Genomic DNA, 230,209 nt, shown 5'->3' with positions numbered 1-230,209 from the left:
GGTCGAAGTTGTCCTGGCCTTCCTGCACCGCCACACCGGCCGTCGGGTACATCTGCGGGTCGGTGACATTGAGCTGACCATCGACCAGCCCACCCACGCACAGACCGACGAACTGATCAGGACGGTGCGGACCGCGATCGAACGGGCTCGTCCCTGATGGCACGGCACGCCCTGCTGCTCGGCACCGCCACCTGCCACGCCGACCGAGAGCTTGCGCCCCTACCCTCGGTCCGGCAGGACGTTGCGCAGTTCAAGGCGCTGCTTGACAGCGCTGGCGAGTTCGACACCGTACGCGCCGAAGTCGACCTGCCGGCGACGCACCTACGGCAGGTCGTCGAGGAGTTCTACGGGGTCCGGCGTACCGGCGATCTTGCCCTGCTCTACTACTCGGGCCACGGGGTGCTGCACGGTGACGGTCAGTCGCTGTTCCTCGCGGCGACCGACACGGTCAGCGGGCAGTTGCACGCGACCGCCTTCGACACCGACGGCATGCTGCGTCATCTGCTCAACGACTCCAAGGCCAGCCAGAAGGTCGTCCTCCTCGATTGCTGTTTCTCCGGTGCGTTCACGGCCCGGCACCGTTTCCGGGGCGGTGTGCGGGAAGAGCCGCGCCGCCTCAAACGGCAGCGCGGCACCTTCATCCTGACCTCCAGCACCCACCAGAAGGCGTCGAAGGCGCAGGGGCCGGACCGGCCGTCGGTCTTCACCGAAGTGCTTCTTGACGGTCTGCGGGGTGCGGCCGAAGGGCCTTCCGACGATGGGTGGATCACCACCAACGACCTTTCCCGGTACGCCCCGACCGAGATGGCCCGACGCCGTCAGCACACGCCAGTCGAGTCGAGTGAGGGCGTCACCGAGCCGATCCGGCTGGTTACAGCCCCAAGTCTCGTCGCTGCGGCAAGGCAGGTCACGGTCGTCACGGCGAACCCGGCGGATGAGGCACCCTTCGATGCGGACCAGTGGCGCCGTCTGGTGACCTACTACATCAACTGCATGCAGCGGTCGACCGTGCTGCAGTCGTTCATCGACCCGCAGGCAAGCGGGACATACGTCGCGGCGCCACCGGGGCCCGAGGCCGTCTTCACCTCGGAAACCCCCGTCCAGCTCGGCGGTGCGGCGGCCAAACTCGCCACGCGGGCTCGCGCCGACGGCAGGGAGCTGCAGTACGGCTACCCCGTCGTCGCGGTTCGACCGGCTCGGCAGAAGCCACTCCGGCTCGCGCCGCTGCTGATCTGTGATGTCAGCGTCGGCGAGGACGACGTCCTGCACCCCTCCTTTCCGCCCCGCCCGAGCGCCGCGCTCGTCGACCTGTTTCAGCTCTCCGAGGTGGAGGCCGACGAACTGCGGCTCCGCGTCGAACAGGCATTCGCGCAGGGAGACCCCGCCTCCCTCACCGCCACCGTCGACGTGCTCGTCAAGACGTTCGGGTTGAGCCCGGTCACGGAGTTGAATCCGGCCAGGCTCGGCGGCACCATCCGGCCCGGCCCGTTGAACGGGGTGCAGAACGCCGCGATCCTGTACACCGTCGACGCCGCCGAGTCGCCACAGCGGCAGCTCGTCGACGACCTACGGGGCATGATCAAGAACCCTCAACTCATCGAGCGGACGGCGCTGGCTGCGCTGGCGGTCCGCCCGGACGAGGCAGCTGCGGCCAAGGTCACGACGGTGGCTATGAGCGCGACGAACGAGGCGCAGGAAGAGATCATCCAGGCGGCGATGTCACAGCCGTTGACCGTGGCCCAAGGGCCGCCTGGCACCGGTAAGAGTCAACTCGTCACGGCCTTGCTAGCCACCGCCACCGCTGCCGGCCAGAGCGTACTCCTCGGCTCAACCAGCAACCAGGCCGTCGACTCCGTGCTCGGCCGAGTGACCGACCTGGTCGGCCCGGGCCTGCTGCTGCGGACGGGCAACAAGGACCATCGTATGCAGGAACCGAAGCACCTCGCCGACATCCTGGCGGCGTATCCATCGACGGAGTGGCCCAACACGCCCGAGGACCGGACACCCCAGCATGAGCTGCGACTGCTGGGCGAAGAGGTCGCGAGCCTCCGTACGGCGCTGGACGAGCGACGGCTGCTCGAACGTGACCTCGCGGAGCTGGCCGTGGAGCGGGCGGTCGACCCAGGCGTCGGTGCGGCACCGCTGCCCACCGACGACGCGGCGCTGGCGCATCTCGTCCAGCTGACCGAGCGGGCCCTCGCCAGCAGGTGGTTCGGTTGGTGGTACCGGTGGCGGCTGCGGTCGTATCAGGTTACGGATCGAGACGCCGTCAAGGCTCTCGCCGATCGGGCGGTGATCGAGCTGCGTTGGCGGGACTGCCGGCGACACCTCGCTGAGCTGCCCGACGCCGACGTTGCCTGGCGGCGACTGGTCGATCTGATCAGCACCGAGCGGCCCGCGCTGAGCATCGATCTGCTACAGGCCCAGATTGCCCGGCGGGTGGCGGCGGGATCACGCCTGCTGCAGAACCGGGCCGACGAGATGGCCAAGCCACAGTCGGACAGCTGGGCCTACTTTCCGGAGTTACTACGGGTGCTGCCCGGCTGGGCAGTGACCGCGCTGTCCGCCCGGCGATTGAAGCGAAGCCCGGCGATGTACGACCTCGTGGTGATCGACGAGGCGGCGCAGTGCACAATCCCCGCGATCCTGCCCATGCTCTACCGCGCCAAGCGTGCCCTGCTCATCGGCGACCCGCGTCAGCTCGCACCCGTCGTGGACCTGCCGGAGAGCGACGACGTCACCGAACGTGCCCGAGCGGCTCTGAGTACCGGATGGCTCACCACCCGCCGACTGACCTATACGGCCCATTCCGCGTATGACGCGTTCGCCACCGCTGCGGGCGCGGCGCATCTCCTCGACGAACACTACCGATGCCACCCGGACATCGTGGAAGTGCCGAACCGCGAGGTCTATCAGGCCCGGCTCACCGTGCTCACAGATCCGAACCGGTTGGCCGCTCCAGCCAATCCCGCGGTCCGTTGGCGCGACGTGCCCGGACAGTTCAACCGTGACACAACCGGCTCCGGGTTCAACCAGATCGAGATCGACGCGGTCGTCGCCGAGGTGACAGACCTGCGGGCCACGTACCCCGATGTCTCGATCGGGGTGGTAACACCGCTTGCCGCGCACCAGCGGCGCCTGGCCGCGGCCCTGGATAGTGCCGGCCTTGCCGACAACCTGCTCTGCGCGACGATCCACAAGTTTCAGGGCAGCGAACGAGACATCATGGTCGTCTCGCCGGTCGGGGCGCACGGCACTCCGGACCGCACCCGAGGCTGGCTGGTACACCAGACCAACTTGTGGAATGTCGCCATCACCCGGGCGAAATCTCAGCTCGTCGTGGTTGGTGATCGATCGTGGTGGTCGGGCCAGCGCGGCCTGCTGACCGCCTTGGCGTTGGCACATGATGTCGCCGACACCCGACCGGATGCCGCGACAGCGCCAGCGGATCGACTGCACCTTGCTCTTCGGGGCACCGGTTCAAGCGTGCGGCGCGACGTTCCCGTGGCCGGGCAGGCGGTCGACTTTGTGGTTGGGCTCGGGCACGTCGAACTGGCCGTCGTCGTTGACGATCCAATGGGCAACCCCGACGGCCGAGGGCTGCGCCGGGTGCTCGCTCAGCTCGATATCACACGTGGTTCCACACCTGTCCGCCGGGTGCCGGCCTGGCGCTGCCTCTCCGAACCGGAGCAGGTGGCGGCAGAGTTGATCGACGACCTGCGCCGCTCCGAGCCGTAGCAGCACGACAGACAGATCGACGTCGTGCTGCTACAGCCGCATCAGATGTGCCGCGATCCGGATCGAAGCGTCCTGCCCGACCGTCGCTCAGGTGCGGCGCAGCAGGGCGAGGAACATCGCGTCGGTGCCGTGCCGGTGCGGCCACAACTGCACCGTCGGCCCGTCGCCCAGGCCCGGCATTCCGGCCGGCAGCACCGTGCGGGCGTCGACGAAGTCGACCGGCACTCCGCTGCGGCGGGCCGCCTCGGTCACCGTCACGTGCGTCTCCACCGTGTGCGGTGAACAGGTCACGTAGGCCACCACCCCACCCGGCCGGGCCGCCCGCAACCCCGCGGCGAGCAACTCGCGCTGCAACCGGGTCAGGGCGGACAGGTCGGACGGCTGCCGCCGCCAGCGCGACTCGGGGCGGCGGCGCAGCGAGCCCAGCCCGGTGCACGGCGCGTCGACGAGCACCCGGTCGAAGTGTTCCTCCGGCAGTTTCGGCTCGGTGCCCACCAGCCGGCCGTCGGTGTTCAGCACGGTCACCGGCAGCCCTCGGGTGGCACCGGCGACCAGCCGGGCCCGGTGCTCGGCCACCTCCACGGCGGTCAGCCGCGCGTCGCGCTGCGCCGCCAGGGCACCGAGCAGACCCGACTTGCCGCCCGGACCGGCGCACAGGTCGAGCCACCGGCCGTCCGGCCCGTCCACCGGTGCCAGCGCGAGCGCGTTCGCGACCAGTTGGGAACCCTCGTCCTGGACGTGGGCCCGGCCGTCGGCCACCGCCGCCAGCTCGCCCGGTGGGCCACCGGCGAGGTAGACCGCGTACGGCGAGAAGGCACCGGGCGCGCCGCCCACCTCGTCGGCGAGGTCGACCGGGTCGGCCAGGCCGGGTCGGGCGCACAGGTGCACCGGCGGGCGCTCGTTGTCCTCGATCAGCAGGCGGGTGGTCTCGCCGAGGTCACCGCCGAGCGCCTCGCTGAACGCCCGCACGATCCATTGTGGATGGCTGTAGGCCAGCGCGAGGTGACCGATCGGGTCGCTCTCGACCGCCGGCGCCAGTCTTGTCACCCACGCGTCGAGGTCGTGGGTGGCGACCTCGCGCAGCACCGCGTTGGCGAAACCGGTTGCGCCCTGGCCGACGGCCCGGACCAGGTCGACGGTGGAGGAGACCGCCGCGTGCGCCGGCACCCGGGTGTGCAGCAGCTGGTACGCGCCGATGCGCAGCGCGTCACGGACCGGCGGGTCGATCCGCTGCACGTCCCGCCCGGCCGCATCGGTCAGGATCGCGTCGAGCGTGCCGAGGTGGCGCAGGGTGCCGTAGGTCAGTTCGGTGGCGAAGGCGGCGTCCCGGCCGACAAGTCCCGCGTCGGTCAGGATCGCCGGCAGCACCAGATTGGCGTACGCGTCGTCGCGGTGCACCGCCGCGACCGCCTCGTACGCCGCGTACCGTGGCCGGTCGACCAGCGGCCGCCCCCGACGCTCTCCGCTGCGGCGGGCGGCGGTCTCCCTCACGCGAACTCCTCCCCGGCACCGACCCGGGCACCGCGCGCCCAGTCGGTCGCCGGCATGGCCCGCTTGCCGGCCGCGCGCACCTCGCCGAGACGCACCGGGACGGTGGCCGTGCCGGCCAGCACCCGTGCCTTCTCCACGAGCAGCTCACCGGGCTTCAGGTCGGGCGCGTCCGGTGCCGGGGTGACCGGGCCGAGCTTCACCCGCTCGTCCCGGAAGGTCGTCCACGGCCCGGGAGCCGGGGTGCAGGCGCGGATGCGCCGGTCCACCGCGAAGGCCGGATCGGCCCAGCGCACCCGGGCGTCCTCCACGGTCAGCTTCGGGGCCAGCGAGACGCCGTCGGCCGGCTGCGGCTCGGCCCTGGCGGTGCCGTCCTCCAGCGCGTCCAGCACCGCGACCAGCAGCCCGGCCCCGCTGTGCGCCAGGCGCTCCAACAGGTCACCGGAGGTGTCCCCGGGCCGGATCTCGTCGGTGAGCGTGCCGTAGACCGGGCCGGTGTCCAGCCCCTCCTCCAGCTGGAAGACGCTGGCCCCGGTCAGCTCGTCGCCGTGCAGCACCGCGTGTTGCACGGGTGCGGCTCCCCGCCACGCCGGCAGCAGCGAGAAGTGCAGGTTCACCCAGCCGTGCCGGGGGATCTCCAGCGCGACCGGCGGCACCAGCGCGCCGTAGGCGACCACCGGAACGCAGTCCGGCGCCAACTCCCGCAGCCGGTCCAGGAACTCCGGCTCACGCGGACGCGCCGGCGTCAGCACCTCCACACCGCGCTCGTCGGCCCAGGCGCCGACCGGGGAGCGGACCAGCCCCCGACCACGCCCGGCGGGCGCGTCCGGCCGGGTCACCACGGCGACCAACTCGTGCCGGGAGTCGGCCACGGCGGCCAGGGCCGGAACGGCGACGGCCGGCGTACCAGCGAAGATCACCCGCATCCGGTCACCGCCCCAGACCGAAGGGGCTGCCGGCGGCGTGCGGGCTCAGCTTGACCGTCGGCGGGGCGGCGGCGTCGTACCACTCGGCCTGACGGATCGCCTTCATCGCCTCCTTACGACCGGCCGGATCCAATCGGTCGAGGAAGAGCACCCCGTCGAGGTGGTCGGTCTCGTGCTGCACGCAGCGGGCCATCAACCCGGTGCCGACGATCTGCATCGGGTCGCCGTAGCCGTTGAAGCCCTTGGCGATCACGTTCTGCCGGCGCTTGGTGTCGAAGTAGAGCCCGGGAATGGACAGGCACCCCTCCGGGCCGTCCTGCTCCTCCTCGTCGGGGAACTCCAGCACCGGGTTCACCAGGTGGCCGAGCACGTCGTCGACGTCGAAGGTGAACACCCGCAGGCCCACACCCAGTTGCGGCGCGGCGAGACCGGCGCCGCCCTGCTCACGCATGGTGTCGGTGAGGTCCTCGACGAGCTTGCGCAGCTCGACGTCGAAGTCGACCACCGGATCGGCCGGCGTGCGCAGCACCGGATCCCCGAACAGACGGATGGGCTGGACGGTCACGCGGGTTGGCTCCTTCACGGCGGGACGGTAGTGCCGTACCAGTCTACGGACTGCCGATGACCGTGCCGGCCGGCGCACCACCAACCGTGGCGGGCAGTGGTTCACCCACGGTGACCGGCAGGTGATCGTACCCGCGCAGGGTCAGCCGGATCCGTCGCCGGGGCTGCCCGGCCGACGCCAGTTCGGGCAGCCGGCGCAGCAGCGCCGGGAAGGCGACCTGCGCCTCCAGTCGGGCCAGCCCCGCTCCCAGGCAGTAGTGCGGCCCGGCACCGAAGGAGAGCGGATTCAGTTGCGCCCGCCACGGGTCGAACCGCTCGGGCCGGGGATACCGCCGGGGGTCCCGGTTGGCCGCCCCGAGCAGCAGCAGGAGCCAACTGCCGGCGGGCACCTCGACCCCGCCGAGCCGAACGGCTTCGCCGCTGGTCCGGGTGGTCAGTTGCACCGGTGAGTCGAAGCGGAGCAGTTCGTCCACGTACGCCGGGGCGTGCTGCGGATGCTGACGCAGCACGTCAGCGGCCCCGGGGTGGGCCAGCAGTACCGCCAGCCCGTTGCCGAGCAGGTTGGTGGTGGTCTCGAAGCCCGCGACGAGCAGGATCACCAGGTTCGCCAGCAGTTCCTCGCCGGAAAGCCGGTCACCGGCGTCGTGCGCCTGCACCAGGGCGGTGGTCAAGTCGTCGGCGGGGTGCCGACGACGGGCGGCCACCAGCTCGGTGAAGTAGTCCCGAAGCTCGGTGGCGCCCGCATCGGCCACGGCCAGCTCCGCCGGAGTGATCTCGGGCTCCAGGACGCCGGTCAGGTCGGCCGTCCACCGCCGGAACAGCGGACGGTCGGCGGCAGGTACTCCGAGCAGTTCGCAGATCACCCCGACCGGCAGCGGGTAGGCGAACTCGGCCATGAAGTCGACCGGAACGCCGCCCCGGCCGTTCGCCGCCATCGCGTCGATCAGCTCGTCGGTCTGCGCCGCGACCACCTCGCGCATGGTGCCGATCCGGCGCGGGGTGAAGGCTCCGGCGGCGAGCCGGCGCATCCGGCTGTGGTCGGGCGGGTTGGTCCGCAGCATCGAACGGGCGATCGAGGACACGGCCGGGCTGTCACGCCAGTCCGACAGGAGGCCGTCCCGCAGATGCTCATCGAGCACCCGGATCCGGGCATCGCGCAGGAGTTCGTCGGCCTCTGCGTAGCCGGTGACCACGAACACGCCCGGATCGGCCTGCACGATCGGCCCATGGGCGCGTAGCCACTCATACGCCGGGTACGGGTGGACCCGCCCTTCGGGCGACATCAGCCAGGCAAGCGCCGCAGCGAGTTCCATCCGGCCTCCTCGGTGTGTCCCGGAGGCTCCATGATGCCGGGGCGATGCCATCGCGGCCGGCACCCGACGTGGGTCAGCCGGCGGGGCTCTCGCCGGCGAGCACCGCGTCGCCGGCGAGCAGGGCGTGCTCGGGCAGCGGCAGGTGCAGGTCGTGGGCCGCCTCCCAGTCGTGGATCAGGCTGGGCCGGGCCTGCGCGACGAAGTAGTCGACCGCGCTCACCCCACCGACCACCGGTTCCTCGACCTCGGCGACCAGCCGGCCCGCCACCAGCCGGGAGCCGCTGCGCAGTGCGGCGCTGAGTCGGCGGTGCCCGTTGACCACGAAGAAGTACTCGCCGGTGTACCCGATCTCCAGGGGTTCCAGGCCGGTCTCACCGTCGGCGGCGACCTCACCGGTGAAGGCCGAGTCCCAGGTGCCGCGCAATCCGGCGATGTCCTCGGTCGGGTAGACCCGGCCCGGGTCGAGCAGCAGCAGCGGCGGGGCACCGCGCAACACCTCCGGCGCCAGCCGTCCCTCGTACGCGTCGACGATGCGTTCGATCACCTCGTCGGCGGACGCCCGGGTGGTGTCGCAGATCAGGTCGTAGTTACGCAGCCGGGCCTTGTCCACGCCGTACCGGACCAGGAACCGGCCACGCTCGCTCTCGCTGCGTTCCCTGAGCTTGGCCTTCGCCTCGTCGAGGGAGGTGTAGCTCTCGGCCGGCCCGGAGGGGCGCAGCAGGACCCGGCGGGCGGCCTCCCCCGGCTCGGTGATCATGTGCACCTTGAGGGCGTCGGTGAAGAAGTGCCAGGCCAACCGGGAGTCCATGACCAGGCTCTCCCCGGACGCGGCGATGTCGCGCTGGAGCTGGTCGACGTAGCCGTCGACGGCCTGGTCCAGCTCGGCGTGCAGGTTCAGCTGGAGCGCGGTCATCTGCCGCTCCTGGGCCATCTTCCGGTAGAGGTCACCGACGCTGACCCGGCGCAGGCCGAGCCGCTTGGCGATCTCGACGGAGACGGTGCTCTTGCCGCTGCCCAGGTCACCGTTGAAGACGATCGACTGACGAACGGTCACGACTTGTCCACCCCTGATCACCGGCCGGTTGAGATCATCGATTTCCGCGCCGGACCGACGCGGTGCCGCAGTCGTCGCGCCGCCCTCGGACACCTCCAGCCCGACCTGGAGTCGCCGTACGCACCGGCATGACGGGCGATGCTACCACCTCGTGCGGCTCGACCCTCGGGACGCGACCCCGAGCGGGCGAGTCGATACTCACAGTCATGATCGGGTAACATATCGCACTGATTGGGACACTAACCGGTACCCTCCGTCACCGGCCGCGGTCAGAACAGCGCGAGCGGGTCGACCTGGAGGCGTACCGGTTCGGCCGCCTTGCGGGCGCTGCGCACCCCGGCCGCCGCGTGCAGCGCACCGGCCATGGCGGCGGCCCTGGCCCTGGGCACCCGTACCAACATCCGCTCCCGCTCGCCGTCGGCCGGCACCGGACCGAGCAGCTCGGCCCCGTCGGGCAGCCGCGCCTGCGCCAACAGGTCGGCGACCGCCGCCGGCAGGCCCGTCACGCTGGCCATCCGCATCGCCGGTGGAAAGCCCAGCTCCCGCCGCTCGGCCAGCTCGCGGGCGGCGAACCAACCGGCGTCCCAGCGCAGCAGCGCCTGCACCGGGGCGAGCGCGCCGTCGGCGACCACCACCACCCGCCCCCCGGCGGCGGCCGGCCGGGCCAGGGCCGCGGCGGCCGTCCAGCGGCGCAGCGCCTCCTCCCCGGCCCGCAGGTCGGCGCGGGTCAGCAACGCCCAGGTGTCCAGCAACAGGACCGCGCCGTACCCGCCGGCCGTCACCGGCTCGGCCCCCGGGGTCGCGATCACCAGACCGGCGCCGCCGGGGACGTCGGCCAGCACCTCCTCCCGGCCGGAGGTACGCACCGGCACCCCCGGGAAGGCCCGCCCCAACTCCTCGGCGGTCCGCCGGGCACCGGTGACCGAGGCCCGCAGCCGCCGCCCGCCACACCGGGGACAGGCGTACGCGGCGGCGATCCGGGCGCACCAGCGGCAGGCCGGCGACCCGCCGGCCGACGGCAACGCGAGCGGGCCGGCGCAGTGCGGGCAGCGGGCCGGGGTGCGGCAGTCGGCGCAGGCCACCGAGGGCAGGTAGCCGCGCCGGGGCACCTGCACCAGGACCGGCGCGTCCGCGCGCAGGGCCTCCCGGGCGGCGGTCCAGGCCAGGCTCGGCAGCCGGGCCGTCGCCGCACCGGGGTCGCGGGCCAGTTGCGGGTCGTCGCCGGTCGGCACGATCGCCGGGGTACGCGCCCGCAGCACCGCCCGGTCGGCGACCACCTCGCGGGCCCAGCCGGTCTCGACGAGCAACTGCGCCTCGGCGGTCCGGGCGTAGCCGCCGACGAGTGCGCCGGCCTGCGCCAACTGGGCCCGGGTGAGCAGCACCTCGCGGGCGTGCGGGTACGGGGCGCGCGGCTCGGCGTGCAGATCGTCACCGTCGTCCCAGATGGCCACCAGCCCCAGCCGGTCGACCGGGGCGAACATGGCCGCCCGGGTGCCGATCACCACCGGGGCGTCGCCGTGACGGGCCGCCAGGAACGCCCGGTACCGCCGTGCCGGACCGAGGGCGGCCGACAGGCAGACGTGCCGGCCCGCGCCGAGCCGCGCGGTCAGCGCGGCGTCGAGCCGATCTAGGTCGCGCCCGTCGGCGACCACCACCAGCGCCCCCCGGCCGGCGGCCACCGTGGCGGCGACGGCGGTGGCGTAGCGGGCCGCCCAGTCCTCCCCCGGCAGCGCCGACCACACCGCTCGGGGGGAGCGCCCGTCGGCGAGCGCCCGCAGCAGCGCCGGCCCGGCCGGGTAGTCGTGCCACCCCTCCGGCTCCGGCGAATCCGGCGGATCGGCGGGGGCCGCGTCGGTTCGCGCGGGGTCGGCGGTGACCTCCTTCTCCACCCGGGCGTGCCGGGGCGGGACCGCGAGCCGCAGCACGTCGGCCAGGCTGCCGGCGTACCGGTCGGCGACGACCCGGGCCAGCCGGGCCACCTCCGGGGCGAGCACCGGCACCGCGGAGACGACCTTGTCCAGGTACGCCAGCTTGGGGTGGTCGGATCGTTCGGTCCGCTCCAGCAGCCAGCCGTCGACGAGTTGACCGGCGAAGCGCACCTTGACCCGGACCCCCGGCACGGCGTCAGCGGCCAGCGCCTGCGGAACCAGGTAGTCGAAGGGACGGTCCAGGTGGGCCAGGGGCACGTCGACGCAGACACGGGCGACCGGCGACCCGTCTGCGGGCCGCCGGTCGTCACGCCGGGTGGTTGTCAGGCTCCGGCGGCCGACTTGAGGTCGGCGGCGCGCTCGGTGGACTCCCAGGTCAGCTCGGGCAGTTCGCGGCCGAAGTGACCGTAGGCGGCGGTCTGGGCGTAGATCGGCCGCAGCAGGTGCAGGTCCCGGATGATGGCCGCCGGGCGCAGGTCGAAGATCTCGGTGACCGCCTTCTCGATCGAGGCCACCGGCACCATCTCGGTACCGAACGTCTCGACGAACAGGCTCACCGGGTGCGCCTTGCCGATCGCGTACGCCACCTGCACCTCGCACCGCTCCGCGAGACCGGCGGCCACCACGTTCTTGGCCACCCAGCGCATCGCGTACGCGGCCGACCGGTCGACCTTCGACGGGTCCTTGCCGGAGAAGGCCCCACCACCGTGGCGGGCGTAGCCACCGTAGGTGTCCACGATGATCTTCCGCCCGGTCAGACCCGCGTCGCCCATCGGGCCACCGATCTCGAACCGACCGGTCGGGTTCACCAGCAACCGGTAGCCCTCGGTGTCCAGCCCCAGACTCTCCAGCTCCGGGGCGATGACGTGGTCACGCACGTCCGGGGTGAGCAGCGACTCCAACGAGATGTCCGCGGCGTGCTGGCTGGACACCACCACCGTGTCCAGGCGCACCGGCCGCAGACCGTCGTACTCGATGGTGACCTGCGTCTTGCCGTCCGGGCGCAGGTAGGGCACCGTGCCGTCCTTGCGTACCGCGGCGAGCCGGCGGGCCAGCCGGTGCGCCAGCGCGATCGGCAACGGCATCAGCTCGGGCGTCTCCGAGCAGGCGAAGCCGAACATCATGCCCTGGTCACCGGCGCCCTGCGCGTCCAGCGCGCTCTCCGACGTCCCGGTACGCAGCTCGAACGCGTTGTCCACACCCTGCGCGATGTCCGGCGACTGGGAGCCGATCGAGACACTGACCCCGCACGACGCCCCGTCGAACCCCTTCTTCGACGAGTCGTAACCGATACCGAGGATCGTCTCCCGCACGATCGTCGGGATATCGGCGTACGCCTTGGTCGTCACCTCACCGGCGACGTGCACCTGACCGGTGGTGATCAGAGTCTCCACCGCCACGCGGCTGTGCGGATCCTGCGTCAACAGGGCATCGAGAATGCCGTCGCTGATCTGGTCGGCGATCTTGTCCGGGTGGCCTTCCGTGACCGATTCGGACGTGAAGAGGCGGCGTGTCACGGTACTCCTAAGTCTTGGACGTCGTTCCGCGGCAGTCTAGTCACCAACCGTCGACGGTATCGTCCACGGTCGTCTCGGGCCCAGCCGTCAGGAGGAGTTACCGGCCAACCGGGCGACCACCAGGTCCCACACCCCGTCGGCGAGGTCCTCCTTGGACCGCTCGGGCATCCGGCTGACCGAGCCGTCCACGCTGATGACCGTGGCCGCGTTGGTCTCGGCGCCGAAGACCTTGTCCGGCCCGACCTCGTTGATGACGATGAGGTCGGCCCGCTTACGGGCCAACTTGGCCCGTCCGTTGGCCTCGGCGTCGCTGGTCTCGGCGGCGAACACCACCAGCACCTGCTCCGGCCGACGACGCTGACCCAGCTCGGCGGCGATGTCCGGGTTGGTCACGAGTTCGATGGTGGGTGCGGTGCCGTCGTCCGACTTCTTGATTTTGCCAGGCGTGTACGTCGCCGGGCGGAAATCGGCCGGAGCCGCCGCCATCACCACCACGTCGGCGTCCACCGCCGCCTTCAACGTGGCCTCCCGCAGTTCCCCGGTCGTACCCACGCGGATCAGATCCGCGCCGGCCGGGTCGGGCAGTGCGACGTTGGCCGCGATCAGCGTGACCCGGGCACCACGGGCGAGCGCGGCCCGGGCGAACGCGTAGCCCTGCTTGCCGGAGGACCTGTTGCCCAGGAAGCGCACCGGGTCCAGCGGTTCCCGGGTGCCACCGGCGGTGACCACCACCCGCCGGCCGGTCAGGTCGGCCGGCGCGTCGACGCCACGGGCCAGGACGCGGCGGGCGACGGCGAAGATCTCCGTCGGCTCCGGCAGCCGGCCCTTGCCGGTGTCGACGCCGGTGAGTCGCCCCACGGCCGGCTCGACGACCCGGATCCCTCGGGCCCGTAGCGTCGCGACGTTGGCGACGGTGGCGGGGTGCTCCCACATCTCGGTGTGCATGGCCGGCGCCAGCAGCACCGGGCAGCGAGCGGTGAGCAGGGTGTTGCTGAGTAGGTCGTCGGCGAGGCCGTGGGCGGCGCGGGCCAGCAGGTCGGCGGTGGCGGGCGCGACCACCACCAGGTCGGCCTGCTGACCGAGGCGCACGTGCGGCACCTCGTGCACGTCGGACCAGACGTCCTCGGCCACCGACTGCCCGGAGAGCGCCGCCCAGGTCGGCGCGCCGACGAAGCGCAACGCGGCCGCGGTGGGCACCACCCGCACCTGGTGGCCCGACTCGGTGAACAGGCGCAGCAGCTCACACGCCTTGTAGGCGGCGATCCCGCCGCCGACGCCGAGGACGATCCGGGCGTTCATCGACGCGCGGGAGGTTACGGCTGGTCGGTCGGCTCGGCGGTGAGCAGGCCCGAGTTGATCTCGCGCATCGCGATGGAGAGGGGCTTCTCCTGGGGAGTGGTCTCGACGAGCGGGCCGACGTACTCCAGCAGGCCCTCACCGAGCTGGCTGTAGTAGGCGTTCACCTGACGGGCGCGCTTGGCCGCGAAGATGACAAGCGCGTACTTCGACGTCGTCTTCTCCAGGAGCTCGTCGATCGGCGGGTTGGTGATGCCTTCGGGGTTGGCGATGGATCCCACGGATGAACCTCTGCGTCTTTCGCACGGACCGCGCGTGCGCGCGGTGCCGGCGCTCAACCGCGCGGACGCGGCCGGGCCGGAGCCAGGAAGGAAGAACCGATGAATCCTACCAGTTCGTCCACGACCCGCTCGACGCGGTCGTGCGACACGCTGAGGTCGACGGCCGCCACCACGGGCAGGCCCGGCAGCCGACCGGGCGGATGGAGCAGGACGATTCGCGCCTCCGGCCACCCCGCCCGGACCAGCAACGCCCCGGCCAGGTCCAGTGCGAGCAGCACCGGCTGCCCGGCGGCGAGCCGACGGCGCAGCGGGGTGATCTCCGTACCGCGCCGGTACCCGCCGAGCCGGCTCCATTCCAGCAGCTCGCCCTCGGCGAGCCGACGGTCGAACTCCTCCGACGTGACGAAGTGTCGGTGGACGCCGTCCAGTTCGCTGTCCCGGCGGGGCCGGGTGGTGACCGCGATCGGCGTCCACACTGACGGAGAACGCGCCCGGACCAGCTCGACGACACTCTCCCTGCCGGCACCGGATGGGCCAGCCAGGACAGTGAGCCGAGCCGCCGGGCGCGCCTCGTCATCCAAGCTCACTGCTTGTTTCTACCCGCAGTCGTGCTCAGTTGGCGGCGAACTCCCCAAGCAGGGCCTTGCGCTGCTGCTCGCCGAGGCCACGCAGACGGCGGCTGTCGGCGATCTTGAGCTTCTCCATGATTTGAGTAGCCCGGATCTTGCCGATGCCCGGCATGGCCTGCAGCACGGCCGACACCTTGAGCTTGCCGACGACATCGTCGGACTCGGCCCGCTCAAGAACGGCTCCGAGGGTGGTCTTGCCCTGCTTGAGCTGCTCCTTCAGCTCGGCACGGGCTTTGCGGATCTCCGCAGCCTTCTCCAGCGCGGCTGCGCGCTGCTCGGGGGTCAGTGACGGGAGCGGCACCAGTTCTCCTCAGGTCCCTATCGCGACGGGCGGGACGCGCCGCCGCATCTGTGAAACGTGGTGTCGCTGTGAACCAAGGGGTTCCCAGCGCGGGGAAAACTAGCGGTCAACGGAGCTTTCGGCAACGTGGGCGCGCGATGATCACCACAAAGTGACCGAGTCATCAGTCAGTCATGACATCGCCAGGACCGCGCGACACTCGGCCACGGCGCGGTCCGCGGCGGCTCGCAACGCCGCCGGATCGGGCCCGGCGCCCAGCACCTCACGGGAGTACGCGGGCAGCACGGCGGGCACCGCGGAGCCGAAGACGACCCGCAGATCCGCCGCCGTGGCGCCCTGCGCGCCGAGGCCGGGTGCGAGCAGCGGGCCGTTCACCGCCGAGAGGTCGCAGTCCGTCTTCCCGACCGTGGCACCGATCACGGCCCCGACGCTTCCGATCGGCTCAGCACCCGCGTTGAGCTGGGAAATCTCGTCTAGAACCGTCTGCGCGACGGTACGTCCGTCGGCGCTGCGCGCCCGCTGCACCGAGGCGCCCTCGGGGTTGGAGGTGAGGGCCAGGACGAAGACGCCACCGCCGTGCTCGGCAGCCAGCTCGAACATCGGCGCCAGCGAACCGACCCCCAGGAAGGGGCTCGCGGTCACCGCGTCGACATACATGGGGCTGGATGGATCAAGGTAGGCCGACGCGTACGCGCGGACCGTCGAGCCGATGTCGCCGCGCTTGGCGTCGAGGAGAACGAGCGAGCCGAGATTTCGTAACTGTCGGATAGTTGACTCAAGGACCGCCATCCCTTGAGACCCGAACCGCTCGAAGAACGCCGACTGGGGCTTGACCACCGCAACCTGGTCGCCGAGGGCGTCCACGACGGTCCGGGCGAATCGTTCCAGGCCGGCGACATCGTCGCCGAGGCCCCACTGGGCCAGCAGCGCCGGATGTGGGTCGATTCCCACGCAGAGCGGACCGCGCTCGCGCATTGCCCGGTGCAGCCGGGCGCCGAAGCTCTCCATAGCCAGTACCTTCCTCTCGTCCGGTGCCGGATTTGCACCATCCGCGCCTACTCAGCAAGCCGGGTTCAGACCCCCGCCGGGATACTCCAATTCCCGGCACCTGCTGAGCACGGCTACTCAAATCGAGCCAAGCGTCGGCGACCGCCTACTCAGCCCACCGCGATCGCTGCCGCGACACCCGTCACCAGGGTCGCCAGGTCGGCGTCCGTGGTGACGTACGGCGGCATCGTGTAGACCAGGTTCCGGAAGGGACGCAGCCACACCCCCTGGGCCACCGCGGCGGCCGTGGCCGCGCCGACGTCCACCTCGTGGTCCAGTTCGACCACGCCGATGGCGCCGAGCACCCGCACGTCCACCACGCCCGGCGCGCCGCGCAGTGGCGCCAGCCCGGACCGCAGCCCCCGCTCGATCCGCGCCACCCGCTCGGACCAGTTCCCGGCCCGCAGCAGGCCCAGCGACGCGTTGGCGACCGCGCAGGCGAGCGGGTTGCCCATGAACGTCGGGCCGTGCGCGAGCACACCACCGGCGCGGATGCCCCGCGCGACCTCGGCCGTGCACAGCGCGGCGGCCAGGGTGAGGTAGCCGCCGGTGAGCGCCTTGCCGACGCAGAGCACGTCCGGGGTGACCCCGGCGTGCTCGGCGGCGAACATCGTCCCGGTACGGCCGAAACCGGTGGCGATCTCGTCGAAGATCAGCAGCACTCCGTGTGCCCGGGTCACCTCGCGCAGCACCCGCAGATAGTGCGGATGGTGGAAGCGCATGCCGCCCGCGCCCTGCACCACCGGCTCCACGATCACGGCGGCCAGCTCGTGGGCGTGCCGCTCGACCGCGTCGATCAGCGCCGCCTCGTACGCCGGATCCGGCGGGCTGTCGAAGCCACCCGGCGGTACCGGGGCGAAGACCTGTCGCGGCAGCACGTCCCCCCAGAGGTGGTGCATGCCGCCCTCGGGGTCGCAGACGCTCATCGGATGGAAGGTGTCGCCGTGGTACCCGCCCCGCCAGGTGCCCAACCGGTGCCGCCGCGGCCGGCCGGTGCCCCGCTGGTACTGCAGGCACATCTTCACGGCGACCTCGACACTCACCGAACCGGAGTCGGCCAGGAACACGTGCTCCAGCCCGTCCGGCGTCAGCTCGACCAGGGTGCGGGCCAACTCCACGGCCGGCGCGTGGGTCAGCCCGCCGAACATGACGTGACTCATCCGACCCACCTGGTCGACCACGGCCGCGTCCAGGACCGGATGCCGGTAGCCGTGGATCGCCGCCCACCAGGACGACATCCCGTCGACCAGCTCACGGCCGTCGGCCAGCCGCAGCCGCACCCCCTCGGCGCTGTCCACCAGGTACGGCGCCACCGCCGGCGGCAACGCCGCGTACGGATGCCACACGTGCGCCGCGTCGGCGGCAAGCACCTCCTCCGGCGTCATCAGCCCTCCTTCTGCCCCCTTTGCTCTGCTTCACCGGACGCACGAACTTCTGCGCCGAAACCGTTGCGTGGGGTGAAGCAGAGCAAAGGGAGTGGTGAGATAGGTGGTGTTCGTCAGGCTCCGGTCGTGGCCGGACGTACGGCACCGGCGGCCGCGCGGGCGACGGCGCGGGGCAGCGCCGGGCCACGGTAGATGAAGCCGGTGTAGAGCTGCACCAGGCTGGCACCCGCGTCGAACATCCGGGTCGCGTCGTCGGGATCCACGATGCCACCCACCCCGATCACCGGCAGTCGCCCGCCCGTCTCGGCGTGCACGAAGGCGACCACCTGCCGCGCCCGGTCGGCCAGGGGACGGCCGGACAGCCCACCGGCCTCGCCGGAGCGCCCCCGGTCGGCCGGGGCCAGCCCGTCGCGCCCCAGGGTCGTGTTGGTGGCGATCACACCGGCGGCGCCTCGGGCCAGGCACACCTCGAGCAACTCGGCGATGGCCGGTTCGGTGAGATCGGGAGCGATCTTCACCAGCACCGGCTTCTCCCCCACCAACGCCGCCAGCAGCGCGTCCAGGTGCCCCCGGTCCTGCAACGCGCGCAGCCCGGGGGTGTTCGGTGAGGAGACGTTGACCGCGAAGTAGTCACCGTGATCGCGCAGCGCACGGTACGACTCCCGGTAGTCCTCCACCGCGTCCTCCAGGGCCGTCACCTTCGACTTGCCCAGCGAGATGCCCAGCGGTACGCCGAGCGGACGTGGCAGCGCCGCGAGCCGGTCCGCCAGCGCCTGCGCCCCGGCGTTGTTGAAACCCATCCTGTTGATCACGGCCTCGCTGTCGACCAGCCGGAACAGCCGGGGCCGGGGATTGCCCGGCTGCGGACGCGCCGTCACCGTGCCGACCTCGACGAAACCGAAGCCCAGCGCCGGCCATGCCGGCAGCGCCACCCCGTCCTTGTCCATCCCGGCGGCCAGCCCGACCGGATTCGCGAACCGCACTCCGAACACGGTGCGCGGCGCGGCCACCGCGTACCGGGCCCGCACCGCCGCCAGTGCCACCGGCATCCGGGACAACGTGGCCAACCGCCGCAGGGTGAACTCGTGCGCCGCCTCCGCGTCGCCACCCCCGACCCGGAACAACCCCCGCCGCACGGTCCCCTCGAAAATCACGCCACCCCTCCCCGACGCCGTGCGTCGATCATGAAGTTGTTGTCTCGACACGCCGGGGCGGCCGACAACAACTTCATGATCAGCGGGAGCTGGGGGGTCACTGGGCGGGCCGGAGGGTGGCGTGCAGGGACTGCAGGGGGCGGACCTGCATGTCGCCGCGGATGCGGGCCTCGATGCCCATGACGGCGGCGGCGGCGCCGGGAACGGTGGTGATGCAGGGGATGTCGGCGGTGACCGCCGCGCTGCGGATCTCGTAACCGTCGGAGCGGGCGCTGGCACCGGAACCCTGTGGCGTGTTGACGACCAGGGCGACGTGTCCGCCGAGGATCAGTGACACCGCGTCGTCCTCGGAGCCGGCCTCGTAGTGCTTCGGAACCTGCTCGCAGGCGATGCCGTGCCGGCGCAGCACCTCGGCCGTACCGCTGGTCGCGACGATGTCGAAGCCGAGATCGGCCAGCCGCTTGATCGGGAAGATCATGCCGCGCTTGTCCCGGTTGGCCACCGAGACGAAGATCCTGCCCTCGGTCGGCAACGAACCGTACGCCGCCGACTGCGACTTGGCGAAGGCCTGCCCGAAGGCGGTGTCGATCCCCATCACCTCGCCGGTCGACTTCATCTCCGGGCCGAGCAGCGAGTCCACGCCCTTGCCGGCCGGGGTACGGAACCGCTTGAACGGCAGCACCGCCTCCTTCACCGCGATCGGGGCGTCCGGTGGCAGCGAGCCACCGTCCCCGGTCGCCGGCAACATGCCCTCGGCGCGCAACTCGGCCAGGGTCGCGCCGAGGGCGATCCGGGCCGCCGCCTTGGCCAGCGGCACCGCCGTGGCCTTCGAGACGAACGGCACGGTACGCGAGGCGCGCGGGTTGGCCTCCAGCACGTACAACGCGTCGTCCTTGAGCGCGTACTGCACGTTGAGCAGTCCGCGTACGCCGATGCCCCGGGCGATCGCCTCGGTGTAGCGGCGGACCTGGGCCACGTGCGAACTGGCCAGGGTGATCGGGGGCAGGGCGCAGGAGGAGTCGCCGGAGTGGATGCCCGCCTCCTCGATGTGCTCCATGATCCCGCCGAGGTAGACCTCGCCGTCGGCGTCGCAGAGCGCGTCCACGTCGATCTCGATGGCGTCGTCGAGGAAGCTGTCGACGAGCACCGGGTGGTCGGGTGAGATGTCGGTGGCCCGGCCGATGTAGTCGCGCAGCGTGGCGTCGTCGTACACGATCTCCATGCCGCGACCGCCGAGCACGTACGACGGCCGGACCAGCACCGGATAGCCGATCTCGTCGGCGATCTCCTTCGCCTCGTCGTACGAGGTGGCGGTGCCGTGCGCCGGCGCGCGCAGGCCGGCCCGGGCCAGCAGCGACCCGAAGGCACCCCGCTCCTCGGCCAGGTGGATCGACTCGGGGGAGGTACCCACCACCGGCACTCCGGCATCCTTGAGCCGCTGGGCCAGCCCGAGCGGGGTCTGCCCGCCCAGCTGCACGATCACGCCGACCACGCCCGGCCCGCCGGCCGCCCGGCCGGAGGAGTCCTCCGCGTGCCAGACCTCCAGCACGTCCTCGAAGGTCAGCGGCTCGAAGTAGAGCCGGTCCGCGGTGTCGTAGTCGGTGGAGACGGTCTCCGGGTTGCAGTTGACCATCACGGTCTCGAAACCGGTGCCTGCGGCGCCGGAAGCGGACGCAGCGGCCATGCCGACCGGGGCGCTTCGCAGCGCCTGAACCGCGTGCACGCAGGAGTAGTCGAACTCGATGCCCTGCCCGATCCGGTTCGGCCCGGAGCCCAGGATCAGCACCTTGGGCCGCACCGAGCCGACCACCTCGGTCTCCTCGTCGTACGAGGAGTAGTGGTACGGGGTCATGGCCTCGAACTCGGCGGCGCAGGTGTCCACCGTCTTGTAGACCGGCCGGATGCCGAGGCGGTGGCGCAGCTTGCGCACCCCGTCCTCGGCGGCCAGCTCGGGGCGCAACGCGGCCAGCTGCCGGTCGGACAGGCCGGCCCGCTTCGCCCGGCGCAGCAGCGCCGCGTCCAGCACCGGTGCCGCCACGATCTCGGCACGCAGCTCGACAAGGGCGGCGATCTGGTCCAGGAACCACGGGTCGATGCCGCCGGAGGCGGCGCTGACCTCGGCGATCGAGGCGCCCAGCCGCAACGCCCGCTCCACCGTGTAGAGCCGCCCGTCGTGCGGCATGGCCAGCGCGGCGAGGGTGTTCTCCCGGGTCGCCCCGACCGGGTCGGGCACGGTCCAGAAGCCGGCGGCCTTGGTTTCCATCGAGCGCATCGCCTTGTTCAGCGCCTCGGTGAAGTTGCGCCCGAGGCTCATCGCCTCGCCGACCGACTTCATCGTGGTGGTCAGCTCCGGGTCCGCGCCGGGGAACTTCTCGAACGCGAACCGGGGGATCTTCACCACCACGTAGTCGAGCGTCGGCTCGAACGCGGCCGGCGTCTTGCGCGTGATGTCGTTGGGAATCTCGTCGAGGGTGTAGCCGATGGCCAGCTTCGCGGCGATCTTCGCGATCGGGAAGCCGGTCGCCTTCGACGCCAGCGCCGAGGAGCGGGACACCCGAGGGTTCATCTCGATGACGACGATGCGACCGTCGGCCGGGTTCACCGCGAACTGGATGTTGCAGCCCCCGGTGTCGACGCCGACCTCCCGCAGCACCGCGATACCCAGGTCGCGCAGGTGCTGGTACTCCCGGTCGGTGAGCGTCATGGCCGGAGCCACGGTCACGCTGTCACCGGTGTGCACGCCCATCGGGTCGAGGTTCTCGATCGAGCAGACCACCACCACGTTGTCGTGGCGGTCCCGCATCAGTTCGAGCTCGTACTCCTTCCAACCGAGCACGCTCTCCTCGATGAGCACCTCGTGCACCGGGCTGGCGGCCAGCCCGGCGCCCGCGATGCGTTCCAGGTCCGCGTCGGTGTGCGCCATGCCCGAGCCGAGGCCGCCCATGGTGAACGACGGCCGGATCACCACCGGCAGGCCCAGCTCGGCGACCGTCTCCCGGACCTCGTCCATCGAGTGGCAGACCCGCGAACGTGGCACCAGCGCCGACGGGTCGGCCACGCCGAGGCGTACGCCGGCCTTCGCCACGATCTCCTTGAACAGCTGCCGGTCCTCGCCGCGCCGGATCGCGTCGATGTTCGCGCCGATCAGCTCGACGCCGTACTTCTCCAGCACCCCGGCCTCGTGCAGGGCCACGGCGGTGTTCAGGGCGGTCTGCCCGCCCAGGGTGGGCAGCACCGCGTCCGGGCGTTCCTTGGCGATGACCAGCTCGACGAACTCCGGGGTGATCGGCTCGACGTAGGTGGCGTCGGCGAACTCCGGGTCGGTCATGATCGTGGCGGGGTTGGAGTTGACCAGGCTGACCCGGATTCCCTCGGCCCGCAGTACCCGGCACGCCTGCGTCCCCGAGTAGTCGAACTCGCAGGCCTGTCCGATGACGATCGGTCCCGACCCGATCACCAGGATGTGCTTGAGATCGGTCCGCTTAGGCATTGGTACGTCCCCCACTGAGAGCCCGGCCGTCGATCAGCTCGGCGAAGCGGTCGAAGAGATAGTCCGCGTCGTGCGGGCCGGCCGCCGCCTCCGGGTGGTACTGAACGGTGAAGGCGGGCACGTCGCGCGCCCGCAGCCCCTCGACCACGTTGTCGTTGAGGCAGACGTGCGACACCTGGACGCCACCGAACTCGGTGTCGATCACCTGGTCCGGCACGACCGCCCCGGCCCGGACACCCGGAACCTCCACGGCGAAGCCGTGGTTGTGGCTGGTCACCTCCACCTTGCCGGTGGCCCGGTCGAGCACCGGCTGGTTGATGCCCCGGTGGCCGTAGCCGAGCTTGTAGGTGCCGAAGCCGAGCGCCCGGCCGAGAATCTGGCTGCCGAAGCAGATGCCGAACAGCGGCACCTCGCGGCGCAGCACCTCGCGCGCTAGGGCGACCGGAGCGTCGGCGGTCGCCGGGTCGCCGGGGCCCGGTGAGAAGAAGACCGCGTCGGCGCCGGTGGCCAGCAGGTCCTCGATCGTCGAGTGGGCCGGCAGCACGTGGGTGGTCACGCCACGCGCGGCGAGCCGGCGCGGCACGTTGCGCTTGATGCCCAGGTCGAGCGCGGCCACCGTGAACCGGTGCTCGCCCTCGGCGGCGACCACGTACGGCGTGGCGGTGGTCACCTCGGCGGAGAGGTCCGCGCCGAGCATCTGCGGCGACCGGCGGACCCGGTCGAGCAGCGCCTGCGGGTCGTCCTCGACACTGGAGACGCCCACCCGCATCGCGCCGCGTTCGCGCAGGTGGCGGGTCAGCGCCCGGGTGTCGACGCCGCTGATGCCGACCACCCCCTCGGTGGCCAGCCGGTCCTCCAGCCCGCCGGTGGCCCGCCAGTTGGAGCTGACCCGGGCCGGGTCACGCACCACGTAGCCGGCCACCCAGATCCGGCGCGACTCGTCGTCCTCGACGTTGACGCCGGTGTTGCCGATGTGCGGGGCGGTCTGCACCACCACCTGCCGGTGGTACGACGGGTCGGTGAGCGTCTCCTGGTAACCGGTCATCCCGGTGTTGAAGACCGCCTCGCCGAAGGTCTCACCGACACTGCCGTACGCCTCACCGTGGAAGGTGCGCCCGTCCTCCAGGACGAGAATCGCCGACCTGCGCTTCACTGGGCCCGCCTTTCGTTAGCGACTGCGGGACTCCGCTCCGTTGCATTCCTCGCGCTCACCGGAGAACCTTTCCGTCCAGAACCGTCGCCTCGCCACGCAGGAAGGTCGCCACGATGCGACCCGGCAGCGTCATCCGGGCGTACGGGGTGTTGCGGCTACGGCTGGCCAGTTCCGCCGGCTCGATCACCCGACGGGCCGCCGGGTCGACCAGGGTCAGGGTGGCCGGCGCGCCGGGAGCCGGATCGTGGCCGTGCTCGGTGAGCCCGGCGATCCGGGCCGGGGTACGGGACATCCGCTCGGCGATCAGGTCCCACCGCGGACCCAGCACGTCGAGCGCGATGGACAGCGCCGTCTCCAGCCCGAGCATGCCCGGCCGAGCGTACGCCCACTCGCACTCCTTGTCCTCGACGGCGTGCGGGGCGTGGTCGGTGGCGACGATGTCGATCACTCCGTCGACCAGGGCGGTCCGCAGCGCGGCGATGTCGGTGGCGGTCCGCAGCGGCGGGTTGACCTTGAACACGGGGTCGTAGGTCTCGGCACGCGCGTCGGTGAGCAGCAGGTGGTGCGGGGTCACCTCGGCGGTGACGCGTACCCCTCGGGCCTTGGCGTGGCGCAGCACCTCGACGCTGCCGGCGGTGGAGACGTGGCAGACGTGCAGCCGGCTGCCCACGTGCTCGGCCAGCAGCACGTCCCGCGCGATGATCGCCTCCTCGGCGACCGCCGGCCAGCCGGTCAGACCCAGCCGGGTGGAGACCTCACCCTCGTGCATCTGTGCGCCCTCGGTGAGCCGGGGCTCCTCGGCGTGCTGGGCGATGATGCCGTCGAAGGCCTTCACGTACTCCAGCGCCCGGCGCATCAGGCGGGGGTCGGCGACGCAGTGGCCGTCGTCGGAGAAGATCCGTACCCGGGCGGCCGAGTCGGCCATCGCGCCGAGTTCGGCCAGCCGCTCGCCGGCCAGACCGACGGTGACCGCGCCGATCGGCTGCACGTCGACCAGCCCGGCCTCGCGGCCGAGCCGCCACACCTGTTCCACCACGCCCGCGGTGTCGGCCACCGGCGAGGTGTTCGCCATCGCGCAGACCGCCGTGTAGCCGCCGAGGGCCGCCGCCCGGGAACCGGTCTCGACGGTCTCGGCGTCCTCCCGGCCGGGCTCGCGCAGGTGGGTGTGCAGGTCGACCAGGCCGGGCAGGGCGACCAGCCCGTCGGCGTCGACCACCGTGGCGTCGGGCGCGGCGAGCCCCGCGCCGGTCTCGGCGACGACGCCGTCGCGGATCAGCAGGTCGGTCGGTGCGGCGCCGAGGACGCTGACGTTCCTGATCAGGTACGAGTTCACTGTGCTTCCTTCGTTCGCGACTGCGGGGCTCGCAGAACCGGCTCACTCCTCGCGCTCACCGGTTGTTCCCCCCGAGCAGCAGGTAGAGGACGGCCATCCGGACGGAGACCCCGTTGGCGACCTGTTCGACGATGGTGGAGCGGGGCGAGTCCGCGACCTCCGGCGTGATCTCCATGCCCCGGTTCATCGGGCCGGGGTGCATGACGATGGCGTGCTCGGGCAGTCGGCCCATCCGCGGTCCGTCCAGGCCGTACCGGCGGGCGTACTCACGGGCGGACGGGAAGTAGGAGTCGTTCATCCGCTCGCGCTGCACCCGCAGCATCATCACCACGTCTGAGGCGGGCAGCACCGCGTCGAGGTCGTAGCAGACGTCGGTACCGGGAGCGAGGGCGGCGGCGATGTCGACCGGGATCAGCGTGGGCGGTCCGACCAGGGTCACCTTGGCACCGAGGGTGGACAGCAGCAGCACGTTGGAGCGCGCCACCCGGGAGTGCAGCACGTCGCCGACCACCGCCACCGACAGGCCGGCCAGCCGCCCCAGCCGGGACCGCATCGTGTACGCGTCGAGCAGCGCCTGGGTGGGATGCTCGTGGGTGCCGTCGCCGGCGTTGACCACCGAACCGTCGACCCAGTCGGCGAGGCGGTGCGGGGCACCCGAGGCGGGGTGACGAACCACCACCGCGTCGGCCCCCATCGCCTGCAGGGTCAACGCGGTGTCCTTCAGGCTCTCACCCTTGGCGACGCTGGAACCCTTCGCCGAAAAGTTGATCACATCGGCGCTGAGCCGCTTGGCCGCCGCCTCGAACGAGATCCGGGTCCGGGTCGAGTCCTCGTAGAAGAGGTTGACCACGGTCCGGCCGCGCAACGCGGGCAGCTTCTTGACCTCGCGTCCGGCCACCGCGGCCATCTCCGCCGCGGTGTCCAGGATCTGGGTGGCGGTGTCGGCGTCGAGGTCCGCGCCGGAGAGCAGGTGCCTGATCATGAGGAGGCCTCCTCGCCGTGGAGCCGGACCTCGTCCACGCCGTCGGTCTCGGCCAGCGTCACCTTGACGTTCTCGGCGAGCGCGGTCGGGATGTTCTTGCCGACGTAGTCGGCGCGGATCGGTAGCTGCCGGTGCCCCCGGTCGACGAGCACGGCGAGTTGCACCGAGGCGGGCCGCCCCAGGTCGCCGAGCGCGTCGAGGGCGGCCCGGACGGTCCGCCCGGAGAAGAGGACGTCATCGACGAGGATCACCCGTTTGCCGTCGATGCCACCGGCCGGCAACTGGGTGGGGCCGACCGCGCGGGTGGCGTGTCGGCGCAGGTCGTCGCGGTAGAGAGTGATGTCGAGCACGCCGACCGGCACGGAGATGCCCTCGAAGGAACTGATCCGGGCGGCGAGGCGGTCGGCGAGGGGGGCACCCCGGGTGGGGATGCCGAGCAACACGGTGTCGGCCGCGCCCTGGGTCTTCTCGAGGATCTGGTGAGCGATGCGATCGACCACGCGGTGCAGGTCGGCGCTGGTCAGAATCACCTTTACCGAGGGTTGTCGCGGCGGCGACGACTGGGCAGCCGGTGGGTAGGCCACGGCGGACCTCCTTCCCCGCCTCACGGGACGGGTCGTTAAAGGACGTCGGAACCTCCCGGCCGGGCCGGGAGCGGCCGGCGGAGGGGCTTGGGCAACGTTACCAGTGGTCGTCGCCGCCTCGACGCGCGGGCACCAGGTACGACGGCGTCACCCGTCGCCGTTGGCTGACCGGCCAGTCAGCGAGACGAAACCGGACAAGTCACCCGGAGTGCACCACGGGAAGATCGCGACCACTTGACCAGGTGTACGAATCCCCGTACCGTCACGCTCCGTAGCGAATCGCTGGGAGAACCCGAGCAGCACTGGGAGTGTCCGAATGCCCTCTGAATACGCCAAGTCTCTGGGCGCCCGCCTGCGCTCCATCCGCCAGCAGCAGGGCCTGTCCCTGCAGGGGGTGGAGGAGAAGTCGAACGGGCGATGGAAGGCCGTCGTGGTCGGCTCGTACGAGCGCGGCGACCGGGCCGTCACGGTGTCCCGACTGGCCGAGCTGGCCGAGTTCTACCGCGTTCCGGTCTCGGAGTTGCTGCCCGACGGCAGCGGGGTGCGACACGAACCCACCAGCAAAATCGTTCTGGACCTGGAGCGTCTCTACGACGAGGCCAGCGAGGACCTCGCCTACGTGGCCCGCTACGCGCGCGCCATCCAGCAGCAGCGCGGGGACTACAACGGCCGGGTGCTGTCGATCCGCGCCGACGACCTGCGTGCCCTCGCGATCGTCTACGACGCCTCACCGTCCGGCCTGATCGAGCGGCTGACCGAGCACGGCGTACTGGTCGCCGACCCCCGGGCATTCTTCGCCTCCTGAGATCAACCACGCGACAAGGGCCCGTGCCATCCGGCACGGGCCCTTTTTCGTCGCTCTCGTCGCAGCTGCGCGGCGGTCATCGGCCACCGCCACCCACCTCAGCGGGTGGCGTACTCGGCGATCCGGCCGAGCAGACCGTTGAGGAAGCGCGGCGAGTCGTCGGTCGACATCTGCCGCGCCAGCTCCACCGCCTCGCTGATCGCCACCGCGTCGTCGATCTCGTCCAGGTAGAGCAGCTCGTAGACCGCGATCCGGGCGAGGTTACGGTCGACCACCGGCATCCGGTCGAGCGTCCAGCCCTCGGCGTAGCTGGAGATCAGCTCGTCGATCCGGTCCAGATGCCCGGCCACCCCCTCGACCAGGCCGACCGCGTACCCCAGGTGGTCAGGGCGCGGCTTCTCGATCCGCTCGACGTAGCCGGCCAGCACCTCGACCGGCGGACGATCACGCAGGTCGGCCTCGAAGAGCACGTCCAACGCCCGCTTACGCGCCTTGCGGCGCGCCGGCATCTGCTGCTTCGGACCCTCGGACATCAGGCGCGGCCGAGGTAACGGCCGTCGCGGGTGTCGACCTTGATCTTCTCGCCGGTGGTGACGAAGAGCGGCACCTGGACGGTCGCACCCGTCTCCACCGTCGCCGGCTTGTTGCCACCGGTGGACCGGTCCCCCTGCAGACCCGGCTCGGTGTAGGTGACCTCCAGCACCACCGAGGTCGGCAGCTCGATGTAGAGCGGCACGCCCTCGTGGGTGGCCACGATCGCCTCGGCCTCGGGCAGCAGGTAGTTGGCGGCCTCGCCGACCGTCCCGCCGAGCACCGTGATCTGGTCGAACGTCTCCATGTCCATGAAGACGTAGTCCTCGCCGTCGGCGTAGAGATACTGCATCGTGCGCTTGTCCACGGTCGCGGTCTCGACCTTGGTGCCCGCGTTGAAGGTCTTGTCGACCACCTTGCCGGAGAGCACGTTCTTCAGCGTGGTACGCACAAACGCACCACCCTTACCGGGCTTGACGTGCTGGAACTCGACGACGGCCCAGAGCTCCCCGTCGAGGTTGAGTACCAGGCCGTTCTTCAGGTCGTTGGTGGTGGCCATTTCCTGCCTTGATCATCATTTGGCGGACAGACCTGGCAAGTCTACTAGCCGCTCCCCGACCCGCCGACCGCCGTCGCCCGCTGCTGGCCGCCCACCCTCGTCCAGCCCGTCCCTCCGCAGTCCACACGGCGTGACGAGGTCCGGCGCGGTCCGGCGCGGTCCGGCGTGACACGCACGGTTAGCACGCCGTGCCTGGCACAGTCAGTAATGCTCCGTCCCCACCCTCACTACCAGGTTGGCCCCTTTGCTCTGCTTCAACCCACGCAACAGTCACGTTCCGTGACAGCAACGCCTCACATCGTCGCCTCACCGCGTCAGGAAGATGCTGGTCAGCCGCTAGTGCGTGGGTTGAAGCAGAGCAAAGGACCGCGAGAGGAAGGTGGGTGGGGGCGCCGGCTCGTCACCGAGGGTATGCGACACCAAACGTAGTGGGCGGTGCGCATGAGGCGTTGGAAGGTGTCAGCCGGGCTGGGCGCGAGGCGGGACGCACGCCAGCCGAGCCGGACTCAGGCGGGGCCGGACTGAGGCCGCGCCGGACTGAGGCGGAGCCGGACTGAGGCGGAGCCGGACTCAGGCGGGCTGGTCGCGGCGGTTGGCCAGGTGGTGCAGGGCGAGGCGGTAGCCGTCGACGCCCAGTCCGCAGATCACGCCGGTCGCCACCGCCGAGACGACCGAGTGGTGGCGGAACTCCTCCCGGGCATGGATGTTGGAGATGTGCACCTCCACCAGCGGCCCACGAAGCATCGCGCAGGCGTCCCGCACCGCGATCGAGTAGTGCGACCAGGCCGCCGGGTTGAGCACCACGGCGGCACCCTCGTCGGCGGCGGCGTGCAGCCAGCCGAGCAACTCGTGCTCGGCGTCGGTTTGCCGCACGACGACGTCCAGCCCGAGGTCACGACCGGTTGTCTCGCACAGTTCCACCAGGTCGGCGTAGCTGGTCACTCCGTAGACGTCGACCTGGCGGGTGCCCAACCGGCCCAGGTTCGGTCCGTTGAGCACGTACACCTTCATGCTCACCGAGGCATCTCCGTTCGCGCTCACCCGGACACGGCGGCGTAGGCGGAGTGCAGCAGGTCGTCGTCCGGGCCGTCGAGGATCGCCGGGCGGGCCAACCCGTCGAGCACCACGAAACGCAGCCGACTGCCCCGGGCCTTCTTGTCCACCCGCATGGTGGCCAGCAGGCGGGACCACGCGTCGGCGTGGTAACCGGTCGGCAGGTCGAGCGCCGTCAGCACCGCACGGTGCCGCGCCGCGGTGGCCGCGTCCAACCGGCCGGCGAGGCGGGCCAGCTCGGCGGCGTACACCAGGCCGACCGACACCGCGTGACCGTGCCGCCAGCGGTACCCCTCGACCTTCTCGATCGCGTGGGCCAGCGTGTGCCCGTAGTTGAGCACCTCCCGTACGCCCGACTCCCGCAGGTCCCCCGCGACCACGTCGGCCTTGACCCGGATGGCCCGCTCGATCAGCTCCCGGGTGACCGGCCCGGCCGGGTCGGTCGCGGCGGCCGGGTCATCCTCGACCAGATCGAGGATGATCGGATCGGCGATGAAGCCGCACTTGACCACCTCGGCCAGGCCGGCGGCCAGGTCGGCCGACGGGAGGCTGTCCAGCGTGGCGAGGTCGGCCAGCACACCGACCGGCGGGTGGAAGGCACCGACGAGGTTCTTGCCGGCGGCGGTGTTGATCCCGGTCTTGCCGCCGACCGCCGCGTCGACCATGCCGAGCAACGAGGTGGCCACCGGCACCCAGCGCACCCCGCGCAGCCAGCACGCCGCCACGAACCCGGCCAGGTCGGTGACGGCACCGCCACCGATACCGACCACCGCGTCGGTACGGGTGAACCCCGCCTCGCCGAGCCGGTCCCAGCACTGCGCCGCGACGTCGACATGCTTGCCGGCCTCGGCGTCGGGTACCTCGATCGGCAGGGGCGTCACCCCGGCCGCCGCCAGGCCGGCGCCGACCGCGTCGGCCAGTTCCTTCAGGGGCGGCGTGTGCAGCACCGCCGCCCGGGTGGCGTCGGGCAGCAGACCGGGCAGCGCACCGAGCAGGTCGCGGCCGACCAGCACGTCGTACGGTCGGTCGCCGCCGACCGGGATCCGGGTCACCTCGTCCATCGCCGGGAGCCTAGCCCACCCACCACCGATCCGACCCGCGCCGCCACCGGGGTGCCCGAGGGGTGGAACAACGTTTAGGGATGAGCACAACGGGCACGGGCAGCCGGGGGCTACGGGCGAGAGGGAGTCGACATGAGCGGGCGGACGATCGACGGTGCGGACATCCGGCTGCCCGCCACCATCCTCGGCTTCGGCCTCGGCGGCTTCGTCGACGGCATACTGCTGCACCAGGTCTTCCAGTGGCACCACATGCTCAGCAGCACCGGCAGCGACAACATCGGGGTACGCGAGTACCCGGTGGACACCGTCGCGGGGCTGGAGATGAACACCGTCTGGGACGGTCTGTTCCACGTGGTGGCCTGGGTGGCCGTCCTCACCGGCCTCGCGATGCTCTACTCGCGGGTGACCCGCTCCCGGGGCCGGCTGTGGCGCTCGCCCATGCTGTGGGGCTGGGCGCTGATCGGGTGGGGGCTGTTCAACCTGATCGAAGGCGTCATCGACCACCACATCCTGGGCATCCACCACGTCCGCGCCGGCGAACACCAGCTCTGGTGGGATCTCGGCTTCCTCGCGTTGGGCGTGGTGCTGATCGTCGTCGGCTGGCTCGTGCAGCGCCGCGCCACCGCCGTCGACGCGGGTGCCGACCAGCGGCGGACGCCGACCCGAGGCCGACCGGGGTGAGCCCACCGCTGGTGGGGGGCTCGGTCCTGATCTCGGCGCACGGGACCGAGCACGGCACCACGGTCGGTCCGGCGCTGCTCGTGCCGCTGCTGGCCGGCTGGCTCTACCTGGCCGCCGCACTGCGGCAACGTGCCCCCGACCGGGCCGGGTGGAGCCACTGGCGCACGGCCGCCTTCGCCGCCGGGTGCGCCCTGCTCGCCACCGGGCTGCTGGTGCCGACCGACGATTTCGCCGGACACATGTGGCAGCACCTGCTGCTCGGCATGCTGGCGCCGCTGGGGCTGGTGCTCGGCGCACCCGGCGTCCTGACCCTGCGCTGCCTCGACCGGCGGGCCGGCCGGGCGGGGTTGCGGAGGCTGAGCCATCGGGCGCTGCGACCGCTGGCCCACCCGGTCACCGGGCTGCTGCTCACCGCCGGCGGGCTGTGGCTGCTCTACCTCACCCCGCTGTACCGGGCCACCCTCGACAGCGCGGCCCTGCACGACCTGGTCAACCTGCACTTCCTGCTCAGCGGGCTGCTGTTCACCTGGTCGATCGCCGGCCCGGAACCCTACCCGCACCGGGCCCGGGTACCGGTCCGGCTGGTGGTGCTCGGCGCGGCCGTGGTCGCCCACGCCAGCCTCGCCCAACTGATGTACGCGGGCCTGCTGGTCGACGTGCCGGCGACAGCGGAGCAGCTGCGCGCCGGCGCGACGGTGATGTACTACGGCGGCGACCTCGCCGAGATCCTGCTCGCCCTAGCCCTGCTGACCACCTGGCGTCCCGGACCACGTCGCCGGACCGTCGGCACCGCCGTCACCGTCGGCTCCTGATCCGAGCCGGCTCGCGCGCGACCGCAGACGTTGCCCGGGACGTCGGCGCTACCGCTTCAGCAAGGCGACGATCTCGGCGACGATCTCCTCGGGGGTGCGGCCGTCGGTGACGACCGTGGCGGTGGCGACCTCGGCGTAGAGCGGCCGACGCTGGTCCATCAGGTGTTTGAGGGTGGCCCGGGGGTTGATCGCCAACAGCGGCCGACCGACGCCGAGACCCACCCGCTTCACCGCGTCCGGCAGCTCGACGGAGAGGTGCACCACCCGGTGACCGACGAGTGCGGCCCGGTTCTCCTCGGCCAGGATCGCGCCGCCGCCGAGGGCGAGCACCCCGGAGCAGGAGGCCAGCGCCGCGGCCAGCGCCGCCCGTTCGAGGGTACGGAAGTGCGCCTCACCCTCGTCGACGAAGATCTCCGGGATCGGCTTGCCGGCGAGGCGCTCGATGTCGGCGTCGGTGTCCCGGAACTCGACGCCGAGCGTTTCGGCCAGGCCCTGCCCGATGGTGGTCTTGCCCGAGCCGGGCGCGCCGACCAGCACACAGACCGGTCGGGTCGGAGCGGTCACCGGATCACCAGCGCGTCGAGGTAACCGGCCAGGTTGCGGCGCATCTCGGCGACCGAGTCACCACCGAACTTCTCCACCGCGGCCTCCGCCAGCACCAGCGCCACCATCGCCTCGGCGACCACGGCGGCGGCCGGCACCGCGCAGACGTCGGAGCGCTGGTTGATGGCGGTGGCCGGCTCACCGGTCGTCACGTCCACCGTGGCCAGCGCCCGGTTCAGCGAGGAGATCGGCTTCATCGCCGCCTTCACCCGCAGTGGCTCACCGGTGGTGATGCCGCCCTCCAGGCCGCCGGCCCGGTCGGTGACCCGGCGGACGCCGGTGGCGGTGGGCATGATCTCGTCGTGTGCCTCGGAACCCCGGGACCGGGCCTGCTGCCAGCCGTCGCCGATCTCCACACCCTTGATCGCCTGGATCGACATCAGCGCGGTGGCCAGCCGGGCGTCGAGCTTGCGGTCCCACTGCACGTGGCTGCCCAGACCGGGCGGTACGCCGTACGCCAGCACCTCGACCACGCCGCCGAGGGTGTCGGCAGCCTTCTTCGCGGCGTCGACCTCGGCGACCATCCGGGCGCTGGCCTCCGGGTCGAGGCAGCGCAGCGGGTCGGCGTCGATCCGCTCGGCGTCCTCCGGCCGGGGCCGCAGCCCCGGCTTGACGCCGATCGGGCCCAGCTCGACCACGTGCGAGACGATCTCGATGCCGAGGGCCTGGCGCACCAGCGCCTTGGCCACCGTGCCGACGGCGACCCGGGCGGCGGTCTCCCGCGCGCTGGCCCGCTCCAGGATCGGCCGCGCGTCGGTGTGGCCGTACTTCTGCATGCCGGCCAGGTCGGCGTGGCCGGGCCGGGGCCGGGTCAGCGGCGCGTTGCGGGCCTGCCGGGCCAACTCGTCGGGGTCGACCGGGTCGGCGGCCATCACGGTGCGCCACTTGGGCCACTCGGAGTTGCCGACCCGGACGGCGACCGGGCTGCCCAGGGTGACGCCGTGCCGCAGGCCGCCGATGATCTCGATCTCGTCCTGCTCGAAGGCCATCCGGGCACCCCGGCCGTAGCCGAGCCGGCGGCGGGCCAGCTCCCCGGCGATGTCGGTGGAGGTCACCTCGACACCGGCCGGCACCCCCTCCAGCAACGCGACGAGAGCGGGTCCGTGCGATTCCCCTGCGGTCAACCAACGCAACACAGGCATGAGTCTGTCACGCCCGAGGCCCGGCGCCCCGCGCCGCCCGTCGCGTCCCGCCTTCCGGACGCGACGGGCGGCGCGGGCGGGTCAGATGCCTCGGCCGCGTCGGTGCAGGGTACGCAGCACCGTGTCGGCGCGGACCACCCGCCCGGCGACCGCCAGGGCCAGGTAGGCCCGGGGCTCGCGTGGGTTGTGCCGGATGGTCTGCCGGGCCCAGCGCACCGCACCCCGGGAGTCGCCCGACGCCGCGCGGGCGAAGGCGATCTGCCCGGTGACCCGGGCCTGTCCCGCCGGTTGGCTGGCGAACTCGGGATAGCGGTCCAGCAGCCACTGCAGCGCCTCGGAGATGGTGTCCCACCGCTGCGCGAAGTAGGACCGCTTGTGCCAGCGCACCACCACGTACGGAGTGCGCAGGTTGACCAGCGGGGCGCTGCGGGCGGCCCGGAGCAGGAACTCGTAGTCCTCGGCGTAGCTGCCGGGGATCTCCTCGTCGACGAGCCCAAACCCGTCGCGCAGCGCCGACGCCCGGATGACGAAGGTCGACGGGTGCAGCTCGGTCATCCGGTCCCGCAGCAGCTCGGCCAGGCTGATCGAGTCGCGGTCCAGCACCCGCTCGACGGTGTGCCCGTCGTAGCTGACCCGGATGCCGCAGCTGACGAACTCGGCCCCGGGCACACCGGCCAGCGCCTCGGCCTGGGCGCGCAGCTTGCCGGGCAGCCACTCGTCGTCGTCGTCGCAGAAGGCGACCAGCTCGCCGGTGGCGGCCAGGGTGCCGGTGTTGCGCGCGCCGGCCAGGCCGGGGGTCCGCGAGTTGGTGACCACGCGCACCGGCCGGTCCGGAGCCGACAGCTCGGCCAGGGAGACGTCCGGTTCGGACTGGTCGTACACCACGACCACCTCGACCGGAGCCGGGTAGTCCTGGGCGACGATGGCCCGTACCGCGGCCCGCAGCAGCTCGGGCCGGTCGCGGGTGGGCACCACCGCGCTCACGCTCGGGTACCGGGTCACGGCTTCCGCCTTCCGTTCGGGCCGTGCCACGGCCGCCACCAGGGTCGGTGCTGCCGCTGCGCGGCGGCCACCAGGTCCTCGACGATCACTCCCACCCGCCGCACCGCGGCCCGCCGCCCGTCGGCCGCGTCGGCGTCCACGGCGACGGTGAACCGGTTCCGGTCGGCGAGACCGCTGGCCAGCGTGGCAAGCAACTCCTGCCGGGACTCGCAGAGCGCCACCAGGCCGGCCGCGCCGAGCCGGCGGGCGAACAACAGCTGATGGTCGTCGACGTGCTCGCCACGGGTCGGGTCGCGGGGCACCACGATCGGCAGGTGTCCGTGCCGGCGGGCCTCCAGGATGGTGGCCGGGCCACCGTGGCAGACCACCAGGTCGGCCCGGGCCATCGCGGCCTGCAACTCGGCGTGGCCGAGGAACGGCACCGCGTCGGGCAGGTCCGCGGCCCGGGTGTGTCCGTGCTGCACGGTCAGCCGAACCTCGCCGGCGATCTCGTCGTGCCAGTGGCGCAGCCAGTCGACCAGCCGGTCGAACGGATGTTTGTCGGTGCCGACGGCCACCAGCACCTGTGGCCGACCGTCGGTGCGCGGCTCGCGGGGCTCCGGTACGCGTACCGTCGGCTCGTCGGGGGCCGGGCGAGGGCGCAGCGGCGTGGCGCGGTGCCCGTCACCGGGCGCGTCGCCGCTCACAGCAGCGTCCCCACGACGGTGGCCTCCGGGTACTGGCGGCGCTGCTCCTCCCACTGCACGAGCATCGCCGACAGGAACGGCCGGCACAGCCGGGCGGTCAGCGTCGGTGTGTCGATCCGGTCGTAGACCTCGATGTAGACCGTCGGGATGCGGCGCAGCCGGGCCAGCACGACGAACGGCACCGCCACGCCCGCGCCGGTGGTGACCACCGCGGCGACCCGCCGTCGCCGCAGCACCCGGACGGCCAGCCACGCGTTGCGCAGCAGGTTGCCCAGGTGGCGGGTGGTGGGATGGTACGCCGGGACGACGTCCTCCCCGGCCAGCAGCGACAGCGCCTCCGGCGTGTCGAAGGTGACCCAGCATCGCCGCCAGGTCTCGTACCAGGGCCGCAGGGCGAGCAACTGCGCCAGGTGCCCTCCGCTCGACCCGACCAGCAGCAGCACCGGCTGCTGATCGGCTCCCAGTTTGTTGTTGTCCACGCGACTCCCCACAAGTCCGCTTGACGTGTCGGTCAGCTGTGTCGGTTCGAAATGGTGTCCAGCAGGGCGGGATGCAGCGCCGGGTTCCAGCCGGCACCGGCGTCGGCCAGCCGCCAGGTCCGCAACCACATCTCCACCAGGTAGGCATCGGCCACCAGCCGCTGCCCGGCCCGGTCCAGCCCCAGCGCCTCGCCGTGCCGGTCCAGCCAGGTGTCGACCTGCCGGGCCGCCACCGCGGCCGGGTCGCCGCGCGCCACGAGCGCCCGCTGGAACGCGTCGTGGGCCAGGTCGAACCCGACGGGCACCTCCGGCCCGCTGTGCTCCCAGTCCCAGGCGACGAGTTCCCCCTCGTGCCGGCCGAGGTTCCACGGCACCCAGTCGCCGTGCCAGTGGCCGAACTCGACGGCGACGTCACCGTGCCGGCGGGCCAGGTCGGCGACGACGGCCGACGCACGCTCGCCGACGGCGTCCACGGCCCGCCGCGCCTGTTCGGTCAGGCGGGCCAGGAACGGTGAGCCGGCCAGCGGCCGGGCCGGTGCCGGCGGGCGACCACGCCGGGCCACCGCGAGCAGCGCCGCCAGGTCGGGCGGCGCGTCGATGGGCAGCCCCCGGATCCGCGCCGGCAGCGGCTCGACCACCGCCACCGCCTGCCCGGCCCAGGCGAACTCGGTGAGCAGGCGCGTGGTGCCGGGGTGCCCGGCCGTCCCGGCACGGCCGGCGACCTCCCGCAGCGCCGCGGCCTCGGCGGTGACCAGCGCCCGCGTGGCGTCGTTCCAGCCGATCTTCGCGTACCCGCGCGGTTCGCCCCGGTCGTCGAACAGTTGCAGCGTCGGCTTGTGGTTCGGGTCCGGCGGACGCACCCCGCAGGCCGCGTGCACCGGCGTGCCGAGTTCGGCACCGACCCGCGCGGCGAGCAGCACCTGCGCCGGGTCGAGCCCGACCGGCAGCGCCACGGTCAGCACCGGAAAGGGTGCCCGGTCCACCGCGCCGGCCCGCGCCGCCACGCCGAGCACCGCCCGCGCCGCGCGCAGCTTCGCCGGGCGCAGGGCGTTGTACGACAGCAGCGCCGCCGCCGCGACCCGGGGGCGACCCAGCGGCAGCAGGAAGCGGGCCCGAGCCACCGACGGCACCACCGCGTACCGGGCCACGACGGTGTGCCCGGCCGGTGGCTCGGCGTCCACGGTCACCGCCACCCGTGGGTCGGAGAAGACCGCCCGGGTGACCCAGCCTAGCCCGTCGTCCCGGCTCCGGGGGTCGCCCGTGGTGGTGGCGGAGGCGGTCACGCGACCCGGTCCGGCCAGTCGAGCCGCAACCCCAGCCGCTGCCGCAACGCCTCGTTGTGCGGGCGGTAGTACGCGGTCAGCTCGGCACGCAGCGCCGGCTCCAGGGGTGCCGACCGCCGGTCGTTGTAGACCTTGAAGTTGGGCAGGTCGAACGGGGGCAGGCCGAGGAAGTCCAGGGTGCGCCGGTAGGTCGCCCGCGCGTCGGCGTACAGCTCCTCGCTGGGCAGGAAGAGGAGCTGGCCGCGGTCGAAGCGCTCCAGCCACGGTTGCAGGTGCTCCAGGTACCGGCCCCGGGCCCGGTAGGTGTACCAGTCGTAGGGCTCGCTGAAGTGGTTCGGTTCGGCGATCAGCCGTTCCCGCTCCCCCGCCGTGCGCTCCTCCTCGGCGGCCAGCGCGGCGGCGAAGTCGAGCGGCTCCACCCCGTTGGTCCGCCGTTCCTTCCAGTGCGAGTAGGCCCGCTCCACCGGGTCGCGCAGCAGCACGATCAGCCGCACCGAGGGCATCAGCGCACTGACCCGCTCGGCGGCCAGCGGATGGAACATGTACAGCGGGGCGGCCTCACCCACCCGGACCGGACCGCCGTGGCGGTTCTCCAGTGCCTCCCGCTGCCGCACCGTCGGAAAGTGCGAGCGGTACCACGCCTCGCCGCGACTCCAGTGCTCCTCGAAGTAGTGCGAGGACTTCGTGTTCCAGGCGGGAAAGAGCCGGGGTACCAGCGGATGCTGGATCAGGTAGTTCCACAGCGAGGTGGTGCCGCCGCGTTTGGTGCCGATGATGAGGAAGTCCGGCAACGGCCGCCGGTCGCTGGTGCGTACCCCGTAGTCGACGAGGCTTTCCCGTACCCGGTTAGTCACCTGGGTCGGCACCAACTGCTTCACCCGGTCCCGAATGGACGACACGACGAATTCACCTGCCCTTCGATGTCCGTGGCGGGTCGCCGGCCGGCGACCCGCCACGGATCTGCACCATGGTCACCCGGATGCCGCGCCGCACCCGGGGCAACGTCAACAAGCCGACGCAGGCGGTGGCGAGCGTGGCCACCGCGAGCAGCAGTCCGGCGATGTCTCGGCCCGCCACCGCCAGGCCGGCCACCGCCGCGAGCCCGACCCCCGTCACGGTGACCGCCGCCGCGGCCAGCATCCGGGCGTCGACCAGGGGTTCGCGCACCACGAGCCGGGCGAAGGTGGCCGCGCAGAGGTTCTCGGTCACGATGCCGGCGGCCCACGCCACCGCCGCCCCGGTCGCCCCGTGGGCGGGAATCAGCGCCAACCCGCCGCCGACGGTGACCAGCAGTCCGGCCAGTGCCGCGGCCAGATGCAGGCCGCTGCGCCCGCCCATCAGCAGCAGACTCTGCACGTTGCCGACCCCGGTGTTGACGAGCATCGCCAGGGCCAGCACCGTCATCGCGGCGGCGCCGGTGGTGAACTCCGGGCCGAACAGCGCCAGGAAGGCCGGTGCGAAGACGGCGAGCAGCAGGTACACCGGCCAGGAGAGCACCAGGCCCCAGCCGGTCAGCTGCCGGTGCACCGAGGCGGCGGCGGTCCGTTCGCCCCGGCCGAGCAGCCGCGACAGTTGCGGGGCGGTGGCCACCCGCAGCCCCTGCATGGCGAGTTGGCCGGCGAGGACGTAGCGGCCGACGGCACCGAAGACACCGGCGTCGGCCGGGCCGGCCAGGGCCGAGGTGAGCAGCACCCCGATCCACATGCTGCCCGCGTCGATCGCCGCCGAGGCGGCGCGGGGCAGCGCGAACCGCCAGAACGTGGCCCAGTCGCCGCGCCGCGGACGCAGCGGGGCGCCGGCGCCGATCCCGAGCGGCCCGGCCACCAGGATCAGGCACACCAGCAGTGCCACGGCGGCGGGCACCAGCCAGCCGGTCATCCCCGCCAGCAGCCCGCCACCGGCGAGCACCGCCGCGCCGACGAGCAGGGGGCGGACGACCGGCAGCAGCAGGAACTGCACCGCGACGTAGGACCGCATCGGGCGGACGCAGCGCACCACCGCCAGCAGCAGGTTCATCGCGACCACCACGGGCACCGCCGCGAAGGTCACCACCAGCAGCGGCCCGCCCGCCGGGCCCAGCAGCCGACCGGCGAGCGGCCCGGCCAGCCATGCGCCGCCCACCGCGACCAGCACGGCCACCAGCAACGGTGGGATCATGGCGACCGGCAGCACCCGGGCGCCGTCCCCGGTGGCGCCGGCCCGTCGCCGGGGCAACGCCCAGATCAGACCGGTCTCCGCGCCGAGGGTGCAGATCGCGGCGGCGACGGTCACCACGCCGATGGCGGCGAAGAACGGGCCCGCCCCGGTGGTGCCGTAGCCACGGGTGATGACCACCGCGAGCACGAAGCCGAACAGACCACTGGTCGCCGCGCCGAGCAGCCCGGCCACCCCGCTGCGGGTGCTGCGCCGGGTCTCGGCCGCCCCGTCGGCCGCCGCCGTGCCGGCGGGGACGCTTGCCGTACGCCCGGGATCCTCGCCCGTCGGTGGGCTGGTGGTCGCCGTCACGCCGGCACCACCGCCGCCCGCCGCGACAACCCACCCGGCGCGGTACGGCGTTCCCGTTCGCACAGCGCGAACGCGAAGGCCACCGCGAAGAAGGCCACCGCGAGGTTCTGGTTGGCCATCCCGTAGAAGGGCACCTGTACCAGACAGATCAGCGGGACGACGGAGAGCCACTGCCCCGCCGCCGAGGTGGCCCGGGCGCAGCTCAGCGCGGCGGCGACGAACCAGGCCAGAAAGCAGAGCAGGGCCGGTACGCCGTGGCTGAACAACACCATCCACAACTGACCCTGGGTGCCGATGGGCGCGTCGGCGGTGACGGTGTCCACCTCCATCGGCGCGCCGTAGCCCAGCCAGGGCGAGTCACCCACCCGGCGCAGCACCTCGGCGTAGAGCGAGAGCCGGTCGGTGTTGGTGTCGCTGGACTCGACCCGATTGCCGATCAGCTCGGCGACCGGGATGAACAGGCTGGCGATGCCGCCGAGTACCACCATCCCGCCGATGGAGGCGGCCACCCGGACGTTGCCGCGCAGCGCCGCCCGCACGCCGAGCACGGCCAGCCCGACGCCGAGACTGAGGAACATCGCCCGGTTGAGCGTGAGGAACGCCGGAACCAGCGACACCGGCAACGACGCCAGCAGCGCCCAGCGCAGCAGGCCGCGCCGTCGCAGCATGGTGTACGCGACCACACACGGCAACGTCATCGCGTACGCGCTGCCGTAGTTGTTGGTGTACGCGTACGGGGCCGCCGGGCGGTAGATCGGGTTGAGCGACCGGGCGCTGTACTCCGCGGTGCTCAGGTGGACCATGTCGCTGATGAACGGCACCCCGGACACGCCCGGTGGCAGCAGCGCCTCGACCGGGGTGGTCAGTTCCAGGCGCGGCACCAGCACGCCCAGCCAGCCCAGCGCGACAAGCGCGAACCAGAACGCGCACAGCGGCACCAGCACGGCGGCCTGGTCGGGACGCTCCCGGGCGACGGTGTAGACGTAGACCGCGACGACGAGCGCGGTGAGGTAGAACGCCAGCCGCAGCACGAAGGTGGGCAGCGAGCTCGGTGCCGCCAGTCGGGTCACGCTGACCACCGCGAGGGCCACGAACAGCAGCCAGATTCCCGTGGCGGGGGGCAGCGGCACCCGGCCCCGGGTGGCCAGCAGGGTGAACAGCAGGGCACCCAGCAGCGGCCAGCCGAGGTAGAAGGCGCCGGCCACCCACCAGAGCGGGACCAGCCCGAACATCGCCACCAGCGGCCACAGCGGCAGTCGGGGCGGCAGCGGGGAGGTGGGCTGCACGGCGGCAGCGGCCGGTCGGGGCGGCTCGGTGGTCGCCGGGGCGCGGGTGAGCGGCACGCCTCAGCTCCGCCCGCTGCGGCACAGCACGAAGCCCAGCGGGTTGACCCCGGCCGCCCGCAGCCGCTCGGCGAGCCGGCGCAGGTCGGCCTGACGGGTGCGGTCGCGTTCGACCACGACCACGGCGGTCCCCTGCCGGGCCGCCGCCACACCCCGCTCGTCGGCCTCGGCCGGCGGGGCGTTGTACAGCACCAGACGCTGGTCGGCGCCCTGCCGCCAGGTGCCGAACCGCACACTGCCGGCCCCCACCACCACCTGCTGCTCGTCGCCGGTGGCCCGGCCGTTCTCGCCACTGCTGGCGGTCCTGGCGACGCGGGGCAGGGTGAGCGTGGCTTCCGGGTCGGTCGAGGGCCGGGCACCGACCGGATGCGGGGAGGGACGTCGGGTGATGACCTCGGTCGGACCGTCGTCGGTGTCCGGGGCGGCGGTGCGGGGCTTGGGCACGGTGGGCCGGGTCGGGTCGATGGCCGCCGGCAACCGGCCCCGGTCGGTGAGCACCGTGGCCCGCAGCCGGTCGATCCGACCGCTGTCGTCGGCCACGAACACCTCCCGTCCGGCCACGGCGAGAGCGACCGCGAGCCCGGCGGTGATCGCGGTGGCGTCCTCCCGGGCGGTCACCACCGCGACCCGGGCGGGTTGGCGTACCCGCTCGGCGACGGCCATCGCCACGTACCGGATGTCGGCGTCGACCGCCCGGCCGCGTAGCCGGGCGCGGCGGACGGTGCCCAGCAGCGGCAGGCCGGTGCTGTCCCGCGCATCGGCCACGCTGCGGATACGCCGGTCCGCCGACTCCCACAGGAAGGCGAGCACCAGACCGATCACGGTCCCACCGAGCAGCCCACCGGCGAGCAGCAGTGACGAACCGCCGGAGGTGGTGGCCAACGCCCGCTCGGCGCTACGGGTGACCCAGCCCGGGTTCACGTCGACCGCGGCGATCTCCGTACGGGCGGAGCTGAGCTGGGTGAGCTGGTTGTTGATGCCGCCGAGTTCGGCGACCGCCGCGTCCGCGGCGGCCGCGTCCCGGGCGTTGTTGATCCTGCGCTGCACGGTGTTGCGCTGGGCGATGATCTTGTCGATGCTCTCGTCGTACGAGTTCAGCATCTCCTCGCGCTGCTTCTCGTACATCCCGCGCCGGATGTCCAGATAGCTCTGCGCGGCCAGGTTCGCGCCGGCCACCGCCCGTTCGGCGTCGCCGGCCCGGTAGATGAAGCGCAGGATCTGACCGCCGGCGGGCACCTCGACCTCGAGGGCGTCGCGCACCGTGCGCTGGTCCGAGTCGAACGTCGCGGCGAGCTTCGCGACGACCTCGGTGCCGGTGGCGATCCCGCTCTCCACGTTCATGTTCACCGCCCGGTCGGCGGCGGCGCCGCTGGGCGTGAAGGCGTCGGTGACCACCGGTCGGACCGCCACCACCGCGTTCGCCGTCACCGTGGCCGGCGACACCAGCACGTAGCCGACCGCGGCGAGCAGTCCACCGAGGGCCACCGCCGCGACCAACCGGGCCCGGTGCAGGGGCACCCGCAGCATGTCGGTGATGGTGACGCTGCGGGACGTCGGGGCACCGGCCGGACCGTCGCCGGTCCAGCCGCTGGGCGCGGCATCAGTCATGGAACTTCTTCGCTATCTGTTGGGGATTGCCGATCACCACGACTCCGGGCGGCACGTCGGTGCGGACCACCGTCGCGGCACCCACGACGCTGTCCCGGCCGATCCGCACCCCCTTCATGACCAACGCGTGCGCACCGATCCACACGTTGTCCTCGACGGTGATCGGCGCTCGGCTGGCCGGCGTCGGCGGGTCGTGGCGTCGCTCCGGGTCCAGGTTGTGGAAGTCGTTGTCGAGCAGTTCGCAGTCCGACAGCAGGCACCGGTCGCCGATGGTCACCGAGGTCCAGGTGCCGATCCAGGTCGCGTTGAGCAGACAGTCGGCGCCCACCCGCACCTCGCCGGGCCCGGCGAAGCGGACCAGCTTGTTCAACCGGGTGTGCTCGCCGATGCTGACCCGCACGCCGCGGCGCAGCCGGATCCGGCCACGGATCTCCACCCCCGCCCCCAGCCGCAGGCGCGGATAACGCAGCCGATACCAGCCACGCTTGACCGCGAAGACGATACGCACGACGAGTCCACGTCGGATGCCGGACAACGAGCCTCCCCACCTTCCTCGGGTCGGCGGCGGGAGACCCGACGCCGACCCGAGGTGAACAAAATACCGAGGATTCGTTACGAGCGGTGAACGCTACGGCACTGAAAAGAACATCGAGGCGGTCGACCAGGTCAGTTCCGGCGTCGCCTCGGCGACGAGCGTCGACTCCGCGCCGTTGACCGCGGCGGTGGGCGCCAGGGTCGGGTCGAACGCCACGCTGCGCAGCGATCCGTTGGTCGCCCCGTAGACGATCCGCCCGTCCACCCAGGCCATGCCGCGTACCGCCGACCAGGTCACACCCGTGGTGGGCAGCACGAACTCGGTGGCACCCAGGTAGCTGCCGTCGATCTCGAAGTAGCGGTAGTAGAGGTTGTTCGCCCCGCTGCGGGTGTAGTAGAGCCGGCCGTCGAGATAGAACGCGCCGGTCAACAGCGCCGGGTTGTACCAGTCGTTGTAGCCGGACGCCTCCCACGACCCACCGATCGTGGAGCCGTTGAACAGCGAGACGTCGATCCGGCTGCCGGTCGGTGTTCCGGCGACCACGTGGGACCAGTAGATCCGGTCGTCGACCAGCCAGGTCGCGCCCGCGTCGGTGTAGTTCGGCTGGCTGACGACGGCGGCGTTGGCGGTGTCCAGGGTGGTGCCGTCGAACGGCACCCGCGCCACCTCACCCGGACCGACGTTCAGGTGCAGGTGGCCACTGCTACCCGTCGGCGGGTTCTTCGGGATGATCGTGCGCCCACCGCTGATCGGGAAGACACCGAGTCGACCGTGGTACTCGTTGCCCATGCCGTCGGAGTTGTGTCCGAAGTAGAGGCCGGCGCTGCCGCGCCACAGCACGGGCACCGACGATCCCCAGGAGCTGGCGCCGGAGGGCAGGTCGGAGCCGCCGCTGCGGCGGGGGTTCCAGTTCACCGGCATCCCGGTGGCCGGGGTGACCGCGCCGATGCCCAGCCGGTCGATGGCCCCGTTGCCGGCGCGGTCACTGGCGTTCGGGTTGTTCAGCCAGCGGAAGTGCCCGCCGAGGTAGATGATGTTGTCGGCCACCTCGACGGAGGTGATGGTGTCGTTGCCGGTGAAGTTCACCCAGGTGGCAACCTGGTTGGGCCCCCGGTGGGCGGTCTCGAAGCGGACCAGGGCGTCGCAGTAGGCGCTCGGCCAGCCCGACCCGCCGTTGGTGCCGACGACGAACCAGGTGCCGTCGCCGCCGAAGCGTACGTCCTGCACGTAGTGCACGAACGTCGCCGGGTTGGCGCACGGCGCGACGAACCGCTCCGAACTCCAGTCGATGACGCTCGGTGTGCCCGTCACGTCGATCAGCGCGATCTGGTTACGCGGCAGTTCGTTGACGTAGAGGAAGTTGCCGCCGACGACGAGGGTGCCGCCGTCCGGGGAGACGTCGATGGTCCAGGCGTACATGCTGGTGCCGTGCCGGCCGACGGTCGTGTTGATGTCGAAGGTCGGATCGATCTCTCCGGTCGTCGCGTCCAACCGGCCGAGCCCGGAGTGCGCAGTGCCGTTGAGCCAGTTGAAGGCCCCGGCCACGTACAGCCAGTTGCCGTGCAGCACCAGGTCACGCACGGTGCCGCCGTCGGAGCGCCCGGCCCAGCTGTCGATCATCATGCCGGTGGACGGTTCGAGCGCCACCAGGTTCCGGCGGGACACCCCGTTGACGTTCTTGAAGGCGCCGCCGACGATCAGCGTGCCGCCGGGGCCGGCGATGAGTGAGTTGACCGCACCGTCGAGCACCGGCAGGAAGGTCGTCGAGATCGTCCCGGTGGTCCGGTCGTACGCGAACAGGTAGCTGCGGGCGATCCAGGCCGAGGCGGCCGTCTGGCGGATCTGCGTGAAGCTGCCTCCGACGTAGACCGTGTTGCCGATCTCGGCGAAGGCGCGAGCCTCACCGTTGCGGGCGTGCGGAGTCTGGTCGGCCGGATCGGTCGAGACCAGGGTGGCCGGCTCGGGTGCCGGTACCACGGCCGCGGAAGCCGCGGTGGGCGCGGTAAGTACGGCCGCGACCGTCACCAACGCGACGGTCGCGGCCAGGAGTCGATGCCGACGGATGGAACGCCACGACAAGGAGTATGTGGGCACGCTGCGCCTCCAGAGTGGACGAGAATGCACGTAGCGTGCCCGCTCCACGCTGGAGGGCGGCATCCGCCGATTGGACGGACGGTGGATCAGGAAACGGACAACCTTGTCTACCGTCGGATTTCCGACAATCGCTGTGGCGGCCCGTGCTCCCGACTCGGCTCAGCTCGGTTCAGCGGCCCCCTCCCGTCGGCTGCCGCAGGTAGCTGTCCCGTCCCGCGGCGGCGAATCCGGCCACCGCCGCCGCGTCCTGGTTCATCATCATGTTGCAGGTGCTCGTCGTCTTCGTCATGCCCGCCGAGTTGAAGTAGATCGCCGCCTTGATCTTCGGGTGGGCCTTCAGCGCCGCCGGGAACTCCTCGAACCAGCGCCGCTTCGCGTTCGGATCGGCGGCGTTCATGTTGGTGCCGAACTCGGCGAGCATCCGCGGCTTGCCCGCACCGATGCCGTTCTCGTCGAGCCAGCGGTAGAAGGAGCCGATGGTGGTGCTGGGGCTCTTCCAGACGGTGCTGCCGTTGCAGACGTGGAAGTTGTACGGGTCCCAGGCCACCCAGTCGACGTAGCGGTCACCGGGATAGAGCCCCGCGTACCGGTCGTAGTGGCCGGACCAGCCCATCATCGTCCAGACCCAGACGGCGTTGTCGGCCTTGGCGTCGGCGAACCGGTCGTGCACGTACCGCCAGGCCCGGACGAAGTCGGCGTCGCTGCCCTTGGCCGGCTCGTCCTCCGGCTCGTGGTCGAACCCGATGAAGACCGGCTGGCCGATCGCCCGGATCCGGCCGGCGACCGCGTCGATCGTCGCGTCGTACCGTCCGCTGTAGACGTCCTTCCAGGTCAGCACCGTACCCGAGGAGAAGACCCGACTCTCCCAGGCGAAGAACATGAGCCGCCCGTCGCGCATCTGCTGCTGTTGGAACTCGTCCGGGAAGGCGCCGTTGCTGCCGGTGTTCGAGAAGTCGTGATAGCGGTGGACGACGTCGAACTTCCGCCCGACCTGCTTCTCCACGTCGCTGACCGCCTTGCCGTGATCCCAGCCGGCGGCGGCGTTCGTCGGTGAGTACATCCCCCACCAGGCACCGCAGCCGGGGACCAGCTTCGCCGAGACGGTTCCGCACTTGCCCGGATCCGGTGGCGGTGGCGAGCTGGGGCTGGGCCGGGCGGGCGACGGGCTCACGCTCGGCGAGACGGTCGGCGAGGCCGGCGGACGGCTGGCGGTGGCCGACGGCGTCGGCGCGACGCTGGGCGAGGCGGACGGCGGCCGGATTCCCACCCCGTCGTAGCTGATCGCCAGGCGCGGGCGCAGATCGGCGTTGCGGTTCTCGCCGGAGGCCCAGTAGATGCGGCTGTCCAACCCGGCCTGCGCCAGTGACAGCGTCCAGATGCCGTTGCCGGTGACCAGACCCGAGACGTCCCACTCGTTGAATCCCTTGGCGACGCCGCTGACGGTGTCCAGCGCCGCGCCCAGCGGGGCCGGCATCGGACGGGCGGCGCGGGCGTCGAGGCGCGACTCGTGCGCGGTCACCGTCGCCTGGAACCTCTGCCAGGCGTGCACCCGCAGCGTGGCCCGTACGTTCACCGCGTTCGCCGGCAGCGAGGTGACCAGGAAGGTCAGCACCGCCTCACGGGCGCCGCGCGGATTGCCGTCGCAGGGTGCGGGACAGGTCGCCAGGGTCGACTTGACGCTGTTGTCGCCATCCTGCGGCACCGCCGTGGCGGTGGTGTCGGCCACCACGGCGACCGACAGGTCGTCATCCGCGAGCAGCGGCACCATCGTCGCGCCGAGCCCCAGCACCACAGTGGTGCCGATGACGCCGAGCACCACGGCCTTACGCCGGCCGCCGCGATGTGGGATCAAGCGGTGCAGTCCGCGACTGGTCACGGATACTCCTCGTGTCTTCGACGATAACGCTGAGCAGCGTATCCGCGTACACAACGGAGCGTGCGGATGACGCCAGGACCTAAGCGCGTCTTAAACCTCAGCTAAGACACCCCTACCCCTCCCACCCCCGCCCCACCCCCGACCCACCTCGTTGATCATGAGGTTGGCGGCAGACACAAAGATCCGAACGTGCAGCCCGGCTAGCGATCTTGGTACGAAAGCGCCCCCTGCGGAGGGCATCTTTGCACCAAGATCCGCCTAACCGCGGGTAGCGGCGGTGAGGGCGGCGGCCATCGCGGGGCGGGGGGCGGGTGTGTTGGTGAACTGCTCGAACTGGCCGATCGCCTGGGCCAGCAGCAGGTCGAGGCCGGAGACGATCCGGCAGCCGGCGGCCTCGGCGGCGGCGGCCAGCGGGGTCGGCCACGGGTCGTAGATCGCGTCGAAGACCACCGTGCCGGCCCGCCAGGGCACCCTGCCGGCCAGCTCGTCGGCGGCCCCCTTCGGCACGGTCGAGATCAGCACATCGACACCGGCCAGCCCTGACGCCTCGGCACGCGACACATCCGGCCACGGTGCGCCGGTCATCGCCACGCCCAGGGCGGCGGCGACCGGTTCGAGTTCGGCGACCGCCGCCGGGCGGCGCGCGATCACGGTCACCGCGGCCGCGCGCAGCCGGGCCGCCGCCGCGAGCGCCGCCCGGGCGGTGCCGCCCGCGCCGAGCACGGTGACGGTGGCACCGGGGCGTACGCCCGCCTCGGTCAGCACCTCGACCATGCCGGTGACGTCGGTGTTGTCGGCGTACCAGGAGCCGTCGGGACGGCGTACCAACGTGTTGGCCGCACCCACGGCGGCGGCGACCGGCGAGACCTCGGCGGCCACCGTGAGCGCCGCCTCCTTGCCCGGCATGGTCACCGACAGCCCGGCCCACTCCGGGCCCAGGCCGGCGACCAGGGCCGGCAGCTCCGCCGCCGCGCACTCGATCCGGGTGTACGACCACCCGGTCAGCCCGGCAGCCGCGTACCCGGCATTGTGGATCACCGGGGAGAGCGAGTGGGCGATCGGCTTGCCGAGCACCGCCGCCCGGTGCACCACCGTCCCGCGCCCCGACGCCTCGGGCGCCGACGCCTCAGCTGCGGACGACGCACGCCCTGACTCAGCCACCATCACTCCTCGACACCAGCGGGCACACCTGTCGCCTAGCATCCAACAATGTCTGACAGCAGTCTGCGCCACCGCAAGGGCGAGATCACCCTCACCGTCCGAGGTCCCGACCGGCAGCCGCTCGCCGACCAGGTGGTGACGGTCGCGCAGGACCGGCACGCCTTCGCCTTCGGCAACATCGGCTTCGACTTCGTCGACCTGGTCGGCGGCCCCGCCCCGGAGGAGACCACGAGCGTCGAGAGCTTCGGCGGGGACAGCCGGCTGGACCTCGACCGGCTCGGCGAGCTGTGGCTCGACGTGTTCAACACCGCGACGCTGCCGTTCTACTGGGGTCGCTACGAGCCACGGCGCGGCGCACCCGACACCGAGCGTCTCACCGCCACCGCCCGCTGGCTGGCCGAGCGCGGCGTCACCGTCAAGGGTCACCCGCTGGTCTGGCACACCGTGCAGCCGTCGTGGTTACTCGGGCTGGAGCTCGACGAGGTCGAGCGGCTGCTGCGGGCCCGCGTCCGCGACCTGGCCGGCGGCTTCGCCGGCCTCATCGACACCTGGGACGCGATAAACGAGGCGGTGATCATGCCCGTCTTCGCCAACGGCGACAACGCGATCACCCCACTGGCCCGGGCGCGCGGCCGCATCCACCTGGTGCGGTTGGCGTTCGAGGAGGCGCGGGCCGCGAACCCGGCGGCCACCCTGGTGCTCAACGACTTCGACCTCAGCTCGGCGTACGAGTGTCTCATCGAGGGAGTCCTCGAGGCCGGCGTGCGCATCGACGCGATCGGCCTGCAGACCCACATGCACCAGGGCTACCGGGGCGAGGAGTACATGCGGCAGACGCTGGACCGGTTCGCCCGGTACGGGCTGCCGCTGCACCTGACCGAGACCACCCTGGTCTCCGGGCACCTCATGCCGCCCGAGATCGAGGACCTCAACGACTACCAGATCCCGCACTGGCCGAGCACTCCCGAGGGCGAGGCGCGGCAGGCCGAGGAGGTCGAGCGGCACTACCGGTCGCTGCTCGCCCACCCGGCGGTCCAGTCGATCAACTACTGGGGGCTCACCGACCGGGGTGCCTGGCTCGGCGCGCCCGCCGGACTGGTCCGCACCGACGGCAGCCCGAAGCCGGCGTACGACACCCTGAAAGCGCTGGTCAAGGGCGAGTGGTGGCTGTCGCCGACGGAGCTGCGCACCGGAGCCGACGGCACCGTCACCGTCGCCGGCTTCCTCGGCGACTACACCGTCGCCGTCGGCGACCGCGCCACCCGCTTCACCATCGACGCCCCCGACACCACCGCGACGGTCGACCTGTCCTGACCACGGCGCCGCCGGCACCCGTCAGCGTGGGAGCCGGTGCGGGACGTGTCACCGCCACCCGCCCGGGCGGCCGGCGTCAGAGGACGCCGGCCTCCTTGGCCTTCTCGATGTTCGCCAGGTGCTTGTTGTAGTCGTCGGTGAAGGCCGAGTTGCCTTCCTTGTCGATCGCCACGAAGAAGAGCCAGTCACCGGTCGGCGGGTCCATCGCCCCCTCCAGGGCCTCCTTGCCCGGATTGTTGATCGGGGTGGGAACCATGCCGCGCAGCTTGCGGTTGTACGGGTTCTTCGGGTTGTCGAGGTCGCTCGCCGTCATCTGCCCGGAGGTCTTCGCCTCCTGACCGGTCAGTTCGAAGTAGTAGTTGACCGTGACGTCCATCTCCAGGCAGTTGCACGGGAACGTGCCCGAGTACACCCGGTTGTAGGCGACCCGGGCGACCTTGCCGAGGTCCTTCTTGGTGCCGGCCTCGGCCTGGGCCAGCGACGCCACGATCAGCGCCTCGTACGGGCTGATCCCGCCGCGCTCCTTCTGCACCCGGTCGGCGAACTCCATCTCACCGGTGACGGTGAGGAAATGGTCGACCATCTGCCCGAGGATCTCCTCGGCGGTGGCGTCCGGCGGGATCTCGTAGGTGTCCGGGAAGAGGAAACCCTCGATTGACTTCTTGGGCTTCTTGCCGTCCGTCCGCTTGAACCAATAGTCCGGTACGCCGAGCTTCTCCGGGTCCTTCGCGGCGGCCTCGAACTCCTTGACCGGGATCTCGGTGTGGTCGCTGAGCAGCTTGAAGATGTTCTTCGCGGTGCGCCCCTCGGGGATGGTGAGCCCGTTGACCACCCGGTTCTTCGGGTCGAGCATCGCGGTCAGGGCCAGTTCACCGCTCATCTGCTTGCGCAGCTTGTAGGTGCCGGGCTGGATGTTGCGGCTGCGGGAGTTCTCGTCTGCCGCCTCGATGAACGCCTTGGTGCTCTTGATCACACCGGCGTCGTACAGTGCCACGGCCATGTCGGCGAGGAACGCGCCCTGCGGGATCTGGACGGTCACCTCCTCGGTGCCGCCGCCGTCGTAGTCGGGGGTGACGAAGCGGCTCTGGATCCGGTCGAAGCCGTAGAAGGCACCTCCGCCGATGCCGCCGAGCAGCAGCACGGCCAGCAGCAGGGCCAGGACGGTCTTGCCCCGCCCGCCACCGGACTTGCCGCCCTTGCGGCGGCCCCGGCGGTGCTTGCCCTTCTCCCCCCGCTCCTGCTCGTCGAACCCGAGGTCCAGATCGTCCATCATTGCGTCCGCCTCCGCTGCGCATCCAGCCAGCTCTGCAGGATTTCCACCGCGGCGGCCTGGTCGACCACCGCCCGTTGTCGCTTTCCTCGGACACCGCGCTCGGCAAGCCTACGACTCGCCACGACCGTGGACATCCTCTCGTCGGTGAGCGTCACTGGGACAGGACTTATCACACCGGCCAGTTGACGAGCGTACGCCTTCACGTGCTCCGCCGCCGGGCCATGTCTGCCGGCGAGGTTGACCGGAAGGCCCACCACCACCTCGACGGCCGCGTGCTCGGCGACCAGCGTGGCGAGCTCGGCGAGGTCCGACGGCACCGCGTCTGACCTGGGGTTCTGCTCGCGGGCGAGGGTGACCAGCGGGGTGGCCAGAATGCCGTGCGGATCGGACCGGGAAACCCCGATCCGGACCTGCCCGACGTCCACTCCCAGCCGCACCCCACGGGGCGAGTCGCTCACGCCGTGTCACCTCCCCCGACAGACGCGTCAGGGCGGACCGACCCGGCCCGCCCTGATCCGCTGTGCCGCCGACTCACGCTTCGGCGAGCGCCCGCTCGACCGTGAGCAGCAGTCGGGGCACCTCCGACTCGGGCAGCCCGCCGCCCTGCGCCAGCTCGGGGCTGCCGCCACCACGGCCAGAGAACGCCGCCTTGACCAGGTCGTTCGCGGCGATGCCCCGGCTGCGGGCGGCCGGGTTCACCGCCACCACCAGCGACGCCTTGCCGTTGGCTCGGGCGGCCACCGCGACCACTCCCGGCCGGGACGCCTCGATCCGGCCCCGGATCTCCTGGGCGAGAGTGCGCACGTCGTTGCCGGCCGCCCCCTCGGGCGCCTCGGTGCCCACGTAGGCGACCCCGGACACGTCCTTCGCCTGGGCGGCGAGCGCCGCCGCGCCGCCCAGCACCAGCTGCGCGCGCAGCTTCTCCAGCTCCTTCTCCGCGTCGCGCAGCTGGGTGACCGTCTGCTCGACCCGGTCGGCGACCTGCTCGGAGGGGACGCGGTACAGCTCGGCGAGGCGGGACACCAGCAGGTGCTCGCGGGCCAGGAAGTTGAACGCGTCCATCCCGACCAGCGCCTCGACCCGGCGCACGCCGGACCCGATCGACGACTCGGAGAGGATCTTCACCAGACCGAGCTGGCCGGAACGGGCCACGTGGGTACCGCCGCACAGCTCCCGGGCGTAGTCACCGACCTCGACCACCCGGACGTGCTCGCCGTACTTCTCACCGAACAGCGCCATGGCACCGATGCGCCGCGCCTCCTCCAGCGAGGTGATGAACGCGTGCACCTCCAGGTCGGCCAGCAGCACCTCGTTGACCTGCTGCTCCACGTCACGCAGCACGCTGGGCGCCACGCCGGTGGCGGTGTTGAAGTCGAAGCGCAGCCGACCGGGCGCGTTCAACGAGCCGGCCTGGGTGGCGGACTCCCCGAGGAAGTTGCGCATGGTCTGGTGCACCAGGTGGGTGGCGGTGTGCGAGCGGGAGATCGCCCGCCGCCGGCTGGTGTCGATCTCGGCGTAGCCGGTCTCCCCGGCCCGCACCTCGCCCCGCAGCACCCGGGCGCGGTGCACGATCAGCCCCGGCACCGGCTGCTGCACGTCGAGGACCTCGACCTGGCCGCCGCCCACCGTGATCATGCCGAGGTCGGGCTGTTGACCGCCGCCCTCGGCGTAGAACGGGGTGGTGTCGAGCACCAGCTCGACGGTGTCGCCCTCGACGGCCGCCGCCCGTTGCCCGTCGGTGCCGAGCACCGCGCGGACGGTGGACTCACGGGCCACCTCGGTGTAGCCGGTGAAGGTCACCGGACCACCGGCGTCGAGCACCGACCGGTACGCCGACAGGTCGGTGTGCCCGGTCTTGCGCGCCTGCGCGTCGGCCTTGGCGCGGGCCCGCTGGTCGGCCATCAGCCGGCGGAAGCCCTCCTGGTCGACGGTGAGCCCCTGCTCGGCGGCGATCTCCAGGGTCAGGTCGATCGGGAAGCCGTAGGTGTCGTGCAGCTGGAACGCCTTGTCTCCGGAGAGCGCCGGCCGCCCCGCCGACCTCGTCTCGGAGATCGCGGTGTCCAGGATCGTCGTCCCCGCCCGCAAGGTGGCCAGGAACGCGTCCTCCTCGGCGTACGCGTACGCCGAGATCCGGTCGAAGTCCGCGGCCAGCTCCGGGTACGACGGGGCCATGCAGTCCCGCGCCACCGGCAGCAGTTCCGGCAGCGCCCGCTCCTGCCAGCCGAGCAGCCGCACCGACCGGATCGCCCGGCGCATGATCCGCCGCAGCACGTAGCCCCGGCCCTCGTTGGACGGGGTCACCCCGTCACCGATGAGCATCAACGCGGTACGCACGTGGTCGGCGATCACCCGCAGCCGCACGTCGTCCGGGTGCGACTGGTTGGCGGCATGGCCCGAGTGCGCGCCATACCGCTTGCCGGTCAGCTCCGCCGCCCGGTCCAGGATCGGGCGGACCTCGTCGATCTCGTAGAGGTTGTCGACGCCCTGCAGGATCGACGCCATCCGCTCCAGGCCCATGCCGGTGTCGATGTTCTTCGCCGGCAGCTCACCCAGGATCGGGAAATTCTCCTTGTCGGTGCCCGGACCCCGCTCGAACTGCATGAACACCAGGTTCCAGAACTCCAGGTACCGGTCCTCGTCGACCTCCGGACCACCTTCGGCGCCGTAGGCCGGCCCCCGGTCGTAGTACAGCTCGGAACACGGGCCGCACGGGCCGGGGATGCCCATGGACCAGAAGTTGTCCTTCTTGCCCCGGCGCACGATGCGCTCGTCGGGCACCCCGGTACGGCGCCAGATGTCGTACGCCTCGTCGTCGTCGAGGTAGACCGTCGCCCAGATCCGCTCCGGGTCCAGCCCGAACCCGCCGGCCTCGACCGACTTCGTGGCCAGCTCCCAGGCGAGCGGGATCGCCCCGGACTTGAAGTAGTCACCGAAGGAGAAGTTCCCGTTCATCTGGAAGAACGTGCCGTGCCGGCTGGTCTTGCCGACCTCGTCGATGTCCGGCGTCCGGATGCACTTCTGCACGCTCACCGCGCGCCGGTACGGCGGCGTCTGCTGGCCCAGGAAGTAGGGGACGAACTGCACCATGCCGGCGTTGACGAACAGCAGGTTCGGGTCGCTGATGGCGGGCAGCGGAGCGGACGGCACGACGGTGTGACCGTTCGCCTCGAAGTGGGCGAGATACCGCCGCTTGATCTCCGCCGTCTTCATCGCTGGTGGTCCTCCGGAAAGATCTCTCGGTCGCCGAGACGCGGGTCCTCCCGCAGCTCGGCGAACTGGTCGTCGAACGCCTCGCCCTGGGCGAACGCCTCGTGGATCTCGTGCTCCCGCTCGGCCATCCCGGCGCGTACGTCCGCCACGAAGCTACGCAGTTCCTCGACCAGTCCGCCAGCGGATTGCGACAGGTTGTCGGCGATGCCGGCGGGGGTGTAGGCGTGTGCGGCGCGGGTCGCCTTGCGCACCACCACCACACCGACGGCCAGCCCGATACCCAGCCAGAAAAGGCGCCTCATGCTCGTACCTCCCGGTGCCGTCGGGGTCAGCGGTTCCCGCGCCGGGCGGCGCGCCGCTGAGCCTTGATGGTGTCCCGCACCTCACGCTCGGTCTCGGCGTGCCGGCGGGCGGCGGCGGCCTTGCGCACGCCGTAGCCGAACGCGGCCACCTTGACCAGCGGGTTGGCCGCGGCGGCGGAGACCACGGTGACCAGGTTGGCGACGTTGGCGCTGATGTTCTGCGCGTGGCCGGTCATGGTGTCGACCTTGGCCAGTTGGAGGTTCACCCCGTCGAGCGAGGTCTGCACCTGCTCCAGGGTCACGTTGACGTTGCGTACCGTGGTGTTGACATCGCCGAGCAGCGGGCCCGTCCGGTCGTTCAAATCATTGATCATGCGGGTGGTGGCGTCCACGGTGTGCCGCAACCGCAGGATGGGCAGCGTCAGGATCAGCACCAGCATCGCGAACGCGATCGCCGCGATCAGTGCCGCGACCTCCAAAAAGCCCACGCCAGTCCTCCTCAAACAGTGCTTCGGGGCGCACGATTCCGCCAGCCGTACGACCGTCTCGCCACGTCAACGTCGAGTGACCGGCCGACGACCGGTCACCATCAGCACCTGACCCTACCGTCCGTGATGAGGATCGGCTCAGGACGGTGGTGACGGCGTCAGGTCGCTCAACGGGTCGTCGGTCACTGTCGGGAAGGGATCCTCGCCGGTGAGCGACGGATCGGTGCTCGGCTGTGGCCGCGTCCGCTCGTCGTCGATCGCGTTGCGCACCTTCACCGACACCAACGATCCGGGGCACTCCTGCGCCGCGGTGGCCGGATCGGGGGCCGGCACCACCGCGGGTTCGCCGTCGACGGGCGGCGGCACGCAGGTGCGTTCCCGGACCCAGAGGTCGAGGGTGAGCTCGTCGCGCCGCCAGCAGGTGTAGCTGCCCTTCTCCTCCTGCTCCGGGCAGTAGTCGGGCGTCCACCGCTGCCAACCGTCGCGGGTCAGCGCGGCCTCGTACGCCTGCGCCGTCTCGTCGGGTGACCGGTCGGAGGTGGTGGTGCGTTCCCGCAACCGGCAGTCCAGCAGGCACCACGGGCTGCCGGTGACGTCGTCGACCGGTTCCGTCGCCGCCCAGGCCGGCACGTCGAGCTGGTCGAGCGAGGCGAAGACCGGATCCCGGTTCATGGTCTGCACACCGAAGAACGCGGGAAGTACGCCGAGCAGCAGGACGCTGGCCAGCACCAGGACGGCGGCACGCGACCGGGGGGAGCCCGGCACCTGCCGGCGCGGCTGACCACCGTCGCCCGGGTCGCCCTCGGACCGGTCGACGTCGGCGAAGTCCGGCGCGTTGGCGCGTCGGGCCGTCGGTTCCGGGCCGGGGTGCCCGGTCGGGCCGGCCGGTGCCACGACAGCCGCGGCGCGGGCCACCGCCGGCGCCTCGCCGTCGCGCGGCGGCACCGGCGACACGCCGGAGGGTTCGGGGCGCGCCGGGTTCCGGTGCGGCGGCGTGGCCCGGCCGGCGAGCCGCTCCTCCGGGCGCACCGGAGCACCGGCCCGGGCCGTGACCGGCGAGCCGGTCGGTCCGGCGCCGACGCCCCGGCCGGGGTCAGCGGGGCCGGCGGGGCCGATGTCGGGTCGGTGCGGCGACGTCACGGCCGGACCGTCGGGTCGGACCGCGCCGCGCGGCGGAACGCCGGGCGGACCGTCCGGACGCGCGGCACCACGCGGCGGAACGCCGGGCGGACCGTCGGGCCGCGCCGCACCACGCGGCGGAACGCCGGGCGGACCGTCCGGTCGCGCCGCACCACGCGGCGGCGCTGCCGGGGCACCATCGGGTCGCGCCGCACCACGCGGCGGAACGCCGGGCGGACCGTCCGGACGCGCCGCACCACGCGGCGGAACGCCGGGCGGACCGTCGGGCCGCGCCGCACCACGCGAAGGCAGATCAGGCGAGCCGTCCGGACGCGCCGCGCCACGCGGCGGGCCGTCGGGCCGGGGTGCCGGGCCGGTGGCACCGATCCGGGGCAGGGTGCCGGCCCGACCTGTCGGCTCACGTCCGTCCGGGGCGGGGACAGTGCCGACCGGCGGAGTCGGGCGGCCACGTCCGACCGGTGGCCCGTCGGCGCGGCGGGCAGGCCCGGCCACCCGGCCGTCCGGCCCCGGCTCGACCCGGCGTCCGTCGGCCGGCGCGGCGCCCGCGTTCGGCCGACCGGAAGGGCCGCCGGCGTCCACGCCACGGCGGTCGCCGATCGTCGGCGTACCACCGGAGGGTGTGCCGACCGCACGACCGGGCGGTGTCGCGGGTCGCTTGCTGATCGTGGGCAGTGCCGGGTCGGTGTGGTGCGGTCGTCCGGCCTGCCGGAGCCAGTCGGACGGTCGCTCCGGTCGGGCGGCGCGGCCCTCGCCCGGCCGCCCCGCGCTGGGTGGCGCCTCGGTACCGGCACCCGCCACCGCGTGCCGTCCGGACGGCTCCTCGGCGGCCGCGCGCCGACCCCGGGCGTCGTCGGCGGTCGGCGGGCCCGACTCGGCGCGCCCGGCGGGTGGGGTACGCGCGGGCCCCGCCGCCGGTGGACCGGACGGGACACCGGGAATCGGGGGCGCGTTGCCGGAGAGCGGCACCACCGGCCGTTCCTCCTCCGGCTCGGCGGCACGCCGACGACCGGCCCGCCGACCGCTGGCCGGAGCACCACCGGGTCGGCCGGCGGCGGGCGTCATGCCCACCGCCGTTGAACCGGGAGTCGTCGCCGGCCCGGCTCGTTCGGCGCCCCTCGGCCCGGCCGGGGCGTCGGCCGGGTCCGGCGGCAGGCGGTGGCCGCCGAGCGGCGGCGTGGGGTCCGGCACGCCGGCTGACGGTGGTCCGGCCGGGGCGTCGGCCGGCCGTGGACGACCCGGCCCGGGGAGACGCCCGGACCGGCCGTCGGGGACGCGACCAGGATCGGTGCGGTCTGCCGGAGGCGGGCCGGTGACCGTCTCCGGCGGTGCCGGGGCGCGGCCCGGGTCGGTCGGGGGCAGGCGACGCGGGCCGGCGGGTGCGGCGTTCGGCCGGATGCCCGGCATCCGACGCTGCCCGGGCGGGCCCGCCCCGGGACCGGCCGGCGGGCCCGACACCGGTCCGGGCGGCCGGCCCGCAGCGATCGGTGCCCCGGACACCGGGCCGGCTTCCGGAACCGGCCGGGGGGCGCCGCCCGGAACCGGCTCACCGGGATGTGGCCGCCGGGTGGCTGGCCCGGCGGCTCCCGGCAGCGGTGGCCAACCGGCCGGCGGGGTGTTGGCGACACCGGGCTCGTGACGGGTGGCAGCCGGCGGCGGTGGGACGAACGGCGGGGGGCCCGGGGGTCGTTCCCTGCCCGCGGCGGGCGGGCCGACGGGCGGACGCGGGGGCGGGTTGCCCGGCCAGGGACCGTCGACCGGACTCGCTCGTGGGGGCTCGGCCGGGCCCCGGCCGGGCGGCGGTGGCACCGGTCCGTCCGGCCCCGGATGATTGACCGGTGCGGGGGCGGGTCGTACGGGCGGCTCCTGGCCGGGGCGCTCCGGCCCACGGCGCGCGGCGGTGGGTGGCTCGACGGCGACGCCGTCAGGGCCCAGCTCGGTGCGCTGCTGCTTGGCCGAACGCAGGTCGTCGATCCAGCCGAAATCCTCGCCGCCGGTCGGCTCCTCCGGGGCGGCCTCGGATCTGCCCCGACCCCACCGGCGGCCCTTGCCGCGCCGCGCGTCCGGGCCCTCGTCCGGCCGGTCCGACGATTTCACTGTTGACCCCTCCCGTCGGCGCTCGCGCCGACCTCTTCGGCCACCTGGGCTGTCGTGGCCGTAGCACGGTCGCCGTCGTCCTCCCCCGACGTCGGCCGGTCCGGCCGACCGCCCCCTGCCGGCTCGTCCGTGCGGGCGGGGGTGGACAGCCCGCGAACGATCCGGCGCAGCAACGGTAGCCGGCCGGCCACCGATCGCTCCGCGCCGTGCTGGCTCGGCCGGTAGTAGTCGGTGCCGACCAGGTCGTCGGGCACGTACTGCTGGGTGACCACACCCCGCTGGTCGTCGTGCGGGTAGCGGTAACCGATGCCGTGCCCGAGACCCCGGGCACCGGAGTAGTGGGCGTCGCGCAGGCCTCGGGGCACCGGCCCGCCCCGCCCGGACCGCACGTCGGCGATCGCCGCACCGATCGCGGTGGTCGCCGAGTTCGACTTGGGCGCGGTGGCCAGGTGGATCACGGCCTGGGCGAGGTTGAGCTGCGCCTCGGGCAGGCCGACGTACTCCACCGCGTGGGCCGCGGCGGTCGCCACCCCGAGCGCCGCCGGGTCGGCCATGCCCACGTCCTCGCTGGCGAAGATGACCAGCCGCCGCGCGATGAACCTGGCATCCTCCCCGGCGACGAGCATCCGGGCCAGCCAGTGCAGCGCCGCGTCCACGTCGGAACCGCGCATGCTCTTGATGAAGGCGCTGGTGACGTCGTAGTGGGCGTCCCCCGCCCGGTCGTAGCGGACCGCCGCGGTGTCCACCGCGCGTTCGGCGGTGGCGAGGTCGATGTGGTCCCTGCCCAGCGCGCCCGTCGAGGCGGCCGCCGCCTCCAGCGCCGTGAGCGCCTTGCGGACGTCGCCGCCGGCCAGCCGGACCAGGTGCTCCTCCGCCTCGGGCGCGAGGGTGAGCGTGCCACCCAACCCGCGCTCGTCGACCAACGCGCGGTGCAGCAGCCCGCGTACCGCCTCGTCGTCGAGGGGTCGCAGGGTGAGCAGCACACACCGGGAGAGCAGCGGGGAGATGACCGAGAAGTACGGGTTCTCGGTGGTGGCGGCGAGCAGCGTGACCGTCCGGTCCTCCACCGCGGCGAGCAGCGAGTCCTGCTGGGTCTTGCTGAACCGGTGGACCTCGTCGATGAAGAGCACCGTCGGTGGACCACCCGAGCGCCGCTGTCGCCGCGCCGTGTCGATCACCGCCCGGACGTCCTTGACGCCGGCGGTCAGTGCGGACATGGCGACGAAGCGCCGGTCCGTCGCGGCGGCCACCAGGTGGGCGATCGTGGTCTTGCCGCTGCCCGGCGGCCCCCAGAGGATCACCGACATCGGCGCGCTGCCGGCCACCAACTGCCGCAGCGGCGCACCGGGGGTGAGCAGGTGCTCCTGGCCGATCAGCTCGTCCAGACTGGCCGGACGCATCCGGACCGGCAGCGGCGCGTCCGGCCCGGCCGGGGTGAACCCGCCGACGCCACCGGAACCCGCCTGCGCACCGGGTGCTGCGGCGGGTTCACCGAGGGTGAACAGGGCGTCGGACTCCATCACGAGAACAGTACCGGGCTCGGCCGACAACGCCGGAATCGCGCCGTCGACCAAGCCCGGGGTGATCGTTCCCGGTCAGCCGCGGCCCGGGCGGCGGCCCCGGTACCAGCGGCCACCACCGCCGCCCGGACCCCGGCCGACGCCGGCCAGGTAGAGCGAGAGCAGCAGCAGGCCGATCAGGACCAGGGTGTTCCAGTTGAACAGGTCGGGTGCGCCGAGTTTGGTGTCCAGCAGGTCGAGCAGCAAGGCGAAGCCGAAGACGACGGCTGCGGCGATGGCGAGCATGACGTACCTCCGGTGGGGGTTGCCAGTAGGTCGGCGCGGGATGTACCCGATCGGTCCGCTCGCCAATCTCCAACCATGACGACCTACGCTGGCGACATGATCGTCGCCGACGAGACCCTCGACGGGCGCGACGCCATCCTGGCCGCGACGGGCCGTCATCCCTTCGTCCGGCATTCGCTACCGGATCACGCACCGGCGCGTGGTTGGCGACGCGCCGGAGCCGTGGGCTGGCTGCTCACCGTCGAACACGGGCCGATCGGAGGCGTGATCGGCGCCGCGGAGCCGGCGATCGACCTGGTCGGCGCGGTGGCCGCGGCGGGAAGGGTCGGTGCCGGACGGTGGGTTCACCTGCCCCGTACGGACCCCGCGCCGCTCGGGCCGGCCGTGACCGGTCACGAGGACTGGGACTTCCGCTGGACGACAGGCGCGCCGCCGGCGCGGCCCGGCGAGGAGCGGGTGGTCCGGCTGACCGAGGCGGACCACCCGGCCCTGACGGCGCTGATCGACGAGGCGTTCCCGACCAGCACCGCCCGCCCCGGCGATCCGAGTGTGCGCCACTGGTACGGCATCCGCGACGGTGACCGGCTGGTTGCCTGCGGCGCCGACCGCACCCGGGGCGAGGTCGGTTTCCTCGCCGGGTTGGCGGTGGCGCCGCGGCACCGGGGACGCGGTCTGGGTGCGGCGATCACCGCCGGGATCACCCGGGTCCTGCTGGCGCGGTACGACACGGTGGCGCTGGGCGTCTACCCGAGCAACCTGGCGGCGATCCGGCTCTACCGGCGGCTCGGCTACACCGGCACGTTGCCGCTCACCTCGGTCCGCTTCGCCTGACCCTCGGTCGGAGCACCGTCGATCCGTCGCGCCGGGTCGTCGTCCCGCCCCGGTTGACCGTCGGCCGAGGCGGGCGTCCGGGCGGCCCGCCAGGCGGGCAGGTACAGCGGCGCGGCGACCGCCAACGCGACCGCACCGACGAGCATCGCGGTGCTCACCCCGGCCCGGTCACCGATGAAGCCGAGCAGCACCGCGCCGACGGCGGCAGCCGGCATGGCCATCATGGAGTTCACCGAGATCACACTGGTCCGGTACGGGCCGTCGACCTGCCGATGCAGGAGCCCCATGTGCAACGGGTTCGACGCGCCGTGCACGGCATAGCAGGCGACGAAGGCGACCAGCACCCCGACCGGGCCGGCGAGCAGCCCCATGCCGACGACCGTGATCCCCTGCACGACCCGTAGCAGGGCGGCACCGGGCGCGGCGCCGAGCCAGCGGAGCAGCAGTGGGGTGGCGGCGGCGCCGCCCGCCGAGGCGAGCCACGCCGCCGTGCTGGCCGGGCCGAGCAGCGCGGCGGCCCGGTCGGCGTCTCCCACCACCTCGGCGAGGCGGACCGGCAACAGGTTCTCGAAGGTGACCATGCCGAAGCCCCAGAACAGCTCGACCGTCACCAACGCAAGCAGCACCCGGGAGCGACGCAGCAGACCGAAGGCCTCACCAACCATGCGCGGCGCCTGGCGTAACGACGATCGCAGGGCAGCCGTGCCGACCGCCGAGCGCTGCTCCACCAGCAGCGCCAGCAGACCCGTCAGGGCGATCGCCTGCAACAGGAGCGCCACCACGACCGGCGTGGTGAGGGCGCTGACCGGCCCCACCGGGCCGAGAGCCACCAAGCCGCCGCTGAGCAGCGCGCCAGCGGCCATGCACAGGCCGAGGACCATGCCGGCCTGGCCCAGACCCTTCTCGTACGCGGCATCCGGGTCGACGGCGAGGGTGGAGTCGACGTACCAGGATTCGAGCGGGCCACTGTCCAGGGCACGGAACACGCCCTGCATCGCCCAGACGGTGGCCAGCAGGACCAACGAGTCGGCGACCAGCAGGAGCGCCAGCGAGGCGAGTCCGACCACGTTCGCCACCACCAGCACCGGCTTGCGGCCCAGCGCGTCGGCGAGGCCGCCGGTGGGCACCTCAAGGGCGAGCACCACCACGCCCTGCGCGGCGACGGCCAGACCGATCTGGGTGAGACTCAGCCCGCGCTCCTGCATGAGCAGGATGAACACCGGAATCAGCAGACCGACCGGCAGCCAGCGCAGACCGTGCAGAACCAGGAAGCGGCGGCGGATCTGGGTGACGGTGAGGGTGCTCATCGGGCGTCCCGGACCAGGGGAAAGCCGGCGACGAAGAGAATGACCTGCTCCGCGTCGGGCCCGGCTGGTGCGTCACGGTACCGCTTGACCACCGCCGACAACTCGTCGTTGAGCGAGCGCAACTGGGCGGGCGAGAGGGTGAGCAGCGCGTCGCTGAACTCGACGGCCTGACGCCACTCGCGCGGCCGGTCGTGCTGCACGCCCACCCAGCGCTGGGCGAACTCGGCCACGAACTGGAAATGCCTGCGCTGCACCCAGTCCGCCGCGTCCCGGGCCGGCGGGTCGTCCTCGAAGTCGGTGGGCTGCCACGAGCTGATGTCGTGGGCGGCCCGCCAGTAACGCCGGCGCCCGACGCCCTCCGCCGGCTCCTCGACGACCAACCCGACCTCGGCCAGGTGGCGCAGGTGGTAGCTGGTCGCACCGGTGTTGGTGTCGAGTTCGGCGGCCAGGTCGGTCGCGGTCGCCGGTCCGCCGATGCGCAGGGCGCCGAGCAGCTGGACACGGAGCGGATGGGCGAGTGCCCGGATCTGCCGTGCGTCGATGTGCACGACGCTCGGCGCGGCGGTGGTCGACGGCTCCTTCATGAATGCACACTAGCTGTGCACACTACCTATGCACAAGTGTTGTGCATAGGTGCCATGGATAGCCGCACCGGCTGTCCGCGACTCATCAGCAGGTGAGCAGCTCCGAGACGCCGCGCAACCGGGTGCGGAGCAGGCCGGCGGCGCGGGTGGAGTCCAGGCGTACCTGGGTGGGACGCACCACCCCGGCGGCGGCGCCGGTGGTGGTCTTCAGGCCGGCCGGGTCGATGCCCTCCCGGCGGGCCACCAGCAGGCCCAGCTCGGCCCGGCTGACCGCGTCCGGGCCCGCCACGTTGAGCGGGCCGGCGACGTCGGAGTCCACCAGTTCCAGCACGGCGGCGGCGAGGTCGCCGACGTCGATCGGGCAGCGCAGCTCGTCGCTGAACAGCGTCGCCCGACCGGCCAGCGCGTCCCGGCAGAGCTGGATCTGTTTGCTCCCCTCGCCGAGGATCAGCGAGGTACGCACCAGCACGGCACCCGGGTCGACGGCCCGCACCGCCGTTTCCGCCGCCGCCTTCGCCGCCCCGTACGGGAAGATCGGCGTGGGCGGGTCGTCGTCGGCGTACGCCTCGGGTCGCCCGGCGTGCAGGGCGTCGCTGGAGAGATACACCAGCCGGGCCCCGACCCGGGCGGCGGCGTACGCCACGTGTGCCGCCCCGTCGGCGGTGACCGCCCAGTCGCCGTACCGGTAGGGGGTGGCGACCACGGCGTCCGGGCGTACCGCCGTGACCAGGTCGACCACCGCGGCCCGGTCGGTCACGTCCAGCCGACGCACCTCGACTCCCGCCACCCCGACCACACCGGAGTGGCACGTCCCCACCACCGTCCACCCGGCGGCAATCCCCCGCCGACAGACCTCCCGGCCCAGGAACCCACTCCCACCCACCACCAGCACCCGCACCGTGGCCCCCTCACCCACCGCCCGCTCCCGCACCTGTTGACCAAGAAGTTCGCGTCACCAGATCGCCCAGATCATGACGCAAACTTCTTGATCAACGGGGCCGGGAGCCCGGGGGCCGGGTGGGTCAGGTGGGGTCGGCTACGGGGGCGGCGGGGCCGGCGGTGCCCTGGTGAGACGGCGGCGGCGGGGGCTTGGGCTTGGCGTCGATGCCGGCCTCGGTGCGCTGCTGGGCGGTGATGGGGGTCGGGGCACCGGTCAGCGGGTCGAAGCCGCCCCGGGTCTTCGGGAAGGCGATCACCTCGCGGATCGAGTCGGCCCCGGCGAGCAGCATGCAGACCCGGTCCCAGCCGAACGCGATGCCGCCGTGCGGCGGTGGGCCGTAGCTGAACGCCTCCAGCAGGAAGCCGAACTTGTCCTGCGCCTCCTCGGGACTGATGCCGAGCAGGTCGAACACCCGCTGCTGCACGTCGCGGCGGTGGATACGGATCGAACCGCCGCCGATCTCGTTGCCGTTGCAGACGATGTCGTACGCGTACGCCAGGGCCCGGTCCGGTGCCTCCTCGAACCGGTCCATCCACTCCGCGTTGGGCGAGGTGAACGGGTGGTGTACGGCGGTCCAGCCCCCTTCGTCCGTCCTCTCGAACATTGGCGCGTCGACCACCCAGCAGAACGCCCAGGCGCTCTCGTCGACCAGGCCGGCCCGTCGCGCGATCTCGATCCGGGCCGCGCCGAGCAGTTCCTGTGCCGCACGCGTCTCCGCGCCGGCGGCGAAGAAGATCGCGTCGCCCGGCTTGGCACCGACCGCGTCGGCCAGCCCGGCCAGGTGCTCGGCCGACAGGTTCTTCGCCACCGGCCCCCGTGCCTCGCCGGTCTCGGCGTCGAGCACCACGTACGCCAGCCCCTTGGCGCCACGGGCCTTGGCCCAGTCCTGCCAGCCGTCCAGTTCCTTGCGGGTCTGGGACGCGCCACCGGGCATGACCACCGCGCCGACGTAGCCGCCCGCGTCGATGGCGGCGGCGAAGACCCGGAACTGGGTGCCGCGCAGGTAGTCGGTCAGCTCGGTCAGCTCGACGCCGTAGCGCAGGTCGGGCTTGTCCGAGCCGTACCGCGCCATCGCGTCGTGCCAGGTGATGCGCGGGATGGGCCGGGGAATCTCGTGGTCGGCCAGCTCCGACCAGAGTGCGGCGACGATCGCCTCACCGAGGTCGATCACGTCGTCCTCGGTGACGAAGGACATCTCGATGTCGAGCTGGGTGAACTCCGGCTGCCGGTCGGCCCGGAAGTCCTCGTCGCGGTAGCAGCGGGCGATCTGGTAGTACCGCTCCATCCCGCCGACCATCAGCAGCTGCTTGAACAGCTGCGGCGACTGCGGCAGCGCGTACCAACTGCCCGGCTGCAGGCGCACCGGCACCAGGAAGTCGCGGGCGCCCTCCGGCGTGGACCGGGTCAGCGTCGGCGTCTCGATCTCCAGGAAGTCCCGCTCGTGCAGCACAGTGCGGGCCAGCTGGTTGGCCCGGGACCGCAGCCGCATGGCCCGCGCCGGGCCGCCGCGCCGCAGGTCGAGGTAGCGGTACCTGAGCCGCACGTCGTCCCCGGCCACCACCTGGTCGTCCACCGGCAGCGGCAGCGGCGCGGCCTCGGAAAGCACCTCCAGCTCGGCCGCCGTCACCTCGATCTCGCCGGTGGGCAGCTCCGGGTTCTCGTTGCCCGCGGGCCGCCGGGTGACCTCACCGACGACCTTCACGCAGTACTCGTTGCGCAGCGCGTGCGCGTCCTCCTCGCGCAGCACCACCTGCACCACGCCCGAACCGTCGCGCAGGTCGACGAAGATGACACCGCCGTGGTCGCGCCGGCGGGCCACCCACCCGGCGAGCGTCACCGTGGTGCCGGCGTCCGTCGCGCGCAGGCTGCCGGCGTCATGGGTACGGATCACGACGTACGTCTCCCTCGTCTTGCCCTACGTCTACTCCCCGGCATTCTGTCAGCACCTACCCGTCGACGTTTCCCGGGTGCGCGGACCAGGGGCCGGTCGACACCTGCGGTGACGGACGGGCACTCCGTCAGCGCGTCCGGCCCACGGACACGACTCTCGGGTCCACGGAGTAGCGGTGGGCGACCTCGGCGGCGTCGCCGACGGTGGCACCGGGATCGAACGACACCTCCAGGCACGAACTGTGCGGCCCGTCGAACCCGAAGCCGGCGATCACGTGATCGGGATCGAAGCGGCGGCTGTCGCGGGTCAGCTCGTCGACTGATGCTTCCGGCCGCACGCACACCATCACCTCCGGCTGGGTACCGCCCCACGCCATGGCCGGCGCCGATGCGCCGATGGTGAGCAGGAGCGCCGCCGCCACGCCGATCACGGTGGCCCGACCGAGCGCCGACCTGTTCGCCGGCCGGGCTTCGCGGGTCGGCCGGCTCGACGGCAGGGCCACCGCGCCGACAGCGGCCAGGGCGTAAACCCACAGTGCCCGCTTGTCCGGTGTGTCATACAGCGCCAGCGCGACGACGCCGGCGCCGATGGTCTGGGTGACCAGGGCGACCACCCGGAATTCCGGTCGGTCGACGACCTGTGCGGGTATCGCGGCGAGCGCACCGAGCACCAGCAGGAGCCCGACGAACCAGGAGGCGTGCCATTCCCGACGCGCGTCCACGGCGAGCAGCACCCAGGCCAGCACCTGCCCGCCCACGAAGATCGGCGCGCGTAACCGCGCCAGGAGTCGTACGACCATCGGCTGACAGTAATCGAGGGAAGGCGATCCGGGACAGCGGTGCGGGCCGCCGGAGGAGGAATCCGGCGGCCCGCTGGCGGAGGAGGTACTCCCGGAGGAAGGTCAGAAGATGCTGACGCCGTAGCGGCTCAGCGCCTCGGTGACCGGCTGGAAGAAGGTGGTGCCGCCGGTGGAGCAGTTGCCGCTGCCGCCGGAGGTCAGGCCGAGCGCGGTGCTGCCGCTGAACAGCGAACCGCCGCTGTCACCGGGCTGGGCGCAGATGTTGGTCCGGATCAGGCCGGAGACCGAGCCCTCGGCGTAGTTGACCGTGGCGTTGAGCGCGGTCACCGAGCCGCTGCGCAGGCCGGTGGTGCTGCCGGAGCGCTGCGCCGACTGACCGACGTACGCGTTGCCGGCGCCGGTGATGTCCCGGTAGCTGCCGTTGTAGAGGTAGACGTTGCCGGCCGCGTTGCCCGAGTTGTTGTGCCGGACGATGCCGTAGTCGTTGCCCGGGAAGCTGGTGCCCGCGCGGGTGCCCAGCAGCGAGGTCTGGCCCGAGTTGCTGTACCAGCTCGACGAGATGTTGGTGCAGTGCCCGGCGGTGAGGAAGTAGTAGGTGCTGCCGCTGCGCACGTTGAAGCCGAGCGAGCAACGCCCGCCACCGCCGGCGTAGATCGCCTGGCCGCCGGAGATGAAAGTGCTCAGCGGAGCGGCCCCGGCCTCGATGCGCACCGCGCCGTTGGTGCGCGCGGCGGCGGCCTTCACCTGCTCCAGCTTGGCGCCGGTGACGGTGGTGTCGACGGAGATGACGACCTGGTTGGTGACCGGGTCGGTCCACCAGGCGGTGCCGGGGATCTTGGCCAAGCGCTCCAGCACGGCGGTGGCGCGGTTCAGCTCCGCGGCCCCGCGCTTGACGACCTTGACCTTGGCGCCGGCGGCGGCCGCCTGACGGGCGGCGGCGACGTCGGTGACGGCGACGACCATCTTGCCGCTGGCGTCGGCGTAGGCACCGGCGGCGCGGTCTCCGAGCCGGTCGGCGAGCGCGGTCGCCGCGTCGGGCGAGACGCTCCCGGGTGCCGCCTGGGCGGGGGTGCCGGCCAACACGCCGGCGACCAGGGTTCCGGCTGCGGCGACGGTGACGACACGGCGGAGCATTGACCTCGTGGGTCGCATGTAACAGCCTCCCGATATGGGGGATGAGGCCCTGTCATGTCGACAGGGACGGGGGCAGCTCGACCACCTGGGGAAATGGCCAAGCGAGGGAAAGTATTCACATATTTAAGATCGTAAGCAAGACCTGGGTATGCCCGAATTCACCCACCGGCAATCCGTAACAGGGCGGACACATACGAAGACCGGGGTGTCACACGGTCAGTACGACCTCGTGTGACACCCCGGACCAGGAGAGCGATCTCAGCGGTTACGACCGCACCGGCTCAGCTCACCAGCGGCTTGAGATCCTCACGAGGCGGCGTCCACTCCCCCGACGCGGCGGCCACCTGCTCGCCGGAACGGATGTCCTTGACCTCGTCGGGCGCGCCGTCCGCCCCCGGGAACCAGACGTACGGGATGCCGCGCCGCTGCGCGTACCGGATCTGCTTGCCGAACTTCGCCGCGCTCGGCGACACCTCGGTCGGGATGCCCCGGGAGCGCAACGCCCCCGCGACGGAGTCACTGGCCGGCCGCAGCTCCTCGTTGGTCACCGCGACCAGCACGCAGGTCGGCACCTCCCGGGACACCGACAGCGCGCCCGCGCCGAACAGCAGCCCCAGCAGGCGGGTCACCCCGATGGAGATACCCACCCCGGGGAAGCGGGCGTTGCCGGCGCTGGCCAGGTTGTCGTACCGACCGCCGGAGCAGATCGAGCCGAAGCGCTCGTACCCGATCAGCTGCGTCTCGTAGACGGTGCCGGTGTAGTAGTCCAGACCACGGGCGATCCGCAGGTCCGCCACGCAGAGGCCCGGTGAGTGCGCGGCGGCGGTCTCCATCACCCGGACCAGTTCCTCGACCCCCTCGTCGAGCAGCGGGTGGCTCACCCCGAGCGCGCGCACGGCGTCGGCGAACGAGGCGTCCGGCGCGGCGATCTCGGCCAGCGCCAGGCACGCCTTGGCCTGCGCCTCGCTCGCCCCGGCCGTGGCCGCCAGCAGCTCCGCCACCCCGGCCGGTCCGATCTTGTCGAGCTTGTCGACGGCCCGCAGCGCCGCCTCCGGGTCGGTCAGGCCGACGCCCCGGTAGAAGCCCTCACAGATCTTGCGGTTGTTGACCTGGATGCGGACCGGTGGGATCGGCAACGACCGCAGCGCGTCCCCGACGACGAGCGGCATCTCCGCCTCGTGGTGCGGCGCCAGGGTGTCCCGGTCGACGATGTCGATGTCGGCCTGGACGAACTCCCGGTACCGCCCCTCCTGCGGGCGCTCGCCCCGCCACACCTTCTGGATCTGGTAGCGGCGGAACGGGAAGGCCAGCTTGCCGGCGTTCTCCAGCACGTACCGGGCGAACGGCACGGTCAGGTCGAAGTGCAGACCGAGCGCGTCGTCGCCCGCCGGGCCCTCCGGGTCGCCGTGCAGCCGGCGGATCACGTAGACCTCCTTGGAGGTCTCCCCCTTGCGCAGCAGCTGGTCCAGCGGCTCGACCGCGCGGGTCTCCAGCGGGGCGAAGCCGTACAGCTCGAAGGTCGACCGGATCCGGTCCAGGACGTACTGCTCGATCATCCGCTGGGCGGGCGTCCACTCCGGGAAGCCGGAGATGGGCGTGGGTTTGCTCATGACGTACTCCCTCGGCAGCCGCGCGCTGCGCGGCAGGGTCTGCTGGCGATGCCGCGCGGTCCGCGCGGTGCGGTCTCGACGCGGCCGTTACAGGCCGCGGCTGGGTGCCGCGGGTCGCGCGCCGCCCAACTCCGCCACCTCGGCGAGGTACGGGTTGGTGGCGCGCTCGCGGCCGATGGTGGTCGCGGGGCCGTGGCCGGGCAGCACGACGGTGTCGTCGGCCAGCGGGAGGATCTTGTCCCGCAGGCTGGTGAGCATCGTCGGCATGCTGCCACCCGGCAGGTCGGTGCGACCGATCGACCCGGCGAAGAGCACGTCCCCGGAGAGGCAGAGCTGCTCCGCCTCCCACCGCGAGCCCGCGCCGGGCAGCCGGAAGAGCACCGACCCGCCGGTATGGCCGGGCGCGTGGTCGACGGTGATCTCCAGCCCGGCCAGGGCGAGCGTCGTACCGTCGGCCAGCTCGGCCACGTCGTCGGGCTCGGCGTACGGCAGTCGCCCGCCGAAGAGCTGGGTGAGATCCATCGACAGCGCCTTGGCCGGGTCGGCCAGCAGCTCCCGGTCGTCCGGGTGCACGTACGCGGTGATCCCGCGCGCCCCGCACACCGGCGCCACGGAGAAGGTGTGGTCCAGGTGGCCGTGGGTGAGCAGCACCGCGGCCGGGTGCAGACGATGCTCGGCGAGCAGCGCGTCGAGCCGGTCGATCACCCCGATGCCGGGATCGACCACCACGCACTGTTCCCCCGGCGCGGTGGCGACCACGTAGCAGTTGGTGCCGAAGGCGTCCGCGGGAAAGCCGGCCACGAGCACGTCCGCTCCCCTTTCCGTCAAGTCGTCCCCTCCGGGCAGCCTACCGGCGTCGAGGTCCGGCCGGCCCGGCCCGCCGCCCCCCGAGCGAGGCACTGACGGATCCCGATGCGGAAGGGCACCGACCTCGTACACCACTTTCCCAGCCGGTACCCGTACACTCTGGCGGGCGTGTGGCGTGGCACACCTGCCGCCCGACAGGTACACGACCACCGGGTGACGACCAGGGTAGAGGAAAGGGGAGCACGGGTGGCTTCCAGCAGGGACCGGCAGCGCAAACTGGCGCGGGCCAAGCTCGACCGGCAACTGGCCCGCCGGGCCGCCGCCGCCAGGCGTCGCCGACGCATCCAGGCCGGTGTCGGCACCGCCCTGATCCTGGTGCTGGTCGTCGCCGGCTCGGCGTGGGCTCTCGGCGCGTTCGACAGTGAGCCGACCGAGGACACCGCGGCCGACGAGGTCTGCCTCTGGACCCCACAGAACACCGAGGGCAACGCCAACCTCAAGGATGTCGGCGAGCCCCCGACCACCGGCCTGCCGGTCACCGGCACCCGGCCGATGACGATCGTCACCAACCAGGGCGCGCCGATCTCCGTCGAGTTGGATCTCGCCAGCGCCCCGTGCGCCGCGGCCAGCATCGCCCACCTGGCCAGCCAGTCGTTCTACGACAACACCAAGTGCCACGAGATCACCACCGACGGCGCGGTGCGCTGCGGTGACCCCAGCGGCACCGGTCTGGGCGGCCCGGCCTACTCGTTCTACAACGAGAACGTGCCGACTGCCCCGGAGGCGTCGCCGGAGCCGAGCCCGGCCCCGGACGAGCCACCGACGTACCCCAAGGGCACGGTCGCGATGATCTCGAACCCGCCCGGGGCCAACGGCAGCCAGTTCCTGATCTTCTTCAAGGACTTCACCCCGACCGAGGAACCGCAGTACCCGATCATCGGCCGGGTCACCGAGGGTCTCGACGTCGTCGAGAAGATCGGTGCCCTGCCGACGGTGGACAATGGGGCCGGGGAGAAGGTCAAGCCGGAGAACGACGACGTGGTCATCCAGAGCCTGACCGTCGGCGAGCCCGTGCTGGACCCGGCGTCGCCCGCCGATCCGGCGCCCTCGGGCACGCCGAGTCCGGAACCCTCCGGCGCGCCCGAGGCCAGCGCCAGCGCCGGCTGACCACGCGCGACCAGGAACCACCCCACCACAGCGGCATCCACATACAGTCCAGGAGGATCGAGGCGTGACGTCCACCAGAGAGCGGCAGCGCGCGGCGGCCCGCGCCCGGCTCGAGAAGGAGATGGCCGAGCGGGCCGCTCGGGCCCGTAAGCGCCGCCAGACGCAGGCGGTCGTCGGGGCCGGCGTGGTGTTGCTGCTGGTGGTCGCCGGCACGGCCTGGCTGGTCAGCAACGTGCTCGGCGACGACAGCGGCACCGACAACGCGGCCCAGGACGCGAACACGGTGCAGTGCGACTGGGTCGAGTTGCCCGAGGGTGAGCGCACCCCGCAGGTCAAGGACGTCGGGCTGCCGGACACCCAGCAGAGCACGGTTGGCGTCCAGACCATGACGATCACCACGAACCTCGGCCCGATCACCGCCCGGATCGACAGGTCCGCGGTGCCGTGCACGGCGGGCAGCTTCACCCACCTGGCCGAGCAGAACTTCTTCGACAACACCAAGTGCCACCGGCTGGTGACCGAGGGCATCAAGGTGCTCCAGTGCGGTGACCCGAGCGCCACCGGCGAGGGCTGGCGGGACACCGACGGCACCGGCGGCCCGAGCTACCGGATGGTGGAGGAGAACCTGCCGGCCGACAAGCGACCGCCGTACCCGGAGGGCGTCATCGCGATGGCCAACTCGGGTCAGCCGGCCAGCAGCGGCAGCCAGTTCTTCATCGTGTACGGCGACTCGCCGCTCGACCCGAACTACACCGTCCTCGGCACGATCACCGGTGGCATGGACATCGTCAAGGACGTCGCGGCGGCCGGCGACGACGGCGCGTTCGCCCAGCAGGCCGGCGGCGGTCACCCCAAGAAGGAGGTCGTCATCACCGACCTCACCATGACCGACGCCTGACCTCCGCACCAACCCACGAAGCGCCCGCCGGCAGTCCCGGCGGGCGCTTCCCTGTCCCCACGCCGTCCGCCTCCGTTGATCATGAAGTTGTTACCCACGACAGCCGTGCGGGTGACAACAACTTCATGATCAACGCGGGTGGGTGGGGGGTGGGAGGGGATGGGTTAGGCGCCGGAGGTTACGCGGTAGGCGTCGAAGACGCCGTCTACCTTGCGTACGGCCGCCAGTAGGTGGCCCAGGTGTTTGGGGTCGGCCATCTCGAAGCTGAACCGGCTCACCGCCACCCGGTCGCGGGTGGTGGTGACGGTGGCGGAGAGGATGTTGACCCGCTCCTCGGAGAGCACCCGGGTGACGTCGGCGAGCAGCTTGTGCCGATCGAGCGCCTCCACCTGGATCGCCACCAGGAACGTCGAGGCGGAGGTCAGCTTCCAGTTGACCTCGACCACCCGCTCGCCCTGGGCGCGCAGGTCCTCCGCGTTGGCGCAGTCGTCGCGGTGCACGCTGACCCCGCCGGATCGGGTCACGAAACCGAAGACCGAGTCCGGCGGCACCGGGGTGCAGCAGCGGGCCAGCTTGATCCACACGTCGCTGACGCCGCGTACGACCACACCCGGGTCGTGGCTGGAGGCGCGGCTGCGCGGCGGGCGGGTGGCCACGGCGGTCTCGGCGATGTCCTCCGCCGCGCCCTCCTCGCCGCCGTAGGAGGCCATCAGCTTCTGCACCACCGACTGGGCGGAGACCTGGCTGTCGCCGACCGCCGCGTACAGCGACGCCACGTCGGCCAGGTGCAGGTCCCGGGCGATGGCCATCAGGTTGTCGGAGGTGAGCATCCGCTGCAACGGCATGCCCTGCTTGCGCATCGCCTTGACGATCGCGTCCTTGCCCTCCTCGATCGCCTCCTCGCGCCGCTCCTTGTTGAAGTACTGCCGGATCTTCGTCCGGGCCCGCGGGCTCTTGACGAAGCCGAGCCAGTCCTGCGTGGGACCGGCCGTGTCGGACTTCGAGGTGAAGATCTCGATCACGTCACCGTTGGACAGCGTCGACTCCAACGGCACCAGCTTGCCGTTGACCCGCGCCCCGATGCACTTGTGCCCCACCTCGGTGTGCACCGCGTACGCGAAGTCCACCGGCGTCGACCCCGTCGGCAACGGGATCACGTCGCCCTTCGGGGTGAAGACGTACACCTCCTGGCTGGACAGGTCGAACCGCAACGCGTCCAGGAACTCGCTCGGGTCGGCGGCCTCCCGCTGCCAGTCCAGCAACTGCCGCAGCCAGGTCATCTCGTCGATGTGCGCCGGCGGGCCGACGATCTGGGTGCCCTTGTGCTCCTTGTACTTCCAGTGCGCCGCGATGCCGAACTCCGCCGTGCGGTGCATCGCGTACGTGCGGATCTGCATCTCCACCGGCTTGCCGGTCGGCCCGATCACCGTGGTGTGCAGCGACTGGTACATGTTGAACTTCGGCATGGCGATGTAGTCCTTGAACCGGCCGGGCACCGGCTGCCAGTTCGCGTGGATCACCCCCAGCGCGGCGTAGCAGTCCCGCACCGTGTCGACCAGGATCCGCACGCCCACCAGGTCGTAGATGTCGTTGAAGTCGCGCCCCCGCACGATCATCTTCTGGTAGATCGAGTAGAGGTGCTTCGGTCGACCGGTCGTCTCCGCCTTGATCTTGGCGGCCTTCAGGTCGGTCTGCACCTTCTGGGTCACCTGCCGCAGCAACGCCTCCCGCTGCGGCTGGTGCTCCCCGATCAGCCGGTTGATCTCCTCGAACCGCTTCGGGAACAACGTCCCGAACGCCAGATCCTCCAGCTCCCACTTGATGGTGTTCATACCGAGCCGGTGGGCCAGCGGGGCGAGGATCTCCAGCGTCTCCTTCGCCTTCTGTTCCTGCTTCGGACGCGGCAGGAAGGTCAGCGTCCGCATGTTGTGCAGCCGGTCGGCCAACTTGATCACCAGAACCCGCGGATCCTTGGCCATGGCGACGACCATCTTGCGGATCGTCTCGGCCTTCGCCGCGTCGCCCAACTTGACCTTGTCGAGCTTGGTCACCCCGTCGACCAGCAGGGCGACCTCACCACCGAAGTCGGACCGCATCTGGTCGAGGGTGTACTCGGTGTCCTCGATGGTGTCGTGCAGCAGCGCCGCCACCAGCGTGGTGGTGTCCATGCCCAGGTTCGCCAGGATGGTCGCCACCGCCAGCGGGTGGGTGATGTAGGGGTCGCCGGACTTGCGGTACTGCCCGGAGTGCCAGCGCGCCGCCGTGTCGAAGGCCCGCTGCAACAGCCGCGCGTCGGCCTTGGGGTGATTCTCCCGGTGTGACGCGATAAGCGGCTCCAGCACCTCGCTGACCTGCGAGGACTGCCACGGCGCGTTGAACCGGGCGAGCCGTGCCCGGACCCGCCGCCCGGTGGGCGCGTGGGACAGGCCGAAGCCACCGGCCGCCGAGGAATCGCCGGCGTCGGCGGCCGGACGAACCGGCTCGTCGGTCTGCTGCACCGCCGCCCCCGACCCGCCGTCCGGCGCCGCCGCGGCGCCGTTGCGGGCGGTCAGCGAGCCCTCCGCGTCACCTGTCGGGTGCACCGTGCCCTCCACCGGAGGAACGACCTCGTGGGACACCGGCCTCCTCACCGCTCGCCGAGACGACACCGACCGTGCGCCGGCCGGTCTGGTCTAGCGCCGCACAGACGGGTAACCGCCCGGTCAGCAATGGGCAATGCTACCCCCACCCGGAGGGCCGTGCCGCTCCACCGGAGCGGTCGGTGCCGGGCCCGTCCGAGGTCGCCGCCGCCTCAAACGGTCAACAGGGCATGCACGGGACGCGGGGCCAGCCGGTCGCGCCCGCCGAGGAACGACAGCTCCAGCAGCACGGTGCAGCCCGCCACGGTGCCGCCCGCCCGCTCCACCAGGTCCAGCGTGGCCGCGGCCGTGCCACCGGTGGCGAGCACGTCGTCGACCACCAGCACCCGGTGTCCGGCCGTGAAGGCGTCCTGGTGCACCTCGAGCGTGGCCTCGCCGTACTCCAGTTCGTAGGAGGCGGCGTACGCCGGCCGGGGCAACTTGCCGGCCTTACGCACCGGCACCACCCCGACCCCCGTCGCGTACGCGATCGCGGCGGCGACCACGAAGCCCCGCGCCTCGATGCCGACCACGGCGTCGAAGGACTCCCGCCCGTGGTACGCGACGATCCCGTCGATCACGTCCCGGAAGGCGGCACCGTCGGCGAACAACGGCATCAGGTCCTTGAACATGACGCCGGGCTTGGGGAAGTCGGGCACGTCGAGCACCCGGCTGGCCACCAGTCGGGCCATCTCCGGCCCGCTGTCCCCGCGTACCCCGGTGCTGTGGGTCTCCGTCACGGCAGTTCCGCTTCCCTTCCACACGACGACGGCGGCGTCCCGCACACTGCTCGCACAGCATGCAGGACGCCGCCGGTACCTGTTCCTACCGGGTCGCCCCGGGCGTCCTCAGCGTCGCTTTCCGCCGCCCGGACGGTTGCCACCACCGGGACGCCCGCCCCGGGCACCGCCGGAACGCTTGCCCGCCGGCCGGGCGCCCACCTTCGGCGCGGCGGCACCGGCGAGGGCGCCGGTCTCCGCGGTGACCGGCTCCTCGTCCCGCTCGACCGGGCGCGGCGTACCAGCCGCCTTGGCCGGGGTTTCGCCCCGGCCGGCCGTGGACCGTCGGGCCAGCACCCGCTTGTTGTGCGCCTGGATCCGCGGGTCGCGGTTCTTCAGCACCACCAGCAGCGGGGTGGCCAGGGTGATCGAGGTGAGGAAGGCCATCGCCATACCGACGAAGAGCACCAGGCCGAGGTCCTTCAGGGTGCCGGCACCGAGCAGGCCGGCACCGATGAACAGGATGCCGCCGACCGGGAGCAGGGCGACCACCGAGGTGTTGATCGACCGCATCAGGCTCTGGTTCACGGCCAGGTTGGCCGCCTCGCCATAGGTCTGGTTGTTGTTCGCGGTGATGCCTCTGGTGTTCTCCTGCACCTTGTCGAAGACCACCACCACGTCGTACAGGGCGAAGCCCAGGATGGTGAGGAATCCGATGATCGTCGACGGAGTGACCTCGAAGCCGACGATCGAGTAGAGGCCGGCGGTGAGGATCAGGTTCATCACCAGGGCGAAGATCGCCCCGACCGCCATCTGCCACTCGAACCGCAGGACCAGGTAGACCGTCACCAGCGCCAGGAAGATCACCAGACCGAGCAGGGCCCGGTTGGTCACCTGGCTGCCCCACGCCTCGCTGACCCGGTTGCTGGCGATCTCCGCCGGGTCGATGTTGAACACCTGACCCAGCTCGGTCCGGACCGCCTCGGCCTGCTCGGCGTCCAGTTCGGTGGTGCGCAGCTCGTAGAACTCGCCACCGCCACCGCCGACCTCCTGGGTGGTGACCACCCGGCCACCCTCACCCGCGGTGGCCAGCACCTCGCCCGCCCGGTCCTCCACCTGCTCCAGGGTGCCGACGCTGGTCGGCACCTGGAAGGAGTTGCCGCCGGCGAACTCGATGCCGAGGCTGAAGCCCCGGAAGATGACGCTGCCGAGCGCGATCAGCACCAGCACGGCGGCGACGGTGAACCACATCTTGCGCCGGCCGACGATGTTGAGGCCGGCCTCACCTCGGTAGAGGCGGGCTGCCAGACCAGTCTCAGCCATCTCAGGCCTCCTTGACACGCTGGTTGCGGGACGACGGGGCCGGCTCCGACGACCGGGCCGGCAACGCCCGGCCCAGGCCGCTGACCCGTGGGGACAGGAACGCCTTGGTACGGGCGAACATCGTCATGATCGGGTGCCGGAAGAGGAAGACCACGAGCAGGTCGAGCACCGTGGCCAGGCCGAGGGCGAAGGCGAAGCCCTTCACCGTGCCGACCGAGACGATGTAGAGCACCAGCGCCGACATGATCGTGATCGCGTTGGCGGAGATGATCGTCCGGCGGGCCCGGACCCAGGCCCGGGGTACCGCGCTACGCGGACTGCGGCCCTCCCGGATCTCGTCCTTGAGGCGTTCGAAGTAGATGACGAACGAGTCCGCCGCCACACCGAGCGAGACGATGATGCCGGCGATGCCGGCGAGGGTGAGCGTGAAGCCGATCTGCCGGCCGAGCACCACCAGGGCGCCGAAGAGCAGCAACGCCGACAGCACCAGGCTCAGGAAGATCACCGAGCCGAGCAGCCGGTAGTAGAAGAACGAGTAGATGATGACCAGCAGCATGCCGATGCCGGCCGCCAGCAGACCGGCCCGCAGGTGGCTGGCGCCCAGGGTCGCGGTGACGTTCTGCTGCTCCTGCGCCTCGAAGGTGACCGGCAGGGCGCCGTAGCTGAGGTAGCCGGCCAGCTCGCTGGCCTCGGCGTTGCTGAAGTTGCCGGTGATCTGGGAGTTGCCGGTGAGCACACCCTGGATCTGCGGCGACGAGATGATCTTGTTGTCCAGCACCACGGCGACCCGGCACTTGCCCTCGTCGCCGAGCGCGGACGCGTCGCACGCCTGGCCCTCGTTGTTGAACGCCTCGCGGGTCAGCGCGGTCCACTTGTCCTGGCCCGAGCTGGTGAAGTTCAGGCTGACCACCCACTGGCTGGTCTGGTCGCGCACCGCGTTGGCGTCGGAGACGTCGGTGCCGAGCACCTTCGCCACGTCCAGCAGGTTCTTGGCGTACCCGCCCTCGCAGGCGACGACCTGCTGCTCCGGGTCGGAGATGGACGCCGGGGGCCGTTCGTCGAGTTGGGCGCAGCTGATCGTCGGCACGTTGAACTGCATCTGCGCCGGCAGCACCGCGACCTCGCGGCCACTGAGCTCGCCGAACGGCTTGAGCTTCTCGGCCAGCGACGGGTCGGCGCTCAGGTCGGCCGGCGCCTGCAACCCGCTCGCCGCGGCCCACGCCTCGGCGCCGACCTTCTGCTCGACGGCCCGGCGCTGCTCCTCGATGCTCTGCGGCACCTCTTCGCTCGCGGTGGGCGACGGGGTCGCCGACGGCGTCGGCGTCGGCGCGCCACCGCCCTGGCCACCGGCGTCCGGCGACGAGGTGGCCTCGGCGTCGGGCGTGGGGCTCGCGGAACCGGACGGGGTGGCCTCGGGGCTCGGGGAGCCGGACGGGGTCGCCGAGGGGCTTCCGGTCGGTGCCGGCGACGGGATCGAGCCGCTGCCGTCGGCGATCTTCAGCACCTTCCGGAAGCGCAGCTCGGCGGCGCTGCCGACCTCGTTGAGTTCGCGGTTCTCGCCGGGCAGGGAGACGACGATGTTGCGGTCGCCCTCGGTGACCACCTCGGCCTCGGCCACACCGTACGCGTTGACCCGGCTCTCGATGATCTGGCGGGCCCGCTCCAGGTTCTCCGCCGTCGGGGCCCGGCCGTCGAGGGTGTTGGTGGCCTCCAGCGTGAGCCGCGTGCCGCCGACCAGGTCAAGACCGAGGCGGGGTTCGAGCCGGTCCTTCCAGCCACCGCTGGCGCCGCCCGAGAAGAACACCAAAAGATAGAGGACGACGAAGATGGCCCCGAGCACGGCCAACTGCCGTCCCGGGCGCATCTGTCCCTGAGGTGGTGCCACGGCTGTCCTGTCTCCCTGTGGTCACGCCGCCGCGGGCGCGGCGGCGGGTCGGCCGGAGTCCCAGGCCGGCGGTCTGCCTACCTGACGGCGCCCGGGCTGACGCCGCCCGGGTGGTCGACGCGCACGCGTGGACCGGGTACGAGCCGGCGCGCCGACGCCCGACGTCGGCCTGCTATCCAATTGTCTCAATGCGCGGATCGGGGATGGTACCCGCTCGGGGACGCGTGCGGGCACCTCCCGTCCGAGCCGCCGGTGGACCGGCAACCCGGTTGGGACTCGACGTCAGTCCTTGACGGAGTCGGACTCCTCGGCGGGCGACTCGACCGGGCGCTCGACCGGGGTGACCACCCGGGCGATCGCCGGACGGGCGTAGCGGGTCTGCACTCCGGGAGCGACCTCCAGCAGGACGCTGTCGTCCTCGACACCGGTGACCGTGCCGTAGAGGCCGCCGATGGTGACCACCTCGTCGCCCACGGAGAGGTTGGCCTGCATCGATTCGGCCTCGCGGCGGCGCTTCTGCTGCGGACGGATCATCATGAAATACATGACGCCGAAGAGCAGAGCGATCATGAGGATCGGCGTGAAGCCTCCCGCTCCGCCGCCATCTGCTGCGTAGTGCACGGTTGTCGACCTTCCCATTGGCCGCCGCAACGGCGCGTCGGCGCCGCAACGGAGGCGGATTTTCACGTCCTGTACAGACCGCGGCGAGTCTAGTCGCTCTATCTGGGAACGCCGAATGCGGCACAGATCACGAACGGATCACGGCTCGCCGCCGTCCAGGGAGAACAGATCGGGCACGGTAGGAGCTTCTGCGGCAAATGTACCATTCGGTGGCGTACGGCCCAGATGGTGCCAGGCGGCCTCGGTGGCCACCCGCCCCCGGGGCGTACGCGCCAGCAGCCCGGCCCGCACCAGGAACGGCTCACAGACCTCCTCGACCGTGTCCGGCTGCTCCCCCACCGCCACGGCCAGCGTCGACAGGCCGACCGGACCACCCCGGAACGAGTCCACCAGCGCGGTCAGCACCGCCCGGTCGAGCCGGTCCAACCCGAGGGCGTCCACGTCGTACACGGTCAGGGCCGCCTGCGCGGTCGCGACGGTGACCACGCCGTCGGCGCGTACCTCGGCGAAGTCCCGCACCCGGCGCAGCAGCCGGTTGGCGATCCGGGGCGTGCCCCGGGACCGGCCGGCGATCTCCGCCGCCCCGTCCTCGGTGATCGGCACCCCGAGGATGCGGGCCGAGCGATGCAGCAGCGTCTCCAGGTCGGCCGGCGAGTAGAAGTCCAGGTGCGCCACGAAGCCGAACCGGTCCCGCATCGGGCCGGTGAGCAGACCCGACCGGGTGGTCGCGCCGACCAGCGTGAACGGCTCCACGTCGAGCGGGATGGCGGTGGCCCCGGGCCCCTTGCCGACCACCACGTCGACCCGGAAGTCCTCCATCGCGCTGTAGAGCAGTTCCTCCGCCGGCCTGGCGATCCGGTGGATCTCGTCGATGAAGAGCACGTCGCCCTCGGCCAGGCTGGTCAGGATCGCCGCCAGGTCACCGGAGCGTTCGATGGCCGGCCCGCTGGTCACCCGGATGCCGGTGCCCAACTCCGCGGCGACGATGTTGGCGAGGCTGGTCTTGCCCAGGCCCGGCGGGCCCGAGAGCAGGATGTGGTCGGGCGGCGAGCCGCGCCGCATGGCGCCCTGAAGCAGCAGGTCGAGCTGGTCGCGAACCCGGTCCTGGGCGATGAACTCGGACAGGCGCTTCGGCCGGACGCTGACCTCCGCGTCCAGCTCCGCGTCGCTGACGTACGCCGAGATGAGGTTCTCGTTGCTCATCGGGTCCGACCCAGCAGCCGGATCGCCTGCTTCAACAGCACCGGCACCGGCGGGGTGGGACCGTCGACGGTCTCGGCGACGGCGGCGACCGCCTGGTCGGCCTGGCCGGCCGTCCAGCCGAGCCCGATCAACGCCTGGCGGACCTGGTCCGGCCAGGCGCCGCCGGTCACCCCGGCCGCGCCGTCGGCGCCCACCGGCACCGGGCCGATCCGGTCGCGCAGCTCCAGCACCAGCCGTTCGGCACCCTTCTTGCCGATGCCCGGCACCCGGGTCAGCGCCGCCGTGTCGGCGTTGGCGATGGCCTTGCGTACCGCGTCGGGGGTGTGCACCGCGAGCACCGCCTGGGCCAGCCGCGGACCGACGCCACTGGCGGTCTGCAACAGCTCGAACAGCGCCTTGGCGTCGTCGTCGGCGAAGCCGTAGAGGGTGAGCGAGTCCTCCCGGACGACGAGGCTGGTGGCCAGCCGGGCCGGCTGACCGACCCGCAGGTCGGCGAGGGTGCCGGGGGCGCACTGCACGGCCAGGCCCACGCCGCCGACCTCGATCACCGCGTGGTCCGGGCCGGTGCCGGTCACCACGCCACGCACACTGGCGATCATCTCGCTCCTCCTCGTCTGACCCGGTCCGCCGCGGCGGCCAGTTTCGACCGGGTGCCGCCACGCCACACGTGGCAGATGGCCAGCGCGAGGGCGTCCGCGGCGTCCGCCGGCCGGGGCGGCTCGGGCAGCCGCAGCAGTCGGGTGACCATCGCGGTCATCTGTGCCTTGTCCGCCTGACCGGAACCGGTCACCGCGGCCTTCACCTCGCTCGGGGTGTAGGTCTGCACCGGCAGCCCGGCGCGCGCCCCGGCCAGCACCGCTATCCCGCTGGCCTGGGCGGTGCCCATCACCGTTCGCACGTTGTGCTGACTGAACACCCGCTCCACGGCCACGCTGTCCGGCCGGTGCTCGGCGACCAGCTCGGTCAGCGAACGGTCCAGGTGCAGCAGACGGGTGGGCAGCTCGTCGGCCGGGTCGGTGTAGACCACGTAGTAGGCGATGAGCGTGCAGGGCCGGCCGGGCACCCCCTCGACCACGCCGACGCCGCACCGGGTCAGTCCCGGATCGACGCCGAGCACCCGCACGCCGCCTCCCTCCAGCCGCCGGACAGTACGTGTGTTCGACACCCTACCGATGCCGCCACCACGGCGCGTCGCGGGACACGCCCCGCCCCGGCGCGACCGGGACGACCGGGCGGCCACGCGGAACCGCGACCGCCGTGGCGACCGCGGCGCAGATGTAGCGGACGACCACACAGTACGGCGGGAGTATGTGCCGCCATCCCATGTGCGCCCGACCACACAGCTCGTAACTTCATGCGCCATGACGGCAGAACCCGTGGCGGTCCCCCACGTCGTGAACGTCGACCTGACCGGTCGTACCGCCCTCGTCACGGGCGGGGGCGGTGGCATCGGCCGGGCCTGCGCCCTGCGGCTGGCCGCGGCCGGCGCCACGGTCGTGGTGGTCGACCGCAACGTCGAGGCGGCCAAGCTGGTGGCCGCCGAGGCCGGCGGCCGGGCCGAGGGGGTGGACCTCGCCGATCCGGCGGCGGTGGACGCGCTGGACGCCGACGTCGACATCGTGGTCAACAACGCCGGGCTGCAACACGTGGCGCCGCTCCAGGATTTTCCGGTCGAGCGTTTCGAGTACATCCAGCGGGTGATGGTGGAGGCGCCGTTCCTGCTGATCCGGCGGGCGTTGCCGCACATGTATGCCCGTGGCTGGGGCCGGATCGTGAACATCTCCTCGGTGCACGGGCTGCGCGCCTCGCCGTACAAGGCGGCGTACGTCTCGGCGAAACACGCGTTGGAAGGGCTGTCGAAGGTGGTGGCGCTGGAGGGCGCGGCGCACGGGGTGACGGCCAACTGCATCAACCCGGCGTACGTGCGTACCGCGCTGGTGGAGAGCCAGATCGCCGACCAGTCGACCGCCCACGGCATCCCCGAGTCCGAGGTGATCGAGAAGATCATGTTGGCCCGCGCGGCGGTCAAGCGGCTGATCGAGCCGGAGGAGGTGGCGGAACTGCTGGCGTACCTCTGCTCGCCGCCGGCGGGTTTCCTCACCGGTGCCTCGATCGCGCTCGACGGGGGTTGGACGGCGAACTGACGCCGGCCACCCGCAGAATGTCGGTCATGTCCTCGCCGGTGGAGTTCCTGGAACTGCTCGCCCGGGAGGCCGCCGCGGTCGAGTTCGAGGGACCGCTGGTCGCCGCCCGCTCGGCCGGGCTGCCCGCCGAACGCCTCGCCGAGTTGGAACAGGCCAAGACGGTGGCGCTGCGCGTGCGGGCGCTACTGGAACGTCGCCGCCGTCGGGAGAGCGAGCTGTCCGGCCTGTACGACACGGTCAGCGACCTGGCCGGGCTGCGCGACCTGGACGAGGTGCTGCGGGCGATCGTGCACCGGGCCCGGCACCTGCTCGGCGCGGACGTCGCCTACATGACGCTCGACGACGCCGAGCGCGGCGACACCTACATGCGGGTGACCGACGGATCGGTCTCCGCCCGGTTCCAACGGCTCCGGCTGCCCATGGGCGCCGGGCTCGGCGGCCTGGTGGCCCAGTCCGGCGCCCCCTACGTGACCGCGAACTATCCGCAGGACGAGCGGTTCCACCACACCCGCGAGATCGACGCCGGGGTGGGCGAGGAAGGGCTGGTCGCCATTCTCGGGGTGCCGCTGCGACTCGGCTCGACGAGCATCGGCGTGCTCTACGCGGCCAACCGTTCGGCCCGGCCGTTCGCCCGCGAGGAGGTGGCGCTGCTGCTCTCCCTGGCGGCCCACGCCGCGGTGGCGATCGACACCGCGCGGCTGCTGGCCGAGACCCGCTCGGCGTTGGCGGAGCTGTCGTCGGCGAACACCACGATCCGGGCGCACAGCAGTTCGGTGGAGCGGGCCGCGGCGGCGCACGACCGGATGACCGCGCTGGTGCTGCGCGGCGGCGGGGTGGAGGACGTGGCCTCAGCCGTCACCGACGTGCTCGGTGGCGCGCTGCTGGCGCTGGATGCCGAGGGACGGCGGCTGGCCCAGGTCGGTGAGATCGACGAGCCGGACCGGGCGGAGATCCTGGCGGCGGTCGCGGCGTCGCGGACCGAGGGGCGCAGCGTACGCCGGGGTGCGTTGTGGTACGCGGCCGTGGTGGCCGGCGCGGAGAACCTGGGCGTACTGGTGCTGCGTCCCGACGACGAGCCGGCCGACGCCGACCAGCGGATCCTGGAGCGGGCGGCGCTGGTGACCGCGCTGCTGCTGCTGTTCCGGCGTACCGTCGCCGAGGCGGAGGGACGGGTCCGGGGCGAGCTGCTCGACGATCTGATCGCCCGGCCGCTGCGGGACACCGACGCGCTGCGCAGCCGGGCCCGTCGGCTGGGCGTGGACCTGGACGCACCGCACGTGCTGGTGGTCGTCGGCGACGACGCCATCGCGGCGACCGGTTCCGCCCGGCAGCGGGTGCTCTCCTGGGCCACCACGTACGCCTCGACCCGGGGTGGCCTGGCCGCGGCGCGCGACGGCCGGGTGGCGCTGATGCTGCCTGGTCAGGACGCCGGTGGCAGCGCCCGGGCGGTGGCCCGGGACCTGTCCCGGATCACCGGGCGACCGGTGACCGCGGGAGCCAGCGGCCCGTCGACGGGCCCGGCGTCGCTGGCCGCCGCCTTCCGGGAGGCGGACCGGTGCCTGACCGCGCTCGGCGCGCTGGGCCGGGCCGGGCAGGGGGCGAGCAGCGTCGAGCTGGGTTTCGTCGGGCTGCTGCTGGGTGCCGTCGACGACGACGGCGACGCCGACGTGAGCCGGTTCCTCGGCACGACCATCGGGCCGGTGCTCGAATACGACGCCCGCCGGGGCACCGCGTTGGTGCGGACCCTGGAGGCGTACTTCGGGGTGGGCGGCAGCCTGGCCCGGGCCGCCGAGCAGTTGCACGTGCACGTCAACACGGTGACCCAGCGCCTGGAGCGGGTCGGGCAGTTGCTCGGTGCCGACTGGCAGCGACCGGATCGGGCCCTGGAGGTGCAGCTGGCGTTGCGCCTGCACCGGCTGCGTACGCCGGCCGGCTGAGGACCGCGGGACACCTCGCCGGCGACTGCGGTGGGCGCCGTGGCCAGCAGCGGTGGGCGCCGTGGCCGGCAGCGGCCACGACGTGCGGCTCAGCGAGTGCGGATACCAGCCAGGACGGCGTCCACGACCCGCTCCGGCAGGTTCGCCTCGTCGAGATCCGGGTTCCAGTTCAACACCCGCTGGATGAGCATCGGCCCGGTGAGCATCGCCATCGTCACCTCGATGTCGATGTCGGCGCGCAGCTCACCCTCGCGGACGCCACGGCGCAGCACCTCCCGCATCGCGGCCCGGCGGGGCTCCACGATGCTCTGGTAGAACGCGTACTGCTCGGGGCTGCGTTTCATCTCCGGCACCAGACAGGGCATGATCTGCGCCGCGCGCGGGTCGACGTTGTGGCCGATCGCGGTCACCAGCGTGATCAGGTCTTCGCGGACAGACCCTCCGGACGGCTGCGGCGGATCGCCCTTGAGGCGACGCAACGCGTCGAGCAGCAGCGCGTCCTTACCCGGCCAGCGGCGGTAGATGGTCGCCTTGCCCACCCCGGCCCGCGCGGCGATCGCCTCGACCGAGATCATCTCGATGGTGCTGCCCTCGGCGAGCAGATCCAGGGTGGCCTCGATGATCGCCTCGTCCGCTCGGACGCTGCGTGGCCGCCCGGGTGGTCGTGCGGCGTCCGCCGTGCTGGTCATCCCCTCATTGTCCCTGCCCGGACGCGGCGGCGGCCAACCCGGGTCCGCCGATCGTCGCCGGCCCGCCGGTGCTGGCCCGGCCGGGCAGGAAGCGCAGGGCCACCAGGATGCCGGCCGCGACGACCAGCGCGGCCAGCGTGGCCGACAGATGCATGGCCGAGACGAAGGAGTCGTTGGCCGCCGCGACCAGTCGCGGACCCGCGGGACCGAGCTGACCGGCTGCGGCGTACGCGCCGGCGATGGACTCACCGGCCGCTGCGTCGGCTGCCGGCGGCAGATCCACCAGGGCCGGTTCGATCCCGGTGCGGTAGCCGGCGGCCAGCACCGAGCCGATCACCGCGACGCCGAGCGCGGCGGCCACCTGCCGGATGGTGTTGCTGATCGCGGAGCCCACGCCGGCCTTCTCCCGGGGCAGGGCCGACATGATCGACTCGGTCGCCGGCGGCATGATGTTGGCCATCCCGACGCCCTGCAGGAAGAAGGCGAGCAGCACCAGCCAGATGGGCGTGGCGACGTCGACGAAGGCGAACGCGCCCAACGCCACCGAGGTCAGCACCAGCCCCACCACCGCCACCGCCCGGCCGCCGTACCTGCGGACCATGGTGGCGCTGCGCGGGGCGAAGACGAGTTGGGCGACCGCGAAGGGCAGGAAGAGCAGGCCGGTCTCGAGCGGGCTGTAGCCGCGCACCAGTTGCAGGTAGAACGAGCTGAAGAACAGCACACCCATCGCGGCGAAGAAGACCAGCCCGATCATCGCCACCGGGGCGGCGAACCGAGGTACCCGGAACAGTCGGACGTCGAGCGCCGGATGGCTGCTGCGTCGCTCGTACCGGACGAACCAGGCCAGCACCGCGACGCCGCCGAGGATCGAGGCCCAGACCAGGGGTCGACCGAAGCCGTGCTCGCCGCCGTCGATGATGCCGTAGGTGAGGGCGACCAGACCGACCACGGAGAGCAGCACACCGAACGCGTCGACGCGGCCCGGTTCGGGGTCGCGTGACTCGGGCACCAGCGACGCGACCAGGATGACGCCGAGCGCCACCACCGGCACGTTGATCAGGAAGACCGAGCCCCACCAGTAGTGTTCCAGCAACAGTCCGCCGAGGACCGGCCCGATGGCCACCGCCAGGCCGACCGCGCCGGCCCAGATGCCGATGGCGCGTCCTCGCTCCCGGGGGTCGAAGACGTTGGAGATGATCGACAACGTCGCCGGCATGATCGCTGCGCCGCCGACCCCCATCAGGGCCCGGGCCGCGATCAACTGGCCGGGAGTCTGCGCGTACGCCGACAGCAGTGACGCCAGGCCGAAGAGCGCGAGCCCGATCAGCAGCATCCTGCGGCGGCCGGCCCGGTCCCCCAACACGCCGAAGGTGAACAGCAGCCCGGCGAAGACCAGGGTGTAGGAGTTGATCGACCACTCCAGCTCGCCCTGGCTCGCCCCGAGCCCGTGCACCGGGTCGGCGAGGGTGCGTAGCGCGACGTTGAGGATGGTGTTGTCGAGGACGACCACGAGCAGGCTGATCACCAGCACCCCGAGGATCGCCCACCTCCTCGGATGTCCGGTGTTCTCGCTCGGCTGCATCTGCGCCCCCCGATTTTCGAGTCGGTCCCGTCCGCGTCGACGTTCAGCGTAGGGCATTTACGATACGGCACGGATCCGTATCGGTATGACCCATGTCACGAGGCGGCTGACGACCGGACGCGCACCTGCCCGCCTACAGCACCCGGAGGGCGGCGGAGAGCGAGTCGAGCCGCGTCACCGGCGGGGTGGGCGGGTCGACCCAGCCCAGCCCGGCGGCGTACACCCGGACCGCCGGGAAGTCCCGGGCGAAGCGGCCGATGCGGTACGACCGGCCGGTCACCGGCGACTGGGACCAGACGGCTACGGTGTGCGGTCGGGCCCGGTCAACGGCGCTGGCCAGCGCCGTCCACGGCAGCGCCGGCCCGACCAGCAGGCTGCCCCGGCCACGCTCCCGCAACCCGGCGGCGAGCGCGTGCAGCCCGAGACAGTGTTCCTCCTGCTCCACCCCGGCCAGCAGCACGCCGTCGGCGGGCGGGCCGGCTGCCGGATCGCGGCGGAACACGTCCAGACCGACCCGGACGCCCTCGGACAGGGCGTGCTCGACGGCGATCCCGGCGGGGGTACACCCGTTCCGCGCGGTGAGCACCGGCACGCAGACGTCGTCCCACAGCCGCTCCACTCCCCACTCCTCGGCCAGCTCGACGACCAGCGCGGCGGTCCGGTTGCCGTCGAACTCCTCGGCGGCGGCGGTCAGGCGCTTGCGCGCGATCTGCACGACCTCGGCCGGCATCGGTACCCCAGACACCAGACTTCCTCCCAGTGGACAGGTCTCCACCGGGGGATTCGTTCGGTGGCCCCGCCACGGATGCGCCCGCGACGACCTTGACCCGGACGGCTACGTTGATGATCAACTCAGCAAGCGCCGTCACCGGAAAGGTCCCGCCATGCCCTTCGGCTTCATCCTGGCCATCGTCGCCGCCGTCGTCGCGATCGTCGCCATCGCCGTCGCCCTGTTCAGCTCGCAACGCCAGGTGCGGCAGATCGGCGTCCTGACGGCGGTCGGCGCCCTGGCCGGCACGGCGATCCTCACCGTCGCGTCGAGCGCCCACTCGGTGCCGATCCGCTCGGTCGGCATCGTCACCAGCTTCGGCAAGCCGACCGGTGAGGTCACTGGCTCCGGCCTGAAATGGGTCACCCCGTGGCAGCGGGTCGGCGAGTGGGACGCCGGGCGGCAGAAGTACGACCACATCGGCAACGACAAGTGCGTGCGGGTACGTACCGGCACCCTCGCGGACGCGTGCGTCGAGGTGCTGGTCGAGTGGCAGGTCCAGCCCGAGAACGCACCGCAGCAGTTCATGGACTACAAGGGTGACTTCGAGAGTTTCCGGGGGCAGCGGGTCGGCGTCCAACTCGACAGCGCGGTCAACGACGCCTTCGCCACCTACAACCCGCTGGAGCGCATCGACTCGAAGACCGGCAACCTGAACGTCGACCTCAAGCCCTTCTCGGCGAGCATCAAGTCCAACGCCGAGGGGCGGCTGGCCGACGACGTCGAGATCCTGTCGGTCACCATCACCCGGGTCAACCACGACGACAAGACCGAGGGCAACATCAAGGCGTTCCAGGACAAGCTCGCGCAGACCCGCAACCTCGAACAGGACCGCCTCAACGCCGAGATCCAGAAGCAGGTCACCGAGACCAACGCGACGGTGGACAAGGTGACCCGCTGCCTGGAGATCGCGGACAAGCACGGCAGCTCGCCGGGACTGTGTATCAACCCGGGCATCATCACCGGCAAGTGAGGCGGCGGTCAGGGGACGTCGCGGACATCGTGGGGATCGCGGGAGACCGCCCTGCGGACAGTGCCGCCCGCCCTCACCGGTCGGGTGAGGGCGGGCGGCGGGCGCCGGCCGCACACCGGCGAGCCGTCCGGTGCGGCGTGGCCGGCGCGGTCAGGAGGTGAGTGCGTCGAGGGCCAGGTCGACGTCCTCGGTGGTGGAGTAGAGATGGAACGAGGCCCGGACGCGACCGGCCCGCACCGCCGCGCGTACCCCGGCGCGCTCCAGCTTCTCCTGCGCGTCGGGCACCTCGACGGTGACGATCGCGCTGTGCCCGGGTGGCTGCCCCAGACCGGCGAGGAAACGGTTGGCCAGCGCCACGTCGTACGCCCGCACCTGCTCGACACCGATCTCCAGCAGCAACTCCAGGGCGGGTACCGCACCGACCCAGCTGAACCAGGCCGGTGAGAGGTCGAACCGGCGGGCGTCGTCGGCCAGCCGCAGCGGCGGCCCGTAGTAGGAGGCGTGCGGATCGCGGCCCGCGTACCAGCCGGCGGCGTCGGGTCGCAGCCGGTCCCGCAGCCCGGGAGCCAGGTAGGCGAAGGCGGTGCCCCGGGGAGCCATCAGCCACTTGTACCCGCCGGCCACCACGACGTCGGCACGGGCCGCGTCGAACGGCAGCCAGCCGCAGGCCTGGGTGGCGTCCACCGCGACGAGCGCGCCGTGCGCCCGGGCCGCCGCGACGATCTCGTCGTACGCGGCGACGGTGCCGTCGGCGGACTGCACCAGGCTGAACGCCACCAGGTCGGTGCCCGGGTCGATCGAGGCGGCCAGCTCGGCCAGCGCGACGGTGCGTACCTCGACGCCCCGCTCGGCCTGGACCAGCCAGGGGAACAGGTTGGAGGTGAACTCGACCTCGGGCACCAGCACCCGGGCACCGGTGGGCAGCGCGGCGGCGACCGGCGCCAGCAGCTGGGAGACGGTGGCACCGACCGCGACGTCGCCCACCGGCACGCTGACCAGGGAGGCGAACGCCGTCCGGCACCGGTCGGTGGCGGCGCCCCAGTCCTCCCACGCTCCCCGCCCCACCCGCCAGCCGGCCAGCGCGTCCTGCAACGCGTCCCAGGCCGGGTCGGGCGGCAACCCGTAGCTGGCGGTGTTCAGCCAGCCCGGCTGCGGTTGCCACAGCTTCTGTGCCTGCTCCAGATCCACACCCCGACGCTAACCGCCCCGCCCCCCACCCCTAAGCGCCAATCCCACCCCCGTGGCCCCCACCCCCAACCGGGGGTGACCGGGAGGGGTGTGGGGCTCAGGTGACGTTGGCGGGGCCTAGGACGCTTTTCAGGTCGGCCATGAGGGCGGTGGTGGCGGCTACTCGGACCGGGCTCAGGCGCAGGGTGGTGGTGCGGGTGCCGTTGAGGAGTTTGACGTGCACCTCGGCGTCGCCGGGGTGCAGCACCAGGGTCTCCTTGAGCCGTTCCACGAGCGGTGGGGTGCAGCGGGTCACCGGGATGGTGAGGGTGACCGGCTTGTTCGTGGTGCTGGTGCTGACGTCCGGCAGGGACATGTCCATCGCCATGATGCGCGGGGTGTCGTCGCGCCGGTCGACCCGGCCCTTGACCACCACGATCGCGTCCTCGGCGATGTACTGGCCGATCACCTCGTAGGTGTTCGGGAAGAACAGCGTCTCCACACCGCCGGCCAGGTCCTCCAGGGTGGCCGAGGCCCACGCCCGCCCCTGCTTGGTGACCCGTCGCTGCACGCCGGAGAGGATGCCGGCGAGGGTGACCACCGCGCCGTCGGGCACGGTGCCCTCCTCCGACAGCGCCGCGATGGTGGTGTCGGCCGCCGCACCGAGGATGTGTTCCAACCCGAACAGGGGGTGGTCGGAGACGTACAGGCCGAGCATCTCGCGCTCGAAGGCGAGCTTGTCGCGCTTGTCCCACTCCCCCTCGGCGATGACCGGCATGACCGTGGTGTTCGTCGCCACCTCGGCGTCACCGAAGCCCGCGCCGAACAGGTCGTACTGCCCGACGGCCTCCTTGCGCTTGACGTCGGCGTACGCGTCGATGGCGTCGGCGTGCACGGAGAGCAGGCCCTTGCGGGGGTGCTTCAGCGAGTCGAACGCCCCCGCCTTGATCAAGGATTCGATGGTCTTCTTGTTGCAGACCACCGCGTCCACCTTGGACAGGAAGTCGTAGAAGTCGGCGTACTCGCCCTTCTCCTCGCGGCACCGCATGATCGCGGCGACCACGTTCGCGCCGACGTTGCGGATCGCGCCGAGGCCGAAGCGGATCTCCCGGCCGACCGGGGTGAACGGGCCGGCCGAGGTGTTCACGTCCGGTGGCAGCACCTGGATGCCCATCCGCCGGCACTCCGACAGGTACATGGCCATCTTGTCCTTGTCGTCACCGACGGAGGTCAGCAGCGCCGCCATGTACTCGGCCGGGTAGTTGGCCTTCAGGTAGCCGGTCCAGTACGACACCAGCCCGTACCCGGCGGTGTGCGCCTTGTTGAACGCGTAGTCGGCGAACGGGACGAGGATGTCCCACAGGGTCTTGATGGCCTCGTCGGAGTAGCCGTTGCTCCTCATCCCGTCCCGGAACGGGATGAACTCCTTGTCGAGGACCTCCTTCTTCTTCTTGCCCATCGCCCGGCGCAGCAGGTCGGCCTTGCCGAGGCTGTACCCGGCGAGCACCTGGGCGGCGCGCTGCACCTGCTCCTGGTAGACGATCAGACCGTGGGTCGGGCCGAGGATCTCCTCCAGCGGCTCGGCCAGCTCCGGGTGGATCGGGGTGATCTCCTGGAGCCCGTTCTTGCGCAGCGCGTAGTTGGTGTGCGAGTTGGCGCCCATCGGGCCGGGCCGGTACAGCGCCAGGACGGCGGAGATGTCCTCGAAGTTGTCCGGCTTCATCAGCCGCAGCAGCGAGCGCATCGGCCCGCCGTCGAGCTGGAACACGCCGAGGGTGTCGCCGCGGGCCAGCAGCTCGTACGTCGGCTTGTCGTCCAACGGCAGCTTGAGCAGGTCGACCTTGAGTCCGTGGTTGAGCTCGATGTTCTTCAGCGCGTCGTCGATGATGGTCAGGTTGCGCAGGCCCAGGAAGTCCATCTTCAACAACCCGAGCGACTCACATGTCGGGTAGTCGAACTGGGTGATGATCGCCCCGTCGGCGTCCCGGCGCATCAGCGGGATGTGCTCGATGATCGGCTCGGCGGACATGATGACGCCGGCGGCGTGCACCCCGGTCTGCCGGATCAGCCCCTCGATGCCCTTGGCGGTGTCGATCACCTTGCGGACGTCGGGGTCGGACTCGTACAGGCCACGGATCTCGCCGGCCTCGGCGTAGCGCGGGTGCTTCGGGTCGAAGATGCCGGTGAGCGGGATGTCCTTGCCCATCACCGCCGGCGGCATCGCCTTGGTGATCCGGTCGCCGACCGCGTACGGGTAGCCGAGCACCCGAGCCGAGTCCTTGATCGCGGCCTTCGCCTTGATCGTGCCGAAGGTGGCGATCTGGGCGACCTTGTCCTCGCCCCACTTGTCGGTGACGTACTTGATCACCTCACCGCGCCGACGCTCGTCGAAGTCGATGTCGACATCCGGCATGGAGACCCGCTCGGGGTTGAGGAACCGCTCGAAGATCAGCCCGTGCGGGATCGGGTCCAGGTCGGTGATGCCCAGGGCGTACGCGACCAGGGAACCGGCCGCGGAGCCGCGGCCAGGACCGACGGCGATGCCCTGCGCCTTGGCCCACTGGATGAAGTCGGCCACCACGAGGAAGTACGACGGGAAGCCCATCTGGATGATGACACCCAGCTCGTACTCGGCCTGCACGACGTGCCCCTCGGGGATGCCCTCCGGGTAGCGGCGGGCCAGGCCGGCGAAGGTCTCCTTGCGGAACCAGGACTCCTCGGTCTCGCCCTCGGGGACCGGGAAGCGCGGCATCAGGTTGTGGAACTCGAACATCCCGGTCGGGTCGACCCGCTCCGCCACCAGCAGCGTGTTGCGGCAGCCCTCCAGCCAGGCGTCGGAGTGGTCCACGCCGCGCATCTCGTCGGCGGACTTGATGTAGTAGCCGCTGCCGCCGAACTTGAACCGGTTCGGGTCGGCGACGTTGCTGCCGGTCTGTACGCACAGCAGCACGTCGTGCGCCTCGGACTGCGCCTCGTGGGTGTAGTGCGAGTCGTTGGTGACCACCGGCGGGATGTTGAGCTTGCGGCCGATTTCCAGCAGCCCGTCGCGGACCCGCTTCTCGATGTCCAGGCCATGGTCCATCAGCTCCAGGAAGTAGTTCTCCCGGCCGAAGATCTCCTGGTACTTCGCGGCGGCTTCGAGGGCCTGCGCGTCGTGGCCGAGCCGCAGCCGGGTCTGCACCTCACCGGATGGACAGCCGGTGGTGGCCATCAGCCCGTCGGCGTACTCGGCGAGCAGTTCGGCGTCCATCCGGGGCCACTTGACGAAATAGCCCTCGGTGTACGAGCGCGAGGTCAGCGCGAACAGGTTGTGCAGGCCGGTCTTGTTGCGCGCCCAGATGGTCTTGTGGGTGTAGCCACCGCTACCGGAGACGTCGTCGCTCTTCTGCTCCGGCCGGCCCCACCGGACCCGTGACTTGTGGAACCGTGACTCCGGCGCCACGTACGCCTCGATGCCCAGGATCGGGGTCACCCCGGCGGCCATCGCCTGCTTGTAGAAGTCGTTCGCGCCGTGCATGTTGCCGTGGTCGGTCATCGCCACCGCCGGCATCCCCTGCCGCTTGACCTCGGCGAACAGGTCCTTGAGCCGGGCCGCCCCGTCGAGCATCGAGTACTCCGTGTGCACGTGCAGATGCGCGAACGAATCGCCCATGCGGAGGCCCCCCGGTTCGGATGATCGAGTCGGTCGGCGCTAACCCTAACCCCGCCGTCGCCGGTCGCTCCAGCGCGCCGCGCGCGGCGCTCGCCGGTCCGCTCGACCCGCCTCGGCGGCCGGCGCCGACGCCCGTGCCGTGTCAGCTGGTGGACTCGGGACCGGACGCGGCGGTCCCGGCGGCGTAGCCTGAACGCCACCGCAACACCGGCGAGCACGGGACGGCGCGATGACCCTCGCGGATGGGATCGACGACCTGGCCGCAGCTGCGGCGCGTGGCGATCGGGCGGCCCTGGACACGCTGCTCGCGGCGGTGCGTCCGGAGGTGCTGCGGCTGTGCGGTCGGCTGCTGCCCAACCGGGAGGACGCGGAGGAGGCCTGCCAGGACGCGCTGCTCGCGGTGGCGCGGGGCATCGACAGGTTCGAGGGCCGCTCGTCGTTTCACACCTGGCTGTACCGGCTGACCGCCAACCGGGCCCGCTCGACCTACCGGACGCTGCGCCGACGGTGGCTGATGGAGACCGCCGGGGCCCCGCTGCCGGACCGGCCCGACCCGCGCCGCACCAGCGTGGTCGCCGGTACCCGACTCGACCTGCTGGAGGCCCTCGACGCGGTCCGACCGGACCTGGCCGAGGCGCTGACCCTGCGGGACGTGCTCGACCTCGACTACCGCGAGATCGCCGAGCTGCTCGACATACCCGTGGGCACGGTCAAGTCCCGCATCCACGAGGCCCGCCGGCAGGTCCGGCAGCGGCTCACCGGTGCCGACTGACCTGGCCGGCCGGCTCCGCCCGACGGTGCTGGCCCTGGCCGTCGCGCTCGTCGCGGGTGCCGGCGGTTGCGCCGACGAGCCGGTCGCGCCGCTGCCGGTACGCCCACCCGCGCCCACCACCGCGCCGCCGCCCTCCCCACCGTCGATCCGGCCGAGCGGAACACCTGTCGGTACGCCACCGACGGTCGGGACGGTGCCGACCACGCGGCCGGCACCGGCGCCCCGGGCGCCCACCCCGCAGCGGAGCACCCGCGCCCCGGCACCCAGCCCGAGCATGTCCGAGTCCTGCCTCGGCGCGGTCCGGTACGAGCTGCCCCTGTCCGACCCCGGGCCGTTGCCGTCGTCGCTCTGCTTCGCCACCGGCGGGGTGCTGCGCCTGCGGGACATCGGACCGGGTGAGGTGACGGTGGACCGAGAGGACCTGGTGGACAGCAACTACGAGGCCGGCGTGGTCGATCTCCGGTTCCTCCGGACCGGCACCGTGGAGGTGTTCATTCCCCGCGAGGCGGTCACCCACGTACTCACCGTGGTGGTGCGATGACCGGTCGTCGTGTCCGTACCCCGTCGAGCAGGGTGTCCACGAACTCGTCGCCGGCACCGGGTGGGGGCACGACCTGGGCGTAGAGCAGGCCCGTGGGTGCCCGGGCGGCGGCCTCCACCAGCACCGGTCGCCCGTACGGGCAGTCGAAGCGGGCGACCACCCAGTCCAGGCCGCCCAGCCGCACCCGTCGGGGCGGGGTGGGTGTGCAGTCGGCGTGGGGCTGCTCGGCGACGAAGGTGGCCGGATCGCCGCGGCGGGCGGCGGCCTCCGACAGTCCGAGGAAGGCGCCCGGCACGCGCGGGTCGACGGCCCACCGGCGCGGCTCCGGCGAGATCACCATCGCGGGTTCGAGGCGGCCGGACGGGTCGTACCGCCCGGCCCAGCCGGTGCCGGCCGCCCGCCAGCCGGCCGGCAGCACGACGGACAGCGGACCACTTCTCGCCGTACCGCTGGGCGTCGCCGAGTCCGCCGAGACTGTGCCGGCCGCCGCCACCAGGATCACCGTCAGCGCGACCGCACGCAGCCACCGTGTCAGTGCGGCAGCTACCGGGGCGTCGGCGCCGTGGGTACCGGGCGCGGGAGCCGGCCACTGTCCGGTGCTGGGGTTGGTCGGATCCCGAGTTTGCCGCGCCGCCGCCAGCAGGGCCGTGCGAAACGCCTCGGCGTCCGGGTACCTGTCGTCCGGTCGGGTGGCGGTCGCTCGCCGGAGCACCGCCGCCACGGGCTGCGGCACCGGATGTGCGAGCAGTTGCCGGCCGAGTCGGCCGAGGGCGTACACGTCGGCGCGCTCGTCGACGACCGCGAGCGGGTCGTCCTGCTCGGGTGCCATGTAACCGGGCGTGCCGGCGCGCATGGTGAGCCCGGAGGCGACGGCGAGCGCCTTGGCCAGACCGAGGTCGGCGATGACCACCCGCTCACCGTCGGCGGTCGAGCGGAACAGGATGTTGCCGGGTGTCAGGTCACGATGCACCACTCGGTGCCGGTGCAGCACCGCCACCCCGGCGGCGATCTCGGCGAGCAGGTCCAGGGCGGTCGCCACGGGAAGGGGCCCGGCGGCGAGCCGCTCCCGGAGGCTGCCCCCGTCGGCCCAGTCGAGCACCGTGTAGGGCCGTCCGTCCGCCAACTCCCCCACCAGGCGTACCCGGACCAACCGGTCGTCCTCCATCCGGCGTAGCAGCCGGGCCTCGTCCAGGAAGCGTTCCCGGACGCGTACGTCGTGGTGCCAGTTCTCCGCCAGCACCTTGATCGCCACCCGGACTTCCAGCGCCGGGTCGTACGCCAGCCAGACGGTCGCGAACGAGCCCACCCCGAGCAGGCGCTCCACCCGGTACGCCCCGATCCGCCCCGGCACCCCCACCCACCCCACCCCACCCCACCCCACCCTCTCCCGCAACCCTCCCCCGCCCCCGTCCCCGCAGCAACCACCCCGGCGGGTGGGGACGGGGCGAACCGCAGGGGTGGGCGGGGAGACGAAGAGAGTAGGAACTCGATGCCGAGGAGGCGATCTCTGTGCACCGTTTCGTCTATGTCGCAGTCGCGACCGTTCTTGGCCTCGCCGGGGCAGCTCCGGCGCAGGCCGCACCACTGCCGCGTTCGGTCCCCTCGGTGGTGGTGGGCGCGCAGCCGCCGGTCACCACCGACACCGGTGTGTTGAGCGTGCGGGGCGCCGGGCCGTACCGGATCGGTGCCGGTCTCGACCGGCTCACCGCCGCCGGAATGATCGACTGGTCCGTCGCCACCTGCGACGGCGTGGTCCGGGCCGGTGCGACCGGCGCCTGGGCGGGCGTGATCCTGCTGGCCTTCCGGCACGGCCGGCTGGTCGAGGTGAGCACCGCCACCGCCCCGCCCTACTCCCCCGCCGGTGCGGGAGTCGGCATGACCTTCGCCGACCTGGAGACGATCTACGGCCCGCGCGGCGGCCTGATCAGCAACGACGCGGGCACCGCAACGGCGTATCTGGTCCGGGTGGGCGCGCGGGTGGAGCTGTTCACCGGGCACCCGATCCGGTCCGGCGTGGGCGCCTTCCAGGTCGGTCCGGCGTCCTTCGTGGAACGTGGCTTCCGGCAGGGCGGCACCTGCTGAGGCAGCCCACGGACGGGGAGACGACGCGGGGCGTCCGGATATCCGGACGTCCCGCGTTGCCCCATAGGGCCACATCGTTGTGCGCTAGACAGTAGTGTGTGACACACAGTATAGTGTGACGCATGGTCAGCGATGACGTGCTACGGACCCACCTACAGGAACTACGTCGGGGCACCGTGGTGGTGGCCAGCCTGGTCGCGCTGCGTCGACCCGACTACGGCTACGCACTGCTGCAACGACTCACCGGCCACGGCTTCCCGGTCGACGCGAACACCCTCTACCCCTTGCTGCGACGGCTGGAGGAGCAGGGGCTGCTGACCAGCGAGTGGAACACCGAGGAGAGCCGGCCCCGGAAGTTCTACCGCACCAGCGACTCCGGCGAGCAGGTGCTGCAACGCCTGCTCGACGACCTCACCGCCGTACAGACCTCGCTGCGCACCCTGATCGAAGGAGCCCCCGAATGACCTCGCTGACCGACCGCTACCTGGCTGCCACCCTGCGCTCGGTGCCCACCGGGCGACGCGAGGAGATCGCCACCGAACTGCGCGCCTCCATCGGCGACATGATCGACGGCCGGACCGCCGAAGGGCTCGACGCCGCGACGGCCGAACGCGCCGTCCTCACCGAGCTGGGCAACCCCGCCCACCTGGCCGCCCGATACGCCGACCGCCGTCTGCAGCTCATCGGGCCGGCGTACTACCTGGCCTGGCAGCGGCTGCTGATCGTGCTGCTCAGCACCATTCCCGCCATCGTCGGGGTGCTGATCGGCGTCCTCCAGGCCACCGTCGCCGACAACCCGGCCGGCGCGATCGGCGAGGGCATCGTCGCGGCGTTCAACGTCGCGGTGCAGATCACCTTCTGGGTGACCCTGGTCTTCGCGGTGCTGGAACGCATCGGCACCCCGCTGAACCTGCCCGAGTGGAGCGTCGACCAGCTACCCGAGCTGCCCAGCGAACGGGGCGTCACGCTCACCGACGTGTGCGCCTCGATCGTGTTCCTCGGCCTGTTCATCGCCTTCCTGCCATGGCAGCACTTCCAGTCGGTGGTCGGGCCCGACGGCGAGCGCCTGCCGATCCTCGATCCGGCGCTGTGGACGTTCTGGCTGCCGCTGCTGATCGTCGTCCTGCTCGCCAGCATCGCCCTGGAGATCGGCAAGTACCGTGCCCGCCGGTGGACCTGGCCCCTGGTCGTCGGCAACGCCGTGCTGAGCCTGGCGTTCGCGGTGCCGGCGATCTGGCTGCTGCTCGACGACCGGCTGCTCAACCCGGAGTTCGTCGCCCGCTTCGCCTGGCTGCGCGACGGCGGTCTCGACACGGTCGCCCGGATCAGCATCGTGGTGATCGTCGCGATCACCCTGCTGGACATCGCCGACAGCGTGGTCAAGGCGCGTCGATCCGCGCGCTGAGCAGGAGCGGGCCTGGACCGACGAACGTACGATGATCAGCGGAAGTACCGACTCACACCGAGGGAGCGGCCGTGGAACTGATCATCGGACTGGTGTGCCTGTTGTTGATCGTCGTGGCGGTGCTCGGCTTCGGCGTGTCGATCTACAACGGGCTGGTCCGGGCCCGCAACGCGTACCGTAACGCCTTCGCCCAGATCGACGTGCAGCTCGTCCGGCGACACGACCTGATCCCCAACCTGGTCGAGACCGCCAAGGGCTACCTCAAGCACGAACGGGAGACCTTGGAGGCGGTGATCAACGCCCGCAACGCCGCCGTCAACGCGCAGGCCACCGCGGCCGCGGCTCCCGGCGACCCGGCGGCGATGCAGCAGCTCAGCGGCGCGGAGAACGCGCTCACCGCCACCCTGGGTCGGCTGTTCGCGCTTTCCGAGGCGTACCCGGACCTGAAGGCCAACCAGAACATGATGCAACTGTCGGAGGAGCTGACCTCCACGGAGAACCGGGTCGCGTTCGCCCGGCAGGCGTACAACGACGCGGTGATGGCCTACAACAACAAGCGCGAGGTGTTCCCCTCCAGCGTGGTGGCGGGCATGTTCTCATTCGGCCCGGCGGAGCTGTTCCAGCCGGACGACCCGCAGCAGCGCCAGGCGCCGCAGGTCTCGTTCTGATCGGGCCGCGATGAACTTCTTCGAGCGACAGCGGCAGGTGCGCCGGCTGTCGACCCGACTCGTGCTGCTGTTCGTGCTGGCCGTGGTCGGGATCGTGGTGGTGGTGAACGTCGCGGCGTTGGTCGCCTTCAACGCCACCACCGCCGATCCCGGCCAGCTCGCCGGGTTCATCGCCATGGTCACCGTCGCCACCCTCGCCGCGATCGGGCTGGCCGCCCTGGTCCGTACGCTCGCGTTGCGCGGCGGCGGTGGGAAGGTGGCCCGCGAGCTGGGCGGGGTGCCGGTGCCGGCGAACACCACCGATCCCGAGCTGCGCCGGCTGCGCAACGTCGTCGAGGAGATGGCGCTGGCCTCCGGCGTACCGGTGCCCGAGGTCTACGTGCTGCCGGAGGAGACGGCGATCAACGCCTTCGCCGCCGGATGGACCCCGTCCGACGCCGCCGTCGCCGTCACCCGGGGCGCGTTGCAGCGACTCAACCGTGACGAACTCCAGGGCGTGATCGCCCACGAGTTCAGCCACGTCGTCAACGGCGACATGCGGCTCAACATCCGGTTGATGGGCCTGCTGTTCGGCATCCTCTTCCTGACCGTGATCGGTCGCGGGCTGGCGCGCGCCGGGGTCATCGGCGGCGGCCGGTCGCGCGGCAACAACAGCGGCGGCAGCGCCGCCCCACTGGCGCTGGTGGGTCTGGCCCTGCTGGTGGCCGGCTACGTCGGGGTGCTCGCCGGGCGGCTCATCCAGGCGTCGGTCTCCCGGCAGCGGGAGTATCTGGCCGACGCCTCCGCGGTGCAGTACACCCGCCAGACCCGGGGCATCGCCGGGGCGCTGAAGAAGATCGGCGGGCTCAGCGACGGCTCCGAACTGAAGTCGCCGAAGCGCGACGAGGTGGGGCACATGCTCTTCGGCGAGGCGGCCCGCACGTCGTGGTTCGCCACCCATCCCCCGCTGACCGACCGGATCAAGGCACTGGAGCCGTCGTTCGACCCGGCCGAGCTGCAACAACTGTCACGGCGGTGGGCGGCGGTGCCGCCGTCGGGCCGTCAGGAGGATGTCGCCCTCGGCCTGGCCCCCGCCGGCGCACCGGACCGCCCGGACCCGGCCGACCGCCCGGACACAGCGGCGCGCCCGGAGGAGGCGGGCCGGGCGCGGCCGGCCCGGCCCGGGTCACCGGTCGGCGGCGGGCGGATCCGCGTCGCACCGGGCGAGGTGCTGGACCGGGTCGCCGCTCCCACCGCGACCGCGTACACCCACGCCGCAGCGATCCTCGACCGGATACCTGATCCGCTGCTCGACCGGGCCCGCGACCGGCAGGCGGCGGTACCGCTGCTGCTCGGCCTGCTGCTCAGCGCCGAACCGGAGGTCCGGCAGCACCAGTACGCCGCGGTGGCCCAGCGGCACGGCCAGCACCTGGCCGACGCTGCCCTGCGCGCGGCGAACGACCTGGTCGAACTCCCCGCCGAGCTGCGGTTGCCGCTGGCCGAACTGACCTTCCCGGCGCTACGCGACCGGCCCGACCCCGAGGTGGAGTCACTGCTGGCGGCCGTGTTCACGTTGATCCAGGCGGACGGCGCGATAAACGTGACCGAGTACTGCCTGTCCCGGCTGTTGCTGGCCGAGTTGGAGGAGTCGCTGCGGCCGGACTCGCGCTGGCGTACCGACCGGCGCAAGCTCACCGACGCGCGGTCGGCGGCGGCCGCCCTGCTGGCCATCCTCGCGCAGGTCGGGCACCCTGACCGAGGCGAGGCGGAACGGGCCTACCAGGCCGGCGTCGGCACGCTGCTGCCGGGCACCAACCTGCCGTACGCGCCGCCGGAGAACGGCGTGCTCGCCCTGGAGACCGCCTGGCCGGTGCTCGACGGGTTGCGTCCTGGCGACAAGGAACGGCTGGTGGCAGCCACCGTCGCGGTGATCAGCCACGACGGGATGATGACCGTGCCCGAGATCGAGTTGCTGCGGACGATCTGCGGCCTGCTGCACTGTCCGCTGCCGCCGATGGTCGGCGACGTCACCGGCTGACCATCGCCCCATCCTTCCCTCGCCCTTCCCCCGACCTTCCCCCGACCTTCCCTCGCCCGACCGCCCCCGACCGCCCCTCGCCCGGCGCTACGCCCGGCCCGCCGGTGCTGCGTCTAGGGGCAGGTGCAGTCTCTGCCCTCGGTGGGCCCGCACGAGGACCAGACACAGAAAGTGATTGTCACTACGAGTCACGGCAACGCGGACGACCTCTATCCCACCTCGCACGCTTTGCTCTGCTTCAACCCACGCACTGGCGCCTGAGCAGGTGCGCTGCAACGCTCCACGGCCGCACATCTCGCACCCGCCGATACTTTCCGTGACCATTGCGTCCGTTGAAGCAGAGCAAAGGGAGGAGAAGGGTATTGGTTGGGGGCGGTCCGAAGGCACTGTCCGTGACGATCGGTGGGCGGACGGACGGCCCGATCTCACCCGACGCGAATGGCGGTCGGCGGGGGGATGGCATGCTGCCCAGGGTGACCACCGAGACCGCCGAGACCAGCGACGAGTGGCGCCGGGCCGAGACCGGTGACGACTGGCGACGGCCGGGGCCGACGCCGGAGCAGCGCCGGCTGGACCTGTACGCCGGTCTGGCCGCGACGGCCCTCGCCCTGCTCAGCCTGACGTTGGCCCGCAGCACCGGGGCCTTCCTGCTGGGGCCGCCGCCGTCCGGTGTCGAACAGCTCTTCTGGACCGTGGCGGTGCCGCTGCCGTTGATCTGGCGACGTCGCTTCCCCGTCGCCGCCACGCTGGCCGTGTCGGCCGCGTTCATCGGTTCGCAGGTGCGCGCCGTCCCCGAGTGGCAGCTCTCCACCTGGGCGCTGTTCATCGCCATCTACACGCTGGGCGCCTGGGGCCGGGACCGTCGGTTGTCCCGCCGGCTGCGGATCGGCGTGATCGTCGCGATGTTCGCCTGGCTCGGAATCTCCTACTCGATCAGCTTCGGGGCGCTCACCGCGGAGACCTTCGACGACGCCATCGGGCCGGTGCCGCCGGTGCTCGCCGCGATCGTCACCGGCATCCTGGTCAACGCGCTGTACTTCGGGTTCGCGTACTTCTTCGGCGAGACCGCCTGGGTGGCGGCTCGTCGTGCGCACCAGGTGGCCGAGCAGGCGGAGCGGCTGCGCCGGTCGCAGGCCGAGGTACGCGAGCACGCGGTGGTCGGCGAGCGGGTACGCATCGCCCGTGAGCTGCACGACGTGGTGGCCCACCACGTGTCGGTGATGGGCGTGCAGGCGGCGGCCTGCCGCCGGGTCTTCGACAAGGATCCGGCGAAGGCCCGCGCCGCCCTCACCGCCATCGAGGAGACCGCCCGTCAGGCGGTCGACGAGTTGCGCCGGATGCTCGGCGTGCTGCGGGCCCGCGACGGCGACCCGGACAACGCCCGACAGCCGGCCGGGATCGACCGGATAGCCGCCCTGGTGGACCGGGCCGGCGAGGCCGGGCTGCGCGCCACCCTGGGGGTGTACGGCGATCCGCAGCCGCTGCCGGAATCGGTCTCCCAGGCGGCGTTCCGGGTGGTGCAGGAGGCGGTGACGAACGTGTTGAAGCACGCCACCGGGGCGAGTCTGCTCGACGTCCGGGTCCGCTATCTGGCGAAGGAGATGGAGGTCGAGGTGAGCGACGACGGTCGGGGCAGACGCTCGGCGAACGCCGACGGGCTGGGACTGATCGGGATGCGGGAACGGGTCGCGACCCATGGCGGTGAGTTGGAGGTGGGTCCGCGTACCGGCGGTGGCTGGCGGGTGCGGGTCCGTCTCCCACTGCCGGCGGGGAGTCCGAGGTGAACCCGATCCGGGTGCTCCTCGCCGACGACCACCACCTGGTGCGGACCGGCTTCCGGGTGATCCTGGAGATCGAGGACGACATCGAGGTGGTCGGCGAGGCCGCCGACGGGGAGCGGGCCGTCGGCATGACCCGGGCGCTGCGTCCGGACGTGGTGCTGATGGACGTGGAGATGCCCGGGATGGACGGGTTGGAGGCCACCCGGCGGATCAGCACCGACGACGAGCCGGGCGGGCCGGCCGTGCTGATGCTGACCACGTTCGACCGCGACGACTACCTCTTCGCCGCGCTGCGTGCCGGCGCGAGTGGCTTCCTGCTCAAGAACGGCACACCGGAGGCCCTGGTCGACGCGATCCGGGTGGTGGCCCGCGGCGACGGGCTGCTCGCGCCGGAACTCACCCGGCGGGTGATCGCCACCTTCGCCCGCCCCGGCGACCGCCCCGGTGGTGACGTCGGTTCGGCGGCGGCGCTGGACAGCCTGACCCCCCGGGAACGGGAGGTCCTGGTGCTCGTGGCCGGCGGCGCCAGCAACGCCGAGATCGCCGCCGACCTGCACCTGGGCGAGGCGACGGTGAAGTCACACGTCAGCCGGGTGCTGGCCAAGCTGGGCCTGCGCGACCGGGTGCAGGCGGTGGTCTTCGCGTACGAGCACGGGGTGGTGCGGCCCGGCGGGTGAACGGCCTCCACCGCGAGAGGGAGTCGTGATCTCCATCCGTGGGCGGACGGCAGCCGGCCGCCCACGACCTAGCGTTGCCCCATGACCAGCGTGCTCCGTCTCGACGGCGTCGACCGCAGCTTCGGCGACCGTCAGGTACTCAAGGACGTCTCGTTCGACGTCGTCGCCGGCCGGATGACCGGCTTCGTCGGCGGCAACGGTGCCGGCAAGACCACCACCATGCGCATCATCCTCGGCGTGCTCGCCGCCGATGCCGGCCAGGTGACGTGGCGGGGCGAAGCGCTGAGCCGGGACGCGCGGCGGCGCTTCGGCTACATGCCCGAGGAACGCGGCCTCTACCCGAAGATGAGCGTCCGGGAGCAGGTCACCTACCTCGGTCAGCTGCACGGGTTGACCGCCGACGCAGCCCGCCGCGCCACCGACGGGCTGTTGGAGCGGGTCGGACTCGCCGAACGGGGCGACGACCTGCTGGAGACGCTGTCCCTGGGCAACCAGCAACGCGCGCAGATCGCCGCCGCGCTGGTGCACGACCCGGAGGTGCTGGTGCTGGACGAGCCCTTCTCCGGCCTCGACCCGCTGGCCGTGGACACGGTCGTCGGCGTGCTGCGGGAACGGGCCACCGCCGGTGCCCCGGTCCTCTTCTCCAGTCACCAGCTCGACGTGGTCGAGCGGCTCTGCGACGACCTGGTGATCATCGCGGACGGCTCGATCCGCGCCGCCGGCAGCCGGGAGCAGCTGCGCTCCGCGTACACCACGCCTCGCTTCGAGCTGGTGGTGGAGACCGACGCCGGCTGGCTGCGCGACCACCCCGGGGTGAGCCTGGTGGACCTCGACGGCGCGCGCGCCGTGTTCGACCTGGCCGCCGGCACCGACGAGCAGCCGGTGCTGCGCGCGGCGCTGGAGCGCGGCCCGGTCCGCGCGTTCCGCCCGGTCACCCCCTCCCTCGCCGAGATCTTCCGAGAGGTCGCCAAATGAACACCATGCAGGCCACCCGCCTGGTCGCCGCCCGGGAGATCCGGGTCAAGCTGCGCGACCGCACCTTCCTGATCAGCACCGTGGTCTTCCTGCTGATCGCCGCGGCGGCGACGATCCTGCCACCGCTGCTGTCCGGCGGGCCGTCCACCGTGGCGGTGACCGAGGCGGCGGCGGGCCCGCTGCGGGCGGCCGGGCTGGAGGTGCTCGCCGTACCCGACGACGCCGCCGCCGAGCAGGCGGTGCGCGACGGAGACGCGGACGCCGCCGTGGTCGCCGGCCCGGCCGTGCTCGCCATGGACGACGCCCCCGACGACGTGATCTCCGCGTTGAGCACCGAGCCCCCGGTCCGGCTGCTGAACCCGGACGCGGTGGACCCGGTGGTGGCCTTCCTGGTGCCGTTCGCGTTCGCCTTCATCTTCTTCATCACCTCGCAGACCTTCGGGGTGCAGATCGCGCAGAGCATCATCGAGGAGAAGCAGACCCGGATCGTGGAGATCCTCGTCGCCGCGGTGCCGGTCCGCGCCCTGCTGGCCGGGAAGATGCTCGCCGGTACGATCCTGGCGCTCGGGCAGATCGCCCTGGTGGCCGTGGTCGCGGTGGCCGGCATGGCGTTCGGCGACAACACCACCCTGCTGTCGCTGCTCGGCCCGGCGATCGGCTGGTTCGTGCCGTTCTTCCTGCTCGGCTTCGTGCTGATCGCGTCGATGTGGGCGGCGGCCGGCGCGCTGGTGAACCGGTTGGAGGACATCGGTGGCGTGTCGACGCCGGTACAGCTCGCGGTGATGCTGCCGTTCTTCGCGGTGATCTTCCTCAACGACAACGTCACCGCCATGCGGGTGCTGTCCTACCTGCCGTTCTCGTCGCCGACGGCGATGCCGCTGCGACTGTTCACCGGGGACGCCGCCGCGTGGGAGCTGGTCGTCTCGCTGGCCCTGCTGCTGGTCGCGGCGGTGGGCTTCCTACTCGCCGGAGCCCGCGTGTACGAGGGCTCGCTGCTGCGCACCAACGGCCGCACCTCGATCCGCACCGCCTGGCGCGAACGCGAGACGCTCGGCTAAGACGCCCAGTTGGTGGGGAGGTGGGGGACGGGCCAGGTGGGGTCGGGTTGCCAGGTCGACCAGGACTCGTCCCACCAGCGCTCACCGGCGTCGAGCAGGGCGGCGATCCGGTCGCCCTCGGCGCGGATCGCCTCACCCTGGCCCGGGTAGCGCCCCTCCACCAGCCGCTGGGCGAACATCTCCACGTCCTTGAAGACGTACCGGTCGGCGTCCGCCGCCCACCAGAGGTCCAACTCGTGGTCGAGGGTGTCCACCCCGATCGGCGTACGCCGGAACGGGTCCTGGAGGTTGAAGTACCAACCGGCGAAGGTGCGCTCCGGGCCGGACCAGAACACGTCGACCGAATGCGCCTCGCCGGGCCGTTGCAGCATCAGCTTGCCGTGACCGGTCCAGGCGGTGTGCCCGGCGAGCTGCCACGGGTGCCGCCCGCACGGAAACTCCCCCGACTCGGGGAAACCGAACTCGGCGCCGGTCGGCAGGAAGAGCGCGAGCAGGTCGGGTAAGTCCTCGACGCAGATCGTCGGGCAGCCGAACCACACCTCACCGCGCAGGATTTCCCGCCGTACCAGCACGTCACCCGGCGCGAACCGGCCAGCCGTCGTCACGCTCGCAGATGCCGCCCTACTTCTTGCCGACAAGCTTCTGGGTGATCGGCCGCCCGGCCTCGCTGGCGAGCCGCAGGATCACCGCGCCGACCGGGTCCTGCTCCCCGTCCTTGAGCCCGACATCCGTCGAGTTGACCCGCATCGGCGCCTGGCCGGTCGGCTTCATCACGTACGCCGCGGTCTTGCCGGCGAACAGCGTGCCACCACCGAAGACCTGGACCTCCACCTCGGCCATCTCGGCCCAGGTGGCGGCCCGGGCGTTGCCGTTACGGACGTACACCATCCCGCCAGGGTAGAGGTAGCCTGCCTCGAAGCCTCTCACCAACACGGCGACGAACCAGCCGACAGCGCAGATGCCGAGCGCCAATGACGGGATCGCCAACCAGATCAGCGGCCGCCAGGAGGACGCGAGCGCGAAGAGGGCGACCGACACCAGGACCGCCACCGCGCCGACGACGACGATCGTGAGCGCGGACCTGATGGGATTGCCGCTGCTGCGCTTGTCGATCAACGTACCGAGCCCGCGTTCCGCAGCCAGGCTGGCCACCTTTTCCGGTACTTCCTGCCGCTCGTCGACACTGCTCATGCCCGCCCCGTTTCGGTCGACTCGAGAATCAGCGGCGAGCATATCCATGGTGGACAGTTGCTGCTGCCCCGTGTTGTGCGGCGGGCGGGAGCCGACGAGTGGCCGGGTGTGGCGTCCGGCTACCGGTGAGCGCCACCGGACGTCAGTTCTCGGGCAGGGTGCGCATGGTGCGCAGCGGGGAGAAGACGACCCAGAGCACGCCGAGCAGGGCGCCGAGACTGGCGACCCAGAGGGCGGGCCGTACCCCGATCGCCGCGCCGAGGGTCCCGCCGAGCACGGCACCGATCGGCCGGATGCCGTAGTTGACGGTGCGGCGGAAACCGGAGACCACGGCGAGCATCGCCACCGGGGTGGCGGCGATCTGCACCGATCCGACGGCGATGTCGAGGATCATGACGCCCAGCGCGGATACGAACTCGGCGGCGAACAGCAGCGCGAGCACCAACGGTTGCGGCCCCGTGGCCAGCGGCACGAGGACCATGGGGGCCGGGAAGGCGACGAAACCGAGGAGCACCGCGGGGCCGATGCCGATCCGGCGACTGATCGCGCCGGTGACCGCCGCGCCGAGCAGTCCACCGACCGCGCCGGCCCCGATGATCAGGCCGAGCAGGCCCGGGGAGACACCCAGTTCGATGGTCACGTACAGCACGAACAGCGCGGCGAACATGTAGTTGAACAGGTTGAGCGTGGTGGTGCCGAGCAGCGTAGCCCGCAGGATCGCCGAGCGGACCACGTACCGCACCCCGGCGGCCATCCCTCGGCCGGAGCCCTTCGGTACGGGGTTCTCGGTGACCTGCGTCCGGGCCAGGAAGGCCGCCGAGATCAGGTAGGTGAGCACGCCGGACAGGAGCGCGAACGGAGCGGTGAGCACCTGCACCAGCACCCCGCCGATGCTCGGGCCGGCCACGTGCGACATGGCCCTGCTGCCGTTGACCAGACTGTTGGCGTCCACGTAGTCCGCCCGTCGGACCAGTGCGGCGAACAGGCTGCTGTGCGCCACCTCGAAGAACATCGAGAGGATCCCGATCAGGAAGGTGACGGCACAGAGCAGCGGCAGGTTCAGCGCGTCCGCCCACCACAGCAGCGGCACGGACAGCAGCAGGACCGCCCGACCGACATCGGCGATGATCATCACGTGGCGTCGGCGCGGGTACCGGTCCACCCAGGCACCGGCCGGCAGGGAGAAGAACAGGTTCGGCAGCAGCGAGGCGGCGGTCAGGTAACCCATCTCGGCGGGTCCGGCGCCGAAGGCGAGCACGGCCAGCAGCGGGACGGCGAGGACGGTGATCTGGTCGCCGAAGAGCGAGACGGTCTGCGCGGACCAGTAGCGGCGGAAGGCCGCCTGCCGCAGCAGCCGTGGGACGCGCGGCCGGCGCGGCGGCGCCGGGTCGGCCAGGGTGAGAGATCCGGTCACGATCCGTCTCCGCTCGCCGTCTCCCGCGGAGGTACGGCGCCGCGCGGCAGCGCCATCTGGACGAACGTCACCGGACGGGAGCCGGGCGGGCGCTTCGCCGGGTCGGCGATCCGTTCGTCGTACCGGGCCAGCAGCGCGTCGACCTGTCCCGTGATCTCACTCAGCTCGGCGGCGGTGACGTGCAGCAACGCGTCGCCGAAGCCGGCGGCGGCCCGCCACTCGGCGGGCTCGCCGGCGCGGATCGCCAGGTAGTCCTGCGCTCGTTGCAGGTAGAGGGCGACCATCACGCTGTTGATCTGGTCGGTGGCCTCCCGCATGGCCGGATCGTCGGAGTCGTCGTCCCAGGAGGTGTACTGGGTGGTGGCCCGCCAGGGCCTTTCCCGCGCGTCCGCACCGGGCACGCGTTCGGCGAACCCGTACTTGGCGAGTTGCCGAAGGTGGAACGAGCAGTTCGGCACGTTGTCGTCGAGCCGAGCCGCCGCCTGCGTCGCGGTCATCGGCCCTTCGCCACGCAGCAGCCCGATCAGGCGCATCCGCAGCGGGTGGGCGTACGCCCGCAGGGCGCGCGGGTCGGTGACCTTGAGCGAGCGCTGAGGTACCTCGTCAGTCATACAGTAGAGAATGCTTTAGAAAGACATCTCTAGCAACTGCCATCCGACCGGCCCGGCCCCGCTCGCACACCGTCAAGCCCGTCGGGACGGCCAAATCTTGGACAGATTCCGTTCTTCGCTAACCGGAATCTTCCAAGATCTCCGTGATCTCGTCGCTGAGGTCTGTCATCCAGCACGGCTCGGGGCCTGACCCCGGCCGCGGTTCGCCCAGGGTGCAGCTCGCAACAGAAGGCCCCCGAGCAGGAGCAGTGCGGCGGCGAAGACGACTTCCCGATCGAACGCCTTGGTGGCAAGGCTGAGCAGAAGCACGACTGCTCCCACCGCGACACCCGACGTTCCGATGCCGCTGACGATCTGTCCAGACCTGCTGTTCACCACGGCAGTCTAGTCACCGTCGGTCGACCTGTCGGGCACACCGCACACGCTCAGGCTCTCAGCGATCGCCGCCCACCGCCCGGGGTCAGCCGACGGCGGCCATGACCTCGTCGGAGACGTCGAAGTTCGCGTAGACGTTCTGCACGTCGTCGCTGTCCTCCAGGACGTCGATCAGCTTGAAGATCTTGCGCGCGCCCTCCTCGTCCAGCGGCACCGTGACGCTGGGCACCAGGGAGGACTCGGCCGACTCGTACTCGATGCCGGCGTCCTGCAGGGCGGTCCGCACCGCGAGCAGGTCGCCCGGCTCGGAGATCACCTCGAACGCCTCGTCGAGGTCGTTGACCTCCTCGGCGCCCGCGTCGAGGACGGCCAGCATCACGTCGTCCTCGGTGGTGCCGGCCTTGGGCACGATCACCACGCCCTTGCGAGAGAACATGTACGACACCGAGCCGGCGTCGGCGAACGAGCCGCCGTTGCGGGTCAGCGCGGTGCGTACCTCGGTGGCGGCGCGGTTGCGGTTGTCGGTCAGGCACTCGATCAGCAGCGCGACACCGTTCGGGCCGTACCCCTCGTACATGATCGTCTGGTAGTCGGCGCCACCGGCCTCCAGGCCGGAGCCGCGCTTGACGGCCCGGTCGATGTTGTCGTTGGGGACCGAGTTCTTCTTGGCCTTCTGGATCGCGTCGTAGAGGGTCGGGTTGCCGGCCGGGTCCCCACCGCCGGTACGCGCCGCGACCTCCACGTTCTTGATCAGCTTGGCGAACATCTTGCCGCGCTTGGCGTCGATGACCGCCTTCTTGTGCTTGGTCGTCGCCCACTTTGAGTGGCCGGACATCTGTTACCTCCGTTGCTACCCGCCGTCTGCATCGACCGCACCGAGCGCCCCGCTCCGCACCGGCGCACACGGTGGTGCCGGTCAGCTCTGGTGGAAGCAGTGGCGGCCAGATGGCCCTGCCGAATCTCGACAATCCTACCGACGTGCGGCGGGTGGTCGTCACCCGCCGCACGTCAGCCGTCGGCCCGCACTCCCCCGATCACCACAAAGCGGACGAAATCACTCCCCCATGCCGTACGAACCCAGCACGCTGAACTCGGTCGTGCTGCGTTGCTCGCAGCGTTCCTCAAGCCGCGCCCGGAAGCGGCCGAACGACTCCAGCGACGGCAGTGGTCCGGGCAGGTCCGGGCCGATGACGACGTCGACGAAGCTGAGTCCGTCGTCGAGCCGCAGGGTCAGGTAGCGGAACCCGGGCGGGCGCAGCCGGGCCAGGTCCCGGTGCACCGCGTCGAGCAGGGCCAGATGCTCGTCGAGGCGGTCCGGGCGGACCCGGTACGTGATGAGCAGGGTCTCCATGGTCGGCTCACCGCCCAGCGACCGGGACCGCGTCCCGGCCCGCCGTCCCGGCACCGGCCGCCGGATCCGCCGTCTCGCCGGCACCCGCCGCCGGGTCCGCCGCCCCGCTCGATTCCGACGCCGGCTCCGCCCGCTGGTCGACGCGGCGTTCCCGGGCCGCGGCGAGGAGATCGGTGAGCATCGCCGTGATCAGGTCCGCTCGGCCGTCGCCGGGCGCGATCCGACCTTCGGCGGTCGGGTCGGACCGATCCGCACCGGACCAGTCGAAATCCGTGAACAACCCCAGCTCGACGTGGTCCGGCAGGACCGCCATGCCCACCTCGGCGAGAATGGGCCGCAGGTGCTCGGCGGCCCGCCCACCCCCGCGTACGCCGTAGGTGAGCACACCGGCCGGCTTGCCGCGCCACTCGGCGTCCAGGTAGTCGATGGCGTTCTTGAGGACGGCCGGGATCGAGCTGTTGTACTCCGGGGTGACGAAGACGAACGCGTCGCAGGCCGCCGCGACCGACGACCAGCGACGGGTGTGCTCGTGACGGTAGTCGCCGAACCTCGCCGGCACCGGCTCGTCGAGCAGCGGCAGCCGCTGCTCGGCGAGGTCGACAAGCTCGACGGTCACCTCCCCCGCCCGCGCCGCCGGATGTCCGGTCGCCGTGTCGGCCACCCACCCCGCCACCGTCGGGCCACGTCGCCCCGGGCGGCTGCTGCCGACGACCAGGCCCACCTTGATCGGTCCGTGCTGTCGTGTGCTGTTCATGAGCCGATCCCACCGCCGTCGGAAGCATCCGGGGAGACCGGCGGGAGGGTAGCCCTGGCGGGGACACGCTCCCGGAGCGCGAGCGCGGCAGACTGGACGGGTGATGGACGGCGAGTTGGGCGCGTTCCTGCGTAGCCGCCGGGAGGCGCTGCGACCCGAGCAGGTGGGGCTACCCACCAACGGCCGGCGGCGTACGCCGGGCCTGCGGCGGGCGGAGTTGGCCACGTTGGCCCAGGTCAGCGTGGAGTACCTGACCCGGCTCGAACAGGGTCGGGACACCCGCCCGTCGCCGGGCATCCTCGCCGCGCTGGCCGAGGCGTTGCGCCTCGACGACGCCGACCGGCGGCACCTTCAGCAACTCGCGTCCGTCGATCACCGCCGCCAGCTGTGCGCGGGTGGGCGGCCGACCGTGTCGCGTACCGTCCGCCCGCAGGTCCAAACGCTGCTGGAGGCGCTGCGGGACCGGCCGGCGTACCTGACCAACCGGCTCGGCGACGTGCTGGCCTGGAACGAGCCGTTCGACCGGTTGGCCCGCCCGCTGGGGCTGCTCGACGGCGAGCGGCCCAACCTCGTGTGGTTCCTCTTCGTCGACGAGCGCGCACCTCAGCACTTTCCCGACTGGGCCGACCTCGCTGATCAACAGGTCGCCGACCTGCACCGGTTGCGCGCGGGCGACCCCACCACCGACGCGTTCGCCGAGCGGCTCGCCCGTACCGTCGGGGAGCCGTTCCGGTCCCGGTGGCAGCGCCGGCCGGTCGCGGTGCGGCCGAGCGGGGTGCGCTGGTTGCGGCATCCGGAGGTGGGGCCGCTGCGACTGTCGTACGAGACGCTGGAACTCGCCGACGACCAGCAGCGACTGGTGGTGCAGCAGCCCACCGACGCGGCCGGCGCCGCCGCGCTGGACCGCCTCCTGGGCCGCCGCCCCGGCAGCCTCCGCTCGGTCGCCGGCTGACGCCCAGTCCGAACAGCGCCCCGGCCGGCACAAGATCCCCGCAGTTTCGGGGAAACTGCGGCCTGGAGGCCGCAGAAGGCGGCAGTTTCCCCGAAACTGCCGGCACGCGTCGGCGCGGCGCGGCAGCGCGAGACGGGGTCAGCGGGCGGCGCGGACCAGGTCGACGAAGTAGGCGTGCAGGCGGGGGTCGCCGGTGAGTTCCGGGTGGAACGAGGTGGCCAGCAGGTTGTGCTGGCGTACGGCGACGATCCGGCCGGACGCGGGTCCGTCGGACACCGTGCCGAGGACCTGCACGTCCTCGCCGACCCGCTCGACCCAGGGCGCGCGGATGAAGACCGCGTGCAGCGGCCCGCCCGGGATGCCGGTGATCTCCACCGGCGCCTCGAAGGAGTCGACCTGCCGGCCGAAGGCGTTGCGCCGGACGGTCATCGCGATGCCGTCGAAGCCGCGCTGGTCCGGCCGGCCGTCGAGCACCTCGGCCGCCAACATGATCATTCCGGCGCAGGAACCGTAGACCGGCATCCCGTCGGCGATCCGTTTGTCGATCGGGCCACGCAACTCGAAGATGTCGACCAGCTTGCTGATCGTGGTGGACTCCCCGCCCGGGATGACCAGGCCGTCGACCGCGTCCAGCTCCGCCGGCCGGCGTACCGGACGGGCCTGCGCGCCCGCCGCCGTCAGGGCCGCGACGTGTTCGCGGACGTCGCCCTGGAGAGCCAGCACACCGATCACGGGTGCCGTCACCGTCGGGTCACCAGCCGCGTTCGGCGAGGCGGTGCGGCTGCGGGATGTCGTCGACGTTGATGCCGACCATCGCCTCGCCGAGACCACGGGAGACCTTGGCCAGCACGTCCGGGTCGTCGTGGAAGGTGGTCGCCTTCACGATGGCGGCGGCCCGCTGGGCCGGGTTGCCGGACTTGAAGATGCCCGAGCCGACGAAGACACCCTCGGCGCCGAGCTGCATCATCATCGCCGCGTCGGCCGGGGTGGCGATGCCACCGGCGGTGAACAGCACCACCGGCAGCTTGCCGGTCTCGGCGATCTCCCTGACCAGCTCGTACGGCGCCTGCAACTCCTTGGCCGCGACGAACAGCTCATCGGCGGGCAGCGACGACAGGCGGCGGATCTCCTGGCGGATCCTCCGCATGTGGGTGGTGGCGTTGGAGACGTCGCCGGTGCCGGCCTCACCCTTCGAGCGGATCATGGCGGCGCCCTCGGTGATCCGGCGCAGCGCCTCACCCAGGTTGGTCGCGCCGCAGACGAACGGCACGGTGAACGCCCACTTGTCGATGTGGTTGGCGTAGTCGGCCGGGGTGAGCACCTCGGACTCGTCGACGTAGTCGACCCCGAGGGACTGGAGGATCTGCGCCTCCACGAAGTGCCCGATGCGGGCCTTTGCCATCACCGGGATGGAGACCGCGTTGATGATGCCGTCGATCATGTCGGGGTCGCTCATCCGGGACACCCCGCCCTGGGCGCGGATGTCCGCGGGCACCCGTTCGAGGGCCATCACCGCGACCGCGCCGGCGTCCTCGGCGATCTTGGCCTGCTCGGGGGTGACCACATCCATGATCACGCCGCCCTTGAGCATCTCGGCCATGCCGCGCTTGACCCGCGCGGTGCCGACGACCGGGGTGGCGGCGGTCGGGGAAGTCGTCTCGGACACGTCGTCGCTCCTCAGGCGTCCTCGGGGGGTGGCAGCGCAGATGCTACGCCCGGGCCGACGCCGCTCCGACAGCCAATCAACCCCGTGGTGGCCTGCTGTGTGGCCGCCGTCACCCCCGGACCGGCGGCTCAGCGGATGGGCACGTCGGCGGCCGGGACGGTCAGCGTCGGGTCGTCGATGTCGAAGTAGCGCGGCCAGGTGTGCCGGCGTCCCATCCGCAACAGCCGCACCAGGGGCCGGCTGCGCACCGCCCGGGCGTCGCGGACCAGATCGGTGTGCACCTGGCGGGCCAGGGCGAGCCGCCGGCTGGCCGCGATGACCGCCTCACAGTCGCCGTCGGTGAGATCGAGCCGCACCGCCCGCAACTGCCGGGTCAGGTCGTTCTCGGCTGCCTCCCGCTCCTCCGGCTGGGCGTCGAGGGCGATCCGCGCCGCCGCGTACAGCTCGACGCCGTAGCGGCGTTCGGCCAGCACCGCCGCGGCGGCGGCCCGCCGCAGCAGGTGGGCGTCCAGGGCACGGGCGGCGAGCTGGGCACGGTCCTGGAGCCGCTCGACCCGGCCGGCGGTCCAGATCAGGTACACCGCCACCAGGGCGACGACCACCGTCGCGCCCACCACCCACCACATGCCCGGCATCGTAGTGCTGCTCCCGTTCCTCCCGATCAGTCCGGCCCCGCCCACTCCTGGTCGATCACCCGCCCGTCGGTCGCCTCGATCGCCGCTGCGTATACCTCCAGAACCCGGCGGGCAACCACGGGCCAGTCGAAATTCGCCACCACCTGGTCGCCGCAGGCGGTCAGCTCCGCCCGTTGGTCCGGATCGTCAAGCAGTTCGGCGATCGTCTGCCGCAGCGCCGCCGCGTCGCCGGTGGGGAACAACCTGCCGGCCCGGCCGCCGTCGAGTACCCGGCGGAAGGCGTCGAGATCGCTGGCGACTACCGTGGTGCTGGCCGCCAACGCCTCGGTGAGGATCATGCCGAACGACTCGCCGCCGGTGTTGGGCGCCACGTAGAGGTGCACGCTGCGCAGCATGCGCGCCTTCTCCGGCTCGGGTACCAGCCCGAGGGAGGTGACCCGGTCGCGCAGGTCGGTCGGGAACCGGTTGAACAGGTCGTCCGGGTCGCCGGGGCCGGCGACCAGCAGGCGCAGCCCGGGACGCTGCCGGGCCAGCTCGACGAAGGCGTCGCGCAGGATCGGGAACCCCTTGCGCGGTTCGGTGAAGCGGCCCAGGAAGCCGAGGGTGCCGCCGGTACCCGGCCCGCACGCCCCCGGCCAGCCGGGCAGCGGCTCGACCCCGGCGTACTTGGCCACCGCCACCCCGTTCGGGATCTCCACCGCGCCGCCGTCGAGGTGCTCGACCTGCACCTTGCGGGCCAGGGCGCTCACCGCGATCCGTGCGGTGATCCGCTCCAGCAGGATCTGGAGCACCCCCTGGGCGGCGGCGAGCACCCGGGAGCGGGTCATCGCGGTGTGGAAGGTGGCCACCACCGGTCCCCGGGCGGAGAGCACGGCGAGCATGGACAGGCTCAGCGTCAGCGGTTCGTGCACGTGCAGCACGTCGAAGTCGCCCCGGGTGATCCACCGGCGGACCCGCGCGGTGGAGACGGGGCCGAACGCGATGCGGGCCACCGAGCCGTTGTACGGCAGCGGGACCGCCCGCCCGGCCGGCACCACGTACGGCGGCAGCGGCGAGTCCTCGTCCGCCGGGGCGAGCACACTCACCTCGTGGCCCAGCCCGATCAACGCCTCGGCCAGGTCCATGACGTGGTTCTGCACCCCGCCCGGAACGTCGAAGGAGTACGGGCAGACGATGCCGATCCGCATTGCGCCCGTCCCCTCAGTCCAGCCACATCCGTTGCAGCATGTGCCAGTCTTCCGGATGCCGGGCGATGCCCGCCGCGAGACCGTCGGCGATCCGCTGGGTCAGCGACCGGACCCGTACGTCGAGGTTGCCGACCTCGGGCCCCGGCACCGGCAGCGGGCCCTCCAGCGAGGCGCACGCCGCATCCGGTTCGTACCACATCGACGCCACGTACAACGGCTCGCCGGTCCGCAACGCGAGCAGCGCCGGGCCGGGCGGCATCCGCGTTCGGCCGCCGAAGAAATCCACCTCCACGCCCCGGGCGGAGAGGTCCCGGTCGGCCAGCAGCGGCACCACCGCCCCGGCGGCCAACCGGTCGGTCAGCACGTCCAGCGGCGGCCGGACGCCGCCCGTGGTGGGCAGGATCTCCATCCCCAGCCGTTCCCGGAACGCGGTGAACCGCTGGTAGACGCCCTCCGGCTTGAGTCGTTCCATGACGGTGGACAACGGCCACCCGTTCGCCACCACCCACGCGCCGGCCATGTCCCAGTTGCCGGCGTGTGGCAGGGCTACCACCGCGCCGCGGCCGGCGGCCACGTCGGCGGCAAGCAACTCGGTGCCGTCCAGTCGGAATCCGGCGAGAATCTGGTCGCGGCTCAGCGACGGCAGCCGGAACGCCTCCATCCAGTACCGGGCGTACGAGCGCAGGCCCCGGCGGACCAGGTCGTCGAGTTCGGCCTCGGGCAGCTCCGCCCCGACCACCCGGCGCAGGTTGGCGCGCAACCGGGTGGCACCGGCCCCCCGGCGGCGGTGAGCCCGGTCGGCCCCGGCGTTGAACGCGGCGGCGGCGACCGGTCGAGGTAGCGCGCGGACCAGCCGCCAGCCGGCCAGGAAGCCGAGTTCGGTGAGGTTCACCTGGTGCTCCGTCCGGCTGTGCCGCTCACCCCTGGCCGCCCGGCACGTCGACCTGCTGGGCCTGCCGGTACACGTGCCGCATCCGCTGGCCGACGGTGAACAGGGACACCGCCGCGAGCAGCCAGAGCGCGATCGGCAGCGCCACCGGGTGGACCAGCTCGGCGAGCAGGCCGCCGACACCGACGATCAGCAGTCGCTCCGTACGCTCGGCGATGCCCACGTTGCAGGTCATCCCGAGCCCTTCGGCGCGGGCCTTGACGTACGACACGAGCCCTCCGGCGGCCAGGCAGATCAGCGCGGCGGCCAGCCCCGCGCGGTCGCCCTCGGTGGCCAGGTAGAAGGCGACCGCGCCGAACACCGCGCTGTCGGCGACCCGGTCCATGCTGGAGTCGAGGAACGCGCCGAACCGGGTCGACCCGCCGCTCATCCGGGCCATCGTCCCGTCGAGCAGGTCGGTGAGCGCGAAGACCGTCACGATCAGCGCTCCGGCGACCAGGTGGCCGCGGGCGCCGAAGCCGAGCGCGCCGACGAGCACCCCGAGGGTGCCCGCGACGGTGACCGCGTTGGGGGACACGCCCGCGCGCAGCAGGCTGCGGGCGATCGGCTCGACGACGCGGGTCATCCCCGCGCGGGCCGACACTTGGAAGATCTTCGCCATGGCGGTCCCACGATAACGGTCCGCCCTGAACGGGCGACACCGCCCGGCTGACCAGCCACGCTCGACCCGGCGCGGCGGCTGGCCGGAGAGGGTTGTGTCGGCCCGGCATCGGGTGTGAGATCGAGCCAGAAGGGTGACCCGGCTCACCCCGCCGCCTGTTGACTGCCCGGTCCCCAGCTAGTCACCGGAGGATATCGCCGCAGCACCCCGCCCGGGCCGTGTCCCCGTCGCGTGCGGCGGTCGCCACCCACCACCACCGGCTGAGGGAGGTGCGCCCGATGGCGCAGAGGAGTCAGGACAAGGGGGCCACCGGCGTACCGGTGGTGACCGACCCCGCCAGGATCCGCAACGTGGTGCTCGTCGGGCACTCCGGAGCGGGCAAGACGACACTTGTCGAGGCGTTGCTCGCGGCCTCCGGCACGATTTCCCGGGCCGGCTCGGTCACCGACGGCACCACCGTCTGCGATCATGACCCGGCCGCCGTCCGCCAGCAGCGTTCGGTCGCCCTGGCCTGCGCGCCGCTGCTGCACGACGGGGTCAAGATCAATCTGCTCGACACGCCCGGCTACGCCGACTTCGTCGGTGAGCTGCGCGCCGGGTTGCGGGCCGCGGACGCCGCCCTCTTCGTGGTCTCGGCGGTCGACGGGATGGACGCGGCCACCGCGGCGCTGTGGGAGGAGTGCGCGGCGGTGGACATGCCCCGGGCGGTGGCGGTGGCCCGGCTGGACCACCCCCGCGCCGACTTCGACGAGGCGGTGGCGCTGTGCCAGCGGGTCTTCGGCGACAACGTGCTCCCGCTCTACCTGCCGATGCTCGGTGACGACGGTGAATCCACCGTCGGCCTGCTGGGGCTGATCACGCGGCGGGTCTTCGACTACACGGGTGGGCTGCCGCCGCAGGTGCGTGAGCCCGACCCGGAGCACCTGCCGGCCATCGTCGAGTCCCGCAACGAGTTGATCGAGGGGATCATCGCCGAGAGCGAAGACGAGACCCTGATGGACCGGTATCTCGAAGGCGAGGAGATCGACGCCGCCATCCTGGTGGAGGACCTGGAGAAGGCGGTCGCCCGCGGCCACTTCTATCCGGTGGTGCCGGTCTGCGCGGCGACCGGGGTCGGCGTGGACGCGCTGCTGGAGGTGCTCACCGCCGGCTTCCCCGCCCCGCCGGAGCACGCGCTGCCCGCGGTGACCGGGGTGGACGGCTCCCCACGACCGCCGCTGACCTGCGATCCGGACGGCCCGCTGGTCGCCGAGGTGGTACGGACCACCATCGACCGGCACGTCGGGCGGGTCTGCGTCGTCCGGGTCTTCTCCGGCACGCTGCGCGCCGAGCAGACCGTGCACGTGTCCGGGCACGGTCTGGCCGAACGCGGCCACCCCGACCATGACGCCGACGAGCGGGTCGCCCACCTCTACAGCCCGCTCGGTGCCACCCTGCGGGAGGTGGGCGTGGCGGTGGCCGGTGACATCTGCGCGATCACCAAGTCCGGCAGCGCGGAGACCGGCGACACCATCTCCGCCAAGGAGAACCCGTTGCTGATCGCCCCGTGGGAGATGCCGGAGCCGCTGCTGCCGGTGGCGATCGTGGCGAAGTCCCGGTCCGACGAGGACGCCCTGGCCCGTAACCTCGGCCGCCTGGTCGCCGGTGACCCGACGATGCGGCTGGAGCGCAACCCGGAGACCCACCAGCTGGTGCTGTGGTGCATGGGCGAGGCGCACGCCGACGTGGTCCTCGACCGACTGCGCGCGGGCGGCGTCGAGCTGGACACCGAGCCGGTGCGGGTGGCGCTGCGGGAGACGCTCACCGTGCCGACCCGGGGCCACGGCCGGCACGTCAAGCAGTCCGGTGGGCACGGGCAGTACGCCGTCTGCGACATCGAGGTGGAGCCGCTGCCGCGCGGTGCGGGCTTCGAGTTCGTCGACCGGGTGGTCGGCGGCGCGGTCCCGCACAACTACATCCCGTCGGTGGACAAGGGGGTACGCGCCCAGATGGAGCGCGGCCTGGTCGCCGGCCATCCGGTGGTGGACCTGCGGGTGACGCTCGTCGACGGCAAGGCGCACAGCGTGGACTCCTCCGACGCCGCGTTCCAGACCGCCGGGGCGCTGGCCCTGCGCGACGCCGCCGACCGGGGGCAGCCGGCGCTGCTGGAGCCGGTCGACGAGGTGACGGTGCGGGTGCCCGACGTCAACGTGGGCGCGGTGATGGGCGACCTGTCCGGCCGGCGCGGCCGGGTGCTCGGCACCGAACCGGACCCGGCCGCCGAGGGGCGCACTCTGGTACGCGCCGAGGTGCCCGCCACGGAGCTGCTGCGGTACGCCGTGGAGCTGCGGGCGATGACCTCCGGAGCCGGCACCTTCCGGCGCCACTTCGTCCGCTACGACCCGATGCCCGCCCACCTGGCCGACCAGATCCGCAAGGAGCACGGCTGACCGGTCAGGGGCGGGCGGTGGGCAGCATCGGGCTGGGCCAGTAGGGGCGGTCGGCCTCCCGCAGCGCGGCGGCCCGCAGCGCGGCCAATTGCCGTTCCACCTCGGCGAAGTGGTCGGCGGCGAGTGGGCCGAGGGCGAGCGCGGCGGCGTTCTCCTCGACCTGGGCGACGGTGCGGCAGCCCGGGATCGGGACGGTCCGGTCGCTGCGGGCCCAGATCCAGCCCAGCGCCCCCTGGGCCAGGGTGCGCCCGTCGGCGGTCAACGCCGCCCGGACCGCCTGCACCCGACGCAGCCACTCCGGTGCCGGCCGCCCGCCCCGGAACCACTCCAGCCAACCCGAGGTCGTTCCGCGCACGTCGTCGCGGGGCAGCACCGACTCGGGACGGTACTTGCCGGTGAGCAGCCCCATGCCGAGCGGACCACGGTTGACGCTGGCCAGGTCGTACTTCTCGCAGACGGCGAGCAGGTCGGGCGCGTCCCGCAGCACCGACAGGCCGTGCTGCACGGCCGTGGCGTGCGGGGCGTCGTGCCCGAGGGCCGCCGCCCGGTCGGCCCGGTCGGTGCTCCAGCCGTACGCGCGGACCAGACCGTCGGCCACCAGCTCCTCCAACGCGCCGATCAGCTCGTGGGCGCGGGGCACCGGCAGGTCGGCCAGGTGCAGCTGATAGAGGTCGATCCGGTCGGTGCCGAGACGGCGCAGCGAGTCCCGGACCGCCCGCCGCAGGTACGCCGGTGAGGCATCGGGCCCGATGCCCTGCCGGGTCCGCTCGTCGAACGTGTACCCCCACTTCGTGGCGATCACCGCCTCGTCACGGCGGCCGCCCAGGGCCCGCCCGAGGACCCGTTCACCGTGTCCCGCGCCGTGGCTGTCGGCGGTGTCGAAGAGGGTCACGCCGAGGTCGAGCGCGCGGCGGATCGCCCGGACCGACTCCTCGTCGTCGACGGCCCCCCAGCCCAGCGGCATGCGCCCCACCGTCCACGGGCCGGCGATCGCCCAGCAGCCCATGCCCAGGGCACTGACCGCGATGCCGCTGCGGCCCAGTGTCCGCGTCGACTCCACCACCGGCGCATCGTGCCATCTTTCGGACGGATGTTGACGAAGATCCAGCACGATCATCCGTACGGGCACCGACGGGCGAACGGATCACCCGACCGGCGGCCGATCCGGCGCGGTTCCGTCGCTGCCGCGCCGCGGCGCGGACGACCTGCGGATGGCCGGCGAATCCCCTTCCTCGCCGCGTCGCCTTTGCTCTGCTTACCGATACGTAGCGACTTCACTGCGTGACCGCCGCGTGGGTTGAAGCAGAGCAAAGGGCGCGTACCAAGAGGTCGCCGCCGCGCGCGAGCGGAGACGGCGCGGCGCGAGCGGGATCAGGCGGGCCAGGCGCGGGCGAGCAGGTCGCGGGTGTCGCCCAGCAGTTGCGGCAGGACCTTGGTGCGCCCGATCACCGGCATGAAGTTGGCGTCGCCGCCCCACCGGGGCACCACGTGCTGGTGCAGGTGGGCGGCGATGCCGGCACCGGCCACCCCGCCCTGGTTCATGCCCAGGTTGAAGCCGTGGGCGCTGCTGACCTTGCGGATGACCCGCATGGCGGCCTGGGTGAACGACGCCAGCTCGGCGGTCTCCGGCCCGTCCAGGTCGGTGTAGTCGGCCACGTGCCGGTACGGGCAGACCAGCAGGTGCCCCGGGTTGTACGGGTACAGGTTGAGCACCACGAACACGTGCCCGCCACGTGCCACGACCAGGCTCTCCTCCGGCGGGCGGGCCGGGGCCAGGCAGAACGGGCACCCCGAAGGTCGCTCGTAACCTCCCTCGGGCCGGTCCTCCCCGGAGATGTACGTCATCCGGTGGGGCGTCCAGAGCCGGTCCAGCCCGTCGGCCATGTCCCTGTCGTCGGTGTGCTCCTCCGCCCCAGTCACACCGGCGATCCTACGGCCCTGACCGGCCGTCACATCTCGGCGGAGGGGCCGGTGTTGGTCCGGGAGGTGACCACGTCCAGGACGTGGGTGACCGCCTCGGCCAGCGGTACCCCGTTGCGCTGGGAGCCGTCCCGGTAGCGGAACGAGACGGTGCCGGCGGCCACGTCGTCGTCGCCGGCGATCACCATGAACGGGATCTTCTGCTGCTGTGCGGTGCGGATCTTCTTCTGCATCCGCTCGTCACCGGCGTCCACCTGGGCCCGGATCCCCTCCGCGCGCAGCGCGGCGACGAAGCCGTGCAGGTAGTCGGTGTGGTCGTCGCGGATCGGGATGCCGACCACCTGCACCGGGGCCAGCCAGGCCGGGAACGCCCCGGCGTAGTGCTCGGTGAGCACGCCGAAGAACCGTTCGATCGAGCCGAAGAGAGCCCGGTGAATCATGACGGGCCGCTGCCGGGTGCCGTCGGCGGCCTGGTACTCCAGGCCGAACCGCTCCGGCTGGTTGAAGTCGACCTGGATGGTGGACATCTGCCAGGTCCGGCCGATGGCGTCCTTGGCCTGCACGGAGATCTTCGGACCGTAGAAGGCGGCGCCGCCCGGGTCCGGCACCAGTTGCAGGCCGGAGGTCTCGGCGGCGGTACGCAGCGCCTCGGTGGCCTCGGCCCAGTCGTCGTCGGAGCCGATGAACTTCGGCGAGTCGTCGCGGGTGGACAGCTCCAGGTAGAAGTCGTCCAGGCCGTAGTCGCGCAGCAGGTCCAGCACGAACGACAGCAGGGTGGTCAGCTCGCCGGGCATCTGCTCCCGGGTGCAGTAGATGTGCGAGTCGTCCTGGGTCAGACCGCGTACCCGGGTCAGGCCGTGCACCACACCCGACTTCTCGTACCGGTAGACGGTGCCGAACTCGAACAGCCGCAGCGGCAGCTCACGGTAGGACCGTCCGCGCGACCTGAAGATCAGGTTGTGCATCGGGCAGTTCATCGCCTTGAGGTAGTACTCCGCGCCCTCCAACTGCATGGGCGGGAACATCGTGTCGGCGTAGTACGGCAGGTGGCCCGAGGTCTCGAAGAGCTGCGCCTTGGTGATGTGCGGGCTGTTGACGAACTCGTACCCCGCCTCCTCGTGGCGGCGACGCGAGTAGTCCTCCAGCTCCCGGCGAATGATGCCGCCCTTGGGATGGAAGACCGCGAGGCCCGAGCCGATCTCGTCGGGGAAGCTGAACAGGTCCAGGTCCGCGCCGAGCTTGCGGTGGTCGCGCCGGGCGGCCTCCTCCAGCAGCTTCAGGTACGCCTTCAACCCGTCGCGGGTCGGCCACGCGGTGCCGTAGACCCGTTGCAACTGCGGGTTCTTCTCCGACCCCCGCCAGTACGCGGCGGCCGAACGCATCAGCTTGAACGCGCCGATCAGCCGAGTGTTGGGCAGGTGCGGCCCCCGGCACAGGTCCGACCAGCAGACCTTGTCCTCGTCGGCGGCGAGGTTGTCGTAGATGGTCAGCTCACCGCCGCCGACCTCCATCACCTCGGACGAGTCCAGTCCCTCGCCCTTGACGTCGATCAGCTCCAGCTTGAACGGCTCGGCCGCCAGCTCGGTCTTCGCCTCGTCCAGGCTGTCGAAGCGGCGACGCCGGAACCGCTGCCCCGACTTGACGATCTCCTGCATCCGCTTCTCGAGCTTGGCCAGGTCGTCGGGCTGGAACGGCTTGTCCACCGCGAAGTCGTAGTAGAAGCCGTTGTCGATCGGCGGGCCGATGCCGAGCTTCGCCTGCGGGAAGATGTCCTGCACGGCCTGGGCCAGCACGTGGGCCGTGGAGTGGCGCAGCACGTTCAGCCCGTCCGGGGAGTCCAGCGCGACCGGTTCGACGGTCGTCTCCTCGGCGGGTCGCCAGTCCAGGTCGCGCAGCACGCCGTGCGGGTCGCGGACCACCACGATCGCCCGGGGGCCGTTGGTGGGCAGCCCGGCCGCGGCCACCGCGTCGGCCGCCGTGGTCCCGGCGGCGACGACGACGGGGTCGGCCACGGCGGGGGTACGGGGTGCGGACACGGATGACTCCTCGCAGCAGACGTGACGGATGGTGCCGATGTCGGCGCACTGATGCTATCGGGCGCCCGGGACGTCACCGCCGTCGACACCGACGGCAGGCGATTCCCGCCACCGTTGAACCTTTCCGGCCCCGGATCCGAACTACCGGGTGTGGCCGGAGCCGGTTCCGGCCGCGTGGACACGGATGGGAACCCAGATGGCGATGACGCACGGCCCGAGCCGTCGACGCCGGGGCGCGCTGGTGGCCGCCCTGGCCACGGCCGTGGTGCTGCTCTGGCCCGCCACGGCGTGGGCCGACGGGGTGACCTTCACCCCGACCGAGGCACAGCAGGGCAACGCGGTGAAGCTCGAATTCGTGGTGCCCGACGAACGGCCCGGTGTCCGTACCGAGAAGATCGAGATCGCGATCCCCGAGGATCCGCCGATCGCCGAGGTGTACCCGCTGTCGGTCGAGGGCTGGGCGCCGACGATCACCACCCGGAAGCTGGACCGGCCGGTGTCCGGCATGCACGGCCCGGCCACCGACGTGGTGACCGCCTCGCTGATCTGGTCGCGGGCGACGGGCCAGGCGGGCGAGGGCCCGGCTCGGCTGGTGTTCTCGATGGCCCCGCTGCCGCAGACCGAACGGTTGAACTTCGAGCTGGTGCAGACGTACGCCGACGGTCTCCAGGTGCGCTGGGGCGCCGGTCCCGGCCAGCGTCCGCTGCCGGCGCTCACGCTGGTGCCCGGCGACCCGGCCTACCCGGGCGCCCACGGTGGACACGGCGCGCCCCCCGGCGGCGCGGCGCCCGCCGCGGCGCCGCCCACCACCGCCACCTCCGACGGCGGCCCGAACGCCAACAGCCTGCTCGCCGCCGGGCTGGTCGCCGGCCTCGGCGGCGGCGCGGTGGTGGGTTGGCTGATCAGCCGCCGACGCCGCGCCGCCACCGAGGAGATCGACCGTTCGGTGCTCGACGAGGAGCCGCCCGCCGAGCAGCCGGCAGCCGCAACGGTCGACGTCGGGACGCCCGGCGGTGCGGCGGGCGCCGCCGGTGCGGCGGGGACGTCCGAGGGTGCCGGCTCCGACGTGGTCGAGGCGGGCGTACGGCGCTGAGCGACGGGCGCGGCGGGTCCGGGTCAGCCGGCCCGCTCAGAGCCGGGCACGGCACGTCCGGGTCAGCCGGTCCGCTCAGCGGACGGCGCGGCGGGCGCGGCTCCGGGTCAGCCGGCCCAGTCGGGTAGCGGCTCCCGGGCGGCCAGCCAGTCGGCGGGCACCCCACGCCCGGTGGCCACCCCGGTGTACGCGGCGACGATCCCACCGACGATGGCGGCGGTGGTGTCCACGTCGCCGCCCGCCGCGACGCAGGCGCGTACCGCGGCCGGATAGTCGTCCAGGTGGGTGGCGGCGACCCAGCAGGTGAAGGCGACGGTGTCCTGCGCGGTGACGCGGGAGCCGTTGCCGAGTGCGTCCACCACCTCCGGCAGCGGCCGGCCGAGCAACTCCGCCGCCCGGCGTACGCTGCGGTGGACCTCGGTCGCCGGGTCCACCGCGGCGGCGACGCCGGCGAGCAGGCGACCCGGGTCCGGCCGGTCCCCGTCCAGTCGGGCCCGGACGGCTCGGGCGGCGGCCACCGCGACCGCCACCGCGCCGGCGATCCCCTCCGGGTGGGCGTGGGTCACCTCGGCCGACGCCTGCGCCGCCTCGACCACCCGGCTGGTCGAGTCGGCGAAGTACGCCCCCAGCGGGGCGACCCGCATCGCCGCGCCGTTGCCGCAGGAGCCCTGCCCGTCGAACGCGGACGCGGCGGCGACCGGCCACGGGGTGCCGGTCCGGATCAGGCGCAGGATGCGCACCGCTCCCGGCCCGTAGCCACGGTACGGCTCGCAGCGTTGGGCGAAGTCGAGCGCCAGAGCGTCCCGGTCGATCCGACCCGCCTCGGCCAGCTGGGCCAGCACCGAGCAGGCCATCTCGGTGTCGTCGGTCCACTGCCAGGGCGGTGGCGGCAGCCGGTCGGCGGTCAGGTCGGCGGGGTGCCGGCCGGGAACGAAGAACTGTGAGCCGAGGGCGTCGCCGACCGACAGGCCGACGAGGCTGTCCCGGGCGAGGGCCAGGCGGGTGTCCGGAAAGAGGGTGAACGTCATGGTCACACCAGCTTGACCGGTACCAGGGGTGGGCGCAATCACGGCGCACTTGCCGTCCCGAGTACCGTGCTTGGGTGGCCACCGTCCTCCTGGTCGAAGACGATCACGTCGTACGCGGCGCGATGCTTCGCTCCCTCACCGACCGGGGTCACGCGGTACACGCGGTGGGCACCGCGTTGGACGCGTTGCGCCGGGTCGCGGCCGAGACGCCGGACCTGGTGGTGCTCGACCTCGGCCTGCCGGATCTGGACGGCTCGGACGCGCTGCGGATGCTCCGGGGCATCACCGACGTGCCGATCATCATCGCGACCGCCCGCGACGACGAGCAGTCCGTGGTCAAGCTGCTGCGAGCCGGTGCCGACGACTACATGATCAAGCCGTTCACCGGCGCGCACCTGGACGCCCGGATCACCACGGTGCTGCGCCGCGCGGGCCGGGCCAGCCGCTCCGCCCAGCCGGCCGTGCACAGCGTCGGTGGGCTGCGGGTGGACGTCGGCGAGCGCAGCGCCCACCTCGACGGTGCGGCGCTGGCACTGACCCGCAAGGAATTCGACCTGCTGGCGTATCTCGCCGCCCGTCCTGGCCGGGTAGTGTCCCGGCGGGAGCTCTTGGAGGAGGTATGGCGGCAGCCATCGGTCGGCGAGGATCAGACCATCGACGTTCACCTGTACTGGCTACGGCGCAAAATGGGCGAGTCCGCGGCGAAGCCACGCTACCTGCGCACCGTGCGGGGGGTGGGCTTCCGGCTGGTGGCGCCGGACTGAGACCGACGCTGGCCCTGTTGACGGCCGGCGTGGGCACCCTGCTGGCACTGGCCTTCCTCGTGCCGCTCGGGCTGACCCTCGGCGGGCAGGCCCGGGAGGAGGCGATCGCCGACGCGGCCCGGCGCAGCGCGTTGGTGACCGGGGCGCTCGCCGTCAGCACCGAGTCGGAGGTGGTGACCCGGGCGATCGAGGCCAGCGGTGGCGACCCGGCCACCCGGCCGGTCGTGCACGGGCTCGACGTGGACTCCACCACCGGGCGGGCCGACGCGGCGCACCTCGCGCAGGCCCGGGAGCAGGGACGGTCGCTCGTCGTCGACGTCGACGGCGGGGTGCTGCGGCTCGATCCGGTGGTGCTGGGCGAGCGGACCGCCGTGGTCGAGGTCTTCGTGCCGGACACCGCGCTCGACGGCGGTGGTGGCCGGTGGTGGCTGCTGATCGGAGTGGCCGTCGCGCTTGTGGGCGCCGCGATGCTGGTGGTGGACCGGCTCGCCGCCCGGGCGGCCGACGCGAGCCGGGCACTGGTCAAGGCGGCGCTCGCGATCGGCGACGGCGACCTGGGCGTACGTGTCGAGCCGAACGGCCCGCGCGAGCTGGTGGAGGCCGGCCACGCGGTCAACCGGATGGCGCAACGGTTGGTGGCGGCGCGCACCGAGGAGCGGGAACTGGTGGCGGACCTGTCCCACCGGCTGCGTACCCCGTTGACCGTGCTGCGGCTCGACGCCGAGGCACTGGAGTCCGACGACACCAGTGTCGGCTCGTTCAGCCAGGCCGAGCTGGACTACCGGCGCGGCATCCGGCGGATCCGGCAGGCGATCGTCACCCTGGAGGGTGAGATCGATGTCCTGATCAAGACCACCCGCAAGGCGGTGGCGACCGAGGCGGCGCCACCGGCGATGTGCGACGTAAGCGAGGTGGTCCGGGACCGCATGGTGTTCTGGGCCGCCCTCGCCGGTGACCAGAACCGCCCGCACCGGGTCTCCGGTGCCCAGTTGCGCATCCCCGCGCCGGTTCCCCGGGCCGAGTTGGCCGCCGCCCTGGACGCCGTGATCGGCAACGTGTTCCGGTACACCCCGCAGGGCACCGCGTTCGAGGTGGCGGTGTCGCGACGCGACGGCTACGTGGCCATCCGGATCGACGACGCCGGCCCCGGTATCGCCAACCCCGATCGGGCCCTGCGGCGCGGCGCCAGCGACCAGGGCTCCACCGGCCTGGGGCTGGACATCGCCAAGCGGGTGGCGTTGCAGGCCAACGGCTCGGTGAGCATCGACCGGGCGCACCTGGGCGGGGCGAGTGTGGTGATGCTGCTGGCCGACCCGGAGGCGACGCCGCGCCAGGTCAGCCGGTTCGGTCTGGTGGGCCGGATGGCTCGGGAGGGCCGGGAGCAGAAGGCCGGTGGCCGCCGCTGGCCCCGGCAACGCCCGACGGACCGCTGACGGCCGGTGCCGCGGGAGTGGGGGCCGGCCGCTTCGGGTTGTGCGAGGGCGCAAGTCTTCCTTAGATCCGAATTAACCCCGTTCCACCCGACCGGTCCCGGCTGACAGGATCGCTGGCGAACCCAGCAGTTCCACCGGCCTGTCGCTCCCAGCGCCGTCGGCCGGTGGAGCCGTGCGCGCGGCGGGAGACACGGTCCCCCCACACCTCCTCCCGCCGCGCGCCACCTGGCCGGTGCACCCGGGCGACGGCGGCCGGCGCCACCCGGGCGACGGCGTCAGCCGCGCCGGTCGGCGGAATAGGTGTCGATCTCCGCCAGGATCCGCCGCCGGCCGGCCTCGTCGAGGAAGGACGCGGTCACCGCGTTGCGGGCCAGCTCGGCCACCCCGTCCGGCCCGATGTCGAGCAGTCGGGCGGCGACCGCGTACTCGTCGTCGAGGGTGGTGCCGAACATCGGCGGATCGTCGGAGTTGATGGTCACCAGGACCCCGGCGTCGACCAGCCGGCGCAACGGATGCTCGTCGATGTGGGCCACGGCCCGGGTACGCACGTTCGACGTCGGGCAGACCTCCAACGCGATCCGGCGCTCGGCCAGGTACCCGAGCAGGTCCGGGTCCTGCGCGGCGGAGATGCCGTGGCCGATGCGTTCCGCGCCCAGCTCGTGCAGGGCGTCCCAGATCGTCTGCGGGCCGGTGGTCTCACCGGCGTGCGGCACCGACCGCAGCCCGGCGGCGCGAGCCTGGTCGAAGTAGGGCTTGAACTGGGGCCTTGGCACGCCGATCTCCGGGCCGCCGAGGCCGAAGCTGATCAACCCGTCGGGGCGTTCGTCGAGCGCGATCCGCAGCGTCTCCTCGGCCGCCGGCAGGCCGGCCTCGCCGGGAATGTCGAAGCACCAGCGCAGCTCGATGCCGAAGTCGGCGGCGGCCCGCTTTCGCGCGTCCTCGATCGCCTCGCAGAACGCCGGTGCCGGGATGCCTCGGTGCACGTGCGAGTAGGGGGTCACGGTCAGCTCGGCGTAGCGAACCTGCTGGCGGGCCAACTCCCGGGCCACCTCGTGGGTGAGGATCCAGACGTCGTCCGGGTCACGGACCAGGTCCACCACGCTGAGGTACAACTCGACGAAGTGGGCGAAGTCGCGGAAGACGAAATAGTCGGCCAGCAGCTGCGGGTCCGCCGGGACGGGGCTGCGTCCCTCGTGCCGGGCGGCCAGCTCGGCCACGATGCGGGGCGAGGCGGAGCCGACGTGGTGCACGTGCAGCTCCACCTTGGGCAGTCCGGCGATGAAGGTACGCAGGTCGGTCACGAGTTCTCCTGGGCGGAACCGGTACGGGCGACGAAGAAGATCCGTCGGAACGGGAAGTACACCTGGCCGCGCCGCACCGGGTACGCCTCGGCGAGGCGTACCGCCAGCGCGGCCCGGAAGGCGGACCAGCCGGCGGCGTCCAGCGCCGCCCGGACCGGGCGCAGGGCGGTGCCCTCCAGCCAGGTCAGCACGGGGTGGTCCGGTTCTCCACCGGCCGCCAGCAGGTGCACGTAGGTAGTCTCCCAGGCGTCGACGGTGCAGCCCGCGGCGACCAGCGACCCGGCGTAGTCGACCGGTTCGGCGACCGGCGCCTCCCGCAGCAGCGGGCTCAGCACCGCCCGCCACGGCGGGCGACCGGCGACCTCGCGCAGCGCCCGATGGGAGGGTGCGTCGAAGTTTCCCGGCACCTGCACCGCCAGCCAGGCGCCGGCCGGCAGCTCGGTGGCCCAGCGGACGAGCAGGTCCCGGTGACCGGGCACCCACTGGAGCACCGCGTTGCTGACCACCACGTCGGTGTCCGGCTCGGGACGCCAGTCGCGCACGTCCGTTACCTGGAAGCTGGCCGGGACGTCGAGCGTGCCGGCCCGGGCGATCATCTCCGGCGAGGAGTCCAGGCCGACCACCCGGCTCTGCGGCCAGCGGGCCGCGAGCACGGCGGTCAGGGTGCCGGGTCCGCATCCGAGGTCGACCACCCGCCGGGGGCGGTCGGCAGCCACCCGGGCCAGCAGGTCGTGGAAGGGCCGGGAGCGCTCGTCGCCGTAGCGCAGGTACGCCGTCGGATCCCACATGTCCGCGCCCACCTCCCACAAACCGTACGTCCGTCTTGTTAGATTACGGCCCGGCCACCGGTGCGGCAACCCGGGTCACTAGGCTCACCGCATGGAGCAACGCACGTTCCCCCGCATGGATCGCCAGGTCGGCGTGGTCGGGCTCGGCGCCTGGCAGCTCGGCGCCGACTGGGGCACGGTCACCGAGGACGACGCGATGGCGGTGCTGACCGCCGCGGTCGACGCCGGGGTCACCTTCCTGGACACCGCCGACGTCTACGGTGACGGGCGCAGCGAACAGCTGATCGGACGTTTCCTGGCAGCACATCCCGACGCCGGTCTGACCGTGGCGACCAAGATGGGCCGGCGGGTGGCGCAGACGCCCGAGGCGTACACCCTGGACAACTTCCGCCGGTGGACCGACCGGTCCCGGACGAACCTGGGCGTGGACACACTGGACCTGGTGCAGCTGCACTGCCCGCCGACGGCCGTCTTCGGCACCGACGAGGTCTTCGACGCCCTCGACACTCTGGTGACCGAGAAGCGGATCGCCGCGTACGGCGTCAGCGTGGAGACCTGCGACGAGGCGCTCACCGCGATCGCCCGCCCCGGGGTGGTCAGCGTGCAGATCATCCTCAACGCGTTGCGCCACAAGCCGCTCGAACGGGTGCTGCCGGCCGCCTCGGCCGCCGGGGTCGGCATCATCGCCCGCGTACCGCTGGCCAGCGGCCTGCTCTCCGGCCGCTACGACGAGCACACCACGTTCGCCGCCGACGATCATCGCAACTACAACCGGCACGGGGAGGCGTTCGACGTCGGCGAGACGTTCTCCGGGGTGGACTTCACCACCGGCCTGGCCGCGGTGCGACGGATCGCCCCGCTGGTGGGCGCGGACCGCACCATGGCCCAGTTCGCGCTGCGCTGGGTGCTCGACCAACCGGGCGTAACCGTGGTCATTCCCGGTGCCCGCGACGCCACCCAGGCCCGCGGCAACGCCGCCGTGGCCGGCCAGGCCCCACTGTCCCCTGGGGAACTGGCCGAGGTGACGGCGGTCTACGACGACCTGATCCGCCCCCAGGTGCACCACCGATGGTGAGCGGTGGGCCCGGCGACGGCCCGTTCGACGGTGGGCCCACCGGTGGTGGGCCGGCCGCGCCGCCCGGCGGCGCACGGCCGGGTGGCGAGCCACCGCGGCGGCAGACCGTGATGACCGGTTGGCTCCGGCTGACGCTCGGGCTGCTGGCCGTGGTGGTGGGTGCGGTGTGGACGGTGCAGGGCCTCGGTTACGTCGAGGGCAGCGTGATGACCGGCCAGCGGATCTGGGCGGTACTCGGACCGCTGCTGATACTGGTCGGGTTGGCCCTGCTCTGGCTCGGCGTCCGCACCCGGGACCGCCGCTGAGGCGACCGCGACGACGATGCGGAAAGCCCCGCGTCCGATGGGACGCGGGGCTTCGCACTGATTCGGGGACTGCCTCGCCAGTGGCCGACGGTCGCCGACCGGTGCCTCAGAGGGGGCGGACCTGCTCGGCCTGCGGACCCTTCTGGCCCTGGGCGATCTCGAACTCCACCCGCTGGTTCTCCTCCAGCGTGCGGTAGCCGCTGGTCTGGATGGCCGAGAAGTGGACGAACACGTCAGCACCCCCGCCGTCGACGGTGATGAAGCCGAAGCCCTTGTCAGCGTTGAACCACTTCACGGTTCCCTGCGCCATGTGTATCTCCTTCTAAAACTGGCGGCCGAGCACACCGTGCGGCCGGTTGGCCGTTTCGAGCAGCGGTGCCTGAGGCGGCCCCCGGTGAAGGAGACTTCTCTCAACCCACGCCGTCTCTCAACAGCGTGGAACAGCTTAACCACGTACGCAAAAACTGTGCAGAGCCTAGCCGACGAAATTCTCCGACATGTGACCTGACGGATGCGTCGAATCCGTCGGTCGGAAGCGGTCGGGCAAGGCAAAAGGCCCCCTCACCGGCAACCGGCGAGAGGGCCTTGAGACGAACCTTCAGTCCGGCCAACTACCGGTCAGCCGACGGACGCCGACCGCACCGCCCCGGTCCACCGCCGCCCGGACGACCGAGAAGATGGCGCCCTGCAGGGCGGCCGCCGCGAGGATCTCACCCCAGCGACGGTCCTCGTCCGTCGGGTTGGGCGCCTCACCGTCACCGGCGGTCATCTTCCACACCTGCCGGAAGACCGCGCCCGCGATCGCGCCGGCGGCGAAGCCCATCAGCACGCCGACCGGCTTGTAGGCGGCCCTGCCGATTCCCTTGCTCACGCACGCCTCCCTCTAATGATCATCAACACCACGGCGGCGGCGAGCGCACCGGCCGCGAGCGCGATGAACGGCGCGGGTCCCGGGCGGCTCGGACCCTGCTGGTGGTTCAGGCCGGCCTGGGCGCGCACCCGGGCGACCGTCATCGCAGCCTGCTCGCGTACCCGCTCCCGCGCCTGGTCCGCCGAGGACTTCAGTCGCTTCTTGACGTCGGCCTTGGCGGCCAGCGCCTCCATCGTCTCGCCCAACTCGACGCGGGTACGCCGGATCTCCTCCCGCAGCGCCTCCGTGTCACCCGTACCGTTACCTGTCATGCCCGTCCCCTGTCCTTCACCGCGGCGCTGACCACGTCGACGTCGGCCCGTAGGCTGCGCACGGTCGCCTCGGGCACCGGCGGGACCGCGCGGCTGACCCGGCGCTTGCCGATCAGCGCCAGCACGCCGGCGACCAGGAACAGGGTCACCGCCACGATCAGCGCGGCAGCCCACGCCGGCAGCACCAGGGCCAGCAGGAGGATCGCGGCGGTCACCAGTGCCCCCAGGCCGAAGAAGGCGAGGGCACCGCCCCCGGCGAACAGGCCGACACCGATGCCCGCCTGCTTGCCCTTCTCGGTCAGCTCGGCGCGGGCCAGCGTGAGTTCGTCCCGAACCAGGCGCGAGACCTGCTCGGTCGCCCGCTGAACCAGTTCGGCGGTGGACGGCTCCGTCCCGTTGTGGGCCATCCGCCCGTTGTGGGACGTACGGGCGTTCGCCACGTCAGCCATGCTGTCCCCCTCTCGTCATCACCGCGCTGTATGCCCGGAGTCGCCGCTCGTCAATCCTGTTCCCGAAAAAGGGGGCAGAAGCGTCGGGCAGCACGTCCCCACCGGACGCCGCGCCAAACCTGCCCATCCGAGTGGATAACGAGGTGGTCAGCGGCGAGGTTCGGCGGGCTGCCGGGCCTCGACCGTCTCGTCGGGGCCGACGAAGGCCTCGTTGCGAGCGTGGCCGTCGTCGCTGCCACCGAAGAGCCGGGCGTCGTCGGGCACCTCGGCCTCGGTCCGGCGGCGCGTCGAGTGCCGCGGCTGGATCCACTGCCACGCCAGGTCGCTACCGCCGTCGCCGACCTCGGTACGCAGGCGGGGCATCGCGGTGGGCCGGTGGTCGCGTACCCAGGCGACCAGGTGTTCCCGCACGAGGCAGCGCAGGTCCCACAGGGCCCCCGCGTTGCTGGCGCTCACCAGCGCGCGAACCTTGATCGTGCCGCCGGTCGCGTCGGTGACCTGGAGGACACAGACCCGGCCGTCCCACAGCTCGGTGCTCTCGACCAGTCGGCGCAGCTCCTCCCGCATGGCCTGCACCGGGATCGACCAGTCGACCTCGAACTCGGCCGTGCCCAGGACCTTCGCCTCGGTCCGGGTCCAGTTCTGGAACGGCTTGCTGGTGAAGTAGGAGGTCGGCAGGATCAACCGCCGGTCGTCCCAGACCTGGACCACCACGTAGCTGAGGGTCAACTCCTCGATCCGACCCCACTCCCCCTCGACCACCACCACGTCGTCGAGGCGTACCGCGTCGCTGAAGGCCAGTTGCAGGCCGGCGAAGACGTTGCCCAGCAGGCTCTGCGCGGCCAGGGCGGCGACCACACCGACCACACCGGCGCTGGTCAGCACGCCGGCACCGATGCCCCGCACAGCGGGGAAGGTCATCAGCATCACGCCGAGGGTGATGACGACGATCACCACGATCGTCACCCGGCGCAGCATCACCACCTGGGTGCGTACCCGCCGGGCGTGCCGGTTGTCCGGCACGTCCACCCGGAACCGGGCGAGCGCGGTGTCCTCCACCACCACCAGCAGCGAGGCGACCAGCCAGGCCGCCGTGGCGATCACGGCCAGCACCAGCAGGTGCAGCAGGGCCTGGCGCCAGCCGGTGCCGATCGCGTACCCGGTGCTGAACCGGACGGCGAACTGCACGGCGAGCACGGTGGCGGCGACCTGGAACGAACGGTGCGCGTGCTGGGTCAACTCGGTCAGCAGCAGTGATTTGCGGCCCCAGCGACGGGTGAGGCGGTGCACCACCTCGACCACGGCAAGAGCGATCGCCGCCGCGGCGAGCGCGGCGACGACCGTCACGAGGTAGCTGTGCACGTGTTGCTTCTCCTTCCGGCCCGACGGCGATCCCCGGTGGTGGTGTCCGGCGTGCGGGCAATCAAGATCCGGCAAAGGGGCAATGGTGCCCTGGATCGCCGGCCCCGGCCACCGCGGGGGTGGCCGGGGAGGAGAAGGTCATACCTTGCGGTAGCGGGACTGGAGGAAGCAGTAGACACCGAAGGCGGCGATGCCCAGCGCGATGAGGGTCAGCAGGATGGTGCCGAACGCCTGGTCACGCAGGGTCCGCAGCGCGGCGTCCAGACCACGGGCCTTCTCCGGGTCGTAGTTCACCGCGGCCAGTATGACCAGCAGGCCGGTCACGGCGAAGGCGACACCCCGGGAGGCGTAGCCCGCCATGCCGAGCCGACGGGCGAGCTGCCGGGTCTTGGCGCTCATCTCGCCGGTCTTCAGCCGCTTCATGAACTTCTTCTTCAGGCCGTAGATCGTCATGCCGACACCGATGCCCGCGAGCACCAGACCGGCGAGACCGACCAGCCAACGACCCCCGGTGGACTCCATCAGCCGGGCCGACAGATCCTGCTGCTGGGAGGCGCTGTCGGAGTTGGCGTCGGAGAAGACCTTCCAGGCGGTCCAGGCCAGCCAGAGGTAGATCAGGGTGCGGGCGGCGGAGACGATCCGTTCCTTGAGCCGGTCGTTGCCGCGCTCGGTGCGGTGCCCGACGGCCGCTTCGAGGGCCTGCCAGATCGCCATGGCGAGCATGCCCACGGCGATCGCGACGACCAGGAACTGGCCCATGGGTTGCGCGGCGAGGGTACGCAGCGCGCCGGACTGGTCGCCGTCGCTGGACGAGTTGCCGAAGGCGATCTGCAGCGCCAGCCAGCCGAACAGCAGGTGCACGATCCCGTAGCCGATGAAACCGGCCCGGGCGAGGAGTTCCAGCCACCGGCTGTCGGCCGTACGGGCGGCGGTGGCTTCGGCGTTCCGGGTAAGAGACATGGCGCCTCAATCTCCGAACGCGAAGATTTCCAAACGTGCTGGCCGCCGCCCGAGTATCGTCAGCCGCCGTTACGCGCGATCCGGACCTTCACCTCGCTGTCGGTGACGCTGTCCAGGGTGACCGCGAGGCCACCGACGTCGGCCGCCTGCTGGCCCACCGTGAGGGACAGCTGCTCGCCAGCGACCTCGATGGTGGCCACGTCGTCCTGCGTCTCGACCAGCCGAGCCTCGACGCCGAGGATGTTCGCCCGGGCGTCCACGCCCCGGTCGAAGGTCACCGTGCAGGCGTCCAGGCCGCAGTCGGTGCTGGCCCCTTCGGAGCTGCAACCGGCCAGCAGGGCCGCGCCGAGCGCGAGACCGGCCAGCATTCCGGCGAGCCGGGTGGAGGTGCGACGGGTGAAGGTGGGCGGGAGCTTTCCGGCGAGGGATCGGTTCGTCACGCCGTCAAGCGTACGAGACACCGGCGAACCGACCGGGCGGGCCGACCGGCGATGGACAATGCAGGAGTGAGCATGCTGGTCGAGGACAATCCCGCCAAACACCGCTACGAGATCCTGGTCGACGACGCGCTGGCCGGCTTCACCGCCTACCTGCCCCGTGACCAGGTGCTGATCTTCACGCACACCGAGGTGGATTCGGCCTTCCAGAACATGGGCGTCGGTTCGGCGCTGATGCGCGGCACCCTCGATCAGGTCCGCGCGCAGGGTCAGCGGGTGGTGCCGCGTTGCCCGTTCATGGCCGCCTTCATCGAACGCCACCGGGAGTACGCCGACCTGGTCACCAGCCCGGACTGACCACGCCGCCGGCGAGCAGCTCGGCGGCGGCCCGACCGGCGGCCCGGGTGGCGCCGTGGGTGGCGATGTGCACCGCCCCGGTGACCAGCGCGGGCACCCCGAGTTCGACGACGACCGCGTCGGGGCGGGCGGTCAGCGCCCGATCGACCGCGTCCCGCATCCAGGGGTGCCGGTGCAGGTCGCGCACGACGAGCACCAGTGGCCGCCCGGCGGCACCGGCGGCCGGGTCGCCCGGCGCCGACTGCTCGACGTGCCGGACGCTCGTGGTGCCCGGCACCAGGGCGGCCAGCGGCGCCGCCACTCCCCAGGGAGTCGCCGACCCGATCGCGATGTTGTGCGGTGGCTGGAACTCCACCACGTGCGCCGGGCCGCGCAGCGGCAACGAGACGGTCGTGGCGTCGCTGGTGGTGACCCGCACGGCGCGTCGCGCCGCGACCAACCCGACCGCTGAGCCGCCGGTCGGGCCGGCGGCGCGGGCGGTACGGGCCGCCACGGTCCAGGCGGCGAGTTGGCCGACCCGCTTGGCCGCCTCGGTGAGCCGCTCCTCGGGCAGCTCCCCGGCGACGACCGCGTCGACGATGGCGTCGCGCAGGTGGCGGGCCGTCTCCTCGTCGGCGTGCTCGCCGCCGACACAGATCGCGTCCGCACCGGCGGCAAGGGCACGCACGGCCGCACCGGCGAAACCGTAGCGGTCGGCGACCGCGCCCATCTCCACCGCGTCGGTCACCACCACGCCGTCGAAGCCCATCTCCTCGCGCAGCAGGCCACCCAGGATGCGGGCGCTCAGGGTGGCCGGCAGGTCGGGATCCAGCGCCGGCACCAGCAGGTGCCCGGTCATCACCGCCTGGACGCCCGCCGCCACGGCGGCCCGGAACGGAGCCAGCTCGACGGCGTGCAGCCGGTCCCGGTCGGCGTCGATGCGGGGCAGGTCGTGATGGGAGTCGACGCGGGTGTCGCCGTGGCCGGGAAAGTGCTTCGCGCAGGCGGCGACGCCGCCGGACTGCAGGCCGCGTACCCAGGCGGTGGTGTGCCGGGCGACCAGCGACGGCTCGGCGCCGAACGAGCGGACGCCGATCACCGGGTTGTCCGGGTTGGAATTCACGTCCGCGTCGGGCGCGTAGTTGAGGGTGATCCCGGCGGCGGCGAGTTCCGCGCCGAGGTCGCGGGCCACCTCCTCGGTGAGAGCCGGGTCGTCGACCGCGCCGAGTGCCAGGTTGCCCGGACGGGAGCTGCCCAGACCGGACTCGATGCGGGTGACGTCGCCGGCCTCCTCGTCGATGGCGACGATCACGTCCGGCCGCTCCGCCCGCAGCGCGGCGGTCAGCGCGGCCACCTGCCCCGGATCGACGACGTTACGGCTGAACAACACCACCGAGCCGAGCCCGTCGCCGAGCCAGCGGCAGATCCAGGCGGGTGGGACGGTGCCGACGAAACCGGGCTGCAGGACCGCGGCCGCCAGGGTCGCCAGGTTTCCGTTGCGCTCGGTCCGCTCGCTCATGCCGGCACTCCGCTTCGCTGCGTGCCGCCATGAGACACCACCGCGCTGAGTTGATGATTCGCTCGCTGCCGCTCGCTCATTCGGCGCTGTACCCCCGCGTGTTCCGCCGTGGACTCCCGCCGGCCGGCGGTCCAGACATGGTCACACCGCGCCACCCCAATAGTCAATAAACCTTACAGTTGCCTTGGGAGCGCTGCACCGCGACAGTGCGGGTATGGACCCCGTGCTGCTGGCCGACGCGACGAGCCCGGCCGACATCCCCGGCGTACGCCTGCTCGGCCTGGTGGTGGGCGGTCTGCTGCTGCTGATCGCCATCCGCGCGATGTTCCGCCGTTGAACCACCGGAGCGGGTGTGACCGGCGCCCGCCGGGGTACCGCCTGCCCCACAGGCAGCACTGGCCGAGGGGGAAAAGATGAAGATCGGGTACTTCCTGTCCACCGAGGAGTACGCGCCGGCCGAACTGCTCGACCAGGCCCGGGCCGCCGAGCGGGCCGGCTTCGAGGCGTTGTGGATCTCCGATCACTATCACCCCTGGATCGACGCCCAGGGGCAGAGCCCCTTCGTCTGGTCGATGCTCGGCGCGCTGAGCCAGGTCTGCCGGTTGCCGGTGACCACCGCCGTCACCTGCCCGACGGTACGCATCCACCCGGCGGTGCTCGCCCAGGCCGCGGCGACCACCTCCGTGCTGCACTCCGGCCGGTTCGTCCTGGGGGTGGGCTCCGGCGAGGCGCTCAACGAGCACATCCTCGGCGGTGCGTGGCCGGGGGCCGGCGTCCGGCTGGAGATGCTGGAGGAGGCGGTCAAGGTGATGCGCAAGCTGTGGCGCGGCGGCTTCGTCAACCACCATGGCCGGCACTACCAGGTGGAGCACGCCCGGATCTACACGCTGCCGGAGACTCCCCCGCCGATCTACATCTCCGCGTTCGGGCCCAAGGCCGTGGATCTGGCCGCCCGGATCGGCGACGGTTTCGTCAACACCATGCCCGACGCCGACCTGGTGCGCCGGTTCCGGGACAACGGCGGCGGCGACAAGCCCTGCCAGGCCGGTTTCAAGGCCGCGTACGCGCCGACGGTCGAGGAGGGCATGCGACTGGCGTACGAGCGCTGGCCGACCGAGGCGATCCCCGGTGAGCTGCTCCAGGTGCTGCCCTCGCCGCGCCACTTCGAGCAGGCGGCCACGCTCGTGGATCCGGAGGCGATGCGCGAGGCGTTCGTCTGCGGCAGCGACGCCGACGCCCACCTGGCGAAGATCGACGCGTACGCGAAGGCCGGGTTCGACGAGGTCTACGTCGCCAACACCGGGCCGAACTGGTCGGGGTTGCTCGACCTGTACCAGCGCGAGGTGCTTCCCCGGCTGCGTTGATCAACCCGGGTTTCGGCGCGGAGCCGCCCGGGTACCTGCGGCCTTCGATGAAACTGACCACGCACTCGATGTCGTTGCGCCGCGCCGCGCGCAGCCTGTTCGGTTGGACCGCGCTGCGGCCCAACCAGTTGGCCGCGATGCGGGCCGTGATGCGCCGCCGCGACGCCCTGGTGGTGCTGCCCACCGGCGCCGGCAAGTCGGCGATCTACCAGATCCCGGCCAGCCTGATCCCCGGCCCGACCGTGGTGATCTCTCCGCTGCTGGCGCTCCAGCAGGACCAGATCGCCGCGCTCAACGAGCGGCAGCGCGCGGAACTGCGAGCGGTCCGGATCAGCTCGGACGAGACCGCCGCCCAGCAGGCCGAGGCGATCGCCGAGATCCGCGACGGGCGGGCCGAGTTCCTCTTCATCACCCCGGAACAACTGGCCAACCCCGACCGGCTGGCCGAGGTCCGGGACCTCAAGCCGGCGCTGGTGGCGATCGACGAGGCGCACTGCATCTCCGCCTGGGGCCACGACTTCCGCCCGGACTACCTGGCCCTCGGGCAGCTGATCGAGGGCATCGGCCGACCACCGGTGGTCGCGCTGACCGCCACCGCCTCCCCGCCGGTACGCGACGACATCGTCAGCCGGCTGCGGCTGCGCAAGCCCGAGATCGTGGTGTCCGGCCTGGACCGGCCCAACCTCTTCTTCGAGGTGGCGCACTGCCCCACCGAGGACTACCGGTGGCGGCGGCTGATCGCCCTGCTGCGTGAGGACGAGCGGCCCGGCATCATCTACGTGCCCACCCGCCGCGCCGCCGAGGAGCTGGCCGACCGGCTGACCGACGCGGGTTATCCCGCGCAGTACTACCACGGTGGGATGCCGGCCAGCGCCCGCGCCCGGCTGCACGAGGCGTTCCTCGCCGACCAGGTGCCGATCATGGTGGCGACCTCGGCGTTCGGCATGGGCATCGACAAGCCCAACATCGCCTGGGTGGTGCACATGGCGCTGCCCGACTCGCCGGACAGCTACTTCCAGGAGATCGGCCGGGCCGGCCGCGACGGTCAGCCGGCCCGGGTGCTGCTGCTCTGGCAGGCCGAGGACGTCGGGCTGCAACGCTACTTCAGCGGTGGCCTGCCCGACGCCACCGAGCTGCGCGACCTGGCCGCGTTGCTGCGCAAGGAACGGGCCACCCGCAAGGAGCTGCGCGAGGTGACCGGGCTCGGCCCGCGCAAGCTCGGGCAGTACCTCGCCCTGCTGGAACAGGTCGGCGCCGCCCAGCAGGCGCCGGGACAGCGGGTTGGCGCACCCCGTTACGCCCCCACCCCGGTCGACGCGGCGGCGGCCGCGGTGGCCGAGGCGGAGCGGCAGCAGAGCCTGACCCGGTCGCGTACCGACATGATGCGGGCGTTCGCCGAGACCAGCGCCTGCCGGGGGCAGACGTTGCTGGCCTACTTCGGCGAGCAGATGAGCGAGATCTGCGGGCACTGCGACAACTGTCACGCCGGCACCAGCGTGCCCGACGACGGTTCGGTGGGCCCGTTCCCGGTGCACAGCCAGGTGCGGCACGCCGAGTGGGGCTCCGGCCTGGTGCTCAGCTACGAGGAGGGCCGGATGACGGTGCTGTTCGACGAGGTCGGGTACAAGACGTTGTCGGTCAGCGTGGTGTCCGAACAGGGTCTGCTCACCCTGAACTAACCTGAGCCGCACCGCCGCCGGCGGTGCGGGCTGACGAGGACGTGAACGACGAGCGGGAGGGGCGGGTCGTGATCGAAGAACCGGCGTACACCGGTTTCGGTTTCTCCGACGAGGAGTGGGGGCTGCTGGTCGGCCTGCCACAGTCGGTGCTCACCGCGGCGAGCGCCGCCGAGTCCGACGGCACCAAGGCGACGATGGCCGAGGGTGCCGCGGGTCTGGAGACCATCTCCGGCGGGCGGGAGTCGGCCAGTCCGCTGGTGGCCGCGGTGGCCGGTGAGATCGTCACCCGGGTCGGCGATCCGGAGGCCGGTGAGGAGATGCCGGTCATCGAGCCCGCGGACCCGCGCGGCTACGCCGAGGACGTGCTGGGCCGGGCCAAGGAGGCGTCGGCGCTGCTGGCGGCCAAGGTGGACGAGGGCGAGGCGGGCGCGTACCGGCACTGGCTGGTGGAGATCGCCGACCAGGTGGTCGGCGCCGCCAGCACCGGCGGCGTGCTGGGCCTGGGCGGCACCGAGGTCAGCCCCTCCGAGCGCCGCTTCCGCGACCGCCTCTCCCAAATCCTCAACGACTAATCCCACCCCGTTGATCATGAGGTTGGCGGCGGTTTTGATCTCTTAAGCTGCCGCTAACCTCATGATCAACTCGGTTGGGGGGTGGGGGTGGGTCAGGCGATTCGGCGGGGGAAGAGGAGGGCGGAGAGGAGTACGGCGAGGGCCAGCAGGGCTAGGCACCAGGCTGCTGCGCGGGTGGGCGCGGTGCCGACCGGGGTGTCCAGCAGGAGGCCGCGCAGCGACTCGATGACCGGGGTCACCGGCTGGTGCTCGGCGAAGCCCCGCAGCCAGCCGGGCATGGTCTCGACCGGCACGAAGGCACTGCTCGGATAGGGCAGGAACATCACGATGAAGGTGTATCCGTTGGCCGCCTCCGGGGTGCGGGCCAACAGGCCGAACGCCGCCGACAGCCAGGACACCGCCAGCAGGAACAGCAGCAGCACCCCGGCAGCGGCCAACCAGCGCAGTGGCGCGACGGCCGGCCGGAACCCGATGGCCACCGCCACCCCCAGCACCAGCACCGTGGAGACGGTGTTGCGGGCCACGCTCGCCACCACGTGCCCGGCGAGGATCGAGGTGGCACCGACGTCCATCGTGCGTAGCCGTTCGATCATCCCGGTGGTCAGGTCGATGGTGACGCTCACCGCCGTGCCGGCCGCGCCGAAGCCGGCGCAGAGCAGCAGCACACCGGGCACCACGTAGGTCACGTACGCCGAACCGGTCTCGATCGCGCCGCCGAAGAGGTAGACGAAGAGCAGCATCAGGATCACCGGCAGCAGCAGCGAGGTGAGCAGCGCGTCGACGTTGCGCCGGGACAGCCGGACGCAGCGGCCGATCATCACGGCCGCGTGAATCGGTCGGAGGGTCAGCTCAGACACCGGCCACCTCCCGCTCGGGGCTCGCCGGCCGACCGGTGAGCGTGAAGAAGACGTCGTCGAGGGTCGCCTCCCGGACGGTGAACCGGACCACCCCGTGCCGGTCCGGATCGACCTCGTCGAGCAGGCCGCGTACCTGGGGGGCGCTGCCGTCGGTGGCCACCGACAGCGCCAGCCGGGCCGGTTCGCGGTGGGTGACCCGGTCACCCAACCGCCGGTCCGCCTCGGCGAGCCCGGCGGCGTCGCGCCAGGTCAGCTCCAACCGCTGGGCACCGAAACGGCGCTTGAGTTCCGCCGCCGTCCCCTCGGCGGCGAGTCGGCCGCCGTGCAGCACCGTGATCCGGTCAGCCAGGCGGTCGGCTTCCTCCAGGTACTGCGTGGTGAGCAGCACCGTCACCCCGGCGCCGGCCAACTCGCCGATCACCTCCCACAGCCCCTGCCGGCTGCGCGGGTCGAGACCGGTGGTCGGTTCGTCCAGGAAGATCACCGACGGAGCGCCGACGAGGCTGGCCGCCAGGTCGAGGCGTCGCCGCATCCCGCCGGAGTACGTCACCACCCGCCGCCTGGCGGCATCGGTCAGGTCGAAACGGTCCAGCAGTGCCGCGGCGCGGGCGCGGGCCGCCGGAGCGCGCAACCCGGCGAGACGGGCCAGCATCGTCAGGTTCTCCACGCCCGTCTGCCCGTCGTCGAGCGCCGCGTGCTGGCCGGCGAGGCTGATCGTCCGGCGTACCCGCCGCCGCTGGCGTACCACGTCGTGGCCGGCCACCCGGGCGTTACCCGAATCCGGTCGGGTCAGCGTCGCCAGGATGCGCACCGTGGTGGTCTTGCCGGCCCCGTTCTGCCCGAGCAGGGCATGCACCCCGCCGGTGGGCACCCGCAGGGTCAGCCCGTCGAGCACGACGTGATCCCCGAAGGACTTGCGCAGGTCGACCAGCTCGACCGCTGGCGGTCCGTGCACCATGAACACTCTCCCTAATCTGCGTATGCCATACGCTCTTATGCGTAGACGATACGCAGAAGATATGCTGGCGGTCAACGCCGGCCTGGGAGGTGGAGTGGGCGAAGACGTCGAGCTGCCCGAGAACGTGGCGCTCGCCTGGGGGCTGCGTGACCGTCCCAGCCGTGGCCCGAAGCGCAGCCTCAGCCTCGACCAGGTGGTCGCCGCCGGCATCCAGATCGCGCAGGCCGAGGGGTTGACGGCGGTGTCGATGAGCCGGGTGGCAGGCGAACTCGGCGTGGCCACGATGTCGCTGTACCGGTACGTGCCCACCAAACACGACCTGCTCGACCTGATGGTGGACACCGCGTACGGCCCGCCACCGCGTCCGCGCGGGGCCGACGAGGGCTGGCGGCCGGCGCTGGCCCGATGGGGTGAGGGGAACGTCGCCGCGTTACGCCGGCAGCCCTGGATGCGGCACGTGCCGATCACCGGCCCACCGATCAATCCCAACCAGGTGCGCTGGTTGGAGTACGGGCTCGCCGCGCTGCGCGGCACCGGCCTGCGCGCCTCCGAACGGATCGCCACGATCATGCTGGTCAGCGGGTACGCCCGCAGCTGGGCCACGCTCACCGCCGACATCGCCGAGGCCGCCGCCCGGACCGGGCGGACCCCGGAGGAGGTGGGCCTGCGCTACTGGCGGCACCTCGCCGTGCTCACCGCGCCCGGCCCCTACCCGGCGATCCACGAACTGCTGGCCGAGGCCGAGGAGTACGACGACGACGTCGACCTCGAATGGCGGTTCGGGCTGGGTCGGATCCTCGACGGCGTGGCGGCCATGATCGAGACCCGGGCCACCGACCCGTCCGGTGCGGCCCGCCACTCGGGGGGCACCGGTCCGCCCGACGGTGGTTGAGGTCCCCGGTCAGGTCCGCGCCAGCAGGGTCAGCACCGCCCGCTCGGCCTGCTCCGGCGAGGTTTCCCCGGTCACCGGAGCGACCACACCGTCGTGGAACAGATCCACCACCCTCGGGTCCACGTACGAGGCGCGAGCCACCGTCGGCGTGTTGCCGAGCAACTCCGCCACCTGTCGCATCACCGCCGCCACCGCCCGGCGGCGAGCGGTCACCGAACGGGCGGAGGCCAGTGCGGCCAACTCCGTCGCCGCCCGTACCGTCGCGTGCCAGGTGCGGAAGTCCTTCGCGGTCATCTCGCCACCGCTGGCCTCGCGGAGATAGTCGTTGACCTCGTCGGCGCGCACGTCCCGCCACTGCCGGCCGTCCCAGTAACCGAACAACCGGTCGGCCGCCCGACGCCGCCGACGCAGGTCGGTGAGCACCCGGCACAACTGCGGGTCGGAGATCAGCCGGACCTGCTCGATGCCGCCCTTGGCCGGAAACTCGAACAGCACACACCCCTGGCGCAGCCGGGCGTGCTCGGGACGCAGGGTCGCCACGCCGAACGTCGGATCCTCGCCGGCGGCGTACTGGTCGCTGCCCACCCGGAAGGCGCCCATGTCGAGCAGCCGGGTCACCGTCGCCAGCACCCGCTCGCGGCGCAGCCCGCGTACCGTCAGGTCATGGTCGACCCGCTCGCGCAGCAGCGGCAGCCGGCCCGCCACCTCCAGCACGTGGTCGAACTTCGCCTCGTCCTGCCGCTGCCGCCACAGCGGGTGGTAGAGGTACTGCTTCCGGCCGGCCGCGTCGACGCCGATGGCCTGGATGTGCCCGTTCGGGTACGGCGAGATCCACACGTTCCGCCAGGCCGGCGGGACGACGAGTGCGCGCAGCCGGGCCAACTCGTCGGGGTCGCGTACCGGCTCGCCGCGCGGGTCCAGGAACGACCAGCCCCGGCCCCGCCGACGCCGCCGATATCCCGGCCGACCCGGATCGCTACGCCGCAACCGCACGGTCCACCCGCACCACCCGCTCCACCTCGTCGACAGCGGCCAGCACCTCGTCAACGCCGAGGGCGACCATCGTGGGATGGTCACCTACCCCGTCCCACTCCGGCCATGCTCGCGCGCCGGCCCAGAGTGCCCGGTGCCGTCGGCGCTCCGGCGGTGGACCCCAGCGCGCCGGCGGAACCGGACCGAACAGCACCACCGACGGGGTGCGGTAGCCGGTGGCCAGATGCGCCACCCCCGTGTCTCCGCTGACCACCAGGCGCGCCCCGGCGATCAGCGCGGCGAGCTGGGCCAGGTCCGTCCGGCCGGCCAGCACCGCGGCGGCGGGCAACCCGGCCCGGTCCGCGACCCGGGCGACCAGGTCCCGCTCCGACGCGCTGCCGGTCAGCACCACCCGGTGCCCCCGCCCGGTCAGCTCCCGGGCCAGGGCCGCGTACCGGGCGGCCGGCCAGCGCTTGGCCGACTCCTTCGAGCCGGGATGCAGCACCGTGACACCACCGGCCGCCAGGCCCGGACCCGGGCGGCGCAGATCCAGGTTGGTCGGGTCGGCCGGAATGTCGTACTCGCGCAACAGCCGGCACCAGCGCGACACCTCGTGCTCGTCGTCGTCCCACCGCGGCCCGTCGGCGTGCGGCGCCTCGGCGTTGGCGAAGGCGATCAGCCGGTCGGGACGGGCGGCGGCCAGCAGCCGGTGCGACCGCGGGCCCCGGCCGTGCAGGTTGACCGCCAGCGCCACCCGCCCGGTGGGCCGGACCGGCCGGTCCAGGCCGTCGGTGGGCAACAGCCGGTCCACCCCGCCGACCAGCTCGACGAGCGGCCCCAGCCAGGCCGGCGCGGCGAGCACCAGTTGCTGGTCCGGGTACGCCGCCCGCAGCGCCCGCACCGCCGGGACCGCCGTGGCCAGGTCACCGACGCCGAGGGCACGCAGCGCCAGGATCACGGGTACGACGTCTCCCGATCGGCGCAGACCACCATCTCGCGGATCGCGCAACCGGCCGGCTGGGACAGGGCGAACATGACGGCGGCGGCGGTGTCGGCCGGATCGTTGAGGATCGCGTCCGACCCCGGCCGGTACTGCGGATCGCGTTCGTCGAAGAAGGCAGTCCGCATCCCGCCCGGGATGAGCAGCGTGACACCGACCGTGCCGGCCAGTTCGGCGGCGAGCGCCCGGGTGAAGCCGACCACCCCGAACTTCGCCGCACAGTACGCCGTCGCGTCGCTGACCGCCTTGATGCCGAGGGTGGAGGCCACCGTCACGACGGTGCCCCGGGCGGCGGTCAGGAACGGTAGCGCGGCGCGGATCACCGCGGCGGTCGCCAGCAGGTCGACGGCGACGATCCGGTCCCAGGTCTCACCGGGCACGTCGGCGAGCCGACCGGGCACGTCGATGCCGGCGGCGGTGACCACCGCGTCCAGCCCGCCCACGCGCTCGGCCAACTCGCGGGTGGCGGCCTCGGCGCCACGACTGTCGGCCAGGTCGCACTCCACCCAGGGCACCCCGTCGGCCGGCGCCTGCCGATCCAGCACCAGCGGCCGACCACCGGCGGCGGCCACCGCCGCCACCACCGCCGCGCCCAGTCCGCTGGAGCCGCCGGTGACCAGCACCGTCCGCCCGGTGGCCGGCGCGCTCACCGGACCTCCTTCGTTCGCGACTGCGGGGCTCGCAACACCGGCTCACTCCTCGCGCTCACCGGGCCACCTCCGTTCGCGACTGCGGGGCTCGCAACACCGGCTCACTCCTCGCGCTCACCGGGTGACCTCCGTCCGGTTGGCCGTCGCGGCGATCATCTCGGTGGTGGACCGCCCGTCCAGATAGGGCACCACCACCGTGTGACCGCCCCACCGGCGCAGGATCTCCGCCTCCGGCAGGCCGGTGCCGTCACCGCCGCCGGCGGCGTAGTCCCCGCCCTTGACCCAGACGTCCGGACGCAGCCAGGACAGCGCCGCTTCCGGTGTCGGCTCATCGAAGATCATTACCGCGTCGACGCAGCTCAACGCGGCCAGCAGCCGGCTTCGGTCGTCCTGGCGCATCACCGGCCGGTCCGGTCCCTTGAGACCGGTGACGCTGGCGTCGGAGTTGAGGCACACGATCAGGCAGTCGCCGAGCTGCCGGGCGGCCTGCAACGTCGCGACGTGGCCGGCGTGCAGCAGGTCGAAGCAGCCACCGGTGGCGACGACCGTCCCGCCGGCGGCGCGGACCCGGGCGACCACGGCGGCCGACGCGGCCACCCCGACCCGGTCGCCGGCCACCGCGGCGTGCACCGCCTGCGGGGCGCGCCGCACCGGCGCGGGCAGGGCCGTCGCCACCCCACCGTCGGCCACATACGCCGACGCCTGCGCCACCGCCTCCTGCACCGCCTCGGAGACCAGCGCGCCACGGGCCAGGGCGAGGCCGGCGGCGACGGCGAACCGGTCGCCCGCGCCGCAGGTGTCCCCCTCGGCGGCCACCGGGGCCGGCACCATGAGCGGCGTCGACCCGGCGTGACTGAGCAGCGCGCCGTCGGCGCCGAGCGTCACCGCGACCGCCCCCGCGCGCCACCGCTGCCGCAACCGCTGCGCCCCCTCGGCGGCGGTGGCCAGCCGGGTGACGCCGACCGGCGCCTCCATCAGCTCCCGCACCTCCGCCTCGTTCGGGGTGACCAGGTTCGCCCCGGGCACCGCGGCGGGTCCACGTGGGTGCGGATCCCAGACCAGCGGAGCGCGGATCGAGGCCAGGGCCGCCCGCAGCGCCGGCTGCCGGGCCACCGCGCGACCGTAGTCGCTGACCACCACCACCGATGCCCGGTCCAGGACGCGCAGCACCGCCTCGCCCGGCTCCGCCAACTCCCCCGCCCCGCCACCCCGGTCATGGCGCAGCAGCACCCGACCCCCGGACCGCAGCCGGATCTTCTCCGGGGTGGCACCGGCCAGCCGCAACGGATAGACCTGCACCCCGGCGGCGGCGAGCAGCACGCTCAACCGGGCCCCGCCGGCATCGTCGGCCAACGCGGTCACCAGCACCACCTCGGCACCCTGCGCGGCGGCGAAGACGGCGGAGAGTCCGGCACCGCCGGGCCGGTCCACGTGCGCGATCTCGTCGAGCACGGGCACCGGCGAGTCCGGACAGAGCCGGTTGACCACCCCCTCGACATCCCGGTCGAGCAGGGTGTCGCCGACCACCACCACGGGTCCCGTCACGGTCGCCTCCTCACGCCTGCACCGGCCGGACGGCACCGCCGTCCAGCACCACCTCGACACCGGCCCGCACCGGACCGGCCGCTGGCACCGCCGGGGCCGGCTGATCCGTCATCGCCTGCTCGACGTACTCGCAGAGCAGATGACTGGAGACCAGGTGCAGCTCCTGGACCACCTGGGTGTCCGGCGAGTCCACCGCGAGCACCTCGTGACACGCCTCGGCGAGCGGGTTCGGCGTCGGCCCGGTGAACGCCCAGCAGCGCAGGCCCGCCTCCCGGCCGGCCCGGGCGGCGGTGAGCAGATTGCCGCTGCCGCCGCTGGTGGACAGCAGCAGCAGCACGTCGTCGGGTCGGCCGTGCGCGCGGACCTGCCGGGCGAAGACCTCCTCGTAGCCGTAGTCGTTGCCGATCGCGGTCAACGCCGACGTCTCGGCGTGCAACGCGATGGCGGACAGCGGCCGACGGTCGTCGCGCAGCTTGCCGACCAGTTCGGCGGTCAGGTGTTGCGCCTCGGCGGCGCTGCCACCGTTGCCGGCGACGAGCAGCCGGCCGCCGTCGGTGAGCCGTCCGGCCAGGACCGCGCCCCACCGGGCGAGCAGCGGCTCGCAGCGGCGAAACGGCGGCAGGGCCGCGGTCAGGTGGGCCAGATGCGTGTCGAGCAGGCTCATCAGGCCACCACCCGGGTCGGTCGACGCACGGCGGCCACCTCGTCGTAGACCTCGGCGAGGCGCTGCGCGGTGACCGCCCACGAGTAGTGCCGGCGGACGCGGGCCCGCGCCGCGCCCGCGTACGCGAACCGGCGGATCCGGTCGTCGAGCAGCGCCCGCAGCGCCACACCCAGCGCGCGCGGATCCCGCGCCGGCACCAGGTCCCCGGTCACGCCGTCGACCACCGTGTCCCGCAGACCACCGACGGCGGTGGCCACCACCGGCACCCCGCAGGCCATCGCCTCCAGCGGAGTCAGCCCGAACGGCTCGTACCAGGGGGCGGCGACCAGGATGTCCGCCGAGCGGTACCAGCGGCCCATCTCCTCGCGAGGCACCGCGCCGACCAGGCGGACCCGGTCGGCGACGCCGCAACTGCCGGCGAGGGCCCGCAGCCGTCGGGCGTACGGGTCGGTCTCCAGCAGGCCGGCCGGCGGACCACCGACCACCACGCACTCCGCCTCGGGTACGTGCGCCATCGCCCGTACCACCGTCTGGAAGCCCTTGCGTTCCACCAACCGGCCCACCGTGAGGATCCGGGGCCGCCCGGGCTCGCGCTCGGTGGCCGGCCCCAGCGGGGCGAACGTGGCGAGGTTGACACCGGACGGGATGACGGTCATCGCCGACCGGGGCACCCCCATCCGGACCAGCTCACCGACCTCGTCGCGGCACTGGGCGATGACCCGGTCCACCGAACGACCCAGCTGACGCTCGTAGCCGATCCGCCGCGCCGGGCTGGTGTCCTGCACGCCCTGGTGACGACGCTTCACCGCGCCGAGCGCGTGGTAGGTCTGCACCACCGGCACCCCGGTCTGCCGGCCGGCTTCCAGCGCGGCCAGCCCACTCATCCAGAAGTGTGCGTGGATCACCTCGGGTGCCCACTCCCCGCCCCGCCACCGGTCGACGAGCCAGGCGCCGAACGGGCGCATGTGCGGCAGCAACGCGTCCTTCGCCACCGGTTCGGCCGGCCCGGCCGGCACGTGCACCACGTCGTAGCCGTCCGGGCTGCGTACCGTCACCGGCAGGTCCACCGCGTCGCGGCGGGTGTAGACCCGCACGTCGTGCCCGGCGGCGGCGAGCGCGGCGGAAAGCTCCGCGACGTGGGTGTTCTGGCCACCGGCGTCCTCGCCGCCCAGGATGGCGAGCGGGCTGGCGTGCTCCGAGATCATCGCTATCCGCATACTTCCTCCTCCAGCAGCCGGTCCCAGTCGGTGAGGAAACGGTCGAGGCCGTACCGTTCGCCGGCGGCGACGCGCGCCACGGCACCTGCCTCGCGCGCCCGCTGCGGTTCGGCGACGAACCTGCTGGCGGCCGCCAGCAGGGTGTCGACCCGGGTGGAGAGGGCACCGGCACCCGGTGGCACCGCCATCACCGCTTCGGTGGTGGCCAGCGCCACCACCGGCATGCCCATCGCCATCGCCTCGATCAGGCTCAACCCCAGCGACGTCCACCGGCACAGGTGCAGGTACGCCCGGCGGCGCGCCAACTCGGCGTGCATCCGGTGCTGCGGCACGTCGTCGTGGCTGGTCAACCGGTCCGCCGGCAGGCCGAGGTGCTCGGCCAGGCCGGCCACCTTCATGCCGAAGACGTCGAGTGGGGCGATCTCGGCGAAGCGCACCAGCAGGTCGGTGCCGGTGACCCGCCAGCGGCGTACCGGTTCGTTGATCACGACGGCCAGCCGGTCCAGTTCGCCGGTCCAGACCGCCGTCGGTGCCACGATGCCGTGGTCGACGACGGTGGTCCGGGTAGTACCGGTGTCCCAGAACAGCTCGTTGAACGCGGTCACGTGGGCGATGAGCAGGTCGTCCCGGTCGGCCAGCGGGTGGCGGCTGTTGGGGACCTGGCCGTCCTTCGGCGTGTTGTGCTCAACGTAGACGGCCGGCACGTCCCGGCCGGGCCGGCGGCCGAGCCACTGCTCGGCAAGGTCGATCTCCTCGGGGCGTTGCAGGATCACCACGTCGACGTCCGCGCCGCGCAGTTGCTCCGGGCTCACCTCCGCGGCGCTCTCCGGCCAGGTGTACGTCCGGGCGCGGCCCAGCCCGTACGGCCCCCGATCCGGGGTGGCCGGGATCAGGTAGCGGTGCTTGCCGTGCACGAAGGAGGTGGTCCAGGAACCGTGCACGTGCCAGAGCAGGATGTTCATCGGCCGCCCCCACCGCCGACGGCGACCGCCTCGGGTGCCGCCCTGGGCCCGGCCGCACCGCTCGGCACCCGGTCCGGCGGCACGCCCAGCAGCCGCAACGCGTCGAGCACGTCGCCCGGCCGGATGTCGCTGAGGCAGGGGTGCCCGGCTATCGGGCACCGGGCGGCCCGGGTGTCGCGGCAGGCTGCGGTGGCGTCGCCGAGGCGTACCGTCGGCACCCGCCACGGTCCCCACTGCCCGAAGGGGACGGTGGGAGCGAAGAGGCTGACCACCGGCACGCCGTACGCGGCGGCCAGGTGCGCCGGTCCGGTGTTGCCGACCACCACCGCGCCGGCTCCGGCCACGATCGCGGCCAGCTCGGCCAGGCCGGTGCGGCCACCGAGATCCCGGCAGTGCCGGCCGGCGACCCGCGCGGTCAGGTCCCGTTCGGCGGGGCCGCCGGTCACCACCACCCGGTACCCGACGGCGCTCAACTCGGCGGCGATCCGCTCGGCCACCTCGGGCGGGCACCCCCGCGCCGGCGCCGCCGACCCGGGATGCAGCACCACGTAACCCGGCGCACCGGCCTCGGGTAGGGGCGGTGGGACCGGGCGTAGCCGCAGGTGCGGTTCGTCGCCCTCGCCGAGCAGGTAACCGGCGGCAGCGGCCAGCGAGAGGGCCCGCTCCGCCTCGGGCACACCGACCGGAACCCGGTGCCGCACGTCCAGCAGGCTGCCCGGGTAGTCGTCGCTGATCGCCGCGATCCGGGCGACCCCGGCCATCCGCAGCAGCAGGGCCAGCGGCAGTGGCGACTGGTGGAACGAGGTGAAGATGACGGCCTCGTCGGCGGCCACCGCCGCCAGCCGGGTGATCAGAGCCGTCATCTCCCGCGGATCCACCGGCGCGGGGGCCGGGTCGATCCAGGGCAGCCGATGTTCGATCACCTCGTCAACGCCGGGCAGCAGGTCGGCGGCGGCCCGGCCCCGGGGCCCACAGAGCAGCACCACCCGCTCGGCGCTGGCGGCGACCGCCCGGATGCCCGGTCCGGTCACCAGCACGTCACCGGCCGAATCCGAGCGGACCACCAGTACGGTACGGCCGGCAGCCGGGCGTCCCGGTGCCGACCGCCGCACACCCGTGGCGACGGCCCGGCGCTCCGCCCCCGGCGTCGGCGTCGCCGGGCTCAGTGACGCCTGGCGTCGAAGGATCTCCGCGACGGCCGAGGGCAGGTCGGCGGCCACCCACGGTGCCGCCGCCACCTCTTCCGGTCGGGTCACCGGCGTCGGGACCAGGACGCCGGTCGCACCGGCGGCCAGCGCGGCGGTGACGTCGCGACCGATGTCACCGATCAGGGCGCAGCGGGCCGGTACCGTGCCCAGGGCCCGGGCCGCGGCGTGCACCAGACCCGGCCGTGGCTTGCGGCAGGCGCAGCCGTCCCCGTCGTCGTGCGGGCACACCTGCCAGCAGTCGAACGGGCCGAGCAGCGCCTCGATCCGGCGGTGCACCCGGTGCAACTGCCGCTCGGTGAACAGACCCCGGGCCAACCCGGACTGGTTGGTCACCACGGCGAGCTTCAGTCCGGCCGCGCGCAGCCGGTCCAGCGCCACGCGCGCCCCGGGCACCGGTCGCACCTTGTCCGGATCCGAGTTGTACGGCACATCCTCGACCAGGGTGCCGTCGCGGTCCAGCAGCACCGCGTCGAAGAGCACCGGGCGGGACACGGGCCCACCGGGCTCGGCCAGCAGCCCCGCTGACCTGCGCTGATCCGGCTCCCCATGGTCCTGTCGCACGGGCGGCGGGTTCCCTGCGCCCCGGTGAGTAAACGTCACCCGCGACGCGGCTGAGGCGACCGCGCACCGGCGGCACCCGCACGACCGCCCGCGGTTGGCCTTACCCGCAGTCCCGGAGAAGCTAACCCGGCGCCCTCGTTAGCCGAGGCCACCGGCGGGGTACCGAGCGGCGGTGGCGGTCGTGGAAAAAGTGATCGAGGCACCGGTCCGGCAGGTGTGGGCGGTACTGGCGGACGGATGGACCTACAGCGACTGGGTGGTGGGCACCGCCCACATGCGCGACGTCGACCAGGACTGGCCCCGGGTGGGCACCCGGCTGCACCACCGCGCCGGTCCCTGGCCGTTCTCCCTGGAGGACTGCTCGACGGTGCTGGCCTGTGAGCCGGAGCGCGAACTCGTGCTCCGCGTCCAACTCTGGCCGGCCGGGGAGGCCATGGTGACCTTCACCCTGGAGCCCCTCGGCGCGGAGCGGACCCGGGTGCTGCTCGCCGAGGACTTCGCCGCCGGGCCACTGCGCTGGATCCGCACCAAAATCAACGATCTGGTGCTGCATCTGCGCAACGAGGAGACCCTGGACCGGCTCTCCGACATCGCCGAACGGCAGAAGACACCGGCCTGATCGCGGGCCCGGCGCGGGGAGCCATTTCACCCCGGAAGGGACAAGTGGCTACGCTCACGGGGAACCCTGTCCGCATACCGAGGATGTCCCCCATGATCGAACCCGTCCAGTTGCCCTCGCCGTGGCGGGACGTGCGCCTGACCGTCGTGGTCCCGACCTACAACGAGGCGGGCAACGTGCCGGTGCTTGTCGAGCGTCTCCTCGCGTTGCCACTTCCGGGCCTGAAGGTGCTGGTCGCCGACGACAACTCCCCCGACGGCACCGGTGAGGTCGCGGACAAGCTCGCCATCGAGCATCCGGAGCGGGTGCAGGTCGTGCACCGACCGGGCAAGGAGGGTCTGGGCCGGGCGTACGTGGACGGGATCAGCCGGGCCCTCGACGGCGGCGCCGAGTACGTGGCCCAGATGGACGCCGACCTGTCCCACCCACCGGAGGCGTTGCCGGGCATGCTGGGCGCGCTGCTGTCCACTCAGGCCGGCGTGGTCATCGGGTCACGCTACGTTCCCGGCGGCGAGCTGGACGAGAACTGGCCGCTGTACCGTCGGGCCCTCAGCGGCTGGGCGAACCTGTACGTGCACACGCTGCTGCGGGTCCGCATCCGCGACCTCACCGCCGGTTTCAAGATCTGGCGGGCCGACGCGCTGCGCGACATCGGGCTGGAGCGGGTGCAGTCCAACGGCTACAGCTTCCAGGTCGAGATGCACTACCTGGCCACCAAGCGGGGGCACACCATCCTGGAGGTGCCGATCCGGTTCGAGGAGCGGCGCGACGGCACCTCGAAGATGACCACCGCCACCAAGATCGAGAGTGCGCTGATGCCGTTCAAGCTGCGTACCCGGCACCGCAACATCGAGCCCTGAGCCGCCGGGTCATTCGTAGACGGCCCGGTGTGCGGTGGCGATCACCCGGTGGTACACCCCACCGGTGAGGGCACGGTCCCGGGCCAGCGCGGCGCGGGCGGCGTTCGCGCCGGGGGCGCCGTGCACACCCCCGCCGGGATGCGCCGACGCGCTGGCCAGGAAGAGCCGATCCACCGGAGTGTCGGCGCGGCCCAGCCCGGGTACCGGCCGCAGGAACAGCTGCTGGTACGGGGCGGCGGTGCCGCCGCCGAGCGCACCGCCGACCAGACTCGGGTCGGCGTCCTCCAACTCGGCCGGCCCGGCCACGTGCCGGCCCACCACCAGAGCGCGGAACCCGGGTGCGGCGGTTTCCAGCGCCGTCTCCATCCGCTCGACGTGGGACATGATGTCGTCGGCCCGCCAGTGCCGGCGGAACGGCAGGTGGGTGTACGACCAGAGCGACTCGGTGCCCGGCGGCGAGTGACTCGGGTCCGCCACCGACATCTGCCCCACCAGCAGAAACGGATCCGGTGGCAGCTCGCCCAGGGCCAGCCTGGCGGCGTAACCGGTCAATCCGTCGAGGTCCGCCCCCAGGTGCACGGTGCCGACGGTGGCCAGGCGACGGTTCGTCCAGGGCACCGGAGCGGACAGCGCCCAGTCCACCTTCAGCGTGGAGCCGTCCCACCGGAAGTGTTCCAGGTCGGCCACCAGTCGCGGGGGCAGCCGGGCCGGGCCGACCAGGTCCAGGTACAGGGCGGGCGCGGGCACGTCGGCGAGCACCGCCCGACGCGCCCGCCAGGTGGCCCCACCAACGGTGCGGACCCCCACCGCCCGACCCCGGGCGACCAGGACCCGATCCACCCGGGCGCCGTAGCGGATCCGGCCGCCCCGCTCGGTCAACCGGGCCACCAACGCGTCGGTGATCTTCTGTGCGCCGCCCTCCGGGACCGGCCAGCCGACCTGCTGGCCGAGCATGGCGAGCAGCCAGCCGTAGACGCCGGAGCCGGCCTCCTCCGTGGACAGGTCGGTGTGCAGGGCGCAGCCGGCGAGCAACGCCGGCCCGCCGGCGCCGGCGAACAGTTCCTCGCCGAGCCGGTTCACCGGCAGCACCAGCCGCCGGGCCAGCCGCAGCGCGCCGCCGACCCGTAGCCGGCGCAGCAGGCCGAGGCCGCCGCGCACCGGCGGAAACGGCGTGGTGATCAGCTCCAGCATCGGTTCGGCGACCTGCCGCCACTGCGCGTACGCGGTCAGCCAGCGCTCGCCGTCGCCGGGGGCGAAGGTCTCCAGCGAGGCCGCCGTGACGGCGGGGTCGCGGTTGAGCACGGCGGCCCGGTCGTCGGGGAACAGGTGGGCCAGCACGTCGGGGGCGTGCCGCCAGGTGAGCCCGTACCGGGTCAGGTCTAGCCCACGCAACACCGGCGAGGCGTAGCCGAGCGGGTAGAACGAGCTGAACAGGTCGCTGAGGTAACCGGGGGCGGTCACCTCGGCCGAGCGGACCGCCCCGCCGGGAACCCCGGTCGCCTCCAGCACCAGCACGTCCCAACCCGCGTCCGCCAGCAGGTTGGCGGCGACCAGGCCGTTGTGTCCGGCACCGACGACGACGGCGTCGGCCCGCTCGGCACCGAGGGAACCTGGCGAAGTCATCCGAGGACGCTACCCCGGCCCCGCCGGGCGAAACGTTTGCCACGGCCGGGCCCGGGCATGCAGCGCGCCATGTACACGGTCACGCAGCTCATCGGTGGGGTGTGGGGTGCCGGCGGGGAGGCCGGCGAGTTGACGGTGCACGATCCGGCTGACGGCCGCCCGGTGACAAGTGCCCCGGTCGCCACGGCCGACGAGGTCGACAAGGCGGTGGCGGCGGCGCGGGGGGTGGCGTCCGAGTGGGCGGCGACCTCCCCGGCGGACCGGGCCGCGGCGCTGCACCGGGTCGCCGACGCGATCACCGAGGCCGCCGACGACCTGGCCCAGGCGACGACCGCGGAGATGGGCAAGCCGCTGGCGGACGCCCGGGGCGGTGTCGAGGCGGGCATCGCCACCCTGCGGCAGTACGCCGAACTCGCCCCGGCCCGGGGCGGGCGCACCCTGCACGGCGATCCCGCCGCGATCGACTTCATGACACCGCAGCCGCGTGGGGTGGTGGCGGCCATCACCCCGTGGAACGACCCGGTCGCCGTGTCGTGCGGGCTGCTCGGAGCGGCCCTGGTCACCGGCAACGTGGTGCTGCACAAGCCCAGCGAGCGGACCCCGGCGACCGGGTGGCTGCTGGCCCGGGCGTTCGACACCGCCCTGCCGGCGGGGGTGCTGTCGCTGCTCAGCGGCGGCCCGACCACCGGCGCGGCGCTGGCCGGCGCCGAGGTGGACATGGTGGCGCACGTGGGGTCCAGCGCCACCGGCCGGGCGATCGCCACGGCCGCGGCCGGCACCGGCGCCAAGGTGCTGCTGGAGAACGGCGGCAGCGACCCGCTGATCGTCGACGCCGACGTCGACCCGAGCTGGGCCGCCGGTGAGGCCGCCCTGGGTGCGTTCGCCAACGCGGGTCAGATCTGCGTCGCGGTGGAGCGGATCTACGCCCACCGCGACGTCGCCGAGGACTTCGTCGCGGCGCTCGTCGAGCGGGCCGCCGCGCTGCGCGTCGGCCCGGGACGGGATCCGCGGACCCAGCTCGGTCCCCTCGTCGACCGGCGCCATCGCGATCAGGTGCACGGGCAGGTGATCGCGGCGGTGGCCGACGGCGCCCGGCTGCGCGTCGGCGGCACCCTGCCGGAGGGGCCGGGTGCCTTCTACCCGGCGACCGTGATCGACCACTGCCGGCACGACCTGGCGTTGATCCGGGAGGAGACGTTCGGCCCGGTGGCACCCGTCGTGGTGGTCGACTCGTTCTCCGAGGCGCTGCGGTGCGCGGCCGACTCACCGTACGGGTTGGCGGCGACCGTGCTGACCGGGTCGATGAGCCACGCCCAGCGGGCCTGGCGGGAGCTGCCGGTGGGCACCGTGAAGGTCAACTCGGTGTTCGGTGGCGCACCGGCCGGCGCCGCCCACCCGCGCCGGGCCAGCGGTCAGGGCTTCGGCTACGGGCCGGAACTGCTCGACGAGTTCACCGCCACCAAGGCGGTGCACATCCAGGCGCCCGGCGGCGGCCACTGGTGAGCCGGCGCACGGGCAGGCGGGCGGGGCCCGGCCGGAGGCGTACCCCGGTGTCGGGCCCCGTCGACGACGGCGGGCTCAGCCGCCGCGGGCCTTGCGGGTCTGTCGGTCGTTGGCCTTCTGGATCGCCTTGACCAGTTCCGGCTTGGTCATGGTCGACCGTCCCGACACGTCCAGTTCGCGGGCGACCCCCAGGAGATGCTCCTTGGTGGCGTTCGCGTCCACCCCACCGGCGGTGGGTGCCCGTCGGGCCGGCCCGCCGCCGGCGGCCTGCCGGTCGCTGGGGCCCTTGCGGCCCTTCGGCTCCCAGTGGTCACCGACCTTCTCGAACTCGTGCTTGACGGCGGCGAACGCGGTGCGGTGGGCCCGCTCGCCCTCGCCGTAGGTCTCGACCGCGGAATCGTGTGTCTTCTCCCAGGTGCGCTGGGCCTTCTCCGGGGAGCGCCGCAGCGTGCTGGGCAGTACCTCGCGCCCGGGCATCTCGATCCTCCTCCGTGTGCGAGCGATTCGAATTGGCGTACCCCGGGGACGCGGCGGCAAACGCCGGCGGGGTTTGCCGCCGGAACGCGCCGGGTACCGGCGGGGCCATCCACGTGCCCGCAGCGCCCAGGGAGCGGTGATGACGACGACGAACCCCGAGGCCCCGTCGACCGATCCGTCGGCGCCGGGCCTGCCGGGAATCCGCCAGCTCCGCTGGTCCACCTGGCGTGGCGTGCTGGTCCGGGCCGGGCGCAACTACCTGCGGGACAACTGCACGGACTGGGCCGCGGCTCTCACCTACTACGGGGTGCTGGCGTTGTTCCCCTCCACCGTCGTGGTGGTGGCCCTGGTCGGACTGGTCTCCGATGGTGAACGCACCGTCGACACGGTGCTCGATCTGGCCCGCGAGATGGGCGCCGGCTCGGTCGTGGCGAACGAGAGCTTCGTCGGCGTGGTCCGCGAGGTGGTGGACCAGAACAGTTCCGCCGGCGTGTTGCTCAGCTTCGGTCTGCTCGGTGCGCTCTGGTCGGCCTCGAACTTCATCGCCTCCTTCACCCGGGCCTCGAACGCGATCTACGGCGTGGTCGAGGGACGGCCCGTGTGGCGGCTGCGCCCGACGCAGATCGGGCTGGCTGCCGTGTCGCTGGTGCTGCTCGCCATCGTGGCCGCCGGTCTGATCGTCAGCGGCCCGGTCGCCGACGCGGTCGGCGACCTGGTGGGTGCCGGCGGCGCCGCCCGCACCGCCTGGGCGATGGCCAAGTGGCCGGCGCTGGCGTTGATCGGCATGCTGTTGATGTCCCTGCTGTTCTGGGTCGCACCGAACGTGCGGCAACCCCGCTTCCGCTGGCTCACCCTGGGCGGGGTGGTGGCCCTGACCACCTGGGCACTCGGTTCCTTCGGCTTCGGGTTGTACGTGGCCAACTTCGGCTCGTACAGCACGACCTACGGCAGCCTCGGGGCGGTGATCGCGTTCCTGGTCTGGCTCTACCTGTCCAACTCCGCGCTGATGCTCGGTGTCCAGATCAACGCCGAACTACAGCGGGGACGGCGGCTGCAGTCCGGCCGCGAGGACACCGACGAGCCGGTGTTGCCGCCGCGGTCGCCGGCCGGTGGGTGACCGCGCATCGGGTTTACCCCCCGCCCCCTCGGGTAGCGCAGAAGACATGGATCGCGGCAGCAGCAAGCACTCACCGAGGGTCGACGAGCAGATGAGCCAGGAGGTCAGCGGCCTCGTGCAGGGGCCGGGGACGGGCGGCTCGCGGGTCGACGAGTTCCGCGTCCCGGAGCCCGCGGGAGAGGACCAGCCGGAGCCGACCACGGCGCCGGCCGGCGACCTGCGCAGCGGCGCTCCGCAGGGCATGACCTCCGAGGATGTCGAGGCCCGCAGCCGGCTGGGGCGGTTCATCACGATGAACGCCCTGCCCGGGGACCGGGCCGCACTGCTCGCCAACGCGCGGGAGAACGAGGCCCCCGACGACGTACTGGCCGCGTTGGAGCGCCTGCCCGAGAGCACCCGGTACCAGACGGTGTCCGAGGTGTGGGCGGCGCTCGGCCACACCAACGAGACGACGCGCTGGTAGGTGGACCGACCGGTCCGCAAGCCTCACCAAGTGCAGGGAAGGATTCCGATGAGTGGTGTAACGGAGCATGTCGACGTGGCCGTCCCGGTCCGGACGGCGTACGACCAGTGGACCCAGTTCGAGGAGTTTCCGCAGTTCATGGAGGGTGTGCAGGAGATTCGCCAGCTCTCCGACACGATGACCCACTGGACCGTGGAGATCGCCGGGGTCAAGCGGGAGTTCGACGCCGAGATCACCGAGCAGCTGCCCGACGAGCGGGTGGCGTGGCGGTCGACCGGCGGCACCCAGCACTCCGGGGTGGTCACCTTCCACCGGCTGGACGAGAACACCAGCCGGGTCTCCCTCCAGCTGGAGTTCGACCCGCACGGGGTCATCGAGAAGGCCGGCGACAAACTCGGCGTGGTCGACCGTCGGGCAAAGGGCGACCTGCAGCGCTTCAAGGCGTTCATCGAGCGGCGCGGTCAGGAGACCGGAGCGTGGCGCGGTCAGGTCGACCGTCCGCAGCCCTGATCCCCGCGACGACACCCACGACGGCCGCCGGGCGTACCCGGCGGCCGTCGCTGGTTGACCGGGTCCGCTGCCGTACCGAGGCACGGTCACGCCCGGCCCCCGGTGTCGTTTGCGACGACGGGGCGGGGGTACCGCGATGGGCATGACCGACGACAGGGCGTGGCGCAACGAGGAACGACTTCCCCTCGAGGAGCTGGACCGGGCCGTCGCCCGATCCACCCTCGACGGGCAGGCCGACGACGTGACCGGCAACGACGCCGGGGAGGAAGCGGCCTTCGGACACGGCCCCGAGGCGGCCGACCGGGGCGGCGAGGTGCCCGGCACGGGTCGTGAGCCCACCGACCCGGACCGCGCCTACCGCCCGTCCACCACCGGGCGTACCGGTCCGGACACTCTCTGACACGCCACCTACGGGTACGTTCCGGGCTCCGGCGGTGGTCCGGGGCGTACCCGCAGGGCCAGGCCCGGCAGCCCGGCGGCCTCAGCCGAACGGGCGGTGAATTCGGACAGCTCCGGCAGAATCGGCCGTTCGGCTGACGGCAACGGCCCTGACGCGCGCAAGACTTTCGGAATGCATCAGGGCTCCGGCTTCCTCTCCACCCGTCAGCGCCGCCTGGCATGGCTCGGCTTCCTCCTCGCCGCCGTGCAGGCACCCGTCTCGGCCAGGCTGGTCGACGACAGCTCGTGGCTGTTCAGCCTCTGCGTCGCGCTGATGGTGGCAACCGTGATCATCGCCGACGACGCCGCGCGTCGCCGCCCGGCGGACGCCTCTTCCGCCGAGTAGGGCCTTCCGCTGCCGGTCGTGGCGGGGCGTCCGGTTCCCGCCGTCCGCCGCGCCCGACTCGATCCCCTCGGACATCCGGCGGACACCACCCGGTGCCGCCGGGACCGTCCGAGCGGCCGAGGTCGCGGCCCCGCCGGTTGGCTACATTCGTTCCTTATGCGCGTGTCGTCGAACCGGGTCGTCTCCCCCACCGCCGTCGACTGGGCGCGGTCCAGTCTGATGACCCTCGCCAACGCCGTGGGTCTCGACGGACTCGCCGCAGCCGCCGCCCGGCCGGGGTTGCTCGCCGCCGTGGACCAGCACGCCGCCGCGGTGCGTGACAGTCTGCACGGGGACCGGCGGCCGTTGAGCGCCGCCGCCCTCGCCGGGTACGCCGACGGCATGTGCGCCGCCGCCGAGGAGCACGGTTGGCAGCCGGCCGCCGCCCCGATCGACTGGGCGGAGGCGGACTGGTTGACGGTGCGCCTGCTCGCCGTCTGCGCGCTGACGGCCGCGCTGGACACGCCGGCCGCGCAGCCGCCACCGCTGTGACGTGCGGACGGGTGTCCGCCAGGCGGCGGACACCCGTCTCAACGCGACCCGCGACGCGAGCGTCCGACCGTCACGGACGGAACTGCTGGGTCTCGTCGCCGCTGTTGCCGGACTGGTAGGTACCCCGGCCGCCGGCCATCGAGGATTCCGATCCCCGCGAGGCCGGCTGGGCGGCACCGGTCCGGTCGGCCATCTGCCGCTGCATGTCACCGCGGCCGGCCTCGGCGCCCTGCCGCTGCTCACGGATCGCCCGCGATTCCTCGGCCGCTCGGGTGAGCCAGCCTTCCCAACGGTTCTGCATCGGCCGCACCAGACCGCCACCGACGCCGACGATCAGGATGCCGGCCACCGTGGCGAGCACCGCGATCAGCACGGGCTGGGTCACGGTGGTGGCGATACCCACCTGGTTCAGCGCCGCGATGACACCCAGGGCGAGGATGAAGATCGCCGTCACGTCGGCCAGGAAACGGCCGTACGACAGCCCACCGAGCGCCCCGGTGACGAGATCCCGCACCGCGTTGGCGATCGCGGCCGCCACCACCACGATGACGATCGCGACGAACGCCCGAGGCAGCCAGGCCACCACGCCCGCGATCAGATCGCTGATCGCGTTCGGTCCCCAGACGCCGAAGGCGAACTGAAGGGTGAACAGCAGCACCGCGTAGTACGCGAGCCGCGCCAGGATGTCGCTGGCGTCGTACCGCGTCCGCTCCAGCGCACGCTTGATACCGCCCCGTTCGACCCACCGGTCGAACCCCACCCGTTCCAGTACCGTGTCCACGATTTTGAGCACGGCTCTGGCGATGAGCCATCCGACCACGAGGATCGCGATGAACGCGATGGCCCGGGGCACGAACAGCAGCACCGACCTCCACATGTCGGCCGCGGCGTCACCGATGTCGACCTGCCTGGCCGCGAGGGTTTCCGGCATGATGTCCCTCCTGTCGCATGGATTGCCCGGCGCGCTTACCCCTTCCCCCGGTCGGCACGCCGCCGCGGTCACCCCCTTTTTTCTGGACAGATCGCACCGGAACGGCTCTGACCTGCTCTGACGTCCCGGTCCGGCGCGCCCGGCCGATGATCCGGAACGTGGGTCGAGCGGGCGGACTAGGCTGCGCTCATGCCAGGAACGGTCGGGCGAGTACCCACGCCATCAGGCCCGCTGCCGGGCACGGCGGTGCCGGGCACGGCGGCCGTCGCCCGCCACCCCCGCTGGGGTGACACCGCGCTCGGTCCGTACGAGTCGTGGGATCCCGCCGTCCGCGCGACCGTCGAGGTGGTGCTCGCCTCCCCGGCTCCGATGGCCCTGCACCTCGGCGCGGACCTGCTGCTGCTGTACAACGACGCGTACGCCGACCTGATCGGCGACCGACATCCGGACGCCATGGGGCGGCCCCCCGCCGAGGTCTTCGCCGAGGTCTGGCAGCGCCCCGGTGTCGGTGACGTCGTCGAGCAGACCTACCGCACCGGGGTGCCGGTCCTGGACCGGGAGATCCCGCTCCCGCTGCAGTCCGCCTCCGTCGCGCTCGACCAACCCGTCTACACCCGCGCGTGCTCACCCGTACGGGACAGCCACGGCCGGGTCGTCGGGGTGCTGTCCGTGGTCGCCGAGACCAGCCCGGCGACCCGGCAGCTGCAGGGTCTCAGCGATTTCGCCGCGGCGCTGTCCGGCACGCTCACCCTGGACGACGTGGCCCGGGTCGCGCTGCGTTACGCGATCACCTCGTTCGACGCCGACCGGGTGTCGTTCGCGGTGGACGACGGGGGCGGCGGCACCGGGTGGCGGATGGTCCGGCGGGTCCGGGGCGAATTGGTGGACGAGGCGGACGAACGGTTGCCCCCACTGTGGCGACGCGGTCCCGCCGGCTGGTCGGCACCGGTGGTGGTCAGTGCCCGCACCGGCCAGGCCAGCTTCATCGACGACGGCCAGCCGCTGCACGAGATCGCGGCCGACCGGCACGACCAGAAGATCCGCGCCCTGGCGGCCGTACCGCTGCGGGCGTCGGTGGTTCGGGGAGCGCTGACCGTCGGCTACCGCTCGCCGCATCCGTGGTCGGCCGCGGAGCGGGCGCTGCTGGCGGCCTCGGCCGAGCTGGTCGGGCAGGCCACCGAGCGGGCCCGCCGCTTCGAGACCCAGCACGGCACCGCCCAACTGCTGCAACGGAGCATGCTGCCGGAGCACCTGCCGGTCCTGCCCCAGCTACGGATCGCCGCGCGCTACGACCCGGGGGTCGACGGCAACGCCGCCGGCGGTGACTTCTACGACGCGTTCTTGCTGCCCACCGGCGACCTGGGCGTGGTCCTCGGCGACGTCGCCGGCCACGACGTGCAGGCCGCCGCCCGGATGGGGCAGGTGCGTGCCGCGTTGCGGGCGCTGGCCCTCAACGATCCGCGCCCGGACCAGGTGCTCGCCGGGCTCGATCGGTTGGTGGGCAGTCTGGGCGCCGAGGCCGGCACGTACGAGCTGTTCGTCACCGTGACGTTCGGCGTCATCGACGTCGGCCGTAAGGAGCTGACCCTGGCCAGTGCCGGTCATCCCGCGCCACTGGTGCGTCGCTGTGCGCCGACGGGTGAGCCGCGGGCCGAGTACGTCGACGTGCCCTCGGGTGCTCCGTTGGGGGTCGGTTACCGGGCGGCGACGCGTACCGTCGCGTTCGTTCCCGGTGACACGCTGCTGCTGTTCAGCGACGGTGTGGTGGAGCGACGCCGGCACGGCCTGTCGGACGGCCTGGCCCGGCTGGCGGAGTCGGTGGCCGGTGCGCCCAGTGGCGACCCGAGGGCGTTGTGCGCGGTGGCTTCCGCGGCCGTGCCCGGCGCGACCGAGGACGACGTGGCCGTGCTCGCCGTCGAGTACGCGGTGCGGCCCAGCCGGTCGGCGCGGATGGAGGTGCCCGCCGAGCCGACCGCACCGAGCCGGGTGCGGCACTGGATGACCGCCCAGCTGACCGAGTGGGAGGTCGCGGAGTCGGTGATCGGCGCGGCGGTGCTGTGCACCAGCGAGCTGACCACCAACGCGCTGCTGCACGCCGGCACGGCGGCCCGGGTCGAGGTCGACCTCAGCCCCGAGCGGCTGCTCGTCTCGGTGGCCGACTCCGGCTCCCGGGGCACGGTGACCCGGGCCCGCACGGAGACCCTGAGCAGCCGGGGGCGCGGGCTGGGGCTGATCGAGGAGCTGAGCGACGCCTGGGGCACCGACCCCACCGTCCGCGGCTCGACGGTCTGGTTCGAGATCCTGCTGCCACCTGCCTGAGGCGCCGGACCGAGGGCGTCGGCGCGGCGTCAGCCCCTGGGGCGGAATTCCGGATTACCGGAACGTCAGCCGGGGCACGTTGTGCGCCACCTGTCCGCGTGCCGCGGGCGTGGCGAGAGGCGGTCCGGTGGAGACGATCGACGTTGCGTTCGCGGTGCTCGGTGTGGCGGCCCTGCTCGCCGGCATCCTGCCACGGTTGCTGGAGCGGCGTCCGCTGTCCATGCCGCTGGCGTTCCTCGGCCTCGGGATGCTGATCTACCTGCTGCCCACCGGTCTGCCCGTGCCGGATCCCCTCACGCATCGGGATATCGCCACCCATCTCACCGAGATCTGCGTGATCGTCGCGCTGATGGGTGCCGGCCTGAAGATCGACCGACCGTTGAGCTGGGCGCGTTGGTCGTCGACGTGGCGGCTGCTCGCCGTGGCCATGCCGCTGTGCATCGCCGCCGTCGCCCTGCTCGGCTGGTGGTGGGCGGGTCTGGTGCCGGCCAGCGCGTTGCTGCTCGCCGCGGCGCTCGCGCCGACCGATCCGGTGCTCGCCAGTGACGTCCAGGTCGGCGAGCCCAACGCTGACGAGGATGCCGAGGACGAGGTTCGGTTCGCGCTCACCTCGGAGGCCGGGCTGAACGACGGCCTGGCCTTCCCGTTCGTCTACGCGGCGATCGCGATCGCGGGCGCCGGTCTCGCCCCCGGCGACTGGCTGGTCCGCTGGATCACGCTCGACGTGCTCTACAAGCTCACGGTCGGGCTGGCCGGTGGGCTCCTGATCGGGTGGCTGCTCGGCAAACTCTTCTTCCGGGCACCCAGCGAGCTGCGGCTGGCCCGGCACGCGGAGGGGTTCCTGGCGCTGGCCGCCACCTTCCTGGCGTACGGGCTGGTGGAGGTGGCCGGCGGCTACGGTTTCCTGGCGGTCTTCGTGGCCGCCCGCGCGATCCGGGCGGCGGAGCGCAACCACGAGTACCACGCGGTGCTGCACGACTTCGCCGAGCAGGTGGAACGGCTGCTCACGGTGCTGATGCTGCTGCTGCTGGGCGGCGCGGTGATCAGCGGGCTGCTGGCCGGTCTGACCTGGCCCGCCGCCCTGGTCGGTCTGGCCCTGGTGTTCGTGGTCCGACCGCTGGTCGGTTGGCTGGCGCTGCGCGGCGCTCCCGGTCGGCCCGCGGAGCACCTGGTGATCGCGGCCTTCGGCATCCGGGGCATCGGCTCGTTCTACTACCTGGCGTACGCCACCACCAAGGCGGACTTTCCTCAGGCGGAGCTGGTCTGGGCCACCGTCGCCCTGGTGGTGATCCTCTCGGTGGTGGTGCACGGAGTCGCGGCGACGCCGGTCATGCGGATGCTCGACGCGTCGGGCGAGCGCACCAGATCGGCGTCCCCGCCGGAGCGTTCCCCCGCCGTCGCCGCCTGAACGCCCGCCGGACGACGCGGGGCAGCCGGAGCGTCAGGCCAGTCGGCGGGCCAGGGCGCGGCCGAGGTCGCGGCCGGAGCGCCAGGCGGTCTGCACCCGGGGTCTGCCGAACGCGTCCCCGGCCAGCCCGATGCCGTCGTCGTCGAGGTGGAAGCCGGTGTCCGGGCCACCGCCGTCGGCCGGCTTGGCGTACGTCCACCGGTGCACGTGCACGAACTCCGCCCGGTCGGGCAGGGCGAGCAGGTCGCGTACGGCCGCCTCGATCTGCGGCGCGGCCGCGGTGGGCTGGGCCAGGTGTCCGGCGGCGAACCCCTCGGTGGTGTGCGCGACCAGGACCGCGGCGCCGTCACCGCGCCGGTCGCCGTCGTCGCAGACCAGGCTGAGCAGTGGATGATCATTGACGAAGGCGCCACCGAAGTCGGTCCACCGCCGGCACGGAAAACGCAGCATCGCCGCCAGCGTCGGCGACCACCGCTGCCGTCCCACGGCGTCGGTGGCCGGGACGAGTTCCGGGTCGAGCAGCAGCGCGGCCTGCGGCCCGGGCATCGCCAGCACGACCGCCGCGCAGTCCTCGCCGTCCACCGTCGGTCCCGGTCCGACACCCAGCACCAGCCGGTTGACCACCACGGGCAGGTCCCGGGCGAGATGTTCCACGAGTGAGCGCAGCCCACGCGGCGCCGACCACCGCATCGGTCCGGGCGCCGCGCGACGGCCGCCACCGTCGTACGCCACGAAGGTGTCGGTCCACTCGCGGGCCAGGCCGGCCGTCCGCCAGCCGCGCACCACCTCGGCGAACTCGGGGTCGCTCACGGTGAAGTAGGCGGCACCGAGATCGGCGGGGCGGCCGTCGAAGCGCCGGCTGGCCATCCGGCCACCGGCGACCCGTCCCCGTTCCCGGATCTGCACCGGCACCCCGGCGTCGCGCAGCTCCCGGGCGCAGGCCACACCGGCGATGCCGGCACCGATCACCACCACACCCGACGGTTCACCACGCATCCGGTGATCGTAGGACGGTACGTCTCGGCTTCGACGCCCGCCGGAACGGTAGTCGGTCGACTTGTTCCGGAAACTCTTCACAGGCCGGCAATAAGCCCGTACCTTGTCGGACATGTGGGAGCGCTTCCACGCACTTTCTTCGATGGGTACGAGGAGCAGACCATGAGAACCCGTAGCACGTTCGCTCTGGTCGGCGTCGTGGCGACGGCACTGACCGTGGCCGGCAGCGTCGGCGTGGGCGCGCTGCGCCCCGCGCCCGCCGCGGCCGCCGACTCCGCCTTCTACGTCGACCCGCAGACCAGCGCCGCCCGCTGGGTGGCGGCCAACCCGAACGACTCGAAAGCCGCCGTGATCCGGGACCGGATCGCCAGCGTGCCGCAACCCCGCTGGTACACCACCACCAACACCTCGACCGTACGCGCCGAGGTGGACTCCTTCGTCGGCGCCGCGGCCGCCGCCGGCAAGATCCCGATCCTGGTGGTCTACAACATCCCCAACCGCGACTGCAGCAACCACAGCGCGGGTGGGGCCCCGAACCACAGCGCCTACCGGCAGTGGGTGGACCAGGTCGCCGCCGGCCTCGGTGGCCGTCCGGCCAGCATCATCCTGGAGCCGGACGTGCTCCCCATCATGAGCAGCTGCATGAACGAGAGCCAGCAGGCCGAGGTGCGGGCCTCGATGGCGTACGCCGGCAAGGCGCTCAAGCGGGGCTCCTCCGCAGCCAAGGTCTACTTCGACATCGGCCACGGTGGCTGGCTCTCCGCCGGTGAGGCCGCCGCCCGGCTGAACGCCGCCGACGTCGCCAACAGCGCCGACGGCATCTCGGTCAACGTGTCGAACTACCGCCGCACCGCCGACGAGGTGTCGTACGCCAAGCAGATCATCGCGGCCACCGGCAACTCCCGGCTGAAGGCGGTCGTCGACACCAGCCGCAACGGCAACGGTCCGGCCGGCTCCGAGTGGTGCGACCCGCCGGGGCGGGCCATCGGCACCCCGAGCACCACCAACACCGGCGACTCCGCGATCGACGCGTTCCTCTGGGTGAAGTTGCCCGGCGAGGCGGACGGCTGCATCGCGGCGGCGGGTCAGTTCGTGCCGCAGCGGGCGTACGACCTGGCCATCGCGGCCGGTCCGGTACCGACCACGGCTCCGCCGACCACCACCCCGCCCACCAGCACCCCGCCCACCTCCACCCCGCCGACGTTCACCCCGCCGACCACGATCCCGCCGACCACCAACCCGCCCGGCGGTGGCTGCTCGGTGACGTTCACCCCGAACACGTGGACCGGTGGCTTCACCGCCGAGATCCGGGTGACCAACCGCGGCGCGGCGCTGAACGGCTGGAACCTGACGTTCAACGTCGCCTCCGGGGTACGGCTGAGCAACGGCTGGAACGGCGAGTGGAGCCAGTCCGGCAACCAGATCACGGTCCGCAACGCCCCCTGGAACGGCAGCCTGCCCAGCGGCGGCACGCTCAGCGTCGGTCTCCAGGGCACCTACACCGGCAGCAGCCTGGCCGCGCCGACCGGTTACACGCTGAACGGCACCGCCTGCGCCTGATAGCCCGACCCGTCCCGTGGCCCCCGGCACCGCCGCCCGTACGGCGGGGCCGGGGGCCGGCCCTGTGCCTCCCGGGCAGCCGGGCCCGCGAGCCCGCGGCCACCTGGGCGTTACCGCTGCGCCGACGCGGGGTAGGCGACCGGTGACGAAGGAGGAGACCATGACCACACAGTCGAACCCCTCGGCCTGGCAGCCGGGCGTGACCGGCGGCGGCACCCTCCCGTCGGGCCCCGGCGGCCGTCCCGCCGCGCCCAGTGGCAACGGCCACGGGCCACCGACCGGCCCACCGACCGTGACGATCGGCGCGTTCGAGGACTATCCGAGCGCCCAGCGGGTGGTGGACCATCTCGCCGACAACCGGTTCCCGGTGGAACGCACCGCCATCGTCGGCACCGACCTGACCCTGGTGGAGACCGTGCTGGGTCGGCTCACCACCGCCCGCGCGGCACTTGTCGGCGCGGGTACGGGGGCCTGGTTCGGTCTGTTCATCGGCCTGCTGTTCGGCATCTTCACCGTCGGGAACTGGGTGGCGGTGATCCTCGCCGGCCTCGTCATCGGTGCGATCTGGGGTGCCGTCTTCGGTGCCGTCGCACACGCGATGACGGGCGGGCAGCGCGACTTCACCTCCGCCAGTTCACTGCGGGCCAACCGGTACGCGGTCACCGTGGAGGCCGACGTTGCCGACCAGGCCCGACAACTGCTCGGCCGGCTGAACCTGGGTGGACGCGCGCCGCAGACCGCAGGCTGACTCCGTCCGATACCACCGACCGGGCCGTCCCGCCTCAAGGGTGGGGCCGCCCGGTCAGTCGGTGGCGAGGCGGGCGTGCAGGTGCTCGTCGTAGCGGCGCCCGTCGCCGTAGCGGTGCGACTGCCGCAGCGTGCCCTCGGCCGCGAAGCCGGCCCGCTCGGCGACCCGGCAGGAGGCCGGGTTGGCCACCGCGTGGCACAGCTCGATCCGCTCCAGCCCGAGGTCGGTGAAGGCCCACCGGCTGAGCCGCACCACCGCCGCGGTGGCAACCCCGCGACCACGGGCGGCCGCGACCGTCCAGTAACCGATCGAGGCGTCGCCGGCGTGGATGCGGTGCAGCGACACCGAACCGAGCAGGATCTCCGGGTCGGCCGGATCGGCCGCCGCCAGCGACACGTGACCCCCGCCCGACCAGTCGGCCCGCCACCGTAGCCAGCGCAGCGCGGCGTCGAGATCGAGCGGGTCGCCCTGCGGGTTCCACTGCGCGATCGCTGGATCTCGCCAGGCTTCCAGAACGGCGGGTGCGTCCGCATCCCGCCAGGGGCGCAGCAGCAGGCCGGGAGCGGTCAGTTCCACGGCGGCAGAGTCTCACACCACCCGCGCCGACCGCGCACCGGACATCTCCCGGCGGTCCACCCGGTGCACTCCTTCAAAGCTTCACCATCGCCTCTCAGCACTCCCACCCGTACCACAGCCATCAAGATGGCGACCCCTTGTTCAAATTTTGAATAAGTGCTACCTTGGCGTACGTGACCGAGAGCCTGGACCGCGACCGCCTGACCGCCTGGCGGACCTACATCGAGGCCAGCCAGCGGTTGTTCACCCGACTCGAGGACGACCTACGTGCCGCCAGCGGGCTCAGCTTCGCCGACTACCACGTGCTGGTGCTGCTCGCCGAGGTTCCCGGGCACCGACTGCGGATGGGCGAGCTGGCCGACCGCCTGGTCTTCTCACCCAGCCGGCTGACCTATCAGGTCTCCTCCATGCAACGACGGGGCCTGGTCGCCCGCCAGCCGTGTCCGCGGGACGGGCGGGGCAGCGAGGCGGTGCTGACCGCCGCCGGGCTGCTGGCGCTGCGGGAGGCCGCGCCGCACCACCTGCGCTCCGTGCGTACCCACCTGATGGACGACCTCGACGACACCGAGGTCGCCGCCCTGACCCGGATCTTCACCCGGCTCGGCCGACGACTGCGCCCGGCCGACGGCAGCGACGCCACCCTCGCCACCACCCCCGGCGACAACTGAAGGAGCCCCGATGCCCGCCATCACCGTCGACAACGTCCTCGTCCTGCCCCGGCTGCCGCGGCTCGACGAGTCCACCGCCTTCCGGCCGGTCCGCCGGCTGACCACCGCGCCCAGCGGCTTCGAGGGCGAGGGTTTCCCGGTGCGCAAGGCCTTCGCCGGGGTGCCGATGAGCGAGCTGGACCCGTTCATCATGCTCGACCAGATGGGCGAGGTGGACTACGCGCCCGGCGAGCCGAAGGGCACCTCCTGGCACCCGCACCGGGGCTTCGAGACCGTCACCTACATCATCGACGGCATCTTCGACCACCAGGACAGCCACGGTGGCGGCGGCACGATCACCAACGGCGACACCCAGTGGATGACCGCCGGCAGCGGCCTGCTGCACATCGAGGCCCCGCCGGAGCACCTGGTGGTCAGCGGTGGGCTGTTCCACGGCACCCAGCTGTGGGTCAACCTGCCCCGGGCGGCCAAGATGAGCCCACCGAAGTACCAGGACATCCGGGGCAACCAGGCCGCGTTGCTGACCACCCCCGACGGTGGGGCGCTGATCCGGGTGATCGCCGGTGAGATCGCCGGCCACCGGGGGCCCGGCTCCACCTACACCCCGATCACCGTCACCCACGTGACGGTCGAGCCGGGGGCGCAGGTGGATCTGCCCTGGCGGCCGGACTTCAACGCGCTGGTCTACGTGCTCGGCGGGCGCGGCACGGTCGGCGCCAACGGACGTGGCGTCCGCACCGGACAACTGGCCGTGCACGGGCCGGGTGACGCGTTGCGGTTCAAGGCGAACGCCCGCCAGGACAGCCGCAACCAGACCTTCGACCTCTACATCATGGGCGGGCAGCCCATCCGGGAGCCGGTGGCGCACTACGGGCCGTTCGTGATGAACACCCGCGACGAGCTGATCCAGGCGTTCGAGGACTTCCAGGCCGGCCGGCTCGGCGTCGTCCCGGCACAGCGGCTGCCGCACACCGAGGGCCAGGGCGAGCGCCCCTGAGCGACCGTCGGACGCAGGGCGGCTCCGGTGTCGGGGCCGCCCGGCCGGCTCAGGAGACGGCGAAGATGCCGGCCAGGCCGAGCAGGACCATCACCAGTACGGTCAACAGCGCCCCCCGCTCGCCCTCCACCGCCTGCTCGCGGTGCTCGGTCACGGAGTTCGTCGGCTCGCCGGACATGCTTCGGCTCCTCCCTGCTCGGGGTGTGGGTCGGTCGCCAACAGCCAGCAGCCCACCAGCGTGCGAGCCCGACCACGGGTTCGTATGGTGAGGACGTGAACGACCTCTCTGAGGGCGGGAGCATGCCGCTGCAGGACTGGTTCCTCACCGCACCGGAACGCGCCAACCCGGTCTCTGAGTTACCCGTCTGGACCAGTGGAAACCTCGCCGAGCCGCTGATTCACGGTGCCGCGTACTTCGACCGGCTGGTCACCGAGGTCGACGGGCTGGGCGCCGGCGACCACCTCTTCTTCGCCGACTGGCGGGGTGATCCGGACGAGCGGCTCCGCCCGGACGGGCCGACGATCTCCCAGTTGTTCGCCCGGGCCGCCCAGCGCGGCGTGGTGGTCAAGGGACTGATCTGGCGGTCGCACCTCGACGTGCTGTCCTACAGCCACCAGGAGAACCGCAACCTCAGCGAGGCGATCTCGGCCGCCGGTGGCGAGGTGCTGCTCGACCAGCGGGTCCGGCGCGGTGGATCGCACCACCAGAAGCTGGTGGTGCTGCGCCGCCCGGCCGCCCCCGAGCAGGACATCGCCTTCGTCGGCGGCATCGACCTGTGCCACAGCCGCCGCGACGACGACGCGCACCACGGTGACCCGCAGGCGGTACGGATGGCCGCCGCGTACGGTGACCGTCCGCCCTGGCACGACGTGCAGCTGGCGCTGCGCGGACCGGTGGTGGGCGCGCTGGACACCACGTTCCGCGAGCGGTGGACCGACCCGATGCCGCTGGACTCGGAGAATCCCCTCGCCTATCTGCGCGACCGGCTCCGCGGGGCGGATCTCACCGCCGGGCCGCTGCCGGACCAGCCCGCCGATCCGCCGCCCTGCGGGCCGCACCACGTCCAGGTGTTGCGCACCTATCCGGCGGTCCGGCCCCGGTACGCGTTCGCCCCGGACGGCGAACGCACGGTGGCTCGCGGCTACACCAAGGCGGTACGCCGGGCCCGTCGGCTGATCTACCTGGAGGACCAGTACCTCTGGTCCGCCGAGGTGGCCGAGCTCTTCGCCGCGGCGCTGCGCGACAATCCCGAGCTGCACCTGGTCGCGGTGGTGCCTCGCCATCCCGACGTGGACGGGCGGCTGGCCCTGCCACCGAACACGGTAGGTCGAGAGCAGGCGCTGGCCCTGTGCGAGCAGGCCGCGGCGGGGCGGGTGCACGTCTTCGACGCGGAGAACCACGCCGGCACCCCGGTCTACGTGCACGCCAAGGTGTGTGTGGTCGACGACGTCTGGGCCTGCGTCGGCAGCGACAACTTCAACCGGCGGTCCTGGACGCACGACAGCGAACTGTCCTGCGCCGTGCTGGACGACACCGCGGACGAGCGCTCCCCGCACGATCCGGCGGGTCAGGGTGACGGGGCCCGGTTGTTCGCCCGGGAGTTACGGCTACGCCTGCTCCGCGAGCACCTGGACCGCGATCCGGCCGGCGGCGACGACGCCGACCTGGTCGACCCGGACGACGCGGTCGCGGCGATCACCGCCGCCGCCGAGGCGTTGCAGCACTGGTACGACGGCGGCCAGGTGGGACCACGCCCACCCGGCCGGCTGCGACCGCACCGCGCCCGGCGCCTGCCCTGGTGGACGCGGGTCTGGGCGCTGCCCGCGTACCGCCTGGTCTACGACCCCGACGGCAGGCCGCTGCGGGCCCGCCGGTCGGGCACCTGGTAGCCCGGCGTCAGCTCGCCGAGGACCGTCAGCCCACCCGGGTACGCGAACGAGGAGCGCGGCGAGTAGTAGCCCCAGGCGATGGTGAGCGGGTTCTCCGGGCGCAACGCGTACACCGGGTGGTCCGGATCGAGAAACTCGACGGATTCGATCTCGAACGAGGTGGACGGTTCGGCGATCACCGGATAGATGCTGCTGACCAGTTGACCGTGCAACTCGGTCAGGTAGCGGTGGTGGCCGTTGTGCATGGCGTGTCCGGTGTCACCGACGCGAACCTGGGCTCGGATCACCGGCACGCCCTCGATGTCCGTCCCGGTGGCGATCGTGTCGCCCCGCTCGGTGATGGTGGTGCGACCCGGTACGGCCGGGGCACCCCGGGCCAGGGCGTAGTGGCGAACCCGCTCGCTCGAGGTGACGTAGTGGGTCCACCAGCCACCGGGGGTCACCCCGTCCGGGGCGTCCATCCCGACGAGCGTGACACCGAGATAGGTGAGCGAGTAGGAACCGAAGCCCGAGGTCTGGCTCTCGTCGTCCACCACGTACTGGTTCATGAAGACCTCACGGTCCGGGTGGGGCCGTAGCCCCGCGGGGACCAGCGCCGCCACCGCGTCCGGGTCCGCCGGCAGCCAGCTGAAGTACAGCGTCCGGCTGTTCACGACGAGGTGGGGAACGGCAGGATCGAGCACGGCACCTCCGGATCAGGGATGTACCCCGCGACGCTAAGCCCAGTCCCGTTCACGGGACAACGACGGATTGATGACACTCCGCTTGCGATCCCCGCCGGCATCGTCCGTTCCGGCAGCCCGACGTCCTCGTCCGGCCCGACCACGAGGGTCGCCCGGGCATCCGCGACTGGCCCGATCGGTCGATCTGGCCGCAGAATCACGGTCGTTCAACCCTCATCGACGCACCAGTGTGGGACATTTAGCGGCTTTCATGCCTTGAAATCACTTAAGTACATCGTCCGTTCGGCTAGATTTCTAGGAGACGATCGGGCTAAGGTGACTCCCGAACGTACCAACGGAACCAACCAAAGCGTCACGTCTATATCCGCGGACGAGGTGCAGGGAGGACCACCATGACCGCGTCAACGATCACCGAATCGGCGACCACCCCGGCGACCCCGGCCCCGAAGCTCGACCCGCGGGCGCTCACCGACAGCGCCGCCGAGCTGCTGAACGCCATGGCCGCGCTGCCGGCCGGGCACCCGTCCCGAGCCGCGCTTCGCGACCGGGCGATCGAGGCCTGGTTGCCGCTGGCCAACCACCTCGCTCACCGCTACAGCGGGCGCGGCGAGCCCACCGACGATCTCGCGCAGACCGCCGCCGTCGGCCTCATCAAGGCCATCGACAAGTTCGACCCCTCCCGCGGGGTGGACTTCGCCGGATACGCGATCCCGACCATCATCGGCGAGCTGAAGCGGCACTTCCGCGACCGGACCTGGGACATCCGGGTGCCCCGCCGGCTGCAGGAGCTGCGGCTGGCCATCTCGGACGCCAACAGCTCACTGCTGCAGTCCCTGGGCCGGTCCCCGACCGTGGCCGACATCGCCGCCCACCTCAAGCTCACCGAGGAAGAGGTGCTGGAGGGCCTGGAGGGCGCCCGCGCGTACAACGCGGTGTCGCTGTCCACCCCGACCGGTGACGGCGACCGCGCGACCGAGCTGGGCGACATGCTCGGCGGTGAGGACAGCGAGTTCGAGCTGGCCGAGCTGCGGGTGGCGCTGGGCCCGGCGCTGGCCACGCTCGACGAGCGCGAGCAGAAGATCCTGACGCTGCGGTTCTACGGCAACCTGACGCAGTCGCAGATCGCGGAGCAGATCGGCGTGTCGCAGATGCACGTGTCCCGGCTGCTGGCCCGGGCCCTGACGAAGCTGCGGGGGCAGCTCGACGGCACGTACTAGGAGGGGGTGGCGATGGTGGCCGGGTCCGACGGACCCGGCCACCATCGTCTTCGCGCCACCTCAGCCGGCGACGGGATCCCGCCACATCGGCCAGAACGGCGTGCCGTCGGGTAGCCGGAACGGTTCGGCGACCCGGTAGCCGTGCCGCGCGTACAGGTCACGGCTGGTCTCGCTGCTCGCCTCCAGGTACGCCGGCATGCCGTTGGCGTCCAGCCAGGTGTGATGGTGACGCAGCAGTGCCGTGCCGACGCCCTGGCCCTGGCGGTCCGGACGCACCGCGAGCAGCGCCAGATGATGGTGGTCGGCGTGTGGATGGTTCGCCGCGAACAGCTCGTCCAGGTGCACGAAGTTCGGGGTCCACTCCCCGCACGCCAGGGCCAGCCGGGCGTCGTAGTCCTCCGGCGGCGGCAGTGGTTCACCGACCGACGGCAACCAGACGGCCACCCCGGCGCGGTCCTCGGTGCCGAACACCAGCCCGTGCCGGGTGGCGTGCTCGACGATGATCTCGAAGTTCCCGGCCAGCACCGACTCCCGCTTGGCCTCGTCCGGCACCAGCCAGCGGGGCTGGTCCAGCACCATGAACGCCTCGGCTATCCGGGCCGCGACCCAGCGGGTGTCGTCCGCGCCGAGCCGCCCGATCTCCGGCTCGCTCATCGCCGCACCTCCGCCGTCGGCACCGGCTCGGTGGCCGGCGGGGGAACCACCACGGCCGCCGCGCTCTCCGCGCCCAGGCCGATCCGGGCGTACGTGTCGGGACGCCGCCGCCGCAGCGACAGGCCCCACAGTCCGCCCAGCAGCGCCGCCACCGGGTAGGCCAGCGGGATCGCCCAGCGCAGCGGGGAGTCCGGCTCGACGCCGAGCAGGTTGGCGAAGTTCTGCACCGCCAGCACGATGATCGCGACGAGGGCGATCGCGGCGAGGCCGGGCGCGACCAGCCGCCGCCACAGCGTCTCCTGCTCACCACTGCGGGCGAAGTACGCGATGATCGCGACCGCGGTGGTCGCGATCAGCAACAGCACGCCGAAGCCGCCGCTGGTGCCCAGCCAGAAGAACAGCTGCAGGACCGGATCCCAGCCGTTGACCGCGTACAGGATGATCACCAGCAGGCCCAGCACGCTCTGTGCGATCGAGGCGGCCCGGGGTGCCCCGGTGGTCGGCGAGGTCCGCCCGAACACCGCCGGCAGCACCCGTTCCCGACCCAACGCGAAGGCGTAGCGCGCGGTGGTGTTGTGGAACGAGATCATGGCGGCCAGCACCGAGGTCAGGAAGAGTGCCTGCCCGATGGTCAGAACGGTGTCGCCCAGGTGCGCCCCGGCCAGGTTGAAGATCAGCTCGACGCTCTGGGTACCCGCCTCCTCGACGATCCGGTCCGGCCCGACCGCCACCGTCATGCTCCACGAGGAGAGCGCGTAGACCACCGCGATGATCGCCACAGACAGGTAGGTGGCCATCGGCACCGTACGCTTCGGGTCCTTGCTCTCCTCGCTGAAGACCACCGCCGCCTCGAAGCCGACGAAACCGAGGATCGCCAGCACCAGTACCGCGCCGAGCCCGGGCACGAAGAAGTTCTCCGGCGAGAACGCGGCGAAGCTCACGCTGCCGCCGGCCGGGTTGCCCAGCTGGCCGAGATCGAACACCACGATGATGGCGATCTCGGCGCAGAGCAGCGCCGCCAGCACCATGCCGTTGATGTCCACCCGGAGCAGGCCGAGCATCGCCACCAGCGCCCACGCCACCAGCGCCACGATCCACCACTGTGGCGTGATCCCGAACAGCCGGTCCAGCACCGGTGCCGCCGCCGCGCCGATCGTTCCGTAGAGCCCGACCTGGAGGGCGTTGTAGGCGATCAGCGCCACCCAGGCCGTACCCACACCGGCCGGGCGTCCGAGCCCCCGGGCCACGTACGCGTAGAAGGCGCCGGCGTTGGCCATCCGCCGGGCCATGGCCACGTAGCCGACGGAGAAGACGGCGAGCACCACGGCCACCGCCAGGAAGGCCAGCGGAATGCCGAGCACGCCGATGACCCCGTAGCCGGTGGTGACCACGCCGGCGACCACGGTCAGCGGCGCCGCCGCGGAGAGGACGAAGAAGATCACTGAGGGAACGCCGAGCCGGCCGCGGGCCAGCGCTTCGGAGACGTTGCTCGGTCGTTCGGTTGTCGCTGTCGAGGACATGTACCGCTCCGGTCTGAGGGGAAGGGGGTGTACCGGGTCAGGGGGCGCCGCGCAGCACCGCCGCACCAACGGCTGCCTCGGTGTGCGCCACGAGTTCCTTCAGCGGGTCCGGCAGGGCCGGGATGATCAGGTTGAGTCGGTGGTGTGCGCGCGGACCCGCGCTCCACAGCACCTCCCGGGTCAGGCCGGCGGCGGCGACCAGCCCGAGCAGCGTCGCGTCGGGAACGCTGGGCGGCTCTGCGCGCTCCAGCAGCGCCCGCAGCCGGGTGGCCGGCCAGGCCACGACGTTGAGATCGATCGGCTGGTAGGTGACGGTGGTCCGCAGCAGTCGCCGGCTCTCCTGCCGGCGCAGCACGCCGGCCCGGGACAGCCGCTCCCCCACCGCGGTCACCGAGGTCTGGGCGAGGAAGCTGAGCCAGGTACGCACCGACTGGTGCTGCGCCTCGCCGACCAGCTGGTCCAGCACCGTGTGGGCCAACGCGTCGGCCGGTGGCCGGCGGTCGATCACCGCGACCTGCCCCCCGGAGACGGTGATGTGTCCATAGAGGGTCAGTTCGCCGAGAAGCCCCCCGGCCAGCCCGAGACTGGTCGCCGCCGGGTGCAGCTTCGCCTTGCCCCGGGTGTCGTTGTGCGCGATCAGAAAGAACTCGTCGGCGGTGAGCACACGTCCTCCCGAGCCGGCCGTCCACAGTGATCGCTAACCGGGAAAGGATGCACCGAGCGCAACTGCAACGCAACTCCCGTTTTCGCCAGTTGCACTCTGTGGTGAAGCGACCTGCGCCTTTTCCCGTGACAGACTCGGAGGGTGACCGCGAGCCCCACCGTTCGACGCCGCCGTATCGCCCGGGAACTGCGCCAGTTGCGGGAGCGCGCCGGCATGACCCTGGACGTCGCCGCCCGGCAACTGGACATGTCCAAGAGCAACCTGTCGCGCATCGAGAACGCGCAGATCGGCATCAAGCCACGCGATGTCCGGGCCGCGCTCGCGCTGTACCAGGTCACCGGCAGCGACGCCGAGGCCCTCATCGAGATCGCCCGGGGTGCCCAGCAGCGCGGCTGGTGGCAGCACTACAGCGACGTGCTTCCGGAATGGTTCGAGTTCTACGTCGGACTGGAGGCCGAGGCCGCCACCCTGCGCACGTACGAGGCCGAGGCGGTGCCCGGCCTGTTGCAGACCGAGGCGTACGCCCGCGAGGTGTACCGGCTGACCGCCGGCGAGGAGGACCTCGATCGCAAGGTGGCCGCCCGGCTACGCCGGCAGGACGTGCTGCGCGGCGACGATCCGGTGGAGCTGTCGGTGGTGTTGAACGAGGCGGTACTGCTACGCCCTGTCAGCGATCGCACCGTCATGGCCGGCCAGATGACCCACCTGGAGACCCTCGCCCAACTACCCAACGTAACCCTCCAGGTACTTCCCTTCGACGCTGGCGGACATCCGGCGATGAACTCGCCGTACGTGCTCCTCACGTTCGCCGACGCGGCCGACGCGGCCGTTGTCTACCTGGAAAATCTCTCCACGGGCCTGGCACTGGAGGAGGTCGCGCAGGTGCGCTCGTATAGCCTTGTGCACGAGAGGCTGTGCAGTCTGGCACTCGATCCCGCGGCGTCTTTGATCCGCCTGAAGGAAGCTTCTCGTTACTTTACGTGACCGCTGCATCGCGGTCACTGTCGGTATCGACGGAGGGATCGCGATGACCGCGCTCGACCTGTCCCGGGCGGAGTGGCGCACCAGCACCCGCAGTGTGGGCAACGGCAACTGTGTCGAGGTGGCCACCGTCGACGGTGCGGTCGCGGTGCGGGACAGCAAGGACCGGCACGGCCCGGTGCTGACCTTCCCGCCGTCGGCCTGGCACGCCTTCGTCGCCAGCGTCCACACTCGCTGACCCCACCCACCGCCCGCCGGGCCCACACCGTCTGCCCGGCGCCGTCCCGCCCTGCGCCGCGCTTCCGGGTGGCGACCGAGGCCGGCGAGCGACTCACCCCTCACGGCGGCCGGTCCCCTGCCGCGCCGCCCCGCGCCGCCGCAGTCCACCGTCGGGCAAGACGACCAGGACCGACCCGTCACCAGTTGTGACCGAGGCAATGCACGCCGGAGGTTACCGTCCGCAACAGCCACGGCCACCAACCCACATTCCACCCTCCGCCCTTTGCTCTGCTTCAACCCACGCAACCCCCTAGTGACCTGCTGAAATGCCCGGAACTGGGCAAGCTGGCCACCCGGTCAAACGACGCGGAGAGTGACCGTTGCGTGGGTTGAAGCAGAGCAAAGCAGTGAGGGAGGTTATGCCGGGCTCCGGCAGGCGGCTACGAAGTGTGACGGGCGTGCCTAGTCGACGGGCACCGACGCGTGCCGCCGGTGTACTCGGAAGACGCCGGGGGACCACTCAGCCAGGATGTCCTCAGGCTCGGGCCGGGAGGACGCTGACGCCGCCGGGCCGCCGGGCGACAGCTCGCTTCTACCGGGTGACATGACGTCGGCCGGGCGAGGGCCGGGCCAGAGGCGGGGGTGGGGCAAGGGCGCGGGTGGGGTATGGGCGGTGCGAGACTGGGCCGTGCTCTCCGACGTGCCCATCGACCTGCCGGTCCGGCCGGTGTTGCCGGCGCTGGTGGCGGCGCTGGGCTCGGCCGGCAGCGCGGTCCTGGTGGCCCCGCCGGGTACCGGCAAGACCAGCCTCGCCCCGCTCGCCGTGGCCGACGCGGTGGCCGGGCGGGTGATCGTCGCCCAGCCCCGTCGGGTGGCCGCCCGGGCCGCCGCCCGCCGGATGGCGGCACTGCTCGGCGAGCCGGTCGGTGGCCGGGTCGGCTACGCGGTCCGGGGTGAGCGACGGGCCGGACCGCGGACCCGGATCGAGGTGGTCACCACCGGGCTGCTGGTCCGCCGGTTGCACCACGATCCGGAGTTGGCCGGTGTCGACGCGGTGCTGCTCGACGAGATCCACGAACGTCAGCTCGACGCAGACCTGGCGCTCGCCTTCAGCGTCGAGTCCCGGGCCACCCTGCGGCCGGAGCTGTGGCTGCTGGCCATGTCGGCTACCCCGGAGGCGGACCGCTTCGCGGCCCTGCTCGGTGGTCCGGTGCCGGCACCGGTGGTTCGGGCCTCGTCGGCGCTGTATCCGGTGACCCGTGTCTGGGCACCACCGCCACGGCCGGTGACCCCGTCCGGCGCCGGCCCGGTGGACCGGGCACTGCTCGACCACGTCGCCGCCACCGTCCGGCGGGCGCTTGTCGAACAGGAGGGCGACCTGCTGGTCTTCCTGCCTGGCGTGGGCGAGATCGCCGCCGTCGCCGGCCGGCTCGCCGAGCTGGGCGACCGCGTCGACGTGCTGCGCCTGCACGGTCGGCAGAGCGGCGCCGAGCAGGACGCCGCCCTGCGGGCGGGACAGCGACGGCGGGTGGTGCTGGCCACGGCGGTGGCGGAGAGCAGCCTGACCGTGCCGGGCGTACGGACGGTGGTGGACGCGGGACTGTCCCGGGTGGCTCGGCTGGACCTGGCCCGAGGGCTGGGTGCCCTGGTCACCGTGCCGGTGTCCCGCGCGGCGGCGACCCAACGCGCCGGCCGCGCCGGTCGGGAGGCGCCCGGCCAGGTCTACCGCTGCTGGTCGCCCAGGGCGCACGAGCGGTTGCCCGCACAGCCGGAACCGGAGATCGCCACCGCCGACCTGACCGGCTTCGCCCTCGAACTCGCCGCCTGGGGCGCCCCCGGCGGGACCGGGCTCGCGCTGCCCGACCCGCCTCCGGCGGCGGCGATGACGGTGGCGTCCGAGACGCTGACCGCCCTCGGTGCGATCGACGCGAACGGCCGGATCACCGAGCGGGGCCGGGCCGTCGTCGCGGTCGGAGCGCATCCCCGGCTGGCCCGGGCGCTGCTCGACGGGGCCGACCGGGTCGGCGCCGACCGTGCGGCGCAGGTGGTGGCGCTGCTCAGCGAGCCGACCGTGGCCGGTCCCGGCGACGATCTCGGCGCCGCCTGGCGTCGGTTGCGCGCCGGCACCGACCCGGCCGCCACCGCCCGCTGGCGCGCGGAGGTGCGCCGGCTGCGCGCCGCGGCGGAACAGGCGCGCGACGGCCGCGTCGGCCCCGACGGCCAAGGGGAACGCGAGCCGACGAGCGGCGGGCGGTCGGACGCCGCACCGGCGAAGGAGGCGAACGACGCACGGACGGACGACAGGCGGGCGACGGGCGAGCGGACCGGCGACGGCCGGGTGGGCGGCGAGCGGAGGGCCTGGTTGCCCGACGAGCTTGCCGCCGGGTTGCTGGTCGGGTTGGCGTACCCGGAACGGTTGGCCCGGGTGCGGCGGCCGGGCGGCTCGGCGTACCTGATGAGTGGCGGAACCGCGGCGGAACTGGCGCCCGGGTCGGCGCTGGCGGGCGTCGACTGGTTGGCCGTCGCGGTGGCCGACCGCGCCCCCGGCGCGGCATCCGCCCGGGTCCGGCTGGCCGCCGTCGTCGACGAGGGGACCGCCCGCGAGGCGGCCGGCTCGCTGCTGCGTCGCGAGCGGGAGGTCGCCTGGTCGGACGGGGACGTGGTGGCCAGGGAGGTGCTCAGGCTGGGTGCCATCGGGCTGGTCGACCGTCCCCTGGCCCGGCCCGACCCGGACGAGATCGCCGCCGCGTTGCTGACCGGCCTGCACGACACCGGGCTCGACCTGCTGACCTGGACCCCGGCGGCCAGGACGCTACGTGAGCGGCTGGCCTTCTGCCGGTACGCGTTCGGCGACGACTGGCCCGACGTCTCCGACGAGGCGCTGCTGTCCGGTGCGCCGCGCTGGCTCGGACCGGAGCTGGCCGGTGCCCGGCGGCGGGCCGATCTGGCCCGCGTCGACGTGGTCGCTGCGCTACGCCGGCTGCTGCCCTGGGCGTTGGCGGGACGGCTGGACGACCTGGCGCCGGAGCGGATCGCGGTGCCCAGCGGTTCGCGGATCCGGGTCGACTACGCCGACCCGGCCGCGCCGGTGCTCGCGGTCCGGCTCCAGGAAACCTTCGGTTGGGCCGAGGCACCCCGGGTCGGTGGCGGGCGGGTGCCGGTGCTGCTGCACCTGCTCTCCCCCGCGGGCCGGCCGGTGGCGGTCACCGCCGACCTGGCCTCCTTCTGGCGCTCCGGCTACCGCCAGGTCCGCGCCGAGCTGCGCGGACGCTACCCGCGCCACCCCTGGCCGGAGGATCCGACCACGGCCACGCCGACCCGGCGGGCCGGACGGCGCTCCTGACTGCTCACGGCTCGTCGACCACGTCGGCGATGACGACGGTGATGTTGTCCGGGCCACCAGCCTGCAACGCCAGGTCGATGAGGCCGCGTGCGCAGGCCTCCCGCTCCCGCTGGCCGGCCAGCACCTCGGCCAGGGTGTCGGCCCGTACCACGTTCGACAGCCCGTCGCTGCACAGCAGCCAGCGGTCGCCGGCCCGAGGCACCATCGTCGCGTACGTCGGGGAGACCTCGTCGCCCTGCAACGCCTGGGTCACCACGGCGCGCCGGGGGTGGCTGCCGGCCTGGTCCGGGGTGATCAGGCCCTGGTCGACGAGCATCTGCACGAAGGTGTCGTCCCGGGTGATCTGCTTGAGCACACCGTCGCGGAACAGGTACGCCCGGGAGTCGCCCACGTGGGCCAGCGCCAGGCAGCTGCCCGTACGCGCGAACAGCAGCGCGGTCAGCGTGGTGCCCATGCCCTGCCGCTGGGGATCCTCGGCGACCGCCTGACGGATCCGCTCGGTGGCCAGCTTGATGCCGTTCTGCAAGGCGGCGACCAGCACGTCCTCCGGCGTCTCCAGGTCCAGCGGCGCGATCGCCCCGACGGCGATGGCGCTGGCCAGGTCCCCGGCGGCCATACCGCCCATGCCGTCGGCGACGGCGACCAGCCAGGTGCCGGAGTGCAGCGCGTCCTGGTTTCCGCTGCGGATCAGCCCACGGTCGCTCGCCCCGGCGGAACGCAGCTTCAGGGTCATGGCACGCAGCCTGCCAGGAGTAGGGCTCGGTTGTCTCTAGGAGATCAGGACCGCCCGGCGTGGCGCGGTGAATCTCACTGACGGTGAACGTGAATTCTCATCGGATGCGATCGATTGACATGTCCTGCCCACCCTGGAAACATGCCCGATACCTGGGAGCGCTCCCAGGTCACACCCCCACCTCGCCTGTTCCGTCCCGCTCGCCGGAAGGACTTCCCCCGTGACGCCATCCCGACGTCGTCTCGCGGTACTCGCCGCGGCGACCGCCGTGGTGCTGGTCGGCGTTAGTGCCGGCACCGCTTTCGCCGATCCACCCGCTGACGCACCCGAACAGATCCGCAACGGCGACTTCAGCGACGGCTCGTCGCCCTGGTTCTCCTACGGCACCAACACGCTCGGGGTGGTCGACGGCCAGCTCTGCGCCACCGTGGCCGCTGGCCTGGCCAACCCCTGGGATGCCGGCATCGGCCACGACGCGCTGCCGTTGGTCGCCGGTGCCGAGTACACCCTCGGCTTCGACGTCACCTCCACCCCCGGTGGCCCGGTGGCCGCCGTGCTGCAACTCGGCAGCGAGCCCTACACCGGCTACTACTCGGTCACCGCCGCCGCGACCCCGACCCAGCAGCGCGTCGAGCGCACCTTCGTCGCCCCCACCGACGACAGCCGCGCCCAGCTGATCTTCCAGATCGGCGGCAGCGCCGAGGCGCGGACCGTCTGCCTGGACAACATCTCGCTGCGCGGCGGCAACCCGCCCGAGCCGTACGTGCCGGACACCGGCCCCCGGGTCCGGGTGAACCAGGTCGGTTACCTGCCCGGCGGGCCGAAGAACGCCACGGTGGTGACCGACGCCACCGAGGCGCTGCCCTGGGAGCTGCACTCCGCGTCCGGAGCCGTGCTGGCCAGCGGCACCACCACGCCGCGCGGGGTCGACGAGGCGTCGGCGCAGAACGTGCACTCGGTGGACTTCTCGTCGTACCGCACCCCGGGTCAGGGGCTGACGCTGGCCGTGGACGGCGAGGTCAGCCACCCGTTCGACATCTCCGGCACGCTCTACGACCAGTTGCGGTCGGACGCCCTGCAGTTCTTCTACATCCAGCGCAGCGGTATCGAGATCGACGGTGACCTGGTCGGCGAGGAGTACGCCCGACCCGCCGGCCACCTCGGCGTCGCGCCGAACCAGGGCGACACCGACGTGCCCTGCGTCGCCGACTCCTGCGACTACCGGCTCGACGTACGCGGCGGCTGGTACGACGCGGGCGACCACGGCAAGTACGTGGTCAACGGCGGCATTGCCACCTACCAGCTGCTGAGCACCTTCGAGCGGACCAAGAACGCCGCCACCGCCGGATTCGGCGCCGACCTCGGCGACGGGACGCTGCGGCTGCCCGAGCGGGACAACGGGGTGCCGGACATCCTCGACGAGGCCCGCTGGGAGCTGGAGTTCCTGCTGCGGATGCAGGTACCGGCCGGCAAGCCGCTGGCCGGGATGGCCCACCACAAGATCCACGACCGGAACTGGACCGGCCTGCCGATGCAGCCCGAGGACGACCCGGAGCCGCGTGAGCTGCACCCGCCGTCCACCGCCGCCACGCTGAACCTGGCCGCCGTCGCCGCTCAGTGCGCCCGGCTGTTCGCCCCGTACGACAAGGAGTTCGCGCAGCGCTGCGGCAGCGCGGCGAAGACCGCGTACGCGGCGGCCAAGGCCAACCCGGCCCGGTACGCGCCGGCGACCGGTAACGGCGGTGGCCCGTACGACGACACCAACGTCACCGACGAGTTCTACTGGGCGGCCGCCGAGCTGTACCTGACCACCGGCGAGCGCACCTACCTGACCGACCTGACCGCCTCGCCGCACCACACCGGCGACGTCTTCGACGCCCGTGGCTTCGGCTGGCAGAGCGTGGCCGCGCTGGGCCGCCTCGACCTCGCCACCGTGCCGAACGGGCTGCCGGCCGCCGAGCGGACCCGGATCCGCGAGTCGGTCATCGCCGCCGCCGACAACTACCTCGCCGAGATCCGTCGGCAGGCGTACGGGCTGCCCATGCCGGGCGACCCGAACAGCTACTTCTGGGGCGGCAACGGCGCCATCATCAACAACGCGGTCGTGCTGGCCACGGCGTTCGACCTGACCGGAGCGGCGAAGTACCGCGACGGCGCGGTGCAGACGATGGACTACATCCTCGGCCGCAACGCGCTGAACATCTCGTACGTGACCGGGTGGGGCGAGCACGCGGCGGAGAACCAGCACAGCCGGATCTTCGGCTTCCAGCTCGACCCGAGCATGCCGAAGCCGCCGGCCGGTTCGATCGCCGGCGGTCCGAACGCCGCGCTCCAGGACCCGTTCGTGGAGCAGCTGCTCGAGGGCTGCGCACCGATGTTCTGCTACGTCGACGACATCGCGTCGTACTCCACGAACGAGGTGGCGATCAACTGGAACTCGGCGCTGGCCTGGATCTCCTCGTTCCTGGCGGACCAGGGCGATTCAGCCGCCGTACCGGCACCCACCTGCACGGTGTCGTACACCAACTACGGCTCGTGGCAGGGCGGCACCGGCTTCACCGCCCAGGTGAACATCCGCAACACCGGCACCGCCGCGGTGAACGGCTGGACCGCCCGGTTCGCCTTCACCGGCGACGCCAAGGTGCGCGAGGCGTGGATGGCCAAGGTGACGCAGTCCGGAGCCACGGTGACCGCGAAGAGCGAGTCGTACAACTCGCGGATCAACCCGGGTGCCTCGGTGATGTTCGGATTCAACGCCACCACCGGCGGCGGCGCGAACCCGTCGCCCAACCTGGTCACGGTCAACGGCGCGCCCTGCACCGTGTCCTGATCCCCGGGTGGGGTGCCGTCGGCGACCGGCGCCCCACCCGGCCCCCGTCCCGCCCGCAGTGATCAAGAAGTTCTGGTCCGGATTCCTGACGAATCCGGACCAGAACTTCTTGGTCGTCGGGCACGGGTGGCGGGGTCGGCGTCGTACGGCAGGATCGGGGGCGTGAATGACGACCATGGGACGACGGTGCGGGCCGGCGGGCCGGCGGACGCGGCGGAGGTGCTGCGGCTGCTCGACGACGCCACCGCCTGGCTGGTGGCGCGAGGTCGGACCGGGCAGTGGGGCACCGGGCCCGCCTCGACGGATCCCCGCCGCATAGCCCAGGCCGACGCGTGGGCCACCGGCGGCGGACTGTGGCTGGCCGAGTTGGACGGACGTCCGGTCGGTGCGCTGGTGGTGGGGACCGCCACGGAGTACGTGCCGCCCGCGACCGAACCGGAGCTGTACGTCAACCTGCTGGTCACCGACCGGGCGTACGCCGGGCGGGGTATCGGTGGGCGGCTGCTGGCGCACGCCGCCGACCTGGCCCGGCACCGCGGGGTCGGGCTACTGCGGGTGGACTGCTACGCCGGCGACGACGGCGCGCTCGTGCGCTGGTACGAACGCCAAGGCTTCACCCCCACCACCCCCTTCACCGTCCCCCGCCCCCACCACCCACCCTGGCCCGGCCAAATCCTCACCCGCCCCCTCTAGCCCGCCCACCGTGGGGTGGGGTGGGTGGGGGTTAGGGGCAACGCCGCTCAGTTAGGGCGGTGGGTTGGTTGTCAATGCTGCCGCGTCGAGGATGTTGATCTTGAATGTGGCGTGGTAGGTGGTGCGGTCGATGGTGCCTTTGGCGCGGTGTTTGGAGATCGCGCGTTTGACCACGCGGGGGCTGATTCGGGTGCGGCGTGGGGGGAGCAGGTCGGCCAGGACGGCGCGGCCGATGGCTCCGACGAGGTCGATGACGGTGTCGGCGATGACACCGGCGGCGTGGGTGATCTGGTCTCGGGCGGCGTGGACGGCGATGGTGAAGCTGGCCCGGTCGGGGTTGGTCGTGGGCCGGCTGGCGGTGGCGTCAGCCATCGCCAGCCGGACCGCTTGGTAGGTGGTGAGCAGGGCGTGGACCTCTTGACTGATCCCGTTCGGGGTTCGGGCTCGCAGGACCCGTCCGCCCAGCAGGGTGGACTTCAACTCCAGGTATGCCGTTTCGATCTCCCAGCGGTGGTGGTAGAGGGTGACCAGGTCCATGGCCGGGAAACGGCGCTGGTCGGTGAGGGTGGTGATCAGCCGGTACCGGCCGATGTGGCGTTTGCCGTTCATGCTCACGACGATCTCGGCGTCGACGACCCGGACGCTCATCGTGCCGATGACCGACAGCCAGGAACCGTCGTGATGGCGGCGGATGACGGGTAGCCGCCGGTCGTCCTTGTCACGGATGAGTAGGTCAGCGCCGGTGCCGGCGAACTGCTCGATCATCGTGCGGGCAGCGAAGCCCCGATCGGCCAGCAGCAGCATGCCCGGGTGCAGACAGCCCAGCAGACGAGCGGCGCAGCTCAACTCGCCGGTGCTGATGGGAGTGAACACCGCATCGATGAGGGTCCGCGTGCCGCACACGACGACCGCGACCAGCCGCAGCATCGGATAGCCCGAGCCGCCGTGAGTTCCGGCCTGACGAGGATAGACCGCGAGGTTCGCCGTGCTGTCGGGCACGAACATGCTGGTGCCGTCGATTGCACACACCAGCAGACCTCGCCATCGCCCAGCCCCGGCAGGCGGACCTGCCACCAGCCGGAACAACGCTGCCAAAGGTTTGTCCCCAACCCGACGGCGAGCCTGAGACAGGGCTGAGGAAGTCGGCATCGCCACCGGCAACCCGTCCAGACCAGCAACCAGCCGAGCCCACACCTGCCGATAACCCAACTCGGTGAACAACCCCGCCGCGAGCAGCAGATACACCACCACCCGCGACGGCAGATCCCGCACCCGCGCCTGCACCGCCCGCGTCTGCGCCAGGACGGCATCGACCATCTCGAAGGGCACCTGCTGCGTCAACTCACCCAGATGACCTGGCGCGAACCGGCCGGCTGCCACCGTGGCGGTCCGAGCAATGGCACACTGTTCCAACGGCGGGGCTCCCGGTCCAGAGGCTGTCTTGGAGTGACAAACCTCTATACCGAGACCCCGCCGCCCTCGTCTATCGACACGCTCTTGACAGACGCCCCGTCTCCCTAACTGAGCGGCATTGGGGTTAGGGGCGGAGTTTGGGGAGGACCTGGTCGGCGAAGGTGTCCAGGAAGGGGCGTTGGTCCTGGCCCACGTGGTGCAGGGCGATCTGGTCGAAGCCCAGGTCGACGTACTCCTCCAGCCAGCCGACGTGCCGGCCCAGGTCGGCGGAGATGTTGACCACCTCGGCGAGCCGGGCCATCGGCACCTCGGCGGAGACCACGTCGAAGTGCTCGGGGGTGGCCAGGTCCCAGCAGACCGGCGGCGCGAAGACGTTGCTGCGCCACTGGTCGTACGCGATCGCCTCGGCCTCGGCCTGCGCCGGCGCCCAGCTCAGGTGCACCTGGAGATGCACCGGCCCGCGACCGCCGGCGTCCCGGTAAGCGTCGATCATGCGGCGCAGATGGTCGGTCGGCGCGTTGACCGTGATCAGGCCGTCCGCCCACTCGGCGCACCAGCGGGCGGTGGCGACGCTCACCGCGGCGCCGACAAGTGCCGGCGGCTGCTCCGGACGGCTCCAGAGCTTCGCCCGGTCGACCCGGACCAGACCGTCGTGACTGACCTCCTCGCCGGCCAGCAGGGCGCGGATGACGTCCACGCACTCGCGCAGCCGCGCGTTGCGTACGTCCTTGCGTGGCCACGCGTCGCCGGTGATGTGCTCGTTGGCGGCCTCACCGGAACCCAGCGCCGCCCAGAACCGCCCCGGGTACATGGCGCCGAGCGTGCCGATCGCCTGCGCGATGATCGCCGGGTGGTAGCGCTGCCCGGGCGCGTTCACCACCCCGAACGACAGACCGGTGGCCTGCAACGCCGACCCGAGCCAGGACCAGGCGAAGCCGGAGTGGCCCTGGCGCTCGCTCCAGGGCGCGAAGTGGTCGGAACACATCGCGGCGTCGAAGCCGACCTGCTCGGCGTGGACCACCGCCTCCAGCAGCTCGCGCGGGTGGATCTGCTCGTGGGAAGCGTGAAACGCGATCGCCGTCATGCCGCGCTTCACTACCCACCCGGGGGCAGGTGTAAGCAGCGGCTACTCGGCGTGGGCGCCGGCGCCGGCGGTGGCGGCGCCCTCCCCCACCCAGACCGTCTTGACGTTGCAGAACTCGTGCATGCCCTGGGCGGAGAGTTCCCGGCCGTAGCCGGAGTTCTTCACCCCGCCGAAGGGCAGCTCGGGGTAGGACGTCGTCATCCCGTTGATGAACACCGCACCGGCCTCCAGGTCGGTGGCGAACCGCTGCTGCTCCTGCGGGTCGCGGGTCCAGGCGTTCGAGCCGAGCCCGAAGCTGGTGCCGTTGGCCAACTCGATCGCCTCGTCGTACGACGCGGCCCGGTACAACCCGGCCACCGGACCGAACACCTCCTCCGCCCACATCCGCATCCCCGGGTGCAGATCCGTCACCACCGTCGGCGGGTAGAACCAACCCTCGCCGCTCGGTTTCTCCCCGCCGCAGAGCACGGTGGCTCCCTTGTCGACGGCGTCCCTGACCTGAGCGTCGATCTCGTCGCGGCCCCGCTCGGAGGCCAGCGGACCGACGTCGGTGCCGTCGTCCATCGGGTCACCCACCCGCAGCGCCGACATGCGGTGTGCGAACGCCTCGGCGAAGGCGTCGTAGACGTCGGTGTGCACGATGAAGCGCTTGGCCGCGATGCAGGACTGGCCGTTGTTCTGGCAGCGGGCGGTGGTGGCGACCTGGGCGGCCAGTTCCACGTCGGCCGACGGCATCACCACGAACGGATCGCTGCCCCCCAGCTCCAGCACCGTCTTCTTCAGCTCCCGGCCGGCGATCTGCGCGATCGACCGACCGGCGACCTCGCTGCCGGTGAGCGTGGCGGCACGGACCCGGGGATCGCTCAGGATCCGGTCCACCGCCTCGGAGCCGACCAGCAGCGTGGTGAACGCGCCCTCGGGGAAGCCGGCCCGCCGGAACAGGTCCTCCAGCAGCAGCGCGGTCTGCGGCACGTTGGAGGCGTGTTTGAGCAGGCCGGTGTTGCCCGCCATCAGGGCCGGCGCGGCGAAGCGCATGACCTGCCAGAGCGGGAAGTTCCACGGCATCACCGCCAGCACCGGCCCGATCGGCTGGTAACGGACGAATGCCCGGGTCGCCGAGACCGCCTCGGCGTCGGCCGGCTCGTCGGCGAGGAACTCGGCGGCGTGGTCGGCGTAGAAGCGGCAGGCGCTGGCGCACTTGGTGACCTCGGCCTTGGCCGCGGCGAGCGTCTTGCCCATCTCGGTGGTCATCAGTCGGGCGATGTCGTCCCGTTCCGCCTCCAGCATCCCGGCCGCCGTGGTCAGCCACCGCCCGCGCTGCTCGATCGTGGTGCCGCGCAGCTGCCGGTACGCCAGGTCGGTCCGTTCGATCGCGCCGTCGATCTGCTCGTCGGACATCGGCTCGTACGTCTTGAGCACCTGACCGTTGACCGGATTGGTGGTGGCGATGGTCATCAGGACCTCTCCTGTCACTCGAACAGCGAGTGCCGCGCGCCGGGCTCCTCCCGGCGGCGGGCGGCGCGACGACGTTGGATGACGACCAGGTCGACGACGGCAACCACCGCGAGGACGGCGCAGACGACACCCAACCAGGCCACGTCGGCACGGAACGCCAACACCGCGAAAACGGTCATGGTGACGAGCCCGAAGCTGGCCAGCGCCAGCCGCAGGTTCAGCGCGCTGTACGCGTGACCGACCGTGCCTCGGGCACGCCGGGGCTGTGATCTCGTCATCACCTCCACCTACCCCGCGTCGTGGGAGCTAACCGTCGCCGGCGCCCTTTCCCACCGCCGGGACGACGGGTCCGGGCCGGGCTGATCGCCGCGGCGATCAGGAACTCCAGGCGCCGCGGGCGGCGGCATCGGCGGCGTACCCGACGAAGCTCCTCGGGTCGTGGCCGGTGACCTGCCGGACCGTCCCGGTCGGCTGGCCGTCGCCCAGGTCACGGAGCGCCCCGAACGCGGCGATCTCGCCCGCCACCTGCTCGGCCGGCAGCCCCAGCGCGAGCATCACCGCCCGGTAGTCGTCGCCCGTACCGAGGTGCCGCACCGGGCGACCGACCGTTTCGGTGAGGATCGCCGCGGCCTCGCCGAAGGAGAGCGCGTCCGGGCCGGTGATCTCGTACGTGCGGCCGGCGTGACCGGTACCGGTGAGGGCGGCGACCGCGACGTCGGCGATGTCGTCGGCGTCGACGAAACACTGGCGGGCGTCACCCACCGGTACGGCGATCTCCCCGGCGAGCACCGCGTCCCGGAAGAAGCCCTCGTCGAAGTTCTGGTCGAACCAGTCGGGGCGCAGGATGGTCCACTGCGTCCCGCAGGTGCGTACCGTCTCCTCCGCGGCCATCAGCCGCTCGTCACCCATCGCCTCGATCGCCCGGCTGGAGAGCAGCACCAGGCGGCCCACCCCCTGCTCCACCGCCAGCCGGACGAAGTCCGACCGGATCGGTTGGTCGTGTGGAGCCATCAGGTACATCGCGGTGACTCCGGTCACGGCGGCCCGCCAGGAACTCGGATCGGTCCAGTCGAACCGCGGCTCACCGGAGCGGGAGGCGGACCGGACCGGGTGACCGGCGTCCCGCAACCGGCGCACGACGCGCCGCCCGGTCGTGCCGGTGGCGCCGAGCACAAGAGTCATGTCCTGGTTCGTCATGGGACCAGTCGAGCAGCCGCCTGTGACAACGGCGGCGACTGCGGCCACCCGCCGTCCTGGGTCGCGTCACCGCCGTGCGTTGCGTTACACCGGGCCGGCGTGACCCGACCTTTCCGGGCATCGGCGGGGACCATGGACCCATGACCGTGAGCCATGCCGAGCCGGTGACCGTCGCCGTCGCCCGCCGCGCCGACCCCGCCCGGACCGAGGAGATGGTGGCGTGGATGCGGGCCGGCACGGCGCTGGCCGAGGCGTTCCCGGGATTCCTGGGCGCGGGTTGGGTGCGCAGCGCCCCCGGGTCCGGCGACTGGCACATGCTCTACCGGTTCGCCGACCCGGACACGCTGCGCCGCTGGGAGGAATCGCCGCAGCGCCACTGGTGGCTGACGTCGGCACAGGGCATCGTCGAGCACACCCACGTCGAGCGGCGGACCGGCATCGAGGGCTGGTTCGATCCGCCGCGCACGGCGGCCGTCGAGCCGCTGGACGCGGAACCGACCGTGGCGCAGTCGCCGCCGCGCTGGAAGCAGGCGGTGACGATCTGGTTGGCGTTCTTCCCGCTCAGCCTCACGGCCACGCTGCTGACCGGCCAGTTCCTGCCGGGGCTGCCGACCGCGGCGCGGGTGCTGGTGATGACGCTGACCCTGACCCCGCTGATGACCTACCTGGTCCTACCCCGGATCACCCGGGCGTTGCACTGGTGGCTGCACGGCCGGGAAGCACCCTGGCGCGGGCGGCGGACGCCCCGCGCATAGCACGGCCATCGGGGACAGGACAGGGCACTGCCGCATCCCCGACAGCGCGTGACCAACCGACCTCACCCGCGTAGAGTCACCGTGCCGTCGCTCTGCGCTGTGAGGCTAGGGAAGTCATGCCTGGACGCTGGACCACCGCCGCCGTCTGCCTGCTCGCACTCGTCGCGTTGGCCTGCGAGGCGGGTGGGGACGCGGCGCCGCGCCCCTCCGGCACCGCCCAGCCCGGTTCCCCCCGCGTCGTCGCCGCCCTCGGTGACTCGATCACCACCGGCTTCGGGTCCTGCCTGGTCCTCACCTCGTGTCAGCGCAACTCCTGGTCGACGGGGGACGGACTGCGGGTGGACAGCCACTACCGGCGGCTGCTCGACCGGAACCCGGGGCTGCGCGGGAAGGCGCACAACCATGCCCGGGCGGGTGCCCGGGCGTCCGCGCTGGCCGGCCAGGCGGAGGCGGCGGTACGCGACCGCGCCGACTACGTCACGGTGCTGGTCGGGGCCAACGACGCCTGCCGCGCCACGATCGACGCGATGACCCCGGTGGCCGACTTCCGGGCCGAGATCAACCGAGGGTTGCGGGTGCTGCGCGAGGGACGACCGAAGGCCCGGGTCCTGGTCGTCAGCATTCCGAACCTGTACCGGCTCTGGGAGGTCGGTCACGACGAGCCCCGGGCGGTACGCGCCTGGCGGCGGGGCGTGTGCCCGGCGCTGCTGGCCGACGCGACCTCGACCGCGCCGGCAGACCGGAGCCGCCGCGCGGCGTTCCGCGAGCGGATCGCCGCGTACAACGCGCAGTTGAAGGCGGCGTGCCGGGCCTACGGCTCGCGGTGCCGCTACGACGGCGGCGCCGCGCACCGGGTCCGCTTCGACCTGGAACTGGTCAACCGGCTCGACTACTTCCACCCCAACACGGCCGGTCAGTCCCGTCTCGCCGACGTGACCTGGCGCTCCTCCGGCTACGCCGACTGATCGCCGGCCTGATCGGGACGACGGGGCAACGGAATCCGGGGTCCGCCGTGCTGCCGGTAGAGCACCCGGGAACGTTCGGCCAGTTTCTTGGTGGCCGAGGAGTTCGCCCAGGTGCCGAGAATGATCGCCGCTCCGGGGATCACCTTGGCGAAGAGCCGCTTCGCCGCGCGTACCCCGGCCATCTGGGCGAGCCGGACGCCGAGGTGCAGCATCACCCGGCCGAGCGGCGCCTGTCCGCCACCGCCGAACAGCGCGCCCGCGCGCTCGCGTCCGGCCGCCACTCCCAGCGCCACCCGGGCGCTCGCGGCGACCTTGTGCACCTTCTGCAACACCAACAGGTCGGTGGCGCGGTCGGGATGCGTCGGGTCCGCACCGTACGCGGCGGCGACGTGCAGGACCATCCGGGACTGGGTCCAGGCCAGCACGCCGACGTCGATCACCGCGCCGGGCAGTCCGGCCGCACCGGAGACGGCACCGGAGAGCCGGGCCTGGTTGACGAACCGGCGTACCGCCTGATCCGCCAGGGCCTCGGCGCTGATCCCGGGCTGCGCGGCCCGGACCCGCCGCACCCACTGCGCCGCCTCCGGGCCGAGCCGGCGTACCGCTTCGAGCGCGAGGTGCTCGGGAGCGTACTGCGGATCCTGGCGCATCCGGTCCCACAGCGTGGCCGGTGGCGCCTCGACGACCCGGCCGCCCGGTGGGGGCGGGGCGGGGGTGACGGGTTGGCCATCGGCGGGCACGGGGTCGCTCATCACCTCTCCTTTCGGTGGCGCCCATCCATGTGTACCCCGCTGGGGCAACGGCGTACCGTCGGCCGATCACCCGGCGACGCCGGGCCGGGCGGACCGGCGCGGCAGGAATGCACGAGGATGGCAGTTACGTTCTCGCGATCGGGGTGCCGGGGATCCGGTGGCCCGTTACGCACTTGCAGGGAGGCCGCACCGGTGCTCGACCCACACGAGCTCTACGAACTCACCGACGATCTGCCCGACCTCGGTCAGCCGGTCCTGATCCAGGCGCTCACCGGTTTCGTCGATGCCGGTAACGCCAGCCGGCTCGCCCGCGAGCAACTGCTCACATCGCTGGAGTCCCGCCCGATCGCCCGGTTCGACCTGGACCAGCTCTTCGACTACCGCTCCCGCCGACCGGTGATGACCTTCGTCGAGGACCACTGGGAGAGCTACGACGACCCGCAGTTGGAGCTGCACCTGCTCCACGACGACGACGAGACGCCCTTTCTGCTGCTCACCGGGCCGGAGCCCGATCTTCAGTGGGAACGGTTCACCGCCGCCGTCGCCGGGCTCGCCGCCCGGCTGGACGTCCGGCTCACCGTCGGGCTCAACGCGATCCCGATGGCGGTGCCGCACACCCGGCCGACCGGCGTGACCGCCCACGCCACCCGGCGTGACCTGATCGCCGGCTACGAACCGTGGCTGCAACGGGTGCAGGTGCCCGGCAGTGTCGGCCATCTGCTGGAGTTCCGCCTCGGCGAGGCGGGCCGCGACGCGCTGGGCTTCGCCGCGCACGTACCGCACTACGTGGCACAGGCCGAGTACCCGGCCGCCGCCGAGGTGCTGCTGGCGTCGGTGTCCCGCAGCACCGGGCTGCTGCTGCCCCGGGACGGGCTGCGCTCGGCCGCCGAGGTGGTGCGGGTGGAGATCGACCGGCAGGTCGCGCAGAGCGACGAGGCCACCACCCTGGTCCAGGCCCTCGAGGAGCAGTACGACGCGTACGCCCGGGGCCGGGGCGAGAAGAACCTGCTCGCCACGGAGAACGGTCCGCTGCCCACGGCCGAGGAACTCGGCGCCGAGTTGGAGCGGTTCCTCGCCGAACAGACCCGCCCCAACAACGACACCCCCTGACGGGCACCATCGCGACGGCTCGCGGGCCGGAAGGGGCGCCGCTGACCCGGCACCGGCGCGCCGACCGCTGGTGCGGCAGCGCGCCGGCCGCGCGGGTCGGGGCCGGATGGGGCAGGCTGGCACCATGCGCCTGGCGACGTGGAACGTGAACTCGGTGAAGGCCCGGCTGCCCCGGCTGCTCGACTGGCTGGCCGGCACCGGTCCGGACGTGGTCTGCCTCCAGGAGACCAAGTGCCCGGACGGCGCCTTCCCGGCGACCGAGGTGGGCGAGCTGGGGTACACGGTGGCCAGCCACAGCGACGGCCGGTGGAACGGGGTCGCCATCCTGTCCCGGGTCGGCCTGGCCGACGTCACCGTCGGGTTTCCCGGCGAGCCCGGCTTCCCCGAGCCGGAGGCCCGCGCGATCTCGGCCACCTGCGGCGGGCTGCGGGTCTGGTCGGTGTACGTACCGAACGGCCGCGCGCCCGACGACCCGCACTACGTGTACAAGCTGGCCTGGTTGGCGGCGCTGCGGGACGCGCTGGACACCGAACTGACCAACGCGGCACCGCTGGCCGTCTGCGGTGACTTCAACGTGGCACCCACCGACGACGACGTGTGGGATCCGGCGCTGTTCGCCAGCTCCACCCACGTCACGCCGCCCGAGCGGGCCGCCCTGGCGGCGCTGCGCGACCTCGGCCTCACCGACGTGGTGCCCACCCCGATGAAGGGCCCGCACCCGTTCACCTACTGGGACTACCGGGCCGGCATGTTCCACCAGAACAAGGGCATGCGCATCGACCTGGTGTACGCCTCGGCCCCGCTGGCCCGGGCCGTCCGGTCGGCGTACGTGGACCGGGAGGCCCGCAAGGGCAAGGGCCCCTCCGACCACGCCCCCATCGTCGTCGACGCCGACCTCACCCCCACCGTCGAGTCCTTCTGACCCCCACCCACCCCGCGCCGTGATGCGCCGCGCTGTTCCGTTGGGCAACTTCCCGGATACTGCTGGGTCAGCGCCATCCGAGGCGGCAGTATCCGGGAAGTTGTCGGGATCATGAACACGGGCCGGGACGGCGGGCCGGGACGGATGCGTGGTTAGGGTGGGGCCATGGCAGTTGTGAAGATCAACGCGATCGACGTACCGTCCGGTGGTGGCGAGGAGCTGGAGAAGCGGTTCGCCGCCCGGGCTCGGGCGGTGGAGAACTCCCCCGGTTTCCTCGGCTTCGAGCTGCTGCGTCCGGTGGCCGGCGAGAACCGCTACTTCGTCTACACCCGCTGGGAGACCGAGCAGGCGTACCAGGACTGGGCCGCCGGCCCCGCCCGAGCCGCCCACGCCACCCCGCCCGGAGCGGAGCAGCGGCCACCGGTCGCCTCGGGTGCCACTCTCCTGGAATTCGAAGTCGTCCAGCAGGTCCCCTGACCGACCGCCCGTTCACCGCTTCTGGAACATCACCGCCACGATCTCGACGGTGACGCCGATCGCCCAGTCGAGCTGAGGGCATTCGGCGCGGCCACGGCACTCCAGGCACCCACCTACCTGGAACGGCTCGGCGACGGCACGGGTCCAGTGTGTCTCCAGAATCCGATTGGCCTCGAACAGCCGACGCATCGGCGAATCCTCTTCAGGATCATCGAGCGGCACGACGACGACCTCCGCTGTGGTCACGACGGTGCCCGCCCAAGGGGGCAGAGTCCCTGCGTCGTGCTCCCCTTGGACGGCTTCATGGCCAGGTCCAGCGCTTGCCGAACGAAGAACCCGACCATGGGAGTAGCTTAGAGACCTTTGGTACCTAAGGCAATGTTGGTCTTGAAGGTGGATGTCGCTCATGATCCGATGGGAGGTGCCGAACGAAGGACCTTCCCATGCCGATACCGACCGGTGGCTATCGCGAGGTAGCCGAGGATCTGGCAGCCCGCATCAGGAGCGGCGAGTATCCGCGAGGTGAGCGGCTGCCGACCTACAAGGAACTGGCCGACCTCTACACCGTGAGCGTCACGACGGTTCAGCGGGCAATCATCATCCTTCAAGATCGCGGCCTGGTTGTCGGCTTACAGGGCCGTGGCCTGTGGGTCGCCGAGGAACTACCGAGCCGACCGCAGGAATGATGATCTACCCGCTCAGTTGATTTCAGGAGGGGCGGGTGGTGGTGAGGGTGGCGAAGGCGATCACGTTGTCGGCGTAGCCGGTGCCGCCGCCGAGCCACTCGCCGCCGCAGGTGATCAGCCGCAGGCCGGGCGGGCCCTCGTGGCCGTAGACCCGGTCGGCCGGCAGTCGGTCCTTCGGGAAGTGTTCCACCGAGTTCACCGTGAACACGGCCACCGAGTCGTCCTCCCGGGCCACCTCGACGGTGTCCCCCACCTTCAGCTTGCCCAGGTGGTAGAAGACCGACGGGCCGCTCTTGGTGTCCACGTGCCCGACGATGACCGCCGGGCCTGGTTCGCCCGGCACGGGTCCCCGGTCGTACCACCCGGTTTCCTCGTGCCGGCTCAGCGGCGGCACGGCGATCGAGCCGTCCGGTGCGTCACCGACCGGTTTCACCGGCGCCGAGACGTCGATCGACGGGATGGACAGGCTCACCGGCCGCGCGGCGGTACGCCCGGCAGACACCGTCGACGCTCCGCCGGAGCCCCCTCCGCCGCCGGTGGCCGTCCAGTCGAGCGGCCCCCCGACGGTGTGCCCGAGCCCGGCGCCGGTGGCGAACACGCCGGCCAGCACGAGCACCACCGCGAGCGGCAGGGACCACGGGCTGCGCCCGGGACGCGCCGGGCGGCCGGTTCGCCCGGCATTCCTCGGTGCCCGACGCCGGTCGGTGAACGGTGCCGCAGCCCGGGCCCGACGGGAGCCCATGTCCGGCACCGCCGCCCACCCGTGCGGGCGCGGCGCGGCACCGGAACCAGTCGCACGACCGCCGCGATCCGACGCGGAACCAGAGCCCGCCGCACCGTCGCCCGGGCCCGACAACGCACCGGAGCCGGTCGCCCGGCCGCCGCGACCCGACGCGGAACCAGCGCCTGCCGCACCGTCGCCGGGACGCGGTGTGGGACCGGTGCCGGCTGGGCGGTCGCCGGGACGCGGGGGCGAGCTGTCCGGCGGTACGAACAGGTCGGTTCGATAGGTGGGACGGGGCGGGCTACCGGCGGGGCGGGGCGACCGACCGGAACCGGTTCGCGGCCCGGCCCGGCCGGAGACCGGGCCGGGCGCACCGGCCGAGCCGGAGGGGCGGGGTGCGCGGGCGGCGGTCATGACGGGCTCACCGTCGGCTGCCGCGACGGCGGGTCGCGGTGACCCAGAGGACCATGCCGGTGACGGTGAGCGCCAGACCGCCGGGGAGCAGCAGACTGCCGGTGATGTCGCCGGCGCTGCCGCCGAAGCCGGTCGCCGGCCCTCGGCTGGGCTTCATCTGGCGTACGACCTGGATCATGGTGGAGGCGGTCTCGCCGCCCCGGCACTCCAGCTTGACCCGGTAGTTGCCGGGAAGCACCCGCTCCTTGACCATCGCCGTGCCGGTCAGCAGCCCGCGCTGCGGCTGCACGGCGACCCGGCCGAACGCGTCCGAGACGACGATGGCCCCCACCGAGTTGTCGTGGCAACTGGCGCGGAGCCCGACCAGATGGCCCGGTTCCACCATGCTCGGCGAGACCTCCACGAACACGGTCGGGCCGGGCTGCGGCGCGCCCTCGGGCGCACCGGGTTGCCCACCGCCGGGTTGCCCGGCGACGACCGGCACGACAGCGGCCCGCGCGGGTGCCGCCGGGTGCGCCGAGTCGGTGCCGGTCGGCACGGCCGGCGACAACAGTGTCGCCACCGCCGGCCCGGGCCGAGTCGGTGCGGCCACCCCGGCGGGCGCCGACGGAGGCGCCGCCACGGCCGGCACGGGCGTCAGCAGCGGGATGGCCAGCGCGATCGCGAGCAGTGGCGCGAGGGCCACGACGGTGCGCAACGGAGCGGTGGACGGTGCCGGACGAGTGCGGATCGCTGCTGACACGCTGCCCCCTCCCGGTGCGCCGGGGCGGTCGCCGGGCACCGCCGGACACCCGGTCCTGCCTTCTTCCGATGATGGTCTCACCACCGGGCGTACCTCACATCCGGGCCGGCGCGTGTTCGCGTAGGCTCGGGGCGTTGTGACCTCCACCGACCCCACTCCCGCCGTCGCCGTGCCGCATCCGGTACGGGCGATCCGCACCTACCACCCGCGTCGCGGCCGGATGAGCGGCCGGCAGGTGGCGGCGTTGGAACAGCACTGGCCGCGGTACGGGCTGCGCGTCGCCGACGCCGACCCGTTCGACCCCGTCGGCCTGTTCGGCCGCCGGGCCCCGCTGGTGGTCGAGATCGGTTCCGGCATGGGCGACACGACCGCGGAGATGGCCGCCGCCGACCCGGATCGAGATTATCTGGCGGTCGAGGTGCACACTCCCGGAATCGCCAACCTGCTGGACCTGATCCACCTTCGTGACCTGGGCAATGTCCGGATCGTCGACGGCGACGCGATGGAGTTGCTCGATCTGCTGCCGCCCGCCTCGCTGGACGCGGTACACGTCTTCTTTCCGGACCCGTGGCCGAAGTCCCGCCACCACAAGCGGCGGCTGATCCAGCCCGCCCACGTGGCGCGGTTGCGGTCCCGGTTGGCGGTTGGCGGCACGCTGCACTGCGCCACCGACTGGGCGGAGTACGCCGAGTCGATGCGGGCGACCCTGGACGCCGACCCGGGCCTGGTCAACGCCCACGACGGGTACGCACCCCGGCCCGCGTACCGGCCGGTGACCCGGTTCGAGCGACGGGCGCTGCGCGCCGGCCGTCCGATCGCCGACCTGATCTACCGCCGCCGCTGAGCCGATCCCCCGCCCGGGCCGGCCGTCGGAGCCCGGTTGGCGTCCCGACGCGTGATCCAGGCACCATGGAGCGGCCATGACACTCACCGCCGCGCTGCCTAAGACCGCCGACCCCGACACCCTCTACGACGCGTTCGCCAGTTGGGCGTCCGAGCGCGGCCTGGACCTCTACCCTCACCAGGAGGAGGCGGTCATCGAGATCGTCTCCGGGGCGAACGTGATCATGAATACGCCGACCGGCTCGGGCAAGAGCCTGGTCGCCATCGCCGCCCACTTCGCCGCCCTGGCCGACGACCGGACGACCTTCTACACCGCGCCGATCAAGGCGCTGGTGTCGGAGAAGTTCTTCGCGCTGTGTGAGGTGTTCGGCGCGGAGAACGTCGGCATGCTCACCGGCGACGCCAGCGTCAACGCCGACGCCCCGATCATCTGCTGCACCGCGGAGATCCTGGCCAACCTGGCGCTGCGCGAGGGCAGCCGGGCCGACGTCGGGCAGGTGGTCATGGACGAGTTCCACTTCTACGCCGAGCCGGACCGGGGCTGGGCCTGGCAGGTGCCGCTGATCGAGCTGCCGCAGGCCCAGTTCGTGCTGATGTCGGCCACGCTTGGCGACACCACCCGGTTCGTCGACGACCTGACCCGGCGTACCGGCCGGGCGACCGCCGTCGTCCGCTCGGCCGAGCGGCCGGTCCCGCTGCTCTTCTCGTACGCGATGACGCCGCTGCACGAGACCCTCGAAGAGCTGCTGGAGACGAAGCAGGCCCCGGTGTACGTGGTGCACTTCACCCAGGCCGCCGCCCTGGAACGCGCCCAGGCGCTGATGAGCGTCAACGTCTGCACCCGGGCCGAGAAGGACATGATCGCGGCGGCGATCGGCGGGTTCCGGTTCACCTCCGGCTTCGGCAAGACCCTGTCCCGGCTGGTCCGGCACGGCATCGGCGTACACCACGCGGGCATGCTGCCTAAGTACCGCCGGCTGGTGGAGACCCTCGCCCAGGCCGGGCTACTCAAGGTCATCTGTGGTACGGACACCCTCGGCGTCGGGATCAACGTGCCGATCCGCACGGTGCTGTTCACCGGCCTGTCCAAGTACGACGGGGTGCGCACCCGGCTGCTCAAGGCCCGCGAGTTCCACCAGATCGCCGGCCGGGCCGGCCGGGCCGGCTTCGACACCATCGGCCGGGTCGTGGTGCAGGCGCCCGAACACGTCATCGAGAACGAGAAGGCCCTCGCCAAGGCCGGCGACGACCCGAAGAAGCGACGCAAGGTGGTACGCAAGAAGCCCCCGGAGGGCTCCATCGGCTGGGGAAAGCCCACCTTCGACCGTCTGGTGGAGGCCGAACCGGAACCGCTCACCTCCAGCTTCCAGGTCAGCCACTCGATGCTGCTCAACGTCATCGGCCGCCCCGGCGACGCGTTCGTGGCCATGCGGCACCTGCTCACCGACAACCACGAGGACGCCGCAGCCCAGCGCCGGCACATCCGCCGAGCCATCGCCATCTACCGCGCGCTGCGGGCCGGCGGCGTGGTCGAGGAGCTGCCCGAGCCGGACGAGACCGGGCGGCGGGTCCGGCTCACCGTCGACCTGCAACTCGACTTCGCGCTCAACCAGCCGTTGTCCCCGCTCGCGCTGGCCACCATCGAGCTGCTCGACAGCGAGTCGCCGTCGTACGCCCTGGACGTGCTGTCGGTGATCGAGTCAATCCTCGACGACCCGCGTCAGGTGCTCTCCGCGCAGCAGTTCAAGGCCCGCGGCGAGGCGGTCGCCGCGATGAAGGCCGACGGCATCGAGTACGAGGCCCGGCTCGAACTGCTCGACGAGGTGACCTGGCCCAAGCCCCTCGCGGAGCTGCTGGAGAACGCCTACGAGATGTACCGGCGGGGCCACCCCTGGGTGGCCGACCACCAGCTCTCCCCCAAGTCCGTGGTGCGGGACATGTACGAGCGGGCGATGACCTTCACCGAGTACGTGCAGTTCTACGGGCTGTCCCGCTCCGAGGGCCTGGTGCTGCGCTATCTCGCCGACGCGTACAAGACGCTGCGGCAGACGGTGCCCGAGGAGGCCAAGACCGAGGAACTCGTCGACCTGATCGAGTGGCTGGGCGAGCTGGTCCGCCAGGTCGACTCCAGCCTCATCGACGAGTGGGAGCGGCTGCGCAACCCGACCGACCTGCCCGAGGTGGCCGCCGCCCTGGACGACCGGCCGGCGGCGGTCACCCGCAACCCGCGGGCGTTCCGGGTGCTGGTGCGCAACGCCCTGTTCCGGCGGGTCGAGCTGGCCGCGCTGCGGCAGTGGGACGCGCTGGGCGAGCTGGACGCCGACTCCGGTTGGCCCGCCGACGCCTGGGCCGACGCGCTGGAGCCCTACTTCGACTCGTACGACGGGATCGGGACCGGTCCGGACGCCCGTGGCCCGGCGCTGCTCATGATCGAACAGGGTCGGGAGCGCTGGACGGTGCGGCAGATCCTGGACGATCCGGAGGGCGACCACGACTGGGGCATCAGCGGCGAGGTCGACCTGGCCGCCTCCGACGAGGCGGGCGCCGCCGTCGTCCGGATCACCGACGTCGGCCAGCTCTGACCCTCTCGCGTGGCAACCGCCCTGCCGGCCGCGGTGCCGACGGCCGCAGCGGTCGGCTGGGCGAGCGGGCTGGCGGACAGCGGCCCGGGTAGGCCGTCCGTCCGATGCCACGGGGGTGGGACCGGGCCTGGTCCCACCCCCGCAGGGTCAACGCGAGCGTCAGTCGCGCGGGGTCTGGAACGCCACGCGACGGCGCCGGAACAGGACGAACAGCACGCCGCCGAGGGCCAGCACGGCGGCACCCACACCGGCCAGCGCGGCGGCCGGGGCGCCGGTCACCGGCAGGCCCCCGCCGGCTCCACCGTCGCCACCACCGGAACCACCGTCGCCCGTGTCGATGACGATGCGGGCGGTGTTGTTCTCGGGCTTGGACTCGGTGATCGTCCTGCCGCCGTCGACCACGATCGTGCCGTCGGTACCCGGCGTTGACTTGATCTTGATCTGAACGGTGGCCTTGATCCGGCCGTAGCCGGACGCGACGCTCGGAAACTCACTCTCGAAGTTGCAGCGCAGCTTCTCCGACTCGGGCAGCGTCCCGCCCTGACCGCCCTCGGTGTGGCACCACTCGGCGGGCAGCAGCACCGTGCCGCTCGGTGCGGTGATCGACACACCGGGGCCGCCGCCGTCCGACGGGCCGTTGTTGACGACCTCGTAGGTGAGGTCGACCGTCTCGCCGACCTTGCCCTTGACCGCCGGGGCGGTGACGGCCACGTCGAGATGGTTCGCCTTGGTCCAGAGCCGGAAGTCCGCGTAGTTGTCCGACTCGTCGAGCTCGCGTTCCACCACGGCCTGCCGGGCGGCACCGGCACGCGTGGCCTTGTCGTGCAGGGCGCGGACGGCATCGGCGAAGGACGGGCCGCTGCCCTTGCTGCTGGCGACCTTCTTCGCCGCCCGCGCCTCACCGGCCAGCGCGACGCTGAACGAGCCGTAGTGCTCGGCGGGGCCGGGCAGGTTACGACCGAAGGTCAGGTTGAACAGGGACTCCCCGGTCTCGTCGTCGAACAGCAGCAGGCCCTCACCCGGCTCCAGGGTCAGCGGCAGCACGCAGGTGACCGAACTCGGCCCGTACACGTACGGCAGACCGACGTCGTTCGGGTAGTAGTCCGTGTAGGTGCAGTCGCTGTAGCGCTCGACGAACGTGGTGCCGGTGCGCAGGTTGATGTCGATCGTGAAGTCGGTGGCGGGGCTGTCGCCCTCGTTGAGCACACCGGTGTACAGCGGGGCGGTGTCCCCGGCGCCGAGCCGACTCGACGCGTCGTTGACGTCCTGGGCGGCGGCCACCAGATCAGGCCCGGAGGCGAGGATCGTCACCGGGAACGTCGTGGTGTTGTTGTCGGGGTTGGCGTCGTCCTCCGCGCCCGCGATCGTCACGGTGACCGAACCCGCGTCGCCCGGCGTGGCGCCCTGGCGGCTGGTCAGCGTGAGCGGGCGGATGGTGGTGACCTGACCGGCGTTGAGCGCGCCGACGGCGCAGGTGACGTTGTCGCCATCGATTTCGCAGGTGTCCCGTAGCCGGTCCGGCACGGTCGCGGCGACCCTCTCGGCCAGGTCGCCCAGGTCGAAGGTGACGGTCACCCCGGTCGCGTCGCCCGCACCGTGGTTGTAGGCGTACATGCCGATGGTGGTGCCGAGAGTGTCGATCTCGGCGACCGGCTCACGGGTGAACGAGACGAAGAGGTCGGGCTGGGTCTCCGCGGCGTGCGCGGTGGTGGCGGGGGCGAAGAGCGCGGTCGTCGCCAGCACCGCCGCGCCGACGGCGAGGCGGGACCAACGGGCCGTGAGGGATGTCATGTGTACTCCGGAGAAGGGGACGACGGAGCCACGGACTCTAGTTGAAGATCACCTCAGGCGTGGTCCCCCGCCGGGGCACCTCGGTCACGGGCCGGACCCGCTTCGCGGCGGAAAATCCGGTCGCCGACACCCGGTTGGCCCCTTATCTGCCCTGGGCGATGTCAGAGTCGTCGATTAGAATGTATGTACTAATCGAGTTCCTGACCTGGGAGGATGCTCGTGACCGCGCCCATCTCCGCCCCCCTCACGCCGTACGCCACCCTCCTCGGTTTCACCCGGTACGTCGACCGCACCGGCCCGACCAAGGCCAGCTTCGTCGGTGGCCTACGCCGACAGCGGGCGAGCCGTTCCGGATTCAATCCGCACGGGCAGTTCGTGAAGGCGCTCAAGGCCGACATCGCCTTCCACACCGGCGGCACCCACCTGGCGCAGGTGGTCGACGTGGTCAAGCCCCGCTGGCGCCCGCTCTACCAGTCGCTCGTGCCCGGCGCGACGGCCTGGCTGCACTCCCTCGGCGAGCCCGCCGAGGTCGACCTGGCCCAGACCCGCGACGCGCTGGCCATGCTCGGCGACCTTCCGATCAAGATCAACCCTCACTTCGGCATCCGGTACGCCGACGGCCGCGCCGAGGCGGTACGCCTGCACTTCGACGAGGCCCCGCCCAGCGAGGAGGCGACCCTGGCGGCACTGCACCTGACCGCCCGTCACATGGACGCCGTGCTCCCGCACGCCGAGCCGGTCCTGGTCGACGTGCGCCGGGGCAGCACCCACCGGATGCCCGACAACGCCAGGCCCCACGAGATCGAAAGCTGGCTCGCCGGCGAGGCAGCCGCCTTCCGCGCCATCTGGTCCGCCGCCGCCTGACCCACCCCGCCCCGCTCTCCCCCGCCCCCTGCCCTGCCCTGCCCTGCCCTGCCCTGCCGTGCCGTGCCGTGCCCTGCCGTGCCGTGCCGTGCCGTGCCGTAGAAAATCAGCAACTTCGGGGGAAGTGTCGCCTCGACGCACCCGGAAGCAGCACTTTTCCCGAAGTTGCTTGAGCAGTAGCGCCCCGTCGCGGCGCGGCGGCGGGGCGGCGCGGCGGGGGCGGGTGGGCGGCGCGGCGGCGGGGGCGGGGCGGCGAAGCGGGTGGGCGGGGCGGCGCGGCGGGTGGGTGGGCGGGGCGGGTGGGGTGGGGTGGCGGCGGGGCGGCGGGGCGGCGGGGTTATCCACAGGGGCGGCGGGCGGTGCTTGCGGTCGTCCATGGTGGACGGCATGGCTAAATCCGCTCGGCGTCCGCCGCAACTGCGCGGGCGCGTCTTCCAGGGTTCCCGTGCTGTGGCCCGAGGGCTACTGACCCGGGGCGAACTACGCAGCCGGGCGTGGCGACCGGTCTTCCGGGACGTGTACGCCGACGCACAGCTCACGATCTCGCACCGCACCCGATGCCTGGCTGCGGCGCGGTGGGTGCTCCCACCCGGGGCGGTGATCGCTGGGCGCAGCGCCGCCGCGCTGTTCGGCGCCGGATTCATCGGAGACGCCGATCCGCTCGACATCCTCGTACCCGCCGGTTTCCGCTTCGGGCCGGTCGCCGGTCTGGTGGTGCACACCGGCGAGGTCGCCGAGGCCGATGTGCTGTCGCACGCCGGCATGCCGGTCACCACGCCGCTACGGACCTGCTGGGACCTGGCCCAGTGGCTGGATCCGGAGGAGGCCGTGGTGGTGGTGGACCGGCTGCTCGGCCAACAACTGGTACGCGCCGAACAGTTGCGGGAGATGGCGGACCGGCGTCGCGGCGCCCGGGGCTGGAAACGCATGCTTCGGGTGACTCAGCTGGCCGACCCGGGCGCGGAGTCGGCTCAGGAGTCGCGGCTGCGGGTGCGGATCGTGCTGGCCGGTGTTCGCCGGCCGGTCACCCAGTTCGTGGTAGAACGTGACGGCAGGTTCATTGCCCGGGTCGATCTCGCCTGGCCAGAGTTGAAGATCGCGGTTGAGTACGACGGACTCTGGCACGACGACCCGCAGCAACTCCATCGCGACCGGCGACGCCTCAACCGCCTGCTCGGCGAGGACTGGATCGTGTTGCACGTGACCGCCCAACGGCTCCGCGAGGACTTCGACGGCTTCCTCGCCGAACTCCGCCAAGCAATACGCACCCGCACCCGCTGATCCCACCACCCCACGCACAAGCCCGAACGAGCACAAGCGCAGACGAGCACAAGCGCAGACGGCAACTTCGGGGAAACTGCCGCCTCTGGACGTGTCGAGGGGACACCTTCCCCGAAGTTGCACACGCCCGTGGATCAGGGGTGCGAGCCGGGCAGGCTAGTGGGGGCGGGTGGGGTCAGGTCGGTGACGGGCACGACCTTCGGATCCTCGGGGTTGCCGACGATGACGCGTAAGGCCGGATAGCGGTCGGCCAGGAGCTGCCGGCAGGGGGCGCAGGGGGTGACGAGGGACCGGCCACGGTCGCCGACGGTGACGATTGTCTCCAGCTCTGCCACGCCCTGTGTGGCGGCGGTGCCGAGCGCGACCGTCTCGGGGCAGGCTCCTCCCGTGGCGTGCACCACGTTGACTGCGGAGATCACCCGACCGTCGGCGGTACGCGCCGCCGTGGCGAGGGTGTGGGTGGCGCTGCGGCAACGCAGCTTCGCCACCGCGCTGGCGGCCTGCACCAGCGCCCGATCGGTGTCACGCATCGTCATCGGCGTCCCCGTGTCCCGCTTCCAGCCCGGCGCCCAACGATAGACCGACCGGAGCAGCCGGCCCGAGCAGGCCGGGCATGGCACGGGTAACCAGGAGGCGGACCGGCAACCGGCTGCCTATCCTTGGCCACGACATGCAGAATCCAGCCTCACCCGCCGCGACCGATCCCGTCCGCGAGTTGCAGCGTCGCCTTTCCCCGCTGATGTTCCGCGACCAGCGTCAGCTGCGCCGTCGACTCGACGGGCTGCGGAAGCTACGTGACCCGCAGCGACGCGAGTCGGTGCTGGCGGAGATCGTCGCCGAGACGGCTGCGGCGGAGGGTCGGCTGGAGCGGCGGAAAGCGGCGGTCCCGAAGATCGTCTACCCGGCCAGTCTGCCGGTCAGCGAGCGCAAGGACGACATCGCCGCCGCCATCCGCGACCACCAGGTGGTGATCGTGGCGGGCGAGACCGGCTCGGGCAAGACCACTCAGCTGCCGAAGATCTGCCTGGAGCTGGGGCGTGGCATCGGCGGCCTGATCGGGCACACCCAGCCCCGGCGGTTGGCCGCGCGTACGGTGGCCGACCGGATCGCCGAGGAGCTGGGCACCGAGCTGGGTGACGTGGTCGGCTACAAGGTGCGCTTCACCGATCAGGTCAGCGAGAACAGCCTGGTCAAGCTGATGACCGACGGCATCCTGCTGGCCGAGTTGCAGACCGACCGGATGCTGCGCCAGTACGACACGTTGATCATCGACGAGGCGCACGAGCGCAGCCTCAACATCGACTTCATTCTCGGGTACCTCCGGCAGCTCCTGCCGCGCCGCCCCGACCTCAAGGTGATCATCACCTCGGCGACCATCGAGACCGACCGGTTCGCCCGGCACTTCGCCGGGCCACCGACCGCCGAGCATCCCGACGGCGAGCCGGCACCGGTGGTGGAGGTCTCCGGCCGGACCTATCCGGTCGAGGTGCGCTACCGGCCACTGGTCGAGGTCGCCGGAGGCGACGAGGAGGACGCCGACGAGGAGAACGTCCGCGACCAGATCCAGGCCATCGGTGACGCCGTCGAGGAGCTGGCCGCCGAGGGGCCGGGCGACATCCTGGTCTTCCTCAGCGGTGAGCGGGAGATCCGGGACACCGCCGAATCGCTGGGCAAGCTGGTGCAGAACAAGCGGTCCCTGCTCGGCACCGAGATCCTGCCGCTGTACGCCCGGCTCAGCGTCGCCGAGCAGCACCGGGTCTTCGCCCCGCACGGCGGACGCCGGGTGGTGCTGGCCACGAACGTGGCGGAAACCTCGCTGACCGTGCCCGGCATCAAGTACGTGGTGGATCCCGGCACCGCCCGGATCTCCCGCTACTCGCAGCGGCTGAAGGTGCAGCGGCTGCCGATCGAGCCGATCTCGCAGGCCAGCGCCAACCAGCGCAAGGGTCGCTGCGGACGTACCTCGGACGGCATCTGCATCCGACTCTACGACGAGCAGGACTTCGACTCCCGCCCCGCGTTCACCGACCCGGAGATCCTGCGGACCAACCTGGCCTCGGTCATCCTCCAGATGACCGCCATCGGCCTGGGCGACATCGCCGCGTTCCCGTTCATCGACCCGCCGGACCGGCGCAACATCACCGACGGCGTCAACCTGCTGCACGAGCTGGGCGCGCTCGACCCGGCCGAGAGCGACCCGACGAGACGGCTCACCACCCTCGGCCGACGGTTGGCCCAGTTGCCGGTCGACCCCCGGCTGGCCCGGATGGTGCTGGAGGGGGAACGCAACGGCTGCGCCACCGAGGTGATGGTGATCGCCGCGGCCCTGTCCATCCAGGATCCGCGCGAGCGGCCGGCGGAGAAACAGGCCCAGGCCGACCAGGCGCACGCCCGGTTCGCCGACGCCGAATCCGACTTCGTCGCGTACCTCAACCTCTGGCGGTACCTGCGCGAGCAGCAGCGGGCCCTCTCCTCCAGCGCGTTCCGCCGGATGTGTCGGGCCGAGTACCTCAACTACCTGCGGGTCCGGGAGTGGCAGGACATCGTCAGCCAGTTGCGCCAGGTGCTGCGTACCCCGGACGACCGGAACCGGGGACGCGGCCGGCGGGGCGGCCCGGACGCCGCGCCCGACGGCGGCGGGCGGCGCCAGGGCGGCGCGGACCTGCCGGAGGAGATCGACACACCGAAGGTGCACCAGTCGCTGCTGCCGGGCCTGCTGTCGCACATCGGCCTGAAGGACGCGCAGAAGCACGAGTACCTGGGCGCGCGTGGGGCGAAGTTCGCCCTGTTCCCGGGCTCGGCGCTGTTCCGCAAACCGCCCCGCTGGGTGATGGCCGCCGAGCTGGTGGAGACCTCCCGGCTCTGGGGGCGGGTGAACGGGCGGATCGAGCCGGAGTGGGTCGAGCCGCTCGCCCAGCACCTGGTCAAGCGCAGCTACAGCGAGCCGCACTGGGAGAAGAAGCAGGCGGCGGTGATGGCGTACGAGAAGGTCACCCTCTTCGGCGTCCCCCTGGTCACCTCCCGCAAGGTGAACTTTGGTCGGATCGACCCGACGCTGAGCCGGGAGCTGTTCATCCGGCACGCGCTGGTCGAGGGCGACTGGTCCACCCACCACCAGTTCTGGCGGGACAACCAGCGACTCTTGCACGAGATCGAGGAGCTGGAGAACCGGGCTCGGCGGCGCGACATCCTGGTCGACGACGAGACGATCTTCCAGTTCTACGACGAGCGGATCCCGGCCGAGGTGGTCTCCGGGCGGCACTTCGACAGCTGGTGGAAGAAGACCCGGCGGGAGCGGCCCGAGCTGCTCACCTTCACCCGGGAGCTGCTGGTCAACGCGGGCCGGGGCGGGCTGGACGAGGCCGACTACCCCGACCAGTGGCGGGCCGACAGGGTGGCGCTGCCGCTGACGTACACGTTCGAGCCCGGCGCCCCGACCGACGGCGTGACGGTGGACATCCCGCTGCCGTTGCTCAACCAGGTGCCCGCCGAGAGCTTTGACTGGCAGGTGCCGGGGCTGCGCGAGGAACTCGTCGTGGCGCTGATCCGGTCGCTGCCGAAGCCGGTACGACGCAACTTCGTGCCGGTGCCCGACTACGCCCGCGCCGCGCTGGCCGCGATCACCCCCGGCGAGGAGCCGCTGCTGGACGCGCTGACCCGACAGCTGCGGCGGATGACCGGGGTGACCGTGCCGAGGGACGCCTGGGATCTGGGCAGGCTGCCGCCGCACCTGCGGGTCACCTTCCGGGTGCTCGGTGACGACGACGAACCGGTCGCCGAGGGCAAGGACCTGCCGGCCCTGCAACGCCAGCTCAAGGCGGAGGTACGCCAGGTGGTGGCCGCCGCCGCACCGGAGGTGGCCCGGTCGGGGCTGACCGGCTGGGAGATCGGTACGCTGCCGCGCACCATCGAGCAGGTCCGGGCCGGGTACGCGGTGACCGCCTACCCGGCGCTCGTCGACGAGGGCGCGACGGTGGGCGTGAAGGTGTTCGACTCACCCGGCGAGCAGGAGGCCGCCCACTGGGCCGGCACCCGGCGGCTGCTGCGGTTGACCGTGCCGTCACCGGCGAAGTTCCTCCAGGGGCGGCTGAGCAACGAGGCGAAGCTGGCGTTGTCCCGTAACCCGCACGGCGGGGTGCAGGCGTTGATCGAGGACGCGGCCGGCGCGGCGATCGACAAGCTGATCACCGACGCGGGCGGGCCGGCCTGGGACGAGGCGGGTTTCGTCGCGCTGCGCGAGAAGGTCCGGGCCGAGCTGGTGGACACGGTGGTGGCGGTGATGGACCGGGTCCGGGCGGTGCTCGCCGCCGCGTACGCGGTGCAGCAGCGCCTCGGCGCGACGCGGAACCTAGCCGTGGTGGCCGCCCTGGCCGACATCCGCAACCAGCTCACCGGCCTCGTGCACGCCGGTTTCATCACCGAGGCCGGGTACGCCCGACTGCCCGACCTGCTGCGTTACCTGACCGCGATCGAGCGTCGACTGGACCGGCTGCCGAGCAACCCCGCACGGGACAAGCAGCAACAGGACCGCGTCGCGGTGGTGCAACGCGAGTACGACGAGTTCCTGGCCGCCCTGCCCACGGCGCGACGCTCGTCGCCGGCGGTCCGCCAGATCCGCTGGATGATCGAGGAGCTGCGGGTCAGCATCTTCGCCCAGGCCCTCGGCACCCCGTACCCCGTCTCCGAACAACGCATCTACCGCGCCATGGACGACGCCGAGAACGGTTAGGGCAGGGGTTCGACGCCGGGGGGGAGTTGACGGGTGGCGGTGGCGGTGTGGATGTAGTCGAGCAGGATGCGGCGTAGTTCGCGGCCGGCGTGGGTGGGTACGGCGTCGCGGCGGCGGGCCACCGCGATGGTGCGGCGGACGCCGGGTGGGGCGAGCCGGGTGACCCGGATGCCGGTTCGGCGGGCCACCACCATGCCGGGTACCACGGCGATGCCCAGCCCGGCCTCGACGAAGCTGAGCACCGCGTCCATCTCCCCGCCGTCCACCGACAGGGTCGGTTCGAAGCCGGCGTCCCGGCACGCCTGGAGGGTGGCGTCGCGCAGGTCGTAGCCCTCGCGGAACATCACCATCGGCTGGTCGCGCAGGTCGGTGATGCGCAGCTCGGCACCGGGGATGGCGGTGGGCACCGGGTCGACCGAGGCGACCACCAGATTCTCGGTGAGGATCGGATCGGCCCGCAGGCCGGCGTCGGTGCCCTGGCCGGGCATGATGATCAGCGCAAGGTCGAGGTCGCCCCGGAGCAGGTCACGGACCAGGTCCTGCGAGCCGCCCTCCTCCATCCGCAGGTCGACGGTGGGGTGGGCGTCGCGGAACCGGCGAAGCACCGGCGGAGCGAGCGAGGTGGCGAGGCTGGGGGTGGCGCCGAGGCGTACCCGGCCGCGCCGCAGGCCGACAAGTTCCTGCACCTCGCGGGTGGCGGTCTCGACGTCGGCCAGGATCCGGGTGGCCAACGGCAGCAGCACCTCCCCCGCCGCGGTCAGCGTTATGTTGCCCCTTACCCGCTCAAACAGGGGTGCGCCGAGGGTGTCCTCCAACGCGTGAATTTGCTTACTCAACGACGGCTGGGTGATGCCCACGAGGTCGGCCGCCTGGGTGAAATGTCGTACTTCGGCCACCGCGACGAAGTACTTCAGCTGATGGAGCTGCATCTACATAGCTTATGGCTATCAAGACTGCGGTGTCGATGCATTGGACGACTGATCGAAGTCCTCCTAGCGTCGGTCGAGTGGTAGTCACGACGAGAACCCGGTCGCCCATCCGATCGAATGTCGGCCTCAAGGCCGTCATGGCGGTGACGGGCATCCTGCTGGTGCTGTTCCTGATCGCCCACATGCTGGGCAACCTGAAGATCTTCTCGGGCGCGTCCTCGTTCGACCACTACGCGCACTGGTTGCGCGAGATCGGCGTCCCGCTGCTGCCCAGCGCCGGGTTCCTGTGGATCCAACGGGTCGGCCTGCTGGCCGCGGTGCTGCTGCACATCTGGGCCGCCACGGTCCTGGCGTTGCGCGCCCGCGCCGCCCGCCCGGTGCGCTACGCCCACCGCAAGAAGGTCCGGGGCAGCTACGCGGCCCGGACCATGCGGTGGGGCGGCGTGATCATCCTGCTCTTCGTGATCTACCACATCCTCGACCTGACCACCGGCACGCTGAACCCGGTCGGCGACCCGTCCCGCCCGTACGCCAACGTGGTCGCCGACTTCGCCCCGCAGCGCTGGTACGTCACGGCCTTCTACACCCTGGCGATCGTCGCGCTCGGCTTCCACCTGCGGCACGGCGTGTTCAGCGCGCTGCGCAGCCTGGGCCAGCAGACCCCACGCGGCGAGCAGCGGGCCCGGGTGGTGGCGCTGACCTTCGCCGTCGTGCTCTGCGCCGGCTACCTCGTGGTCCCGTTCGCCGTACTCACCGGATTGGTGTCCTGACCATGGATCTGTTCACCGAGGGCGACCCGATCGCCGACACCAGGGCTCCCGACGGGCCGATCGAGACCCGCTGGGAACGCCGCCGTTTCGAGGCCAAGCTGGTCAACCCGGCCAACCGCCGCAAGATGACGGTGATCGTGGTCGGCACCGGCCTGGCCGGCGGCTCGGCCGCCGCCACGCTCGCCGAGCAGGGCTACCGGGTCAAGTCGTACTGCTACCAGGACAGCCCCCGCCGGGCGCACTCGATCGCCGCCCAGGGCGGCATCAACGCCGCCAAGAACTACCGCAACGACGGCGACTCGGTGCACCGGCTGTTCTACGACACCGTCAAGGGCGGCGACTTCCGCTCCCGCGAGTCGAACGTACACCGCCTCGCCGAGGTCTCGGTCAACATCATCGACCAGTGCGTCGCCCAGGGGGTGCCGTTCGCCCGCGAGTACGGCGGCCTGCTCGACACCCGTTCGTTCGGTGGCGCGCAGGTGCAGCGGACCTTCTACGCCCGGGGCCAGACGGGCCAGCAGTTGCTGCTCGGCGCGTACCAGGCGTTGGAGCGGCAGATCGGCCTGGGCAACGTGGAGATGAACGCCCGGCACGAGATGCTCGAGTTGATCGTCGTGGATGGCAAGGCCCGGGGCATCGTGGTCCGGGACATGGTCACCGGCGAGATCACCACTGAGTTCGCCGACGCGGTGGTGCTCGCCTCCGGCGGCTACGGCAACGTCTTCTACCTCTCCACCAACGCGAAGGGCTGCAACGTCACCGCCACCTGGCGGGCACACCGCAAGGGCGCGTACTTCGCCAACCCCTGCTACACCCAGATCCACCCGACCTGCATCCCGGTCTCCGGCGACCACCAGTCGAAGCTGACCCTGATGAGCGAGTCGCTGCGCAACGACGGCCGGGTGTGGGTACCGAAGGTCAAGGGCGACGACCGCGACCCCCGTGACATTCCGGAGGACGAGCGGGACTACTACCTGGAGCGCATCTACCCGTCCTTCGGCAACCTGGTGCCCCGCGACATCGCCTCCCGCGCCGCGAAGAACGTCTGCGACGAGGGCCGGGGCGTCGGCCCGACGAAGCTCGGGGTCTACCTCGACTTCTCCGACGCCATCGACCGGCTGGGCCGCAAGGCCATCGAGGCCAAGTACGGCAACCTCTTCGAGATGTACGAGCGGATCACCGGCGAGGACCCGTACGAGGTGCCGATGCGGATCTACCCCGCCGTGCACTACACGATGGGCGGCCTCTGGGTCGACTACGACCTCCAGTCGACGATCCCCGGCCTGTTCGTCATCGGCGAGGCGAACTTCTCCGACCACGGCGCGAACCGGCTCGGCGCCTCGGCGCTGATGCAGGGCCTGGCCGACGGGTACTTCGTGCTGCCCAACACGGTCGCCAACTACCTGGCCGCCGGTCCGTTCGAGAAGGTCGACGCGACCCACCCGGCGGCCGTCGAGGCCCGGCGCGACGTGGAGGACCGCATCCAGCGGCTGCTCGCGATCGACGGCGACCGGACGGTGGACTCGTTCCACCGCGAGCTGGGCCAGATCATGTGGGAGCACTGCGGCATGGAGCGCTCCGAGGCCGGGCTGCGCAAGGCCATCGACGAGATCCGCGCGCTGCGGGACCAGTTCTGGCAGCGGGTCCGGGTGCCGGGCAACGGCGAGGGGCTGAACCAGTCGCTGGAGAAGGCCGGCCGGGTGGCCGACTTCTTCGAGCTGGCCGAGCTGATGTGCATCGACGCCCTGCACCGGGAGGAGTCCTGCGGCGGCCACTTCCGCGCCGAGCACCAGACCCCGGAGGGCGAGGCGCAGCGCGACGACGAGCGGTTCGCGTACGTCGCGGCCTGGGAGTTCACCGCCACGGGTGAGCCCTCGGTGTTGCACAAGGAAGACCTGAACTTCGAATACGTCCACCCCACGCAGCGGAGCTACAAGTGAACCTGACCCTGCGCATCTGGCGCCAGTCCGGCCCCCAGGACAAGGGTCGGATGGTGACGTACCAGGTCGACGACGTCTCCCCGGACATGTCGTTCCTGGAGATGCTCGACGTGCTCAACGAGCGCCTCATCCTCGCCGGTGAGGAGCCGGTCGCCTTCGACCACGACTGCCGCGAGGGCATCTGCGGCATGTGCGGCCTCATGATCAACGGGGACGCGCACGGCCCGCAGCGCGGCACCACCGCCTGCCAGCTGCACATGCGGCAGTTCAAGGACGGCGAAACGATCGACATCGAGCCGTGGCGGGCCCGGGCCTTCCCGGTCATCAAGGACCTGGTGGTCAACCGCAACGCCTTCGACACGATCATCGCCGCTGGCGGGTACGTCACGGCGCCCACCGGCAGCGCACCGGAGGCGCACTCCGTACCGGTGGCCAAGGCCGACGCCGACGCCGCCTTCGAGTCCGCCGCCTGCATCGGCTGCGGCGCCTGCGTGGCCGCCTGCCCGAACGGCTCCGGGATGCTGTTCACCGCCGCCAAGGTCACCCAGCTCTCGCTGCTCCCCCAGGGCCAGCCCGAGCGCTACACCCGGGTGATCGGCATGGTCGACGCGCACGACGAGGCCGGCTTCGGCGGCTGTACCAACGCCGGCGAGTGCACCGTGGTCTGCCCGAAGGGCATCCCGCTGACCACCATCGGCCGCCTCAACCGCGACTACCTCACGGCGACCACCCGCCACGCCGAAACCCCCGGCACCTGACCCCCCTCTGACCGAATCTCCTCCGTTGATCATGAGGTTGGCGGCAATTGTTGATCTTCAAACTGCCGCCAACCTCATGATCAACCCCGTGAAAGGCGGGGTTGGCCGGTCGGTTGAAAGCCGTTGGTGGGGGTAGCAGACCAGCTACGGGGACTGCGGCGAACTAGGGGGCGACATGCGGGCACTTACCTGGCAGGGGAAGCGGGACGTACGGGTCGAGGAGGTGCCGGACCCGAGGATCGAGGAGCCGACCGACGCGATCGTGCGGATCACCTCGACCGCCATCTGCGGCTCGGACCTGCACCTCTACGAAGTCCTGGGGCCCTACCTCAAGCCGGGTGACATCCTCGGTCACGAGCCGATGGGCATCGTCGAGGAGGTCGGGTCGGGGGTGACCCGCCTCAAGCCCGGCGACCGGGTGGTGGTGCCGTTCAACATCTCCTGCGGATCCTGCTGGATGTGCCAGCGGCAGCTCTACGCCCAGTGCGAGACCACCCAGGTCACCGCCGAGGGCAAGGGTGCCGCGCTGTTCGGCTACACCTCCCTCTACGGCGCGGTGCCCGGCGGGCAGGCCCAGTTCCTCCGCGTTCCGTTCGCCGAGTTCGGCCCGATCAAGGTGCCGGACGACGGGCCGGACGAGCGGTGGCTCTACCTCTCCGACATCCTGCCGACCGCCTGGCAGGCGGTGAAGTACGCCGACACCCCACCCGGCGGCACCCTGGCGGTCTTCGGGCTGGGCCCGGTCGGGCAGTTCTGTGCCCGCATCGGCCGCCACCTCGGTGCGGACCGGGTGATCGGCCTCGACGTGGTGCCGGAACGGCTGGAGATGGCCCGTCGGCACGGCGTGGAGGTGCTCGACGTCACCCAGCTCGACGACGTGCCCGGCGCGTTGATCGACCTGGTGGACGGGCGCGGGCCGGACGCGGTGATCGACGCGGTCGGGATGGAGTCGCACGGCGCGCCGCTGGGCAAGCTCGGCCAGGCCGCCGCCGGGTTGCTGCCGGACAAGCTCGCCCAGCCGATGATCGACAAAATCGGGATCGACCGGCTGGTCGCGCTCAAGGCCGCGCTCAAGGCCGTCCGGCGCGGCGGCACCGTCTCGATCTCCGGCGTGTACGGCGGCGAGGTCGACCCGCTGCCGCTGATGGAGATGTTCGACCGGGGCGTCCAGGTGCGGATGGGTCAGTGCCACGTGCGGCGCTGGACCGATGAGATCATCCCGCTGCTCACCGACGACGACCCGCTCGGCGTGACCGACCTGCGTACCCACCGGCTGCCGCTGGAGCAGGCGCCGCAGGCGTACGAGATGTTCCAGAAGAAGCAGGACGGCTGTGTGAAGGTCGTTCTCGCCCCGTGAGCCCATCGACGGGGTCACCTACGTCGATCCTTCGGCCTAGGGTGTGTCCTGCACACACCAGGGGACCGACGGGAGAGACGAGTGACCATTCGGATGGACCGCAGGACCGCGCTCGGCCTGGGCACCGTGGCGACGGCCGGCGCCGTGTTCGGCACCGCGATGCCCGCCGCCGCTGACCCGACCGAGCAGGCGGGCACGGGTGGCGAGCCGGGCAGTGACCGCGAACGGCTCGCCGCCCGCATCGCCGCGGCCTTCCAACGGGTCAGCACCCGGGCCGGCGGCAACTGGCAGGCGTACGTCAGCCTGGCCGGGCCGGACGGGCCGCTGGTCGCGGTGAACGAGTCGGCGGACCTGCGGATCGAGGCGTACAGCGTCAACAAGATCGCCGTGGCGGTCGCGGTGCTGGACAAGGTCGACCGGGGCCTGCTCGCCATCGACTACCAGGTGGAGGTGACCGAGGCGATCGTGGTGACCGGCGGCGACGGCATCTTCAGCCTGGACGGCGCCCACCCCAGTCTGGTGACCGTCGGCCACGTCCTGGCGAACCTGCTGACCGTCTCCGACGACACCGCGGTCCGGCTCTGCGGGCTGGTCTGCCCGGCCGCCGAGATCAACCAGATCCTGGTCGCGAAGGGCTTCCCGAACACGCAGGTGCAGCCGGTGGCCAATCCGAACCGCTTCTACCTGGGCACCAGCACGCCCCGGGAGACCCATGACCTGCTGCGGGCGCTGGTCGCCGGCACCCTGCTCTCCCCCGCCTCGACCGACCGGGTGCTGCGACTGCTGCGCTCACCGGTGGCGTTCACCGACGGGGTACGTCGCGAGATGTCCTCCGCCGAACGGGCCCGCGTCGCCACCAAGGCCGGCTGGTTCGCCGACGCCCGACACGAAGCCGGAGTGATCTTCGACACCGCCGGCGCGCCACTGGTGACGTACGCCCTCTTCGCCGACGGGCAGGCCGGCGCGGACGACTTCGGCGCCACCCACCCCGCCGTGCAGGCACGCGCCCGGTGGGGCCGGCGGGTCATGGACCTGACCGCCGGTTTCGGCGGCACCGGCACCACGCACCGCAAGCACACGTACCGCCCCAGCAACGGCGGCTGAAGCCTGCCGACGGAGCTAACGTGAACCTCGGGGACCAACCGAGGGGGAACGATGCGGGTGCCGAACGAGCCGAGCGGGCGTAGCACCGGACGGCGGATCACCGGATCGGTGGCGGGCCTGGCCGCGGTGGCCGGGCTCGCCACCGCGGCCTGGGCCGCGCGGAACGTGCCGGCCGCGATCGGCGGCCGACTGGCCGGCGCGCGCGCCGAACGGGCGGCCCGGTCACCACAGTTCCGCGACGGCACCTTCCACAACCGGACGGACACCCGCACGATGGTGCCCGCCCCGGACCGCAACCTCTTTCGGGAACTGCTCTTCGGCAAGCAGAAGCGCCGGCCGGGCGCACCCGTGCCACTGCTGCGACCGGCCGCCGAGACCGGCATCGACCCGGCGCGCGAGCTGAACATCGTCTGGTACGGCCACGCCTCCGCCCTGATCGAGATCGAGGGTCGGCGGGTGCTGCTGGACCCGGTGTGGAGCGACAGGTGCTCCCCCTCGACGGCAGTCGGGCCGCGCCGACTGCACGAACCGCCGGTACGCCTCGACGAACTGCCCCGCCTCGACGCGATCCTGATCTCGCACGACCACTACGACCATCTCGACATGGGCACGGTGCGGGAACTGACCGCCCGGCAGTCGGCGCCGTTCCTGGTGCCACTCGGGGTCGGTGCCCACCTCGACCGCTGGGGCGTACCGGCGGAGCGGATCATCGAGCTGGACTGGTCGCAAACCCACCGGGTGGCCGAGCTGGAGATCACCTGCACCGCCGCCCAGCACTTCTCCGGCCGGGGCCTGCGCCGCAACGGCACCCTGTGGAGTTCCTGGGTGGTGGCCGGCCAGCAGCGCCGCGTCTACTACACCGGGGACTCCGGCTACTTCGGAGGGTACGCCGAGATCGGCGCCGCGCACGGGCCGTTCGACGTGACGCTCATGCAGATCGGCGCGTACGACCGGGCCTGGCCCGGCATCCACATGTTCCCGGAGGAGGCGGTCGCCGCCCACCTGGACCTGCGCGGTGGGCTGTTCCTGCCGGTGCACTGGGGCACGTTCAACCTCGCCCTGCACGACTGGTCCGAGCCGGTGGACCGGCTCTGGGCCGAGGCGAAGGCCCGCGACGTGCGACTGGCCGTGCCACGCCCCGGTGAGCGGGTGGTGGTCGACGACCCGCCGCCGGTCGACGGCTGGTGGCAGGCCATCGCCTGAGTCGCCGCCGCCCCGACGGCCCGAGCCGGTCGCCTCAGAGGACGAAGGCGTCGGTCCAGAGGGCGCCGGAGCGGCCGGAGAGCGCGTCCAGCATCGCCACCGCCTGACCGTCGGTGAGCTGGGCGACGAAGTCCACGATGGCCCGCCCGCGCGCCTTGCCGATCCGGTCCGGGGTACGCGGATGCAGTTCCGCCTCGGCCAGCTCCACCAGGTCGTGCAGCCGCCGGGGCAGCCGGGACTCCTCCTCCGGGTCGAGCAGCCACTCCCGCAGCGCCTCGACCAGGGTGTCGAGCAGCCGGGCCTGACCGCGCTGGTGCAACGCCAGGTCGGGGCGGGCCAGCACGAACCGGTGGTGCACGAACTTGAGCACCTGCACCTCGTGCCACTGCGCCGGAGCCAGCAGCACGTGCCCGGAGCGTACGGCGGGCTGCTCGACGACGGTGATCGCGTCCACGAAGCGGGTGGTCCACCGGGCGGAGAAGCGGGCCACATACTGTTCCGCCTCGATCGAACCGTCGAACGGCAACGCCAGCAGCCCCTCGACCAACTCCTCCCGGACATGCTCGACGGCGGCGGCGAACGCCTCGTCGTCGGCGATCCAGCCGTCCTTGTGGTGCAGTTGGCGACGCAGCCGCTCGATCGACGAGCCGGGGCGGCGGGCCGAGGTGGCCAGCGCGGAGTCGGTGATCGCCCGCAGGTGACCGCCCTCGCGCTGCCAGGCCATCAGTTCGGCGGCCACCGCGCCCTGCTGGAGCACGCCGACCCGGTAGAAGTCCTCCACGTCGTGGATGGCGTAGGCGATGTCGTCGGCGGTGTCCATCACCGACGCCTCGACGGTCTGCTGCCAGTCGGCGATCCGACCGGCGAACGGTGCCCGGGCCTGCCGCAGGTCGTCCAGTTCCGTGCGGTACGCCCCGAACTTCAGCGAGCCGCTGTCCGGGTCGTCCGGCGGCGGGGTCGCGCCGCGCGGCGGCGGGTCCATCGTCCGGGGATGCGGGTCGGGGTGGTCCAGCCGGGTCCACGGGTACTTCAGCATCGCCGCCCGCACCGCCGCGGTCAGGTCCAGGCCGGTGGTCGCCGCACCCCGGATCTCGGTCGAGGTGACGATCCGGTACGACTGGGCGTTGCCCTCGAACCCGTCGGTCAGGCCGAGCCGGTGCCGGGCCAGCCGGTCGAGCACCCGCTCCCCCAGGTGCCCGAAGGGCGGGTGACCGAGGTCGTGGGCGAGCGCGGCGGCCTCCACCACGTCCGGGTCGCAGCCGCCGAGCTTCTCCACCAGGTCGCGTTGGTGGTCGTCGGCGGTGAGCCGCTCGGCGATCGCCCGGGCCACCTGGGCGACCTTCAGGCTGTGGGTGAGCCGGTTGTGCACCAGCAGCCCGGACCCGCCCGGGCTGACCACCTGGGTGACCCCGCCGAGCCGGGTGAAGAACGGCGAGCCGACGATGCGGTCCCGGTCGGCCCGGAACGGGCTGGTCGCCAGGTCGCCGAGGGTCCGCGCGCTGCCGCCGAAGAGTCGGCGCGCCCGGGGGTCCGCAGGTGGTTCCATGATCGCCACGGTAGCCCGGCAGAATGCACCACGGAACCCACACCCGAAGGCGGAGCGACAACGTGACCCTCTCTGTTCATCAGCGGATCGCCGAGGAACTCGGCGTCGCCGAGCGCCAGGTACGCGCGGCCGTGGAGCTGCTCGACGGTGGTGCCACCGTGCCGTTCATCGCGCGGTACCGGAAGGAGGCCACCGGCCTGCTCGACGACACCCAGCTGCGCACCCTGGAGGAGCGGCTGCGGTACCTGCGGGAACTGGACGAGCGGCGCGCGGCGGTACTGGAGTCCATCCGTTCCCAGGGCAAGCTCGACGAGGCCCTGGAAGCGCAGATCATGGCGGCCGACTCGAAGTCCCGCCTGGAGGACATCTACCTGCCGTACAAGCCGAAGCGACGGACCCGGGCGCAGATCGCCCGCGAGGCCGGACTGGAGCCCCTGGCCGACACGCTGCTCGGCGACCCGTCTTCGGACCCCCGCTCGACGGCGGCGGCGTACGTCGACGCCGACAAGGGGGTGGCCGACGCCGCCGCCGCGCTGGACGGGGCGCGGGCCATCCTGATCGAGCGGTTCGCCGAGGACGCCGACCTGATCGGCACGCTGCGCGAGCAGATGTGGTCGCGGGGCCGGCTGGTGTCCCGGGTACGCGAGGGACAGGAGAGCGCCGGGGCGAAGTTCGCCGACTACTTCGACTTCGCCGAGCCGTACCCGAAGCTTCCCTCGCACCGCATCCTGGCGATGTTCCGGGGCGAGAAGGAGGGCGTACTCGACCTGACCATGGACCCGGAGGCCGACGGCGACGTCGACGCGGTGGTCAGCGGGCCGACCCGCTACGAGGCGGCCATCGCCGGCCGGTTCGGGGTGAGCGACCGGGGGCGGCCCGCCGACAAGTGGCTGGCCGACACGGTGCGTTGGGCGTGGCGTACCCGGATCCTCATCCACCTCGGCGCGGACCTGCGGATGCGGCTGTGGCAGGCGGCCGAGGAGGAGGCCGTCCGGGTCTTCGCCACCAACCTGCGCGACCTGCTGCTGGCCGCGCCGGCCGGTGCCCGGCCCACCATGGGACTGGACCCGGGCCTGCGGACCGGGGTGAAGGTGGCAGTCGTGGACGCCACCGGCAAGGTGGTCGCCACCGACACGATCTACCCGCACGAGCCGCGCCGGCAGTGGGACGCCTCCCTGCACACCCTGGCCACGCTGGCCGCCGCGCACGGAGTCGAGCTGATCGCCATCGGCAACGGCACCGCCAGCCGGGAGACCGACAAGCTGGCCGGTGATCTGATCAAGCGGCATCCGGAGCTGAAGCTGACCAAGGTGGTGGTCTCCGAGGCCGGCGCGTCGGTCTACTCAGCCTCCGCGTACGCCGCCCAGGAGCTGCCCGGGCTGGACGTGTCGCTGCGCGGTGCGGTCTCCATCGCCCGCCGCCTGCAGGACCCGCTCGCCGAGCTGGTGAAGATCGACCCGCGCTCCATCGGTGTCGGGCAGTACCAGCACGACCTGTCCGAGGTGAAGCTGTCCCGGTCGCTGGACGCGGTGGTGGAGGACTGCGTCAACGGCGTCGGCGTGGACGTCAACACCGCCTCCGCGCCGCTGCTGACCCGGGTCTCCGGCATCGGCGCCGGGCTGGCCGAGAACATCGTGCTGCACCGGGACGCCAACGGCCCGTTCCGCACCCGGGCCGAGCTGAAGAAGGTGGCCCGGCTCGGCCCGAAGGCCTTCGAACAGTGCGCCGGCTTCCTGCGCATCCCCGGCGGCGACGACCCGCTGGACTCCTCCAGCGTGCACCCCGAGGCGTACCCGGTGGTGCGCCGGATCCTCACCTCGACCGGCCAGGACCTGCGGTCGATCATCGGCAAGTCGGCGATCCTGCGGGGGCTGCGGGCCACCGACTTCGTCGACGACACGTTCGGCCTGCCCACCGTCACCGACATCCTCGCCGAACTGGAGAAGCCGGGCCGCGACCCCCGACCCGAGTTCAAGACGGCGACCTTCGTGGAGGGCGTGGAGAAGATCAGCGACCTGACGCCCGGGATGGTGCTGGAGGGCGTGGTCACCAACGTGGCCGCGTTCGGCGCGTTCGTGGATGTCGGGGTGCACCAGGACGGGCTGGTGCACGTGTCGGCGATGTCCCGCACCTTCGTGAAAGATCCCCGCGACGTGGTGAAGTCCGGTGACGTGGTGAAGGTCAAGGTGTTGGACGTCGACGTGCCGCGCAAGCGCATCTCGCTGACCCTGCGCCTGGAGGACGAGGCGGAGCCCGCCGCAGGGCGTGCCGGCGGCCGGGGTGACGCGGGCCAGCAGGGACGTGGCAGGCAGAGCGGTCAGGGCCGCGGCGGGCAGGGTCGTACCGGCCAAGGTGGGCAGGGCCGTGGCGCGCAGGGCGGGCAGGTGCGCCAGGGACGCGGCGCTGCGGCACCCGCCGATGGCGCGATGGCCGACGCGCTGCGCCGCGCCGGTCTGCTCTAGAGAGCCTCCATCGTCAACGGCCGTGGCGGACGGGACGCATACCCGGTCGCGCCGGCCACGGCCGTTGGCACCAGCCGAGGCACGTACCACCTCGCGCCCTTTGCTCTGCTTCAACGGACGCAACGGTTCCGAGGCACCGCCGGTGCGTGGGTTGAAGCAGAGCAAAGGGCCTGAACCCGCATCCACCGGCCCAGCGACCACCGGCCGAAACGACCGCTGTGGGTGGGAAGACGACCCTCGGGGCATACGCCGCCCGGTGCGCCCGGGCTGATGCCCGAGCCCGTACACCGGGGACGGCGTCGAAGCCGCGCCCGCCCCCGCCGTACCCCGGTGGCAGCAGAGCGGGAGCGAGTGCCGAGGGGCGGTGGCGGGTGGCGTACCGTCGGGTCGTGGTGAGCGACGGCGGCCCGGACTGGCGAGAAGCGCGGCAGCAGGCGGTGCTGGCGCACGCGGCGGCCGCGCAGCGCCGCCGGGAGGCCGAGCAGGCGGAGGCGGCGGCGCTGGTCAGCGCCTTCGTCGCCGAGGCGCGGCGGCGCGGCCTGGCCACCACCCGACTCGTCGCCCGATCGCATGACGGCCGGGCCCGCTACCGGACCGGCCTGTACGGCTGGTACATCGACCGGGCGCGCAGCCGGGCGGTCGACGTGGACGGTCGTTTTCACCTGCTGACCGTGCCGCGCTCACTGCGTGCCCGGCTTTTTGGTGCCGACCCGCAGCCCGACCCGGCCCCGCTGATCGTCGGCGAAGGTGCTCGGGACGGCGAGTCGCTACCGCTGCGGATCATGTTGCAGCGGCGCCTCGACGCGGGCGACGCGGGCCTCTGACCAGCGGCTACGCGACACACCCGAGCTGACGCGGCGCGCCGGGACGCGTGTCCTTTCCATGTCCTCGCGGGTTGAGGTGTCGGGATGCGTGTCGACTGTCGCCATTTTCCGAAATCACGAGTGCTCAGTCTGATACAACCCGTTTGTCTGCTATGACCGGTTGACGTACGGAGGTCAGAACGGTGCCCGTATCCTCGGTGGCCACCCCGACGCGCCCGCCCCGGCCCGCCCGGCCGGACGACCCGGTCAAGCGGCTGTTCGACGTGGTCGTCGCGACCGCGCTGCTGCTGCTGACCGCGCCGTTGATGGCGGCGGTCGCGGCGGCGGTCGCGGTACGGCTGGGCCGACCGGTGTTCTTCCGGCAGTGCCGCATCGGACGGGACGACCGGCCGTTCGAGTTGATCAAATTCCGCACCATGCGGGCGCCCGATTCAGCCCGGGGATTGCTGACCGACGCCGAGCGGCTCACCCCACTCGGCCGCTGGCTGCGGGCCACCAGCCTGGACGAGCTGCCGACGCTCTGGTGTGTGCTGCGCGGCGACATGAGCCTCGTCGGTCCCCGACCGCTGCTGCCGCAGTACCTGAGTCGGTACTCCCCCACCCAGGCGCGACGGCACGAGGTGCGCCCCGGCATCACCGGGTTGGCCCAGGTACGCGGACGCAACAGCCTCGACTGGGACGCCAAGTTCTCGCTCGACGTGGAGTACGTGACCAAGCGCAGCCTCCGCCTCGACCTGTCGATCCTGGCCGCCACCGTCGGCACGGTGCTACGTCGGGACGGCATCTCGGCCGACGGCAACGCCACCATGCCCGAGTTCCTCGGCAGCCGACGATGACCGACACCATTCACCTGTCCTCACCGGACATCGGTCCGCTGGAGGAGTCGTACCTGATCGCGGCGCTGCGCTCCGGCTGGGTGGCGCCGGTCGGCCCGGATCTCGACGCCTTCGAGCGGGAGGTCGCCGCCCGGGTGGGCACCCGGGGCGCGGTGGCGGTCAGTTCCGGCACCGCCGCGCTGCACCTGGCGCTGCTCGGGCTGGGCGTCGGCCCCGGGGACGTGGTGCTGGTACCGACGCTGACCTTCGTCGCCACCGCCAACGCGGTCCGCTACACCGGGGCCCGACCGGTCTTCGTCGACTGCGATCCGCGCACCGGCAACATCGACGTCGCCCTCGTCGCCGAGCTGCTACGGGATCTGCGCTCGCGCGGGGAGCGGATCGGCGCGGTGATCCCGGTCGACATGTTCGGCAGTTGCGCCGACTACACCGCGCTGCTGCCGATCTGCGCCGCCGCCGACGTCGCGCTGATCGAGGATGCCGCGGAAGCGCTGGGCGCCACGCATCTCGGCCGACCGGCCGGTTCCTTCGGCCGGGTGGGTGCCCTCTCCTTCAACGGAAACAAGATCATGACCACCTCCGGCGGTGGCATGCTCGTCGGCGACGACCTGGCGCTGCTCGACCGGGCGCGACACCTGTCCACTCAGGCGCGCGAGCCGGTCCCGCACTACGAGCACCGGGAGACCGGGTACAACTACCGGTTGAGCAACCTGCTCGCGGCGTTGGGGCGGGCTCAGCTGATTCGGCTGGACGGAATGATCGACCGTCGGCGGCGGCTCCGCGACCGGTACGCCAAACTCTTCGCCCCGGTACCGGGAGCCGACCTGGTCGGCGCCGAGGACGCCGGCTCCAACTGCTGGCTCACCAGCATCCGGGTCGACCCGCGCCGTTCCGGCTGGACCGCGGCGGACCTGGCCGCCCACCTGTCCGCCCGGAACATCGAGACCCGTCCGGTGTGGAAGCCGATGCACCTGCAACCGGCGTACGCCGACGCGGAGAGCCGGCTCACCGGAGCCGCCGAACGGCTCTACGCCGAAGGGTTGACCCTGCCCAGCGGCAGCGCCCTCACCGAAGCGCAGGTCACCGCCGTGCTCTCGGCGATCGACGAGTTCCTGGCCGCCCGGACCGGAGTTCCGGCACCGTGACGGTACCCCTGGTCATCGTCGGATGCGGCGGGCACGGTCGGGAGGTCCTGACCATCGCCCGTGCCGTGAACGCCGCCGCTCTCCTGCCCCGGTGGCAGGTCCTGGGCTTCGTCGACGACCGGCCGAGCGAGGTGAACCTCAAGCGGGTGCAGCGACTCGACGTGCCGTTTCTCGGCGGTCTGTCCTGGTTCGCCGAGGCACCCACCGACACCCACCACGTCATCGCTATCGGCGACCCTCGGGTCCGGCGCACGGTCGCCGAACGGGTCGACCGGTACGGCACACCGGCGGCCAGTCTCGTACACCCCGACGCCACGCTCGGTCCGGACCTGCGGCACGGCCCCGGTCTGGTCGCCTTCGCCGGGGCGCGGGTCACCACGAACGTCACTCTCGGGCGGCACGTGCATCTCAACCAGAACTGCACGGTCGGGCACGACTGCGAGCTGGCCGACCACGTATCGGTGAATCCGCTGGCCGCGATCTCCGGGGAGTGTCGGCTGGCGGAGGGCGTACTCGTCGGCACCACCGCCGCCGTGTTGCAGGGCCTGCGGGTGGGTCGGGACAGCACCGTCGGCGCGGGCGCCTGCGTGGTGCGTGACGTGCCCGCCGGCGTCGTGGTCAAGGGCGTACCGGCCCGCTGAGCCCGACCGCTCGGCCGACATGGTCCGGCCGGTCACCAGCGGCACAACGATTCACCAGCAATCACCGAAAAGCCAACAAAGCACTCATATGGCATGTAACAAGGACAGGAGCGTACTGCTCCTTCCGCTCGCCCCGGGCGGAAGTGGTCGACAGCACAGGAGCCGCAGATGCGGGACACACAGACCAGCCGGCACCCGGACCCGACGGCACGCCGGAGCAGGATCCGATGGCGCACCCTGGCGTTCCTCGCCGTCGACGCCACGGCCTGGGTAGGTGGATTCGTCGCTGCCGCCTGGACCCGCTACGAGTTCGCCCTGACCACCACCCAACTCACCCGCGCCGCCGGCTGCGGGCTGATCGCCGCCGGGCTGCACGTGGCGGTGGCCGGGGCGCGCCGGGTGCGCTCTGGACGCCACCCGCTCGGCAGCCTCCCGGAGGTTCGCGGGTTGGCCGGCACCGCCCTCACCACCGTCGCGATCGTCCTGCTCGGCGTACTGCCGGTTGGCGAGCGGCCGGTGCCGGCGAGCACCCCGCTGGTCGGCGGCGCGCTCGCCCTGCTGTTCATGCTCGCCGTCCGGTTCGCCTACCGGCACCAGCGCGACCTGGCCCTGCGCCCGGACGTCCGCTCGTCGGCACCGGTGCTGCTGTTCGGGATGGGCGACGCCGGCCAGGGACTGCTCCGCGCCCTGCTCACCGACCCACGCAGCCGCTACCGACCGGTCGGGGCCCTCGACGACGACCCGGACAAGCGCAACCTCTGCGTCGACGGCATCCGGGTGCTCGGTGGGCGCGGAGACGTCGCCGAGGCGGTACGCCGCACCGGCGCCACCACCGTGATCTTCTCGGTCGCCAACGCCGACGCCGCGCTCATCCGGCAGATCCGGGAGGCCACCCTGAACACCGGCGCGGCGTTCAAGGTGCTTCCGCCGGTACGCGACCTGGTCGACCACCGGATCACCGTGACCGACGTACGCGACGTCCGGATCAGCGACCTGCTCGGCCGCCGGCAGGTGGTCGCCGAGATGGCGGTACGGACCAACGGCCTCACCGGCCGGCGGATCCTGGTCACCGGTGCCGGCGGCTCGATCGGCTCCGAACTGTGCCGGCAGGTGATGAAGGCCGACCCGGGCGAGCTGATGATGCTCGACCGCGACGAGTCGGCGCTGCACGCGCTCCAGATGTCGCTGAACGGCCGCGCCATGCTGGACGGGCCTGAGCTGATCCTGGCCGACCTGCGCGACGACGAGGCGATCCGGCGGATCATCCGGGAACGCCGCCCGGAGATCATCTTCCACGCCGCCGCGCTCAAGCACCTCACCCTGCTCGAACGGCACCCGGGCGAGGCGGTGAAGACGAACGTGTGGGGCACGCTGTCGGTGCTGGACGCCTGTCAGGACGTGGCAAAGTTCGTGAACATCTCCACCGACAAGGCCGCCGACCCGATCAGCGTCCTGGGCTACTCCAAGCGGATCACCGAGCGGCTGACCGCGCACGCCGCCTCGCGCTTTCCCGGCACCTTCCTCAGCGTGCGCTTCGGCAACGTGCTGAGCAGCCGGGGTTCGGTGGTCACCGCCTTCCAGCGGCAGATCGAGGCGGGCAACCCGCTCACCGTCACCCACCCCGAGGTGACCCGCTACCTGATGACCATGCAGGAGGCGGTGCACCTGGTGCTCCAGGCCACCGAGATCGGCCGCGACGGTGAGGCACTGGTGCTCGACATGGGCGAGCCGGTCCGCATCGCCGACCTGGCCCGGCAGATGGCCGAGCAGGCCGGCAGCGACGTACCGATCGTCTACACCGGCCTGCGCCCCGGCGAGAAGTTGCACGAGGACCTGCTCGGCACCGGCGAGGCCGACGCCCGCCCGCTGCACCCGCTGGTCTCGCACGTCGCGGTTCCCCCACTCGATCCACTGGAGGTCAGTGGCCTCGATCCGTTCGACGACCCGAACAAGGTCATAGCCGAACTGGCCCGCCTCAGCGGCCAACCGGCCGGGCGCGTCAGCGACTCGGTCCTGGGTGGCCTCGCGCTGCCCCGGTAGCAGTCGCTGTACCGACGAGGGCTGGTGACCGATCCGGTCACCAGCCCTCGTGACATCGCTCAGCGACGGATGCCCGCCCAGTCGTGGTGCCGCCGCACGGTGGACAGGATGAAGTTCACCACCAGGCGGGACGTGTCGGTGACGTGGTAGTCGTCCGGACAGGGAACGCCGGCCACCGCCACCTGGTCGACCGCGACCCGAACAGCCTCGACGATCCCGTCACGGTCGAGACCCGTCATGATGATGCCGCCGGCGTCGAGCGCCTCCGGACGCTCCATGGAGTCGCGCAGGGTCACCGCGGGGAAGCCGAGGATCGCGGCCTCCTCGCTGATCGTGCCGCTGTCAGAGAGGACGCACCGGGCCTGGGTTTGCAGGCGTACGTAGTCGAAGAAGCCGAACGGCTCGTGAAAGGCGATGCCGTCGAGGTCTGTCCCATCGTCGGTCAGCGACTCCAGCCGTTTGCGGGTACGTGGATGGGTGGAGACCAGCACGGGCAGGCCCCACTCGGCGCGAACGGCCCGCAGACAGTCGAGCAGGCGCCGCAGTCGGGCGGGATCGTCCACGTTCTCCTCCCGGTGGGCACTGACCACGAAGTACCCTCCGGGCTTCAGCTCCAACTGGTGCAGAACCGAGGATGCCTCGATCTCGGGCCGGTAGTGGTCAAGCACCTCCCGCATCGGTGACCCGGTGTGCAGGATCCGCCGGGGATGCAGCCCCTCGGCGAGCAGGTTGCGTCGAGCGTGTTCGCTGTAGACCAGATTGAAGTCGGCGACGTGATCGACCAGACGACGGTTGGTCTCCTCCGGCACGTTGAGGTCGAAGCACCGGTTGCCCGCCTCCATGTGGTAGACCGGCACCCGCATCCGCCGCGCCATCACCGCGGCGATGGCGCTGTTGGTGTCCCCGAGCACGAGTAGCGCGTCCGGTCGCAGCTCACGGATCGCCTCCTCCACGCCGACGAGGACGCCGCCGAGCACCCGCCCGAGTGAAGACGTGTCCACCCGGAGAAAGCGGTCGGGTTCCCGAATCCTCATCTCCGCGAAGAACACATCGGACAGCGAGCGGTCCCAGTTCTGGCCGGTGTGGACGAGCACATGGTCGACCGTCCGGTCCAGTCGCTCCATGATCCGGGACAACCGGATGATCTCTGGTCGCGTTCCCACCACGGTCATGACCCGCGTCATCGCCTCACCCTTCGCACGGCCGGCTCCGACAATGGGCCGGCAACGGACCGTTGTTCAACGAGTCGAACCGGCCGGAGGGAACGCGAACGAAGCGCGAAGAATCGTCGGACTGCTGAGTCCATGGTCGATTCTCGAATTGCGGCTCTCCGGCAGTTGCCGAGCTGTATGGTCCGATTCGATGCGAATCATCAGCGCCCCCGGGGGTGCAAGGAAAGACAGGGGGAAATGTGGATTCCTCACTTTCGGGCCGCCATTTCTTGATCACCGGTGGCACCGGCTCCTTCGGGCAGACGATGGTCTCCCGCTTGCTCGACGCCGGCGCCGCCGAAGTGCGCGTACTCAGCCGCGACGAGTCCAAGCAGGACGCCATGCGGCACCGGCTGCGCGACGACCGGGTGCGCTACTACGTCGGGGACGTCCGGGATTTCGACAGCGTCCACAAGGCGGCCCGGGGCGTGGATTTCGTCTTTCACGCCGCCGCCCTCAAGCAGGTTCCGTCCTGCGAGTTCTTCCCGCTGGAGGCGGTCCG

Annotated in this window: 210 protein-coding genes and 1 pseudogene (2 of these 211 running past the window's edge); 82 read left to right on the top strand and 129 right to left on the bottom strand. The window is 72.2% G+C overall.

Annotated elements, in window-relative coordinates; translation table 11 throughout:
* Positions 1-157, top strand: partial view of a hypothetical protein gene (locus O7597_RS22605; protein ID WP_281580620.1) — the end only. Its footprint begins 224 nt before the window's first position; the window shows 157 of its 381 coding nt (coding positions 225-381); its start codon lies beyond the left edge, outside the window; it ends in the stop codon at positions 155-157.
* Positions 157-3,738, top strand: a complete 3,582-nt coding sequence (locus tag O7597_RS22600) for an AAA domain-containing protein (RefSeq protein ID WP_281580619.1) — start codon at positions 157-159, stop codon at positions 3,736-3,738. The genes O7597_RS22605 and O7597_RS22600 overlap by 1 nt, the downstream gene beginning before the upstream one ends.
* 87 nt (positions 3,739-3,825) lie before the next feature.
* Here the strand turns inward: O7597_RS22600 and O7597_RS22595 are convergent, their stop codons facing one another.
* The 19 genes from O7597_RS22595 to pyrR form a co-directional block, all read right to left on the bottom strand.
* A complete protein-coding gene (locus O7597_RS22595; RefSeq protein WP_281580618.1) occupies positions 3,826-5,229 on the bottom strand; it encodes a transcription antitermination factor NusB in 1,404 nt (467 codons plus the stop codon).
* Entirely contained in the window at positions 5,226-6,152 is a 927-nt protein-coding gene (fmt, locus tag O7597_RS22590) for a methionyl-tRNA formyltransferase (protein ID WP_269737322.1), read from the bottom strand. The genes O7597_RS22595 and fmt overlap by 4 nt, the downstream gene beginning before the upstream one ends.
* A gap of 4 nt (positions 6,153-6,156) precedes the next feature.
* Positions 6,157-6,717, bottom strand: coding sequence for a peptide deformylase (gene def, locus O7597_RS22585; protein ID WP_164445161.1), 561 nt, complete (start codon positions 6,715-6,717; stop codon positions 6,157-6,159).
* 43 nt (positions 6,718-6,760) lie between these two features.
* Positions 6,761-8,029, bottom strand: coding sequence for a cytochrome P450 (locus tag O7597_RS22580; RefSeq protein WP_269737321.1), 1,269 nt, complete (start codon positions 8,027-8,029; stop codon positions 6,761-6,763).
* A 73-nt stretch (positions 8,030-8,102) separates the two neighbouring features.
* Entirely contained in the window at positions 8,103-9,083 is a 981-nt protein-coding gene (locus tag O7597_RS22575) for an AAA family ATPase (RefSeq protein WP_269738771.1), read from the bottom strand.
* Positions 9,084-9,352: 269 nt separating this feature from the next.
* The gene (locus O7597_RS22570; protein WP_281583302.1) at positions 9,353-11,338 is read right to left on the bottom strand and encodes a primosomal protein N'; all 1,986 of its coding nucleotides are present in this window, start codon (positions 11,336-11,338) and stop codon (positions 9,353-9,355) included.
* Complete coding sequence (gene metK, locus O7597_RS22565) at positions 11,335-12,528, bottom strand: methionine adenosyltransferase (RefSeq protein ID WP_281580617.1); 1,194 nt, start codon at positions 12,526-12,528, stop codon at positions 11,335-11,337. The genes O7597_RS22570 and metK overlap by 4 nt, the downstream gene beginning before the upstream one ends.
* 87 nt (positions 12,529-12,615) lie before the next feature.
* The gene (coaBC, locus tag O7597_RS22560) at positions 12,616-13,827 is read right to left on the bottom strand and encodes a bifunctional phosphopantothenoylcysteine decarboxylase/phosphopantothenate--cysteine ligase CoaBC (protein ID WP_269738774.1); all 1,212 of its coding nucleotides are present in this window, start codon (positions 13,825-13,827) and stop codon (positions 12,616-12,618) included.
* Positions 13,828-13,841: 14 nt separating this feature from the next.
* A complete protein-coding gene (gene rpoZ, locus O7597_RS22555; RefSeq protein ID WP_030335666.1) occupies positions 13,842-14,105 on the bottom strand; it encodes a DNA-directed RNA polymerase subunit omega in 264 nt (87 codons plus the stop codon).
* A gap of 53 nt (positions 14,106-14,158) precedes the next feature.
* Positions 14,159-14,692, bottom strand: a complete 534-nt coding sequence (locus O7597_RS22550; RefSeq protein WP_269738775.1) for a guanylate kinase — start codon at positions 14,690-14,692, stop codon at positions 14,159-14,161.
* Between the two features lie 25 nt (positions 14,693-14,717).
* A complete protein-coding gene (mihF, locus tag O7597_RS22545; protein ID WP_007458370.1) occupies positions 14,718-15,035 on the bottom strand; it encodes an integration host factor, actinobacterial type in 318 nt (105 codons plus the stop codon).
* Positions 15,036-15,206: 171 nt separating this feature from the next.
* A complete protein-coding gene (gene pyrF, locus O7597_RS22540) occupies positions 15,207-16,043 on the bottom strand; it encodes an orotidine-5'-phosphate decarboxylase (protein WP_269738776.1) in 837 nt (278 codons plus the stop codon).
* A 149-nt stretch (positions 16,044-16,192) separates the two neighbouring features.
* Entirely contained in the window at positions 16,193-17,467 is a 1,275-nt protein-coding gene (locus O7597_RS22535; protein WP_281580616.1) for an adenosylmethionine--8-amino-7-oxononanoate transaminase, read from the bottom strand.
* Between the two features lie 113 nt (positions 17,468-17,580).
* Positions 17,581-18,621: a quinone-dependent dihydroorotate dehydrogenase gene (locus O7597_RS22530; RefSeq protein WP_281580615.1), complete on the bottom strand. Its 1,041-nt coding sequence runs from the start codon at positions 18,619-18,621 to the stop codon at positions 17,581-17,583.
* Between the two features lie 97 nt (positions 18,622-18,718).
* The gene (carB, locus tag O7597_RS22525) at positions 18,719-22,111 is read right to left on the bottom strand and encodes a carbamoyl-phosphate synthase large subunit (RefSeq protein ID WP_281580614.1); all 3,393 of its coding nucleotides are present in this window, start codon (positions 22,109-22,111) and stop codon (positions 18,719-18,721) included.
* On the bottom strand, positions 22,104-23,264 hold the full coding sequence (carA, locus tag O7597_RS22520) for a glutamine-hydrolyzing carbamoyl-phosphate synthase small subunit (protein ID WP_269738779.1): 1,161 nt from the start codon (positions 23,262-23,264) through the stop codon (positions 22,104-22,106). The genes carB and carA overlap by 8 nt, the downstream gene beginning before the upstream one ends.
* A 55-nt stretch (positions 23,265-23,319) precedes the next feature.
* Complete coding sequence (locus tag O7597_RS22515; protein ID WP_269738780.1) at positions 23,320-24,597, bottom strand: dihydroorotase; 1,278 nt, start codon at positions 24,595-24,597, stop codon at positions 23,320-23,322.
* Between the two features lie 55 nt (positions 24,598-24,652).
* Positions 24,653-25,579, bottom strand: a complete 927-nt coding sequence (locus O7597_RS22510) for an aspartate carbamoyltransferase catalytic subunit (RefSeq protein ID WP_281580613.1) — start codon at positions 25,577-25,579, stop codon at positions 24,653-24,655.
* On the bottom strand, positions 25,576-26,163 hold the full coding sequence (pyrR, locus tag O7597_RS22505; protein ID WP_269738782.1) for a bifunctional pyr operon transcriptional regulator/uracil phosphoribosyltransferase PyrR: 588 nt from the start codon (positions 26,161-26,163) through the stop codon (positions 25,576-25,578). Before pyrR ends, O7597_RS22510 begins: the two co-directional genes overlap by 4 nt.
* A gap of 316 nt (positions 26,164-26,479) precedes the next feature.
* Here pyrR and O7597_RS22500 point away from each other — a divergent pair, with 316 nt between their 5' ends.
* On the top strand, positions 26,480-26,968 hold the full coding sequence (locus tag O7597_RS22500) for a transcriptional regulator (protein WP_007458348.1): 489 nt from the start codon (positions 26,480-26,482) through the stop codon (positions 26,966-26,968).
* A gap of 98 nt (positions 26,969-27,066) precedes the next feature.
* Here the strand turns inward: O7597_RS22500 and nusB are convergent, their stop codons facing one another.
* The 4 genes from nusB to aroB all read right to left on the bottom strand — a co-directional run bounded on the left by nusB (position 27,067) and on the right by aroB (position 30,172).
* Positions 27,067-27,477: a transcription antitermination factor NusB gene (gene nusB / locus O7597_RS22495; protein WP_170863437.1), complete on the bottom strand. Its 411-nt coding sequence runs from the start codon at positions 27,475-27,477 to the stop codon at positions 27,067-27,069.
* A gap of 23 nt (positions 27,478-27,500) precedes the next feature.
* A complete protein-coding gene (gene efp, locus O7597_RS22490; protein ID WP_169599241.1) occupies positions 27,501-28,058 on the bottom strand; it encodes an elongation factor P in 558 nt (185 codons plus the stop codon).
* Positions 28,059-28,628: 570 nt separating this feature from the next.
* Positions 28,629-29,069 (bottom strand): type II 3-dehydroquinate dehydratase, encoded by a 441-nt coding sequence (aroQ, locus tag O7597_RS22485; protein WP_269742573.1) that lies wholly within the window; start codon positions 29,067-29,069, stop codon positions 28,629-28,631.
* A 26-nt stretch (positions 29,070-29,095) separates the two neighbouring features.
* The gene (aroB, locus tag O7597_RS22480) at positions 29,096-30,172 is read right to left on the bottom strand and encodes a 3-dehydroquinate synthase (RefSeq protein WP_281580612.1); all 1,077 of its coding nucleotides are present in this window, start codon (positions 30,170-30,172) and stop codon (positions 29,096-29,098) included.
* Between the two features lie 132 nt (positions 30,173-30,304).
* Here aroB and O7597_RS22475 point away from each other — a divergent pair, with 132 nt between their 5' ends.
* Together O7597_RS22475 and O7597_RS22470 are read left to right on the top strand one after the other, a co-directional pair.
* On the top strand, positions 30,305-30,853 hold the full coding sequence (locus tag O7597_RS22475) for a DUF2243 domain-containing protein (protein ID WP_281580611.1): 549 nt from the start codon (positions 30,305-30,307) through the stop codon (positions 30,851-30,853).
* A gap of 11 nt (positions 30,854-30,864) precedes the next feature.
* Positions 30,865-31,665: a cytochrome c oxidase assembly protein gene (locus O7597_RS22470; RefSeq protein WP_281580610.1), complete on the top strand. Its 801-nt coding sequence runs from the start codon at positions 30,865-30,867 to the stop codon at positions 31,663-31,665.
* Between the two features lie 48 nt (positions 31,666-31,713).
* Here O7597_RS22470 and O7597_RS22465 read toward each other — a convergent pair whose 3' ends face one another.
* From O7597_RS22465 to O7597_RS22400, 14 genes are all read right to left on the bottom strand, one after another.
* Positions 31,714-32,229 carry a shikimate kinase gene (locus tag O7597_RS22465; protein ID WP_281580609.1) on the bottom strand — a complete coding sequence of 172 codons (516 nt, stop codon included), beginning with the start codon at positions 32,227-32,229 and terminating at the stop codon, positions 31,714-31,716.
* On the bottom strand, positions 32,226-33,404 hold the full coding sequence (aroC, locus tag O7597_RS22460) for a chorismate synthase (protein ID WP_269738786.1): 1,179 nt from the start codon (positions 33,402-33,404) through the stop codon (positions 32,226-32,228). Before aroC ends, O7597_RS22465 begins: the two co-directional genes overlap by 4 nt.
* An 87-nt stretch (positions 33,405-33,491) precedes the next feature.
* A complete protein-coding gene (locus tag O7597_RS22455) occupies positions 33,492-34,412 on the bottom strand; it encodes a glycosyltransferase family A protein (RefSeq protein ID WP_281580608.1) in 921 nt (306 codons plus the stop codon).
* Complete coding sequence (locus O7597_RS22450) at positions 34,409-34,975, bottom strand: glycosyltransferase (protein WP_281583301.1); 567 nt, start codon at positions 34,973-34,975, stop codon at positions 34,409-34,411. Before O7597_RS22450 ends, O7597_RS22455 begins: the two co-directional genes overlap by 4 nt.
* Before the next feature lie 119 nt (positions 34,976-35,094).
* Positions 35,095-35,577, bottom strand: coding sequence for a UDP-N-acetylglucosamine--LPS N-acetylglucosamine transferase (locus O7597_RS22445; RefSeq protein ID WP_269738788.1), 483 nt, complete (start codon positions 35,575-35,577; stop codon positions 35,095-35,097).
* Between the two features lie 32 nt (positions 35,578-35,609).
* Positions 35,610-36,860 carry a hypothetical protein gene (locus O7597_RS22440; protein ID WP_281580607.1) on the bottom strand — a complete coding sequence of 417 codons (1,251 nt, stop codon included), beginning with the start codon at positions 36,858-36,860 and terminating at the stop codon, positions 35,610-35,612.
* Positions 36,857-37,759: a sulfotransferase domain-containing protein gene (locus tag O7597_RS22435; RefSeq protein WP_281580606.1), complete on the bottom strand. Its 903-nt coding sequence runs from the start codon at positions 37,757-37,759 to the stop codon at positions 36,857-36,859. The genes O7597_RS22440 and O7597_RS22435 overlap by 4 nt, the downstream gene beginning before the upstream one ends.
* A gap of 7 nt (positions 37,760-37,766) precedes the next feature.
* The gene (locus tag O7597_RS22430; RefSeq protein ID WP_281580605.1) at positions 37,767-39,365 is read right to left on the bottom strand and encodes a lipopolysaccharide biosynthesis protein; all 1,599 of its coding nucleotides are present in this window, start codon (positions 39,363-39,365) and stop codon (positions 37,767-37,769) included.
* Entirely contained in the window at positions 39,362-40,597 is a 1,236-nt protein-coding gene (locus tag O7597_RS22425) for an O-antigen ligase domain-containing protein (protein ID WP_269742575.1), read from the bottom strand. The genes O7597_RS22430 and O7597_RS22425 overlap by 4 nt, the downstream gene beginning before the upstream one ends.
* Positions 40,598-40,711: 114 nt before the next feature.
* Complete coding sequence (locus tag O7597_RS22420) at positions 40,712-42,316, bottom strand: lipopolysaccharide biosynthesis protein (protein WP_269738792.1); 1,605 nt, start codon at positions 42,314-42,316, stop codon at positions 40,712-40,714.
* On the bottom strand, positions 42,309-42,851 hold the full coding sequence (locus O7597_RS22415; RefSeq protein ID WP_269738793.1) for an acyltransferase: 543 nt from the start codon (positions 42,849-42,851) through the stop codon (positions 42,309-42,311). The genes O7597_RS22420 and O7597_RS22415 overlap by 8 nt, the downstream gene beginning before the upstream one ends.
* A gap of 93 nt (positions 42,852-42,944) precedes the next feature.
* On the bottom strand, positions 42,945-44,897 hold the full coding sequence (locus O7597_RS22410; RefSeq protein ID WP_281583300.1) for a hypothetical protein: 1,953 nt from the start codon (positions 44,895-44,897) through the stop codon (positions 42,945-42,947).
* Between the two features lie 217 nt (positions 44,898-45,114).
* The gene (locus tag O7597_RS22405) at positions 45,115-46,821 is read right to left on the bottom strand and encodes a glycosyl hydrolase (RefSeq protein WP_281580604.1); all 1,707 of its coding nucleotides are present in this window, start codon (positions 46,819-46,821) and stop codon (positions 45,115-45,117) included.
* 258 nt (positions 46,822-47,079) lie between these two features.
* Positions 47,080-47,913 carry a shikimate dehydrogenase gene (locus tag O7597_RS22400; protein WP_281583299.1) on the bottom strand — a complete coding sequence of 278 codons (834 nt, stop codon included), beginning with the start codon at positions 47,911-47,913 and terminating at the stop codon, positions 47,080-47,082.
* 117 nt (positions 47,914-48,030) lie between these two features.
* On the opposite strand from O7597_RS22400, the gene O7597_RS22395 reads away from it, so the two are divergent.
* A complete protein-coding gene (locus tag O7597_RS22395) occupies positions 48,031-49,296 on the top strand; it encodes an endo-1,4-beta-xylanase (RefSeq protein ID WP_281580603.1) in 1,266 nt (421 codons plus the stop codon).
* A 76-nt stretch (positions 49,297-49,372) separates the two neighbouring features.
* Here O7597_RS22395 and mltG read toward each other — a convergent pair whose 3' ends face one another.
* The 8 genes from mltG to O7597_RS22355 form a co-directional block, all read right to left on the bottom strand.
* Positions 49,373-50,569, bottom strand: a complete 1,197-nt coding sequence (gene mltG, locus O7597_RS22390) for an endolytic transglycosylase MltG (RefSeq protein WP_281580602.1) — start codon at positions 50,567-50,569, stop codon at positions 49,373-49,375.
* Complete coding sequence (gene ruvX / locus O7597_RS22385; protein ID WP_269738799.1) at positions 50,566-51,027, bottom strand: Holliday junction resolvase RuvX; 462 nt, start codon at positions 51,025-51,027, stop codon at positions 50,566-50,568. The genes mltG and ruvX overlap by 4 nt, the downstream gene beginning before the upstream one ends.
* 73 nt (positions 51,028-51,100) lie before the next feature.
* Entirely contained in the window at positions 51,101-53,779 is a 2,679-nt protein-coding gene (gene alaS / locus O7597_RS22380; RefSeq protein WP_269738800.1) for an alanine--tRNA ligase, read from the bottom strand.
* Positions 53,776-54,081, bottom strand: a complete 306-nt coding sequence (locus tag O7597_RS22375) for a hypothetical protein (RefSeq protein WP_269738801.1) — start codon at positions 54,079-54,081, stop codon at positions 53,776-53,778. Before O7597_RS22375 ends, alaS begins: the two co-directional genes overlap by 4 nt.
* Positions 54,082-54,107: 26 nt before the next feature.
* A complete protein-coding gene (locus O7597_RS22370; RefSeq protein ID WP_164445188.1) occupies positions 54,108-54,569 on the bottom strand; it encodes a DUF948 domain-containing protein in 462 nt (153 codons plus the stop codon).
* 138 nt (positions 54,570-54,707) lie between these two features.
* Positions 54,708-55,334 (bottom strand): hypothetical protein, encoded by a 627-nt coding sequence (locus O7597_RS31835; RefSeq protein WP_348650810.1) that lies wholly within the window; start codon positions 55,332-55,334, stop codon positions 54,708-54,710.
* 2,465 nt (positions 55,335-57,799) lie between these two features.
* Positions 57,800-59,323, bottom strand: a complete 1,524-nt coding sequence (locus tag O7597_RS22360; RefSeq protein ID WP_269738803.1) for a replication-associated recombination protein A — start codon at positions 59,321-59,323, stop codon at positions 57,800-57,802.
* Between the two features lie 75 nt (positions 59,324-59,398).
* Positions 59,399-59,608: a hypothetical protein gene (locus tag O7597_RS22355; RefSeq protein WP_093404409.1), complete on the bottom strand. Its 210-nt coding sequence runs from the start codon at positions 59,606-59,608 to the stop codon at positions 59,399-59,401.
* 75 nt (positions 59,609-59,683) lie between these two features.
* On the opposite strand from O7597_RS22355, the gene O7597_RS22350 reads away from it, so the two are divergent.
* Entirely contained in the window at positions 59,684-60,439 is a 756-nt protein-coding gene (locus O7597_RS22350; RefSeq protein WP_281580600.1) for a GNAT family N-acetyltransferase, read from the top strand.
* On the opposite strand, the gene O7597_RS22345 is transcribed toward O7597_RS22350, so the two are convergent.
* The 8 genes from O7597_RS22345 to O7597_RS22310 all read right to left on the bottom strand — a co-directional run bounded on the left by O7597_RS22345 (position 60,397) and on the right by O7597_RS22310 (position 69,511).
* The gene (locus tag O7597_RS22345) at positions 60,397-61,746 is read right to left on the bottom strand and encodes an MFS transporter (RefSeq protein WP_281580599.1); all 1,350 of its coding nucleotides are present in this window, start codon (positions 61,744-61,746) and stop codon (positions 60,397-60,399) included. The genes O7597_RS22350 and O7597_RS22345 overlap by 43 nt on opposite strands.
* The gene (locus O7597_RS22340; RefSeq protein WP_269738806.1) at positions 61,743-62,330 is read right to left on the bottom strand and encodes a helix-turn-helix domain-containing protein; all 588 of its coding nucleotides are present in this window, start codon (positions 62,328-62,330) and stop codon (positions 61,743-61,745) included. Before O7597_RS22340 ends, O7597_RS22345 begins: the two co-directional genes overlap by 4 nt.
* 85 nt (positions 62,331-62,415) lie before the next feature.
* On the bottom strand, positions 62,416-63,228 hold the full coding sequence (locus O7597_RS22335; protein WP_281583298.1) for a sugar nucleotide-binding protein: 813 nt from the start codon (positions 63,226-63,228) through the stop codon (positions 62,416-62,418).
* A gap of 124 nt (positions 63,229-63,352) precedes the next feature.
* A complete protein-coding gene (gene aspS, locus O7597_RS22330) occupies positions 63,353-65,161 on the bottom strand; it encodes an aspartate--tRNA ligase (RefSeq protein WP_281580598.1) in 1,809 nt (602 codons plus the stop codon).
* Positions 65,162-65,288: 127 nt separating this feature from the next.
* Positions 65,289-65,960: a hypothetical protein gene (locus O7597_RS22325; RefSeq protein ID WP_281580597.1), complete on the bottom strand. Its 672-nt coding sequence runs from the start codon at positions 65,958-65,960 to the stop codon at positions 65,289-65,291.
* Between the two features lie 102 nt (positions 65,961-66,062).
* Positions 66,063-67,112 (bottom strand): S1 family peptidase, encoded by a 1,050-nt coding sequence (locus O7597_RS22320; RefSeq protein WP_281580596.1) that lies wholly within the window; start codon positions 67,110-67,112, stop codon positions 66,063-66,065.
* Positions 67,113-67,375: 263 nt separating this feature from the next.
* Positions 67,376-68,704 carry a histidine--tRNA ligase gene (gene hisS / locus O7597_RS22315; protein WP_281580595.1) on the bottom strand — a complete coding sequence of 443 codons (1,329 nt, stop codon included), beginning with the start codon at positions 68,702-68,704 and terminating at the stop codon, positions 67,376-67,378.
* A gap of 87 nt (positions 68,705-68,791) precedes the next feature.
* Positions 68,792-69,511, bottom strand: coding sequence for an MBL fold metallo-hydrolase (locus O7597_RS22310; protein WP_269738811.1), 720 nt, complete (start codon positions 69,509-69,511; stop codon positions 68,792-68,794).
* Between the two features lie 246 nt (positions 69,512-69,757).
* Here O7597_RS22310 and O7597_RS22305 point away from each other — a divergent pair, with 246 nt between their 5' ends.
* Positions 69,758-70,678, top strand: a complete 921-nt coding sequence (locus tag O7597_RS22305; RefSeq protein WP_281580594.1) for a peptidylprolyl isomerase — start codon at positions 69,758-69,760, stop codon at positions 70,676-70,678.
* Positions 70,679-70,742: 64 nt separating this feature from the next.
* A complete protein-coding gene (locus O7597_RS22300) occupies positions 70,743-71,576 on the top strand; it encodes a peptidylprolyl isomerase (RefSeq protein ID WP_269738813.1) in 834 nt (277 codons plus the stop codon).
* A gap of 164 nt (positions 71,577-71,740) precedes the next feature.
* On the opposite strand, the gene O7597_RS22295 is transcribed toward O7597_RS22300, so the two are convergent.
* The 8 genes from O7597_RS22295 to ruvC form a co-directional block, all read right to left on the bottom strand.
* Positions 71,741-74,170, bottom strand: a complete 2,430-nt coding sequence (locus tag O7597_RS22295) for a bifunctional (p)ppGpp synthetase/guanosine-3',5'-bis(diphosphate) 3'-pyrophosphohydrolase (RefSeq protein WP_281583297.1) — start codon at positions 74,168-74,170, stop codon at positions 71,741-71,743.
* Between the two features lie 197 nt (positions 74,171-74,367).
* The gene (locus O7597_RS22290) at positions 74,368-74,934 is read right to left on the bottom strand and encodes an adenine phosphoribosyltransferase (protein WP_269738814.1); all 567 of its coding nucleotides are present in this window, start codon (positions 74,932-74,934) and stop codon (positions 74,368-74,370) included.
* Between the two features lie 108 nt (positions 74,935-75,042).
* The gene (gene secF / locus O7597_RS22285; RefSeq protein ID WP_269738815.1) at positions 75,043-76,236 is read right to left on the bottom strand and encodes a protein translocase subunit SecF; all 1,194 of its coding nucleotides are present in this window, start codon (positions 76,234-76,236) and stop codon (positions 75,043-75,045) included.
* Between the two features lies 1 nt (position 76,237).
* A complete protein-coding gene (gene secD / locus O7597_RS22280; protein ID WP_269738816.1) occupies positions 76,238-78,121 on the bottom strand; it encodes a protein translocase subunit SecD in 1,884 nt (627 codons plus the stop codon).
* Between the two features lie 282 nt (positions 78,122-78,403).
* Positions 78,404-78,742 carry a preprotein translocase subunit YajC gene (gene yajC / locus O7597_RS22275; RefSeq protein WP_269738817.1) on the bottom strand — a complete coding sequence of 113 codons (339 nt, stop codon included), beginning with the start codon at positions 78,740-78,742 and terminating at the stop codon, positions 78,404-78,406.
* Between the two features lie 138 nt (positions 78,743-78,880).
* A complete protein-coding gene (gene ruvB, locus O7597_RS22270) occupies positions 78,881-79,945 on the bottom strand; it encodes a Holliday junction branch migration DNA helicase RuvB (RefSeq protein ID WP_281580593.1) in 1,065 nt (354 codons plus the stop codon).
* A complete protein-coding gene (gene ruvA / locus O7597_RS22265) occupies positions 79,942-80,544 on the bottom strand; it encodes a Holliday junction branch migration protein RuvA (RefSeq protein WP_269738819.1) in 603 nt (200 codons plus the stop codon). Before ruvA ends, ruvB begins: the two co-directional genes overlap by 4 nt.
* Positions 80,541-81,068: a crossover junction endodeoxyribonuclease RuvC gene (gene ruvC / locus O7597_RS22260; protein ID WP_269738820.1), complete on the bottom strand. Its 528-nt coding sequence runs from the start codon at positions 81,066-81,068 to the stop codon at positions 80,541-80,543. The genes ruvA and ruvC overlap by 4 nt, the downstream gene beginning before the upstream one ends.
* 238 nt (positions 81,069-81,306) lie before the next feature.
* Between ruvC and O7597_RS22255 the strand changes: the two genes are divergently transcribed.
* Together O7597_RS22255 and O7597_RS22250 are read left to right on the top strand one after the other, a co-directional pair.
* Entirely contained in the window at positions 81,307-82,089 is a 783-nt protein-coding gene (locus tag O7597_RS22255) for a 3-hydroxybutyrate dehydrogenase (protein ID WP_269738821.1), read from the top strand.
* A 17-nt stretch (positions 82,090-82,106) separates the two neighbouring features.
* A complete protein-coding gene (locus O7597_RS22250; protein ID WP_281580592.1) occupies positions 82,107-84,026 on the top strand; it encodes a helix-turn-helix domain-containing protein in 1,920 nt (639 codons plus the stop codon).
* 89 nt (positions 84,027-84,115) lie between these two features.
* Here O7597_RS22250 and O7597_RS22245 read toward each other — a convergent pair whose 3' ends face one another.
* The 3 genes from O7597_RS22245 to O7597_RS22235 all read right to left on the bottom strand — a co-directional run bounded on the left by O7597_RS22245 (position 84,116) and on the right by O7597_RS22235 (position 87,042).
* Positions 84,116-84,715 (bottom strand): TetR/AcrR family transcriptional regulator, encoded by a 600-nt coding sequence (locus tag O7597_RS22245; protein WP_281580591.1) that lies wholly within the window; start codon positions 84,713-84,715, stop codon positions 84,116-84,118.
* A 4-nt stretch (positions 84,716-84,719) separates the two neighbouring features.
* Positions 84,720-86,297, bottom strand: coding sequence for an MFS transporter (locus O7597_RS22240; protein ID WP_281580590.1), 1,578 nt, complete (start codon positions 86,295-86,297; stop codon positions 84,720-84,722).
* 133 nt (positions 86,298-86,430) lie between these two features.
* Positions 86,431-87,042, bottom strand: a complete 612-nt coding sequence (locus O7597_RS22235) for a transcriptional regulator (protein ID WP_281580589.1) — start codon at positions 87,040-87,042, stop codon at positions 86,431-86,433.
* Positions 87,043-87,181: 139 nt separating this feature from the next.
* On the opposite strand from O7597_RS22235, the gene O7597_RS22230 reads away from it, so the two are divergent.
* Positions 87,182-88,039, top strand: coding sequence for an SPFH domain-containing protein (locus O7597_RS22230; RefSeq protein WP_281580588.1), 858 nt, complete (start codon positions 87,182-87,184; stop codon positions 88,037-88,039).
* A 150-nt stretch (positions 88,040-88,189) separates the two neighbouring features.
* Here O7597_RS22230 and O7597_RS22225 read toward each other — a convergent pair whose 3' ends face one another.
* Both O7597_RS22225 and dnaE read right to left on the bottom strand, forming a co-directional pair.
* Positions 88,190-89,227, bottom strand: coding sequence for an aminotransferase class V-fold PLP-dependent enzyme (locus tag O7597_RS22225; RefSeq protein ID WP_281580587.1), 1,038 nt, complete (start codon positions 89,225-89,227; stop codon positions 88,190-88,192).
* Positions 89,228-89,324: 97 nt separating this feature from the next.
* Entirely contained in the window at positions 89,325-92,858 is a 3,534-nt protein-coding gene (gene dnaE, locus O7597_RS22220; protein WP_269738828.1) for a DNA polymerase III subunit alpha, read from the bottom strand.
* 229 nt (positions 92,859-93,087) lie between these two features.
* Between dnaE and O7597_RS22215 the strand changes: the two genes are divergently transcribed.
* Together O7597_RS22215 and O7597_RS22210 are read left to right on the top strand one after the other, a co-directional pair.
* Entirely contained in the window at positions 93,088-93,630 is a 543-nt protein-coding gene (locus O7597_RS22215; protein WP_269738829.1) for an RNA polymerase sigma factor, read from the top strand.
* Positions 93,620-94,171, top strand: a complete 552-nt coding sequence (locus tag O7597_RS22210; RefSeq protein WP_269738830.1) for a hypothetical protein — start codon at positions 93,620-93,622, stop codon at positions 94,169-94,171. The genes O7597_RS22215 and O7597_RS22210 overlap by 11 nt, the downstream gene beginning before the upstream one ends.
* Here the strand turns inward: O7597_RS22210 and O7597_RS22205 are convergent.
* Complete coding sequence (locus tag O7597_RS22205; RefSeq protein WP_281580586.1) at positions 94,152-95,522, bottom strand: serine/threonine-protein kinase; 1,371 nt, start codon at positions 95,520-95,522, stop codon at positions 94,152-94,154. The two genes, O7597_RS22210 and O7597_RS22205, sit on opposite strands and share 20 nt — an antisense overlap.
* A 158-nt stretch (positions 95,523-95,680) precedes the next feature.
* Here O7597_RS22205 and O7597_RS22200 point away from each other — a divergent pair, with 158 nt between their 5' ends.
* The 9 genes from O7597_RS22200 (at position 95,681) to O7597_RS22160 (ending at position 104,834) form a co-directional block, all read left to right on the top strand.
* Complete coding sequence (locus tag O7597_RS22200) at positions 95,681-96,253, top strand: hypothetical protein (protein ID WP_281580585.1); 573 nt, start codon at positions 95,681-95,683, stop codon at positions 96,251-96,253.
* 122 nt (positions 96,254-96,375) lie between these two features.
* The gene (locus tag O7597_RS22195) at positions 96,376-96,717 is read left to right on the top strand and encodes a PadR family transcriptional regulator (protein ID WP_269738833.1); all 342 of its coding nucleotides are present in this window, start codon (positions 96,376-96,378) and stop codon (positions 96,715-96,717) included.
* Positions 96,714-97,658: a permease prefix domain 1-containing protein gene (locus O7597_RS22190; RefSeq protein ID WP_281580584.1), complete on the top strand. Its 945-nt coding sequence runs from the start codon at positions 96,714-96,716 to the stop codon at positions 97,656-97,658. The genes O7597_RS22195 and O7597_RS22190 overlap by 4 nt, the downstream gene beginning before the upstream one ends.
* A 71-nt stretch (positions 97,659-97,729) precedes the next feature.
* Positions 97,730-98,326, top strand: a complete 597-nt coding sequence (locus O7597_RS22185) for a LemA family protein (RefSeq protein WP_216592533.1) — start codon at positions 97,730-97,732, stop codon at positions 98,324-98,326.
* Positions 98,327-98,336: 10 nt separating this feature from the next.
* Positions 98,337-100,343 carry a M48 family metallopeptidase gene (locus O7597_RS22180; protein ID WP_281580583.1) on the top strand — a complete coding sequence of 669 codons (2,007 nt, stop codon included), beginning with the start codon at positions 98,337-98,339 and terminating at the stop codon, positions 100,341-100,343.
* Between the two features lie 473 nt (positions 100,344-100,816).
* Complete coding sequence (locus tag O7597_RS22175; RefSeq protein ID WP_281580582.1) at positions 100,817-102,127, top strand: sensor histidine kinase; 1,311 nt, start codon at positions 100,817-100,819, stop codon at positions 102,125-102,127.
* Positions 102,124-102,801: a response regulator transcription factor gene (locus tag O7597_RS22170; RefSeq protein WP_269738838.1), complete on the top strand. Its 678-nt coding sequence runs from the start codon at positions 102,124-102,126 to the stop codon at positions 102,799-102,801. The genes O7597_RS22175 and O7597_RS22170 overlap by 4 nt, the downstream gene beginning before the upstream one ends.
* Before the next feature lie 81 nt (positions 102,802-102,882).
* A complete protein-coding gene (locus O7597_RS22165) occupies positions 102,883-103,776 on the top strand; it encodes an ATP-binding cassette domain-containing protein (RefSeq protein ID WP_269738839.1) in 894 nt (297 codons plus the stop codon).
* Complete coding sequence (locus O7597_RS22160; RefSeq protein ID WP_269738840.1) at positions 103,773-104,834, top strand: ABC transporter permease; 1,062 nt, start codon at positions 103,773-103,775, stop codon at positions 104,832-104,834. Before O7597_RS22165 ends, O7597_RS22160 begins: the two co-directional genes overlap by 4 nt.
* On the opposite strand, the gene O7597_RS22155 is transcribed toward O7597_RS22160, so the two are convergent.
* The 7 genes from O7597_RS22155 to O7597_RS22125 form a co-directional block, all read right to left on the bottom strand.
* Positions 104,831-105,439, bottom strand: a complete 609-nt coding sequence (locus O7597_RS22155; protein WP_281580581.1) for a DUF402 domain-containing protein — start codon at positions 105,437-105,439, stop codon at positions 104,831-104,833. The two genes, O7597_RS22160 and O7597_RS22155, sit on opposite strands and share 4 nt — an antisense overlap.
* 16 nt (positions 105,440-105,455) lie before the next feature.
* A complete protein-coding gene (locus O7597_RS22150; RefSeq protein WP_269738842.1) occupies positions 105,456-106,025 on the bottom strand; it encodes a hypothetical protein in 570 nt (189 codons plus the stop codon).
* A gap of 142 nt (positions 106,026-106,167) precedes the next feature.
* Complete coding sequence (locus O7597_RS22145; RefSeq protein ID WP_281580580.1) at positions 106,168-107,439, bottom strand: MFS transporter; 1,272 nt, start codon at positions 107,437-107,439, stop codon at positions 106,168-106,170.
* Complete coding sequence (locus tag O7597_RS22140; protein ID WP_281580579.1) at positions 107,436-108,050, bottom strand: helix-turn-helix domain-containing protein; 615 nt, start codon at positions 108,048-108,050, stop codon at positions 107,436-107,438. The genes O7597_RS22145 and O7597_RS22140 overlap by 4 nt, the downstream gene beginning before the upstream one ends.
* Positions 108,051-108,510: 460 nt before the next feature.
* Complete coding sequence (locus tag O7597_RS22135; RefSeq protein ID WP_269738845.1) at positions 108,511-109,260, bottom strand: YebC/PmpR family DNA-binding transcriptional regulator; 750 nt, start codon at positions 109,258-109,260, stop codon at positions 108,511-108,513.
* Between the two features lie 219 nt (positions 109,261-109,479).
* Complete coding sequence (locus tag O7597_RS22130; protein ID WP_281580578.1) at positions 109,480-109,776, bottom strand: hypothetical protein; 297 nt, start codon at positions 109,774-109,776, stop codon at positions 109,480-109,482.
* A gap of 7 nt (positions 109,777-109,783) precedes the next feature.
* Positions 109,784-110,530, bottom strand: coding sequence for an NAD(P)H-dependent oxidoreductase (locus O7597_RS22125; RefSeq protein WP_281580577.1), 747 nt, complete (start codon positions 110,528-110,530; stop codon positions 109,784-109,786).
* 103 nt (positions 110,531-110,633) lie between these two features.
* Between O7597_RS22125 and O7597_RS22120 the strand changes: the two genes are divergently transcribed.
* Entirely contained in the window at positions 110,634-111,482 is an 849-nt protein-coding gene (locus O7597_RS22120; protein ID WP_281583296.1) for a helix-turn-helix transcriptional regulator, read from the top strand.
* Between the two features lie 138 nt (positions 111,483-111,620).
* Here O7597_RS22120 and pdxT read toward each other — a convergent pair whose 3' ends face one another.
* From pdxT to pgsA, 6 genes are all read right to left on the bottom strand, one after another.
* Positions 111,621-112,226: a pyridoxal 5'-phosphate synthase glutaminase subunit PdxT gene (gene pdxT / locus O7597_RS22115; protein ID WP_281580576.1), complete on the bottom strand. Its 606-nt coding sequence runs from the start codon at positions 112,224-112,226 to the stop codon at positions 111,621-111,623.
* Between the two features lie 7 nt (positions 112,227-112,233).
* Positions 112,234-113,148 (bottom strand): pyridoxal 5'-phosphate synthase lyase subunit PdxS, encoded by a 915-nt coding sequence (gene pdxS / locus O7597_RS22110; protein WP_281580575.1) that lies wholly within the window; start codon positions 113,146-113,148, stop codon positions 112,234-112,236.
* A gap of 128 nt (positions 113,149-113,276) precedes the next feature.
* Positions 113,277-113,783, bottom strand: a complete 507-nt coding sequence (locus O7597_RS22105; protein WP_281580574.1) for a hypothetical protein — start codon at positions 113,781-113,783, stop codon at positions 113,277-113,279.
* Between the two features lie 26 nt (positions 113,784-113,809).
* The gene (locus tag O7597_RS22100; protein ID WP_269738851.1) at positions 113,810-114,970 is read right to left on the bottom strand and encodes a glycosyltransferase family 4 protein; all 1,161 of its coding nucleotides are present in this window, start codon (positions 114,968-114,970) and stop codon (positions 113,810-113,812) included.
* A gap of 13 nt (positions 114,971-114,983) precedes the next feature.
* Positions 114,984-115,862: a phosphatidylinositol mannoside acyltransferase gene (locus O7597_RS22095; RefSeq protein ID WP_281580573.1), complete on the bottom strand. Its 879-nt coding sequence runs from the start codon at positions 115,860-115,862 to the stop codon at positions 114,984-114,986.
* Between the two features lie 25 nt (positions 115,863-115,887).
* Complete coding sequence (pgsA, locus tag O7597_RS22090; protein WP_269738853.1) at positions 115,888-116,520, bottom strand: phosphatidylinositol phosphate synthase; 633 nt, start codon at positions 116,518-116,520, stop codon at positions 115,888-115,890.
* A 278-nt stretch (positions 116,521-116,798) separates the two neighbouring features.
* Here pgsA and O7597_RS22085 point away from each other — a divergent pair, with 278 nt between their 5' ends.
* Positions 116,799-118,949 (top strand): elongation factor G-like protein EF-G2, encoded by a 2,151-nt coding sequence (locus O7597_RS22085; RefSeq protein WP_281580572.1) that lies wholly within the window; start codon positions 116,799-116,801, stop codon positions 118,947-118,949.
* A 4-nt stretch (positions 118,950-118,953) separates the two neighbouring features.
* Here the strand turns inward: O7597_RS22085 and O7597_RS22080 are convergent, their stop codons facing one another.
* The 3 genes from O7597_RS22080 to thrS all read right to left on the bottom strand — a co-directional run bounded on the left by O7597_RS22080 (position 118,954) and on the right by thrS (position 122,905).
* Positions 118,954-120,012, bottom strand: a complete 1,059-nt coding sequence (locus tag O7597_RS22080; protein WP_281580571.1) for an aldo/keto reductase — start codon at positions 120,010-120,012, stop codon at positions 118,954-118,956.
* 308 nt (positions 120,013-120,320) lie between these two features.
* Complete coding sequence (locus tag O7597_RS22075) at positions 120,321-120,833, bottom strand: HIT domain-containing protein (protein ID WP_269742581.1); 513 nt, start codon at positions 120,831-120,833, stop codon at positions 120,321-120,323.
* Between the two features lie 65 nt (positions 120,834-120,898).
* The gene (gene thrS, locus O7597_RS22070) at positions 120,899-122,905 is read right to left on the bottom strand and encodes a threonine--tRNA ligase (RefSeq protein WP_269738856.1); all 2,007 of its coding nucleotides are present in this window, start codon (positions 122,903-122,905) and stop codon (positions 120,899-120,901) included.
* Positions 122,906-123,101: 196 nt separating this feature from the next.
* Between thrS and O7597_RS22065 the strand changes: the two genes are divergently transcribed.
* Positions 123,102-123,998 (top strand): DUF1775 domain-containing protein, encoded by an 897-nt coding sequence (locus O7597_RS22065; protein WP_281580570.1) that lies wholly within the window; start codon positions 123,102-123,104, stop codon positions 123,996-123,998.
* Positions 123,999-124,105: 107 nt separating this feature from the next.
* On the opposite strand, the gene O7597_RS22060 is transcribed toward O7597_RS22065, so the two are convergent.
* Entirely contained in the window at positions 124,106-125,026 is a 921-nt protein-coding gene (locus O7597_RS22060; protein ID WP_281580569.1) for an ADP-ribosylglycohydrolase family protein, read from the bottom strand.
* A 74-nt stretch (positions 125,027-125,100) separates the two neighbouring features.
* On the opposite strand from O7597_RS22060, the gene O7597_RS22055 reads away from it, so the two are divergent.
* Together O7597_RS22055 and O7597_RS22050 are read left to right on the top strand one after the other, a co-directional pair.
* On the top strand, positions 125,101-125,790 hold the full coding sequence (locus O7597_RS22055) for a response regulator transcription factor (RefSeq protein WP_210824668.1): 690 nt from the start codon (positions 125,101-125,103) through the stop codon (positions 125,788-125,790).
* Between the two features lie 17 nt (positions 125,791-125,807).
* On the top strand, positions 125,808-127,223 hold the full coding sequence (locus O7597_RS22050; RefSeq protein ID WP_269738859.1) for a HAMP domain-containing sensor histidine kinase: 1,416 nt from the start codon (positions 125,808-125,810) through the stop codon (positions 127,221-127,223).
* Positions 127,224-127,498: 275 nt separating this feature from the next.
* Here the strand turns inward: O7597_RS22050 and O7597_RS22045 are convergent, their stop codons facing one another.
* Both O7597_RS22045 and O7597_RS22040 read right to left on the bottom strand, forming a co-directional pair.
* Positions 127,499-128,524: an adenosine deaminase gene (locus O7597_RS22045; protein ID WP_269738860.1), complete on the bottom strand. Its 1,026-nt coding sequence runs from the start codon at positions 128,522-128,524 to the stop codon at positions 127,499-127,501.
* Positions 128,521-129,312, bottom strand: a complete 792-nt coding sequence (locus O7597_RS22040) for a trans-aconitate 2-methyltransferase (RefSeq protein WP_269738861.1) — start codon at positions 129,310-129,312, stop codon at positions 128,521-128,523. Before O7597_RS22040 ends, O7597_RS22045 begins: the two co-directional genes overlap by 4 nt.
* 91 nt (positions 129,313-129,403) lie before the next feature.
* Between O7597_RS22040 and O7597_RS22035 the strand changes: the two genes are divergently transcribed.
* Complete coding sequence (locus O7597_RS22035) at positions 129,404-130,387, top strand: aldo/keto reductase (RefSeq protein ID WP_269738862.1); 984 nt, start codon at positions 129,404-129,406, stop codon at positions 130,385-130,387.
* Between the two features lie 110 nt (positions 130,388-130,497).
* On the top strand, positions 130,498-130,692 hold the full coding sequence (locus tag O7597_RS22030) for a hypothetical protein (RefSeq protein ID WP_269742582.1): 195 nt from the start codon (positions 130,498-130,500) through the stop codon (positions 130,690-130,692).
* Between the two features lie 106 nt (positions 130,693-130,798).
* On the opposite strand, the gene O7597_RS22025 is transcribed toward O7597_RS22030, so the two are convergent.
* From O7597_RS22025 to O7597_RS21995, 7 genes are all read right to left on the bottom strand, one after another.
* The gene (locus tag O7597_RS22025; RefSeq protein WP_011905669.1) at positions 130,799-131,002 is read right to left on the bottom strand and encodes a cold-shock protein; all 204 of its coding nucleotides are present in this window, start codon (positions 131,000-131,002) and stop codon (positions 130,799-130,801) included.
* Between the two features lie 288 nt (positions 131,003-131,290).
* Positions 131,291-131,563, bottom strand: coding sequence for a DUF4235 domain-containing protein (locus O7597_RS22020; protein ID WP_164445246.1), 273 nt, complete (start codon positions 131,561-131,563; stop codon positions 131,291-131,293).
* Positions 131,560-131,874, bottom strand: a complete 315-nt coding sequence (locus O7597_RS22015; protein ID WP_269738863.1) for a DUF3618 domain-containing protein — start codon at positions 131,872-131,874, stop codon at positions 131,560-131,562. The genes O7597_RS22020 and O7597_RS22015 overlap by 4 nt, the downstream gene beginning before the upstream one ends.
* Positions 131,871-132,323, bottom strand: a complete 453-nt coding sequence (locus O7597_RS22010) for a phage holin family protein (protein WP_269738864.1) — start codon at positions 132,321-132,323, stop codon at positions 131,871-131,873. Before O7597_RS22010 ends, O7597_RS22015 begins: the two co-directional genes overlap by 4 nt.
* Before the next feature lie 147 nt (positions 132,324-132,470).
* A complete protein-coding gene (locus O7597_RS22005; protein ID WP_269738865.1) occupies positions 132,471-133,685 on the bottom strand; it encodes a mechanosensitive ion channel domain-containing protein in 1,215 nt (404 codons plus the stop codon).
* A 138-nt stretch (positions 133,686-133,823) separates the two neighbouring features.
* The gene (locus O7597_RS22000) at positions 133,824-134,645 is read right to left on the bottom strand and encodes a DUF1206 domain-containing protein (RefSeq protein ID WP_269738866.1); all 822 of its coding nucleotides are present in this window, start codon (positions 134,643-134,645) and stop codon (positions 133,824-133,826) included.
* Positions 134,646-134,704: 59 nt separating this feature from the next.
* A complete protein-coding gene (locus O7597_RS21995; protein ID WP_281580568.1) occupies positions 134,705-135,085 on the bottom strand; it encodes a hypothetical protein in 381 nt (126 codons plus the stop codon).
* A gap of 72 nt (positions 135,086-135,157) precedes the next feature.
* Between O7597_RS21995 and O7597_RS21990 the strand changes: the two genes are divergently transcribed.
* Positions 135,158-135,439: a GNAT family N-acetyltransferase gene (locus O7597_RS21990; RefSeq protein WP_166457974.1), complete on the top strand. Its 282-nt coding sequence runs from the start codon at positions 135,158-135,160 to the stop codon at positions 135,437-135,439.
* On the opposite strand, the gene O7597_RS21985 is transcribed toward O7597_RS21990, so the two are convergent.
* Entirely contained in the window at positions 135,423-136,937 is a 1,515-nt protein-coding gene (locus tag O7597_RS21985; protein ID WP_281580567.1) for a glycoside hydrolase family 3 N-terminal domain-containing protein, read from the bottom strand. The two genes, O7597_RS21990 and O7597_RS21985, sit on opposite strands and share 17 nt — an antisense overlap.
* Before the next feature lie 214 nt (positions 136,938-137,151).
* Here O7597_RS21985 and O7597_RS21980 point away from each other — a divergent pair, with 214 nt between their 5' ends.
* From O7597_RS21980 to O7597_RS21965, 4 genes are all read left to right on the top strand, one after another.
* Positions 137,152-137,274, top strand: a complete 123-nt coding sequence (locus O7597_RS21980) for a hypothetical protein (RefSeq protein WP_269738869.1) — start codon at positions 137,152-137,154, stop codon at positions 137,272-137,274.
* A gap of 76 nt (positions 137,275-137,350) precedes the next feature.
* Positions 137,351-138,301, top strand: coding sequence for a TIGR03557 family F420-dependent LLM class oxidoreductase (locus O7597_RS21975; protein ID WP_281580566.1), 951 nt, complete (start codon positions 137,351-137,353; stop codon positions 138,299-138,301).
* A 47-nt stretch (positions 138,302-138,348) separates the two neighbouring features.
* Positions 138,349-139,980 (top strand): ATP-dependent DNA helicase RecQ, encoded by a 1,632-nt coding sequence (locus O7597_RS21970; RefSeq protein ID WP_281580565.1) that lies wholly within the window; start codon positions 138,349-138,351, stop codon positions 139,978-139,980.
* Positions 139,981-140,048: 68 nt separating this feature from the next.
* Positions 140,049-140,552, top strand: a complete 504-nt coding sequence (locus O7597_RS21965; protein WP_164445934.1) for a hypothetical protein — start codon at positions 140,049-140,051, stop codon at positions 140,550-140,552.
* Between the two features lie 92 nt (positions 140,553-140,644).
* Here O7597_RS21965 and O7597_RS21960 read toward each other — a convergent pair whose 3' ends face one another.
* Both O7597_RS21960 and O7597_RS21955 read right to left on the bottom strand, forming a co-directional pair.
* Positions 140,645-141,409 (bottom strand): ABC transporter permease, encoded by a 765-nt coding sequence (locus O7597_RS21960; RefSeq protein WP_281580564.1) that lies wholly within the window; start codon positions 141,407-141,409, stop codon positions 140,645-140,647.
* Positions 141,402-142,367, bottom strand: a complete 966-nt coding sequence (locus tag O7597_RS21955; protein WP_269738873.1) for an ATP-binding cassette domain-containing protein — start codon at positions 142,365-142,367, stop codon at positions 141,402-141,404. The genes O7597_RS21960 and O7597_RS21955 overlap by 8 nt, the downstream gene beginning before the upstream one ends.
* A gap of 94 nt (positions 142,368-142,461) precedes the next feature.
* On the opposite strand from O7597_RS21955, the gene O7597_RS21950 reads away from it, so the two are divergent.
* Positions 142,462-143,259, top strand: a complete 798-nt coding sequence (locus O7597_RS21950; RefSeq protein WP_281580563.1) for a TetR/AcrR family transcriptional regulator C-terminal domain-containing protein — start codon at positions 142,462-142,464, stop codon at positions 143,257-143,259.
* 9 nt (positions 143,260-143,268) lie between these two features.
* Here the strand turns inward: O7597_RS21950 and O7597_RS21945 are convergent, their stop codons facing one another.
* From O7597_RS21945 to O7597_RS21910, 8 genes are all read right to left on the bottom strand, one after another.
* Entirely contained in the window at positions 143,269-144,252 is a 984-nt protein-coding gene (locus tag O7597_RS21945) for a DNA topoisomerase IB (protein WP_269738875.1), read from the bottom strand.
* The gene (locus tag O7597_RS21940) at positions 144,236-145,189 is read right to left on the bottom strand and encodes a glycosyltransferase family 9 protein (protein WP_281580562.1); all 954 of its coding nucleotides are present in this window, start codon (positions 145,187-145,189) and stop codon (positions 144,236-144,238) included. Before O7597_RS21940 ends, O7597_RS21945 begins: the two co-directional genes overlap by 17 nt.
* Positions 145,186-145,881, bottom strand: coding sequence for an SDR family oxidoreductase (locus O7597_RS21935; protein WP_269738877.1), 696 nt, complete (start codon positions 145,879-145,881; stop codon positions 145,186-145,188). The genes O7597_RS21940 and O7597_RS21935 overlap by 4 nt, the downstream gene beginning before the upstream one ends.
* 114 nt (positions 145,882-145,995) lie before the next feature.
* Positions 145,996-147,426, bottom strand: a complete 1,431-nt coding sequence (locus tag O7597_RS21930) for a PfkB family carbohydrate kinase (protein ID WP_332317115.1) — start codon at positions 147,424-147,426, stop codon at positions 145,996-145,998.
* Positions 147,427-147,436: 10 nt separating this feature from the next.
* The gene (locus tag O7597_RS21925; protein ID WP_281580561.1) at positions 147,437-148,090 is read right to left on the bottom strand and encodes an SIS domain-containing protein; all 654 of its coding nucleotides are present in this window, start codon (positions 148,088-148,090) and stop codon (positions 147,437-147,439) included.
* Positions 148,090-149,307, bottom strand: a complete 1,218-nt coding sequence (locus tag O7597_RS21920) for a glycosyltransferase (RefSeq protein WP_281580560.1) — start codon at positions 149,305-149,307, stop codon at positions 148,090-148,092. The genes O7597_RS21925 and O7597_RS21920 overlap by 1 nt, the downstream gene beginning before the upstream one ends.
* Complete coding sequence (locus O7597_RS21915) at positions 149,298-150,269, bottom strand: glycosyltransferase (RefSeq protein ID WP_281580559.1); 972 nt, start codon at positions 150,267-150,269, stop codon at positions 149,298-149,300. Before O7597_RS21915 ends, O7597_RS21920 begins: the two co-directional genes overlap by 10 nt.
* Positions 150,266-151,993, bottom strand: a complete 1,728-nt coding sequence (locus O7597_RS21910) for an HAD-IIIA family hydrolase (RefSeq protein ID WP_281583295.1) — start codon at positions 151,991-151,993, stop codon at positions 150,266-150,268. Before O7597_RS21910 ends, O7597_RS21915 begins: the two co-directional genes overlap by 4 nt.
* A gap of 226 nt (positions 151,994-152,219) precedes the next feature.
* Here O7597_RS21910 and O7597_RS21905 point away from each other — a divergent pair, with 226 nt between their 5' ends.
* Together O7597_RS21905 and O7597_RS21900 are read left to right on the top strand one after the other, a co-directional pair.
* A complete protein-coding gene (locus O7597_RS21905) occupies positions 152,220-152,657 on the top strand; it encodes an SRPBCC family protein (protein ID WP_348650759.1) in 438 nt (145 codons plus the stop codon).
* A 92-nt stretch (positions 152,658-152,749) separates the two neighbouring features.
* Positions 152,750-153,517 (top strand): polyprenol monophosphomannose synthase, encoded by a 768-nt coding sequence (locus O7597_RS21900; RefSeq protein ID WP_269738882.1) that lies wholly within the window; start codon positions 152,750-152,752, stop codon positions 153,515-153,517.
* Positions 153,518-153,526: 9 nt separating this feature from the next.
* Here O7597_RS21900 and O7597_RS21895 read toward each other — a convergent pair whose 3' ends face one another.
* The gene (locus O7597_RS21895; RefSeq protein WP_281580557.1) at positions 153,527-155,140 is read right to left on the bottom strand and encodes an NAD(P)/FAD-dependent oxidoreductase; all 1,614 of its coding nucleotides are present in this window, start codon (positions 155,138-155,140) and stop codon (positions 153,527-153,529) included.
* Positions 155,141-155,209: 69 nt separating this feature from the next.
* Here O7597_RS21895 and O7597_RS21890 point away from each other — a divergent pair, with 69 nt between their 5' ends.
* Positions 155,210-156,643, top strand: coding sequence for an aldehyde dehydrogenase family protein (locus tag O7597_RS21890; RefSeq protein WP_269738884.1), 1,434 nt, complete (start codon positions 155,210-155,212; stop codon positions 156,641-156,643).
* Between the two features lie 75 nt (positions 156,644-156,718).
* Here the strand turns inward: O7597_RS21890 and O7597_RS21885 are convergent, their stop codons facing one another.
* Positions 156,719-157,120, bottom strand: coding sequence for a ChaB family protein (locus O7597_RS21885; RefSeq protein WP_269738885.1), 402 nt, complete (start codon positions 157,118-157,120; stop codon positions 156,719-156,721).
* 139 nt (positions 157,121-157,259) lie between these two features.
* On the opposite strand from O7597_RS21885, the gene O7597_RS21880 reads away from it, so the two are divergent.
* From O7597_RS21880 to O7597_RS21855, 6 genes are all read left to right on the top strand, one after another.
* A complete protein-coding gene (locus O7597_RS21880; RefSeq protein WP_269738886.1) occupies positions 157,260-158,237 on the top strand; it encodes a YihY/virulence factor BrkB family protein in 978 nt (325 codons plus the stop codon).
* Positions 158,238-158,283: 46 nt separating this feature from the next.
* Positions 158,284-158,700 carry a DUF2795 domain-containing protein gene (locus tag O7597_RS21875; RefSeq protein WP_164445267.1) on the top strand — a complete coding sequence of 139 codons (417 nt, stop codon included), beginning with the start codon at positions 158,284-158,286 and terminating at the stop codon, positions 158,698-158,700.
* A 48-nt stretch (positions 158,701-158,748) separates the two neighbouring features.
* The gene (locus O7597_RS21870) at positions 158,749-159,210 is read left to right on the top strand and encodes an SRPBCC family protein (RefSeq protein WP_269738887.1); all 462 of its coding nucleotides are present in this window, start codon (positions 158,749-158,751) and stop codon (positions 159,208-159,210) included.
* Between the two features lie 142 nt (positions 159,211-159,352).
* Positions 159,353-159,610 carry a hypothetical protein gene (locus O7597_RS21865; RefSeq protein ID WP_099846597.1) on the top strand — a complete coding sequence of 86 codons (258 nt, stop codon included), beginning with the start codon at positions 159,353-159,355 and terminating at the stop codon, positions 159,608-159,610.
* 171 nt (positions 159,611-159,781) lie between these two features.
* The gene (locus O7597_RS21860) at positions 159,782-159,994 is read left to right on the top strand and encodes a hypothetical protein (protein ID WP_269738888.1); all 213 of its coding nucleotides are present in this window, start codon (positions 159,782-159,784) and stop codon (positions 159,992-159,994) included.
* A 156-nt stretch (positions 159,995-160,150) separates the two neighbouring features.
* Positions 160,151-160,525: a DUF6401 family natural product biosynthesis protein gene (locus O7597_RS21855; protein ID WP_281580556.1), complete on the top strand. Its 375-nt coding sequence runs from the start codon at positions 160,151-160,153 to the stop codon at positions 160,523-160,525.
* Positions 160,526-160,595: 70 nt separating this feature from the next.
* Here the strand turns inward: O7597_RS21855 and O7597_RS21850 are convergent, their stop codons facing one another.
* On the bottom strand, positions 160,596-161,456 hold the full coding sequence (locus O7597_RS21850; RefSeq protein ID WP_281580555.1) for a hypothetical protein: 861 nt from the start codon (positions 161,454-161,456) through the stop codon (positions 160,596-160,598).
* Positions 161,457-161,645: 189 nt separating this feature from the next.
* Between O7597_RS21850 and O7597_RS21845 the strand changes: the two genes are divergently transcribed.
* Both O7597_RS21845 and O7597_RS21840 read left to right on the top strand, forming a co-directional pair.
* Positions 161,646-163,775 (top strand): SpoIIE family protein phosphatase, encoded by a 2,130-nt coding sequence (locus O7597_RS21845; RefSeq protein WP_269738891.1) that lies wholly within the window; start codon positions 161,646-161,648, stop codon positions 163,773-163,775.
* A gap of 127 nt (positions 163,776-163,902) precedes the next feature.
* A complete protein-coding gene (locus O7597_RS21840; protein WP_269738892.1) occupies positions 163,903-165,183 on the top strand; it encodes a cation:proton antiporter in 1,281 nt (426 codons plus the stop codon).
* Positions 165,184-165,216: 33 nt separating this feature from the next.
* On the opposite strand, the gene O7597_RS21835 is transcribed toward O7597_RS21840, so the two are convergent.
* Entirely contained in the window at positions 165,217-166,158 is a 942-nt protein-coding gene (locus tag O7597_RS21835; protein ID WP_269742585.1) for an FAD-dependent oxidoreductase, read from the bottom strand.
* 183 nt (positions 166,159-166,341) lie between these two features.
* On the opposite strand from O7597_RS21835, the gene O7597_RS21830 reads away from it, so the two are divergent.
* Together O7597_RS21830 and O7597_RS21825 are read left to right on the top strand one after the other, a co-directional pair.
* The gene (locus O7597_RS21830; RefSeq protein WP_269738893.1) at positions 166,342-167,739 is read left to right on the top strand and encodes a glycoside hydrolase family 6 protein; all 1,398 of its coding nucleotides are present in this window, start codon (positions 166,342-166,344) and stop codon (positions 167,737-167,739) included.
* 160 nt (positions 167,740-167,899) lie between these two features.
* Positions 167,900-168,487 (top strand): general stress protein, encoded by a 588-nt coding sequence (locus O7597_RS21825; protein WP_269738894.1) that lies wholly within the window; start codon positions 167,900-167,902, stop codon positions 168,485-168,487.
* A gap of 54 nt (positions 168,488-168,541) precedes the next feature.
* On the opposite strand, the gene O7597_RS21820 is transcribed toward O7597_RS21825, so the two are convergent.
* Positions 168,542-169,063, bottom strand: coding sequence for a GNAT family N-acetyltransferase (locus tag O7597_RS21820; protein WP_269738895.1), 522 nt, complete (start codon positions 169,061-169,063; stop codon positions 168,542-168,544).
* A 173-nt stretch (positions 169,064-169,236) separates the two neighbouring features.
* Between O7597_RS21820 and O7597_RS21815 the strand changes: the two genes are divergently transcribed.
* On the top strand, positions 169,237-169,731 hold the full coding sequence (locus O7597_RS21815; RefSeq protein WP_269738896.1) for a MarR family transcriptional regulator: 495 nt from the start codon (positions 169,237-169,239) through the stop codon (positions 169,729-169,731).
* A 10-nt stretch (positions 169,732-169,741) separates the two neighbouring features.
* Positions 169,742-170,728, top strand: a complete 987-nt coding sequence (locus tag O7597_RS21810; protein ID WP_281580554.1) for a pirin family protein — start codon at positions 169,742-169,744, stop codon at positions 170,726-170,728.
* 49 nt (positions 170,729-170,777) lie between these two features.
* Here the strand turns inward: O7597_RS21810 and O7597_RS21805 are convergent, their stop codons facing one another.
* Entirely contained in the window at positions 170,778-170,906 is a 129-nt protein-coding gene (locus O7597_RS21805) for a hypothetical protein (protein ID WP_269738898.1), read from the bottom strand.
* Positions 170,907-171,028: 122 nt separating this feature from the next.
* Between O7597_RS21805 and O7597_RS21800 the strand changes: the two genes are divergently transcribed.
* Entirely contained in the window at positions 171,029-172,618 is a 1,590-nt protein-coding gene (locus tag O7597_RS21800) for a phospholipase D-like domain-containing protein (RefSeq protein ID WP_269742586.1), read from the top strand.
* Here O7597_RS21800 and O7597_RS21795 read toward each other — a convergent pair.
* Positions 172,567-173,301 (bottom strand): hypothetical protein, encoded by a 735-nt coding sequence (locus O7597_RS21795; RefSeq protein ID WP_269738899.1) that lies wholly within the window; start codon positions 173,299-173,301, stop codon positions 172,567-172,569. The genes O7597_RS21800 and O7597_RS21795 overlap by 52 nt on opposite strands.
* 392 nt (positions 173,302-173,693) lie before the next feature.
* Here O7597_RS21795 and O7597_RS21790 point away from each other — a divergent pair, with 392 nt between their 5' ends.
* The gene (locus O7597_RS21790; protein WP_269738900.1) at positions 173,694-174,518 is read left to right on the top strand and encodes a SigB/SigF/SigG family RNA polymerase sigma factor; all 825 of its coding nucleotides are present in this window, start codon (positions 173,694-173,696) and stop codon (positions 174,516-174,518) included.
* A gap of 60 nt (positions 174,519-174,578) precedes the next feature.
* Here the strand turns inward: O7597_RS21790 and O7597_RS21785 are convergent, their stop codons facing one another.
* The 3 genes from O7597_RS21785 to O7597_RS21775 are packed head-to-tail and all read right to left on the bottom strand — an operon-like array spanning position 174,579 to position 177,356.
* Complete coding sequence (locus tag O7597_RS21785; RefSeq protein WP_269738901.1) at positions 174,579-175,172, bottom strand: GNAT family N-acetyltransferase; 594 nt, start codon at positions 175,170-175,172, stop codon at positions 174,579-174,581.
* A complete protein-coding gene (locus O7597_RS21780; protein ID WP_269738902.1) occupies positions 175,169-176,692 on the bottom strand; it encodes an APC family permease in 1,524 nt (507 codons plus the stop codon). Before O7597_RS21780 ends, O7597_RS21785 begins: the two co-directional genes overlap by 4 nt.
* Positions 176,693-176,729: 37 nt before the next feature.
* Positions 176,730-177,356: a GPP34 family phosphoprotein gene (locus O7597_RS21775; RefSeq protein WP_269738903.1), complete on the bottom strand. Its 627-nt coding sequence runs from the start codon at positions 177,354-177,356 to the stop codon at positions 176,730-176,732.
* Between the two features lie 141 nt (positions 177,357-177,497).
* On the opposite strand from O7597_RS21775, the gene O7597_RS21770 reads away from it, so the two are divergent.
* From O7597_RS21770 to O7597_RS21760, 3 genes are all read left to right on the top strand, one after another.
* Positions 177,498-178,340 (top strand): helix-turn-helix transcriptional regulator, encoded by an 843-nt coding sequence (locus O7597_RS21770; protein ID WP_269738904.1) that lies wholly within the window; start codon positions 177,498-177,500, stop codon positions 178,338-178,340.
* Between the two features lie 43 nt (positions 178,341-178,383).
* The gene (locus O7597_RS21765) at positions 178,384-178,575 is read left to right on the top strand and encodes a DUF397 domain-containing protein (RefSeq protein ID WP_269738905.1); all 192 of its coding nucleotides are present in this window, start codon (positions 178,384-178,386) and stop codon (positions 178,573-178,575) included.
* Positions 178,576-179,244: 669 nt separating this feature from the next.
* On the top strand, positions 179,245-181,899 hold the full coding sequence (locus O7597_RS21760; RefSeq protein WP_269742587.1) for an ATP-dependent helicase C-terminal domain-containing protein: 2,655 nt from the start codon (positions 179,245-179,247) through the stop codon (positions 181,897-181,899).
* Between the two features lie 4 nt (positions 181,900-181,903).
* Here O7597_RS21760 and O7597_RS21755 read toward each other — a convergent pair whose 3' ends face one another.
* Complete coding sequence (locus O7597_RS21755) at positions 181,904-182,632, bottom strand: protein phosphatase 2C domain-containing protein (protein ID WP_269738906.1); 729 nt, start codon at positions 182,630-182,632, stop codon at positions 181,904-181,906.
* Positions 182,633-182,852: 220 nt separating this feature from the next.
* Between O7597_RS21755 and O7597_RS21750 the strand changes: the two genes are divergently transcribed.
* Complete coding sequence (locus O7597_RS21750) at positions 182,853-185,462, top strand: glycoside hydrolase family 9 protein (RefSeq protein WP_269738907.1); 2,610 nt, start codon at positions 182,853-182,855, stop codon at positions 185,460-185,462.
* Between the two features lie 162 nt (positions 185,463-185,624).
* Positions 185,625-186,155, top strand: coding sequence for a GNAT family N-acetyltransferase (locus tag O7597_RS21745; protein ID WP_281580553.1), 531 nt, complete (start codon positions 185,625-185,627; stop codon positions 186,153-186,155).
* A 51-nt stretch (positions 186,156-186,206) separates the two neighbouring features.
* Here the strand turns inward: O7597_RS21745 and O7597_RS21740 are convergent, their stop codons facing one another.
* The 5 genes from O7597_RS21740 to O7597_RS21720 form a co-directional block, all read right to left on the bottom strand.
* Entirely contained in the window at positions 186,207-187,535 is a 1,329-nt protein-coding gene (locus O7597_RS21740; protein WP_269738909.1) for an IS4 family transposase, read from the bottom strand.
* Between the two features lie 157 nt (positions 187,536-187,692).
* Positions 187,693-188,652: a TIGR03885 family FMN-dependent LLM class oxidoreductase gene (locus O7597_RS21735; RefSeq protein ID WP_281580552.1), complete on the bottom strand. Its 960-nt coding sequence runs from the start codon at positions 188,650-188,652 to the stop codon at positions 187,693-187,695.
* A 42-nt stretch (positions 188,653-188,694) separates the two neighbouring features.
* A complete protein-coding gene (locus O7597_RS21730) occupies positions 188,695-190,107 on the bottom strand; it encodes an NADP-dependent succinic semialdehyde dehydrogenase (RefSeq protein ID WP_281580551.1) in 1,413 nt (470 codons plus the stop codon).
* Positions 190,108-190,121: 14 nt separating this feature from the next.
* Positions 190,122-190,385: a DUF6343 family protein gene (locus O7597_RS21725; RefSeq protein WP_269738912.1), complete on the bottom strand. Its 264-nt coding sequence runs from the start codon at positions 190,383-190,385 to the stop codon at positions 190,122-190,124.
* A gap of 97 nt (positions 190,386-190,482) precedes the next feature.
* The gene (locus tag O7597_RS21720; RefSeq protein ID WP_281580550.1) at positions 190,483-191,304 is read right to left on the bottom strand and encodes an NAD(P)H-binding protein; all 822 of its coding nucleotides are present in this window, start codon (positions 191,302-191,304) and stop codon (positions 190,483-190,485) included.
* 140 nt (positions 191,305-191,444) lie between these two features.
* On the opposite strand from O7597_RS21720, the gene O7597_RS21715 reads away from it, so the two are divergent.
* Positions 191,445-192,059: an antibiotic biosynthesis monooxygenase gene (locus O7597_RS21715; protein WP_269738914.1), complete on the top strand. Its 615-nt coding sequence runs from the start codon at positions 191,445-191,447 to the stop codon at positions 192,057-192,059.
* A gap of 116 nt (positions 192,060-192,175) precedes the next feature.
* Positions 192,176-193,024: a GDSL-type esterase/lipase family protein gene (locus O7597_RS21710; RefSeq protein WP_281580549.1), complete on the top strand. Its 849-nt coding sequence runs from the start codon at positions 192,176-192,178 to the stop codon at positions 193,022-193,024.
* On the opposite strand, the gene O7597_RS21705 is transcribed toward O7597_RS21710, so the two are convergent.
* A complete protein-coding gene (locus O7597_RS21705; protein WP_269738916.1) occupies positions 193,012-193,776 on the bottom strand; it encodes an EcsC family protein in 765 nt (254 codons plus the stop codon). The two genes, O7597_RS21710 and O7597_RS21705, sit on opposite strands and share 13 nt — an antisense overlap.
* A 192-nt stretch (positions 193,777-193,968) precedes the next feature.
* Between O7597_RS21705 and O7597_RS21700 the strand changes: the two genes are divergently transcribed.
* The 3 genes from O7597_RS21700 (at position 193,969) to O7597_RS21690 (ending at position 196,285) form a co-directional block, all read left to right on the top strand.
* A complete protein-coding gene (locus tag O7597_RS21700; protein WP_164445294.1) occupies positions 193,969-194,886 on the top strand; it encodes a PAC2 family protein in 918 nt (305 codons plus the stop codon).
* Positions 194,887-195,010: 124 nt separating this feature from the next.
* Positions 195,011-195,808 carry an exodeoxyribonuclease III gene (locus O7597_RS21695; protein ID WP_269738917.1) on the top strand — a complete coding sequence of 266 codons (798 nt, stop codon included), beginning with the start codon at positions 195,011-195,013 and terminating at the stop codon, positions 195,806-195,808.
* Between the two features lie 165 nt (positions 195,809-195,973).
* A complete protein-coding gene (locus tag O7597_RS21690) occupies positions 195,974-196,285 on the top strand; it encodes an antibiotic biosynthesis monooxygenase (RefSeq protein WP_281580548.1) in 312 nt (103 codons plus the stop codon).
* Between the two features lie 12 nt (positions 196,286-196,297).
* On the opposite strand, the gene O7597_RS21685 is transcribed toward O7597_RS21690, so the two are convergent.
* Positions 196,298-196,531, bottom strand: coding sequence for a hypothetical protein (locus tag O7597_RS21685; protein WP_269738919.1), 234 nt, complete (start codon positions 196,529-196,531; stop codon positions 196,298-196,300).
* 197 nt (positions 196,532-196,728) lie between these two features.
* Here O7597_RS21685 and O7597_RS21680 point away from each other — a divergent pair, with 197 nt between their 5' ends.
* Entirely contained in the window at positions 196,729-196,971 is a 243-nt protein-coding gene (locus O7597_RS21680; protein ID WP_269738920.1) for a GntR family transcriptional regulator, read from the top strand.
* Positions 196,972-196,993: 22 nt separating this feature from the next.
* Here O7597_RS21680 and O7597_RS21675 read toward each other — a convergent pair whose 3' ends face one another.
* On the bottom strand, positions 196,994-197,713 hold the full coding sequence (locus O7597_RS21675; protein ID WP_281580547.1) for a class F sortase: 720 nt from the start codon (positions 197,711-197,713) through the stop codon (positions 196,994-196,996).
* A gap of 403 nt (positions 197,714-198,116) precedes the next feature.
* Positions 198,117-198,851 carry a hypothetical protein gene (locus O7597_RS21670; protein WP_281580546.1) on the bottom strand — a complete coding sequence of 245 codons (735 nt, stop codon included), beginning with the start codon at positions 198,849-198,851 and terminating at the stop codon, positions 198,117-198,119.
* 220 nt (positions 198,852-199,071) lie between these two features.
* Between O7597_RS21670 and trmB the strand changes: the two genes are divergently transcribed.
* Both trmB and O7597_RS21660 read left to right on the top strand, forming a co-directional pair.
* The gene (gene trmB, locus O7597_RS21665) at positions 199,072-199,695 is read left to right on the top strand and encodes a tRNA (guanosine(46)-N7)-methyltransferase TrmB (protein ID WP_281583294.1); all 624 of its coding nucleotides are present in this window, start codon (positions 199,072-199,074) and stop codon (positions 199,693-199,695) included.
* A gap of 76 nt (positions 199,696-199,771) precedes the next feature.
* Positions 199,772-202,276, top strand: a complete 2,505-nt coding sequence (locus O7597_RS21660) for a DEAD/DEAH box helicase (RefSeq protein ID WP_281580545.1) — start codon at positions 199,772-199,774, stop codon at positions 202,274-202,276.
* 159 nt (positions 202,277-202,435) lie between these two features.
* Here O7597_RS21660 and O7597_RS21655 read toward each other — a convergent pair whose 3' ends face one another.
* Complete coding sequence (locus O7597_RS21655) at positions 202,436-204,067, bottom strand: LPXTG cell wall anchor domain-containing protein (RefSeq protein ID WP_269738924.1); 1,632 nt, start codon at positions 204,065-204,067, stop codon at positions 202,436-202,438.
* Between the two features lie 219 nt (positions 204,068-204,286).
* Here O7597_RS21655 and O7597_RS21650 point away from each other — a divergent pair, with 219 nt between their 5' ends.
* Both O7597_RS21650 and O7597_RS21645 read left to right on the top strand, forming a co-directional pair.
* Positions 204,287-204,931 (top strand): hypothetical protein, encoded by a 645-nt coding sequence (locus O7597_RS21650; protein ID WP_269738925.1) that lies wholly within the window; start codon positions 204,287-204,289, stop codon positions 204,929-204,931.
* 387 nt (positions 204,932-205,318) lie between these two features.
* Positions 205,319-206,212, top strand: coding sequence for a hypothetical protein (locus O7597_RS21645; RefSeq protein WP_281580544.1), 894 nt, complete (start codon positions 205,319-205,321; stop codon positions 206,210-206,212).
* A gap of 134 nt (positions 206,213-206,346) precedes the next feature.
* Here O7597_RS21645 and O7597_RS21640 read toward each other — a convergent pair whose 3' ends face one another.
* Positions 206,347-206,748, bottom strand: a complete 402-nt coding sequence (locus O7597_RS21640) for a cytidine deaminase (RefSeq protein ID WP_281580543.1) — start codon at positions 206,746-206,748, stop codon at positions 206,347-206,349.
* 134 nt (positions 206,749-206,882) lie between these two features.
* Here O7597_RS21640 and hrpA point away from each other — a divergent pair, with 134 nt between their 5' ends.
* The gene (gene hrpA / locus O7597_RS21635; protein ID WP_281580542.1) at positions 206,883-210,941 is read left to right on the top strand and encodes an ATP-dependent RNA helicase HrpA; all 4,059 of its coding nucleotides are present in this window, start codon (positions 206,883-206,885) and stop codon (positions 210,939-210,941) included.
* Here the strand turns inward: hrpA and O7597_RS21630 are convergent.
* Positions 210,938-211,870: a LysR family transcriptional regulator gene (locus O7597_RS21630; protein WP_269738930.1), complete on the bottom strand. Its 933-nt coding sequence runs from the start codon at positions 211,868-211,870 to the stop codon at positions 210,938-210,940. The two genes, hrpA and O7597_RS21630, sit on opposite strands and share 4 nt — an antisense overlap.
* 77 nt (positions 211,871-211,947) lie before the next feature.
* Between O7597_RS21630 and O7597_RS21625 the strand changes: the two genes are divergently transcribed.
* The 6 genes from O7597_RS21625 to O7597_RS21600 all read left to right on the top strand — a co-directional run bounded on the left by O7597_RS21625 (position 211,948) and on the right by O7597_RS21600 (position 219,002).
* Positions 211,948-212,640, top strand: coding sequence for a succinate dehydrogenase cytochrome b subunit (locus O7597_RS21625; protein ID WP_281580541.1), 693 nt, complete (start codon positions 211,948-211,950; stop codon positions 212,638-212,640).
* A 2-nt stretch (positions 212,641-212,642) separates the two neighbouring features.
* Positions 212,643-214,580 (top strand): fumarate reductase/succinate dehydrogenase flavoprotein subunit, encoded by a 1,938-nt coding sequence (locus O7597_RS21620; RefSeq protein ID WP_281580540.1) that lies wholly within the window; start codon positions 212,643-212,645, stop codon positions 214,578-214,580.
* The gene (locus tag O7597_RS21615; RefSeq protein WP_281580539.1) at positions 214,577-215,338 is read left to right on the top strand and encodes a succinate dehydrogenase/fumarate reductase iron-sulfur subunit; all 762 of its coding nucleotides are present in this window, start codon (positions 214,577-214,579) and stop codon (positions 215,336-215,338) included. Before O7597_RS21620 ends, O7597_RS21615 begins: the two co-directional genes overlap by 4 nt.
* Before the next feature lie 175 nt (positions 215,339-215,513).
* Positions 215,514-216,695 (top strand): zinc-dependent alcohol dehydrogenase, encoded by a 1,182-nt coding sequence (locus O7597_RS21610; protein ID WP_281580538.1) that lies wholly within the window; start codon positions 215,514-215,516, stop codon positions 216,693-216,695.
* A gap of 93 nt (positions 216,696-216,788) precedes the next feature.
* A complete protein-coding gene (locus tag O7597_RS21605) occupies positions 216,789-217,799 on the top strand; it encodes a serine hydrolase (RefSeq protein ID WP_281580537.1) in 1,011 nt (336 codons plus the stop codon).
* A gap of 51 nt (positions 217,800-217,850) precedes the next feature.
* Complete coding sequence (locus O7597_RS21600) at positions 217,851-219,002, top strand: MBL fold metallo-hydrolase (protein ID WP_281580536.1); 1,152 nt, start codon at positions 217,851-217,853, stop codon at positions 219,000-219,002.
* 34 nt (positions 219,003-219,036) lie between these two features.
* Here O7597_RS21600 and dgt read toward each other — a convergent pair whose 3' ends face one another.
* On the bottom strand, positions 219,037-220,548 hold the full coding sequence (gene dgt / locus O7597_RS21595) for a dGTP triphosphohydrolase (protein ID WP_281580535.1): 1,512 nt from the start codon (positions 220,546-220,548) through the stop codon (positions 219,037-219,039).
* Here dgt and O7597_RS21590 point away from each other — a divergent pair.
* The 6 genes and pseudogenes from O7597_RS21590 (at position 220,547) to O7597_RS21565 (ending at position 228,496) form a co-directional block, all read left to right on the top strand.
* Positions 220,547-223,010 (top strand): annotated as a pseudogene (locus tag O7597_RS21590) (Tex family protein). The gene dgt and the pseudogene O7597_RS21590 sit on opposite strands and share 2 nt — an antisense overlap.
* A 389-nt stretch (positions 223,011-223,399) precedes the next feature.
* A complete protein-coding gene (locus O7597_RS21585; protein WP_269738939.1) occupies positions 223,400-223,834 on the top strand; it encodes a hypothetical protein in 435 nt (144 codons plus the stop codon).
* 182 nt (positions 223,835-224,016) lie between these two features.
* The gene (locus O7597_RS21580; RefSeq protein WP_269738940.1) at positions 224,017-224,670 is read left to right on the top strand and encodes a sugar transferase; all 654 of its coding nucleotides are present in this window, start codon (positions 224,017-224,019) and stop codon (positions 224,668-224,670) included.
* Positions 224,667-225,815, top strand: a complete 1,149-nt coding sequence (locus O7597_RS21575) for an aminotransferase class I/II-fold pyridoxal phosphate-dependent enzyme (protein WP_269738941.1) — start codon at positions 224,667-224,669, stop codon at positions 225,813-225,815. Before O7597_RS21580 ends, O7597_RS21575 begins: the two co-directional genes overlap by 4 nt.
* Positions 225,812-226,456, top strand: a complete 645-nt coding sequence (locus tag O7597_RS21570) for an acetyltransferase (RefSeq protein WP_269738942.1) — start codon at positions 225,812-225,814, stop codon at positions 226,454-226,456. Before O7597_RS21575 ends, O7597_RS21570 begins: the two co-directional genes overlap by 4 nt.
* 168 nt (positions 226,457-226,624) lie before the next feature.
* Complete coding sequence (locus O7597_RS21565) at positions 226,625-228,496, top strand: nucleoside-diphosphate sugar epimerase/dehydratase (RefSeq protein ID WP_281580533.1); 1,872 nt, start codon at positions 226,625-226,627, stop codon at positions 228,494-228,496.
* A gap of 59 nt (positions 228,497-228,555) precedes the next feature.
* Here the strand turns inward: O7597_RS21565 and wecB are convergent, their stop codons facing one another.
* Positions 228,556-229,680 carry a UDP-N-acetylglucosamine 2-epimerase (non-hydrolyzing) gene (wecB, locus tag O7597_RS21560; protein WP_269738944.1) on the bottom strand — a complete coding sequence of 375 codons (1,125 nt, stop codon included), beginning with the start codon at positions 229,678-229,680 and terminating at the stop codon, positions 228,556-228,558.
* A gap of 257 nt (positions 229,681-229,937) precedes the next feature.
* Here wecB and O7597_RS21555 point away from each other — a divergent pair, with 257 nt between their 5' ends.
* Positions 229,938-230,209: the start of a polysaccharide biosynthesis protein gene (locus O7597_RS21555; RefSeq protein WP_281580532.1), read on the top strand. The gene runs 748 nt beyond the window's last position; the window shows 272 of its 1,020 coding nt (coding positions 1-272); it begins with the start codon at positions 229,938-229,940; its stop codon lies off the right edge, out of view.

Origin of the sequence: Verrucosispora sp. WMMC514 (genome assembly GCF_027497295.1) — a bacterium.
Classification (GTDB): Bacteria; Actinomycetota; Actinomycetes; order Mycobacteriales; family Micromonosporaceae; genus Micromonospora; species Micromonospora palythoicola.
The sequence above is the reverse complement of the archived record's forward strand: the minus strand, read 5'-3'. Positions and strand labels throughout refer to the sequence as shown.

What these genes read in the sequence shown, in the direction of transcription:
- O7597_RS22600 (WP_281580619.1), top strand. Translation starts at nt 157, where the DNA reads ATGGCACGGCACGCCCTGCTGCTCGGCACCGCCACCTGCCACGCCGAC.
- fmt (WP_269737322.1), bottom strand. Translation starts at nt 6,152, where the DNA reads ATGCGGGTGATCTTCGCTGGTACGCCGGCCGTCGCCGTTCCGGCCCTG.
- O7597_RS22580 (WP_269737321.1), bottom strand. Translation starts at nt 8,029, where the DNA reads ATGGAACTCGCTGCGGCGCTTGCCTGGCTGATGTCGCCCGAAGGGCGG.
- coaBC (WP_269738774.1), bottom strand. Translation starts at nt 13,827, where the DNA reads ATGAACGCCCGGATCGTCCTCGGCGTCGGCGGCGGGATCGCCGCCTAC.
- pyrF (WP_269738776.1), bottom strand. Translation starts at nt 16,043, where the DNA reads ATGGAGAGCTTCGGCGCCCGGCTGCACCGGGCAATGCGCGAGCGCGGT.
- O7597_RS22535 (WP_281580616.1), bottom strand. Translation starts at nt 17,467, where the DNA reads ATGACGCCGGAGGAGGTGCTTGCCGCCGACGCGGCGCACGTGTGGCAT.
- carB (WP_281580614.1), bottom strand. Translation starts at nt 22,111, where the DNA reads ATGCCTAAGCGGACCGATCTCAAGCACATCCTGGTGATCGGGTCGGGA.
- O7597_RS22510 (WP_281580613.1), bottom strand. Translation starts at nt 25,579, where the DNA reads ATGATCAGGCACCTGCTCTCCGGCGCGGACCTCGACGCCGACACCGCC.
- O7597_RS22500 (WP_007458348.1), top strand. Translation starts at nt 26,480, where the DNA reads ATGCCCTCTGAATACGCCAAGTCTCTGGGCGCCCGCCTGCGCTCCATC.
- nusB (WP_170863437.1), bottom strand. Translation starts at nt 27,477, where the DNA reads ATGCCGGCGCGCCGCAAGGCGCGTAAGCGGGCGTTGGACGTGCTCTTC.
- efp (WP_169599241.1), bottom strand. Translation starts at nt 28,058, where the DNA reads ATGGCCACCACCAACGACCTGAAGAACGGCCTGGTACTCAACCTCGAC.
- aroQ (WP_269742573.1), bottom strand. Translation starts at nt 29,069, where the DNA reads ATGAAGGTGTACGTGCTCAACGGACCGAACCTGGGCCGGTTGGGCACC.
- aroB (WP_281580612.1), bottom strand. Translation starts at nt 30,172, where the DNA reads ATGGACGAGGTGACCCGGATCCCGGTCGGCGGCGACCGACCGTACGAC.
- O7597_RS22475 (WP_281580611.1), top strand. Translation starts at nt 30,305, where the DNA reads ATGAGCGGGCGGACGATCGACGGTGCGGACATCCGGCTGCCCGCCACC.
- O7597_RS22425 (WP_269742575.1), bottom strand. Translation starts at nt 40,597, where the DNA reads ATGTTCGGGCTGGTCCCGCTCTGGTGGGTGGCCGGCGCCTTCTACCTC.
- O7597_RS22420 (WP_269738792.1), bottom strand. Translation starts at nt 42,316, where the DNA reads ATGACTGATGCCGCGCCCAGCGGCTGGACCGGCGACGGTCCGGCCGGT.
- O7597_RS22395 (WP_281580603.1), top strand. Translation starts at nt 48,031, where the DNA reads ATGTCTGACAGCAGTCTGCGCCACCGCAAGGGCGAGATCACCCTCACC.
- mltG (WP_281580602.1), bottom strand. Translation starts at nt 50,569, where the DNA reads ATGATGGACGATCTGGACCTCGGGTTCGACGAGCAGGAGCGGGGGGAG.
- alaS (WP_269738800.1), bottom strand. Translation starts at nt 53,779, where the DNA reads ATGAAGACGGCGGAGATCAAGCGGCGGTATCTCGCCCACTTCGAGGCG.
- O7597_RS22375 (WP_269738801.1), bottom strand. Translation starts at nt 54,081, where the DNA reads ATGAGGCGCCTTTTCTGGCTGGGTATCGGGCTGGCCGTCGGTGTGGTG.
- O7597_RS22360 (WP_269738803.1), bottom strand. Translation starts at nt 59,323, where the DNA reads ATGGAGTCCGACGCCCTGTTCACCCTCGGTGAACCCGCCGCAGCACCC.
- O7597_RS22355 (WP_093404409.1), bottom strand. Translation starts at nt 59,608, where the DNA reads ATGCTCGCCATCGCCGCAGCCGTCGTCTTCGGCTTCGCCTTGCTGCTC.
- O7597_RS22350 (WP_281580600.1), top strand. Translation starts at nt 59,684, where the DNA reads ATGACGACCTACGCTGGCGACATGATCGTCGCCGACGAGACCCTCGAC.
- O7597_RS22345 (WP_281580599.1), bottom strand. Translation starts at nt 61,746, where the DNA reads ATGAGCACCCTCACCGTCACCCAGATCCGCCGCCGCTTCCTGGTTCTG.
- O7597_RS22340 (WP_269738806.1), bottom strand. Translation starts at nt 62,330, where the DNA reads ATGAAGGAGCCGTCGACCACCGCCGCGCCGAGCGTCGTGCACATCGAC.
- O7597_RS22325 (WP_281580597.1), bottom strand. Translation starts at nt 65,960, where the DNA reads ATGGTCGTACGACTCCTGGCGCGGTTACGCGCGCCGATCTTCGTGGGC.
- O7597_RS22320 (WP_281580596.1), bottom strand. Translation starts at nt 67,112, where the DNA reads ATGCGACCCACGAGGTCAATGCTCCGCCGTGTCGTCACCGTCGCCGCA.
- hisS (WP_281580595.1), bottom strand. Translation starts at nt 68,704, where the DNA reads ATGAGCAAACCCACGCCCATCTCCGGCTTCCCGGAGTGGACGCCCGCC.
- secF (WP_269738815.1), bottom strand. Translation starts at nt 76,236, where the DNA reads ATGGCTGAGACTGGTCTGGCAGCCCGCCTCTACCGAGGTGAGGCCGGC.
- ruvB (WP_281580593.1), bottom strand. Translation starts at nt 79,945, where the DNA reads ATGAGCAACGAGAACCTCATCTCGGCGTACGTCAGCGACGCGGAGCTG.
- ruvA (WP_269738819.1), bottom strand. Translation starts at nt 80,544, where the DNA reads ATGATCGCCAGTGTGCGTGGCGTGGTGACCGGCACCGGCCCGGACCAC.
- O7597_RS22255 (WP_269738821.1), top strand. Translation starts at nt 81,307, where the DNA reads ATGACGGCAGAACCCGTGGCGGTCCCCCACGTCGTGAACGTCGACCTG.
- O7597_RS22250 (WP_281580592.1), top strand. Translation starts at nt 82,107, where the DNA reads ATGTCGGTCATGTCCTCGCCGGTGGAGTTCCTGGAACTGCTCGCCCGG.
- O7597_RS22245 (WP_281580591.1), bottom strand. Translation starts at nt 84,715, where the DNA reads ATGACCAGCACGGCGGACGCCGCACGACCACCCGGGCGGCCACGCAGC.
- O7597_RS22240 (WP_281580590.1), bottom strand. Translation starts at nt 86,297, where the DNA reads ATGCAGCCGAGCGAGAACACCGGACATCCGAGGAGGTGGGCGATCCTC.
- O7597_RS22230 (WP_281580588.1), top strand. Translation starts at nt 87,182, where the DNA reads ATGCCCTTCGGCTTCATCCTGGCCATCGTCGCCGCCGTCGTCGCGATC.
- dnaE (WP_269738828.1), bottom strand. Translation starts at nt 92,858, where the DNA reads ATGGGCGATTCGTTCGCGCATCTGCACGTGCACACGGAGTACTCGATG.
- O7597_RS22215 (WP_269738829.1), top strand. Translation starts at nt 93,088, where the DNA reads ATGACCCTCGCGGATGGGATCGACGACCTGGCCGCAGCTGCGGCGCGT.
- O7597_RS22195 (WP_269738833.1), top strand. Translation starts at nt 96,376, where the DNA reads ATGGTCAGCGATGACGTGCTACGGACCCACCTACAGGAACTACGTCGG.
- O7597_RS22190 (WP_281580584.1), top strand. Translation starts at nt 96,714, where the DNA reads ATGACCTCGCTGACCGACCGCTACCTGGCTGCCACCCTGCGCTCGGTG.
- O7597_RS22180 (WP_281580583.1), top strand. Translation starts at nt 98,337, where the DNA reads ATGAACTTCTTCGAGCGACAGCGGCAGGTGCGCCGGCTGTCGACCCGA.
- O7597_RS22165 (WP_269738839.1), top strand. Translation starts at nt 102,883, where the DNA reads ATGACCAGCGTGCTCCGTCTCGACGGCGTCGACCGCAGCTTCGGCGAC.
- O7597_RS22160 (WP_269738840.1), top strand. Translation starts at nt 103,773, where the DNA reads ATGAACACCATGCAGGCCACCCGCCTGGTCGCCGCCCGGGAGATCCGG.
- O7597_RS22150 (WP_269738842.1), bottom strand. Translation starts at nt 106,025, where the DNA reads ATGAGCAGTGTCGACGAGCGGCAGGAAGTACCGGAAAAGGTGGCCAGC.
- O7597_RS22140 (WP_281580579.1), bottom strand. Translation starts at nt 108,050, where the DNA reads ATGACTGACGAGGTACCTCAGCGCTCGCTCAAGGTCACCGACCCGCGC.
- O7597_RS22135 (WP_269738845.1), bottom strand. Translation starts at nt 109,260, where the DNA reads ATGTCCGGCCACTCAAAGTGGGCGACGACCAAGCACAAGAAGGCGGTC.
- O7597_RS22130 (WP_281580578.1), bottom strand. Translation starts at nt 109,776, where the DNA reads ATGGAGACCCTGCTCATCACGTACCGGGTCCGCCCGGACCGCCTCGAC.
- O7597_RS22125 (WP_281580577.1), bottom strand. Translation starts at nt 110,530, where the DNA reads ATGAACAGCACACGACAGCACGGACCGATCAAGGTGGGCCTGGTCGTC.
- O7597_RS22120 (WP_281583296.1), top strand. Translation starts at nt 110,634, where the DNA reads ATGGACGGCGAGTTGGGCGCGTTCCTGCGTAGCCGCCGGGAGGCGCTG.
- O7597_RS22105 (WP_281580574.1), bottom strand. Translation starts at nt 113,783, where the DNA reads ATGCCGGGCATGTGGTGGGTGGTGGGCGCGACGGTGGTCGTCGCCCTG.
- O7597_RS22100 (WP_269738851.1), bottom strand. Translation starts at nt 114,970, where the DNA reads ATGCGGATCGGCATCGTCTGCCCGTACTCCTTCGACGTTCCGGGCGGG.
- pgsA (WP_269738853.1), bottom strand. Translation starts at nt 116,520, where the DNA reads ATGGCGAAGATCTTCCAAGTGTCGGCCCGCGCGGGGATGACCCGCGTC.
- O7597_RS22085 (WP_281580572.1), top strand. Translation starts at nt 116,799, where the DNA reads ATGGCGCAGAGGAGTCAGGACAAGGGGGCCACCGGCGTACCGGTGGTG.
- O7597_RS22075 (WP_269742581.1), bottom strand. Translation starts at nt 120,833, where the DNA reads ATGGCCGACGGGCTGGACCGGCTCTGGACGCCCCACCGGATGACGTAC.
- O7597_RS22065 (WP_281580570.1), top strand. Translation starts at nt 123,102, where the DNA reads ATGGCGATGACGCACGGCCCGAGCCGTCGACGCCGGGGCGCGCTGGTG.
- O7597_RS22060 (WP_281580569.1), bottom strand. Translation starts at nt 125,026, where the DNA reads ATGACGTTCACCCTCTTTCCGGACACCCGCCTGGCCCTCGCCCGGGAC.
- O7597_RS22040 (WP_269738861.1), bottom strand. Translation starts at nt 129,312, where the DNA reads ATGTGGGATCCGACGGCGTACCTGCGCTACGGCGACGAGCGCTCCCGG.
- O7597_RS22035 (WP_269738862.1), top strand. Translation starts at nt 129,404, where the DNA reads ATGGAGCAACGCACGTTCCCCCGCATGGATCGCCAGGTCGGCGTGGTC.
- O7597_RS22030 (WP_269742582.1), top strand. Translation starts at nt 130,498, where the DNA reads ATGACCGGTTGGCTCCGGCTGACGCTCGGGCTGCTGGCCGTGGTGGTG.
- O7597_RS22025 (WP_011905669.1), bottom strand. Translation starts at nt 131,002, where the DNA reads ATGGCGCAGGGAACCGTGAAGTGGTTCAACGCTGACAAGGGCTTCGGC.
- O7597_RS22015 (WP_269738863.1), bottom strand. Translation starts at nt 131,874, where the DNA reads ATGACAGGTAACGGTACGGGTGACACGGAGGCGCTGCGGGAGGAGATC.
- O7597_RS22010 (WP_269738864.1), bottom strand. Translation starts at nt 132,323, where the DNA reads ATGGCTGACGTGGCGAACGCCCGTACGTCCCACAACGGGCGGATGGCC.
- O7597_RS22000 (WP_269738866.1), bottom strand. Translation starts at nt 134,645, where the DNA reads ATGTCTCTTACCCGGAACGCCGAAGCCACCGCCGCCCGTACGGCCGAC.
- O7597_RS21990 (WP_166457974.1), top strand. Translation starts at nt 135,158, where the DNA reads ATGCTGGTCGAGGACAATCCCGCCAAACACCGCTACGAGATCCTGGTC.
- O7597_RS21985 (WP_281580567.1), bottom strand. Translation starts at nt 136,937, where the DNA reads ATGAGCGAGCGGACCGAGCGCAACGGAAACCTGGCGACCCTGGCGGCC.
- O7597_RS21980 (WP_269738869.1), top strand. Translation starts at nt 137,152, where the DNA reads ATGGACCCCGTGCTGCTGGCCGACGCGACGAGCCCGGCCGACATCCCC.
- O7597_RS21975 (WP_281580566.1), top strand. Translation starts at nt 137,351, where the DNA reads ATGAAGATCGGGTACTTCCTGTCCACCGAGGAGTACGCGCCGGCCGAA.
- O7597_RS21970 (WP_281580565.1), top strand. Translation starts at nt 138,349, where the DNA reads ATGAAACTGACCACGCACTCGATGTCGTTGCGCCGCGCCGCGCGCAGC.
- O7597_RS21955 (WP_269738873.1), bottom strand. Translation starts at nt 142,367, where the DNA reads ATGGTGCACGGACCGCCAGCGGTCGAGCTGGTCGACCTGCGCAAGTCC.
- O7597_RS21925 (WP_281580561.1), bottom strand. Translation starts at nt 148,090, where the DNA reads ATGAGCCTGCTCGACACGCATCTGGCCCACCTGACCGCGGCCCTGCCG.
- O7597_RS21920 (WP_281580560.1), bottom strand. Translation starts at nt 149,307, where the DNA reads ATGCGGATAGCGATGATCTCGGAGCACGCCAGCCCGCTCGCCATCCTG.
- O7597_RS21915 (WP_281580559.1), bottom strand. Translation starts at nt 150,269, where the DNA reads ATGAACATCCTGCTCTGGCACGTGCACGGTTCCTGGACCACCTCCTTC.
- O7597_RS21900 (WP_269738882.1), top strand. Translation starts at nt 152,750, where the DNA reads ATGATCGAACCCGTCCAGTTGCCCTCGCCGTGGCGGGACGTGCGCCTG.
- O7597_RS21895 (WP_281580557.1), bottom strand. Translation starts at nt 155,140, where the DNA reads ATGACTTCGCCAGGTTCCCTCGGTGCCGAGCGGGCCGACGCCGTCGTC.
- O7597_RS21890 (WP_269738884.1), top strand. Translation starts at nt 155,210, where the DNA reads ATGTACACGGTCACGCAGCTCATCGGTGGGGTGTGGGGTGCCGGCGGG.
- O7597_RS21885 (WP_269738885.1), bottom strand. Translation starts at nt 157,120, where the DNA reads ATGCCCGGGCGCGAGGTACTGCCCAGCACGCTGCGGCGCTCCCCGGAG.
- O7597_RS21880 (WP_269738886.1), top strand. Translation starts at nt 157,260, where the DNA reads ATGACGACGACGAACCCCGAGGCCCCGTCGACCGATCCGTCGGCGCCG.
- O7597_RS21875 (WP_164445267.1), top strand. Translation starts at nt 158,284, where the DNA reads ATGGATCGCGGCAGCAGCAAGCACTCACCGAGGGTCGACGAGCAGATG.
- O7597_RS21870 (WP_269738887.1), top strand. Translation starts at nt 158,749, where the DNA reads ATGAGTGGTGTAACGGAGCATGTCGACGTGGCCGTCCCGGTCCGGACG.
- O7597_RS21865 (WP_099846597.1), top strand. Translation starts at nt 159,353, where the DNA reads ATGACCGACGACAGGGCGTGGCGCAACGAGGAACGACTTCCCCTCGAG.
- O7597_RS21860 (WP_269738888.1), top strand. Translation starts at nt 159,782, where the DNA reads ATGCATCAGGGCTCCGGCTTCCTCTCCACCCGTCAGCGCCGCCTGGCA.
- O7597_RS21855 (WP_281580556.1), top strand. Translation starts at nt 160,151, where the DNA reads ATGCGCGTGTCGTCGAACCGGGTCGTCTCCCCCACCGCCGTCGACTGG.
- O7597_RS21850 (WP_281580555.1), bottom strand. Translation starts at nt 161,456, where the DNA reads ATGCCGGAAACCCTCGCGGCCAGGCAGGTCGACATCGGTGACGCCGCG.
- O7597_RS21845 (WP_269738891.1), top strand. Translation starts at nt 161,646, where the DNA reads ATGCCAGGAACGGTCGGGCGAGTACCCACGCCATCAGGCCCGCTGCCG.
- O7597_RS21830 (WP_269738893.1), top strand. Translation starts at nt 166,342, where the DNA reads ATGAGAACCCGTAGCACGTTCGCTCTGGTCGGCGTCGTGGCGACGGCA.
- O7597_RS21825 (WP_269738894.1), top strand. Translation starts at nt 167,900, where the DNA reads ATGACCACACAGTCGAACCCCTCGGCCTGGCAGCCGGGCGTGACCGGC.
- O7597_RS21810 (WP_281580554.1), top strand. Translation starts at nt 169,742, where the DNA reads ATGCCCGCCATCACCGTCGACAACGTCCTCGTCCTGCCCCGGCTGCCG.
- O7597_RS21805 (WP_269738898.1), bottom strand. Translation starts at nt 170,906, where the DNA reads ATGTCCGGCGAGCCGACGAACTCCGTGACCGAGCACCGCGAGCAGGCG.
- O7597_RS21800 (WP_269742586.1), top strand. Translation starts at nt 171,029, where the DNA reads ATGCCGCTGCAGGACTGGTTCCTCACCGCACCGGAACGCGCCAACCCG.
- O7597_RS21790 (WP_269738900.1), top strand. Translation starts at nt 173,694, where the DNA reads ATGACCGCGTCAACGATCACCGAATCGGCGACCACCCCGGCGACCCCG.
- O7597_RS21785 (WP_269738901.1), bottom strand. Translation starts at nt 175,172, where the DNA reads ATGAGCGAGCCGGAGATCGGGCGGCTCGGCGCGGACGACACCCGCTGG.
- O7597_RS21780 (WP_269738902.1), bottom strand. Translation starts at nt 176,692, where the DNA reads ATGTCCTCGACAGCGACAACCGAACGACCGAGCAACGTCTCCGAAGCG.
- O7597_RS21765 (WP_269738905.1), top strand. Translation starts at nt 178,384, where the DNA reads ATGACCGCGCTCGACCTGTCCCGGGCGGAGTGGCGCACCAGCACCCGC.
- O7597_RS21755 (WP_269738906.1), bottom strand. Translation starts at nt 182,632, where the DNA reads ATGACCCTGAAGCTGCGTTCCGCCGGGGCGAGCGACCGTGGGCTGATC.
- O7597_RS21735 (WP_281580552.1), bottom strand. Translation starts at nt 188,652, where the DNA reads ATGACGGCGATCGCGTTTCACGCTTCCCACGAGCAGATCCACCCGCGC.
- O7597_RS21730 (WP_281580551.1), bottom strand. Translation starts at nt 190,107, where the DNA reads ATGACCATCGCCACCACCAATCCGGTCAACGGTCAGGTGCTCAAGACG.
- O7597_RS21725 (WP_269738912.1), bottom strand. Translation starts at nt 190,385, where the DNA reads ATGACGAGATCACAGCCCCGGCGTGCCCGAGGCACGGTCGGTCACGCG.
- O7597_RS21720 (WP_281580550.1), bottom strand. Translation starts at nt 191,304, where the DNA reads ATGACGAACCAGGACATGACTCTTGTGCTCGGCGCCACCGGCACGACC.
- O7597_RS21715 (WP_269738914.1), top strand. Translation starts at nt 191,445, where the DNA reads ATGACCGTGAGCCATGCCGAGCCGGTGACCGTCGCCGTCGCCCGCCGC.
- O7597_RS21710 (WP_281580549.1), top strand. Translation starts at nt 192,176, where the DNA reads ATGCCTGGACGCTGGACCACCGCCGCCGTCTGCCTGCTCGCACTCGTC.
- O7597_RS21705 (WP_269738916.1), bottom strand. Translation starts at nt 193,776, where the DNA reads ATGAGCGACCCCGTGCCCGCCGATGGCCAACCCGTCACCCCCGCCCCG.
- O7597_RS21695 (WP_269738917.1), top strand. Translation starts at nt 195,011, where the DNA reads ATGCGCCTGGCGACGTGGAACGTGAACTCGGTGAAGGCCCGGCTGCCC.
- O7597_RS21690 (WP_281580548.1), top strand. Translation starts at nt 195,974, where the DNA reads ATGGCAGTTGTGAAGATCAACGCGATCGACGTACCGTCCGGTGGTGGC.
- O7597_RS21680 (WP_269738920.1), top strand. Translation starts at nt 196,729, where the DNA reads ATGCCGATACCGACCGGTGGCTATCGCGAGGTAGCCGAGGATCTGGCA.
- O7597_RS21675 (WP_281580547.1), bottom strand. Translation starts at nt 197,713, where the DNA reads ATGGGCTCCCGTCGGGCCCGGGCTGCGGCACCGTTCACCGACCGGCGT.
- trmB (WP_281583294.1), top strand. Translation starts at nt 199,072, where the DNA reads ATGAGCGGCCGGCAGGTGGCGGCGTTGGAACAGCACTGGCCGCGGTAC.
- O7597_RS21660 (WP_281580545.1), top strand. Translation starts at nt 199,772, where the DNA reads ATGACACTCACCGCCGCGCTGCCTAAGACCGCCGACCCCGACACCCTC.
- O7597_RS21655 (WP_269738924.1), bottom strand. Translation starts at nt 204,067, where the DNA reads ATGACATCCCTCACGGCCCGTTGGTCCCGCCTCGCCGTCGGCGCGGCG.
- O7597_RS21645 (WP_281580544.1), top strand. Translation starts at nt 205,319, where the DNA reads ATGGCTAAATCCGCTCGGCGTCCGCCGCAACTGCGCGGGCGCGTCTTC.
- O7597_RS21640 (WP_281580543.1), bottom strand. Translation starts at nt 206,748, where the DNA reads ATGACGATGCGTGACACCGATCGGGCGCTGGTGCAGGCCGCCAGCGCG.
- hrpA (WP_281580542.1), top strand. Translation starts at nt 206,883, where the DNA reads ATGCAGAATCCAGCCTCACCCGCCGCGACCGATCCCGTCCGCGAGTTG.
- O7597_RS21630 (WP_269738930.1), bottom strand. Translation starts at nt 211,870, where the DNA reads ATGCAGCTCCATCAGCTGAAGTACTTCGTCGCGGTGGCCGAAGTACGA.
- O7597_RS21620 (WP_281580540.1), top strand. Translation starts at nt 212,643, where the DNA reads ATGGATCTGTTCACCGAGGGCGACCCGATCGCCGACACCAGGGCTCCC.
- O7597_RS21610 (WP_281580538.1), top strand. Translation starts at nt 215,514, where the DNA reads ATGCGGGCACTTACCTGGCAGGGGAAGCGGGACGTACGGGTCGAGGAG.
- O7597_RS21605 (WP_281580537.1), top strand. Translation starts at nt 216,789, where the DNA reads ATGGACCGCAGGACCGCGCTCGGCCTGGGCACCGTGGCGACGGCCGGC.
- O7597_RS21600 (WP_281580536.1), top strand. Translation starts at nt 217,851, where the DNA reads ATGCGGGTGCCGAACGAGCCGAGCGGGCGTAGCACCGGACGGCGGATC.
- dgt (WP_281580535.1), bottom strand. Translation starts at nt 220,548, where the DNA reads ATGGAACCACCTGCGGACCCCCGGGCGCGCCGACTCTTCGGCGGCAGC.
- O7597_RS21575 (WP_269738941.1), top strand. Translation starts at nt 224,667, where the DNA reads ATGACCGACACCATTCACCTGTCCTCACCGGACATCGGTCCGCTGGAG.
- O7597_RS21565 (WP_281580533.1), top strand. Translation starts at nt 226,625, where the DNA reads ATGCGGGACACACAGACCAGCCGGCACCCGGACCCGACGGCACGCCGG.
- wecB (WP_269738944.1), bottom strand. Translation starts at nt 229,680, where the DNA reads ATGACGCGGGTCATGACCGTGGTGGGAACGCGACCAGAGATCATCCGG.